The 180256-nt window shown below is 71.1% G+C and carries 159 protein-coding genes and 7 pseudogenes; 99 read left to right on the top strand and 67 right to left on the bottom strand.

Annotated elements, in window-relative coordinates:
- Window positions 1–34 precede the first annotated feature (34 nt).
- A complete protein-coding gene (locus tag Sri02f_RS33580) occupies window positions 35–1312 on the top strand; it encodes an IS701 family transposase (protein ID WP_109005085.1) in 1278 nt (425 codons plus the stop codon).
- Between the two features lie 118 nt (window positions 1313–1430).
- Here Sri02f_RS33580 and Sri02f_RS33575 read toward each other — a convergent pair.
- Window positions 1431–2359, bottom strand: a pseudogene (locus tag Sri02f_RS33575) (IS5 family transposase).
- A gap of 113 nt (window positions 2360–2472) precedes the next feature.
- Between Sri02f_RS33575 and Sri02f_RS33570 the strand changes: the two are divergent.
- The gene (locus tag Sri02f_RS33570; RefSeq protein WP_109005084.1) at window positions 2473–3138 is read left to right on the top strand and encodes a nitroreductase; all 666 of its coding nucleotides are present in this window, start codon (window positions 2473–2475) and stop codon (window positions 3136–3138) included.
- 278 nt (window positions 3139–3416) lie between these two features.
- The gene (locus Sri02f_RS33560) at window positions 3417–3848 is read left to right on the top strand and encodes a DUF3592 domain-containing protein (RefSeq protein ID WP_109005083.1); all 432 of its coding nucleotides are present in this window, start codon (window positions 3417–3419) and stop codon (window positions 3846–3848) included.
- Window positions 3849–3930: 82 nt separating this feature from the next.
- On the opposite strand, the gene Sri02f_RS33555 is transcribed toward Sri02f_RS33560, so the two are convergent.
- Window positions 3931–5136: an ISAs1 family transposase gene (locus Sri02f_RS33555; RefSeq protein ID WP_109005082.1), complete on the bottom strand. Its 1206-nt coding sequence runs from the start codon at window positions 5134–5136 to the stop codon at window positions 3931–3933.
- Between the two features lie 206 nt (window positions 5137–5342).
- On the opposite strand from Sri02f_RS33555, the pseudogene Sri02f_RS33550 reads away from it, so the two are divergent.
- Window positions 5343–6542: pseudogene (locus tag Sri02f_RS33550) on the top strand (IS4 family transposase); the annotation flags it as partial.
- Window positions 6543–6777: 235 nt separating this feature from the next.
- On the opposite strand, the gene Sri02f_RS33545 reads toward Sri02f_RS33550, so the two are convergent.
- Window positions 6778–7221 (bottom strand): FKBP-type peptidyl-prolyl cis-trans isomerase, encoded by a 444-nt coding sequence (locus Sri02f_RS33545; RefSeq protein WP_109005081.1) that lies wholly within the window; start codon window positions 7219–7221, stop codon window positions 6778–6780.
- 100 nt (window positions 7222–7321) lie between these two features.
- Window positions 7322–7642, bottom strand: coding sequence for a hypothetical protein (locus Sri02f_RS33540; RefSeq protein ID WP_109005080.1), 321 nt, complete (start codon window positions 7640–7642; stop codon window positions 7322–7324).
- 99 nt (window positions 7643–7741) lie between these two features.
- Here Sri02f_RS33540 and Sri02f_RS42100 point away from each other — a divergent pair, with 99 nt between their 5' ends.
- From Sri02f_RS42100 to Sri02f_RS33405, 26 genes are all read left to right on the top strand, one after another.
- Complete coding sequence (locus Sri02f_RS42100) at window positions 7742–7933, top strand: hypothetical protein (RefSeq protein WP_174855758.1); 192 nt, start codon at window positions 7742–7744, stop codon at window positions 7931–7933.
- Between the two features lie 106 nt (window positions 7934–8039).
- Window positions 8040–8693 carry a coumermycin A1 biosynthesis transcriptional regulator CouE gene (gene couE / locus Sri02f_RS33530; protein ID WP_165821707.1) on the top strand — a complete coding sequence of 218 codons (654 nt, stop codon included), beginning with the start codon at window positions 8040–8042 and terminating at the stop codon, window positions 8691–8693.
- 17 nt (window positions 8694–8710) lie between these two features.
- The gene (locus Sri02f_RS44190; RefSeq protein WP_109005079.1) at window positions 8711–9034 is read left to right on the top strand and encodes a prephenate dehydrogenase/arogenate dehydrogenase family protein; all 324 of its coding nucleotides are present in this window, start codon (window positions 8711–8713) and stop codon (window positions 9032–9034) included.
- Window positions 9035–9042: 8 nt separating this feature from the next.
- Window positions 9043–9393, top strand: a complete 351-nt coding sequence (locus tag Sri02f_RS33520; protein ID WP_109005078.1) for a hypothetical protein — start codon at window positions 9043–9045, stop codon at window positions 9391–9393.
- Window positions 9394–9846: 453 nt separating this feature from the next.
- Window positions 9847–10806, top strand: a complete 960-nt coding sequence (locus tag Sri02f_RS33510; protein ID WP_218029912.1) for a ParB/RepB/Spo0J family partition protein — start codon at window positions 9847–9849, stop codon at window positions 10804–10806.
- A gap of 336 nt (window positions 10807–11142) precedes the next feature.
- Window positions 11143–11358, top strand: coding sequence for an MbtH family protein (locus Sri02f_RS33505; RefSeq protein WP_109005104.1), 216 nt, complete (start codon window positions 11143–11145; stop codon window positions 11356–11358).
- A 305-nt stretch (window positions 11359–11663) separates the two neighbouring features.
- Window positions 11664–13463 carry an amino acid adenylation domain-containing protein gene (locus Sri02f_RS33500; RefSeq protein ID WP_218029911.1) on the top strand — a complete coding sequence of 600 codons (1800 nt, stop codon included), beginning with the start codon at window positions 11664–11666 and terminating at the stop codon, window positions 13461–13463.
- Window positions 13464–13466: 3 nt separating this feature from the next.
- A complete protein-coding gene (locus Sri02f_RS33495) occupies window positions 13467–14690 on the top strand; it encodes a cytochrome P450 (RefSeq protein ID WP_109005076.1) in 1224 nt (407 codons plus the stop codon).
- A gap of 159 nt (window positions 14691–14849) precedes the next feature.
- Window positions 14850–15626: a 3-oxoacyl-ACP reductase FabG gene (fabG, locus tag Sri02f_RS33490; RefSeq protein WP_109005075.1), complete on the top strand. Its 777-nt coding sequence runs from the start codon at window positions 14850–14852 to the stop codon at window positions 15624–15626.
- Window positions 15623–16360, top strand: a complete 738-nt coding sequence (locus Sri02f_RS33485) for an SDR family NAD(P)-dependent oxidoreductase (protein WP_109005074.1) — start codon at window positions 15623–15625, stop codon at window positions 16358–16360. The genes fabG and Sri02f_RS33485 overlap by 4 nt, the downstream gene beginning before the upstream one ends.
- Window positions 16361–16366: 6 nt before the next feature.
- Window positions 16367–17956, top strand: a complete 1590-nt coding sequence (locus Sri02f_RS33480) for a class I adenylate-forming enzyme family protein (protein ID WP_109005073.1) — start codon at window positions 16367–16369, stop codon at window positions 17954–17956.
- Window positions 17957–17969: 13 nt separating this feature from the next.
- On the top strand, window positions 17970–19178 hold the full coding sequence (locus Sri02f_RS33475; protein ID WP_109005072.1) for a nucleotide disphospho-sugar-binding domain-containing protein: 1209 nt from the start codon (window positions 17970–17972) through the stop codon (window positions 19176–19178).
- 80 nt (window positions 19179–19258) lie between these two features.
- Window positions 19259–19546 (top strand): phosphopantetheine-binding protein, encoded by a 288-nt coding sequence (locus Sri02f_RS33470; RefSeq protein WP_109005071.1) that lies wholly within the window; start codon window positions 19259–19261, stop codon window positions 19544–19546.
- A 10-nt stretch (window positions 19547–19556) separates the two neighbouring features.
- A complete protein-coding gene (locus Sri02f_RS33465) occupies window positions 19557–20624 on the top strand; it encodes a ketoacyl-ACP synthase III family protein (protein WP_109005070.1) in 1068 nt (355 codons plus the stop codon).
- A complete protein-coding gene (locus tag Sri02f_RS33460; RefSeq protein WP_109005069.1) occupies window positions 20614–21744 on the top strand; it encodes an acyl-CoA dehydrogenase family protein in 1131 nt (376 codons plus the stop codon). The genes Sri02f_RS33465 and Sri02f_RS33460 overlap by 11 nt, the downstream gene beginning before the upstream one ends.
- A gap of 118 nt (window positions 21745–21862) precedes the next feature.
- Window positions 21863–23368, top strand: a complete 1506-nt coding sequence (locus tag Sri02f_RS33455) for an amino acid adenylation domain-containing protein (protein WP_109005068.1) — start codon at window positions 21863–21865, stop codon at window positions 23366–23368.
- Between the two features lie 3 nt (window positions 23369–23371).
- Window positions 23372–23641: an acyl carrier protein gene (locus Sri02f_RS33450; RefSeq protein ID WP_109005067.1), complete on the top strand. Its 270-nt coding sequence runs from the start codon at window positions 23372–23374 to the stop codon at window positions 23639–23641.
- A gap of 57 nt (window positions 23642–23698) precedes the next feature.
- The gene (locus Sri02f_RS33445) at window positions 23699–25381 is read left to right on the top strand and encodes a B12-binding domain-containing radical SAM protein (RefSeq protein ID WP_109005066.1); all 1683 of its coding nucleotides are present in this window, start codon (window positions 23699–23701) and stop codon (window positions 25379–25381) included.
- 48 nt (window positions 25382–25429) lie between these two features.
- Complete coding sequence (locus tag Sri02f_RS33440; protein WP_109005065.1) at window positions 25430–26275, top strand: alpha/beta fold hydrolase; 846 nt, start codon at window positions 25430–25432, stop codon at window positions 26273–26275.
- A gap of 349 nt (window positions 26276–26624) precedes the next feature.
- A complete protein-coding gene (locus Sri02f_RS33435; protein ID WP_109005064.1) occupies window positions 26625–27317 on the top strand; it encodes a class I SAM-dependent methyltransferase in 693 nt (230 codons plus the stop codon).
- 504 nt (window positions 27318–27821) lie between these two features.
- Window positions 27822–28547 (top strand): demethyldecarbamoylnovobiocin O-methyltransferase, encoded by a 726-nt coding sequence (novP, locus tag Sri02f_RS33430; protein WP_373865145.1) that lies wholly within the window; start codon window positions 27822–27824, stop codon window positions 28545–28547.
- A 96-nt stretch (window positions 28548–28643) separates the two neighbouring features.
- Window positions 28644–30068 carry a DUF6002 family protein gene (locus Sri02f_RS33425; RefSeq protein ID WP_281261913.1) on the top strand — a complete coding sequence of 475 codons (1425 nt, stop codon included), beginning with the start codon at window positions 28644–28646 and terminating at the stop codon, window positions 30066–30068.
- 101 nt (window positions 30069–30169) lie between these two features.
- Window positions 30170–30586, top strand: a complete 417-nt coding sequence (locus Sri02f_RS33420) for a hypothetical protein (RefSeq protein ID WP_159106818.1) — start codon at window positions 30170–30172, stop codon at window positions 30584–30586.
- Window positions 30587–30597: 11 nt separating this feature from the next.
- Window positions 30598–31200 (top strand): thiamine pyrophosphate-dependent enzyme, encoded by a 603-nt coding sequence (locus Sri02f_RS33415; RefSeq protein ID WP_159106817.1) that lies wholly within the window; start codon window positions 30598–30600, stop codon window positions 31198–31200.
- A gap of 32 nt (window positions 31201–31232) precedes the next feature.
- Entirely contained in the window at window positions 31233–32141 is a 909-nt protein-coding gene (locus Sri02f_RS33410) for a GHMP family kinase ATP-binding protein (RefSeq protein ID WP_109005060.1), read from the top strand.
- 15 nt (window positions 32142–32156) lie between these two features.
- Window positions 32157–33365, top strand: a complete 1209-nt coding sequence (locus tag Sri02f_RS33405; RefSeq protein WP_307721059.1) for an alpha-hydroxy acid oxidase — start codon at window positions 32157–32159, stop codon at window positions 33363–33365.
- A gap of 53 nt (window positions 33366–33418) precedes the next feature.
- Here the strand turns inward: Sri02f_RS33405 and Sri02f_RS33400 are convergent, their stop codons facing one another.
- Window positions 33419–34894: an MFS transporter gene (locus Sri02f_RS33400; protein ID WP_109005058.1), complete on the bottom strand. Its 1476-nt coding sequence runs from the start codon at window positions 34892–34894 to the stop codon at window positions 33419–33421.
- Between the two features lie 134 nt (window positions 34895–35028).
- On the opposite strand from Sri02f_RS33400, the gene Sri02f_RS33395 reads away from it, so the two are divergent.
- The 14 genes and pseudogenes from Sri02f_RS33395 (at window position 35029) to Sri02f_RS33325 (ending at window position 51810) form a co-directional block, all read left to right on the top strand.
- Entirely contained in the window at window positions 35029–35904 is an 876-nt protein-coding gene (locus Sri02f_RS33395) for a LysR family transcriptional regulator (protein WP_218029909.1), read from the top strand.
- A 229-nt stretch (window positions 35905–36133) separates the two neighbouring features.
- Window positions 36134–37024 carry a dTDP-4-dehydrorhamnose reductase gene (rfbD, locus tag Sri02f_RS33390; RefSeq protein WP_307721058.1) on the top strand — a complete coding sequence of 297 codons (891 nt, stop codon included), beginning with the start codon at window positions 36134–36136 and terminating at the stop codon, window positions 37022–37024.
- Window positions 37025–37057: 33 nt separating this feature from the next.
- Window positions 37058–38068: a dTDP-glucose 4,6-dehydratase gene (rfbB, locus tag Sri02f_RS33385; RefSeq protein WP_109005056.1), complete on the top strand. Its 1011-nt coding sequence runs from the start codon at window positions 37058–37060 to the stop codon at window positions 38066–38068.
- Between the two features lie 225 nt (window positions 38069–38293).
- Window positions 38294–39556, top strand: a complete 1263-nt coding sequence (locus tag Sri02f_RS33380; protein WP_109005055.1) for a class I SAM-dependent methyltransferase — start codon at window positions 38294–38296, stop codon at window positions 39554–39556.
- A gap of 58 nt (window positions 39557–39614) precedes the next feature.
- Window positions 39615–40505, top strand: a complete 891-nt coding sequence (rfbA, locus tag Sri02f_RS33375; RefSeq protein ID WP_109005054.1) for a glucose-1-phosphate thymidylyltransferase RfbA — start codon at window positions 39615–39617, stop codon at window positions 40503–40505.
- The gene (rfbC, locus tag Sri02f_RS33370; RefSeq protein ID WP_109005053.1) at window positions 40502–41098 is read left to right on the top strand and encodes a dTDP-4-dehydrorhamnose 3,5-epimerase; all 597 of its coding nucleotides are present in this window, start codon (window positions 40502–40504) and stop codon (window positions 41096–41098) included. Before rfbA ends, rfbC begins: the two co-directional genes overlap by 4 nt.
- Before the next feature lie 551 nt (window positions 41099–41649).
- Window positions 41650–43683 carry a novobiocin-resistant DNA topoisomerase (ATP-hydrolyzing) subunit B gene (gene gyrB, locus Sri02f_RS33365; protein WP_109005052.1) on the top strand — a complete coding sequence of 678 codons (2034 nt, stop codon included), beginning with the start codon at window positions 41650–41652 and terminating at the stop codon, window positions 43681–43683.
- A gap of 78 nt (window positions 43684–43761) precedes the next feature.
- Entirely contained in the window at window positions 43762–45873 is a 2112-nt protein-coding gene (locus Sri02f_RS33360; protein ID WP_109005051.1) for a DNA gyrase/topoisomerase IV subunit B, read from the top strand.
- Window positions 45874–45919: 46 nt separating this feature from the next.
- Window positions 45920–46066 (top strand): DUF2399 domain-containing protein, encoded by a 147-nt coding sequence (locus tag Sri02f_RS33355; protein WP_218029914.1) that lies wholly within the window; start codon window positions 45920–45922, stop codon window positions 46064–46066.
- A gap of 279 nt (window positions 46067–46345) precedes the next feature.
- Window positions 46346–46884: pseudogene (locus tag Sri02f_RS33350) on the top strand (DUF5994 family protein).
- A 95-nt stretch (window positions 46885–46979) separates the two neighbouring features.
- Entirely contained in the window at window positions 46980–47954 is a 975-nt protein-coding gene (locus Sri02f_RS33345) for a magnesium transporter CorA family protein (protein WP_109005100.1), read from the top strand.
- Window positions 47955–48544: 590 nt separating this feature from the next.
- Complete coding sequence (locus Sri02f_RS33335; RefSeq protein WP_245970919.1) at window positions 48545–48841, top strand: hypothetical protein; 297 nt, start codon at window positions 48545–48547, stop codon at window positions 48839–48841.
- A gap of 866 nt (window positions 48842–49707) precedes the next feature.
- Window positions 49708–50142 (top strand): DUF5994 family protein, encoded by a 435-nt coding sequence (locus tag Sri02f_RS33330; protein WP_109005048.1) that lies wholly within the window; start codon window positions 49708–49710, stop codon window positions 50140–50142.
- Between the two features lie 687 nt (window positions 50143–50829).
- Window positions 50830–51810 (top strand): slipin family protein, encoded by a 981-nt coding sequence (locus tag Sri02f_RS33325; protein ID WP_109005047.1) that lies wholly within the window; start codon window positions 50830–50832, stop codon window positions 51808–51810.
- Window positions 51811–51885: 75 nt separating this feature from the next.
- Here Sri02f_RS33325 and mgtA read toward each other — a convergent pair whose 3' ends face one another.
- The 5 genes from mgtA to Sri02f_RS44185 form a co-directional block, all read right to left on the bottom strand.
- Window positions 51886–54513 (bottom strand): magnesium-translocating P-type ATPase, encoded by a 2628-nt coding sequence (gene mgtA / locus Sri02f_RS33320; RefSeq protein WP_167467672.1) that lies wholly within the window; start codon window positions 54511–54513, stop codon window positions 51886–51888.
- The gene (locus Sri02f_RS33315) at window positions 54495–56903 is read right to left on the bottom strand and encodes a phosphoketolase family protein (RefSeq protein ID WP_109005046.1); all 2409 of its coding nucleotides are present in this window, start codon (window positions 56901–56903) and stop codon (window positions 54495–54497) included. Before Sri02f_RS33315 ends, mgtA begins: the two co-directional genes overlap by 19 nt.
- 25 nt (window positions 56904–56928) lie before the next feature.
- Window positions 56929–57666: a GAF and ANTAR domain-containing protein gene (locus tag Sri02f_RS33310; RefSeq protein ID WP_109005098.1), complete on the bottom strand. Its 738-nt coding sequence runs from the start codon at window positions 57664–57666 to the stop codon at window positions 56929–56931.
- Window positions 57667–57697: 31 nt separating this feature from the next.
- The gene (locus tag Sri02f_RS33305; protein WP_109005097.1) at window positions 57698–58546 is read right to left on the bottom strand and encodes a GAF and ANTAR domain-containing protein; all 849 of its coding nucleotides are present in this window, start codon (window positions 58544–58546) and stop codon (window positions 57698–57700) included.
- Between the two features lie 1473 nt (window positions 58547–60019).
- Window positions 60020–60406, bottom strand: coding sequence for a transposase (locus Sri02f_RS44185; RefSeq protein WP_109005044.1), 387 nt, complete (start codon window positions 60404–60406; stop codon window positions 60020–60022).
- On the opposite strand from Sri02f_RS44185, the pseudogene Sri02f_RS33290 reads away from it, so the two are divergent.
- The 3 genes and pseudogenes from Sri02f_RS33290 to Sri02f_RS33280 form a co-directional block, all read left to right on the top strand.
- A pseudogene (locus tag Sri02f_RS33290) lies at window positions 60309–60852 on the top strand (DUF1707 SHOCT-like domain-containing protein); the annotation flags it as partial. The gene Sri02f_RS44185 and the pseudogene Sri02f_RS33290 sit on opposite strands and share 98 nt — an antisense overlap.
- A 203-nt stretch (window positions 60853–61055) precedes the next feature.
- Window positions 61056–61900: pseudogene (locus Sri02f_RS33285) on the top strand (ATP-binding protein); the annotation flags it as partial.
- A gap of 97 nt (window positions 61901–61997) precedes the next feature.
- Window positions 61998–62747, top strand: coding sequence for a DUF4118 domain-containing protein (locus tag Sri02f_RS33280; protein ID WP_109005043.1), 750 nt, complete (start codon window positions 61998–62000; stop codon window positions 62745–62747).
- A gap of 546 nt (window positions 62748–63293) precedes the next feature.
- On the opposite strand, the gene Sri02f_RS33275 is transcribed toward Sri02f_RS33280, so the two are convergent.
- Window positions 63294–63779: a DUF5994 family protein gene (locus Sri02f_RS33275; RefSeq protein ID WP_245970918.1), complete on the bottom strand. Its 486-nt coding sequence runs from the start codon at window positions 63777–63779 to the stop codon at window positions 63294–63296.
- Window positions 63780–64351: 572 nt separating this feature from the next.
- Here Sri02f_RS33275 and Sri02f_RS33270 point away from each other — a divergent pair.
- The gene (locus tag Sri02f_RS33270) at window positions 64352–65590 is read left to right on the top strand and encodes a PP2C family protein-serine/threonine phosphatase (protein ID WP_109005095.1); all 1239 of its coding nucleotides are present in this window, start codon (window positions 64352–64354) and stop codon (window positions 65588–65590) included.
- A 700-nt stretch (window positions 65591–66290) separates the two neighbouring features.
- Here Sri02f_RS33270 and Sri02f_RS33265 read toward each other — a convergent pair.
- From Sri02f_RS33265 to Sri02f_RS33235, 7 genes and pseudogenes are all read right to left on the bottom strand, one after another.
- A complete protein-coding gene (locus tag Sri02f_RS33265; RefSeq protein ID WP_109005042.1) occupies window positions 66291–66734 on the bottom strand; it encodes a hypothetical protein in 444 nt (147 codons plus the stop codon).
- 44 nt (window positions 66735–66778) lie between these two features.
- Window positions 66779–67855: a hypothetical protein gene (locus Sri02f_RS42095; RefSeq protein WP_174855757.1), complete on the bottom strand. Its 1077-nt coding sequence runs from the start codon at window positions 67853–67855 to the stop codon at window positions 66779–66781.
- Complete coding sequence (locus Sri02f_RS33250) at window positions 67852–69690, bottom strand: hypothetical protein (protein WP_109005041.1); 1839 nt, start codon at window positions 69688–69690, stop codon at window positions 67852–67854. Before Sri02f_RS33250 ends, Sri02f_RS42095 begins: the two co-directional genes overlap by 4 nt.
- A 173-nt stretch (window positions 69691–69863) precedes the next feature.
- Window positions 69864–70328 (bottom strand): hypothetical protein, encoded by a 465-nt coding sequence (locus tag Sri02f_RS43175; RefSeq protein WP_245970917.1) that lies wholly within the window; start codon window positions 70326–70328, stop codon window positions 69864–69866.
- Between the two features lie 21 nt (window positions 70329–70349).
- Window positions 70350–70622 (bottom strand): TIR domain-containing protein, encoded by a 273-nt coding sequence (locus tag Sri02f_RS43170; RefSeq protein ID WP_245970916.1) that lies wholly within the window; start codon window positions 70620–70622, stop codon window positions 70350–70352.
- A gap of 13 nt (window positions 70623–70635) precedes the next feature.
- Window positions 70636–71928 carry a helix-turn-helix domain-containing protein gene (locus tag Sri02f_RS33240; protein ID WP_174855756.1) on the bottom strand — a complete coding sequence of 431 codons (1293 nt, stop codon included), beginning with the start codon at window positions 71926–71928 and terminating at the stop codon, window positions 70636–70638.
- 218 nt (window positions 71929–72146) lie between these two features.
- Window positions 72147–72429, bottom strand: a pseudogene (locus tag Sri02f_RS33235) (transposase); the annotation flags it as partial.
- On the opposite strand from Sri02f_RS33235, the gene Sri02f_RS43715 reads away from it, so the two are divergent.
- From Sri02f_RS43715 to Sri02f_RS33215, 5 genes are all read left to right on the top strand, one after another.
- Window positions 72428–72556, top strand: coding sequence for a hypothetical protein (locus Sri02f_RS43715; protein ID WP_281261912.1), 129 nt, complete (start codon window positions 72428–72430; stop codon window positions 72554–72556). The pseudogene Sri02f_RS33235 and the gene Sri02f_RS43715 overlap by 2 nt on opposite strands.
- A gap of 152 nt (window positions 72557–72708) precedes the next feature.
- A complete protein-coding gene (locus tag Sri02f_RS33230) occupies window positions 72709–73071 on the top strand; it encodes a hypothetical protein (protein WP_109005038.1) in 363 nt (120 codons plus the stop codon).
- A complete protein-coding gene (locus Sri02f_RS33225) occupies window positions 73068–73727 on the top strand; it encodes a nucleotidyl transferase AbiEii/AbiGii toxin family protein (RefSeq protein WP_109005037.1) in 660 nt (219 codons plus the stop codon). The genes Sri02f_RS33230 and Sri02f_RS33225 overlap by 4 nt, the downstream gene beginning before the upstream one ends.
- A 758-nt stretch (window positions 73728–74485) precedes the next feature.
- A complete protein-coding gene (gene panD / locus Sri02f_RS33220) occupies window positions 74486–74905 on the top strand; it encodes an aspartate 1-decarboxylase (protein WP_109005036.1) in 420 nt (139 codons plus the stop codon).
- 47 nt (window positions 74906–74952) lie between these two features.
- Window positions 74953–75300 (top strand): GNAT family N-acetyltransferase, encoded by a 348-nt coding sequence (locus Sri02f_RS33215; protein ID WP_109005035.1) that lies wholly within the window; start codon window positions 74953–74955, stop codon window positions 75298–75300.
- 601 nt (window positions 75301–75901) lie between these two features.
- Here Sri02f_RS33215 and gnd read toward each other — a convergent pair.
- Entirely contained in the window at window positions 75902–77341 is a 1440-nt protein-coding gene (gene gnd, locus Sri02f_RS33200; RefSeq protein WP_109005033.1) for an NADP-dependent phosphogluconate dehydrogenase, read from the bottom strand.
- 189 nt (window positions 77342–77530) lie between these two features.
- Here gnd and Sri02f_RS33195 point away from each other — a divergent pair, with 189 nt between their 5' ends.
- On the top strand, window positions 77531–78763 hold the full coding sequence (locus tag Sri02f_RS33195) for a transglycosylase family protein (RefSeq protein ID WP_109005032.1): 1233 nt from the start codon (window positions 77531–77533) through the stop codon (window positions 78761–78763).
- On the opposite strand, the gene Sri02f_RS33190 is transcribed toward Sri02f_RS33195, so the two are convergent.
- A complete protein-coding gene (locus Sri02f_RS33190) occupies window positions 78753–80165 on the bottom strand; it encodes a DMT family transporter (RefSeq protein WP_109005031.1) in 1413 nt (470 codons plus the stop codon). The two genes, Sri02f_RS33195 and Sri02f_RS33190, sit on opposite strands and share 11 nt — an antisense overlap.
- 228 nt (window positions 80166–80393) lie before the next feature.
- Here Sri02f_RS33190 and Sri02f_RS33185 point away from each other — a divergent pair, with 228 nt between their 5' ends.
- From Sri02f_RS33185 to Sri02f_RS33165, 5 genes are all read left to right on the top strand, one after another.
- On the top strand, window positions 80394–81227 hold the full coding sequence (locus tag Sri02f_RS33185) for a (2Fe-2S)-binding protein (protein WP_109005030.1): 834 nt from the start codon (window positions 80394–80396) through the stop codon (window positions 81225–81227).
- Window positions 81228–81265: 38 nt separating this feature from the next.
- Window positions 81266–82426 carry a glycogen synthase gene (glgA, locus tag Sri02f_RS33180; RefSeq protein ID WP_109005029.1) on the top strand — a complete coding sequence of 387 codons (1161 nt, stop codon included), beginning with the start codon at window positions 81266–81268 and terminating at the stop codon, window positions 82424–82426.
- 54 nt (window positions 82427–82480) lie between these two features.
- A complete protein-coding gene (gene glgC / locus Sri02f_RS33175; protein ID WP_109005028.1) occupies window positions 82481–83701 on the top strand; it encodes a glucose-1-phosphate adenylyltransferase in 1221 nt (406 codons plus the stop codon).
- Between the two features lie 165 nt (window positions 83702–83866).
- A complete protein-coding gene (locus tag Sri02f_RS33170) occupies window positions 83867–85189 on the top strand; it encodes a wax ester/triacylglycerol synthase family O-acyltransferase (RefSeq protein ID WP_109005027.1) in 1323 nt (440 codons plus the stop codon).
- A 104-nt stretch (window positions 85190–85293) separates the two neighbouring features.
- Window positions 85294–86802, top strand: coding sequence for an SDR family NAD(P)-dependent oxidoreductase (locus Sri02f_RS33165; RefSeq protein ID WP_109005026.1), 1509 nt, complete (start codon window positions 85294–85296; stop codon window positions 86800–86802).
- An 87-nt stretch (window positions 86803–86889) separates the two neighbouring features.
- Here the strand turns inward: Sri02f_RS33165 and Sri02f_RS33160 are convergent, their stop codons facing one another.
- Both Sri02f_RS33160 and Sri02f_RS33155 read right to left on the bottom strand, forming a co-directional pair.
- The gene (locus tag Sri02f_RS33160; protein WP_109005025.1) at window positions 86890–87657 is read right to left on the bottom strand and encodes an SDR family oxidoreductase; all 768 of its coding nucleotides are present in this window, start codon (window positions 87655–87657) and stop codon (window positions 86890–86892) included.
- A gap of 25 nt (window positions 87658–87682) precedes the next feature.
- A complete protein-coding gene (locus tag Sri02f_RS33155; protein WP_109005024.1) occupies window positions 87683–88138 on the bottom strand; it encodes a hypothetical protein in 456 nt (151 codons plus the stop codon).
- A 458-nt stretch (window positions 88139–88596) separates the two neighbouring features.
- Here Sri02f_RS33155 and Sri02f_RS33150 point away from each other — a divergent pair, with 458 nt between their 5' ends.
- Window positions 88597–88770: a hypothetical protein gene (locus Sri02f_RS33150; protein ID WP_106980896.1), complete on the top strand. Its 174-nt coding sequence runs from the start codon at window positions 88597–88599 to the stop codon at window positions 88768–88770.
- A 223-nt stretch (window positions 88771–88993) separates the two neighbouring features.
- On the opposite strand, the gene Sri02f_RS33145 is transcribed toward Sri02f_RS33150, so the two are convergent.
- Window positions 88994–90337, bottom strand: coding sequence for an amidase (locus Sri02f_RS33145; protein ID WP_109005023.1), 1344 nt, complete (start codon window positions 90335–90337; stop codon window positions 88994–88996).
- A gap of 229 nt (window positions 90338–90566) precedes the next feature.
- Window positions 90567–91283, bottom strand: a complete 717-nt coding sequence (locus tag Sri02f_RS33140; protein ID WP_109005022.1) for a FadR/GntR family transcriptional regulator — start codon at window positions 91281–91283, stop codon at window positions 90567–90569.
- A 164-nt stretch (window positions 91284–91447) separates the two neighbouring features.
- On the opposite strand from Sri02f_RS33140, the gene Sri02f_RS41435 reads away from it, so the two are divergent.
- From Sri02f_RS41435 to Sri02f_RS33125, 4 genes are read left to right on the top strand one after another with little or no spacing between them, the layout of a single operon-like run.
- Window positions 91448–91597, top strand: a complete 150-nt coding sequence (locus tag Sri02f_RS41435) for a hypothetical protein (RefSeq protein WP_159106814.1) — start codon at window positions 91448–91450, stop codon at window positions 91595–91597.
- Window positions 91594–92352: an SDR family NAD(P)-dependent oxidoreductase gene (locus Sri02f_RS33135; RefSeq protein WP_109005021.1), complete on the top strand. Its 759-nt coding sequence runs from the start codon at window positions 91594–91596 to the stop codon at window positions 92350–92352. Before Sri02f_RS41435 ends, Sri02f_RS33135 begins: the two co-directional genes overlap by 4 nt.
- Entirely contained in the window at window positions 92349–93449 is a 1101-nt protein-coding gene (locus tag Sri02f_RS33130; protein WP_109005020.1) for an aldo/keto reductase, read from the top strand. The genes Sri02f_RS33135 and Sri02f_RS33130 overlap by 4 nt, the downstream gene beginning before the upstream one ends.
- Window positions 93446–94270, top strand: coding sequence for an amidohydrolase family protein (locus Sri02f_RS33125; protein ID WP_109005019.1), 825 nt, complete (start codon window positions 93446–93448; stop codon window positions 94268–94270). Before Sri02f_RS33130 ends, Sri02f_RS33125 begins: the two co-directional genes overlap by 4 nt.
- Here Sri02f_RS33125 and Sri02f_RS33120 read toward each other — a convergent pair.
- On the bottom strand, window positions 94258–95679 hold the full coding sequence (locus Sri02f_RS33120; RefSeq protein ID WP_109005094.1) for a lipase maturation factor family protein: 1422 nt from the start codon (window positions 95677–95679) through the stop codon (window positions 94258–94260). The genes Sri02f_RS33125 and Sri02f_RS33120 overlap by 13 nt on opposite strands.
- 138 nt (window positions 95680–95817) lie before the next feature.
- On the opposite strand from Sri02f_RS33120, the gene Sri02f_RS33115 reads away from it, so the two are divergent.
- The 3 genes from Sri02f_RS33115 (at window position 95818) to Sri02f_RS33105 (ending at window position 99281) form a co-directional block, all read left to right on the top strand.
- Entirely contained in the window at window positions 95818–96183 is a 366-nt protein-coding gene (locus Sri02f_RS33115; protein ID WP_159106813.1) for a hypothetical protein, read from the top strand.
- 62 nt (window positions 96184–96245) lie between these two features.
- Window positions 96246–98357, top strand: a complete 2112-nt coding sequence (locus Sri02f_RS33110; RefSeq protein ID WP_109005017.1) for a SpoIIE family protein phosphatase — start codon at window positions 96246–96248, stop codon at window positions 98355–98357.
- A gap of 60 nt (window positions 98358–98417) precedes the next feature.
- Window positions 98418–99281, top strand: coding sequence for an Fpg/Nei family DNA glycosylase (locus tag Sri02f_RS33105; RefSeq protein WP_109005016.1), 864 nt, complete (start codon window positions 98418–98420; stop codon window positions 99279–99281).
- Here the strand turns inward: Sri02f_RS33105 and Sri02f_RS33100 are convergent, their stop codons facing one another.
- The 5 genes from Sri02f_RS33100 to Sri02f_RS33080 form a co-directional block, all read right to left on the bottom strand.
- The gene (locus Sri02f_RS33100) at window positions 99282–101243 is read right to left on the bottom strand and encodes a caspase family protein (protein WP_109005015.1); all 1962 of its coding nucleotides are present in this window, start codon (window positions 101241–101243) and stop codon (window positions 99282–99284) included. It abuts the gene before it with no gap.
- Window positions 101240–101632 (bottom strand): hypothetical protein, encoded by a 393-nt coding sequence (locus Sri02f_RS33095; RefSeq protein WP_109005014.1) that lies wholly within the window; start codon window positions 101630–101632, stop codon window positions 101240–101242. The genes Sri02f_RS33100 and Sri02f_RS33095 overlap by 4 nt, the downstream gene beginning before the upstream one ends.
- 209 nt (window positions 101633–101841) lie before the next feature.
- Entirely contained in the window at window positions 101842–102504 is a 663-nt protein-coding gene (locus Sri02f_RS33090; protein ID WP_109005013.1) for a zf-HC2 domain-containing protein, read from the bottom strand.
- A 141-nt stretch (window positions 102505–102645) separates the two neighbouring features.
- Window positions 102646–103158: a hypothetical protein gene (locus Sri02f_RS33085; protein WP_109005012.1), complete on the bottom strand. Its 513-nt coding sequence runs from the start codon at window positions 103156–103158 to the stop codon at window positions 102646–102648.
- A gap of 136 nt (window positions 103159–103294) precedes the next feature.
- Window positions 103295–103843: a sigma-70 family RNA polymerase sigma factor gene (locus Sri02f_RS33080; protein ID WP_109005011.1), complete on the bottom strand. Its 549-nt coding sequence runs from the start codon at window positions 103841–103843 to the stop codon at window positions 103295–103297.
- A gap of 315 nt (window positions 103844–104158) precedes the next feature.
- Between Sri02f_RS33080 and Sri02f_RS33075 the strand changes: the two genes are divergently transcribed.
- Entirely contained in the window at window positions 104159–105292 is a 1134-nt protein-coding gene (locus Sri02f_RS33075; RefSeq protein ID WP_245970922.1) for a CapA family protein, read from the top strand.
- Window positions 105293–105332: 40 nt separating this feature from the next.
- Here Sri02f_RS33075 and Sri02f_RS33070 read toward each other — a convergent pair whose 3' ends face one another.
- On the bottom strand, window positions 105333–105806 hold the full coding sequence (locus Sri02f_RS33070) for a universal stress protein (RefSeq protein WP_109005009.1): 474 nt from the start codon (window positions 105804–105806) through the stop codon (window positions 105333–105335).
- A gap of 87 nt (window positions 105807–105893) precedes the next feature.
- On the opposite strand from Sri02f_RS33070, the gene lysX reads away from it, so the two are divergent.
- The gene (lysX, locus tag Sri02f_RS33065; RefSeq protein WP_109005008.1) at window positions 105894–109175 is read left to right on the top strand and encodes a bifunctional lysylphosphatidylglycerol synthetase/lysine--tRNA ligase LysX; all 3282 of its coding nucleotides are present in this window, start codon (window positions 105894–105896) and stop codon (window positions 109173–109175) included.
- Window positions 109176–109279: 104 nt separating this feature from the next.
- Window positions 109280–110119: a polysaccharide deacetylase family protein gene (locus tag Sri02f_RS33060; protein WP_109005007.1), complete on the top strand. Its 840-nt coding sequence runs from the start codon at window positions 109280–109282 to the stop codon at window positions 110117–110119.
- Window positions 110120–110149: 30 nt separating this feature from the next.
- Here Sri02f_RS33060 and Sri02f_RS33055 read toward each other — a convergent pair whose 3' ends face one another.
- Window positions 110150–110821 (bottom strand): class F sortase, encoded by a 672-nt coding sequence (locus tag Sri02f_RS33055; protein ID WP_109005006.1) that lies wholly within the window; start codon window positions 110819–110821, stop codon window positions 110150–110152.
- Window positions 110822–111154: 333 nt separating this feature from the next.
- Between Sri02f_RS33055 and Sri02f_RS33050 the strand changes: the two genes are divergently transcribed.
- Window positions 111155–111661, top strand: a complete 507-nt coding sequence (locus Sri02f_RS33050; protein ID WP_167467671.1) for a hypothetical protein — start codon at window positions 111155–111157, stop codon at window positions 111659–111661.
- 116 nt (window positions 111662–111777) lie between these two features.
- Here the strand turns inward: Sri02f_RS33050 and Sri02f_RS33045 are convergent, their stop codons facing one another.
- The 3 genes from Sri02f_RS33045 to Sri02f_RS43710 all read right to left on the bottom strand — a co-directional run bounded on the left by Sri02f_RS33045 (window position 111778) and on the right by Sri02f_RS43710 (window position 113472).
- Complete coding sequence (locus Sri02f_RS33045) at window positions 111778–112317, bottom strand: hypothetical protein (RefSeq protein ID WP_109005004.1); 540 nt, start codon at window positions 112315–112317, stop codon at window positions 111778–111780.
- Window positions 112318–112557: 240 nt separating this feature from the next.
- Window positions 112558–113322 carry a bestrophin-like domain gene (locus Sri02f_RS33040; RefSeq protein WP_109005003.1) on the bottom strand — a complete coding sequence of 255 codons (765 nt, stop codon included), beginning with the start codon at window positions 113320–113322 and terminating at the stop codon, window positions 112558–112560.
- Window positions 113323–113343: 21 nt separating this feature from the next.
- A complete protein-coding gene (locus tag Sri02f_RS43710; RefSeq protein ID WP_281261911.1) occupies window positions 113344–113472 on the bottom strand; it encodes a hypothetical protein in 129 nt (42 codons plus the stop codon).
- Between the two features lie 223 nt (window positions 113473–113695).
- On the opposite strand from Sri02f_RS43710, the gene Sri02f_RS42165 reads away from it, so the two are divergent.
- From Sri02f_RS42165 to Sri02f_RS33015, 5 genes are all read left to right on the top strand, one after another.
- Complete coding sequence (locus Sri02f_RS42165; protein WP_176589892.1) at window positions 113696–114001, top strand: hypothetical protein; 306 nt, start codon at window positions 113696–113698, stop codon at window positions 113999–114001.
- Between the two features lie 300 nt (window positions 114002–114301).
- On the top strand, window positions 114302–115285 hold the full coding sequence (locus tag Sri02f_RS33030) for an SCO0930 family lipoprotein (protein WP_109005002.1): 984 nt from the start codon (window positions 114302–114304) through the stop codon (window positions 115283–115285).
- A gap of 325 nt (window positions 115286–115610) precedes the next feature.
- A complete protein-coding gene (locus Sri02f_RS33025) occupies window positions 115611–116423 on the top strand; it encodes an SAM-dependent methyltransferase (RefSeq protein WP_109005001.1) in 813 nt (270 codons plus the stop codon).
- Window positions 116420–118555 carry a putative bifunctional diguanylate cyclase/phosphodiesterase gene (locus tag Sri02f_RS33020; protein WP_109005000.1) on the top strand — a complete coding sequence of 712 codons (2136 nt, stop codon included), beginning with the start codon at window positions 116420–116422 and terminating at the stop codon, window positions 118553–118555. The genes Sri02f_RS33025 and Sri02f_RS33020 overlap by 4 nt, the downstream gene beginning before the upstream one ends.
- Window positions 118556–118605: 50 nt before the next feature.
- A complete protein-coding gene (locus Sri02f_RS33015) occupies window positions 118606–118992 on the top strand; it encodes a nuclear transport factor 2 family protein (RefSeq protein ID WP_109004999.1) in 387 nt (128 codons plus the stop codon).
- A 1-nt stretch (window position 118993) separates the two neighbouring features.
- Here the strand turns inward: Sri02f_RS33015 and Sri02f_RS33010 are convergent, their stop codons facing one another.
- A complete protein-coding gene (locus tag Sri02f_RS33010) occupies window positions 118994–119839 on the bottom strand; it encodes a LysR family transcriptional regulator (protein ID WP_109004998.1) in 846 nt (281 codons plus the stop codon).
- 124 nt (window positions 119840–119963) lie between these two features.
- Here Sri02f_RS33010 and Sri02f_RS33005 point away from each other — a divergent pair, with 124 nt between their 5' ends.
- Window positions 119964–120854, top strand: coding sequence for an NAD(P)H-binding protein (locus Sri02f_RS33005; RefSeq protein ID WP_109004997.1), 891 nt, complete (start codon window positions 119964–119966; stop codon window positions 120852–120854).
- Between the two features lie 20 nt (window positions 120855–120874).
- On the opposite strand, the gene Sri02f_RS33000 is transcribed toward Sri02f_RS33005, so the two are convergent.
- On the bottom strand, window positions 120875–121759 hold the full coding sequence (locus Sri02f_RS33000; protein ID WP_109004996.1) for a LysR family transcriptional regulator: 885 nt from the start codon (window positions 121757–121759) through the stop codon (window positions 120875–120877).
- A 120-nt stretch (window positions 121760–121879) separates the two neighbouring features.
- On the opposite strand from Sri02f_RS33000, the gene Sri02f_RS32995 reads away from it, so the two are divergent.
- The 6 genes and pseudogenes from Sri02f_RS32995 (at window position 121880) to Sri02f_RS32970 (ending at window position 128918) form a co-directional block, all read left to right on the top strand.
- On the top strand, window positions 121880–122551 hold the full coding sequence (locus tag Sri02f_RS32995; RefSeq protein WP_109004995.1) for a succinate dehydrogenase: 672 nt from the start codon (window positions 121880–121882) through the stop codon (window positions 122549–122551).
- Between the two features lies 1 nt (window position 122552).
- Window positions 122553–124502 carry a fumarate reductase/succinate dehydrogenase flavoprotein subunit gene (locus Sri02f_RS32990; protein ID WP_109004994.1) on the top strand — a complete coding sequence of 650 codons (1950 nt, stop codon included), beginning with the start codon at window positions 122553–122555 and terminating at the stop codon, window positions 124500–124502.
- Window positions 124499–125248 (top strand): succinate dehydrogenase/fumarate reductase iron-sulfur subunit, encoded by a 750-nt coding sequence (locus tag Sri02f_RS32985; RefSeq protein ID WP_109004993.1) that lies wholly within the window; start codon window positions 124499–124501, stop codon window positions 125246–125248. The genes Sri02f_RS32990 and Sri02f_RS32985 overlap by 4 nt, the downstream gene beginning before the upstream one ends.
- Window positions 125249–125516: 268 nt before the next feature.
- The gene (locus Sri02f_RS32980; RefSeq protein ID WP_109004992.1) at window positions 125517–126290 is read left to right on the top strand and encodes a GNAT family N-acetyltransferase; all 774 of its coding nucleotides are present in this window, start codon (window positions 125517–125519) and stop codon (window positions 126288–126290) included.
- Window positions 126290–127066: pseudogene (locus tag Sri02f_RS32975) on the top strand (lysophospholipid acyltransferase family protein); the annotation flags it as partial. The gene Sri02f_RS32980 and the pseudogene Sri02f_RS32975, both read left to right, overlap by 1 nt.
- A 763-nt stretch (window positions 127067–127829) precedes the next feature.
- Window positions 127830–128918, top strand: a complete 1089-nt coding sequence (locus tag Sri02f_RS32970; RefSeq protein ID WP_109004990.1) for an NAD-dependent epimerase/dehydratase family protein — start codon at window positions 127830–127832, stop codon at window positions 128916–128918.
- Here the strand turns inward: Sri02f_RS32970 and Sri02f_RS32965 are convergent.
- Complete coding sequence (locus Sri02f_RS32965) at window positions 128882–131254, bottom strand: ATP-binding cassette domain-containing protein (protein ID WP_109004989.1); 2373 nt, start codon at window positions 131252–131254, stop codon at window positions 128882–128884. The two genes, Sri02f_RS32970 and Sri02f_RS32965, sit on opposite strands and share 37 nt — an antisense overlap.
- A 100-nt stretch (window positions 131255–131354) precedes the next feature.
- The gene (locus Sri02f_RS32960) at window positions 131355–132386 is read right to left on the bottom strand and encodes an LLM class flavin-dependent oxidoreductase (protein ID WP_109004988.1); all 1032 of its coding nucleotides are present in this window, start codon (window positions 132384–132386) and stop codon (window positions 131355–131357) included.
- 123 nt (window positions 132387–132509) lie between these two features.
- On the opposite strand from Sri02f_RS32960, the gene Sri02f_RS32955 reads away from it, so the two are divergent.
- Window positions 132510–133001 carry a phosphatase domain-containing protein gene (locus Sri02f_RS32955; protein ID WP_109004987.1) on the top strand — a complete coding sequence of 164 codons (492 nt, stop codon included), beginning with the start codon at window positions 132510–132512 and terminating at the stop codon, window positions 132999–133001.
- A gap of 64 nt (window positions 133002–133065) precedes the next feature.
- Here Sri02f_RS32955 and Sri02f_RS32950 read toward each other — a convergent pair whose 3' ends face one another.
- Complete coding sequence (locus tag Sri02f_RS32950) at window positions 133066–133281, bottom strand: dodecin (RefSeq protein ID WP_109004986.1); 216 nt, start codon at window positions 133279–133281, stop codon at window positions 133066–133068.
- A 240-nt stretch (window positions 133282–133521) separates the two neighbouring features.
- Between Sri02f_RS32950 and Sri02f_RS32945 the strand changes: the two genes are divergently transcribed.
- Entirely contained in the window at window positions 133522–134781 is a 1260-nt protein-coding gene (locus tag Sri02f_RS32945; RefSeq protein WP_109005092.1) for an extracellular solute-binding protein, read from the top strand.
- Window positions 134782–134845: 64 nt separating this feature from the next.
- Here Sri02f_RS32945 and egtD read toward each other — a convergent pair whose 3' ends face one another.
- The 4 genes from egtD to egtA are packed head-to-tail and all read right to left on the bottom strand — an operon-like array spanning window position 134846 to window position 139246.
- Window positions 134846–135808: an L-histidine N(alpha)-methyltransferase gene (gene egtD, locus Sri02f_RS32940; RefSeq protein ID WP_109004985.1), complete on the bottom strand. Its 963-nt coding sequence runs from the start codon at window positions 135806–135808 to the stop codon at window positions 134846–134848.
- Complete coding sequence (gene egtC / locus Sri02f_RS32935) at window positions 135805–136596, bottom strand: ergothioneine biosynthesis protein EgtC (protein ID WP_109004984.1); 792 nt, start codon at window positions 136594–136596, stop codon at window positions 135805–135807. The genes egtD and egtC overlap by 4 nt, the downstream gene beginning before the upstream one ends.
- Entirely contained in the window at window positions 136596–137948 is a 1353-nt protein-coding gene (gene egtB, locus Sri02f_RS32930) for an ergothioneine biosynthesis protein EgtB (RefSeq protein ID WP_109004983.1), read from the bottom strand. Before egtB ends, egtC begins: the two co-directional genes overlap by 1 nt.
- Window positions 137945–139246 (bottom strand): ergothioneine biosynthesis glutamate--cysteine ligase EgtA, encoded by a 1302-nt coding sequence (egtA, locus tag Sri02f_RS32925; protein WP_109004982.1) that lies wholly within the window; start codon window positions 139244–139246, stop codon window positions 137945–137947. Before egtA ends, egtB begins: the two co-directional genes overlap by 4 nt.
- A 385-nt stretch (window positions 139247–139631) precedes the next feature.
- Between egtA and Sri02f_RS32920 the strand changes: the two genes are divergently transcribed.
- Window positions 139632–140582: a TIGR02452 family protein gene (locus Sri02f_RS32920; RefSeq protein WP_109004981.1), complete on the top strand. Its 951-nt coding sequence runs from the start codon at window positions 139632–139634 to the stop codon at window positions 140580–140582.
- On the opposite strand, the gene Sri02f_RS32915 is transcribed toward Sri02f_RS32920, so the two are convergent.
- From Sri02f_RS32915 to Sri02f_RS32905, 3 genes are all read right to left on the bottom strand, one after another.
- Window positions 140567–141013: a type II toxin-antitoxin system PemK/MazF family toxin gene (locus tag Sri02f_RS32915; RefSeq protein ID WP_069768846.1), complete on the bottom strand. Its 447-nt coding sequence runs from the start codon at window positions 141011–141013 to the stop codon at window positions 140567–140569. The two genes, Sri02f_RS32920 and Sri02f_RS32915, sit on opposite strands and share 16 nt — an antisense overlap.
- 82 nt (window positions 141014–141095) lie before the next feature.
- Window positions 141096–142577 carry a flotillin family protein gene (locus Sri02f_RS32910; RefSeq protein WP_109004980.1) on the bottom strand — a complete coding sequence of 494 codons (1482 nt, stop codon included), beginning with the start codon at window positions 142575–142577 and terminating at the stop codon, window positions 141096–141098.
- Window positions 142578–142731: 154 nt separating this feature from the next.
- Window positions 142732–142950, bottom strand: coding sequence for an NfeD C-terminal domain-containing protein (locus Sri02f_RS32905; protein WP_174855754.1), 219 nt, complete (start codon window positions 142948–142950; stop codon window positions 142732–142734).
- Window positions 142951–143181: 231 nt separating this feature from the next.
- Here Sri02f_RS32905 and Sri02f_RS32900 point away from each other — a divergent pair, with 231 nt between their 5' ends.
- Window positions 143182–144570, top strand: a complete 1389-nt coding sequence (locus Sri02f_RS32900) for a glycoside hydrolase family 43 protein (protein WP_109004979.1) — start codon at window positions 143182–143184, stop codon at window positions 144568–144570.
- Between the two features lie 60 nt (window positions 144571–144630).
- Here the strand turns inward: Sri02f_RS32900 and Sri02f_RS32895 are convergent, their stop codons facing one another.
- Window positions 144631–145761, bottom strand: coding sequence for a PP2C family protein-serine/threonine phosphatase (locus Sri02f_RS32895; RefSeq protein ID WP_109004978.1), 1131 nt, complete (start codon window positions 145759–145761; stop codon window positions 144631–144633).
- 143 nt (window positions 145762–145904) lie between these two features.
- Between Sri02f_RS32895 and Sri02f_RS32890 the strand changes: the two genes are divergently transcribed.
- Window positions 145905–146579: a formylglycine-generating enzyme family protein gene (locus Sri02f_RS32890; protein ID WP_218029908.1), complete on the top strand. Its 675-nt coding sequence runs from the start codon at window positions 145905–145907 to the stop codon at window positions 146577–146579.
- A 20-nt stretch (window positions 146580–146599) separates the two neighbouring features.
- Here the strand turns inward: Sri02f_RS32890 and Sri02f_RS32885 are convergent, their stop codons facing one another.
- Window positions 146600–147055, bottom strand: a complete 456-nt coding sequence (locus Sri02f_RS32885; protein WP_109004977.1) for a MarR family winged helix-turn-helix transcriptional regulator — start codon at window positions 147053–147055, stop codon at window positions 146600–146602.
- A gap of 172 nt (window positions 147056–147227) precedes the next feature.
- Between Sri02f_RS32885 and Sri02f_RS32880 the strand changes: the two genes are divergently transcribed.
- Complete coding sequence (locus Sri02f_RS32880) at window positions 147228–148685, top strand: MFS transporter (RefSeq protein WP_109004976.1); 1458 nt, start codon at window positions 147228–147230, stop codon at window positions 148683–148685.
- Window positions 148686–148730: 45 nt separating this feature from the next.
- Here Sri02f_RS32880 and Sri02f_RS32875 read toward each other — a convergent pair whose 3' ends face one another.
- The 6 genes from Sri02f_RS32875 to Sri02f_RS32850 form a co-directional block, all read right to left on the bottom strand.
- Entirely contained in the window at window positions 148731–149396 is a 666-nt protein-coding gene (locus Sri02f_RS32875; protein ID WP_109004975.1) for a response regulator transcription factor, read from the bottom strand.
- Window positions 149393–150652, bottom strand: a complete 1260-nt coding sequence (locus Sri02f_RS32870; RefSeq protein ID WP_109004974.1) for a sensor histidine kinase — start codon at window positions 150650–150652, stop codon at window positions 149393–149395. Before Sri02f_RS32870 ends, Sri02f_RS32875 begins: the two co-directional genes overlap by 4 nt.
- Window positions 150653–150830: 178 nt before the next feature.
- A complete protein-coding gene (locus Sri02f_RS32865; RefSeq protein WP_109004973.1) occupies window positions 150831–151820 on the bottom strand; it encodes a helix-turn-helix domain-containing protein in 990 nt (329 codons plus the stop codon).
- A 79-nt stretch (window positions 151821–151899) separates the two neighbouring features.
- On the bottom strand, window positions 151900–152874 hold the full coding sequence (locus tag Sri02f_RS32860) for an alpha/beta hydrolase (protein WP_109004972.1): 975 nt from the start codon (window positions 152872–152874) through the stop codon (window positions 151900–151902).
- Window positions 152875–153089: 215 nt separating this feature from the next.
- A complete protein-coding gene (locus Sri02f_RS32855) occupies window positions 153090–154037 on the bottom strand; it encodes an FkbM family methyltransferase (protein ID WP_109004971.1) in 948 nt (315 codons plus the stop codon).
- Window positions 154038–154292: 255 nt separating this feature from the next.
- The gene (locus Sri02f_RS32850) at window positions 154293–154856 is read right to left on the bottom strand and encodes an NAD(P)H-dependent oxidoreductase (RefSeq protein ID WP_109004970.1); all 564 of its coding nucleotides are present in this window, start codon (window positions 154854–154856) and stop codon (window positions 154293–154295) included.
- Window positions 154857–154974: 118 nt separating this feature from the next.
- Here Sri02f_RS32850 and Sri02f_RS32845 point away from each other — a divergent pair, with 118 nt between their 5' ends.
- Complete coding sequence (locus tag Sri02f_RS32845; protein ID WP_109004969.1) at window positions 154975–155661, top strand: TetR/AcrR family transcriptional regulator; 687 nt, start codon at window positions 154975–154977, stop codon at window positions 155659–155661.
- On the opposite strand, the gene Sri02f_RS32840 is transcribed toward Sri02f_RS32845, so the two are convergent.
- Together Sri02f_RS32840 and Sri02f_RS32835 are read right to left on the bottom strand one after the other, a co-directional pair.
- Window positions 155652–156800 carry an FAD-dependent oxidoreductase gene (locus Sri02f_RS32840; RefSeq protein ID WP_109004968.1) on the bottom strand — a complete coding sequence of 383 codons (1149 nt, stop codon included), beginning with the start codon at window positions 156798–156800 and terminating at the stop codon, window positions 155652–155654. The two genes, Sri02f_RS32845 and Sri02f_RS32840, sit on opposite strands and share 10 nt — an antisense overlap.
- Window positions 156797–157492, bottom strand: a complete 696-nt coding sequence (locus Sri02f_RS32835) for a TetR/AcrR family transcriptional regulator (protein ID WP_109004967.1) — start codon at window positions 157490–157492, stop codon at window positions 156797–156799. Before Sri02f_RS32835 ends, Sri02f_RS32840 begins: the two co-directional genes overlap by 4 nt.
- A gap of 116 nt (window positions 157493–157608) precedes the next feature.
- On the opposite strand from Sri02f_RS32835, the gene Sri02f_RS32830 reads away from it, so the two are divergent.
- Together Sri02f_RS32830 and Sri02f_RS32825 are read left to right on the top strand one after the other, a co-directional pair.
- On the top strand, window positions 157609–158658 hold the full coding sequence (locus Sri02f_RS32830) for a LacI family DNA-binding transcriptional regulator (RefSeq protein ID WP_167467669.1): 1050 nt from the start codon (window positions 157609–157611) through the stop codon (window positions 158656–158658).
- A gap of 400 nt (window positions 158659–159058) precedes the next feature.
- On the top strand, window positions 159059–160495 hold the full coding sequence (locus Sri02f_RS32825; RefSeq protein ID WP_109005088.1) for an aldehyde dehydrogenase family protein: 1437 nt from the start codon (window positions 159059–159061) through the stop codon (window positions 160493–160495).
- A gap of 15 nt (window positions 160496–160510) precedes the next feature.
- On the opposite strand, the gene trxA is transcribed toward Sri02f_RS32825, so the two are convergent.
- Window positions 160511–160915, bottom strand: coding sequence for a thioredoxin (gene trxA / locus Sri02f_RS32820; RefSeq protein ID WP_109004966.1), 405 nt, complete (start codon window positions 160913–160915; stop codon window positions 160511–160513).
- 144 nt (window positions 160916–161059) lie between these two features.
- On the opposite strand from trxA, the gene Sri02f_RS32815 reads away from it, so the two are divergent.
- Entirely contained in the window at window positions 161060–162478 is a 1419-nt protein-coding gene (locus Sri02f_RS32815) for a dihydrolipoyl dehydrogenase family protein (RefSeq protein WP_109004965.1), read from the top strand.
- Between the two features lie 72 nt (window positions 162479–162550).
- On the opposite strand, the gene Sri02f_RS32810 is transcribed toward Sri02f_RS32815, so the two are convergent.
- Entirely contained in the window at window positions 162551–163195 is a 645-nt protein-coding gene (locus tag Sri02f_RS32810) for a peptide deformylase (RefSeq protein ID WP_109004964.1), read from the bottom strand.
- 180 nt (window positions 163196–163375) lie between these two features.
- Between Sri02f_RS32810 and Sri02f_RS32805 the strand changes: the two genes are divergently transcribed.
- The gene (locus Sri02f_RS32805) at window positions 163376–164806 is read left to right on the top strand and encodes a PepSY-associated TM helix domain-containing protein (protein WP_109004963.1); all 1431 of its coding nucleotides are present in this window, start codon (window positions 163376–163378) and stop codon (window positions 164804–164806) included.
- A gap of 131 nt (window positions 164807–164937) precedes the next feature.
- On the opposite strand, the gene Sri02f_RS32800 is transcribed toward Sri02f_RS32805, so the two are convergent.
- From Sri02f_RS32800 to Sri02f_RS32790, 3 genes are all read right to left on the bottom strand, one after another.
- Window positions 164938–165315, bottom strand: coding sequence for a tetratricopeptide repeat protein (locus Sri02f_RS32800; protein WP_109004962.1), 378 nt, complete (start codon window positions 165313–165315; stop codon window positions 164938–164940).
- Between the two features lie 107 nt (window positions 165316–165422).
- Window positions 165423–165947: a MarR family winged helix-turn-helix transcriptional regulator gene (locus tag Sri02f_RS32795; RefSeq protein WP_109004961.1), complete on the bottom strand. Its 525-nt coding sequence runs from the start codon at window positions 165945–165947 to the stop codon at window positions 165423–165425.
- Between the two features lie 55 nt (window positions 165948–166002).
- Window positions 166003–167568: a serine/threonine-protein kinase gene (locus tag Sri02f_RS32790; protein WP_159106812.1), complete on the bottom strand. Its 1566-nt coding sequence runs from the start codon at window positions 167566–167568 to the stop codon at window positions 166003–166005.
- A 273-nt stretch (window positions 167569–167841) separates the two neighbouring features.
- Between Sri02f_RS32790 and Sri02f_RS32785 the strand changes: the two genes are divergently transcribed.
- On the top strand, window positions 167842–168432 hold the full coding sequence (locus tag Sri02f_RS32785; protein ID WP_109005087.1) for an alpha/beta fold hydrolase: 591 nt from the start codon (window positions 167842–167844) through the stop codon (window positions 168430–168432).
- A 310-nt stretch (window positions 168433–168742) separates the two neighbouring features.
- On the opposite strand, the gene Sri02f_RS32780 is transcribed toward Sri02f_RS32785, so the two are convergent.
- Window positions 168743–169222: a MarR family winged helix-turn-helix transcriptional regulator gene (locus Sri02f_RS32780; RefSeq protein WP_245970915.1), complete on the bottom strand. Its 480-nt coding sequence runs from the start codon at window positions 169220–169222 to the stop codon at window positions 168743–168745.
- Between the two features lie 157 nt (window positions 169223–169379).
- On the opposite strand from Sri02f_RS32780, the gene Sri02f_RS32775 reads away from it, so the two are divergent.
- Window positions 169380–170543: a PP2C family protein-serine/threonine phosphatase gene (locus tag Sri02f_RS32775; protein WP_109004958.1), complete on the top strand. Its 1164-nt coding sequence runs from the start codon at window positions 169380–169382 to the stop codon at window positions 170541–170543.
- A gap of 189 nt (window positions 170544–170732) precedes the next feature.
- Window positions 170733–171923, top strand: coding sequence for a PP2C family protein-serine/threonine phosphatase (locus Sri02f_RS32770; protein ID WP_109004957.1), 1191 nt, complete (start codon window positions 170733–170735; stop codon window positions 171921–171923).
- A 29-nt stretch (window positions 171924–171952) separates the two neighbouring features.
- Here the strand turns inward: Sri02f_RS32770 and Sri02f_RS32765 are convergent, their stop codons facing one another.
- Both Sri02f_RS32765 and Sri02f_RS32755 read right to left on the bottom strand, forming a co-directional pair.
- Window positions 171953–172459 (bottom strand): MarR family winged helix-turn-helix transcriptional regulator, encoded by a 507-nt coding sequence (locus Sri02f_RS32765; protein WP_109004956.1) that lies wholly within the window; start codon window positions 172457–172459, stop codon window positions 171953–171955.
- Between the two features lie 362 nt (window positions 172460–172821).
- Window positions 172822–173457 (bottom strand): TetR/AcrR family transcriptional regulator, encoded by a 636-nt coding sequence (locus tag Sri02f_RS32755; protein WP_109004954.1) that lies wholly within the window; start codon window positions 173455–173457, stop codon window positions 172822–172824.
- Window positions 173458–173941: 484 nt separating this feature from the next.
- On the opposite strand from Sri02f_RS32755, the gene Sri02f_RS32750 reads away from it, so the two are divergent.
- Both Sri02f_RS32750 and Sri02f_RS32745 read left to right on the top strand, forming a co-directional pair.
- Window positions 173942–175591 (top strand): glycoside hydrolase family 27 protein, encoded by a 1650-nt coding sequence (locus Sri02f_RS32750; RefSeq protein WP_109004953.1) that lies wholly within the window; start codon window positions 173942–173944, stop codon window positions 175589–175591.
- A gap of 56 nt (window positions 175592–175647) precedes the next feature.
- Window positions 175648–177078 (top strand): glycoside hydrolase family 43 protein, encoded by a 1431-nt coding sequence (locus Sri02f_RS32745; RefSeq protein ID WP_109005086.1) that lies wholly within the window; start codon window positions 175648–175650, stop codon window positions 177076–177078.
- Between the two features lie 370 nt (window positions 177079–177448).
- Here the strand turns inward: Sri02f_RS32745 and Sri02f_RS32740 are convergent, their stop codons facing one another.
- Both Sri02f_RS32740 and Sri02f_RS32735 read right to left on the bottom strand, forming a co-directional pair.
- Window positions 177449–178471 carry a LacI family DNA-binding transcriptional regulator gene (locus tag Sri02f_RS32740; RefSeq protein WP_109004952.1) on the bottom strand — a complete coding sequence of 341 codons (1023 nt, stop codon included), beginning with the start codon at window positions 178469–178471 and terminating at the stop codon, window positions 177449–177451.
- A 422-nt stretch (window positions 178472–178893) separates the two neighbouring features.
- Window positions 178894–180030 carry a glycoside hydrolase family 12 protein gene (locus Sri02f_RS32735; protein WP_109004951.1) on the bottom strand — a complete coding sequence of 379 codons (1137 nt, stop codon included), beginning with the start codon at window positions 180028–180030 and terminating at the stop codon, window positions 178894–178896.
- Between the last annotated feature and the right edge of the window lie 226 nt (window positions 180031–180256).

Below are 180256 nucleotides of genomic sequence, written 5' to 3'. Positions count from 1 at the left end.
TTCTGTCGGTGGTGTTCGGCGGCATGGTGGGTGTGTGGACGCACATGAAGTGAACCGTGCTCGGGCGAAGTTGGCGTTGTTCGTGGCTGATGTGTTCGCCTCGGTGCCGCGCAAGGACCAGCGGGCCAAGGGCAACTGCTATCTGCGGGGACTGATGACGGACGGTCGCCGCAAGTCCATCCAGGCCATGGCTGCGCGGCTGCCGGACGGCAACGAGCAGAACCTGCAGCAGTTCGTGAACCAGTCCACCTGGGATCCGGTGCCGGTGCGGCGGCGGATCGCGGAACGGATGGTGCCGCTGATCGGCCCGGATGCCTGGGCCATCGACGACGTATCGTTCCCCAAGGACGGGAAGATGTCGGTCGCCGTCGCTCACCAGTACTGCGGTGCACTGGGCAAACAGGCCAACTGCCAGGTGGCGGTGAGCGTGCACGCGGTCACCGACGCCGCGTCCGTCCCGCTGCAGTGGCGGCTGTTCGTGCCCCAGGAGTGGGCGGACGATCCCGTACGCCGGCGCAAGACGGGGATCCCCGAAGAGACCGGGCATCGCGAGAAGTGGCGCCTGGCCCTGGACACCCTCGACGAACTGGCCGGGTGGGGTCTGGTGCCGCCGGTGGTGGTGGCCGACGCCGGCTACGGGCAGAACGCCGACTTCCGCGACGGCCTGACCGGCCGAGGCATCGGCTACGTCGTGGCAGTGCGTTCGGATGTCACCGTCCACTGCTGCGACGCCGAGCCGGTCACGCCGCCGTGGTCGGGCAACGGCCGCAAGCCACAGCCCCGCTACCGGGACAAGCCGTGCTCGGTGGCCGAACTGGCCGCTGGCCAAGGGCGGCCGGCCTTCACCGAGGTGACCTGGCGGGAAGGCTCCCGCGGGCCGATGCACTCACGCTTTCTGGCACTGCGGGTGCGGCCGGCCGGGGTCCGGGCCCGCCGTCTGGCCCAGGCCGCCGCCACCGCGCAGGACGGCTTGTGGAACGGTGTCCTGCCCGAGGTCACGCTGTTGGTCGAATGGCCCGAAGGCGCCGAAACACCCACCGACTACTGGCTGTCGAACCTGCCCGCCGGCACCCCGGTGGCCGAACTGGTCCGCCTGGCGAAGATCCGCTGGCGCATCGAGCACGACTACCGGGAACTCAAACACGGCCTCGGCCTGGACCACTTCGAAGGGCGTTCCTGGGCGGGGTGGCACCACCACGTCACCCTGGTCACCGCCGCCCACGCATTTCTCACCGAACAGCGTCTGGCCCCAAAAGCCGATACAGCCAACTCACCCTCTACCAGATCCTCGACACCATCCAGGACCTGCTGAACTGCTGGACCGGCACCTGCACCACCTGCCACCGCCCCCTGCCAAGAACATCCCCCACCGACCCAAACCCAAGAGCCAGAGCAACCTAACGGAGTCCTACTAGGCAGTGTCCTGGCGATCACGAGCGGAGCCAGATGACGAGCGCGGCTGCGGTAACGGTTCCGAGGTAGACGTAGCCGCGCTTGTCGAACCTGGTTGCAACCGCGCGGAAGGTCTTCAGTGTGTTGATCGCCCGTTCGACGGTGTTGCGCTTCTTGTAGCGGTCCTTGTCGCAACCGGGCGGTCGGCCCCCGGAGCTGCCGCGTCGGACCCGGTTGGCTGCCTGGTCGGCCTTCTCCGGGATGACGTGCCGGATGCCGCGTCCGCGTAGGTAGCGGCGAGTTCGGCGGTTGCTGTAGCCCTTGTCGGCACTGACGCTGTCCGGCTTCGTACGTGGCGTGCCGCAGGCCAGCCGCGGCACGCAGATCCGGTCCATGACCGCCTCGAACTGGGTGCAGTCCGCGCACTGCCCGGGCGTGATGACCAGCGAGAGCACCCGGCAGCTGCCGTCCGCGCTCAGGTGGATCTTGGTGGTGAACCCGCCGCGCGACCGGCCGAGCGCCTCACCTCCCTCACCACCTCCGCCAGCCGGTCGATCAGTTCCGCCCAAACCCGAGCGGCTCTGACCGCCTGGGCAGAGCCCCCTTTGATGGCGGGCGGCGGAGCGTGCCGGGCGCCGGCGGCGTGGTGGTGTGCGCGCACGGACGTCGAGTCGACCGAGACGTCCCAGTCGATCTCGCCGGCCGCGTCCGCCTCGGCCTGGATCCGCCGCAGGAGAATCTCCCACGTTCCGTCCGCCGACCAGCGGCGATGCCGCTCATGCACCGTCTTCCATGGTCCGTATCGCTCCGGCAGATCGCGCCAGTGCACGCCCGTGCGGATCCGGTACAGCACCCCGTTCACGACCTGGCGGTGGTCCCGCCACCTGCCACAACGCCCATTGCTGACCGGTAGGAGCGGCTCCAGCCGCTCCCACTGGGCATCCGTCAAGTCACCTCTGTCTCCCACAGTCCTATCAACGACTGGACTGATCGTCGAAACGTCTTCCAACCCCCGGCGATGCTCGGTACTGACGGCTGAATACGGTGGCCGGGCCCGGTTGAATGAGAGGACGCGAAGACGTGGATGTGTATGAGGCCGTGGAAAGTCGCCGGGCCGTGCGGGCGTTCAGCGATGAGCCCGTGCCCAAGGAGGTACTCGAACGAGTGCTGACCGCAGCGACGCGGGCTCCGTCCAGCGGGAACCTCCAGCCGTGGCATCTGTACGTCGTGACCGGTGAACCCTTGGCGGAACTCAAGCGGACCGCGACAGCCAGGGCACGGGCGGGGGACCCCGGCGACGAACGTGAGTACCCGATGTACCCGGACGGGCTGGCGTCGCCGTATCTGGATCGCTTTGCTGCTGCCGCCGCCCAGCGGTACGAATCGCTGGGGATCGAGCGCGACGACCCAGACCGGCCCAGGAAGATCGCCACCTTGAACTCGGAGGCGTTCGGGGCGCCGGCCGTCCTGTTCTGCTACCTCGACCGGACGATGGGGCCCGGACAGTGGGCTGACGCGGGGATGTACCTGCAGACGGTCATGCTGTTGTTGAGGGCCGAGGGGCTGCACAGCTGCCCCCAGGTGATGTGGACCGTGTACCGGGAGACTGTCAGCCGGGCAGTCGGAGCCAATGACGGACTCGTGCTGTTCTGCGGCGTCTCAGTGGGGTTCGAGAAGGAGGGCGTGCCGCAACTGCGCACCGGGCGGGCGGACATGACGGAAACGGTGAGCTTCATTGGAGTGTGACCGTTGGACGGCCGAGATCGACAGCACAGGCTCTAGACCAGGGCGACGTCGTTCAGGTGATGTGTTCGGGTTGATCACGCGATGGCGAGGGTGATCAGCGGGCGGTTTGTGTCACGAGCGTGGTGGCGGAGCCAGCGGCGATGTTTGTGTGGTCGGTGAGCCGGAGAGCGCCGATGGCCAGGTTGCGCAGGGATGCCATGGCGCGTGGTGCGGTGCCGGTGCGCACACCAACTTCGTGAGAGCATCTCGCAGTTCGCGTTGGTTCCTACACTGGCCTCATGGTGGCTGCATGGGTGTGGGTACCCGTCTCGTTGATCCTCTTCGGAGTCTGCATCATTTGCTGGCTATCAGCCTGGGACGTCTACCGGCTGCGACGTCATGGGACGCGCACGACTGCTCATGTGTCGGGTTTCCGTCACACGAAAGACGCCGACTCCGACCCACGTCACCACGTCCTGGTGATCTTCTGCCTGCCCGATGGCACGGGAGTCGAAGCTGAGTCCACGTCGTCCAATCCGGACGGATCGAACACCTTGGTCCGGGGCGACGCGGTGGACATCGTCTACGACCCCGCGAAACCGACCCGCATCTGCGTCACCCACTTTGAGGAACACCGCATGCGGGCCTCAGATGGACTGGCCTATGCCATCAGCGCCGTGGCGGCAGCCCTCTTCGCCACTCTGGCCCTGGCCCAGGTGTTCACCGCCTGACCGCCGCCTTCCGCCCCGGGCCGTGGTCGTGGTTGCCGCCTTCACGACCCAGGGCGATGTCGTTCAGATGTGTTCGGGTTGATCACGCGATGCCGAGGGTGATCAGCGGGCGGTTTGTGTCACGAGCGTGGTGGCGGAGCCCAGCGGCGATGTTCGTGTGGTCGGTGAGCCGGAGAGCGCCGATGGCCAGGTTGCGCAGGGATGCCATGGCGCGTGGTGCGGTGCCGGTGCGCACGTGGGATGCGTCCTCGGCGTACGTGGTGTCCCTGACGTGGTGGATCTTATTCTCGATACCCCAGTGGTCGCGGACGTGGCGGGCGATCTCGGCTGCGTCGGCCTGCTCCGGCGTCAGGTCGGTGACACCGTAGACGCGTTCCAGTGTGACCTTGCCGGTGTTGACGATTCGCCGGCGGCGCACAATCTGGACGGCTTGCACCGCGTAGGGGAAGGCGATGTTGGTGACAGTGGCGGCCTTGATGCGGCGGATCTCGTCGCGGCCGTGCGCGGTGGCCCGGGTCTTGCCCAGGAGTGGTACCTCCCGCCACGGCAGGCCCTTCACCCACTGGTGCAGGGTGGGCTGGTTGCCCTTGATCAGTGCGATGTAGTGGGCGTGTTTGTCCTCGACGAGGAAGCGTGCGTGACCCATTTGCGAGTGGAGGGCGTCGAAGGTGACCACCACACCCTCAAGGTCGAGCGGGGCGAGCAGGGGCTGGAAGACGGTGATCTCGTTGGTCCTGCCGTCCACCTCGCGCTGGGCTGTGACCAGGCCGGTTTGGGTCATCGCGGCGAGCAGGTGGACTTGGGTGCCATCGGCGCGGCGGGCACCACGCACCGTCTTGCCGTCCACTGCAAGGGCGAGCAGGGGCCGGCCCTGCCCGTGCGCCTCGTTAACAGCAGTGCGCTCGCGCTCGGCGAGCCAGCTGCCGACCGCCCTATCCAGCGCATCGCCGTCGATGCACTGCAGCACGCGGCGCACGGTGGCCTCGGCCGGAGCGATGGGGCCACGGTCCGGTTCCCGGCACGGGCCACCGAGGCGGGCCAGGACGTGGGGCGGGGCATCGGCGGCCCACTCCGCGATCGCGGCCAGAGATTTCGCTCCGGCCAGGACCGCGCGCGCGGCCAGGGACAGGACGAAGGCGAGCGGGTGGCGTCGGCCCTGGTGTCGGCGAGGGTCGGGCACCTGAGCCAGGCAGGTCAGCAGGCTGGGGAGATCATCGGGTGCGGTCGATGCGGCATCGGTGAGTTGGGCCAGGAACCTGGGGATGAGCGAGGATGAGCAGGCAGGCACGGTCTTCCGCCGTCGTGATCAGGGACTCGACACCTCATGATCACCGGGAGCCGCGCCTGCCTCCGTCCCAGCCCCGGGCGGCCACCTCGCAGCTCACCCCCTACTTCTGAAACACCATCAACCCACACACACCGACTGAACGACGCCACCCTGGGCCCTAGACCCAATACCGGTGACTTTGGGGCTTCGGGGTCGCTGGGTGTGGTGTGCCAAGGCCCGGACAGGTGAAGTCGTCGTCGGATGACCGGTTGTCGGATCGGATCGCGATTGGGGTGCTGACCCGCGCGTTTTCGCCGGAGTTGGTGGATGAGGTGGTTGCGGGATGTGGCCGGGTCGAGCAGCGCCAGCGGCTGCTGCCCGCCCGGGTGGTGGTCTATTTCGTGCTGGCGATGTGCCTGTTCTCCGGGCAGGGCTATGAGGAGGTCGCCCGGCTCCTGACGCACGGACTGGAGCGGATGGGCCGGTGGAAGGGGACCTGGCAGGTGCCGACCACCGCGGCGATCGGCCGGGCCCGTCTGCGGCTGGGCCCGGAGCCGCTGAGGGCACTGTTTGCCCGGGTGTGCCGGCCGGTGGCGACCGAGGACACGAGCGGGGCCTGGTACCGGGGGTGGCGGCTGGTCGCGGTGGACGGAACCACCTTCGACGTGCCGGACACCGAGGCCAATGCCGCCTTCTTCGGCCGACCGGGAGTCAGCCGCGGACAGGAGAAGAGCGCCTATCCGCAGGTGCGGCTCGCAGCGCTGGCCGAGTGCGGCACACACGCAGTCTTCGCAGCCGAGGCCGGACCGCTGGCCGTCCATGAAACCGAGCTGGCCCAGCGCCTGTTCGGCTCACTGACGCCAGGGATGCTACTGCTGGCCGACCGGGGCTTTCGCGGCTTCGACCTGTGGCGGGCAGCCGCCGCAACCGGCGCCGACCTTTTGTGGCGGGTCAAGAACGACGCCGTACTCCCCGTCCGGACCCTGCTGGAGGACGGCTCCTACCTCTCGGAGATCGTCGCGGCCCGGGACAAGAACCGTCGCGCGGACCCGGCCCGGGTCCGCGTGATCGAGTACACCCTCGGCCGCGACGGCAGCGACACCGTGTACCGGCTGATCACCACCATCCTGGACCCGAAGGCCGCCCCGGCCGCGTCGCTGGCCGCGCTGTACGCCCAGCGATGGGAGATCGAGAGCACGCTGGATGAGATCAAGACCCATCTCGGAGGTCCCCGCCTCGTCCTACGCTCTCAGCACCCCCGCGGCGCCGAGCAGGAGATCTTCGCCTTCCTGCTGGTGCACCACGCCCTGCGTGACCTGATGCACCAGGCCGCACATCAATCCGAGCAGGACCCGGACCGGATCTCCTTCACCCGCACCCTGCGCGTCGTCCGCCGCCACGTCACCGACCAGGCGGCATTTCCCCCCTCCCGGCTGGCCCGGGCACTGGTCACGGCCCTGCATGAGATCCGCGAACGGCTCTTGTCACCCCGGCGGTTGCGCTCCAGCCCGCGCGTCATCAAACGCAAGATGTCCAACTGGAAACTCAAACGCGCCGAGCACCACAATCCGCCCCGGCCGGACACTCCCTACGTGACCCTGGTCGGGGCGACCAAGGCCAGGCCGACCCACCGGAAAACAACCTAAATCACCGGTATTGCGTCTAGGGTTCCGCCCGCCCTGGGATGACTCCGTGCCCCCGCTGGGCGTTGCTCCACCCGGTTGCGCTGGAATACGCGTCCAGCAGGTCCACCACGAAGACCAGGGTCGAGCTCGGCGGGATCAACGGCGAAGGCGACTGATTGCCGTATCCAAGACGCGGAGGAACGATGATCTCGCGCCGACCGCCGACGTTCATCCCTCTCACCCCTCGGTCCCAGCCCTTGATGACCTTGCCACTGCCCACGGCGAACTTGAACGGCTGGCCCCGATCCCAGGAGGCATCGAACTCCTTCCCGGACTCGAAAGTCACCCCGACATAGTGGACCCTGACCACCATGCCCGGCTTGACCTCGACCCCGTCACCGACGATCAGGTCCCGGATGGTCAGCTCGGTAGGCGCGTCGCCCTCTGGAACGTCGACCTCGGGCTTTGTCGGTTCACTCATCACAGCCTCATCACTTCCGTCGGAAGCCGTCGGACCAGCCGGACACATGGACACTCCGTGCAGCAGATGGTCAGGCTATCGAGAGCGCCCGTCCGCGCTCTCACGCAGACCTACGCGGAGAAAAGGAAGACGGTGCCATCCGTTGCCGAGGCCCGCCGCGAGTTCGGCCCACAGACGGTTCGCGCTGCCCGGTCTGCTCCGCACGGTCCACGACCCGGCCTGCGGAACGGGCGGACTGCTCGATGAGGTGGCCGAGCGCATCGAGTCCGTCGACGCCCAGGCGGGGTGAGAGCGACGCCGGGTGGGTGGATTTCTCCCAGGGCTTGCGCTGGTCGGTGGCGAGCGGGGCGGCGAGGCGGAGCTGGGTGTGCGCGATGATCACCAGCCAGGTCCAGCGGTCCGCCGCCTCTGGTTCACGCATGCTCCCGTGCTCGTTCGGGTCAGGCCCAGGCCCAGGCGCGGGGCGCACGATGCTTTCCACGTCTTGATCGATGAGGCATGGCGGGGCAGGCGCTGAGGGGTGGACACGGATATCGCCGACTGTTATGAGGAGATTCCGCATGAGGAGTTGATGCAAGCGGTCGAGGAACGCGTCTGCGACCGGCCGGCATTCAAACCTCTGCGCGCAATGCTGTGGGCAGGGGTGACGGAGGACGGGCTGGTCCGGCGATGGCTGAACTCGGCCCGTCAGCAGGCCGACGGCTCCTCATGAAGGATCGAAGTCAGTAATCTGACGATCGGTCGGTCGAAGCAGCATGTCTGAGACGGGCCGAGGCTCCGCCGACATGCTTGTCCTGACGACGGAAACGGGAGGCATCGTGGTTGCGTCTGGTCAGACAGCTTCGAAGGCTGGGGGGTCCGGCGCCACTCCGGTGAGACCGACTGCAGGGGACGCGACCCCCGTTGACAGCAGGAAATCAAGCCACGCCTCTTGTCTTGGTGTGGAGGTTTCGGCCGAGAGGACCAGGCTTCAGATCCCGCAAGATCTCTCCCTGGAGGCATGGTGCCGCCTCGGCGGAAGGATCCTCACGGTGTGCGATTCGTCGGCCTGGTGGATCGGTGATTGGTTGGTGTTCGGGCAGAACCAGTATGGTGACCGATACCGCCGGGCGATGGAGAAGACCAAGCTCGACTACCAGACGCTGCGAAATTACGCCTGGGTGGCGAGAAAATTCGAGCCGTCCCGCCGGCGAGACAGACTCACGTTCCAACATCACATGGAAGTGGCATCTCTCTCGCAAGCCGAACAGGATCACTGGCTCGACTTCGCGGTTCGACTGAACTGGTCCAGGAACCAGCTGCGCAAACAGATCCGGGCCAGCATATCGGGCGAAGAAGATGATCTGCGGCGCCATGTTCAGCTCAGCCTTCAATTAGACGAGTTACGTCTCGAACGGTGGAGGGAGGCGGCGCGGGGGAGCAATCTGACTCTGACGGACTGGATCTTATTCGTCGTCGACGAGGCCATTTGACCGGATGCGCCCATGCGATGTCGGTGCCCGACGACACTGCTGCGTGGCGGCCCCGAAGGGATTGCGGGAGATCAATGCGCACGGCCGAGGGACCGTCGGGAGCGGTGGACCTGGCGGTGGTCGCCGTGCCACCGGGCCAGGTGACACCGGTGGTCGCGTCTCACCGGTCAAGGGGAGCCGCTCGCTCCTCCGTCGACGTGGCGGGAGTGAAGGTCTCGCGCTGGCGTGAACGGGAAGTACTGGGTTGTGACCTTGCCCCTGTGGTGGGTGGTCATCCACGGGTGGGACGGCCGGGAGCCGGTTCCCTCACGGCGCAGGATGACCTGCGGAAAGCGACCTGACGGGCCTGTTGGAGACACTCGGAGCTGTCGCGGGCGGCGGCGGCTCGCCCGCGGAGTCCGACGGTCATCTGCTGAAGTTCGTCCAGCGTCGCATCGATGGCTGCAACCGCGTTCCCGGCAGGTACGGGATTGCCACGGAGACCGCACTCGCGGGCATCGATGTTTCCGTCGGCGACCGGCCGACGGAGCCGGCCCGCCCCGTCAGCGACGTGGCCGGCGCCGGGGTGGGGATGCACGGCAGCAACATCTCGCAGCGGCTGCACAGCCTCGACCTCACGGTCACCATTTCCGTCACTCCGTGCAACGCCGAGGACCTCTTGCACGAACTACGTCGTAGGAAGTGGCCGGCGGACGCCTGACATCGGGGAGGGCGGTCAACTCGACCGAACTCCTCGAATCCGGCCTTCCGTTCACCATGCGGCACGCCCTTCTCGGTGAGCACTCGCGCAACACCGGCGTCGCCGGGCCGCACCGGCGCGCGAAGAACTCGACATGCACGGCGCCGATGACCTCCAGGGCGCCGATGTCGGTGGCTTAGAATCGAAGGGGGGCAGTCGGGGATGGGCTCACCGTCAACCACTCACAGGCCGCGCCGGGTAGAGCCGACGATTCCGCACACCGTGCGAATGTTCATACGTCAGGCGTGGCCGTGATCGATCTGGACGCGGACCGAATTGAGCTATTCGGGCAATCGTTGTAACGAGCGATGAACGTGATTTGATGCTGCTGAGCCTGGCCAAGACCTGCGTCTGGTCACCCATGTCCTACACGCGCTGATCCAAGCCAGATCATTATGTCCTAGGGGGGGTCATATGAGTAACAGCGGTGATGAGGAGATGACGTCGATTCTACCTAAAGCAATCGGAAAAGGGGAACGGGTTCCGATCGGTTCGTTGTTTCCGTCGCAACAACTACTGCGGTCCGGTGAAAGTACGGAACACATTCGTGCACTGGTCGAAACGGAAGAGGTCCTGCCGCCGATTGTCGTGCACCGTGAGACACGGCGGGTCATCGACGGAATGCACAGACTGCGGGCAGCTCGTTTTCGTGGCGACGAATGGATCGAGGTCGTTTTCATCGATGACGCCTCAGCCGATGTGTTTGTCCTCGCGGTTGAGTTGAATCGTGCGCACGGCCTGCCGTTGACGATGGCTGAGCGCAAATCTGCCGCCGCGCGGATCATGGATTCGCACCCGCACTGGTCCGACCGCAAGATCGCACGTACCACTGGACTGGCGGCCAGCACTGTCGCGTCTCTGAGATCGCACTCCATCGCTGGCACGCTCGAGCGTAGAACCGGGCAGGATGGCCGGACTCGGCCCAAGGACGGCACGGAAGGACGCCGGCGTGCGAGCGAGCTGCTGGCCCAGAACCCGAACGCGTCGGTTCGCGAAGTAGCCAAAGCGGCGCGGATCTCGGTGGGCACCGCCAGCAATGTGCGCGCGAGACTGCGGCGAGGCGAGCCGGCCATAACCGCCCTGCAGCAGGCAGCCCTGACACCACGCCCGGCCTCGGCGACGCAGCGAACCGGTCCGGACTACAGCCGCGTGCTGCAGAGCCTGCGCAACAACCCATCGCTGCGGTTCAACGACGTCGGCCGACACTTGCTCCGCTTGCTTGGCGGCGCCGCCCCGGGCAGCGTCGAGCAGATTGCCCAGATCGCGGACAGTGTGCCGGAACACTGTCGGGTCATGGTGATCGACATGGCCCGCGAGTGCGCCGCCGCATGGCAACATCTGGCCGACCGGCTCGCGGGCCGAGACACCGCCTGACGGAGACGTACCGTCCGATCCGGCCGCTGCGGGACGTTCAACTGCTCGAACCATACGGTTGAACGCCACCACACAGTCGAACGTCGACGGTCGGCATCCTGGTGACCAGGCCGGGCCTGGAATGTTGAACCGCCCCGGTGCGATGAAGACGATGGAGAGATGGCTCGGTCTCCGAGGCACTCTCGTGAGGTACGTGAACGTGCCGTGGCGGTGGTGTTCGAGAAGGCAGATGAGTATTCTCCGCAACACGTTTTCGAGGTCGCGGCAGTCCGGTACACCTGCCTGCAGGACCGACAGGTCGGTTCTCCAGCGATGAGATCTACGGAGGCGCATGTAATGGCGACGAACCCGTTCGATGACGAGAACGGCGTCTATCTGCTCCTGGTCAATGACGAGGGGCAGCATTCTCTGTGGCCTTCGTTCGCTGCTCTTCCCAAGGGGTGGACCGTCATTCTCGATGAGGCGTCGCGGCAAGAGTGCCTCGATTACGTCAACGAGCATTGGACGGACATGCGACCGTTGAGCCTGCAGCCGGCGATGGGTGACGAGTAGAAACCGCTCGTTTCAGCGATCAACAACATCAAGCCCACCGACAGCACCCATTCAACCTCTGTGGCTGTCCAAGATGTTCAAGGAGTCAGGCGCTTCACGGCAGACCCAGGGCGTGATTCCATCACGCGAGGCGTTCGATGCATGACTTCCCAGCGCTTGGAGTGTCGTCGAGATTGATATCGAGCAAGCTGTCTCGGAAGTCACCTGTTCGTGCAGCATTTCTTTTCGGCTATCTGGGGAGTATGTTCCGATGGCATGGAGACTTAACGGCGGTACAACGATGCTGATATTCAACAGGGGGCGGTTTGTTCTCCAAGGGTCTGAACAAGGCTTCTGATCGGTCGGCGACAACGAGGACGGCATCGGCCACGCTGGCCGAACTGTGGGAGCGGACGGTACGCAGTCGGCCAAGCAGTCCGGCGATTGTCTCGAACAGCGAGACCCTGTCCTACGACGAGGTGAACGCCAGGGCGAACCAGCTGGCCCGACTGCTGCTCAGCGAGGGGGCGGGCCCGGGCCGGGTGGTGGCACTGGCGCTGCCCCGATCCAGTCGAATGGTGATCAGCGTGCTTGCCGTGGCCAAGGCCGGGGCGGCGTTCCTGCCGGTGGACGTCAACTACCCGGAGCAGCGGATCGCCTACATGCTCGCTGACGCCGAGCCCGCATTGCTGTGCACCATCCGGACCGCAGTCCCTAAGCTGCCTGCTGACATCGGGGTGCCGCAGCTGGTGCTGGACTCGGCCGAGCAGACTGCCACGCTCGACGCACTGCCCGACACCGACGTGACTGAGGACGAACGGGGTGGTTCACTCGCCGCGACCAACCTGGCTTACGTGATTTACACCTCGGGCTCGACAGGTCGGCCGAAAGGTGTCGCTCTGACCGGTGCCGGGTTGCCCGCCTTGGCCGCGGCCAAGGTCGCCACGATGCAGGTCACTGAGGACAGTCGGGTGCTCCAGTTCGCCTCGCCGAGCTTCGACGCCTATGTGACCGAGCTGCTGGCCACTTTTACCTCCGGTGCCACTTTGGTGGTGCCAGGGTCGGACACACTGGTCGGCGACCCGCTGGCAAAGGTCCTACGGGAGGGCCAGGTCAGCCACGCGGTGCTGCCGCCTGCCGCAGTCGCGACCATGTCCCCGGACGCGGCGCCGGACCTGCGCGTGCTGGTGGTGGCCGGCGAGGAGTGCCCGGCCGGCCTGGTGGAACAGTGGTCACCAGGACGCCTTTTGGTCAACGCCTACGGTCCGACCGAGTGCACCGTGTGCGCGACCATGACCGGCCCGCTGACCCCGACGGACGAGGTCACTATTGGCCGGCCGATTCCTGGCGTGTCTGTGCACATCCTCGACGACGAACTACTACCGGTCGCGGCCGGAGAAATCGGCGAGTTGTACCTCAGCGGTGCCGGGCTTGCGCGCGGCTACCTCAACCGCCCTGATGTGACCGCGCATGTGTTCGTGGCCAATCCCTTCGCCGCCGACGGCGAACGGATGTACCGCACCGGTGATCTGGCCTCCATGCGGGCCGACGGCGACATCCTGTTCCACGGCCGGATCGACGACCAGGTCGAACTGCGCGGATTCCGAATCGAGCTCGGAGAGGTGGAGTCCGTGCTCAGCCAACATCCGGACGTGGCGCAGGCGGTGGCCGTGCTGCGGGCCGGCGAAGACGACGGGCCGCAGCTGCTGGCCTACGTGGTGCCGACGCACGGCACCACGCCCGCGGCAGGCGAACTGCGTGAGCACGCCGGCCGCTACCTGCCCGACTACATGGTGCCGTCGGTCTATGCGACCATCGACGCCATTCCTGTGACTCCCAGCGGAAAGACGGACCGAGCCGCGCTGCCGCCGATCAAGACCACCAGGCCCGCCGGTCAGAAACCGCGCACTTCCGCCGAGAAGATCCTTTTCGATATCTTCCGGGACCTGTTCGGCCTTGGTGAGATCGACGTGCGCAGTAACTTTTTCGAAATGGGCGGGAACAGCATCCTGGCTGTCGACCTCATTCAGCGAGCGCAGGAAGCCGGCTTGGTGCTCTTGCCGAGGACCGTGATCGACCACCCGACCATCGAGCAGCTGGCCGCGATAGCGAACCTCGGGGAGTGAGAGATGAGCACCCGTCCCATGGTGTCCGCCGACGAACTCGAGGACATCGACCTGGCGTCGCCCATTCTGCACGCCGAGTACGAGCTCGATGCGGTCTTCCGTCATCTGCGGGCCAATCGGCCGATGTACTGGCAGCAGCCACGGGGTGAGCAGCCCGGCTTCTGGGTGATCAGCCGGTATGCCGACGTGAACGAGGTGTACAAGGACAAGGCGCACTTCACCACGGAGAACGGTAACGCGCTGGCCACCTTGCTCACCGGCGGTGACTCGGCCTCGGGTGCCATGCTCGCGGTCACCGACGGTGTGCGCCACCACCAGGTGCGCAACCTGTTGTCCAAGGGCTTTTCGCCGCAGATGCTCGAACTGATCGCCAACTCGCTGCGGGAAACCGTTGACGGGCTGCTGCTGGCCGCGCTGGATCGAGGCGAATGCGATGCCGCACGGGACATTTCGGCGAAAGTGCCGCTGGGCGCCATCTGTGACCTGTTGGAAATTCCCCAGACCGACCGGGAATACTTGCTCGGCTTGACCGCGCACGCGTGGAGCACGGACTACGCGGACGAACCTCCTGAGGAGAGCTGGGTCGCCAAGAACGAGATCCTCCTGTATTTCAGTAAACTGCTCAAGGAGCGTCGTGGTGGTGACCGGGACGACATGGTCAGCCTGTTGGCGAATTGCCGGATCGACGGCCATCCGCTCAATGCGGCCGAGCAGATAGCCAACTGCTACGGGCTGATGATCGGCGGCGACGAGACCGGCAGACACGCCATCACCGGCACGGTCCTCGCGTTGATCGAGAATCCCGACCAATGGCGAGCCCTGAAGAATGGCGATGTCGATCTGAAGACGGCGACCGAGGAGGCACTGCGGTGGACCGTGCCCTCGCTGCACGGTGGCCGGAAGGCAACCGGAGACGTTGTGATCAACGGCCAGCAGATCAAGGCCGGCGAGGTGGTCAGCGTGTGGATCTCCTCAGCCAACCGGGATGAGACCGTCTTCGACGCGGCGGACGAGTTCAAGCTCGCCCGCACCCCGAACAAGCACTTCACCTTCGCCTACGGCTCGCACTACTGCCTCGGCCACTACCTCGGCCGGATGGAGGTCTACGCCGTGCTCGACGGATTACGCCGGCTGGTGGGCGACCTGGAGCAGATCGGCGAAGAGCGGTGGATCTACTCCAGCATCCTGCACGGCATGAGCTCACTGCCCATCAAGATCACGGCCTGAAGCCCCCCGGGGGACGTGCACATGATGAGCACCGTCAACGCGGCCAACGCATTCGAGGACGGGCCAGGCGCCGAGTTCTCCTCGGATCGCCCGACAGCCCGCCCTTGCGTACATCGAGCGGAATGGGGCGGCGCGCCGACCGCGGAGCGCGACCCGGTGATGACTGGGCCCGCCGCATCAGCGGTGGCTTGCGAGCCGGTCGCGATGGTCACCGGAGCCGGCCGGGGCATCGGCGCTGCCACGGCCGAGCGCCTTGCCGCGGAGGGCATGGCGGTGATCGTCGTGGACCGCGTGGAACAGGACACCACAGCCACCGTCTCGGCCATCCGTGCGGCCGGCGGACGGGCCAGCGGGCTCGGCTGTGACGTCTCCGTAGCTCAGGCGGTGACGGCCACCGTCGCCTCGGCCGTCGAGGAGTTCGGTCACCTCGACGTGCTGGTGAACTGCGCCGGGATCACCCAGGATCGGCTGCTGCTCACCATGAGCGACCAGGAGTGGGACAGGGTCCTGGACGTCAACCTCGGCGGCAGCATGCGATGTTCGTTCGCGGTCGGGAGGCACATGCGCCGGCAGGGGCACGGCCGGATCATCAACTTCAGTTCTGTTGCCGCGCGCGGCAATGCCGGTCAGACCAACTATGCGACCGCGAAGGGCGCGATTGCCGGGTTCACCCGCACGCTCGCGGCCGAATTCGGTCCGCACGGCGTGACGGTCAACTCGATCGCACCGGGCTTCGTGGCCACGCCGATGGTGGCAGAGCTGACCGAACGGCTCGGCGTGGATCGGGACACCGTCCTGCTGGAGGCGGCGATGTCCTCGGCCGTGGGCCGGATCGGGACGCCCGAGGAAATCGCCGCGGTGGTGGCATTCGTCACCCGGCCGGAATCGGGCTACCTCACCGGGGAGACCATCCACGTCGAAGGTGGTCGGCGATGACGGGAGTCGCGGTCGTGGCCGGCGGCGGCGAGCACACGGGGCCCGCGGTCGCGGTCAGGTTGGCGGGGCGGGGCTTCGATGTCGCCCTGCTGGACACCGAGTTCACGGCGGCCGACAAAACTGTCAGGCAGATCGAGGAGTCCGGCAGGCGGTGCGTCACGGTGGAGGCCGAGTTGACCGACACCAGGTCGGTCGGTGCCGCTTTCGGCCAGGTGCGTAGCGCGCTGAGCAGCCCCGTCGTGCTGGTCACCTGCGTCGGACCGGGGCCGGTGCCGGACGGGTCACCCGAGGACGAACTCGCGGACGAACAGCGCTATGGCGTGGTCCGACGGGCGCTGCGCTCGGCGTTCGTATGTTGCCAGGCCGGGGCCGGCCACCTACTGCATCACCGGTGGGGACGGATCATCATCGTCACCGAGCCGGTCGACGCGGGCGGAAACGCCTGGCGCACCTCCCAGCCCGTGCTGGCCGGGTTGATCGGTTTCACCCGGTCCGCGGCGCTGGAGCTGGCGAGGTCCGGTATCACCGTGAACCTCATCGCGCCGGCCGAGAGCGCGGTCGACAGCCGGGCCCCGGCGCACCAACCGGCGGTCAACGTCGGCGCGGGCTCCTACGCGGAGGGGGTCGCGCACGTGACGGCGTTTCTGATCGACGATCAGGCCGTCGGAATCACCGGGCAGGAGATATACCTCGCCGCTGCCCAAGCGGGAGTGCCTCTACTTCGCGAAAGGTAGTCACTGGTGGCGAACAGGGACCACGGGCCGGAGCACTACGTCACCCGCATCCTCGATGAGGCGGCCCGGGACGGCGCGCGACCGGTTGTCCGGTGGCGGGACACGGTAATCACCGGCACAGAGCTCCACCGGTCGGTACGGCGGGTCGCGACGGCACTGCGCGAGGCAGGTGTGGCACGCGACCACGCGGTGGCCATCCTGACCCAGGTGAACAGCCCATGGATGCTGGTCGTCCGCTATGCCGCACACCTGCTGGGCGCATCGGTCGTGTACATAACCGGCGCCAACCACGGCACCGTGACCCACGACCTGCCGGTCACCACCCGGGTCCGGATGATGCGTGAAGCAGGCGCATCTGTACTGGTGTTCGATGAGCGCAACGCTCAGCTCGCCGAGACCATCCGCGAGACGGTTCCGGACAAACTCGTGCTGTGCGGCCTCGGCCATCCGGCGTCCGGCACGGTGACCGCCGACGGCCGGCCGGTCGAGGACGTGGCGGTGGAATTCCCGGCCGAGACACCTGAGCTGGCAATGGTGCTCTATACCAGCGGTACCACCGGTCAACCCAAGGGGGTGTGCAAACCGTTCGGGGCGTGGAACGCGACCGTGGTCGGCCTGGCCGGGCAACCCCGGCCGCGGCAGACCTATCTGGCGATGACCGCCGTGAGCCACACAGTGGGAATGGTCGTCGACATAGCGCTGGCCGCCGGCGGCAGCGTGCTGCTGCGTGAGAAGTTCGATCCCACCGACTTCCTGCGAGATGTCGTGACGCACAGGGTCACCGACACGTTCATGGGTGTGCCGCAGCTCTACGCGATCCTCAATCATCCCGATGTTCGCACCACGGACCTGTCCTCGCTGCAACACCTGGTGTACGTCGGCTGTCCCGCATCGCCGGAACGCCTGCGGGAGGCGGTCACTGTGTTTCCCGGTGTGCTGTGGCAGTCCTACGGTTCCACCGAGACCGGCCGGATCGCGATGCTCCGTGAGGACGACCACGACCATCCTGAACTGCTGGCCACCGTGGGCCGGCCGATGCCGGGGGTCACCATCGCGATCCGCGACCCGCAAACAGGACGAGACCTGCCGGTCAACGAGATCGGCGAGGTGGTGGTGCACAGCCCGAACAACATGGCCGGCTACATCGGCGATCCCGAGGGCACCACGCGGGTGGTCCGAGACGGCTGGGTGCATACCGGCGACATGGGCTCCGTCGACGAACGCGGGTACGTGCGGCTGTTCGGCCGGATGCACGAGATGGTCAAAGTGCAGGACACGCGAGTCAGTCCGACCGAGGTGGAGAAGGTGCTCGTCGGCTGTCCCGGCGTGGTGGATGCGTGCGTGTACGGCCACCGCAGGCCGGACCTGATCGAGGAACTGCACGCCGCCGTCGTGCTCAGTACCGAGGACGCCCCGAGTTTCGCCGCTCTGCGCGACCACGTCGCGCAGACCATGACCCCGACGCACGCTCCGGTCCGGTTCGTGCGCTGGCGGCAGTTCCCGATCAACAACACCGGGAAGACGGATCGGCTGCGGATCCGCGAGGTCAGCGCCGAGGCTCGCGGTGAGGGCCCGGACGTGCTGGTGGACAGGTGAGGTGAGTCATTCGATGAGAGTGCTGTTCACGAGCCTGCCCGGTATCGGCCACCTGTTTCCCATGGTGCCGCTCGCCTGGGCGCTGCAGGCAGCAGGGCACACCGTGCTGGTCGCCACCGACCGTGAGTTCCTCCCGGTGGTGACCGGAGCCGGACTGCCTGCCGCGGCCGTGCGGGACCCTGTTGACCCGGTCGAGCTGTTCAAACCGGTCAGCCTGTCCGGCCTGTCCGGCCTGCTCGGCTTGTCCGGCGGTCCGGTGAGCCCGGCTGAGAGGACCGGCCACCGGTGTGCCGAGATCGGTGTCCGAGCGCTGGCCGCCGTCCGTGCACTCGTCGACGCATGGCGCCCGGACCTGGTGATTGCCGAACCCATGGAGCTGGCCGGGCCTGCCGCGGCGACGATCGCGGGCGTGCCCTGGGTGCGGCACTCCTACGGCCTGATCCCACCGGAGCGACTGCTGAGCGCCGCGGCCGCGGCCCTGGACTCAGAACTGGCGGTACGCGGGCTGTCCCCGTGGGCAGAGCCGGCCGGCACGATCGACGTGTGCCCCGACAGCCTCCAGCCTTCGGATGCGGTGGCGACCATGCCCATGCCCATGCGGTATGTGCCCTACAACGGCCCGGCCGTCGTGCCCGACTGGCTACTGGCCGGGCCGTCGCCACGGCCCCGGGTATGCCTGACCTTGGGCACGTCCCTGCCTCGGCGCAATCCGCGGGTCGCACCGCTGTGGCGGCTGCTGCTGGACGAACTGGTGGCGCTGGGCCAAGAGGTGGTCATCGCCATCGACGAGAGCCACCGGTCGCTGCTGGGTCACTTGCCTGGCGGCGTGCGTGCGGCGAGGATCCCGCTGTGTGACCTGCTGCCGACCTGCACCGCGATCGTGCATCACGGTGGCTCCGGGAGCACCATGGCGGCGGCGGCGTTCGGCGTGCCGCAACTGGTCGTCCCGCACTTCGCCGACCACTTCGCCAATGCGGAGCGGATCATCGCGGTCGGCGCGGGCACGAGCCTGCCGCACGACACCGATGACCTGGCGCGGATCACAGCAGCCTGCGCGCTGATCGTCGATGACGGCCCGCACCGGGCGATCTCAGCACGACTCGCCGAAGAGAACGCGAGCCGACCGAAACCGACCGAGGTGGCCCAGGACCTGGTGGCCCTGGTCCTCGAGCACAGCCAGGATGTCCTGCGACCGCAGCACGCGTCGCAGGGTCGACAGTAGGCAGGACTGCTGCGGATGTCGTGCTGGCACTGTCTTGCGACTCTTCTCCGCGGCAACACAATCGACGGGAACTACGCGACATGGTCACTGGACGCACCGAGCTCGAGCACGTCCTTACTCGCCTGGAAATGCTGCTGAACGACGTCTGGGACCAGCGGCCGGCGGGGGTGGCGATGTCTGCCACCGCACCGCTGGTGAGCCTCGGGGTGGACTCGCTCACGCTCGCGCTGCTCCTCGACAACGTGGGCAGGGAATTCCACATCGACTGGACGGCCGATACCCGTCTGGGCGGAGCGATCTCGCTACGTTCCCTCGCGGATCTCGTCCTGCGACGGGACGGCGGCCCCGCCGCCGCTGCCGAGGCATAGGGCCCGGCCCATGCGGACATCGGGTACGTACCTGGCCGGGATCGGAGTCTTCCGGCCCAAGACGAAAAGCGTCGATGCCGCGGTGCGGCAGGGGCTCGTCTCGAAGGAATCTGCTGACGCCTCCGGAATCACCGGCGTGTCCGTCGCCGGTGACGTCTCTCCTGCCGAGATCGCGTTGATCGCCGCACGCCAAGCCCTCCACAGCAGTGGACTGAGCGCCGATGACATCGGACTGCTGCTCCACACCGGGGTTTGGCACCAGGGACCCGACGGATGGGGGCCGCAGTACTATCTCCAGCGGCACCTGCTCGGTGACGATCTGCTCGCCGTGGAACTCAGGCATGGCTGCAACGGGACTTTCAGCGCACTGGAGTTGGCCGTCCCCTACGTGAAATGCGCACCTCATGCCGGCGGGGTGCTGATCACCGCCAGTGACAACTTTGGCACCCCGCTGATCGACAGATGGAACCCCGGCGAAGGGATGGCCTACCTGGGTGACGGCGCGGGCGCGGTGGTGCTGGGCTCTTCCCCGGGGTTCGCGGAGCTGTTGTCCATATGCACCACCACGTTCTCCGGGATGGAGGAGGTCCACCGGGCCGGTGAGCCGCTCTTTCCGCCCGGCGCCACCACCGGTACTTTTCTGGACTACGGTGCCAGAGCCGCGCGATTCCAGCAGAGGGCGACCGATGACGGCACGTGGGTGCAGCTCCTCCTGGGCCACCAGAAGCACAACGTGGAGTGCGTGGGCCAGGCGCTCCACGAGGCCGGTGTCGACGCCCGCGACATCAAGACCGTCCTGATCCACAGCATGCCGCGTCAGGCGGCCGCCTCCTACCTGAAGATCCTCGGTTTCTCGCTGGACCGCTCGACCTGGGAGTTCAGCCGGACAACCGGCCACCTCGGGGCCGGCGACCATCTCGCCGCTCTCTACCACCTGTTGTCGACGGGCGAGGTCGGCCCCGGCGACAACCTGCTGCTGTGCGGTTCCTCGCCTGGCGTCACGTACAAGGCGGCCGTGATCCGAATCCTCGATACCGCCGCCCTTCGGAACCAGGAGGCTCGGCCCGATGGACTTTGACCTCAGCCCACAGCAGCAACAGCGCGTCGACCACATGCGCGCAGGCGCCGGCAAGCTTCCGGCCACGGAACCCGACGGAATCGCTGGAAAGGACAGTTGGCTGGCCGCGGCCGAACTCGGCATGACCGGCCTGTGCCTGCCCACGGAACATGGCGGCGGCGGGCTCGGTGCTCTGGACACGGCGCTGTGCCTCGAGGCGTTCTGCGCCGGTGGCGCGGACACCGGCCTCGCCTTCGGCATCGCGGCACATCTGCTTGCCTGCGGGACCGTTCTGGCCGATCACGCGGGCGAACCGGTGCGGGCCGAGCTGCTCCAGGGACTGGCCTCGGGAACTGTTGTCGCGGCGAACGCGATGACGGAGGACGATGCGGGATCCGACCTGAGCAGACTCACCACGACAGCCGTGGCCGACGGTGACAGCTACGTCCTGAACGGAAGGAAATCCTTCGTCAGCAACGCCCCGCTGGCCGACGTCTTCATCACCTACGCGGCCACCGCACCGAGCGCCGGTTACCTGGGGATGTCGGCGTTCGCGGTCCCGCGAACTTTGCCCGGCCTGCAGGTCGGTTCCCTGCTGGCCAAGATGGGGTTGAACGGCTGCGCCGCCGCGCAGGTCGAGTTCACTGACTGCAAGGTCCCTGGCCGCTACCTGCTGGGCCCGGAGAACCAGGGGAACAGCGTCTTCCAGCGCTCCATGACCTGGGAACGCGCCTGTCTGCCCGCGATCTACCTGGGTGCGATGGAGGGTCAACTGGCCCAGTGCGTGGACCATGCCAGGAGCCGCAAGCAGTTCGGCCGCAGCATCGGGAACTTCCAGGCGATCTCCCACCGGCTCGCCACCATGAAACTGAGGCTGGAAACCAGCCGCCTGCTTCTGTACCGCGCGTGCTGGTACCTCGACCAAGGCCGGCCGGCCGTGGAGGCGGCCGCATTGGCCAAGACGGCAGTCGCCGAGGCCGCCGTAGCCAACGCGCTGGACGCGGTGCAGGTGTTCGGCGCGCGGGGGTGTCTGGCAGCAGACGGAATCGGCCAGCAGCTGCAGAACGCCATACCGCTGAACATCTTCTCAGGGACGACGGAGATGCAACGGGAGGTCGTCGCGAAGAGCATGGGGTTATGAGCGGCCGGTCGAGAACCGGTTCAGCAGATGATCTCTGACGCCCGGACCAAAGCCTTTCGTGCCGTCAGGCGTTCCACATGACCAACCCACCTTTTCTACTGCACCCAGGAGCCGAAGCATGAGTGAAAGGCGCGGCCTCCACGACCTGCTGTCCGCCTCCGCAGCTCGCACGCCGGACGCTCCTGCCGTCGTCGGACCCGCCGGTTCGATGAGTTACGGGGAACTCGACGAACGAGCCGACGCCCTGGCCGGCAGGCTGTCCGGCCAAGGAATCAGCAAGGGGGACCGAGTGCTGATCTGGTCCCCGAAGTCCGCCAACGCGATCGCCGCCATGCAGGCGGTCTTGCGGCTCGGTGCGATCTACATCCCGGTCGATCCCCTCACTCCCCCCGAGCGGTTCCTGGTGATCGCGCGCGAGTCCGGGGCGCTCGCCCTGTGCGCTCCGGAGGACCTGTCCGCGCGGGTGCCAAGCCCGCTTCGCGACTGCCTCGCGTGTGTCGACCTCGACGCCGCGCCGGTGCCCGACGCTCTCCCGCGTACACCGGTGAGCACGTGCGTCGAACCAGACGATCTCGCCTACATCCTCTACACCTCGGGCTCGACCGGGACGCCGAAGGGCGTCTGCATCAGCCACCGCAGCGCCCTGGCCTTCATCGATTGGGCCGTTGCAGAACTCGCCCCCGGCCCGCAGGACCGCTTTGCCAACCATTCGGGGCTCTCGTTCGACCTGTCCGTCCTCGACCTCTATGCCGCCTTCACCGTGGGGGCGGCGGTGTGTCTGATACAGCCCGAATTCGCCTACGTCCCGGAAGGGCTGGTCGAGTTCCTGCACCGCGAGCGCATCAGTGTGTGGTACTCCGTGCCTTCCGCGCTGATCCTCATGCTGCGTGACGGCGGTCTGCTCGACCGGCCCGCGCCCGGGACGCTCCGCGCGCTGCTGTTCGCCGGCGAGCCGTTTCCGATCGGCCCTCTTCGAGCCCTCGCCGCCTGGTCCGACGCCCGGCTGCTCAATCTGTACGGACCTACCGAGACCAACGTGTGCACCTATCACGAAGTCCGCCCCGCGGACCTTGCCCGCGACCTGCCGGTCCCGATCGGGAAGCCGTGCAGCGGCGACCGGGTCTGGGCTATCCGCGCCGACGGTTCGGAAGCCGAACCCGGTGAGGAGGGCGAACTGGTCGTCAGCGGGCCGACGGTCTTCGCTGGTTACTGGGGCCGGCAGCCGCAGGAGGGCCCGTACGCGACCGGCGACCGAGTCAAGGTTCGGCCAGATGGTTCGTTCGATTACCTCGGGCGCCGCGACGGCATGGTGAAAATCCGCGGACACCGGATCGAACTCGGAGACGTCGTCGCGGCGCTGTACTCCCATCAGGGGGTCGCCGAGGCCGCTGTCATCGCGGTGGGCGACGGGTTGGACCGGGTCCTGGCCGCGTTCGTGGTCCGAAGCCGGGGAAGCGCCTTCGGGAACGTCGCGTTGCGCCGACACCTGGCCGGCAGACTCGCACCCCACATGATCCCCGGTGACATCCGCTTCGTCGACCGGCTGCCTCACAACGATCGCGGGAAGCTCGACCTCGCGGCTCTGCAGAGACCACTCCACGGCCCACAGAAAGTTCAAGGGTGAGAAATGGCAACCCAGACCCGAGAAGACATTTCGTCCCAGCTGCTCACCTTCATCCGTGAGAGCTTCCTGGCCGGGGATCCTGAGGGTGAGCTCGACGCGGATACCCCGTTGCTCGAGCTCGGGATACTCAACTCCCTGAACACTGCCATTCTGGTTGCGCATCTCGGGGAGGATTACGGCGTCCACGTGCCATTGATCGACGTCACCGCCACTACCTTCAAGTCCGTGCGCACCCTGAGTGAGCTTGTGCATGAGAGCCTGTCGCGGAAGTAAATACTGTCGTCCCAGCCAACTAATAGTCTGGATGTCCAATTGAAATTGAACGCGGACATGTTCCTGCTGCATGCGCCCAGCGTGTACGACTTCCGGGACCGTGACGACATCCTGTTCGCCTACCTGAGTGACAGCGACAGCGTCAACGTCACCTCCGTATACGAGATGTACCCCATCGGCTGGTTCTCGATCAAGCAACAGCTGGCCGACCACGACTTCGACTGTCAGATCGTCAACATCGCCTCCCTGATGTTGACGCACCCGAATCTCGATGTGGAGCGACTGATCGGGCGGTTGGAAGCGCCGGTCTTCGGTTTCGACCTGCACTGGATGACCCAGTGCAACGGTGCGATCGAGCTGGCCAAGGCGGTGAAGCGGATTCATCCCGAGTCGCTGATCGTCTTCGGTGGCATCTCGGCCACGTACTTCGCCCGGGAACTCATCCGGTACCCGCAAGTGGACGTCGTTGTTCAGGGATACGACACGCTCGCCCCCATCACCCAGCTGGTGGAGGCTGTGGTGCGGGGCGGCCGAGACTTCAGCTCGATACCCAACCTCCTCTACAAGGGCAATGACCGGGTGGAGACCACAGGATTCAGCCACAAACCCACCTCGGACTACAACAACGTCAGGAATGACTGGTCCTACTACCAGAACACGCCTGTGACGCCGCTTTCCAGCAAGCTCATCATGACGCTGCCGAACACCGGGTGCGCCCACGACTGCGGCTGGTGCGGCGGCTCCCGCTTCGCCTATCGCAACATCATGGAGGTGGACAGAACCCTCGTACAAAAGGACCACGACCTGATCGTCGAGGAGCTCAAGACGATGGGGGAGGCGGCCAGACACACCTCCATCTACGCCCTCCAGTGCTACTCGGAAGGCAAGACGAGGATGCACGCATACCTCGACGCAGTGCGCGACCTCGGGTACCGGAGTGTCTTCTTCGAGCAGTTCAACCTGACGCCCGACGACACGCTGAAGAAAATGGGCACTTCCACGGACTCGTACATCATGCTTTCCCCCGAGTCGCACGACCCGAAGATCAGCAAGGCTGCCGGCCGCGGCACTTACACGATGGCCGAGATGGAGGAATGGATTCCACGCGCGTTGGACGCCGGGGTCAAGGGCGTCATGATTTGGTTTTTCATCGGCATGCCGTATCAGGACAAGCAGTCCGTGCGCGACACGGTTGCCTACTCGGAGCGCCTGATCAGCAAATTCGCGGGATCTTCGGTCCTTCCGCTCATCTGTCCCATGGTGCCCTTCCTGGACCCTGGCTGCCGATTCTTCGAGGAGCCCGAAAAGCACGGCTACCGAATCCATCACCGTACGCTGGAGCAACACCGGCAGGCCATGGTCGAACCGCTCTGGTACCGTCGGCTGAACTACGAGACCGAGTGGCTGAGCCGACGCGAAATTCAGGATGTCTCCTACGAGGCGATCGAGCGGCTGGTGAGCATCAAGGGCGAGCACGGTGTTTTGTCCAGCGTGTTCTGCGATGCGGTGCTGAAGACGATTGACCAGACCAAACGGCTCCTCGCGGAGATGGATCACGCTCTCTCCCTGGACGGCCGGCTTCCCGCAACCCTGCGGGACGAAATGCGCGCTTACAACCGCAAGATCCTCGCTTATTCCAGCGACCAGATCCTGCCGATACCCCGCCCCTTCGGCGGACGCTGGTTCGATGACGTCACGGTGCCGGAGGAGATGATCCGCGAGCTCTCCATGACCCCGTGACCCCGCCGAGACAGCACACTTCTCAACAGCAGGAAGGACCGACTGAGCATGGCGAACCACGGACCGGTGGTCTATGGCCTGGAAGTGCCTGGCGCGCGCCTGCACTACGAGATCCAAGGAGCAGGTCCCCTGCTCGTCGTGGTCGGTTTACCCATGGGCTGTAAAGGGTTCGCGCCGATCTCGCGGCCGCTGGCCGAGCACTTCACGGTCGTGACCTTCGACCCCCGTGGGGTCCACAGCAGCCCTGCGGACGACCCGAACCAGGACGCACTCCCCGAGGTGATGGCCGACGACGTGCACCGGCTCATTTCGGCGCTCGACGCCGGGCCGGCGTACTTGTTCGCCAGCAGCGGAGGCGGTGTGACCGCGCTCGCGCTGGCTGCCCAGCACCCTGACCAGGTCAGGACGCTGGTCGCCCACGAGCCCCCGTTGCTCGAGCTGTTGACCGACCGCGTGGAACTGCGCGCCGCCATCGATGAGATCTGCGACATGTACCGTGAGAACCGCCCCGCGGCGTTGCAGAAGTACCTCGCCCTTGCCGACATCCGCCTGCACCGGCCGACCCCGGACCCGCCCGGACCGAATGCGTTCACCGCCCCGTGGGACGTGTGGACCATCCTCGACCGGCTCTTCCGTTTCACCCTTCGCCCGACTACCCGCTACCGGCCTGACATCGACGCGCTGCGACCCATGGCCGACCGAATCGTCATCGCCGGCGGATCCAAGGCCCAGGGCTCGCTCTTCCACCGCACCGCGGTCGCACTCGCCGATCAACTCGGCACCGAACTCGTCGACTTTCCCGGCGACCACACCGGCTTCCTGACCGATTCGGAGCCCTTCGCCCGGTTGCTGTTCGAGGTGTTCACGAAAGCGCGCTCGCACAACGGTCCCTAAGATCCGGAACCGACCGGCATCACGCCCACGGAATCCGCGCCATCGACGCCATTCTGTGTGTATTTCCGTTGCACGGAGGATCGCAAGTGGTCGCAGATCGCCGAAGTGGCATGTAGGCTCATTTGAAGATTTTGCTCGCCGACGAGGGCAAGAAGTTCCCGTCCTCGAAGCTGCGAACCTTCCACACCATCGCATCGGCGAGGCCTCGGCGGGCGGCCCTTGTGGAAGAGAACTCCCTACCGCGAACCCCGCGACGCAGCCTGCATTCGCACGTCATCGGCGCATCGGGGCCGCTCACCCCGCCCATCGTTGAGATCAGTTCACTGACGCAGCACCAGGGGGGATCGAGATGAAGATTGAACCGATTACGGGATCAGAGGCCGAAGCCTTTCACCGGATGGGCTCCCGGGCGTTCGAAAGGTACAACGAGTTCGTGGACCTGCTGGTCGGCGCCGGCATCGCCGATGGCCAGACCGTGGTCGACCTGTGTTGTGGTTCGGGGGAGCTGGAGATCATCCTCACCTCCCGGTTCCCATCGCTGAACCTGGTCGGCGTCGACCTCTCGGAGGACATGGTCCGAATTGCCCGGGACTATGCCGCCGAGCAGGGCAAGGAGCTGGAGTTCCGTCACGGGGACGCGCAGTCCCCGGCCGGCATGGAGGATCTGCTCGGAAAAGCGGATCTGGTGGTCTCGCGGCACGCGTTCCACCGGCTCACCCGGCTCCCGGCGGGGTTCGACACCATGTTGCGCCTGGTCAAGCCAGGGGGAGCCATCCTCAACGTCTCCTTCCTGCATCTCAGCGACTTCGACGAGCCCGGGTTCCGGACGTGGGTTCGGTTTCTGAAGGAGCGGCCTTGGGACGCGGAGATGCAGGTCGCCTGGGCGCTGGCTCACTACTACGCGCCCCGGCTCCAGGACTACCGCGATGCCCTGGCCCAGGCGGCCGATGAGACGCCGGTGTCCGAGCAGAGAATCTGGGTTGATGACCAGGGCTACGGCGTTGCCACGGTCAAGTGTTTTGCCCGTCGGGCCGCTGCCTGACCGGCCGTTCGGTCCCGCTGCTCAGGATCTGGCGGACGTTTTGCCCGTGACTCGGGCGAGTTGACGCCCGCCACCCAGATCGCCGCGGTGCTGCCCTACGACCCGCACACAGCACGGCCGTGGATCGCCCGCCATGACGTCGAAGGAGTCATCGGGCTGCCGAGCCGGCCTCGCAGCGGCCGGCCCCGGCTGGGCAGTCCAGCCGGGCCGACGGATCCGTGCCCTGCTCGCCTCGCTGAAGGCGTGGAGCGCCCGCTCGAGAAGATGGGCGTCCGGGAAGAACTCGAAGACGGCGGCTACACAGAGAATTATGGCATCGAGTCGTCAGCTACGGATTCATCGGACTCACGGCGTAAGTGCAGTAGGCGGAAACTTCTGAGCCTCGATACCTGGACCCGAATGGAGGTGGCACCTATCGTAAGCAGGGTGGCACACAAACTCCGATCTCAGCCCGAAGAAACCACCCAAGGAACAGGCAGCGACTCATCGCTGTATCTGGACCTCATGATCAAGGTGTTAGCCGGGACGGTGTATGAGGATCCTGCGCACCGGGAAAACTTCTCCCATCGCGATTCGACGTACCGGGAAGAGGTCCGCAGCGAGGGACGCGACTGGCCGGCGAACGCGCACACGATGATCGGAATCAAACGCCTCGAAAACATTCGGCAATGTGTCGAGGACGTTATTGGCAACAATGTCCCCGGTGACCTCGTGGAAACTGGGGTGTGGCGTGGGGGAGCGTGCATCTTCATGCGCGGAATTCTGCGCGCTCACGACGTGCGCGACCGGACGGTGTGGGTCGCTGACTCCTTCCAGGGCATTCCTGACGTCGGTGAGGACGGCCATGCCGGCGACCGGAAGATGGCGCTGCATCGGCGTAATGCGGTGCTCGCGGTGTCCGAGGACGAGGTCCGGCGCAACTTCCGCAACTACGATCTGCTCGACGAGCAGGTCCGGTTCCTCCCCGGCTGGTTCAAGGACACGCTGCCCACCGCGCCGATCGACGCGCTCGCCGTACTGCGGATGGACGGGGACCTGTATGAATCCACCTGGGATACCCTGACCAACCTCTACCCGAAGGTGTCCGTCGGTGGCTACGTCATCGTGGACGACTACCTGATGTGCCCGCCGTGCAAAGACGCGGTGGACGAATACCGTGCGCGGTTCGGCATCGCCGACGAGCTGATCAGGATCGACCGCGACGGTGTCTACTGGCAGCGCACCGAGTAGGTTCACGACGACTCGACGCCTCGGGTATGTGGACCACCCGGGCGGAAGGCACAAGAACACTAATCGCGGACCCGGATCAGAATGCGGTGACCCGTAATGTGTACTCACTCAGAACATCGGTCCGTGCAGGGCTCTGCAGCCACGGGGGTATTGCACCGAGTCCCCAACTCTCTCAGCTTCTATTATCAGCATCTGCTCGTGGCCAGTGAGCGGATCGATACCACCTGGGCCAGTACCGATTCCTGGTTCGAACCGAGCTGGCAACTTCCCAAACTCGGCCCGGAGCTGGACGAGTTCTTTTCGGTCAGCGGGATTTCCGCCGGCGAACTTGGCGAATACCGAGGACGTCGGCTTCACTTCCTCGACCTGACCGAGAACCCGGGCACACATACCACGAAGACGTTCGGCTCCTCAGTGATCGTGGCCCGCGCGGTACGGCATACCGAACTGACCGGCGAGCCGGTGCTGCTGGTGACCCCGTCGGCGGCCAACAAGGCGGTGGCGCTGCGCAACGCGGTGCTACGCGCCTACCAGGTCGGCCTGTCGGACCCGAGCAAGCTGCGCGTGGTCACCGTGGTGCCGTCCAGTTCACTGCCCAAACTGTGGGCCTCCGACATCGATGCCGATCCGGCGCTGCGCGCGGCCAACCCGATGGGCGTCTACTCCGGACCCGAGCGTGAACACGTCAAGGAGATCACGACGGCCGCCGTCGGCGATCTGGCCGCCGACGATCCCGTCCTGCGTGGATTTCGAGTCTGGTACACGCTGAACCCGAAGAACTACATGGTGGCCGACTTCATTCGGACACTGTTCGAGTATGAGTACTTCCCGCCTGTCGGTGAGCGGTGGCACACCCACGCCGTCTCCAGCGCCTACGGTTTTCTCGGACACGACCTGGGCCGGCAGATGGCGGCCGAGGACGGTGTCCGGTTCGACGTGCCGCAGCGCTACTTGCTGGTGCAGCATTTGGAGACGCCGGATCTCGTCAGCGCCGTTACCGGAATTGACGTCGAGACCGTGGTCCGGGATCTCTACCGGGCCACCGGTGACGGCTTGCTGACCAGGCCAGCGGACGCCGATCCCCGGCTGCCCGAGTACTGCTATTCAACCGGCGAGCGCCTGGAACGGACCTTCTACACGCGCAATCCGCCGACGACGAAAGCGGTCCGGCAACTGGTGGCCGACCATGGTGGCAACGGGATCGTGGTTTCCCTGCCGGAGTGCGTCAACCGATATGCCTTCGTCCGGGATCTGTTGCGCGGCGCCGACTTCCACCGGCTGCCGGAGGACCCCCGCCGGCTGCGCGAGTGGGCCATGGTGATGTCCGCCGTCGGCTGCCTCAACGCGATCGACCGTGACTTGATCCCCGCCGGCGCCGACGTGGTCATCCATGGCTCGGGCGCGTATTCCGAAGGTGAGTTCCACCAGATCGACCGGAGTCGGCTGATCGAGGTGAACACCCCGGACGAGGTACGCGCGCTCATCAGCGGTGCGATCCAGGCGGACGGCGAGCGTGGTTGATGAGTACAGCGGTGGTCAAGCCTGCTGAGGACGTGGCCGGTCGGCTCGCTCGGATCCTGACGACCGGTCGGTCCGGTCCATTCCTGGGCACCCCGTGCGGCGTGCTCGCCCAGCTGTACCGCGAGATCGACGCCGCGTGCGGGATGCGGACCATCGCGCGGGAGGACTCCGCGGTCGGGGTCGCGGCCGGCGCGGCACTGGCCGGCCGGCAGCCGGTGGTCTTGATGCAGAACTCCGGGTTCGGCCAGTCGGTCAACGCCTTCGCGTCATTGATCATGCCCTGCCGGCTCGACGTGGTCACGGTCATCAGCGTCCGGGGCATGGCCCCGGACAACACTGAGGAGAACAGCGCCATGGGCACGCTCACTCCGACGATCCTGGCCGGTCTGAACGCGGACGTCCGCTGGCTCGCCGACGGCGCCGACCTGACCGAGGCCACTGCCAACTGGCTCGCCACCGAGGTGGACGAACCACGGTTCCTGCTCATCGCCCCTGGACTTTTCGGCTGGCGCCCGTGACGATCCGCACGATGACGCACTCGCCGCAGAACAAGGCGGCAGCCATCGCCGAGATCATCGGCGCGTCGGGGGACACGCCGATCGTGTTCACCACCGGCTATGCCTGCCGTATCGCCAACGACATCCAGGACAAGCCCGGGCACTTCTACATGCTCGGCTCCATGGGGCTGGCCGGCTGTGTCGCCGTGGGCGTCGCGGCCGGGCTGTCCCGACCGGTGATCGTCGTCGACGGGGACGGCTCGTTGGCGATGAATCCCGGCGTGCTGTTGCTGGCCGCCGAGTTCACCGGGTTGCCGCTGATCCACGTCGTGTTGGATGACCGCGCGTACAGTTCCACAGGCGCCCAGCCCACCCCGCCGGTCGGGAACATCGAGTCCTGGGCGGCCTCGCTCGGCTATCTGGTGTTGTCCCCACCACTGGCCGGCGGCGTCGGCTCCGTGGTGGCCGGCCTCCTCGCCGGCGAGCTCACCCGACCGCATCTGTTGCGCCTCCCGGTCGCGCCGGACGGGCGCAACGTCCCCGGCCGGATCGAGGGCCGCCTGTCCGGATACGCGGCCCGGTTCCGCACGCACTGCCGAGGCTTGCGGGCCGGCTCCGAACTGCCCGTCGTGTGAACGGTCGGCGGCCGTCGAGAAGTGGAAGGTCGATGCAACCTGTTGAGAGCGGACGCGGACGAGCAGTCGGTACCTGCGGCGAGCTCGTTCAAGGCACGGTTGACGGCCGCGAGCTGATGGTGACCTTTCCTGTCGACTGGTACAGCGACGTGGTCGTGCGTGGCTCCTACTTGCCCGGCGTCCGGGTGTGGCCACGGTCGAAGGTCAAGGTCCGCCGGATGTGCGATGTGTTGCTCGACCGGCTGGTCGGAGCCAGTTCCGCCGATGTCGGGCTGGACGTGCTGGTCAGCTCGATGATCCCGGAGGGCCGCGGACACGCGAGCAGCTCCGCGGACCTGACGGCGCTGTGCCGGGCGATGGCGCAGTGGCTCGGCGTGCCGCTCGCCGACGACGACATCATGCGGCTGTGCTGCGAGCTGGAGCCGTCCGATGCGGTGTGCCGTCCGGTCCCCACGCTGTTCGACTTCATCCGCGGCGAGGTGCTGTTGTGCTACGACGACCCGCCGCCGATGGCTGCGCTGGTGCTGGACGAGGGTGGGGCGGTGGACACCGTGACCATGCGGCGGCTGCCCTGTACCGAGGCCGAGAGCGAGCGGTTGGCCTTGGCGTTCGACTTGGTGGACCGGGGATTCCGGCTGGGTGATCTCGCGTTGATCGGCCGGGCCGCGATGATCAGCGCCGAGGTCAACCAGCGGCGGGTGTACAAGCGGAACTTCGAGGTTGCCAGGGACGTGGCGGATGCCTGTGGCAGTTACGGAGTGTCGGTCGCACACAGCGGGACCACGCTGGCACTGCTGTTCGATCAGCACGAGGTGGAGGGCATCCGCGCGGCCCACGCGGCGCTGAGAACAGTCGCCGCCGACTGCGAACTGTTTCTGCTCAACGCGGTGGTCCCGACGCGGCGGGCGGCACCCGATCTGACCGAACTGCCCACCCGCTGACGGCGAACGAGTGGGGTGATTCCCTTTTGGCCGGTTGATTCCTCGGGGGTGTCAGTGGGTGCCATCAGATTCGCTCTGCCGAAGCAGGGCCGGCCGATCAGCATCGCCGGGTACCGAACGGCCGCCCGCCGGGTCCTGCCCGACCTGGTGTGGGCGTACGTGGAGAACGGCGCGGACGATTCCGTCACGTTGGCGGCCAACCGGTCTGCGTTCGCCCGCTGGTCCCTGCGTCAACGAGTGCTGCGCAGTTCCGCCGGGCGGAAAACGGCTGCCCGGTTCGGAGACACCGAGCTGGCGATTCCGGTGATGATTGCGCCGACCGGGATCAACGGACTGGTGCACTGGCGCGGCGAGTTGGCAACCGCATGCGGTGCGGCCGCAGCCGGTAGCAGGATCGTGTTGAGCACGGCAGCGTCTTATTCTGTCGAAGAGGTCGCCGCGGCGAGCCCGGTCGGACACTGGCTCCAGGTCTATCCGTGGCGCGATCGAGAACTCATGGACTGGCTGCTCGAGCGCGGCCGACGATCGGATTGCCCCACGCTGGTGGTCACGGTTGACACACCGGTGTTCGGAAACCGCGAACCGGAACGGCTGCAGGGCATGAGCATCCCGCCCGTGCTCACCCCCAGGCACGTGTTGGACGCCGCGCTGCACCCCCGATGGGCGTACAAAGTCCTGCGCCACCAGCGGGTGTTCACGGGCAACCTGGTCGGGATGAGCGGAGTGAGGGCCGGCGCGCTCGCAGCGAAAGTGCGCCGGGAACGGATGATGGCCGGCGAACTCGACTGGGACGACTTCGCCAGGGTCCGCGCGCAGTGGCAGGGACTCTGTTACGTCAAGGGAATCCTGGACGCAGACGACGCAGAACGCGCTGTCTCGCTCGGTGCGGACGGGATCATCGTGTCCAATCACGGCGGCCGACAGCTGGACGGCGCCCCGGCCACACTGGACGCGCTGCCGGGGATCGCCGACCGGCTGGCCCACCGGGCCACGGTGCTCATCGACGGCGGGATCCGCAGAGGCACCGACGTGGTGAAGGCTCTGTGCCTCGGTGCGGACGGCTGCCTGATCGGTCGGCCGGCGCTCTACGGACTCGCCGTGGGCGGCGAGTCCGGGGTCGAACACGTGCTCAGCATCCTGCGCGAGGAAATCGACCGCACCCTGGCGCTCATGGGCTGCTCGGACATCGCCGATCTCGGCCGGGACTGGCTCATCCCCGGGTAGCACCGCCGGCGCCACCGGGGACGGGGTTCCGCCGAACGGGTGCCGTGCATGGGTCAGTCGGGCTCGTCGCCGTCGGTGGCCGGGGTGCCGTGCTGCGTGGACGGTCGCCGATCTCTCGTGGCCAACAGGGCGATGACGGTGATCAGCAGTGTGATCGTGATCGCCACGGTGGAGCCGAGGAGCCCGTCGGTGGCGGCGCGGAGGTGGTCGCCGGGGTGGGCGGTCAGGGAGCCGAAGTACAGCGCTCCGATGACGGCTATCCCGATCGTCGATCCGATGCGCTGCCCTGTTTGCAGGACGGCGCCGGCGGCACTTCCCTCGGTCAGGGGCACCGTTTGCAGAGCCAGCGTCAGGTTCGGTCCGATCACCAGCCCGCTGCCCGCGCCGGCGAGCAGCAGCGGCCCGGCCACGAGCAGCCACACAAGGCCGCCCGCGCGGTGGCCGATCAGGGCGATCAGCCCGGCGGATCCCAGCGCGACGGCGGCCAGTCCGATGACGACCAACCGGCGTCCGACCCGGTGGACCGCGCGGCCGGCCAGGGGGGCGCTGATCGCCGCGCCGAGCGCAGTGGGGGTCCCTACGGCGCCTGCGGCCAGTGCCGAGTAACCCAGCCCCAGTTGGAAGTACAGCGATACCATGAACGGGATGCCGACAAAGCCGACGAAGTAGCCCATGCCGACGAACGCGCTGATCGCGTAGTCGCGCTGGCGCAGCATCGCGAGGTTGACCAGCCGTGGTCGGCCGGAGCGCGTGCAGTGCTGCTGCCAGGCGATGAAACACGCCAGCAGCAGGGCCGACAGCCCGAGCAGGTGCCAGGGCACCGACGGCTGTCGCTGCTCGGCCGCGATCAGCGGCAGGATCAATGTGGCGACACCGGATCCGAGCAGTGCTATCCCGAGCAGGTCGAGTCGCACTCCTCGTATCTGCTGCCGATCGCGGGGGAGCCACCGCAGGCCCAACGGGAGTGACAGCGCCGCGATGGGCACGTTCACCAAGAACACCCATCGCCATCCGTCGGCAGGGCCGCCGGCCTGGATCAGCAGACCGCCGACCAGCGGGCCGATGGCCGTAGTCGCGGCGATCATCCCGCTGTACGCCCCGCCTGCCTTGCCCAGTTCCGGGCCCCGTGCGAACAGCTGCCGCATCAGCCCGACCACCTGCGGCGTCACCACCCCTGCGGCAAGGCCCTGCACCAGCCTGGCGGCCACGAGCCACCACCCGGAGGCCGCCAGCCCACAGGCCAGGCTGCCGAACGCGAAGAAGGCCAGCCCCACCAGCAGCGTGCGCCGTCTGCCGAGCTGATCGCCCAGGGCCCCGGCGGGCACCAGCACCACCCCGAAGGTCAGTGTGTAGCCGAACGCCGCCCACAACACCTGCCCGGCCGACAAGTGCAGCCCGGCCTGCATGGAGGGGACCGCGACGTTGATGACGCTCACGTCCAGCAGCGTCACGAATCCCGCCAGCAGGCACACCGAATACGCTGCCCAGCGCCCTGCCTGCACTGGTTCGGCCACGTCGGTCTCTGTCATACCGGCCCTTCCGCCTTGGCTGATCACGTCTACTCGCTGACTTCACTTCAGCCGGTCTCACCGGAGCCGATCAATGACCAACATGGTCATGGAACAATCACCGGAAGGAATCGATCGAGGCGCGGAGGGCGGTAGTGGTGGAGGTTCGGCAGTTGCGCTACTTCGTCGCCGTCGCCGAGTGTGAACACTTCGGCCGGGCGGCCGAGACCCTGCACATCGTTCAAGCCGCGGTGAGCAAGCAGGTCGCGCGGCTGGAACGCGAACTCGGACTCACGTTGTTCGACCGGTCCCACCGCCGGGTCCGGCTCACCCCGGACGGCCAGGCCTTCCTGGCCCACGCACGCCGCGCGCTACGCGGCCTCGACCGCGCCGCCGCCGCGGCGGCCGACCTGGCCGCCGGTAACACAGGCTTGCTGCGCATCGGTAGCAGCATTGGACTCGGCCCCCGCGTCGACGCCGCACTCGCGGCCGTCCGCAGCGCGTACCCCGGCATCACGCTCCAGGTGACGACCTCTGCCTCGACAACCGGTCATCTCGCCGCCGTCGCCGACTACGATCTCGACGCCGCCTTCGTGGCCGCACCACAGGCCACCCCGGGCGTGCAGGTTCACCACCTCTGGGACGAACCGTTGCTCCTGGCCGTCCCCGCTGCACGCGCCGGCTCCGCAGGAGACCTCGCCACCCTCGCTGAACTCCCTCTGGCCCGATACGCTCGCGCGGACAGCCCCGGTACCGACGACCTGATCACCGCCGCCTGCCGGGCGGCCGGGTTCACCCCCCGGAAGGGCCCCACTCTCACCCGAGCCCAAGACCTCCTCACCGGACCCGTTTCCGCCGGAGACTGCTGGGCCGTACTCGCCGCAGACCTCCTCCACCACGTCCCCGCCGCTGTCGCCCTCGTCCCGCCCGTTCCACCGGTCCTCGTGCCCACCGCACTCGCGCTACCCGATCCCGTACGCCGTGCGGTCGTGCTCAACCTGCTCACCGTCGCACAGGCCGGGACCGTCTGACGACCGGTGTTCCCGGCCCGACACGCCGGGTCCATCCCGTGAACGGTGTTTTCGGTGTTGGCCGCAGGCACCACGAATGAACGCCATATCTGATCTTACCCATGTGATCTTGGCGCAGAAAATCGCACGTCGGCCTGGAGTGCCGAAGCTTTCCGGGGCGGGGCAACCGGTCCCTGTTCGGCCCACGACCACTCAATAACCGTCCACCGACTCATTCGCCTTGACAAATATGGCGGCCGGGCTGGAAGCTCACATGATGAATCGGTGGTTGGTTACTGGTGCGGGAGGAATGCTCGGGAGGGATTTGGTGCGGGTTTTGGAGGCGCTGAACGAACCAGTGCTGGCTGCCACTCGGCAGGATCTCGACATCACCGACCGATTCTCGGTCCGAGCCGTTGTCTCCAGGTATCGACCGACGGCGATCGTCAATTGCGCAGCATGGACGAGATTTCATGAAGCGGAGACCAGTGAAGCGGAGGCCCATCTTATCAATGGAAGAGGGGCAAGAGAGCTGGCTACGATATGCGGCGATCGATCGATTCGGTTGGTCCATCTCTCCACCGATTACGTTTTCGACGGCGCGAGCCGCCGGCCCTATGCCGAAAGCGCGGCCACCGGTCCGATCAACGCCTACGGCCGGACAAAGCTGGCCGGCGAGCAAGCTGTGCTCGAGTTGCTGCCGGACGACGGGACGATCGTGAGAACCGCTTGGCTGTACGGTCGACACGGCACGAACTTCCTTCGCAAGATGGTCCGGTTGGAGCAGACGCACAAGACGGTGGACGTGGTAGACGATCAGTGGGGCCAGCCGACGTGGAGCGTGGATTTGGCACAACAGATCGTGGCACTCGTTCGGCACGGTGCGTCCGGCGTGTTCCACGGGACAAGCTCAGGCGAGACCACGTGGTACGACTTCGCCCGGATGATCTTCCGGTTGCTCGGTGCGGATCCCGGACGAATCCGCCCGGTGCGCAGCGACCAGATCGCCGGCGGCGAACTGCGTCCCCGGTACACGGTGTTGGGGCATGCCGCCTGGCGCGAGGTCGGGCTGACGCCGATTCGGCACTGGTCCGCCGCTCTGGAGCGGTCGTTTCCCCTTCTGGCTGACGAGGAATGGTAATCCTCCTCGAGTAAAAGAAAGGAGGTTCCGCGGATGCGACTTCTGGTGACGGGCGGTGCCGGCTTCATTGGCTCGGAGTTCGTCCGGGCTACCTTACGTGGCGTTCTGCCGGGCTCATCAGGAACCCAAATCACCGTTCTCGACAAATTGACATATTCCGGCAACGAGCTCAACCTGGCACCGATCGCGGACCTGGAGACTTACCGGTTCGTGCAAGGCGACATCTGTGATCGGGGTCTGGTGGACGACGTGGTCGCCGGACACGACGCGATCGTGCACTTCGCTGCCGAGACGCATGTGGATCGCTCGATCGAAGGTGCCGCCTCGTTTGTCCGTACGAACGCACTGGGTACGCAGGTGTTGCTGGAAGCGGCCTCCCGTCACCGACTGGGGCGGTTCGTTCACATCTCGACCGACGAGGTGTACGGATCGATTTCCGAGGGCGCCTGGACCGAGGCGTCCCCGGTGGCCCCGAACGCACCGTACGCGGCAGCCAAGGCGGCGGGAGACCTGCTGGCGCTGGCCTGGCACCGGACCCGGAAGCTCGACGTCGTGGTCACCAGATGCACCAACAACTATGGGCCGTACCAGTATCCGGAAAAGCTGATCCCGCTGTTCACGACCAATCTCCTGGACGGGCAGCAGGTTCCGGTGTACGGGGACGGCCACAACCGCCGACAGTGGCTGCACGTGTCGGACCACTGTCGCGCCATCCAGTGCGTGCTCCTCGGTGGTCGGCCCGGGGAGGTTTACCACATTGGCGGTGGCACCGAGTTGACCAACCTCGAACTGACCGAACACATCCTCGAGGCCTGTGGTGCCGGTTGGGACCGGGTGCGGCATGTTCCGGACAGGTTGGGACATGATCTCCGCTATTCGCTGGACACCACCAAAATTCGTACGGAACTCGGTTATTCGCCTCGTGTGGCGTTCGCGGACGGGCTGGCGGAGACAGTGGAGTGGTACCGCACTCACCGTGGTTGGTGGGAACCGCTTAAAAATCCTGACAAAGCGACGGGTTCACCGACCGACGCCGGCAGATGACGGCGCAACCAGGCGGAGGGACGCCTCGTGGACGTCGTCACTGATCTCTCAGCGGTTCCGCCCTCGACCAGTTGGACGCCACGGCACCGGTGAGCTCGGCGAGCAGTTGCCGTGCAGGCGTTGCCGGACACCGGTGTCGCTCCAGGCCCGCGGCCGCCGCCGGCGGAACAGTGGTTCGATCCGCATCCAGAACTCGTCGGACATTCCCGTGAGGGGGAGGAAGAGATGCAGGACATCGTGCGTCCCATCAACGAGTGCCGGGTGTGCGGGCACAACGATTGGCTTGATGTGGTCTCGTTCGGATCGACACCATTGGCCGGAAACCTGCTCGGCACGGAAGATGACCCGAGGGACGAGACTCTGTTCCCGCTGGATGTCGGCGTGTGCCGGAAATGCTGGCTGATGACACTGCGCCATGTCATCGAACCGAACGCCCTTTTCGGGCACTACCGTTACGTCGCCTCGGACGCAGGATCGATCATCCAGCACATGCGGCAGCTCGTCGAACTGTGTATCCGGTGGGTCGGCCTGACCGACAGAGATCTCGTCGTGGAGTTCGGCAGTAACACAGGTGCTCACCTGGAGCTGTTCCAGCAGGCCGGCATGCGGGTGGTCGGCGTTGATCCCGCGCGCAATCTCGCCGACATCGCCAATGACCGTGGCGTCACAACGATCCCTGCCGGCTTCACCACCGAAGTCGGCCAGGAGATCACGACTGGACATGGTCCGGCGCGACTGGTGTTCGGTCGCCAATGTTTCGCCCACATCCACGACGTCCACGAAGTCCTTGACGGAGTCTCCGCCCTGCTGGCGCCTGATGGCCTGTTCTTCGTGGAAGTTCCCTATCTGGTGGAACTGCTCGCAAACAATCAGTTCGACACCATCTTTCACGAACATCTTTCCTACTTTTCGCTCGGCGCGCTGTGCAGGCTGTTCGAGGCGCACGGGCTTCGCGTCGTGGACGTACATACAGTCGACGTGCACGGCGGCTCGATCGTGGTCTTCGCCGCCCCGGCCACCGCCGGCTATGAGGTGCGGCCCGCTGTTGCCGAGATGCTCGCGGAAGAACGCAGCCAGGGCATCGCAGAGGAGAGTACATACCAGAAATTCGCCGAGCGTACGGAACGGGTGCGCGCACAGATCCGGGAACTGGTGCGCAGCTTGGTGGCAGACGGCAAGACAGTGGCTGGATACGGCGCACCGACCAAAGGCAGCGCACTGCTGACCGCATGCGGGCTGGGACATCAGGAGATCCGGTTCTGCAGCGACACAACAGCCCTGAAGCAGGGAAAACTCCTACCGGGCTCCAGAGTTCCGATCTGGTCGCCGGAACAAGCAAGCGACCACGTACCGGACTACTACCTGCTGTTGGCCTGGAACTACGCGTCGGAGATCATCACCAAGGAGAAGTCGTTCCTGGAAGGGGGCGGCCGTTTCATTGTTCCCATACCCGAACCGCGCGTGATATCGGCGGAGTCGGCGTGGTGACGTCGAAGGCTGCACCAACGATGATCAGGCGTTGTCAGGTTGCTGATGGGGTGGCTGGTTGAGGGGAATCCTTCTTGCGGGCGGTACCGGCTCCAGGCTGTGGCCGGTCACCCGGGCTGTTTCCAAGCAGTTGATACCGGTCTTCGACAAGCCGATGATCTACTACCCGCTGACCACGCTGATGATGGCCGGCATACGGGAGATACTGGTGATCACGCGCCCCGAGGACCAGCGCCAGTTCCGTCACCTTCTCGGCGACGGCTCGCAACTGGGCCTGTGTCTTGAGTACGCCGTCCAAGAGAAGCCCGAGGGTATCGCGCAGGCGTTTGTCCTGGGTGCCGACTTCATCGGCGACCAGTCGGTGGCCTTGGTCCTCGGGGACAACATCTTCCATGGCGCGGGCCTGGGAACCAGGCTGCGTCAGTACAGCGATCCCGCCGGGGGACGGATCTTCGCCTACGTCGTAGCCGACCCCAGGGCCTACGCGGTAGTGGAGTTCGACGAGGCCGGTACGGCAGTCTCCATAGAGGAGAAGCCGGCCAGTCCCAAGTCGCGCTACGCCGTGCCGGGGTTGTACTTCTACGACAACCGGGTGCTGGAGGTCGCCCGCGACCTGATGCCGAGTCAGCGTGGCGAACTGGAGATCACCGCCGTCAACGAAACCTATCTGAAATGGGGCCAGTTGCGGGTTACCACGCTCGACCGGGGCGCCGCCTGGCTGGACACGGGAACGTTCACCTCCTTGGTCCAGGCGTCGGAGTACGTGCGTGTGGTGGAAGAACGGCAGGGCCTCAAGATCGGCTGCGTGGAAGAGGTCGCCTGGCGCTGCGGCCTCATCGGGAACGACCAGTTGCGGGAACTCAGCCGCCCACTGCTCAAGAGCGGCTATGGCCGGTATCTCCTCGACCTGCTCGCCGATCAGGAGTTGAAGGAGTTGAAGTCGTCGTGAAACTTCGCCCGCTCGGCATCGAGGGCGCCTGGGAGATCACCCCCAAGCAGCACGCCGATCCGCGCGGGGTCTTCCTGGACTGGTACCGCGTCGACCAGTTCGCCGCAGAGGTCGGCCGCCCACTGCGGCTGGCCCAGGCCAACCTGTCGGTATCCGTTCGCGGCGTGGTGCGCGGCGTCCACTTCGCCGATGTGCCGCCCGGGCAGGCCAAGTACGTGACGTGTGTGCGCGGCGCGCTGTTCGATGTGGTGGTGGACCTGCGGGTCGGCTCGCCGACTTACGGGCGCTGGGAAGGCACCCGACTCGACGATGTCAGCCGTCGTGCCGTCTACCTCTCGGAAGGCATCGGGCACGGCTTCTGCGCGATCTCGGACGAGGCCACGCTGTGCTATCTGTCTTCGCAGACCTACAACCCGGCGTCCGAGCACGGTGTGCACCCGCTCGATCCGGAACTGGCCATCAATTGGCCCGTCGAGACTCCGCTGCTCTCCGCGCGTGACCAGGACGCGCTCCTGCTCGCCGAAGCCCGGGACTGGGGCCTGCTGCCCAGCTATGCGGCCTGTCAGGCGCTCACGGCGTTGACCAGTCAATGACGGTCTTGGCGTGCCGACCGAAGGGCCGGCACGCCACGGCGGCGGGTGACGGGGACGACGGCGTCCGACACGGGCGTCCAGAAGGCGGCACGCGTCCTCGGCCTCCCTGACGCACGGCCCGAGCGCCGAGCCGGCGATCCGGGTGCCATCCCGCCCCTCGACAACCGGAGTTCGGTGCGAGGCCGGGACCGGCGGCCTGACACAGCGCGACTGGCGACCGCGGAGGGTTACGCCGGAAATAGTGCCCCGGGCGCTACGTGACAAGGCATCAAGAAACCCCCTGAGTGCCCCTCTGTCGCATTTTCAGTGGGTCAAGGCAGAGGGGATCGGCCTAGGTGGCGCGGGAGTCGCACGGTGGCGTACAGGGGTGCTCTCGTCCCGTCGGCCAGGGATGGCTCCGGTACGCTCGGCAGCGTCTCGGTCGGCGACATCCAGTGGTTCGTGTGCCTTGGGGTCCTGTCCGGGCTGTCGTGCCGTGTCTCCCCAGCTGTCCGGCCGCTCCTGCATCGTGGTGCGGGAGCCGGGTCCGCTATGCCCGAAAGAGAGCGTCTGTGACTACTTACGACACTCGCACCGCCACCGACACCCGCGGATCCGAGCAGCCCGGCCACGTGGGGACGGCGTCGTATGACGCCAACGCGATCACCGTTCTGGACGGCCTGGACGCCGTACGCAAACGGCCCGGGATGTACATCGGCTCTACCGGGGAGCGGGGGCTCCATCACCTGGTGCAGGAGCTCGTGGACAACTCCGTGGACGAGGCACTCGCGGGGGTGGCCGACCGGATCGACGTGACGGTCCTGGCCGACGGCGGGGTGCGGGTGGTCGACAACGGCCGCGGCATCCCGGTGGGGATGCACCCGGTGGAGAAGCGGCCGGCCGTCGAGGTGGTGCTGACCGTGCTGCACGCGGGCGGGAAGTTCGGGGGCGGCGGGTACGCGGTCTCCGGCGGTCTGCACGGTGTGGGTCTGTCGGTGGTCAACGCCCTGTCGACCCGGCTGTCGGCGGAGATCTGGACCGACGGCCACCGGTGGACGCAGGACTACAGGGACGGCGCTCCCACCGCCCCACTGGCCCGCCACGAGGCCACCTCCCGGACGGGCACCTCGCTGACGTTCTGGGCGGACGGCGACATCTTCGAGACCACCGAATACTCCTTCGAGACGCTGGCCAGGCGTCATCAGGAAATGGCCTTCCTCAATGGTGGGCTCACCCTGACCCTCACCGACGAACGGTCCTCCGCGCGCGCGACGGCCGCGGTCGACGAAGCCGACTCGGACCCGACGGCGAAGACGGTCTCCTACCGCTACGACGGCGGCATCACCGACTTCGTCGTCCACCTCAATGCCCGCAAGGGCGAGCCGGCCCATCCCTCGGTCATCACCATCGCCGCCGAGGACACGGAACGGCTGTTGTCGGCCGAGATCGCCCTGCAGTGGAACGGCCAGTACACCGACAGCGTGTACTCCTACGCCAACGCGATCCACACCCATGAGGGCGGCACCCACGAGGAGGGCTTCCGCACGGCACTGACCACCGTGGTCAACCGCTACGCGCGGGAGAAGAGGCTGCTGCGGGACAAGGACGCGAACCTCTCCGGCGAGGACATCCGCGAGGGTTTGACCGCGATCATCTCGGTCAAGCTCGGCGAACCGCAGTTCGAGGGCCAGACCAAGACCAAACTCGGCAACACCGAGGTGCGCACCTTCGTTCAGAAGATCGTCCACGAGCACCTGGCCGACTGGTTCGACCGCAACCCGAACGAGGCCGTGGACATCGTGCGCAAGGCCGTCCAGGCCGCCACGGCCCGGGTCGCGGCCCGCAAGGCGCGCGACCTGACCCGCCGCAAGGGCCTGCTGGAAACGGCGGCGCTGCCGGGCAAGCTGTCCGACTGCCAGTCGAACGACCCGGCGACGTCAGAGATCTTCATCGTCGAAGGAGACTCCGCCGGCGGCTCTGCCAAAGCCGGCCGCAATCCGCAGTACCAGGCGATCCTCCCGATCCGCGGCAAAATCCTGAACGTCGAGAAGGCGCGGATCGACAAAGTACTGCAGAACCAGGAGATCCAGGCGCTCATCTCCGCGTTCGGCACGGGTGTGCACGAGGACTTCGACATCGCCAAGCTCCGTTACCACAAAATCATTCTGATGGCGGACGCGGACGTCGACGGCCAGCACATCAGCACCCTGCTGCTGACCTTCCTCTTCCGCTTCATGCGGCCACTGGTCGAGGAGGGGCACGTCCACCTCTCCCGACCGCCGCTGTACAAGATCAAGTGGAGTCGGGAACACGTCGAATACGCCTACTCCGACCGCGAACGCAACACACTCCTGGAACGGGGCCGCCGGGACGGCCGCCGGATCAGGGACGACTCCATCCAGCGCTTCAAGGGTCTGGGCGAGATGAACGCCGAGGAACTGCGCGTCACCACCATGGACCCCGACCACCGGGTCCTGGGACAGGTCACCCTCGACGACGCGGCTTTCGCCGACGACCTCTTCTCCGTCCTGATGGGCGAGGACGTGGAAGCCCGCCGCCACTTCATCCAGCGCAACGCCCAGGACGTCCGCTTCCTCGACATCTGACCCCGGACACCGCTCCCGCCCCTCTCGACGCGTGACCCAAAGCCCCACCGCTACCTCTGTTACTCAGGAGAGCACTGCGTGAGTACATTCCCCGCCCCGGCCGCCGGCAGCCGCCCCCAGGACGGCTCCGACTACACCGCACGGCACCTGATGGTGCTCGACGGGCTCGAAGCCGTGCGCAAGCGCCCGGGCATGTACATCGGATCCAGCGACAGCCGCGGTCTGATGCACTGCCTGTGGGAGATCATCGACAACTCCGTGGACGAGGCCCTGGCCGGTGCCTGCGACCACATCGAGGTCATCCTCCACGACGACGGTTCCGTGGAAGTCACCGACAACGGCCGCGGCATCCCCGTGGACACGGAACCCCGCACCGGCCTGTCCGGAGTCGAGCTCGCCTACACCAAACTCCACGCCGGCGGCAAGTTCGGCGGCGGCTCGTACGCCGCCTCCGGCGGCCTGCACGGCGTCGGCGCCTCCGTGGTCAACGCGCTGTCCGCCCGGCTGGACATCGAGGTCGACCGCCACGGCCGCACACACGCCATCAGCTTCCGCCGCGGCGCACCCGGCACCTACTCCGCCCCTGGACCCGACGCCCCCTTCACCCGCGCCCAGGGACTGCACCGGACCGCCAGAATCCCCAAGTCACGGACCGGCACGCGCGTGCGGTACTGGGCCGACCGTCAGATCTTCCTCAAGGACGCCAAGCTCTCCCTGGAGAACCTCCATCAGCGCGCCCGCCAGACGGCGTTCCTGGTGCCGGGCCTGACCATCGTCGTGCGCGATGAGTACGGGCTCGGTGAGGGCGGCAGCAAGGGCGAGGAGTCCTTCCGTTTCGACGGCGGCATCAGCGAGTTCTGCGAGTACCTGGCCGCCGACAAGCCGGTCTGCGACGTCCTGCGCCTCACCGGCCAGGGCACGTTCAAGGAGACGGTCCCGGTCCTGGACGAGCACGGGCAGATGACCCCGACCGAGGTCACCCGCGAGCTCGGCGTGGATGTGGCGCTGCGCTGGGGGACCGGTTACGACACGACGCTGCGGTCGTTCGTCAACATCATCGCCACGCCCAAGGGCGGCACCCATGTCGCCGGGTTCGAGCAGGCCGTGGCCAAGACGATGAACGAGGTGCTGCGGGCCAAGAAGCTGCTGCGCGTCGCGGAGGACGACATCGTCAAGGACGACGCGCTGGAGGGTCTGACGGCCGTCGTCACCGTGCGCCTGGCCGAACCCCAGTTCGAGGGTCAGACCAAGGAGGTCCTGGGCACCTCGGCGGCCCGGCGCATCGTGAACACCGTGATCTCCAGGGAGCTGAAGGCGTTCCTGACCTCCACCAAGCGTGACGCGGCCGCTCAGGCGCGGGTCGTGATGGAGAAGGCGGTCGCCGCCGCGCGCACGCGTATCGCGGCGCGGCAGCACAAGGACGCACAGCGTCGCAAGACGGCGCTGGAGTCCTCGTCCCTGCCCGCCAAGCTGGCCGACTGCCGCAGCGACGACGTCGAGCGCAGCGAACTGTTCATCGTCGAGGGCGACTCGGCGCTCGGTACGGCGAAGCTGGCCCGCAACTCCGAGTTCCAGGCGCTGCTGCCGATCCGGGGCAAGATCCTCAACGTCCAGAAGTCGTCCGTGACCGACATGCTGAAGAACGCCGAGTGCGGGGCGATCATCCAGGTCATAGGGGCGGGCTCCGGGCGGACCTTCGACATCGACGCGGCCCGTTACGGCAAGATCATCATGATGACCGACGCCGATGTGGACGGTTCCCACATCCGGACGCTGTTGCTGACGCTGTTCCATCGCTACATGCGGCCCATGGTCGAGTCGGGCCGGGTGTTCGCCGCGGTGCCGCCGCTGCACCGCATCGAGCTGGTCCAGCCCAAGAAGGGCCAGGACAGGTACGTGTACACGTACTCGGACCGGGAGCTGCGCGACAGGCTCATGGAGTTCCAGAGCAAGGGCGTGAGGTACAAGGACTCCATCCAGCGCTACAAGGGTCTGGGCGAGATGGACGCCGATCAGCTGGCCGAGACGACGATGGACCCGCGTCATCGCACCCTGCGACGCATCAACCTCTCCGACCTGGAGGCCGCCGAGCAGGTCTTCGACCTGCTCATGGGCAACGATGTGGCGCCGCGCAAGGAGTTCATCTCCAGCTCCGCGGCCACGCTGGACCGGTCCAGGATCGATATCTGAGCTCGACTCTGTCGCGGATCTCGAGAAGCTCGGGGTTCATCCGCCGGTGAACGGCCAAGACCGCGGCCGCCGGCTCACCGAGGCTCCCTGGGACCCCGAGCTGACCCGTGCCATGGCCGCACACGGCACCGCCGTAGTCGAGGAACCGGTGGCTGACATCCCGTCGGCAGACCTGGTCGAAGCGATTGCGTGAGGAATCGTTAGTAGTTGCGTGACTTCTGCTGCTGGTGCGCCAGTTCCTCGTCGGGGCCCGAAGCTGGAGCCGTTGCTGCTGTCTGATGACCAGCGGGCGGTGTTGGAGTCTACGCCGCTGCGGAGGGCCCGGGACGTGTGCGTGAGCAGGCATTTCACCGATCGGCAACGAGGCCCGGAACCGTCGGCGCAGATGCTGCGGCGGGGCACGGCTTACGGTGAGAGGACGAGGTCCCGCGTTCGGCGGCGGCACCGTTTCCCGCAGACAGGCGGACAAGCCATGACCGAATCCGACATCCCTCGCGCTCCCCGTCTTCTGCCGGACGCGATCCATGGGGCCCCGAAACCCGGGACGGTCCTTCTGCGGCTGGAGACGACACGATCCCGGGAAGGCGACCTCGACGGTGCGTCGGTGTGTGGTGGCCGCGTTCCCGCGACATCGGTGCTGAGCTGCCCGACCTCGTCCACGCGCTGACCGTCCACCTCGGCTCCGTCACGCGCGTCGGTCTGGACGTCACCGCTTGGGATGAACTTCCCCCGCGCCTGGTGATCGACGACCAGGTCGTCCGTATCGACTCCTCTCCGGTGGGTGACGACACCATCCTGATCACTCGCGGCGACCAGGACCACTTCTCCCTTCTCGTGGTTCCGCCGCACGCGACAGCCGCGGCCGCCCGTGCCGCGATGGCCAGGGCTGTCCGGGCCGGCAACGTCACCGATGCCGCACAGATCCTCATCGACACCGGCACACGCCAGGCATACACGGTCCCCGTGGAGGACCCTCGGAGCGGCGAGGAACGCCACGAGCCCGAGGAATGACGTCCCTCAGGGCGGTCGAGGCGGTGCCCCCGTCGGAGTGGATGCCCGGTCGTGGTGTCCGCCGAAGCTCCGCCGGTGCCGTTAGGGTGCGCGACGTGGCCCGTACCCGGCTGTACCGCGACGGATCCCTGGCAGAGGAGGACTTCCCGGTCCGGGACATCTCCCGGCATCTGGAGGACCCGTCCACCACCGTGTGGTTGGACCTGTACCGCCCGGACCGCGCCGAGTTCACGGCGGTCGGCGAGGAACTCGGTCTGCACGAACTGGCTCTCGAGGACGCGCTGCACGAGGGACAGCGGGCGAAACTCGACAACTACCGCACCCATCACTTCCTCAGTGTCTACGCGGTCGCCGTCGACCCGGACGGCGCGGGACTGACGATGAGCGAGCTCGCGGTCATCCTCACGCCGCAGGCGCTGATCACGGTCCGCAAGGACGCCGAGTTCGCCCTCGACGAGCTGGTCGCCCGCTGGGACCGCACCCCGGCTCTGGCAGCGCACGGGGTCGCCTTTCTCCTCCACGGTCTGCTCGACCTTGTCGTCGACGGGCACTTCGCCGCGGTACGGCAGCTCGACGAACGTATCGAGGAACTGGACGCTCTGCTCTTCGCCGAAGGCGGCCGGCAGATCCAGACCGTACAGCGCCAGTCCTACGCCCTGCGGAAATCACTGGTCCGGCTCCGCCGTGTGGTCCTGCCCATGCGGGAGGTCGTCAACGCCCTCATGCGCCCCGACCTCGACGTCGTCGACAGCCCCTTGCTGCCGTACTACCGAGACGTGTACGACCATGTGCTGCGTGCCGGCGAGTGGACGGAGTCGCTGCGCGACCTGGTGGCCTCGGTGATGGAGACCAACCTGTCGGTGCAGGCGAACCGGATGAACCTGATCATGAAGAAGGTGACGAGCTGGGCTGCGATCATCGCCGTGCCCACGGCGATCACCGGCTTCTACGGACAGAACCTTCCCTACCCCGGCTTCGCACACCAGTCGGGGTTCATCGTTTCCAGCGCCGTCATCGTCGTTGCCTCTCTGACGCTGTACTTCGCTTTCAAACACGGGGACTGGCTCTGATCGTGTCGACGAGCAAGGCGCCACCATCTCGGCCCAGCTCCTCGGAGCGTCATCGGTAGCGGCTACGGCCCCGTCGCTCTCCTCGTCGTTCACGCGCAGCGGCCGACCGTCGTGAGGAGCGTTCATGACGGCTGTCTCACCTGCCGATGATCAGGCGGCTGACGTCACCGGCCTTTGCCGATATTGCTGGGGGCGTCACGCGGGTACCGCCCTCGTACTCCCAGGTCTCGTCCGGATCGAGTGGCCGGTCGGCCCTGGAGGCTGCGCGTCCGGCCCGGCCCGCGGCGACGAGCGCGCTTGCGCGTCGGTCAGTGCGGGTAGTACGCGTAGCACGCGCGAGCGCGGCCACCGGGCGCCGTCGAGTAGTCCACGGGAGGGGCCGTCAGACTTCAGTACGAGGCGGGCGGGAAGGGCTGCGACGGGTGCGAGCTGCCGGCAGGTCGCGGTCATCATGCGGACCCGTCTCCGGGCCGCCCCTGGAGTGACGGCCCGCGCCGATCGAGGGCATGTCGTACGCCGGTGTCCGGACCGGTCTCGTCCTCGTCGCAAGACAGACGTGGGCCGCTCAGGTCCGGGCCAGGTTCCGCCCTATGACATCCGAAGCCCCGCATCGCCCACCGCGTCCCGAGGCCGAGCACGAGCCGAGCGGACAGGGCCGGGTGGAGGTCCGCCTGGCCTCCGCGGACCCCGAAGCGGCCCGACGCGTCGCGGACGCGCTCCGTATGCTGTTCGCCGGCGATGAACAGCGCAGCTATCCCGGCGCCTCGGGAACGGGGACGCGGCTGCACCTCACGCTGGACGCCTCGCGTGCCGCCGATCCGCTCGCCTCCTGGCTCGACTCGAGCAGATCGGCCGCCGATCGCACCCACCAGGGCGAGACCGCCTGACGGGGCCGCCGCCCACCGCCACGTCCCCACCACCCCAACTGGCTCCCGTAGCCACCGTCCGTGCGACTCGCATTCGCTCTCGGCGATGCCGTTGCACACCCATGTCGAAGAGGCGCAGCCCAAGACCCCGGCCGCACTGTCGTCACCGAGGTCGAGGACCGCGCATGTCTCTCCACATCCCTCGCTCCCCGCCAGCCGTCCCGCACTCTCCCTATCGCTACGGCACGTCTGTGTGCGGCCGGTTGCGGGGACTGGTGGATGCTCACGTCGGCTGGTCGTTCCGCAACGGCCCCAGGTCGGCGGCCCTCCCCACGCTCGGCTTCGCTCGCGTGCGGGGACTCCCATCGCTCCCGACCTGCTGGCCGACCGTGGCATTCGGGCCTGGCCGACCGTGGCATCCGGGCCGTTGCCGGGGCTTCCCGACCCTGTGTGCTCGCCCTCGCCCTGTCCTTCGCCGCTGGGCGCCTGATCGGCGGCAGCTGGGTGTCCGCCCCGACCGTCCTGCTGTGGGCGGGACTTGTCCGCATCGCCTTGCTCCATCACGTCACGTGGAGCGTGAACTCCCTCTGCCATGTGGTCGGTGATCGGTCAGCGCCCGTTCCACACCTGTCGCCACCACCGCGCCACCGACCTGTGGCCCCTGGCCCCGCTCTCGTCCGGCGAGAGCGGGCCCAACCTCTACCGCGCCGATCCCACCTGCGCCCGGCACGGCGTCGACCGTGGCCGGCTCGACCCGTCCGCCGCCGTGATCCGCCCATCCGAACGCCTCGGCCGGGTCAGGGACGTGCGCCGGCCCACCCCGGACCACATCGCTCGTTGCCCGCCGCGTGTGAACCCGAGCGACCGCATCCCCTTCAGGAGTTCCCATGACACTCGCCCCACCGCCCCCGCTCTCCTCGATGTCCACTCTCCGCCTGCGCCTGGTGTCCCAACCGGCAACGGGCCACATGGCCCGGCCTGTCGACGGCGCCTGGTGGCCCCACTCGCCCGATCTGGCGTCCGAACTGCCCAGACTGCTGGGCGGACTGCCACCCGCCTGGGGACAGGTCACGAGCGTCCCCGTGGATGAGGCAGTGTGGTCCCCGTTCCCGGGCCGGCTGCTCGTCGCCAACCAGGTCGTACGCCTGCGCCGGACGACCACCCAGCGCTCCCCGACCACCGTGTGCCTGCTGGCGCCCGGCAGCGGCCGGTGGGACCTGCTGGTGGTGCCGCCCGCCGCAACGGACGCGGAGGCCGGACGGCTCATCCGGAGTACGGCCACCGTTGTGAAGGACAGCGTGGGGGGAGTCGCAGTCCGTTGACGGTGGACGTCGGATCAGAACCCCAGGGGCCGCACGCCTGGTGCGGGCCCGGGGGTGTCGTCACCGGACCGGCTGGGGCGGCTCCACGTTGCCCGGTCCTGGACCGGCCGCGCCACCCGACGGGGAGTCCGCTCGGGTCGTCAACGGAGTACTCTGGTGTTACCGAGGGTACTTCGTGCATCGGCTTCCCTGTCGTTGTCACTTTCGGCGATTTGAGCACGCCGGGCCGGTTCCGGTCGGCCCGGAGCAGGGTTCGCGTCATGACTGCGACCGTTCACCCCACGCCGACCCCCGGACGTACTTCCTCCTCCACGTCACTCCGGATCCCTTCCGCTCCGCTCGGTTTTTCGGCGGCGGACGTGCCCGATCCGCTGGCGGGACTGATCACCCGGGGCCTGCTGAACCGCGCGTACTGGCCGGCCGCACCGAGTGCTGGGCCCTTCCGCTCCGCCGACGGCGGGGTGAGGATCGTGCGCACTCCAGCGGCCGCCGGAGCCACAGTCGGCGGTGCGCGGACCGGTGTACCGCAGAGTTCTCCTGGCTGAGCCGGACCGCCCCACCAGAGCCTCATCAGCAGCCCGAGACCCCGGCCGCACCTCAGACGACAGGCCGGGGCCCTCCCTGTGCCATGTGCTTCCCGGACCGCTCGGGCCCGGGACCGTCATCGACGTAAGGAAAGTGAGAACCATGGGTGTTCTGATCACCGTGCTGGCGGTGTGCGCCGGGGCCGGGCTGGTCCTGCTCGCCCTGAGTGTGCGCAACGTCCAGCAGTACGAGAAGGGCGTGGTGTTCCGCTTCGGACGGCTGCTGCCGGACATACGCGGGCCTGGCCTGCGCGTCATCCGGCCGATCGGGGACCGGATGCGGAAGGTGTCCGTCCAGACCGAGGTCCTCGGCATCCCGCCACAGGGGTCCATCACCGCCGACAACGTGACGCTCACCGTCGACGCGGTCGTCTACTTCAAGGTCATCGACCCCGTCAAGGCCCTGGTGAACGTGCGCAACTATCCTGCAGCCGTCTCCCAGATCGCGCAGACGTCGCTCCGCTCGGTCATCGGAAGGGCCGACCTGGACACGCTGCTCTCCGACCGTGACCACATCAACGCGGAACTCAAGAAGGTGATGGACGCCCCGACCGAGGAGCCATGGGGGCTACGCATCGAACGCGTCGAGATCAAGGACATCGCCCTTCCGGAGTCCATGATGCGCTCCATGTCCAAGCAGGCCGAAGCCGAGCGGGAACGCCGCGCGCGGGTCATCGCGGCCGACGGTGAATTCCAGGCGTCCCAGCGGCTGACCGACGCCGCCGCGACGATGGCTGACACCCCAGGAGCACTTCAACTGCGGCTGCTGCAGACCGTGGTGGACGTCTCCGCCGAGAAGAACAGCACTCTCGTGATGCCGTTCCCCGTGGAGATGCTCCGCTTCTTCGAGCACCAGAGCAGGGAGACCGGCGACGAGTCCGCCGGACGGCGCGTGCACCGGACCGCCAGGCGCCCCGCGCTGTCCACCAGCGTCGTGATCCCCGAGCCCGCCGCCCCTTCTCCGGCCCTCGCACCGTCGGTCTCCCCGCCCGGGGAGCGGGCCGGCAGCCGTGCTGAGGTGGCCCGGGAGCGGCGGGACAACTGGCCGACGCGGCGGGACGCCGAGGAAGCCCTGAGCGGTTGACCGTTCCACGCCGTTCGAGGCGACGCGATCGTCTCGGCGCGGCGTGGTGCCGCTGACGGTCCCGGTGACAGCGTGTCACCGGGGCCGCAGCGGTCCGGGGTGGCTGAAGCGGCCGGCCCGCCGTTGGATGCGGTGCCGGCGGGTGCGGTGGCGTACCGGCGGATGTGCGGCTCGCGCGTCGGCGCGGGCGTAGAAGACGTGTTTCGCGCCCTCGATCAGCACCAGGTAGAGCACGACCATCACGGCCAGAGTGAGGAGGAGTCCGAGCGGCAGGGACTGGAAACCGAGCGGCTCCGCGAGCGGGGACATCGGCAGCGCGACGGCGACGGTGACGACACCGATGGCGCTGAACAGCAGGGGGCGGCTGGGCCGGCTGCGGTAGAACGGCACCCGGCGGGTGCGGATGGCGAAGACGACCAGCGCCTGCGTGGCGAGGGACTCCACGAACCAGCCGGAACGGAACAGTTCGGCGCTGGTGTGGAAGATCTGGGTCATGATCGCGAAGGTGAGGAAGTCGAAGAGGGAGCTGACGGGCCCGAAGAAGAGCATGAAGCGACGGATGAAGGCGATGTCCCAGTGCGAGGGGGCGCGCAGTTGCTCCGGGTCGACGTGGTCGGTGGGGATGGTCAACTGCCCGGCGTCGTAAAGGAGGTTGTTGAGCAGGATCTGCGAGGGCAGCATGGGCAGGAACGGCAGCACCAGGGAGGCTCCGGCCGCGCTGAACATGTTGCCGAAGTTGCTGGAGGTGCCCATCAGGACGTACTTGATGGTGTTGGCGAAGATCCGGCGGCCCTCGGCGACCCCGTCGGCGAGTACGCCGAGGTCCTTCTCCAGGAGAAGGACGTCGGCCGCGTCCTTGGCCACGTCGGTCGCGGTGTCCACGGACAGCCCCACGTCGGCGGCGTGCAGGGCCAGCGCGTCGTTCACGCCGTCGCCCAGGAACCCGATGTCACGGCCCCGGCGCCGCAGCACCCGTACGACCCGTGCCTTGTCCTGGGGCGAGACGCGGGCGAAGACGGTGGTGGTGTCGGCCGCCCTGGTCAGCTGGTCGTCGTCCAGCTCCCCGATGTCCTGGCCGGTCAGGGCCCTGCCGGGCGGCAGACCGAGGTCGGCGCAGACCTTCTGGGCGACGAGCGCGTTGTCGCCCGTACAGATCTTGACGGTGATGCCGAGTCCGGCGAGGCGGCGCAGCGAGGCGGCGGCACCGGCCTTGGGCGGGTCGAGGAAGACGAGGAAGCCGGCCAGACGCAGCCGGTGCTCGTCGGCAGCAGTGAGGGACGCCTGCCCGTCCGCGTCCCGGGTGGCCACGGCGACCACCCGGCTGCCCGCCGCGAAGTGCTCCTGGAGCACCGCTGCCGCCTTGTCCGGTACGTCACCACAGCGGGCCAGGACCGCCTCGGGCGCGCCCTTGGCGATGAGTAGACGGCCGCCGTCCGGACGCTCGACGAGCGCGGAGCCCAGCTGCCGGTCGTGGTCGAAGGGCAGCAGCGCGAGCCGGCGGTGTCCGGCCGGGGGCGTGCCCGTGGCCTGCCACAGCGCGACGTCCAGCGCGTTCCCGCCCACCTGGTCGAGGTCGCCCTCGGTGGCCAGCAGACCCAGCTTCAGCACCGTGTCGGAGAGTGCGCCGGCCGGGTCGAGGGCCGCCTCGAAACGGATGCGGCCCTCGGTGAGCGTGCCGGTCTTGTCGGTGACCAGGACGTCCATGTCGCCCAGGTCCTCGATGCATACAAGCCGCTTGACGAGGACCTTGCGCCGCGCCAGCTGCCGTGAGCCGGTGGCCAGGCTCGTGCTCACCACGGCGGGCAGCAGCTGCGGGGTGATGCCCACCGCGATGGCCAGCGAGAAGAGCAGAGCGTCGAGCAGCGGCCGGTGGAGCAGGACGTTGATGACGAAGATGCCGGTGGTGAGGGCGGCGGCGACCTTGAGGAGCAGCATGGAGAAGCGGCGCAGCCCCGCCTGGAAGTCGGTCTCCGGCTGCCGTTCGCCCAGCCCCAGCGCGATCCGCCCGAACTCGGCACGGCCTCCGGTGGCGACCACCACTCCGGTCGCGCTGCCCCCGTGCACCACCGTCCCCATCAGCGCGCAGGAGGTCAGCTCGGCCAGGGCCGCCCCCGCGGCGACCGGCGCCGGGCTCTTCTCGGCGGGGGCGGACTCCCCGGTGAGGACGCTCTCGTCGCAGGCGAACGCCGTGCACTCCAGCAGGCGCAGGTCCGCGGGCACCAGTTGCCCCAGCGTCAGACGTACGACATCGCCCGGCACCAGCTCGGTCACATCGACCTCGGCAGCCGCGCCGTCCCGGACCACGACGGCCGTGTGCCGCACCCGCGAGTGCAGGGCCTGAGCCGCCTTCTCCGCCCGGTACTCGTTGACGAATCCCAGAGCCACGCTCAGGACCAGGATCCCCGCGATGATGACCGCGCCGGTCCGCTCGCCGAAGAAGTACGAGACCCCGGCCGTCACCGCCAGCAGGATCAGCAGGGCGCTGCGCAACTGCCGCCCGAGGACCGCCAGGAGGCGGACGTGGTGCGTGCGTACGGCGTTCGGCCCGACGGCCGCGAGCCGCTCGGCCGCCTCACCTGTCGCACCCCCCGACAGGCCGTCGAGGCTGCTCGCGAGCGAGTCCACCACGGCCTGCGCGTCTTCCGCGGCGGCCTCCCCCACCCGCAGCTCCTCCCCCCGGGTGGTCACTGACTCCAGGTCCATTCGGTCACCTCGGGCAGGTCCGCGCCGTGGACGCGGATCCAGTCGTGATGGCGGTAACGGACATCGACCATCCGCTGCCGCAGCGCCGCCGCGCGGACGGCGAGACCGGGCACCCTGTCGATGACGTCCATGACCAGCCGGTAGCGGTCGAGGTCGTTGCGGACGACCATGTCGAACGGTGTCGTGGTGGTGCCCTCCTCCTTGTAGCCGCGCACGTGCAGGTGCGGGTGGTTGTCGCGGCGGTAGGCGAGCCGGTGGATCAGCCACGGATAGCCGTGGTAGGCGAAGACGACGGGCTTGTCAGGGGTGAACAGCGCGTCGTACTCGCTGTCGGGCATGCCGTGCGGGTGTTCCTCCGCGGGCAACAGCCGCGCGATGTCGACGACGTTGACCACCCGTACCGCGAGTTCGGGCAGGTGGCGGCGGAGCAGCGAGGCCGCCGCCAGCACTTCGAGCGTGGGTACGTCGCCCGCGCAGGCCAGCACCACGTCGGGCTCGCCGGGCTCGGACTCGGTGCCGGCCCAGTCCCAGATCCCGGCGCCGCGGGCGCAGTGCGCGCGGGCGGCGCCGAGGTCGAGCCAGTCGAAGCAGGGCTGCTTGCCCGCGACGACGACGTTGACGTAGTCGCGGCTGCGCAGCACGTGATCCGCCACGCACAGCAGGGTGTTGGCGTCCGGCGGATAGTAGACCCGCACGACTTCCGGCGACTTGTTGAGCACGTGGTCGACGAAACCGGGATCCTGGTGGGAGAAGCCGTTGTTGTCCTGGCGCCACACGTGTGAGGTGAGCAGGTAGTCGAGGGAGGCGATCGGGCGGCGCCAGGGGAGCCGGCGGGCGACGCGCAGCCACTTGATGTGCTGGTTCGCCATGGAGTCGACGATGTGGACGAAGGCTTCGTAGCAGGAGAACAGGCCGTGCCGGCCGGTGAGGAGATACCCCTCCAGCCAGCCCTGGCAGGTGTGTTCGGAGAGGATCTCCATCACCCGGCCGCCGCGCTCCAGGTGCTCGTCCGTGGGCAGTACCTGGGCCTCCCACGCCTTCCCGCTCGCCTCGTAGACGGCCTGGAGGCGGTTGGACGCCGTCTCGTCGGGGCCGACCAGCCGGAAGTCGCGCCGCTCGCCCGTGTCGGCCATCACCCGCGCCAGCAGGTCGCCGAGGACACGGGTCGGCTCGTGCGATGTCGCGCCGGGCTTGTCGACCGGGACGGCGAACCGTTCCAGGGGCGGCAGGGGCAGGTCGCGCAGCAGCAGGCCGCCGTTGGCGTGCGGGTTGGCGCCCAGGCGGTGCGCGCCGTCGGGGACGCAGGCCAGGACCTGTTCCCGGGGGCGTCCGCGCTCGTCGAAGAGCTCCTCGGGCCGGTAGGAGCGCAGCCATCGCTCCAACTGCCGCAGATGTTCCGGGTTTTCGCGTACGGCCGGGAGCGGCACCTGGTGCGCTCGCCAGGTGCCCTCCACCGGGACGCCGTCGACCTCGGCGGGGCCGGTCCAGCCCTTGGGCGTGCGCAGCACGATCACCGGCCAGCGCGGACGCTCGGCGGTGCCCTCCGTGCGGGCGGCGTGCTGGAAGGCGGCGATACGGTTCAGGGCCTCGTCCATGGCGCAAGCCATCGCCTGGTGGACGGCGCGGGGGTCGTCCTCCGTGACATGGAGGGGCTCGTGGCCGTATCCCCTGAGCAGGGCGTCGAGTTCGGGCTCCGGTACCCGGGCCAGAATCGTCGGGTTGGCGATCTTGTAGCCGTTGAGGTGCAGGATCGGCAGAACGGCACCGTCTCGTACCGGGTCGAGGAACTTGTTCGAGTGCCAGGAGGCGGCCAGCGGACCCGTCTCGGCCTCACCGTCCCCGATCACGCAGGCCACCAGGAGCCCCGGATTGTCGAACGCGGCCCCGTAGGCGTGCGCGAGCGAGTAGCCCAGCTCGCCGCCCTCGTGGATCGATCCGGGGGTCTCGGGTGCGACATGACTGGGGATGCCGCCCGGGAAGGAGAACTGCCGGAAGAGGCGGGCCATCCCGGCCGCGTCCCGCGTGATGTCCGGGTACGTCTCGGTGTAGCTGCCTTCCAGCCAGGAGTTCGCCACCACGGCCGGCCCGCCGTGACCGGGCCCCCAGACGCAGATCGCGTCCAGGTTCCTTGCCTTGACGACCCTGTTGAGGTGGGTGTGGACCAGGTTCAGGCCCGGTGAGGTGCCCCAGTGGCCCAGCAGTCGCGGCTTGACGTGCTCAGGCGCCAACGGCTCGGTCAGCAGAGGGTTGGCCATGAGGTAGATCTGCCCGACGGCCAGGTAGTTCGCCGCTCGCCAATGGGCGTCCAGGGCGCTCAGCTCCTCCTCGTCGATGTCGGCGGTACCGGCCGGGGTGCCGAGGGAGGTCTCGGTGGTGGGACCGAGTGGCATGACGAACCTTTCTCGAGGCGCTGGATCAGGAATTTCCGGGACTGAGACTGAGACTGAGACCGGGGAGGTGTTCGGTCTCGTCGATGAAGGCGCGCGCGACGTCCGCCAGGCGGCGGTTGTGGGCGCGGGCGTATGCACGCAGCGTCGTGAAGGCCCGCTCCATGTCCGTGTTGCGGCGTTCGGCGAGCTTTCCCTTGGCCTGTTCGATCAGGACGCGGCTGTTGAGGGCGGTCTGCAGCTGTTCGTTGAGGAGGGTGCTGCGCTCGGTGGTGCGTTGTTGCAGCAGGCTGATGGTGGCGACGTCGGCGAGGGCCTGCGCGAAGGGGGTGGCGGCTGGGCTGATGGGCGCCGGGGTGGTGTGGAAGAGGTTGAGGGCGCCGACGACCTCGTCGCGCAGGCGCATGGGCAGCGCCTGGACGGAGGTGAAGCCGATGCGCTGAGCCTGGGCGGTGAACAGGGGCCAACGCGCGGCTTCGTCGCGCAGGTCGGGAACGGAGACGGTGATCCCGGTGTGGAAGCAGTCCAGGCAGGGGCCTTCGTGGTTCTGGAGCTGGAAGAGTTCGAGGAGACGCACCCGTTCGTCGGAGGCGGCCATGACACGCAGCACGCCGTCGCGGTCGGCGAGCAGGACGCCCGCCGCACTCGCGTCGAGCAGGTCGACGCAGCGGTCGGTGAGCAGGCGCAGGAAGTCCATGAGGTCGAAGTCGGCGACGAGACTGTCCGCCAGCTCGACGAACGTCCGGGCCATCAGCTGTTCCTTCATCGTGCACACCTCTGTGTGTGGGGCGTGAGCATCAGGTCTCCTCGTCGGGCGGTCGCGCGTCCGACGGTTGTGTGTCGGAGGGACGCGCGCCCGGCGGCCTCAGGTCGGACGGTGTCGCCTCCTGGGGGAGGCGGAGCCGGTGGGCGACCACGTCGGCGGCGACCGTCGAGATCCGTGTCCCGCGGGCGTACGCGTGGGCGCGCAGCCGGATGAATGCCTCCTCGACGCCGATGCCGAGCTGGACCGTGAGGATGCCGGTGGCCTGGTCGATCTCGGCCCGGTAACCGCCCAGGTCATCGAAGGATGCGGCGTCCGGCCGGTCCGTGTCGGCCCCGTCGGTACCGGATGCCGCGGTGTCGGGCGGGACACCCGTCTCGCTGATGCCGGCGTCGAGCAGAAGCAACGTGGCAATGTCGGCGAAGGCCATCGCGTCGGCCACCTCGTCCGCGTCCAGCTCGACCGAGTTGCTGGAATACAGGTCGAGTACGCCGGGGCTGATGGCCCCGATCTGCAGGGGGAAGGCGAAGACCGCCCTGGCTCCGGCTTCCAGGGCCGCGTCGGCGAACACTGTCCAATGCCGCTGGAGTTCACCGGCCAACAAGTCGGTGCAGAGGACCGAGGAGCCGAAGACAAAGGCATCCACGCACGGCCCCTCGCCCAGTGTGAGCTGGAGTTCTTCCAGCTGCTGACTGACGGAGTCGGTGCTGCACAGAGGGTGACTCGCCCGGTCGCGGGACATCGCGGAGATCCCGGCCCCGCCGACCGGCAGCGCCGTCACCGCCGCCGTACACACGTCCAGAGGGCCGACCCGGGCATCGCGAAGTGCCGCCTGCTCGGCCACGAGAGCCTGGATCCGCGCCGCCCGGCTGCCGGGGATCACGGTGACCACCGGATCAAGGGGGGAGCCGGCACCGGGAACACGGCACCGCCAACCGGCCTGCTGATGTTTCCGACGCCTTTCCTGCGCCAGGAGTGGAGAGAGGCCACGATCGGCTCGTCGCCCCGGTCCGCCAAGGCGACACCGACTGACGCCTGACGCCCGGAGGGGAGCGGTTCCTGCGACCGTCGGCCCACCTCCCGGTGCCGCTCGTGCGGGTGAACCAGGAGCCCGGAGAAGACGAAGCCGACGCAGGTGATCCGGCCGACGGCGGGCGGGAGCGCTCCGTCGAATCCCGGCCACCCGAAGTCGTCATCGCCTACGACACGGGGCGCTGGGGCCGCGTAGGGGAGCCACCCGTGCCGCCACCCCGGGGAAGATCCGAACCCGCAGCCCTTCAGGGCCGCAGTCGCCCCGATCACCATGGCGAATCCGGGCTGCCGTACGGCGACCGCGAGACGTCCTGGCGGACTTCCGGGCTCGGCTCGCGCGCCTCTTCGCCGGACGCCGCTGCGCGGGACTCCGCGACGGACCCGTGAGATCCCTGCGAGAACAGACGGCCTGCCGGCGGGCCGGGCCGGCCCGGGCGCATCGCTTCAAGGGCGGGCTGCTCGCAACGGCCTCCGCTCCACGGCTGACCGCGGGCCGGAGGGGTGATCACAGCGCGCCCGCCCGCTGGAGGGGAGGGGTGCGGCGCGAGCGGGCACGAGCCCTCCGGCGGACGGACAGCCGCAGAGTAAGGCATGACACCTCGGTTCCAGCCGTTCAGGTGTTCTCGGGACCGCCACCGGGCGCCGGACGCGAGGCGCCGGGCTTCATGCCCGGCGGGGTGCGACCGAGGTCGGGGCGTGCGAGGACGTGAGTGGGTCACCGGGTCGGGATTCCGCGCTCAGAGGCTCGGCGCCCGACAGGGATCTCCTCGAAGATGCGACGGGTCCGGACGAGATCCGCTCCCGTGGCATCGTGGTCAGCAGGCCGTGCGTCCACCGGGGTCCTGGGCGTCCGCTCACCAGCATAGTCCCCAGCCCTCCGCGGCGGTGGGTCCGAACGGGCCGGAATCCGCCACCGGGCGGCTGCGGAAAAGGTGTGGGAGAAATCCGGGGCGAGCCGAAAGTGGGTGAGCGGGTGGACCAGCAGCGGGAAGTCGACGAGCGGGGCGATGGCCGGACCGGCGAACAACAGAAGTGTCGGGCAGACGCAGGAGCTGGGCAACGTCGTTGCGGTTTCCGCCGGTCAGCGACACCGCGAGCGGGACGCCCTGGCCGTCGGTGAGGACGTGGTGCGTGTTGCCCGGACGTGCGCGGTCGACCGGGCTGGGACCGCTTCGGCCGTGCCGAGCCGCCCGCACGCGTGAGGAGTCGATCACCGCCCGCGACCAGTCGAGCTTCTTCGCGGCCCGCCGATTCTTCAGCAGCACCAGGTGCAGGTCGTCCCCCGCCCCCGCCTCGTTCCACGCGGCCGGTCGCCGCCAGCAGGTCATCTTCGACCCGAGGCCCAACTCCTGCGGCGGTACTCCCACTCGATGCCGATGTGCGGAACGGACAGGATTCCGCACAACGCCTGCCGGTCCGGAATCCGTGGCCGGCCCTCCACCAGCTTCGGGCCCGGTTCCGGCAGCAACGGCTCGATGAGCGACCACAGTTCGTCCGAGACGGACCACGGACGCGACTCCCTCTTTCCCGCGACCAGGCCACGGACGAAATGCCCGTTGCGGAGGCACACTTGTGGTCGTCGCGGGGCGTGGCCCGAGGCGTCCCGGGAGACGGTGACCTCTCTGCCGGAAGACCTGCCGTCACTGAGCAGCGAGGAGGACCGCGACGCGGCCGTGCAGCGCCTGCAGGAGACGTACGCCGAAGGGCACATTTCGCACGAGGAGCTGGACGGACGTCTCCACCAGGTGCTCACCGCCAGGACGCACAGTGAGCTCGTGCCGGCTCGCTCTGGCCTCGCTTCCGCAGGAGGATGCGGGCACCGCGTCCACGATTGCCGCCGCCGGCGGACGGATCAAGCGGCGCGGCCCATGGCAGGTACCTCGGACCCTCAAGGTCGAGTCCGCGTACGGGAGGGTGCACCTGGGCCTGTCCCGGGCGGTCATCGAGCATCTGGTGGTCGACGTCGAGCTGCAGTTCGGCACCGGCAGGGCGAAGATCACGGTGCCTCGCGACGCGATGGCCGAGTACGAGGATCTGCACACCGGGTGGAAGGACACGCGGTACAAGACCCGGCTGAGCTGTCGCCCCGGCGGGCCGAGGATCCGGATCTCCGGGACCATGGGGTTCGGACGGTTGAGGATCCGCCACGCGCGGCGTCGAAGCCCCATCCGGCACCAGGACCACCCGCCCGGCACGTCTTCGTCCCCGCTCGACTGCCGTGCGGCTCGGCCACCCGCGTCGCCAGCGGTCGCGGCACCGGCGAGACGGTCGTCGAACTCTCCGGTGACATCGACGTCCACAAGGTCACGCACGAACGCGCCGGCCTCGGCACTCTGCTGCCCTCACGCAGGCGCACCCTGGCGACCGCACGCCGCACCGCGGGCCCGGTGACCGGCCTGCTGCTGCCGATCGCGCTCACCTTCCTGCTGGACCTGGACCTGGACGTGGACCTGGACCTGGACCTGGACGTGGACCTGAACGTGGCCCGCGGCAGACTCGACCTCACCAGCGAGGCACGGCCGTTCCTGTTCGCCGTGGTGGGGGTCGCCCGCAGTTCACGCTGGACGTCCTGATCGCCCTGGCCGTCTTCGTCGCGGTGGCCGTTGTCGTCGATCGTCCCTGCGCCTTTCCCGGCGCTCGGCCCGCGCACCGCCAAGGCCAAGACGATGTCCTCGCCGGCAGGCACCATCGTGCGGGGCGGCGCGACGATCCCGGTGCCGGTGGAACTCACCCGCGAGACTTTCGGCATGGACTCGGTGGAGCTGGTGGACCAGCTGCCCGACGACCGGGCCACGGTGGAGCCCGCGGCCAGGCTCAACCGCCTGGTGGAGCTGGAGCGCCTGATCGCCAACCTCGTCGGCGACGCGGCCCGACACAGCCCGGTCGGGCGCAAGGTGCTGTCGACGGCCGGCGCCCACGCGGGCCGCGTCGAGGTACGGGTCGTCGACTCGTCGACCGCGGCCCCGGGGCGCCCCCGGGCGGCCGCGACCGTGTCGTCGAGCCCTTCCAGCGGCTCGGCGACACCGACGACACCACCGGACTCGGCGTCGGGCCGGCCCCCGCCCGGGGCCTGACCGAGGCGACGGAGGGCGCCCTCGCCCCGGAGGACACTCCCGGCGGGGGTCTGACCATGGTGGTGTCCCTGCCCTTCGCCGAGCGGGTCGGGCACCCCAGTGGTACGCAGAGCGTGGGAGGGGGTGTGTGAGCCCCGAACGGCGCCCGAGGGCACGTCCGTCCTCGGGCGCCTCGATGGATGCAGGGTCGGTGAATTCAGGACCGGTGACACAGGAGGTGAAGGCGTGATGACCGGCTATCCGCTCAGGGACGGACTCGCCCTGATGGCGGGCCTCGTGGGACCGTTCCTGGTGGCGCTCGTGCTCGTGCCGTTCCGTACGGACCTGTCGCACACGAACGCCGCGCTGATCCTCGTCGTGGCCGTCGTCGCGATCGCCGCGCTGGGCAGCCGCGCCGCGGGCGCCCTCGGGGCGCTGTCGGCGGCGGCCTGGTTCGATTTCTTCCTCACCCGCCCGTACCAGACCTTCGGCATCAACGCGTCCGAGGACATCGAGACGGCAGTGCTGTTGCTGGCAGTCGGCCTGATCGTGTCCCAGCTCGCGGCCCGCGCACGTCGGCTGGAGGTGATCACGGTGACGGAGGCCGCGTATCTGACCCGTGTCCACGACACGGCCGAACTCGCCCGGTCCGCCAGGTCCGGCGACACGGTGGTCGACCACGTCCGGCACGAGCTCACCGAACTGCTTGGGCTGCGCGCCTGCCGTTTCGAGTACGGCACCCTGATGGGGCGGCCGCCCCGGCTGGAGCAGGACGGGAGTGTGGCGCTGGGCCGCCGACGCCGGGACGTCGACATCGACGGCTGGCCCGAGGGCGAGATCGAACTGCGTACATACGGCAACGGCCACTACCTCGGCCGCTTCATGCTCACGCCCGGACCGGGTCCCGTGCCCCCGCTGCAGGCGCGCCTGGTCGCGGTGACCCTCGCCGACCAGACGGGAGCGGCTATGGACACCGCGGGGCCGATGCGGGACCGCTGACACCTGAGCCGCAGGCCCCCGGAAACCCGGGGCTGTCGCCGGGAACATCCACGGCACCGGCGACGGTGAGGCCCTGACTCGACCGGTCGAAGCGATGCTCGCCGAGGCATGCCGGCCGCCGCCTCCGGAGGCGTGCTGCCTGGTGCAGGAGCGCAGCTGGAAGCCTACGACGGGTGCCCCGCCTTGCGTGAGCCAGATTCCGGCAGTCGCAGTCTGACCCCGCCTTGGCCTCGGTGACGGCCAGGGCGGGGTTGACGGGACGTCTCGGACGGAGCACAGCAGGTGTTGGTTCCGCAGCACAGCTCGGGTCCGCCGAATGCGTCACCTTCGAAGAGGCATCGCCGTCCCCGGCTCGGTGACGCGGACGATCGCGGAGCGCATGCCGGCGGCGGCTATGCGAGCCGGGTGTTCCTGACGACGGTGAACCCGTTCCTGGGGCAGGGCCCGGCGCCCCTGGGCGGCTGGCTACGCGCTGTTCGCGGCGAGGGGCCAGATCATCGTTCCGCAGCGTTCGATCCAGCGGCACTACCGGCGGGACCGCTCTGATCACAGCGGATCGCCAACGGGTACGACTTCAGAGCGAGCCGTCGCGATCGCCAGCAGTTCCGTGGCGGTGCGGCTGCCGTCGACCGGAACCGGCGTGTTCATCAGCCAGGCGGCAGAGTCGGCCAGCATCGCAGGCGGAATGACAAGCAAGCTTCTGAACCCCTTGAGATAGGAGCAGAGGACGATCACGTTCTGCTCCTGACCGGAGGCCAACCACCCTGCGGTGACGGAGTGCCCGCTGACGGCGACCTGGTGCGGGATGTCCGGCCACGGCTCGATCCCCAGAATGACCCTGGTGATGACGCCCACCCCGTCCATCGCTTCCACCAGAACGGGCAGTTCGTCGAGGAGATTGTATGAGTACGGCCACCACGCGCCGTCGCATCCGCCCAGGACGGCTTCGTACGGCGCCAGCGAAAGCCGGACCGGCAGCGAGGGGGAGAGACGCTCCGTGTTCGTCGCGGATTGATCAGCAGTCGGTTCCATGACGTGAACCTGCCTCCAGGCGCGGTCTGACCGACCCGGCATTGCTGTTCGCCGAAAACGGCGTCGGCATGGGACCGGCGCACGTAATGCCCTCGGTGATTGCAGCCTACTGCCCACGAACTCCGTCTCCGGCGGGTGCGCACGACACAACAGGAACGCCCAACCCCGCACCGGGCGGAAACCGGCGGATGTTGGAATGTCCCTGGTCAGGGGGCTGCGAGCGCCAGACCAGGGACACGCAGACGCCTGCCTCCCCCAAGAAGGCTCCGCCGCCCTGGGCCGTGTCCAGGGCGTCCAACAGGTCGGGTGCCGCGCTCTCACCGTGAGGGCCGGCAGGGCACGTCCTGGTCCTGACCGGCCTGTTGCACGGCCCATTCCTCGGCTTCGTCACTCTGCAGGAGGCCAGCCGCGAAGACCGGCGCGTTCTTCGGAGACCGGCCCTTGAGGCCGACAGGGGGCCCGGATCAGCTCCGCCAAATACATGGCGTCTTGAGCTGCCGTGACCGCTCACCGATTGACGCTCCCCGTGGAGGTTCCCATGCTGTAGGAGGGGAGTGGAAGGGGCCACGGCCGTGAGTAGTGGACAGAGTGCACTTCCCCGGTTGCTGACGGCCGCGGAGACGGCGGCGCCGGTGGCTGCCGTCGATGTGGTCGCCGAGCACCTACGGCGGCGTTTCGAGGCCACGAAGGTCTCTTTTCTCATCGTCGACCTGACGGGAAAGACGGTAGTGCGGCTGTCGACCGCTGGGGCGGGCGAGGGCGGGCGGGAAGCGGAGCGGATTCCCATGTTCGGCAGCGCCTACGAGCAGGTGGTCTGCACCCAGCGGCTGTACCAGGAGGCGAGCAGCCAGGGGCAGCGGGTGATCGTGCCGGTCACCAACCGGGGGGACGCGATCGGGCTGCTGGAAGTGCTTCTGCCGGCCGCCGCCGGTGAGGACGTCCTCGACGGGGTCAAGGAAGCAGCCCACGCCCTGGCATACATAGTGATCGCCAACGGACGTTTCACCGACCTGTACACCTGGGGCAAACGCTCCCGTCCCCCCACTCTGGCAGCGGAAATCCAGTACCAGCTGCTGCCGCCGTCGCTGTCGTGCGAGGCTGCGCAGTTCACCCTGTGCGGGAGCATGGAGCCCTCCGAAGACCTCAGCGGCGACACCTTCGACTACACCCTGGACCGCGACACCCTGCACGTGTCGGTGACCGACCCCATGGGCCACGACATCGACGCGGCGTTGGCTGCCACGGTCCTGGTGGCCGCCCTGCGCGGCGCCCGTCGCACGGGAGCCGGTCTGGCCGAACAGGCCCACCGGGCTGACCAGGCGCTGGCCGACCACGGCCAGGGGCATGCCACCGGGCAGCTGCTGCGCGTCACCCTCAGCACCGGGCGGGCCCAGTTGGTCAACGCCGGGCATCCCTGGCCACTGCGCGTGCGGGAGGGGACCGCGGAGGAGCTGGCCTGCTTGGTGGACCGACCCTTCGGGCTGTCGGTGTCCGCGCGTCACCCCTACCGCGTTCAGGACGTCGATCTGCGCCCCGGTGACCGTCTGCTCATGCTCACCGACGGCATGCTCGAACGTCATGGGGGGACGGTCGACCTGCCTGCCCTGCTGGAGCACACCCGGGACCTGCACCCGCGGGAGACGGCGCTGATGCTGACGTCCGCCGTCCGTGAGGCTGCCGGCGGCCGGCTCGAAGACGATGCCACCGTGATGTGCCTGGACTGGCACGGCCCTCAGGAGACCGAGCGGCACGTGAACTCCGGCGCGGACACCCGGCAGGCTTCGGCCGGCCGTACGAAGCCGTGGCCATGAGCCGTCAGTCAGGTGGCTGCATGGCGCGCAGGAGGTAATTTAGGGTGGCATCGAAGCGGATGCTCCCGGATTCGAGGGTATCCATCGATTGCGCGCACTCGCTGGCGCGGCTGGTGTTTCGGTGCCTGTCAACGCCTGTCAACGCCTGTCAACGCCTGTCAACGCCGGTCACAAGCGGACGAGGCGACAGGCCATCTTCTCGTGCTGCTCCTCGCCAACGTACTCGTGGTCCTGCGCCCCGGATTGCGCTGCAGGCCCGCCGACGCTGAGCGCGGGTACCCGCGCGCCTCTCGGAACCTGATGGCTCGTCAGGTAAGTCGGCATGCAATCAGCATGGGACCGGGCGGTCTTTCGTACGTGGTCCTGGTCGACGGCTTCGCGGCAGCTTGGTCTGCGCAGTTTGCGCAGTTGAGGAACCTGCTCACCGCGGCGCTCGCTGTTGTGGCAAGTCTTCGATTCGAAGGCAGTCCAATGTACAGTGAATGACGCCCCTGACCTGCAGAGAGCTGGCGGGGAGCCGTCTTCCAGGAGTCCAAAGTGCTGCGTACCATGTTCAAGTCCAAGATCTAGCGTTTGGGTGTTTCCGCAGGTCAGAGCCCTGATTGCCGCCTCTAGGTCAGCAAACGGTCAGCATCAGGCCGGACGGTGTCCGGCTTGCTGACCTGCACCGCGGCAGGGGGCCTGCTGCCCCGCCCTGCGACTATTCCCGGCGCGGGGACGGATCCGGCGGGAAGGCCAGGCCGGTGACGGTGCTGGCCTGGACGATCGGGCCGTGCTGGGTGCCGCCGGAGACGGTGTTGTGCACCGTTGCTGGGCGGCCCGCTGCGGCGGCCGCCAGTCGGCGCAGCGACGCCCCGAGAGCACTCAGTTCCTCGCCGGTGAGCGCCCCGGCTTCCACCAGCCCGCAGAGACGAGTCTGCCACTCGGCCGCGATGCCGGACGCGGCGCGCTCGTCCGCCGCGGTGCCCGTGAGGAGCAGCCGCGCACGCGCGTCGTCCAGGCCGGTGATCGCGACGGTGTCCGCGCCGGCACGTGCCAGGAACCGGCCCATCAGTGCGCGGGCGTGAGTCCAAGAATCGGTGACCATGAGGGAGACCAGGGTGGTGGCCCCCGATGCCGCCATCGCGGCCAGTTCTGCGTCCATTGCGTCCTCCTGGATGCGCAGGGATGAAATGTCCCGGTCGACGGTCAGACCGTGTCGGCCGGCGGCCCGGAGTCGGGCGCCAGTTCCGCTCCGGTCTCGGGAGCGGGAGGTCTCGGGGGATCGAATCGGCGTAGGAGGTCCTCCGCTGTCTCGTGGCGGTTGTGCTGCTCGACGAGCTGCGAGAACTGTCGGGCCAGCATCGCCCGCCGGTCGTCGTCCTCCGTGAAGCCCATAGCTTCGAAGAACCCCGACAGGTGGTCTGCAGCCGAGGGCTCACGGGCCGGGAGATCGACAGACTCCGTGCCGATGTCCGGCGTCCAGGGTCCTTCTGGCCGGTTCGGCAGCATCTCGAGCAGGCGCTCGGGGATGTCGGTGTCGTTGGCAGCGGAGGTCAGCTGCGCCAGCAAGGGGAGGTCGGCCACGGTCTTCGCCACGTGCTCGTCGTTCCTGGTGAGCCACCACACGACGGCGCTGCCGGTGTCCTTGAGGGCGTCCTCGCCCAGATACCGGCGCTTGCTCTGCTCGTACTTGCGCTGGTGCTCCCAGACCGCCTCGTCCTTGCGTACGCCGGCGAGCCGATCCAGACGCTCCTGATCCTCGTCGGGCAACGTGAGGTTGATGTCCTCCGCCATCGCCCGGAGGTGGCCCGTGGAATCCGGGCACATGCGGCTGAGGGCGCCACCGAGTTCGTGCTGAAGGAGCGAGGCGTGGCCGGGTTCCCGCTTCTCGGCAATCGCGCGGGCCCGGCTGAGGACCGCGTCGACGGCGAGGCCGGCCGGGTTGACGACCGTGCCGCGCCCCGGGCCGTCGGCGAAGCACCACCGTACGGTCGCTGAGAAGACGAAGTGGTAGTCGTCCCAGAGGCTCGGGAGCGCGACTCGGTTGACGCGGTACTCGGTTCGCTCCACCGGGGCAGCCGTGAGCTGCTCCTCGAAGCTGACCGGCACCGGGCCGCGGCGCTGCGAGGCCACCCGGAAGGTCACCGCGGGCAGCATGAGAAGAAGCGCGGCCAGCGCCGGCCAGGTCCAGCCGGGCCATCGCTGCACCAGGCCGACGATGGTCAGCAGCAGGCCGCACATAACAGTGAGGAACACGGTCGTCGTCTTGCGTGCGGTCGTCATGATCGCCCCCTTCTGGCCGATGCCGACGGGGCGGCAGGACCGAGGTTCTGTGCCACGCCGATCTTGTGGAGCAACAGGTCGGTCGTCTCGGTGGAGTGGGCGCCTGCGCCCGGAGAAGCGAACTCCGCCTGGCGCGCGGACGCGTACAACGCGGCGAACGCCGCGCCCCGGTCCTCACCGCATCGGTCGGCGGCAGCGACCAGCAGGTCGAGGAGGACCTCCCCCCGGTCACCAGCGCCCTCGGCCGCCCAGTGCAACCAGCTCTGTATCTCTGCCCGTGGTGCCACGCGTCGGCCTTCCGGCCGCGACACCGCGTGGGTCAGCACGGCACGCCAGCACGTGATCAGCGAGCGTCGTACCCCGTCCTCGTCGACCAGGGCGCGAGTGGTGACGGAGCGGTCCGTGAGCGGCTCCGGATCGCTGACGCGCAGAAAGATGGCCAGGTCGGTCGGTGCGAGGTCGCCGCGTGTCAGCCGGTCGAGCAGCCTTCGGCGTAGCCGTCGGCTGCCGGCCACCAGGTCGCACAGGGCCTGCAGCGCATGGGCCGTGCCGCGCTCACGCCGGGCGAGATGGTGCAGCCGGATCAGGGCGTGGTCCGGATGGTCCAGCGCGAGGACGTCGGCGCAGACCTGGACCAGCACCTGGGCGAACTCACCGGTCAGCCGGCGGTACGCGCACCACTGGTAGATCCGCTCGCGGAAGTCCCTGCCATGGGCGGGGTCCGCGAGACCGCAGGTGAGCGCCTGAACCGCGGCCTCCGACCGGGCTCTGCCCGCTCCTTGTGCGCTCCATCGTTCGGCGAGCGCGGCGAGCGCGTCGGGCCGCCCGGTTCGCAGATACTCACCCGCCAGCCGGGCCACCAGTCCGTCGCGGACGTCCGGCACGAGATGCGGGTCGCTCGACTCGACGACCCGCGCGGCCCACGCGCCGAGGTGCGGCCGCAGGTCGGGCATGTGGTCCCAGAAGTGGGCGCGGACGGCGGAGTCGTAGTCCAGCTCGGTGAACCGCACGCGACCGTCCGGCCCGGAGCGGGCCGAGATCTCCGAAAGCCGCTGGGCGAGGTCCTTGCGCTGGAGGAGCGGAGTCTCCTCCTCGGGGGCCCCGACCGTGCTCAGCAGAAGTGCGGCCGCCCGGTGGACGACGTCGGCGTGCGCGCCGTGGAGCATGGACACGGCGACCATCAGGGCGCGTTGAGAGGCGTCGGGCACACCGGCGACGCGGTCGGCGACTTCGGCGCGGCGCCCGGCGCGCGCACGTTTCGCGGCCGCGCACCACTCGGGGAATCCCTCGCCGGGCCCGGCCGTTTCGCGGGCACGGCGTATGCGGTCGGCGAAGTCGGCGATCTCCCGCATGGGTTTGCGTTCGCTCAGGAACTCGTCGACAGTGACGTCGTTCCGGAGAAACTGCTCGCACGGCACGCCGTGGGCGCGCAGGTGTCGTCTGAGAACCTCCATGGGGAAAGCCGGCGGTCCGATCTCGACACGGAAGTGCTGCAGGTCGGGATCGAGGGCCCCTTCGTGCGGCATGACGACGACGAGATGGGCCCGCCGCTCGCGCACCGTCTGGCGCAGGGCGGGAAGGCCGCCCCGGGCCGCATGCCACAGACCGGCCTCCGCGGTGGACAGGTCGAGCAGCAGCCGGTCGTCCGGGTCGACGAAAGCCGGGTCGTACAGCGGCAGTTCGTCCCGCTCGGCGGGCAGGAGTTCGCGGAAGGCCCCGCCGGGACGGTGGTGTTCGCGCAACAGTACGCGAGCCGTGGCCGAGCGGCCGCTGCCGGGAGCACCGTCGAGGATGACGCTGCCCGTCTCTTCGAGCGTGGTGCGGGCCCTTCCCATGTTGACTGGAGCGACCAACACCCTTCGGACCCATCGCAGTTGGTCATCGGGAAGCTGCCGGAAGATTGGCTTTCGGGGTTCGTGGGCAGCGGCGCCGAGGTTGACGTAAATGTGGCCGTCGCCCGTGTGCGTGACGCCCCGCGTGCTCTCGACCCGGGTGGTGTGTTCTGTGCTCACCGTCGGTCGTCCTGGGGCCGCTCCGGCTCCCCGAACCGCTGGTGGACGTCCCCGTGATGGTCGCCCTCGGTGTACGTCGTTCCGGTGCCCGAGATGTAGCGGTCGCCCGACACATGGCGTGAGTTGTTGTAGATGCTGCCGCTGCCCGTGTGGACCGTGCCGTGGGAGTTCTTCACGATCGTGCCGCCGACGTCACCGCTGAAGTCGCCCGCTTGGACGGACGTTCCACTCACGTCCCCGATCGAGTTGCGCACGCTGGTCGACGTCGGCGACGGCTCGCCGGGCTCGATCAGGTCCCGCAGCTCGGGCACCAGCTCGGCGACCAGATCGCCGATACGCCGGACGCCGGCCTCGGTGTCGTGGGTGCTGTCGAACGGTACGGACTGCAGATCGGCGAGCCGCGCCAGCTCGGGGGGCATGGCCGCTTTGTTCAGCCGGTCGGTCTTGCGGCCGTCCAGCACGGGAACGACGATGAGCCCGCACTAGAACGCGGCCTCGATCTCCTTGCGCACCCAGTCGTCGGGATCTTGCAACCGACTGCGGAAGTTCGTCCAGTCCGGTCCTACGACGGCCAGCAGCACGCAGCTGCGGCGTAACGCGGTCAGGAGAACCTCGGGGTAGGCCTCCCCTGGGGTGATGGACCTGGACGCGCGGAAGACGCGGTCCTGGCCGAAGCGACGTGACAGCTCCTGGTCGAGGAGGGCCGCGGTCTGCTCGCCGTCGCCGGTGCGGTAGTTGATGAACACGTGGGGCATGCCAGTGACTCCTTCAGATGGTGGAGGGGCGCGACAACGTGCCGAGTCGCGGTCCCAGCCGTCGTACGGAGGAATGGTTCGCGTGGCGCGCCAGGGCGCGGGCGAGCCGTCTCAGGTCGGTCGTGACCGTGGCGGAACCCACGGCCTCCACTCCGTCGAGCAGGGGCGCCGCCAGGTCGCAGGCGTGGTCGATCTCGCCGGCCGACGCGTAGGCGAGTGCGCGGCGGACGCCGTACCTGACCTGGGTGCGAACCGCGTCCTCGCCGACCAGGGCGAGTTGTCGGTCCAGTTCCTCGCTCGCCTCCCGCGGCTGCCCGAGATCGACCAGACACCAGCCGGTGACCATGCCGACCGGATCGGGAAGGTGCATGGTGCCGATCACCGGCTCGTCGGTCCCTTCGTCCTGGAGAGAAAGAAGCGCACGCGCGCGGTCCAGCGCGTCCAGACAGGCCCGGCGGTCACCCGCCAGGGCGTGGCCCTGGGCTTCGCGCTGTGCAGCGAGCCCTCGTATCCGCGGGGGCAGGGCCTTGCTCTGCGCGCGACGGGCCAGAGCGACTGTCTGCTCGGCGTCGTCCCGGTACAGCGTGATCAGGGCCCGGCGGACCAGCGCGTAACCCGCCAGTGCCCGGTCGCCGCCGGCGGCCGCCAGATCGACCGCGCGCTGCGTCCACCACAGAGCCGCCCGCTCGTCCCCGGTCTCCTGCACCAGCCAGCCGACGTATTCGGCGTACCGGGAGCCAAGGGCCAGCAGGTGGCGACGGGTGCCGCCGTCACAGTGGGCGGACAGTTCCCGCAGGGTGTGGGTCTGTGCGATCAGAACGGGCAGGAGTAGACCGGGCGCCACCGTCTGGCCGAGTCTGCGGTAGTGGGTGAACAGCGAGCGGGAGGCTTCCACCATTTCCGCGCCCGCGGCCGGCGAGGCCGGGCCCGCGCTGTCGGACCGCCACGCCATCAGCGAAGCGGCACCGGCGCCTATGGCATCCCGCCGACTCAAGGGATGGAAGGTGTTCGGGCCGTCCGGCGACAACTGCATGATCCAGTCCTCCTCGTGGACAAAGCCCGGCGCCGGATCGACGGGCGGGTCGGTGGTCTCTGGTGCGAGCAGGGACAGCAGGGCTCCGTCGGCCCCGAGGGCGGCGTCACACAGGCGGGCGAGGTCACGGCTGGGGGCCTTCAGGCCCCGCTCCACCTTGCTCAACTGCGCCTTGCTGTAGTGCACAGAGCCGGACAGGGCGGTGAGGCTGAGCCCTGCCTCCAGACGCCGCTTCCTCAACTCCTCGCCGAACCCGGTGGACGGCTGTGGCACGGAAACCTCCAACCCCTCCCGCCATCGGCCGAGTCGGCGCTGCACGTAGAGTGCGGCAGTCTGGCCGGGGCGGACAAGACGATCGATGCTGTTTCCCGTTTCCTTCTCCGACATGGGAACGCGACATGCGCGGCAGGGAGGACCGGAGAAACGGACTATCTGGAAGCCGTGCCGAAAAGGGAGGAGATCGTGCGCTCGACCACTCACCGGATGACGTCCAGGCCACTGCCGTGGTCCTCGCCCCGCTCGGCGATCACCGGTGTGATGCCGAGAGCCCGCACAAGACGGTGGTACTTGTCATGGTCATAGCCGCGGTCCGCGAGCAGGGCTTCAGACCGTCGGCGCGGGCGGCCGACCGGTCCCGCTAGCCGCGGGATCTTGTCGAGCAGAGGCGGCAATTGGGTGACGTCGCCCACGGTTGCCGCCGGTCAGCGACACCGCGAGCGGAATGCCCTGACCGTCGCCCGCCGGGTGCCCTCTCGTCCACTGCGCCGGCGCCATGGGCCTCCTCGGGACCGTCGTCATTCCCGACGCCGAGACGGAAGCCGCAGCCGACTCCATCGCGGCGGTCCTCCGCGTGACCTGCTGTGCCACGATCACCCGCGCCCGCGAGCGGGGCTGGTCCTAGGTCGGCAGGGCAGCCGGTTGCTAGGCCACCTGGGGCTGTACAGGTAGGCCATGATGAGCGTCCGAGGGAGGGCGGGCGGCGCCCGACCCGTGCGTACGACAGAAGGGCCCGTATCCGCCATGCCGCCGCCTCCCAGCAGCGATACTGGATGCATGGACCCGACGATCACCGCTCCCCGCGCCGAGGTGCTGCGGGACCGCTACCGCAGCCGACTGCCCGAGCGTTTGCAGGAGCTGGTCGGCCCCGTCGAGGGCAACGTGGACCTGCCGCTCCACATCGTCTGGTCCGGGCGGACGAGCTACAGCCTGGACCGTCCGAAGTCCCGCATGACGCTCTACCGGACCGTCCTCGCCGAAGGACTGAGTGAGGACCTGGTGGCCCTCCTGCACCACCGGCTGCTCACCGAGCAGTGGTCCGTCCTGCGGCGCTTGATCAGCCCCTACATCCGCGAGGTCTGGGAGGACGCCTTCCCTGAGCTGCTCCGCACCGCTCCGGCCGACACGACCGCCGCGTGAAGCTCACTCCGCTCCACGAGCGTCTCCTCGCCGACATCCTCGACCTCGGCTCCCCCTACCCTCTGGTCCTCACCGGCGGATACGCCGTGCAGGCCCACGGCCTGGTCGAACGCTTCAGCCGCGACCTCGACGTCGCCACCGAGAACCCCGCTCCGATGCAGGAGATCGTCGCCTCACTCACAGCAGGTCTCAGCGCGCGCGGATGGCGGACCACGCACGTCCAGACCGATCCGCTCAGCGGCCGTTTCCTCGTCACCGATCCGGACACCGGCGAGGAGTGCGAGGTCGACGTCCTCAAGGAGGCGTTCTGGGCCCCTCCCGCTCAGACTCCCTACGGCCCTGTTCTTTCCCTCGATGACGTGATCGGCACCAAGGTCCGTGCCCTCGCCGACCGAGGCACCGTCCGTGACCTCATCGACGTCCAAGCTGCCTCCCGCCACCGCTCCACCGCCGACCTCGAATCCCTGGGCCGCCGTCGTGCACACGACGAGTTCAGCCTTGAAGACCTCCGGGACAGGCTCATTGGCGCGGACTGGTACGAGGATGAGGACTACACCGCGTATGGGCTCACCTCTCGCCAGATCGACGAACTCAAGGCGTGGGCACTGGAGTGGGCGGAGGATCTGGGTGCGCGGATCCATGACGAGAATGCCTGAGAGGCGGACATCGTGCCCATCCCACATCGTGCCCATCCCGCCTCTACCGCCGTTGCAACGAGAGGATGCGGAGTAGCCAGTAGTCGCAACCCGGAGCCGTCCACGATGGGTGGCCACCCGGCACGGCGGATGTGCAGGGCAGTCGAGCGATACCCCGCAAATGGAGCGTGGCCTTCTGCGCTCCTTCACGATGCGCTACAGAGCCGGGCTGCGCTTCGGATGCTTCCACTGTCTTCCCCCTCTTCGTTGCCCTCCGGCTTGGAAGTAGCAGCCTGGGCAGACGGCCGGAACTCAGCTGCCCACCAAGTGGTAGCGACCGTGATCGATCGATCACAGTCGTGAGCCCGGCCTGGTTGAACCACAAGGCTGCAGACCGTGTGCTCCCTGTTGAGGTGGCGGGCCATGGGTCGATAACGGTCAGGTTGATCACGGCTTCGGATCGGGCCGGGAGCGCCTCGTATCGAACGATTTCCAGGTCGATGCCGAAGGCGGCTCCGTGCTTGACCTGACGTATAGCCAGGTAAGTCAGCATCCGGTCAGCATCAGTCCTCGCACATCCGGGGATGGGTGTTCGAGCAGGTGCTTGGTTGGCGATGGAGAAACAGCCTGGTTCGCACGGAAGTGCAGGTGAGGAGCCTTCTTGCCCGAGTGAAGTCGATGTTCTTCGGCATCTTCGACTCCGACGCGTGCCCGTGTAGAGTGACGACCGCCCTTGACCTGCACAAAGCAGGCAGGGAGCCGTCTTCCAGGAGTCCAACATGCTGCGCACCATGTTCAAGTCCAAGATCCACCGTGCCACCGTCACCCAGGCCGACCTGCACTATGTGGGATCGGTGACCATCGATGCCGACCTGCTGGACGCCGCCGACCTGTTGCCGGGCGAGCTCGTGCACATCGTCGACATCACCAACGGGGCCCGTCTGGAGACGTACGTCATCGAGGGCGAGCGCGGTTCGGGCGTCGTCGGCATCAACGGAGCCGCCGCCCATCTCGTGCACCCCGGCGATCTGGTGATCATCATCAGTTACGCTCAGGTGACCGACGCCGAGGCGCGGGCGCTGGAGCCGCGGGTCGTGCACGTGGACCGCGACAACCGCATCGTGGCCCTGGCGGCCGACCCCTCGGCGCCGGTGCCGGGCTCCGACCAGGAGCGCAGTCCGCACGCGGTGTCGGTCTGACCGACGCGGCCCGCGTACCCTCCGCCCCCATCGCACCGGGAGTGCCCATGAGTGACATCGAGATCCGCGACGACCGGGCGGCCGGCCGCCTCGAAGCGCTCGGTGACGGCGGTGAAGTCGTGGGCCGTATCGAGTACTTCGTCCTCGAGTCGCCCGCGCCCGCGCTGGTCCCGGTGCACACGATCGTCGAGCCCGCTCACGAGGGCAAGGGCATCGCGGGGTCGCTGGCGCGCGAGCTGTACGCCCTGTCCGCGCGCGAGGGCGTGCCGGTGGCGCCGCTGTGTCCCTACGTCGTGAAGTGGGCCGAGCGCCACCCCGAGGAGGCCCCGGCCGCCGACCCCACGCTGCTCAGCGCCGCCAAGGACTGGCTGCGGGCGCACCCGGGCCGGTTCTGACAGACGTCTCACAGCTCACAGCTCACCGCTCATGGCTCACAGCTCACAGCTCACCGTTCATGGCTCACAGCTCACCGCTCACAGCTCACCGCTCATGGCTCACCGCTCATGGCTCACAGCTGAGGGCTGTCGGCTGAGGGCTGTCGGCGGGACTTCTGACGGGTCACGGGGTCGGGGTGGGTAACGGGGCTGGGCGGGCCGTCCGGGTGAGTGCGTGGGGCGGTCCCGGGTACGCGGGGGAGTAGTTCAGAGTCAAGCCCCGCCAGCGGCCGGAGGACACGATGACCGACCCGTACCCCGCCCCCGTCCCGCCCGGACCGACGCCCGGCCCGGACCCGGTCCCACCGGACCCGTTCCCGCGTCCGCCCACGCCCGAGCCGCAACCGCCCGGCCCCCAGCCGCCCGGTCCGGGACCGACGCCCCCGCAGCCCGTACCGGCCCCGGACCCGTCGCCGTCCCCGATCCCGCCGGGGCCGGAGCCGGTTCCCAGCCCGGAACCCGGCCCGCCCCTCACCTGACCCGCTCGGCCCGACGCGGCAGCGGCGGGCGGCTCCGCGCCGCCCGCCGCTGCCGCACCCGTATCGGACGCGCCCCGCGTGGACTACGCGTCCACCTCCGAGCGGTCTCCGCCCCACAGCGTGTGGAACGCGCCCTCGCGGTCGACCCGCCGGTACGTGTGCGCGCCGAAGAAGTCCCGCTGGCCCTGGGTGAGCGCAGCCGGCAGGCGCTCCGCGCGCAGGGCGTCGTAGTACGCGAGCGCGGCGGCGAAGCCCGGCGTGGGCACCCCCTGGAGCGTCGCGGACACCAGCACCTCGCGCCAGGCGTCCTGGGCGGCCGCGATCTCCGAGGCGAACGTCGCGTCGGAGAGCAGGCTCGGCAGGTCCGCGCGGGCGTCGTACGCGGCGCGGATCCGGTCGAGGAAGGCCGCGCGGATGATGCAGCCGCCGCGCCAGATCGAGGAGACGGCCCCGAGGTCGATGTCCCAGCCGTACTCCTCGCTGCCCGCGGCGATCTCGTGGAAGCCCTGCGTGTACGAGACGATCTTCGAGGCGTACAGGGCCTGCTCCACCCGGTCGGCGAAGGCCTGCGCCTCCGCCTCGCCCAGCGGGGACGCCTTCGGGCCCGCCAGGTCGCGGGAGGCCTCGCGCAGCGCCGCGTGACCCGACAGCGAGCGGGCGAAGACGGCCTCCGCGATGCCCGACACCGGAACCCCGAGGTCCAGCGCGATCTGGACGGTCCAGCGGCCGGTGCCCTTCTGCTCCGCCTGGTCCACCACGACGTCCACGAAGGGCCTGCCCGTCGCCGCGTCCACGTGGGAGAGCACCTCGGCCGTGATCTCGATCAGGTAGGAGTCGAGGCGGCCGGTGTTCCAGGTGCGGAAGATGTCCGCGATCTGCGCGGGCTCGTATCCGGCGACGTCACGCAGCAACTGGTACGCCTCGCCGATGAGTTGCATGTCGGCGTACTCGATGCCGTTGTGCACCATCTTCACGAAGTGACCGGCGCCGTCCGGGCCGACGTGGGTGACGCAGGGCGAACCGTCCGCCGCCTTCGCGGAGATCTTCTCCAGCATCGGGCCCAGTGACTCGTACGACTCCGGCGAGCCGCCCGGCATGATGCTGGGTCCGTGCAGCGCGCCCTCCTCGCCGCCGGAGATGCCCGCGCCGACGAAGTGCAGACCCTGCTCGCGCAGCTCGCGCTCACGGCGCCGGGTGTCGGCGAAGTGCGCGTTGCCGCCGTCGATGATCATGTCGCCGGGTTCGAGCAGCGGGGCGAACTCGCGGATCACCGCGTCGGTCGGCTCACCGGCCTTCACCATGACGACCAGCCGGCGGGGCCGCTCCAGCGCCGCGACGAACTCCTTGGCGGTCTCGGCCGCGATGAAGTCGCCCTCGCCGCCGAACTCCTCGACCAGGGCGCGGGTACGGGCCGCCGTCCGGTTGTGCAGCGCGACCGTGTAGCCGTTGCGCGCGAAGTTGCGGGCGAGATTGCGCCCCATCACCGCGAGACCTGTGACGCCGATCTGGGCTGAAGTGCTCATACGGTTGGCTCCTTGGAGAGGTGTGCCCGTCAGTATCGTCCTCGGACCATCCTGACGGATCTTGGCCCCGGTTTCCCGGCGGGTCCCCCTCGCGCCCCGAGCGATTCGGGGCGGCCGGTTGTCGCCTTGTCATGGCCTGTTCGGGGCCCGTACTTTTGCCGCTCCTGACGCATGTCGAGGGGGATCTCCATGGCCGTACGCGGCCGGCACCGCCGGTATCAGCCGAACAGGATCAACCGAGCCTCGCTCACCGTCACGGCGGGCGGCGCCGGCATGGCGATACCGCTCATCGGCGCGGGAGCCGCCCAGGCGGCCGACGTGGACACCTGGAACAAGGTCGCCGCCTGCGAGTCGAGCGGCGACTGGAACATCAACAGCGGCAACGGCTACTACGGCGGACTGCAGTTCACCCGGTCCACCTGGGAGGCGTACGGCGGCACCCGGTACGCGCACCGCGCGGATCTGGCCACCCGGGACCAGCAGATCGCCGTCGCCGAGAAGGTGCTGGACGGGCAGGGTCCGGGCGCGTGGCCGGTGTGCTCGGGGCGGGCCGGCCTGAGCCGGGCCGGCGACACCCCAGACGTCCACCCGCACGCCACGCCGGCGAAGTCGGCGGAGTCGTCCTCCAGGGCGTCCGGCGGGTCGACCGCGAAGGCGCCGAAGGCGTCGAGGACGTCCCTCGACGCCGTGCGGGCGCACAGCACTCCGCAGTCCCGGGCGGGCACCGCGCAGATGTACACGGTCGTCCGCGGCGACACGCTCTCCGGCATCGCGGACGCCGAGGAGGTCAGGGGCGGCTGGCGCGGGCTCTACGCCGCCAACCGGACGACCGTCGGCGACGACCCGGACCTCATCCTGCCGGGGCAGCGGCTCAGCCTGAACGGCCGGGCGGGCGCCGCGCGGACCCCGGGCGGCGCCAGGCACCACACGGAGAAGCCGAAGACCTCCGCGGACGCCGGGCAGGGCAAACCGGCCAAGAGCACCAAGCACAAGGGCGCGCACAAGGCGAATACGGGCCACTCCTTCGTCGCGCCCGTCGGCGCGGCCACCGGAACGCCGTACCACGCGACCGGGTCCTCCTGGTCGAAGGGCTACCACACGGGCGTCGACTTCCCCGTGCCCACCGGAACGTCCGTCAAGGCGGTCACGGCGGGCGAGGTGGTGAGCGCGGGCTGGGGCGGCTCGTTCGGCTACCAGGTGGTCATCCGGCACGCGGACGGCCGCTACACGCAGTACGCCCACCTGTCCGCGATCTCCGTCCGGGACGGGCAGTCGGTGAGCTGCGGCCAGCGCATCGGGCGGTCCGGTTCCACGGGCAACAGCACGGGCCCGCATCTGCACTTCGAGGTGCGAACGGGGCCCGGCTTCGGAACGGACATCGACCCGCTGTCCTATCTGCGGGCCGGCGGCGTCAGGATTTGACCCGCTCCCGGTGCCGGTCCACGACCGGCACCGGGACGAACAGACCTCCGTGCAGCGGGGTGTAGAACGACGGAGACGCGTCCGGGGCGGACGGCTCCTCCTCGTAGGGGTCGTCCCCGGCGCCGGCCGGGGTCGACGCCGGCACGGGCGCCGACCGTTCGTCGCCGCCCTCCGCCGGCAGGTCTCCGAGTCGCACGCTCTCCAGCCGGATGTCGTCCAGCCGAACTTCGTCCAGCCGAACTTCGTCCAGTCGCATGCCGCCCAGCAGCGCGCGGTCCAGCAGTACGTCCTCGTGCCGTGCGTCCTCGTGCCGTGCGTCCTCGTGTCGTGCGTCTTCCTGTCGTGCGTCTTCCTGTCGTGCGTCGTGCGCGACGTGGGGCAGGTCGCGCAGACCGTTCAGGAGCGCGCCTTCCAGCGCCGAGGCCGCCGACTGCTCCGGGAGCCGGAGCACGAACGCGTCGCTCACGCTCGCGCTTCCGCGCTCGGCCGCCGTCGCGACACGGTCAGCGCCAAGAGTTCCGGCGGCCGGGTCCGCGGGGGCGGCCGCCTCGTTCCGCGCCGTCCGCGGGTGGCTCGACTGCAGACGCTCCGTCGTGAGCAGGATCAGGCCGCCCGCCGCCACCGCACCGCAGCCCAGGGCGAGCGCGGTGCCCGTGCTGCCGTAGCGGAAGGTCTCGCCGAACATCGTGATGCCGACGGCGGCCGCCACGACCGGGTTGACCACGGTCAGCGTGGCCAGCGGAGCCGCGAGCCCCGCGCCCCGGTAGGACGCCTGCGACAGCAGCATGCCGGCCGTGGCCAGCACGCCGATCACGGCCAGCGAGGGTATGTCGGCGGCCGAGACGCCGTCGGTCCAGTCGACGGCCACGGTCTTGGTGAACACCGACGACATGCCGAACGCTATGCCGGACGCGGTCGCCAGGAGCATGCTGCGGACCGCGGGGTGCCGGTGCGCGGCCCGGCCGGCGATCATCAGGGTCACGACCGCGCCCGCGGTGAACACGGCCACGGCCACGCGCTGCGCGGTGCTCAGCGACTGCGCGTCCGAGGCCCCGACCAGGGAGAGCAGACCCGCGAGACCGACCGTCGCCATGATCGCGCCCCGCCAGGCCGTCGCCCCGGCCCTGCGGCCGACGAACAGCGCCGCCATGGGCAGGGCGAACACGATGGTCAGCGCACCCAGCGGCTGGACCAGGCTGAGCGGACCGTAGGCCAGCGCCACCACGTGCAGGAGTCCGCCGAGACCGTTCAGCGCCACCGCGGCCCACCAGCCCGGCCGGCGCAGCGGGGCGTACTCCTCGTCGGGCGAGGACACCGCGACCTGCTCCTGCACGATCGCCCCGCCCGCGTACGCGACAGCGGAGACGAGCGACAGGACCACGGAGAACGCGAGGGCGCTCATGAGCTGCTCCTCTGCGTGAGGCGGGGGCACCGGGCCCGGCGCGGCGAACGGTCGTCATCCATGGCCAACACGATGCCCTGTCGATCTGTTCCCGTCGTCGTCCCTGAGCACCCAATGGGTCCTACTACCGATGGAGTACGACGGGCCCGCCGTCCTCCCCCAGGCGGGTGACGGCCCAGGGATCCCCCTGACCACCGACCCCGACCCCCCTTGGTACTACTGGACTTCGTGACTCTCGACCCCGGTCTCGCCGCACTCCGTCCGCTCGGCGGCTTCTTCGCCCTCCACACCCCCGCGGACGCCTCGCCGGGCCCGGTCCGCGAGCTGCCGACCCTCGCGCGGGTCTACGGGGACCCCTCCGCCCACGGGGACCCCTCCGCCCACGGGGACCCGTCCGTCTTCGGGGACCCCTCCGTCTTCGGGGGCGCCTCCGACAGCGGGCCGTCGCAGGTCGGCGGGGACGCACTGTCGTTCCGTGTGCGCAAAGTGGTCCGGGCGCTGCGCGCCCCGGAGGACCGGATCGGCGCCTCCGTCGCCCAGCAGGGGCTCGCGGCCCGCCTGTGGTCCGTCACGCTGGGCTGCGCGGTGCTGTACGGGTCCATCCCCGACCTCGCCCCGGAGCTGCTGCGCTGGGACCCGGACGGGGCCGCCCCGGACGACCTGTGGCTGACGCGGGTGCGGCCCCGGCCGGGGGACGCGGCGACCGTGGCCCGGGTGGTCGTCGACGGCCATCTGGAACCGCTCGGCGCGGCTCTGCGGGCCCGTCACCCGGTCGCGGCGGGCCTGCTGCGGGGCAACGCCGGATCGGCCCTCGCCGCGACCGCCCGGCTGCTGGAGCAGTGGGCCCGTGCGCACGGCAGGCCCGACGTCGCCGCACGCGGGCGTGGCCTCACCGCCGAGCTCTTCGCCCATCCCTACCTCGCGGACACCGGCGTCCTCGCCGACGGCGCCTTCCGCCGCCGCAGCTGCTGCCTGTACTACCGGGCGCCCGGTGGGGGCCTGTGCGGCGACTGTTGCTTCACACGACCCCCGCGCTCTTCCCCACGCGCCCCGTCTGAGTGACCATGAAAGGGAACCGGTCGCTGAGATAGGGGTTACGGGTGCGAGTGGGACTGCTGACCCGGGAGTTTCCCCCGGACGTGTACGGCGGCGCCGGCGTCCACGTCGAGTTCCTGGCCCGCGAGCTGCGGCGACTGGTCGACGTCGACGTGCACTGCTGGGGCGAGGGCCACGCGGACGGCGTCCGGCGCCACCGTCCGTGGTCCGCGCTCGACGGGGCCAACGACGCGCTGCGCACGTTCTCCGTGGACCTCGCCATGGCGGCCGCCCTCGAAGGCTGCGAGCTGGTCCACTCGCACACCTGGTACGCCAATCTCGCCGGACGTCTCGCCCAGCAGCTGTACGGCGTCCCGCACGTGGTGACCGCGCACTCGCTGGAGCCGCTGCGGCCGTGGAAGGCCGAGCAGCTCGGCGGCGGCTACGCCCTGTCGAGCTGGGCCGAGCGGAGCGCGCTGGAGGCCGCCGACGCGGTGATCGCCGTTTCCGGCGCCATGCGCGACGACATCCTCGCCTGCTATCCCTCGCTCGCCGCGGACCGGGTGCACGTCGTGCACAACGGCATCGACACCGCGCTCTACCGCCCCGACCACGGCACCGACGCCCTCGCCCGGATCGGTCTCGACCCGGACCGCCCGTTCGTGCTGTTCGTCGGCCGGATCACCCGTCAGAAGGGCGTGCCGCATCTGCTGCGCGCCGTACAGGGCATCGACCCGGCGGCGCAGGTCGTGCTGTGCGCCGGCGCCCCCGACACTCCCGAGATCGACCAGGAGTTCCGGGACCTCTTCGGCCGGCTGAGCAGCACGCGGGACGGCGTTCACTGGATCCCGAAGATGCTGCCGCGCCCCGAGGTGATCCAGCTCCTCACGCACGCGGCCGTGTTCGTGTGCCCGTCGGTGTACGAACCCCTCGGCATCGTCAACCTGGAGGCGATGGCGTGCGGCACGCCCGTCGTGGCCTCCCGGGTCGGCGGTATCCCGGAGGTCGTCGAGGACGGCGTGACCGGCACGCTCGTCGCCCTGGACGACGAGGGCGACGCCTTCGAGGCGGGCCTCGGCCGCGCGCTCGACGAGATCCTGGGCGATCCGGCGACGGCGCGTCGTATGGGCGAGGCGGGCCGGGCCCGCGCGGTCGGCGAGTTCGGCTGGGACGCGGTGGCCCGGCGTACGGTCGGACTGTACGAGGAGATCCTCAAACAGGCGTAGAGAGCCCCGCGCCGGGGCAGCCATGGGTATCAAACCAGGGTGAGGGGAGCGGCCATGCGTCGTGGTGGGCCTTCGGTGCTCGGGATCGTGCTGGCGGGCGGTGAGGGCAAGCGGCTGATGCCGTTGACCGCGGACCGCGCCAAACCGGCGGTCACCTTCGGCGGCACGTACCGCCTAGTGGACTTCGTGCTGTCCAACCTCGTCAACGCGGACATCCTGCGCATCTGCGTGCTGACGCAGTACAAGTCGCACTCGCTGGACCGGCACATCACCACCACCTGGCGGATGTCGAGCCTGCTCGGCAACTACGTCACCCCGGTCCCGGCGCAGCAGCGGCTCGGTCCGCGCTGGTACCTCGGCAGCGCCGACGCCATCCTGCAGTCGCTGAACCTCATCTACGACGAACGGCCCGAGTACGTGGCGGTCTTCGGCGCGGACCACGTCTACCGCATGGATCCGCGTCAGATGCTGGAGCAGCACATCGACAGCGGCGCGGGGGTGACCGTCGCCGGCATCCGGGTGCCGCGCGGCGAGTCCTCCGCCTTCGGGGTGATCACTCCCGGCTCGGACGGCCAGACGGTCGAGCGGTTCCTGGAGAAGCCCGCCGACCCGCCGGGGCTGGTGGACGACCCGGAGTCCGTGTTCGCGTCGATGGGCAACTACATCTTCACGACGAAGGCGCTCATCGAGGCCCTCCAGCGCGACTCCGAGGACGAACGGTCCGTGCACGACATGGGCGGCTCGATCCTGCCCCAGCTCACCGAGCGCGGCGAGGCCCACCTGTACGACTTCCACGACAACCACGTGCCGGGGGAGACCACCCGCGACCAGGGTTACTGGCGCGACGTCGGCACGCTCGACGCCTACTACGACGCCCATATGGACCTGATCGCCGAGCGGCCGGCCTTCAACCTCTACAACCGCACCTGGCCGATCTACACCCACTCGGGCCAGCTGTCCCCGGCGCGTTTCAACGCGGGCGGCATCGCGGGCGAGTCGATCATCAGCTCGGGATGCCTGATCCGCGGACAGGTCACCCGGTCGGTGCTGTCCCCGGGCGTCGTGGTCGACCCCGGCGCGGTGGTGCAGGGCTCGATCCTGCACGACAACGTGCACATCGGGCGGGGTGCGGTGGTCCGCGGGGCGGTCCTCGACAAGAACGTCGAGGTGCCTCCGGGGGCGACCATCGGGGTGAACCCGGAGCGCGACGCGGAGCTGTACACCGTCTCGCAGGGCGGCGTGATCGCCCTGGGGAAGGGACAGCGGGTCACGTAGGCGAGCAGGCGGTCGCCGGAGGGACGAGGGTGGTGCATTTGCGCGCGACGCCGCGAGACGCGGACTTAATCCGATGTTAACTGTGCGTGGCACGGTCGTACTTGACCGTAATCAGTGGTGAGAGGTTGACTGCCTACTCACCCCATCGTGACGCGAGGCGAGCCCTTGACTGCTGATGATCTGCTGGCACCGCTGGACCTGGCGTTCTGGAACATCGAGTCCGCCGATCACCCCATGCACCTCGGTGCGCTCGGGGTCTTCTCGGCCGGTTCGCCCGCCGCGCCCGCCCATGCGGCCGATCTGCTCGCCGCCCGGGCGGCCGCGGTCCCCGGACTGCGCATGCGGATCCGGGACGTGTGGCAGCCCTTCGCCTTCGGCGGCGCGGTGCGCGAGCCCGACCCCGACTTCGACCCCCTGCACCACGTCCGCCTGCACGAGCGCGCCGCCGACTTCCAGGCCGAGGCCGGCCGGCTCATGGAACGGCCGCTGGAGCGCGGCCGCCCGCCGTGGGAGGCGCACGTGGTGCCCGACGAGGACGGCGTCTCCTTCGCCGTTCTCTTCAAGTTCCACCACGCCCTCGCCGACGGGCTGCGCGCGCTGACCCTGGCCGCGGCCGTCCTGGACCCCATGGACATGCCCGCGCCACGGCCCCGGCCCGCCGCGCCCGCCGCGCCCCGGATCCCGGACGTGCGCAGGCTCCCGGGTCTGCTGCGCGGAGCGGTCTCCGAGGTGGGCCGCGCCCTCGACATCGGCGCGTCGGTCGCGGTGTCGGGCCTGGGCGTGCGCTCCAGCGCCGCGCTCACCGCCGAGTCCACCGGCACCCGCCGCACCGCCGGCGTCGTCATCGATCTCGACGACGTGCACCGGATCCGCAAGGTCGCCGGCGGCACCGTCAACGACGTGCTGATCGCGGTCGTGGCGGGGGCCCTGCGCCGCTGGCTCGACGAGCGCGGCGACGGCAGCGCGGGCGTGCGGCCCCGTGCGCTGATCCCCGTCTCCCAGCGCCGCCCCCGCACCGCGCACCCCCAGGGCAACCGGCTCTCCGGATACGTGCTGCGGCTGCCGGTCGACGACCCGGACCCGCTCGGCCGGCTCGCGCACTGCCGCACCGCCATGGACCGCAACAAGGACGCGGGACCCGGCCGCGGCGCCGGCGCCGTCGCCCTGCTCGCCGACCACGTCCCGGCACTGGGCCACCGTCTGGGCGGGCCCGTGGTCGCTCAGGCCGCCCGGCTCTGGTTCGACATCCTCGTCACCAGCGTCCCGCTGCCCGGCTTCGGTCTCAAGCTCGGCGGTAACCCGGTCAACGAGGTCTTCCCGTACGCACCGCTGGCCCGCGGCCAGGCCCTGGCGGTCGCCGTCTCGACGTATCGCGGCCAGGTCCACTACGGGCTCGTCGCCGACGCCGAGGCCGTCCCCGACCTCGACCGGTTCGCCTGCGCGCTGACCGCCGAGGTGGAGACGCTCATCACGGCCTGCGGCTCTTGACGGGAACGGGTTTGGAGGAGCGGCCCGGCGCTCCGTAAAATTCCCCCTTCGTAGGGCGGGCGCGGTCGGAGCGCCGCACACGTGAGCAGGGAAGCGGCAGCGCGATGACGGTGACAGAGGACGGCTCGGCGGCGATCGCGGACGACGTCATGGACGAGGTCGTGTACGGGCCCGGCATCGACCCGGAGCGGCTCGCGGTGTGTCTGGCCGTGCTGGACGAGCTCGAGCAGCTGGACGTCGACCACCCCGACGCGATCGCCGTGCGCCGGGCCACCGCCGGCGTCTACCGCACGGTGAAGCAGCGCCGCAGGCAGGAACGACGCGCCGCCAAGACCGCCCACGACAAGGCGGTCACCGAGGCCACCGCCACCGGCTCCGCCCAGCGCATCGACGACGAGACCGAGGGCATCCTCCCGTCCTCCGTCACGGAGGAGGGCAGGATCGCGGGGATACTCCAGCGGCCGCGCTCCTGCTACACCTGCAAGACCAGGTACGTCGAGGTCGACTACTTCTACCACCAGCTCTGTCCGGCCTGCGCCGAGCTGAACCGCTCCCGCCGTGACGCCCGCGCCGACCTCACCGGCAAGCGCGCGCTGCTCACCGGCGGCCGCGCCAAGATCGGCATGTACATCGCGCTGCGGCTGCTGCGCGACGGCGCGCACACGACGATCACCACGCGCTTCCCCAAGGACGCCATCCGCCGCTTCAAGGCCATGGACGACTCCGCCGACTGGATCCACCGCCTGGAGGTCGTCGGTATCGACCTGCGCGACCCGGCGCAGGCCGTGGCCCTCGCCGACCGGGTCGCCGAGGCGGGCCCGCTGGACGTCCTCGTCAACAACGCGACGCAGACCGTGCGCCGTCTGCCCTCCGCCTACGCCGCCCTGGTCGACGGCGAGAGCGCCCCGCTGCCCGCAGGCGAGCTGCCTCCCCACCACGTCATCGGCGCCTTCGGCTCCGGCGCGGTGGACGGCCTGGCCGCGCTGCCCGTCGGCATCAGCGGCATGGACGCCCAGCAGGTCGCCGACCTCGCGCTGGTCGCGGGCAACGCCAGCGTGGCCCGGCACCTCGACGGCACCGCGATCGACGCGGGCGGCCTGGTCCCCGACGTCGTCGACACCAACACCTGGGTGCAGACCATCGAGCAGATCTCCCCGGTGGAGCTGCTGGAGACCCAGCTGTGCAACTACACGGCGCCGTTCATCCTGATCAGCAAGCTCCGCCCGGCCATGGCCGACGCCGCGAGGAAGGCGACGAGCGGGCGCGCCTACGTCGTCAACGTCTCGGCGATGGAGGGCGTCTTCGGCCGCGGCTACAAGGGCGCGGGCCACCCGAACACGAACGCCGCCAAGGCCGCGATGAACATGGTGACGCGGACCAGCGCCCAGGAGATGTTCCAGGCCGACGGCATCCTGATGACCTCGGTCGACACCGGCTGGATCACCGACGAGCGCCCGCACTTCGACAAGCTGCGCCTCGCGGAGGAGGGGTTCCACGCGCCGCTCGACCTCGTCGACGGTGCGGCCCGGGTCTACGACCCGGTCGTGCGGGGCGAGGCGGGCGAGGACGTGTACGGGGTCTTCCTCAAGGACTACGCGCCGGGCAAGTGGTAGCGAGGCCGGGCGCCTAGGAAGCCGCGGCCGGCCAGGTGCGGCCGGCGCGGCGCACGGGCCCAGGTCCCGGCCCCGGCCCCGCGCCCGTCAGGTCGCGATGCGGGCTCTTCGCACCCGCGTACCGCCGTCCACCAGCAGATCCGCGCCCGTGATCCACTCGGCCGCGTCCGACGCCAGCCACAGCACCGCCCTCGCCACGTCCTCCGGCTCCCCGATGCGGGCCAGCGGCAGTCCCGCCGCCGTCTCCTGCTCGCCCGGCTCCCACACGAACCGCGCCATCTCGGTGCGGACGAGACCGGGGGAGACCGAGTTGACCCGGACGCCCGGGCCCAGCTCTCCGGCGAGCTGCTGGGTGAGGTGGAGCAGCGCCGCCTTGCTGGTGCCGTACGCGCCCACGCCGGGGCCGGTGTGCGCGGCGCCCTCGGTGCAGATGTTGACCACCGTCCCGCCGTGCTCGCGCATCCAGCCGCGCCACGCGCACTGCACCAGCCGCAGCGGCGCCTCGACGTTGACGGCGAACGCCTCCCGCCAGAGCGCCGGGTCGGCGTCCATGAGGGGACCGTACGGCTGGTTCGTCGCGGCGTTGTTGACCAGGACGTCCAGTCGGCCGAACTCGCGCAGGCACAGGCCGGTGAGCTCCTCGGGATGACCGGGATCCGTGACGCTTCCGGCCAGGCCCACCCCGTTGAGCTCCGCGGCGGCCCGCCGCACGTCCTCCGGGTAGCGTGCGCTCACGCACACCCGCGCCCCGGCGTCGGCGAGCGCCCGTGCCACGGCCCGGCCGATGCCCCGGGTGGCCCCGGTGACGACCGCGGCCCTCCCGCGCAGACCGTACCGCCCGTGCGACGACGTCATCGGCGTACCGTCTCACGACGGACCGTCAATCGACAGCCCCGAGGCGGGAGTTGCGTGCCGCGACCAGTTCCAGCACGGTGCGCCAGTCCTCCAGGACGCCCGCGTCGAAGACGGTCGTCAGACCGTCCTCGTCGGCCTGGCGCAGGCTGAGCAGGTCGTCGTCGTCACCGAGGGCGACGCCCCGCCAGGGATGCAGCCGTACGAGACGGGCGACCCGTGGCCCGAGCAGCGGGCCCACCGCGTCGGCGGCGAGCGCCGCCCGGCCGGCCGGGTCGGCCGGGCGCAGCAGCTGTCCCACGGGATGGACCAGCCCGGTGAGCTGGAGCTCCTTGTCCGCGGGCCGGCTGCGGCGCAGCAGTGCGGCCGTCCGCAGTGAGTGGTCGTGGAGGTCGACTCCTGCACCCGGGCCGTGCCCGGTGCGCCGGACGCCCCGGCACGCGTACAGCAGGTCCATCAGCTCCTCGACGCTGCGCAGCTCCATGCGTCAGTCCTCCCGGGAGTCAGCCGTTCTGCACATCAGCAGATCATGGCCTGCTTGCGATCCGGCGAACGCGGCCTGAACGGCGCGCCCGGATCGGCAGGGGTGTTCACCGCTGTACGCCGGTCGAGTGAACCCAATCCGTGCATCAGGCGGCAAAGGGGTTCAATTCACCTGCGGAGACATACGGGTGACTCGCCACGGTTACCCCAAATTTTCGGGCGCTATCGAGCGGCGCCCCGCTCATCTGGTTAGGCTGTAGCCGACGGGCAGCAGGACGGAGTGCCACCCACACCCATCGTCCGTCTGGGACACGCCGGTTCACCACGGCCAGCTCTCCTGGGAGTCACCGGCGCAACCGTGTCGCCACCGACTCCAGCCAGACCCGAGGGAGCGTCCAGAGCCGGACCGCAGAATGGCCGGCACGCCCCGAGGGTGATCCGACACATAAGGAGTGCGCGGTGACACCGGAGAAGACGAATCGCGAACAGCGCCCCAAGGAACGCACGGAGCGCGCCGGCCGCCGACCCGGCGAGCTCGGCAGCCTCGACGTGTGGGCGCGCTCCGCCCCGATCCGCCTGGCGGGCTACGAGGACGACCTCGCCGAGCCCCACATCCTGCCCAGCGTGGACTGAACCCGCCCGCGGGATCCCTCGCGATCGCCGACCGCATGGGCGTGCGCCCACGCAGCCCACGCCCATGCGAACCTCCGGCCGCCCCGAACCCCACCGCCTCCCCGGCTCGCCCCCGTCCCGGCTCGCCCCCGTCCCGGCTCGCCCCCGTCCCGGCTCGCCCCCGTCCCGGTCCGATTCGCCTCTCGGCGCTTGCGGGCTCCCCGGCGCCCCCTCGCGCTTGCGCTCAGTCCAGCGGCGCCGTCCGTCGCCACGGCCGGAGAGTCTCCATCTGCTCGGCCAGGCGCAGCAGTTCGCCCTCGGTTCCCGGCCGGCCCACCAGTTGCACCGCGGTGGGAGCGCCGGACGGCAGCGTCCCGAAGGGGACGGTCATCGCCGGCCAGCCGGTCAGGTTCCACGGCGGCGTCAGCGGCGAGTAGTTGGTGTTCACCGCGATGTTGCGCAGCCAGCCCCGCTCGTGCCACGGCGCCGCCTTGGGCGACCGTCGCGCCAGTGCCGGAGTGAGCAGCACGTCGTACCGCGCGAAGAAGGGCTCCAGGCGCCGGCGCAGCTCCTCCCGCGCCGAGCCCCCGCGCACCCCGTTCAGGAAGCGCCGGCCGACGGCCGCGTGCACCCGGGTGCGCCGGGTCAGCAGCCGGGCGTCCAGACTCTGGGCGTCCACCGCGGTGCCCGCCGTCCAGTGCGCGAGCGACGTGACGCCCAGCGACAGCGGATACGGCGGCTCCGCCCGCTCCACGTGATGTCCCGCCCGGACGAGCACCCCGGCCGCCTCCCGGGCCGCATCCGTGTACGGCCGGGTCACGACGACCCCGGCCAGCGGACTGCGCACGGAGACGGCGACCCTGAGCGCACCGGGTTCCGCGGGCCCCGCGACCTCGGCGCCCGCCAGGACCGACAGCATCAGCCGCGCGTCCTCGACGGTCGTCGCCAGCGGGCCGTTCTCCGACATCCCGAACCAGTCGCCCTCCCCGATCCCGGCCGGCACCACCCCGTGGCCCGGCTTGATCGTCACCAGTCCGCAGTTGGCGGCCGGGATGCGCAGGGAGCCCATGCCGTCGTTGCCGAGGGCGATCGGCGTCATCCCGGCGGCGACCGCGGCCGCGCTGCCCCCGGAGGAGCCGCCCGCCGTGCGGGACGTGTCCCACGGGTTGCGGGCCGTGCCGTGGACGCCCTCCGTGGTGCCGAAGACGCACAGTTCGGGCACGTTGGTCAGGCCCACGACCACCGCGCCGGCCGCCCGCAGCCGGGCCACGGTGACATGGTCGGCGCCGGCCGGCACGTCCGGTGTCGCGGCCGAACCGACACGGGTCGACTCGCCCCGCACCCCGAGGTTGTCCTTGACCGCCAACGGCACCCCGGCCAGCGGCAGTTCGGCCAGATCGGCGCGGGCCGCCAGCTCGTCCGCCTCGGCGAGCGCGGCCGCGGCGCGGACCACGCGGAACGCCCCGATCCGCCCGTCCAGCCGCTCGATCCGCGCCAGGTGCTCGGCCACCGCCTCACGGGGCGTGACCTCCTTCGCGCGTACGGCGGCTGCGATCTCGACGGCGGTCCGGCCGACCCAGTTGGTCACGGCTGCTCCTCGGGGGGTCCACTACTACTCGCGAGTACGTGGGAGAACTCTGCCTCGCCGGGCCCCTCGCGTCGACCTCGCGCGGCTCCGCGGAGCGCGGCCGGACCGGCCGGGCCCGCCACCACGGAACCGGCACGCTGCGGCGGTCCGGGCTCCGCGGCGGTCCGGGCTCTGGGGCGGTCCGGGCTCTGCGGCGGTCCGGGCTCTGGGGCGGTCCGGGCTCTGCGGCTCAGGTGTTCACCTGGGCCCTGAGCCATTGCTCCACCTCGCCCACGTGGGCCGCCGCCGCCGCGCGGGCGGCCTCGGGGTCGCGGGCGAGCAGGGCGCGGTGGATCGCGGCATGCTCGCGGCGCGTGCGGGCGAAGGCGCCCTCCTCCTGGTAGCCACGCCACACGCGGGCGCGGAAGGTGCGCGAGGAGACGCCCTCCAGGATCGCCGCCATCGTCTCGTTGCCGGCGGCCGAGGCGATCGCGCGGTGGAAGGCGAGGTCGTGCGCGAGGATCTCCTCCGGGTCGTCCGTGGCGTTCATCGCCGCCAGATGCCCTTCGACGAGGGCCAGCTGCTCCGGGGTGATACGGGCCGCGGCCAGTGCGGCGGCCGTCGACTCCAGGATCCGCCGGACCTCCAGCAGCTCCACCAGTCGCGTCCCGCGCGACAGGTCCGCGACCACGCCGAAGGTCTCCAGGAGGTCCCCGGCGCTGAGCTGGGTGACGTAGATGCCGGAGCCGTGCCGGGCCTCCAGCACGCCCAGCACCGTGAGCGCCCGGATCGCCTCGCGCATCGAACTGCGGGAGATGCCCAGCTGGGCCGCGAGATCGCGCTCGGTCGGCAGCCGCTGGCCCGGCTCCAGCAGCCCGTCGCCGATCATCGCCTTGATCCGCTCGATGGCGCGCTGCGTCACAGTGCCCTTCGGGGCGGCGGTCTCGCTGGGCGGGGTGTCTTCCACGTGGCCTCTCCTGTCGCCGGTGCACCGTGACCCGGTCATCGCAGTGGTCGGACCACTTGAGCCGTGAACCTGGCGAAAACGCTATCGGGGGGTGTTGCCGCAGGGAAGTGGTCTGATAAATATGCGGGGCAATCGTATCGCCCCGCCCGATGAGGAGCCGGCCGATGGCGCCCGCGCCCACTGCCCGCGTCACCGCGGTCGACCTCCACGACATCCGCGTCGGCGTCCGGCGCGACGCGATCGCGCGGCGCCCCCACCCCGGCGGCGGCTTCCGGGCCGCCGACCGCGACAGCCGGAAGGAGAACACGGCGTGAGCGACTTCGAAGGGCTGACGGCCCTGGTGACGGGGGGTGCCTCCGGGATCGGCCGGGTGACAGCACAGCTCCTGGCCGAACGCGGCGCGCGGGTCGCCGTGCTCGACCTCGACCCGTCGGGCGTCGAGAAGCCGCTGCTCGGCTACCGGGCCGACGTCGGCGACGACGCCTGTGTGCGTGAGGCGGTCGAGGCCGCCGTCGCCGAACTCGGTGGGCTCGACGTGCTGGTCAACAACGCGGGCATCGGCGCCCTCGGCACCGTCGAGGACAACGACGACGCCGAATGGCACCGCGTCCTCGACGTCAACGTCGTCGGCATGGTCCGCACCTCCCGCGCCGCCCTGCCGCACCTCAGGCGCTCCTCGCACGCGGCCGTCGTCAACACCTGCTCCATCGCGGCCACCGCGGGTCTTCCGCAACGCGCCCTCTACAGCGCGACCAAGGGCGCGGTGTACTCGCTGACCCTCGCCATGGCCGCCGACCACGTCCGTGAGGGCATCCGCGTCAACTGCGTCAACCCGGGCACCGCCGACACTCCCTGGGTCGGCCGGCTGCTCGGCGCGGCCGACGACCCGGCCGCCGAACGCGCCGCCCTGGAGGCCCGCCAGCCCACCGGCCGCCTGGTCAGCGCGGCCGAAGTCGCGGGAGCCATCGCCTACTTGGCGAGCCCCCTGTCCGGCGCCACCACCGGTACCTCGCTCGCCGTCGACGGCGGCATGCAGGGCCTGCGGTTGCGCCCGGCGGGCCCTCGATGACCGGCCTCGGCCGCAGCGGCGTCGAGGTCAGCGCCCTGGGCCTCGGCGCCGCTCCCCTCGCCAACCTCTACTCCGAGGTCACCGACGAGCAGGCCCACGACACCGTGACCGCCGCCTGGCGGCGGGGCGTGCGCTACTTCGACACCGCGCCGCACTACGGGCTCGGCCTGTCCGAACGGCGTCTGGGCGCCGCCCTGCGGGAATTCCCGCGAGCGCGGTACACGGTCTCCACGAAGGTGGGCCGCCGCCTGGAGCCCGTGGACCCGCCGGACGGCGACGACCTGGCCCACGGCTTCGCGGTGCCCGCCACCCACCGCCGGGTGTGGGACTTCAGCGCCGACGGGGTGCGCCGCTCCCTGGAGTCCTCGCTGGAACGGCTCGGCCTCGACCGCGTCGACGTCGTGTACCTCCACGACCCCGACGACCACGGCGAACAGGCCTTCCGCGAGGGCTATCCGGCCCTGGAGAGACTGCGTGCGGAAGGGATGGTGGGCGCGATCGGCGCCGGCATGAACCAGACGGAGATGCTCACCCGCTTCATCAGTGACACCGACGTCGACGTGGTGCTGTGCGCCGGCCGCTACACGCTGCTCGACCAGCGCGCCCGCGCCGGCCTGCTGCCCGCGGCCCTCGAACGAGGCGTGTCGGTGGTGGTCGGCGGCGCGTTCAACTCGGGTCTGCTGGCGGACCCGAGGCCGGGGGCGACGTACGACTACGCCCGGGCGCCGGCGGAGCTGCTGGAGCGGGCCCTGCGCATGAAGGCGGTCGCCGGCCGGCACGGCGTCACCCTGCGTGCCGCCGCGCTGGCCTTCTGCGCCGGCCATCCGGCGGTCGCGAGCGTCCTGGTCGGCGCCCGCTCGGCCACCGAGGCCGAGGACTGCGCCGAACAGTTCGCCGTGCCCGTCCCCGCCGCGCTCTGGGAGGAGCTGCGGGAGACCGGCCTGCTGCCCGCGCAGGACCCGTCGGAGCAGCCTCGGGAACAGTCTTCGGAGCAGTCTTCGGAGCAGTCTTCGGGGAAGCCGTCGGAGGAGTCCTCGGAGGGGTCCTCGGTGGGGCCGTCGGGAGGGTCGCCCGGCACCGGGACGGAGCCGCGGTGACCGTCGACGCCCACCACCACGTGTGGGACCTGTCCGTACGCGACCAGGACTGGATCGACCAGGACAGTCCGCTGCGGCGGGACTTCGCCGTCGAGGAGCTGGCGAGCGAGGCCCGTGCGGTCGGAGTCGAGCGCACGGTCCTCGTCCAGACGGTCACCGTGGCCGAGGAGACCCCCGAGTTCCTCGCCCTCGCGGAGGCGCACGACCTGATCGCGGGGGTCGTCGGCTGGACCGACCTCACCCGCCCCGACGTCGCCGACGAACTGGCCCGGCTGCGGGAGCTCCCCGGCGGTCGTTTCCTCAAGGGGATCCGGCACCAGGTCCAGGGCGAGCCGGACCCGCGGTGGCTGCTGCGGGCGGACGTGCTGCGGGGTCTCGCCGCCGTCGCCGACGCGGGACTGGTCTACGACCTGGTGGTACTGCCCCACCAGCTCCCGGCCTGCGCCGCCGCGGCCGCCTCGCTGCCCGGACTCACCTTCGTCCTGGACCACTTGGGCAAGCCGCCCGTCGCGTCCGGTGTGCTGCGCCCCTGGGCCTCGGACGTCAGGGCCCTCGCCGCGCTGCCCAACACGGTCTGCAAGCTCTCCGGCATGGTCACCGAGGCCGGCCCGGGACCCTGGAGCGCCGACGGCCTGCGCCCGTACGCCGACGTCGTGCTGCAGGCGTTCGGTCCGGACCGGCTGATGTTCGGCTCGGACTGGCCGGTGTGCACGCCCGCCGCCTCGTACGCGCAGGTCCTCGACGTCGCGCGGCGGCTGACCGGTCCGCGCGGGCACGAGCAGATCTTCGAGACGACCGCCGTGCGCGTCTACGGCCTCTGATCCGCGCCCGCCAGCCGGGTCGGCGGCAGGTACTCGCGCACATACGTCCGCTGCCACCATGCGCCCGTCTCCCGCCGCTCCCGCCGGGTCGTGTACCGGTAGCGGAAGAGGCGGGCGCGGATGTGCCGCGGGGGGCGGCCGGGCGGGAACGGGGAGCGGCGCAGCAGCCTCAGCGTGTCGCGGTCGTTCTCCAGCAGCCGTTCCACCAGGGCGGCGAACCACGCCCCGGCGTACGCGGGGGAGAGGGCCGCGAACCACATCATCCAGTCCAGGCGCAGATGGTAGGGGGCGAACTGGCCCGGCCGGCGGCGGGGGTCGCCGGGCTTGCCCCGGAACTCGTACGCGCGCCAGTCGGAGTCCTCGCGCGGCACGTCGTCGAGCGTGCCCTCGACCACCACCTCGTAGCGGATCCGGCTGACGCTGCCGAACGCGCCGTAGGTGTTGACCAGGTGCAGCGGATCGAAGGAGCGGTTCATCACCTGGCGGCGGGAGAGCATGTTGACCACCGGGCGGTAGCTGAGGAACAGCAGCAGCGCGGCCGTGGCGAGGACCACGACCTCGAACCACAGGGGTGCGGCGGGGGCCGTCCGGCGGCCGCCGGGCAGCGCCAGCGCGGGCACGGCCAGCACGACGGTGATCCAGTTGAGCCAGGCGAAGTTGCCCGACAGCACCAGCCACAGCTGGGTGGCGATCATCGCGGCCGCGGCCGCCGTCGCGACCGGCTGGGGAGCGAACAGCAGGAACGGCACGACGAGTTGGGTGACATGGTTGGCGGCCGCCTCGACGCGGTGCAACGGCTTCGGCAGACGATGGAAGTACCAGCTCAGCGGGCCGGGCATGGGCTGGGTCTCGTGGTGGTGGTAGAGGCACGTCAGCTTGCGCCAGCAGGCGTCGCCGCGCATCTTGATCAGGCCCGCGCCGAACTCGACCCGGAACAGGATCCAGCGCAGCAGGAAGACCACGAGGACCGGCGGGGCGACCTCGTCGTTGCCGAGGAACACGGCGAGGAAGCCGGTCTCCAGCAGCAGGGACTCCCAGCCGAACCCGTACCAGGTCTGGCCCACGTTCACGATCGACAGGTAGAGAGCCCACGGCAGCAGCCACAGCGCCATCGCCGCCCACAGCGGCGCCAAGCTGTCCGCACCCGCCAGCAGGGCCGCCGACACCGCGCAGCCCGTCCATGCGCAGGCAGCGAACAGCCGGTCGGAGTAGCGCAGTTGGAACAGGCTCGGCGCCTGCCGGAAGGACGCCCGCCGCACGAACCGGGGGATCGGCAGCATCCCGCGCTCGCCGAGCAGCGGGCGGAACTGCAGGGCCGCCGTCAGGAACGCGACCAGGTACACGCCGGCCAGGCCGCGCTGGAAGACCAGCCGGCTCAGCCAGTACTCGGGTGCGGTGAACCAGTCCACGGCCGTGCGCTCCTCCTCTCCGTCGCCCGTCACGATGCGTGATCGGGTGCTCCGCTTGCGTGACCGGGGCGGGTGAAGCAGACAATAGTGGTCGAATCCCCTCAAGGGGGCGGACCGGATCGATTGCGGGAGAACGTGGTGCGACTACCCACTGCCACCGTCCTCACCGCCTGCGCGCTCTCGGCGGCGCTCGTCGTCGCCGGCCGCGGCGGTGAGGGAGCGAAGTACACGATGCCGGGCCCGAAGGCCGTCCTCCCGGCGGCGCAGGGCCGCGTCCTGTTCGCCGACCCCCTCACCGACCTCTCGGACCCCGGCTCCGACCCGGACTCCGGCTCCGGCCTCGACCGCGGCGTCGACCCCGACGCCGTCGGCCCGGAGACCGTCCCGGAGGTCCCCGACCTGCCCGACGGCGGCGGAATGGTCCCCGACGGACCGGACGAGTCCGACGCGCTCGACCCGTCCGACCCCGTCTTCGGCAGCCCTGTCGACACCGTCCTCGGCTGACCGCGGCCGCGGGCCCGCGCCCCCCGGTCGAAGAATCCGGCAAACCCTGGCAAGGTGGCCCCATGGCTGATCGGGGAGCGAGTGCCCTGTCACTCCCGGACGACTGGCCCGCCCACCCGGATCCCATCCTGGCGCTCAACCGCATGGGCAGTTTCGACTGGGACCTGGACTCGGGGCTGTTCCACATGGACGCCCGAGCCCACGAGATCTTCGACATGCGTCCCGACGAATACGACGGCGATCCGGCGTCGCTCAGTGTGCGGGTCCCGCCGAACGAGGCCATCCGCCTGGACGCCCTGGTCGCCCAGGCGATCAAGGACGGCAGCGAGAACTACGGCGCCTACTTCCGTCTGCGGCTGCGCGGCGGTGCCCTGCGCTGGACCCACACCCAGGGCTACATCCGGCGCGACCGCACCGGCCGGCCGCGCCGCATCGTCGGCATCGTGCGGGACGCGACCGACGAACTCGGCGACCTCGCCGCGCGCCGCGACGGGGACACCCTGGACGACGCGCGCCGCGAGCAGACCAACGTCGTCCAGCTCACCACGGCGGCCCTGGCGCACGCCCGCACCGTGCAGGACGTCATCGACGTCCTCAAGGACACCCAGGGCCTCACCCACCTCGGCGCCACCAGCCTGGTCATGGGACTGGTCGAGGCCGGCCGCATCCGGCTCATCGCCGAGGGGCCCGAGGGCAGCTTCGTCCCCGGCACCCTCGTCACCCGGATCGACGAGCCGTATCCGATGAGCGAGGTCGTGCGCACGCTCACTCCCCGCTTCATCGAGTCGGCGGACGAGTTCGCCCGCGGCTACCCCGTGCTGTGGCCGCACCTGACCGACCTGAGGATCACCTCGGCGGCCTATCTGCCGCTCATCGTGCAGGCCCGCCCGATCGGCGCCATGGGCCTGCTCTACAGCGACCGGCGCGGCTTCACGCCCGAGGAACGCAACATCCTCGTCGCGTTGGGCAGCAGCATCGCGCAGAGCCTGCAACGGGCCATGTTCTACGAGCAGGAGAAGGACATCGCCCAGGGCCTCCAGCAGGCCATGCTGCCGCGCACCATCCCCAGCGTGCCCGGCGCCGACGTCGCCGTCCGCTACCGGGCCGCCACCATCGGCGGCTCACACGGCCGCGACATCGGCGGCGACTGGTACGACCTGATCCCACTGCCCGGCGGCACCCCCTCGGGGGGCGGCCGCGTCGGCGCCGTCATCGGCGACGTCCAGGGTCATGACACACACGCGGCCGCCGTCATGGGCCAGCTGCGCATCGTGCTGAGGGCCTACGCGGCCGAGGGCCACACCCCGGCCACCGTGATGGCCCGCGCATCGGTCTTCCTGCACGAACTCGACACCGACCGCTTCGCCACCTGCCTGTACGCGGAGGTCGACCTGGCCACCGGGGTCGTCCAGGTGGTGCGCGCCGGGCACATCGACCCCCTGCTGCGCGACCCCGACGGCGCCTGCCGCCGCGTCGCGGTGCCCGGCGGGCTGCCGCTCGGGCTGTCCGCCGAGTTCGGCAGCCTGGACTACCCGGTCGGCACCATCGAACTCGACCCCGGCCACACGCTCCTGCTGTGCACCGACGGGCTCGTCGAGCAGCCCGGCGCCGACCTCGACGACGGCATGCTCGCCCTCGCCGCGTTCATCTCCGCCGGCCCCGGCGACGTGCGCAAGCTCGCCGACCAGCTCATCGACGTCGCCGAGGAGCGGGGCGGGGACGACGACGTGGCCCTGCTCCTGCTGCGCCGGCGCGGCCCGGACGGCCCCCAGAGCGGCAACCGGCTCCAGCAGCATGTGGCGCCCGGCGATCCGGAGGCCCTCGCCGAGGCCCGGCACATGATCCGCGCCGCCGTGCGCGCCTGGGGCGCCCGGGACCGCTCCGACGAGATCGAGCTGGTCGCGGACGAGCTGATCACCAACGCGCTCATGCACACCGAGGGCGCGGCGATCGTCACGCTGCGGGCGCTCACCGGCGACGAACGCCGGCTGCGCGTCGAGGTGGAGGACTCCTCCAGCGCCCTGCCGCGCCGCCGCGAGGCGGGCGAGTCGGGCGTCTCCGGGCGGGGCCTGATGCTGGTGGACCTGCTCGCCGACGGCTGGGGAGTGGAGGCGCGCGGCGGCGGAAAGTGCGTGTGGTGCGAGTTCGCGGTGCCGCCGCCGGGGCGGCCCTGACCGGCGCCACGCGCGCACGCGTCGCGAGGCGATGTCCCTCCCGGGTGGCACTCTGGACGTATGCCGGAACTTCCCGAGGTCGAAGCGCTCAAGGACTTCCTGGCCGAACACGCCGTCGGCCACGAGATCGTGCGGGTGCTGCCCGTCGCGATCAGTGTGCTGAAGACGTACGACCCGCCCGTCACCGCCCTGGAGGGCCGGCCGGTCACCGCCGTGCGCCGGCACGGCAAGTTCCTCGACCTGGCGACCGGCGACGGCCCGCACCTGGTCGCCCACCTGGCCCGCGCCGGCTGGCTGCACTGGAGGGACCGCCTGCCCGACGGCCCGCCCCGCCCCGGCAAGGGCCCCCTGGCCCTGCGGGTCGCGCTGGAGACGGGGGAGGGCTTCGACCTGACCGAGGCGGGCACCCAGAAGCGGCTCGCGGTGTACGTGGTGCGCGAGCCCCGGGAGGTCCCGGGCGTCGCCCGTCTCGGCCCCGATCCGCTCGCCGACGACTTCGACGAGGCCCGCTTCGCCGCGCTGCTCGCGGGCGAGCGGCGCCGGCTCAAGGGGGCCCTGCGCGATCAGAGCCTGATCGCGGGCGTCGGAAACGCCTACAGCGACGAGATCCTGCACGCGGCGAGGATGTCCCCGTTCAAACTGGCCTCGTCCCTGACCCCGGAGGAGACCCACACCCTCTACGCGGCCCTGCGCACCACGCTCACCGAGGCGGTCGAACGCTCGCGCGGGCTGGCGGCGGGCCGGCTGAAGGCCGAGAAGAAGAGCGGTCTGCGCGTCCACGGCCGCACCGGCGAACCCTGCCCGGTCTGCGGCGACACCGTCAGGGAGGTCTCGTTCAGCGATTCCTCGCTGCAGTACTGCCCCACCTGCCAGACGAGTGGCAGGCCGCTGGCGGACCGGAGGATGTCGCGGCTGCTGAAGTAGTCACCAGTGGGGTGCGGCGATCATGTAGCCCACGAGTATGAGCACGGCCACGATCAGGGCCGGGACCGCAAGGCCCTTGGCGACGGACGCCATGCTCCGCGTGCCGTGCACCGCCGGTTCCGCGTCGCGTCTGCCCAGGGTCTCCAGGTCGTGTCGGGCGAACGCGCCGACGACGAGGGCCAGTACGGCGGTGATCATGGTCACGGTCAGCAGCGGCAGCACACCCTGCTGGTGGACGTTGTGATCGAGGTCGCCCGTCTGCCCTTCCTGGCCCCGGTCCAGGGCGGCCACCACGACCGCCCGGATGCCGAGGATCACGGTGACGGCCGCGGTGGCGGCGAGGGCGAGGGCCGCGCCGGCGAGGGCGGAGGCGCGGTGCGAGGGGAGCCCGGCACGGCCGGCGGCCTGCTCCGGGCCTGCCTGCCCGGTGCCTGCCCGCTCCGGGGCTGCCTGCCCCGTGCCCTCCTGCCCCTGGCTCCCCTGCTGCGGGCTCTTCCCGTGCGGGTCCGCGTGCTGCCCGCCCTTCCCGTGCGGGCCTGCGTGGCTCGGGCCCGTCCCGGCGTGGGGCATGCCGTCCCCACCCGTCGACGCAGACGTGCCGTCCGCTCCCGTCCGGGGGTCCGAGGGGGCGACGACCACGGTGTCCGGGTCGTGCACCGACCCGTTCGCGGGTTCAGCGGTGGCCTCCGGCGGCCGGGTGTCGCGCGAGGGGCCCACCACCGCCTCGACGTGGACCACCGCCTCGTCGGCCACGCCCTTCAGGGCGATGTCGCCGGACAGAGGCCCCTCGGTGGTCGCGTCGACGCGGACCGTGAAGCCGTTCGCGGTCGGCTCGACCCGCAGCCACGACTGCGCGGGCTGGGCCACGCAGTGGCGGGCCAGCGGCGGGCCGTTCATGGTCACGGACTTCTCCTGAAGGGGTGAGCCCTTGGGCACCAGGCCGAAGTCCAGACGGTCGGGGGAGGGCGCCAGCTTGATGTCGCGCAGGGCGCGGGACGCCTCGTCGGCTATCTGCCGGATGTCGTTGCGCGCGACGTCCTCCAGAGCCTGGCGTGCCCCTTCCGCCAGAGGCAGGGACTCGTTCTGCAGACGGGAGCGCAATTCCAGCACCGCGCCCTGACGGGTGAAGGCGTTGTCGCTGTTGACGGCGGCGAGCAGGGACGGCGGCGAGGGAATGGCGGCGATCTTGATGCGGCCGCGCCGGCTGTGCGCCAGCTGCAGCTCTCCCTGCATCTCCACCGTCTTGCTCGGCGTCTGGTTGGGGTTCTGCTCCTGCACGTGCTCGTAGACGTAGTCGTAGAGGTCGTCCAGGGACACCTCGCCGTCCGCGTCGAGGTCGGCCTCGCCGGTCGCCAGGCCCTCGACCACCGCGTGGGTGAACACCGAAGGCCGCGGGGCGGAGTTCTCCGCGAGTTCGTCGCCCTCGAAGGCGAACTCCATGGAGTTCGACGCCGTGATGACCGCCCACCCCCGTCCGCCGGGCCGCTCCCTCGTGAAGGACTCCAGGACGTTGACCTCTCCGGTGGCGCGCACGGACGGCGATCCCCGGGAGAAGGCGCCGCCGTAGCAGCAGTCGAGGAACAGGACGGTCCGGCCGGCCCGGGTACGGGACATGCACCCGCGGACGAACTGGGCCGGGATCGCCGTGGCGTCCAGCAGCCGGGGCTCGGTGTCGCTGGCGGCGAAGTACAGTTCGCCGGACTCGCTCTTGAGGCCGTGGCAGGAGAAGTGCAGCACCAGGGTGTCGTCACGGCGGCGGTCGCTGAAGAAGCCCTGGATGCGCCTGCGCATGGCGTCGGCCGGCGCGTTGCGCACGACGTCCACGTCGAAGTCGCCGATCTGCGGGTCGTGCAGCACCCCGGCGAGGGCGGTGGCGTCCTGGGCGGGCGCCTTGAGCTGCTTGAGCCCCTGGTCGGTGTAGCGGTCGTTGGCGATGATCAGCGCGTGTCTGGCGTCCGTCATGGCTGGGCTCCGGCCGTGGAGTGACGCTGGAGGAACATGTCGAACGCCCTGGCCACCTGCTCGTCGGTCGCCTCGGAGATCTCCAGTACGTCGTCGTCCAGGGAAAGGTGCAGTGAGGGCCGGGATTCCCGGCAGCGGCCGCGCCACTCGCGGATCGCGTCCAGGACCTGCCTCAGACCCGTGACCGTGCTGCCCAGGGTGACCAGCAGCGCGCCGATGGCGGCCACCTCCACGACCCGGGCGCCGGGCGGGGGCTCCTCGCCGGGCACGGACGTCACGTCGTCCACGTCGAGCCGCAGCAGTTCCTCGCGCAGATAGCCGGTCAGTTCCGCGATGTCCTCGACGTCCGCGCCGTCCTCGGCCACGAGGATCTGCAGGGTCTTCTCCACCGGGCGGCCCCTTTCGGTCGTACCGCAGGGGCGGCGCGGAGTCGGACGGTCGGTGGCTCCGCGTCCGCGTCTACGACAATTTTCCGCCGTCCGCCGCACGGCCGCAACTCACGTGCACCGCCCGGGAGGTGGGTCGGCGCAGGTCCAGAGCCGTCCGCGGCCTCGGACCGGACCGCGTGGAGGGTGCGGGTTCCCGCGGCGGTGCGACGTCAGTGGGCTTCCAGCGTCACCAGGTGCTCGCCGGTCGCCGTGCGCAGCTCGTAGGCGACGATCTCGTCGGGGTGCCAGGCGGCCGCGCCCTGCACGGTGTTGGGGCGGGCGTCGTGCCGGGGCACGGTCCAGCTGGTGACGGTCTGCTCGGAGCCGTCCGCGCCGATGGCGATCAGGCGGCAGGAGCGGGGGCCGGCCCCGTCCTTGACCTGCAGCTCCACATGGCTGCCCCACGTCTCGTCCTCGGTGGTGACCTGGGCCCACACGCCGGACTTCTCGTCCGTGGCGGTGACCCGCACGGCGTCCTCGCCGCCACCGCTGCCGCCGCCCGCCGTCATGGCGAGCACGGGAGCGGCCAGGGCGACGACCACCGAGGCGGCGATCGCGTACAGCACGCGCCGGCGGACGGCCCGGTGCCGGACCGCCACCTCGGCGAGCAGCCGGTCCAGCAGCTGCGGGCCCGGGCCGGCGAAGGGGTGCACGGTGCGCGGGGTGGCGCGCCGGTAGAGCATCATCTGACGTGCGGTGGGGCCGAACTCGGTGACCTGCGCCGCACACTGAGGACACTCCATGAGGTGGTCCTCGAAGCGGAAGGCTTCCGCTTCGTCCAGCACGCCGAGCGCGTACGCGCCGACGTCGCGATGCCTTTCCAGGGACCTCATGCCGAAACCTCGTGCCGTTGAGTGCCAGTGGGGTTACTCCTTGCTCCCACCGGTACGCACCCGGCCGCCGAATCACTCAAGCCGCGTACCGAATCGTGACCCACATATTCGGAGCGGTCGGCCTCGCGGATTGGTGCGAATCTAAAAAAGATGAATCGCCAGATGCCCGAGGGGCAGTCCGAGCTGCCAGGCGGGCGTCCAGACCTTCGGTCCCTCGTCCTCGCCGGCCGGGGAACCGCCCGGCACCGCGTTGAGATCGGGGGCGAGCAGCTCGGTCTCCCCCAGCCAGCGCCAGGCCGCGGCCGCCAGTTCGAGATCGGGTGCAGGGCCATCCAACTGGGCGGCCTCGGCTCTCAGTTGAGACATACGTTCGTCGACCCAGTCCTGCCACGGCTGGTCGTACGCCGTGAGCGAAAGCCAGGTCTCCAGCTGAGTGACGACCCGGATCCCCGGCAGCTCCCCGTCGGTGTCGGACAGGAAGATCGTCAGCGCCAGGGTGTCGCGCCCGGCGCGGAACTCGAAGGACGTCGGCGGCATCAGATCGCCGGTCCGCAGCAGTTCGTCGGCGATGTACTCGGCGTACAACCAGGCCATGGGGACGGTGAGTTCACCGCCGCCGGTGCCGTCCGTGCTCTGGTGTCCTCGGTGCAGCATCCCTTCCTGCCTTCCTCCGGTGCTTGCGCGTCGCCCGTTGCCGGGACCCCAGTCCGCAACACGGATAAGGACACCCGATTACCCGGAGGGGGTCCACGGCAAGGCGCTTTACGGAGGCTTGACCGGATCGTCGGTTTCAGTGCAGGTCGGCCGCGTATCCCGGAAGCACCCGGCGCAGGGCGCGCAGCGCGTAGTAAGCGCGCGACTTCACGGTACCGGGCGGAATTCCGAGGGCCTCGGCGGCCTCCGCCACACTGGCCCCTCGGAAATACACCAGCACCAGGACTTCACGGTGTTCCGGAGTGAGTGTCTTCACAGCCTCGCGGACGTCGAGGGCGGCGGCCGCCCGCTCGGCGTGGTCGGCGCAGACGGGCGCGTTCTCCAGGACGGCGTCCCCGACCTCCGGCGGCCGCGCCTGCCGGGCCCGCCGCGCGTCGATCGCCAGCCGGCGGCCCACGGTGAGCAGCCAGGGCCGTACGGAGTCGAAGGCGTCGGCGCGCAGCGCCTCGGGGTGCTGCCAGGCGCGCACCAGGGTCTCCTGGACCAGGTCCTCGGCGCGCTGGCGGTCGCCGTCGCACAGGCGCAGCAGCAGGGCGAACAGCGGTCGGCCGTGTTCGCGCTGCAGTGCGGCGAGTTCGTGTTCGGCGGTCGTCGTCCGGGCGTTGAGGGCGGTTCCGGCGGTCATGGGCGTATGGCACCGCAAGGGGCCGGATCCGGACAGGGTGCGCACAAGGGTCTGCGGCGGACGGTCGATCGCGTCGGCGAACGGTTCGACGAACGGTCCGGGCTACGCCGATCGCGGGCATCGGCCCTGGACGAAGGGAGCGCCGGAGCGGTCGTCCGCCGTCGATGGATTAGTAGTGATACGTGCGTAAATATGACAACCCATGTGAATCGGGGTGATCCGGTGCCCGCCCGCAGACACCAGCTCACGCGCAGACGCCAGCTCACGCGCAGACGCCAGCTCATCCTCCGACCTCGACCGGCCCGCAGACACCAGGTGGCCCTGGCGCTGACGGCCCTGCTCGCCTCGGCCGCCGCCTGCCAGGCCCACGACCACAGCTCGGCCGACCGGCCCGGCCGCCCCGCGCCGCCCGTCGCCCGCGGCTTCACCCTCGTGACCTCCGGCGACATCCTCCCGCACGCCACGGTCGTCGACCGCGCCCGCTTCGACGCCGGCGGCACGGGCTACGACTTCCGCCCCGTGTTCGAGGGCGCCAAGCCCGTCGTCTCGGCCGCTGACCTGGCCCTGTGCCACGTGGACACGGTCTTCGGCGCGGCCGGCGACCACACCGGCTCACCCGCCGGCACATCCCCGCCCGAGATCGCCGCGGCGCTCGCCGCCACCGGCTACGACGGCTGCTCCACCGCCTCCGGCCACAGCCTGGACGACGGCGCCGCCGGCGTCCAGCGCACCCTCGACGCGCTGGACGCCGCCGGCGTGCGTCACGCGGGCACCGCGCGCACCGAGGCCGAGGGCAACTCGATCACCCTCCTGCGCGCGGGCCCGGCGCACGTCGCCCACCTCGCCTACACCGGTGACACCGGCGGCCACCCGCTTCCGCAGGGGCGGCCCTGGACCGTCGGCCTCGCCGACCGGAACCGGATCCTCGCCGACGCCAAGGCCGCCCGGAAGGCGGGCGCCGACGTGGTCGTGGTCTCCCTGCACTGGGGAACCGCATGGCAGGAGGCCCCGGACGACCGCCAGCTCGCCCTCGCCCGCGCCCTCACCGCCTCCCGCACCGGCGGCCGCCCCGACGTCGACCTGATCATCGGCACCGGCGCCCACGTCCCCCAGGCCTACGAGAAGGTCAACGGGACCTGGGTGGTCTACGGCCTCGGCGACCAGATCGCGGGCGAGATGTTCAACAGCCAGGGCCTGCAGGACGCCCGCGGGACCCAGTCCACGATCGCCCGCTTCACCTTCGCCCGGCCGGCCGGGCCCGGGGGCCGCTGGGAGGTGCGCAGGGCCGAGTTCCTGCCCCAGATGTTCGACATCGACGCGGGCCGGGTCGTCGACCTCGACCGGGCCCTCGCCCGGGGCGCCGAAGTGGCGGGCGTACGCGACCGGATCAGGACCGTCACCCTCGGCCGGGGCGCGGCCGCGGCCGGGCTGGTGACGGGGGAGCGGTGACCCCCGCCGCGCCCGCCGGCGCGAGGTCCCGCGGCGGGCACTACGGAACCACGGTCACCGGCCAGCGCCCCGCTTTCACCAGCCGCACCGCGACCGAGCCCACGAACCGGTGCCCGGCCTGTTCGGAGGCGCCCACCACCACCGCGTCCGCCTTGAGCCGGTCCGCCGCCTTCACCAGACCGCTGTAGGGGTCGCCGCGGAAGGTGTGGAACTCCCAGCGCACGTCGAATATCCCCCGGGTCCGCTCGGTGGCCTCCCGGATCTGCGCGACCAGATCCTCGGCGATCGCGTCGGTCGTCTCGGCGACCGGAGCCCCCAGCGCCGCGCCCGCCGTCAGCACCGGCTGCACGTACACCACCGCGAGCAGGGCGTGCTGGCGGCGGGCCAGACCGCCGGCGTAGGCCGCGGCCCGCAGCGAGGATTCGGAGCCGTCCACGCCGACGAGGACGACCTTGGGACCGTCCGTGCCCCGCTCGAACTGGTGGGCCGGCTGCTGCGAGTGCTGTTCCGTCACGGCCAGAGGCTATCGGAGGCCCCAGGTCCGGCCCGTGCGCGGGCCGCTCGACGGGCGGCCGGCCCCAGGTGTTCCTACAGTCGAGGCATGAGTGCCCCCGTGGAGAGCGCCACGGCCAAGGGCGCCGCGGGGCCGCCACGGCGGTCCGCGAACCGCTTCCTCAGCCGGGTGCCCGAAGCCTTCGCGACGTTCTTCGCAGCCCTCGCCCTGCTCTGCGTCCTGCTGGCCCTGGTCCCGCCGCTGCGCCGCCTGCTGCGTCCGGTCGTCCGCTTCCTCGACCTGCTCATCGTCCCGGTCAGCGCCAACCTCGCCTACGCCGTCTTCCTGCTGCTGCTGGCCGCGGCCACCGCCGCCCGCAAGAAGGTCGCCTGGTGGCTGGTGGTCGTCTACCTCGGGCTGCTCGTCCTCACCGACGTCCTCGGCGTCGTCCTCGGCCTGTACGCGCAGTCCGTCCCGTCCCTGGTGGTCTGCGGGCTCGCGCTGGGCCTCCTGGTCGTCGCCCGGGGCGAGTTCTACGCCGCCTCGCGCCGCGCGGCCCTGCGCCGGGCGCTCGCCGTCCTGCTCGTCGGGCTCGTCCTCGCGATGCTCGCCGGCTGGGGACTGGTCGCACTGTTCCCGGGCACGCTCCCGGCCGGCCAGCATCTCGCCTGGGCCGCCAACCGGGTCCTGGGCGGCCTGGTCTCCGCGGGCTCCTTCGACGGCCGTCCGCCGCACGCCCTGTACCTCCTGCTCGGCCTCTTCGGCGCCCTCGCCCTCCTCAACGCCGCCGCCGTGCTCTTCCGCTCCCAGCGCATGGAGGCGGCCCTGCACGGCGACGAGGAGCCCCGCATCCGCGCCCTGCTGCGGGCCCACGGCGGCCAGGACTCCCTGGGCTACTTCGCCACCCGGCGCGACAAGGCCGTCGTCTTCTCGCCCAGCGGCAAGGCAGCCGTCACCTACCGCGTCGAGGCCGGCGTCTGCCTGGCCAGCGGCGACCCCGTCGGCGACCGCGAGGCCTGGCCGCACGCCATCGCCGCCTGGCTGGACGTGGCCCGCCGCTACGCCTGGGCGCCCGCGGTCATGGGAGCCTCCGAGGACGGCGCGAAGGCCTTCGCCCGGGCCGGCCTCGGAGCCCTGCAACTCGGCGACGAGGCCATCGTGCACATCGCCTCCTTCGACCTCGGCGGCCGCGAGATGCGGGTCACCCGGCAGGCCGTGAACCGGGTGCGCCGCACCGGCGCCACCTGCCGGGTCCGCCGCCACCGCGACCTCACCGAACAGGAGATGGAGGAGATCGTCGACCGCGCCGACGCCTGGCGCGACACCGAGACCGAACGCGGCTTCTCCATGGCCCTGGACCGCCTCGGCGACCCCGCCGACGGCGACTGCCTCCTCGTGGAGGCCCTCGACGAGGACGGCCGGCTGCTCGCCCTGCTCTCGTTCGTCCCGTGGGGCGCCGACGGCATCTCCCTGGACCTGATGCGCCGGGACCGCTCCGCCCCCAACGGCGTCATGGAGTTCATGGTCGCCGACCTGTGCGCCGCCGCCCCCAAGCTCGGCGTGCGCCGGATCTCGCTGAACTTCGCCGCCTTCCGCTCGGCCTTCGAGGAGGGCGCCCGCATCGGCGCCGGGCCGGTCCTGCGCCTGTGGCGGCGCCTGCTGCTGTTCTTCTCCCGATGGTGGCAACTGGAAGCCCTCTACCGGTCCAACGCCAAGTACCGGCCCCGGTGGTACCCCCGCTTCCTCTGCTACGCCGACGCGGGCTCCCTGGCCCGGGTGGGCCTGGCCTCCGGCATCGCCGAGGGCTTCGTCCCGGTGCCCTCCCTGCGCAAGCTCTGGGGCAGACGGCGCACCACGGGCGGGCCGCGTCCCGCCACCACCGAGGGCCTGCCGCCGGCCGCGGCGCTCGGCCTCGAGGGAGGGGACGGGGCCGGACCCGCCCTGCCGGACGCGGGCCTGCCCGAGCAGGTCCGCGTCCGGCACCGCACCCTCGACCGGCTGCGCGCCGCCGGCGCCGACCCCTATCCGGTCGGCGTCCCGCCCCGCACCCACGCCCTCGTCGACGTGCGCGCGGGCGAGACGGTCACCGTCGCGGGCCGCGTCCTGCGCGTCCGCGACTTCGGCGGCATCGTCTTCGTGACGCTGCGCGACTGGTCCGGCGACCACCAGCTCGCCCTCACCCGAGACGCCCTCGGCCGTGACGCCCTCGACTCCTTCCGGGCCGACACCGACCTCGGCGACCACGTCTGCGCCACTGGAACGGCGGGCGCCAGCGACAAGGGGGAGCCCACCGTCTTCGTCGCCTCCTGGCAGCTCACCTCCAAATGCCTGCGCCCCCTGCCGGACAAGCGCCGAGGCCTCACCGACCCCGAGGCCAAGGTCCGCATGCGCTACCTCGACCTGGTCTCCAGCCCCGCCGCCCGCGACGTGGTCCGGGCCCGCTCCGGCGCCGTGCAGGCGCTGCGCCGGGGACTGCTGGAGCGCGGCTACCTGGAGGTCGAGACGCCGATGCTCCAGCAGATCCACGGCGGCGCCAACGCCCGCCCCTTCACCACCCACATCAACGCCTACGACCTCGACCTCTACCTGCGCATCGCGCCCGAGCTCTATCTCAAGCGGCTGTGCGTCGGCGGCCTGGAGAAGGTCTTCGAGATGGGCCGCACCTTCCGCAACGAAGGCGTCTCCTACAAGCACAACCCCGAGTTCACGATGCTGGAGGCGTACCAGGCCTACGCCGACTACGACGACATGCTCCACCTGGCCCGCGAGCTGATCCAGGGCGCGGCCACGGCGGCCTTCGGCTCACCGGTCGCCCGCAAGGACGGCCGGGAGTACGACATCTCGGGCCGGTGGCCGGTCAAGACCGTGTACGGCGCGATCTCCGAGGCGCTCGGCGAGGAGGTCGACGCCGACTCCCACCTGACGGTCCTGCACCGGCACTGCGACCGCGCCGGCGTCCCCTACACCTCCGACGACGGCCGCGGCGACGTCGTCCTGGAGATGTACGAACGGCTCGTCGAGGAGAAGACCCGGCTCCCCACCTTCTACAAGGACTTCCCGACGGACGTCTCCCCGCTCACCCGGCAGCACCGTGTCGACCCGCGCCTCGCGGAACGCTGGGACCTCGTCGCCTTCGGCACCGAACTCGGCACCGCCTACTCCGAGCTGACCGACCCGGTCGAGCAGCGCCGCAGGCTGACCGAGCAGTCCCTGCTGGCCGCGGGCGGCGACCCCGAGGCGATGGAGCTCGACGAGGACTTCCTCGACGCCCTCGAGTACGCGATGCCCCCGACCGGCGGCCTCGGCATCGGCGTCGACCGCCTGGTCATGTTCCTCACCGGCCTCACGATCCGCGAGACCCTGCCGTTCCCGCTGGTGCGACGCCGCTGAGGCCCTCGGCGGCGTGACGGCGACTGCGCCGGGCGGGTGGAATCGTGCCGCCGGTGCGGTGTCGAGGGGATGGGGCGAAGGCCCGCCGGGCGACTGATGACTGCATGAAGAAGGAGCAGTTGTTCACGCGCCGCCGGGCGTTGCTCGCCGGCGCCGCCGCCGTCGCAGCGGCCGGCACGGCCGGAGTGCTCGTGCGGGGAGAGGACGGCGAGCCGGTCAGGGCCGCCGCCCCCGCCGCGGGCGCTCCGGCGCGCAGCCTCCCGCTGAAACCCTCCGCCTACCGCCTCCAGCCCCTCGCCGGCTACGGCCCCCCGCCCACCGCCCCCGGCCGCACCCCGGTGCGCCACGAGCCGATGATGAGCATGACCGGCCGAGGCCGCGCCATGGTGCTCACCTTCGACGACGGCCCCGACCCCCGCTACACCCCCCGCATCCTCGACACCCTGGCCGAGTACGACGTGCGCGCCATGTTCTTCGTGTGCGGGGAGATGGCCGTCGACAACCGGGAACTGCTGGCGCGGATGGCCGACGAGGGCCACATCGTCGGCAACCACACCTGGTCGCACCCCTTGCTGACCCGTCTCACCCGCCGTCAGATCCACTCGGAGATGTCCCGCACCAGCGACGTCATCGAGGAGGGCTACGGGGAGCGGCCCCGCTGGTTCCGGGCCCCCTACGGCGCCTGGAACCGCGCCGCCTTCCAGCTCGGCTCGGAGATGGGCATGGAGCCGGTCGCCTGGACGGTCGACACCCTCGACTGGACCATGCCGGGCGCCGGCGTCATCGTCGACCGGGTGGAGAAAGGGGCCGCCCCCGGCGTCGTGGTGCTCTCGCACGACGCCGGGGGCGACCGCTCGCAGAGTGTGCGGGCGCTGCGCAGCTATCTGCCGCACCTCCTGGACTCCGGCTACCACATCACCGTGCCCCGGCGGCAGTACACCTGACCCGGCCCGCCCGCCCGGTCCCGGCGCCGCTCAGCGGACCTCGACCAGGCGGGCGAAGGCGACGACGTTCCCGTCGTATCCGTTCGCCTTGGAGAAACCGCCGCCGCAGGTGATGACCCGCAGTTCGGGAGAGCCCTTGGAGGCGTAGACGCGGTCGCCGGGGAAATCGCTCTTCTCGAAGACCTCGATACCGTAGATCTCGAAGACCGCGGTCTTCCCGTCCTTCCGGGACACCTCGACGCGGTTCCCCTTCTTCAGCGCCCCGAGCCCGTAGAACACGGCCGGCCCGAGTTTGTTGTCGACATGGCCGACGACGACCGCCGTGCCCTTCTCGCCCGGCGAGACGCCGCCGGTGAACCAGCCGGCCAGGTTCGGGTCCTCCGGCGGCGGCGCGCCGACCCAGCCGTCCGCGTCCAGACCGACCGCCATGACCGGCGCGTCCACCCGGATGGCCGGGATCCGCACCCGGTCCGGCTCGGCGTAGGGCAGCGGGGTCGGGGCCCGGCCGAGGACGCCCGCCGCGGTGCGGCCGTCCGCCGCCGCCGCGGCGGCCGGCTGCGGCGGGCCGACGTCGAACTCACCGGACCCGTTGCGGATCAGCGCGAGACCCGTCAGCAGAACAAGCGCTATCACGCCCCAAGGGGCGCGCTTCTTCTGCCGCTCCTCTTCTTCCGCCGCCTCGGACAGCTCGTACGCAGACATTCGCCATCCCCTTTCGACGCGGCCGTCGCCACGTCCTTTCGCGCATACGAGAACGCTAAGTCCCAGGGCGCGAACCGGCGACGGGGCGGCGGCGAACGGGTGGCCCGGGTCCCGTGCGGTGCGCCATCCGAGTTGACGACGAAAGGAATTTTCTGACGGTCCGTGACCTGCGGCGATATCCGATTGCGCGCATTCCGCCCGGCGTGTCCTCTCACCAGGACGGACCATTGCCGAAATGCGGGCGCGCGCACGGCATCTGAGGGTCTTTTCGGGAGGCGCTTTCTCGCCGACATGCCGGGGACGGGCCCCGGGGCGCCTTCCGCGGAGGATCACATGCCCACCACTCGCGTCCTGGCCGCCTCGGCGGTCTCCGCCGCCGCGGTCGCCGCCCTCGGACTCGCCGCCCCCGTCGCCGTCGCACGCGACGGCATGGGCGCCCGCCCGAGCAACATCGTCGTGCTGCCCAGCGTCATCGCGCGCGGCGGCCAGATCACCGTCACCGTCGACGGCTGCCCCGGCGGCGGGTTCATGACCTCGCCGGCGTTCGGGCAGGCCAACCTGACGCCGATCAACGGCGCCAACCAGACCGCGAAGGGCAGGGCGACCATCAACGACAACGCCCGGCCCGGCACCTACGACATCACCGTCAACTGCTCCGGCAGGACCCTGACCCGTCCGGCCGCCTTCACCGTCATCGGCGGCGTCCGCGGCGGCCTCGGCGGCAGCGTCGGCACCGGCGCGACCCCGACCGACATGGCCATCGGCGGCGGGCTCGTCGCCGCGGCCGTGGTGGGCGGCGGCCTGTTCTGGATGCGCCGCCGCGCCGAGCGCCGCATCTGACGTCTCTGACGCCTCTGACGTCCGCCCTCTTCGAAGAGCCCGCACGCGAACAGGTCTTCGCCCCGGTCCCCGCGAGGATCGGGGCGAAGACCTGGGCACGGCGCGTGCGGAGGCCGTCAGCCGCCGTCCTCCGCGCTGCGACGCCGCGCGAAGCGGTACGCGGCGGCCATGGAACCCGCGATGAGCGCGGCGCCCAGCCCGATCTCCTGGAGGTCGAACCCCGCGACGCTGCCGCCCTCGCCGGCGTGCACGCCCCGCGGGACGGGATAGGGCGCCGGGGTGACGTCGGCCGGGCGACGGTCGGCGATCGTCAGCTCCTTGATCGCGCTGACGCCGCCGCAGGTGAACGTCACCCGGTACGACGCGCCGGGCCTGGCGTCCCAGTCGACCGTGGTCACCGCCGACGTCGACCCCCGCGGGACGACGACCGTGTCGAACACTCCTGAGGACACCGTCACGGAGTTCCTGCAGCCGCTGACGTGGCGGTCCACCTGGACGGCGACCTGACCGCCCGCGGCGACGGTCGAGGGCAGCAGGCTGTAGCCGTTGGACATGACGTAGTGGCCGTCGTCGTCGCTCGCGACGGCGGCCGATGCGGAGAAGGCCAGGGCGGTGGCGCCCAGGAGTGCGGCCGAAGCGACGCGTATCGCGCGCATGGTGGATCCTCCGGTCCCCGAGGAGCAATTGCGGACCTTTTCCGCTTACGTCATCGATGCACCTCGATGTCCGAAACGCTAGGAACATGTGTGCGCGTCCGCGATTCCTGTAGCGCGAATGGGGCACGGGCGTAAGCCGCTCAGGGGAAACCGTTGCTGCGCACGGGGGACGGCGGCGGCGTGGCGGCCGCCGTCCCCCGGCGCGGGAAACGGGAGTGAGCGGACGTCAGCCCGGGAGGCTCAGCCCCTGATGCCGGGGAACAGGTTGAGGAAGGGTTGCGCCGACGCGGTGACACCCCGGCTGTAGGGGGCGTCGAAGTCCCAGATCAGGAAGAGCAGAAACGCGATCAGAGCGGAGAACAGCCCCGCCAGGACCAGTTCGCGGGTCGTGCGCCGGATCTGCAGCGCGAAGACCATGCCGATGGTGATGACGGCCCCCGCCAGCAGTCCGAACCACACGACCCCCGGCATGGTGGCCCCGGTCGAGTCGGCGCGGGCGTGACGCGCCTGGTCGGCCGCGGCCATCTGGTCGAGCAGCGGCTGGTAGGCCTGCGCCTGGAAGTCGGACGCCGGCTGGTAGTCGGTGACGTCCACCCGGACCTTCTGGAGCAGCGCGTCGCCGCGCGGGGTCACCTCGCCGTCGTCGGCCATCTTCTTCCACTCGACGTCGACGACGTGTCCGACATAGGCGTTGACATCGGCCCGAATGCGGTCCCGGACGTCGGGCGGATAGACCCGCACCCGCTCGGAGATCTCGTGCAGCGCCTGGGCCTCCGTCTGGACGTGGTCCTGGGCGACGCTGCGCGCCTCCCAGACGCCGGCGATGGCCAGACCCAGGACGATGGCGTAGACCACGCCGATCCACATCGTCATGTACTCGATGACGTCAGGGGTTTCGGAGGGGTCCTCGTCCTCGGGCGCCCTGCGGTGCCGTACGAGGGTCACGACGACCACCACCGCGCAGGCGGCGAGCATCGCGAGGGTGAGAACAAGCCATTCCGGCAAGAGATGCCTCCTGGATCGGCGTTAGCGCGGCCGCAGCGCGGCGACGGCGATCACCGCGGGCACGGTGATGAGCAGGACGTAGGTGACCGGCGACTGACCGCCGCCGACCGACCGCTGATGCGGCGAGGCGTGGTAGGCCGGATAGCTCACCGGGCGCACGGAGGGGCGCGGGGCGGGCCGGGGCTTCGGCGGGGGAGGCGGTGGCGGTGTCGGGACGGGGACGACGACGGCTCGGGCGGGAGGAGGCGCGGGCCGGGGCGGTGCGGGCGCCGGGCGCGGCGCGGGGCGCGGTTTCGGCGCCGGCGGCCTCGGCCTCGGGGGCGGCTTCGGGGCGGGACTGGGGGAGGGCGTCGGCTTCGGGGGCGGCGACGGCGTGGGAGTGGGAGGGGGCGTCGGCCTGGGCGGTGGCTTCGGCGGCTCGGGCGGCGGCGGGGTGGGCGTCGGCTTCGGGCACACCGGGGGCGTCGGCCACCCGTGGCCGCCGGCGACCGCCACCGCCTCGGTGCCGTCCGGGCCCGTCGACGCGTACGCGCACGCGTCGGCCGTGGCCACCCCGGCCGGCGCGGCCGCGAGGATCCAGGCCACGGTCACCAGGGCCAACGTCCTGGTGAGAAGAGCGGATCGGATCGGTTCGGGTCCATGCACGACGGAGATCATGCGGCTTCGCACGCTGCCGTGAGTCCATGCCCGGCAGTGATTGCCCCGAACGGGGGAAGTTCCGGTTCGCGGGTTTGCCGGTCGGTGCGTTCGCGCATCCGGCCGGCCGTGCGCGTGTGCGACCGGGCCGGCCCTTCGCGCCAGGCCGCGGCGGCCCTCGCGGGCGCCTTCGGGACGGCCCGTCCCGCCCCGCGAGACAGGTCGCCGAAAAGAATTTCGCGCCGTGTTTGAACACAACCACCGCCCCGGTGCGTACTCAGGTCCGTGCGGCGGCGCAGCAGGGCGCTGCAACACCCTTGTGACGATCGGGGAGTTGTTGACGATGAAGACCACCTGGCGGAGCGCCTCACTCGCGGCGGGTACGGTGGCCGTGCTGGCGCTGACGGCGGCGTGCGGATCGGAAAGCGGCACGTCGGCGTCCAGCCAGAACGTGGGAGCCACGGCTCCGGCGGGTGGCATCGCGGGCGTCGGCAGCGGATACGGCGCCGCGGGCGCCGCGGCGAGCGCCAGCGCCCCCGGCGGGGTCGGCGCGGGGACCGGAACCGGAGCGCAGCCGGCGGGCGCCGGCGAGCTCGCCGTCTCCGCGAACGGCGAACTCGGCAAGATCCTCACCGACGGCGCCGGAAAGACCCTCTACCGCTTCGACGCGGACACCGCCGAACCGCCGAAGTCGAACTGCGACGGCGACTGCGCGACCGCGTGGCCGCCGGTGTCCGCGGACGACGTCAGCGCCGGTGACGGCATCGACAAGTCGCTGCTCGGCGAGATCACCCGTTCCGACGGCACCAAGCAGCTCACCGTGGCCGGCTGGCCCGCCTACTACTACGCCAAGGACGCCAACGCGGGCGACACCAGCGGCCAGGGCGTGGGCAACAAGTGGTTCGCGCTCACCCCCGAGGGCAAGAAGGCCAAGTCCAGCGGCGGATCCGATGTAGCCCTGGCGGGCCTGTCGGTGCGCAAGGACCCCAACCTCGGCGAGATCGTCGTCGACAAGAACGGCATGACGGTCTACCGCTTCCTCAAGGACAAGGCGTGGCCCAAGCCGGTGTCGAACTGCAACGGCGCCTGCCTGCAGAAGTGGCCGGTCGTCGCGCCGGTCGAGGCCAACGACACCAAGGGCGTGCAGAAGAAGGGCCTGATGAGCTTCACCCGCGGTGACGGCGTCAGGCAGCAGACCGTCAACTGCTCGCCGATCTACACCTTCGCCGGCGACAAGGCCCCCGGTGACATCAACGGCCAGGGCGTGGGCGGCACGTGGTACGCCGTGGCGCCCGACGGCAAGCTGGTCGGAGCGCCGGCGCAGTAGAGACCGCCTCCCCAGGGCCGTCCCGCGACTGCCCTTCGCGCCCGACCGCTGGTCCGCCCCCTCCGCGCCGCACGGAGGGGGCGGACCGCTGTGTTTGTCCCGGCGCCGTGTCGTGTGCGTAGACTTTCGCCGCCCTCAGGGCCGCTGCGGAGACTCTCCGGAGCGCCTCGGGCACTTTTCGTGGCCTCACGGGGGGCGTCGATTCGGCACGTGCCGCAGGCAGTGACCGGGAACGGACGGTCAATTTCCGTTTCCACTCGCCCGTTTGGCGGGCGATCAGTAGCCTCAGCTCGAACACCGGATCGCCTACGCCTTGGAGAGATAGATGGAGCGTCCCGCCTGGGCACCTCGGAGCATCGACATCTCGGTGCCGAGCGTCTCGCGGATCTACGACTACTACCTGGGCGGCTCGCACAACTTCGAGGTGGACCGGGAAGCGGCCCGCAGGGCCATGGAGTTCCTGCCGGGACTCCCGAAGATCAGCCAGGCGAACCGGGCGTTCATGCGCCGTGCCGTGCGCTACGCGGTGGCCGAGGGCGTCACCCAGTTCCTCGACATCGGCTCCGGCATCCCCACCTTCGGCAGCGCGCACGAGGTGGCCCGGGCGGCGAGCCCCGCAGCGCGCGTGGTCTACGTCGACCACGACCCGGTGGCCGTGGCGCACAGCGAGGCGGTGCTGGCGGACAACGACGACGCCGACGTCGTGGCCGCCGACCTGTGCAAGCCGCAGGAGATCCTGCACAGCCTCCAGGTCACGCGTCTCATCGACCTGGACCGGCCGGTGGCGCTGCTGCTGGTCGCCGTCCTGCACTTCGTGGAGGACGCGGACGATCCGTACGCGGCGGTGGCCGAGCTCGGTGCGGCGCTCGCGCCGGGCAGTCTCCTCGTGCTCACGCATGCCTCGTACGAGGGAATCCCGATGCCGACGGAGCGGGCCGAAGGCGCGGTCGACGTGTACAAGGACATCCGCAATCCGCTGATCATGCGCTCTCGGGACGAGATCGGGCGGTTCTTCGAGGGGTACGACATGGTGGAACCGGGACTGGTGCCGATGCCGCGCTGGCGGCCGGACACGGCGCCGGAGGACGAGGACCCCTGGGCCCTCTCGGGATTCGCCGGAGTGGGGCGTAGGCCGTGACCGCGGAGCCGGACGGCCCGGAGGGCAGACTGAGGCGGTTCGCGACGATCTGGAGCCGGGCCGTGTACCCGGTGACCTCGACGTCGTTGACCCGGCCCGAACTGGAGGAACGGCTGCTGCCGCTGGCGCGGCGGCTGCGCGGGGCGCTGCTGGAGCGGGGCTTCGACGCCGAGGCCGGCAAGGACGTCGGGGCCGACCTGGTCGACGCGCACTGCACGGACCCCGACGCGCTCAGCCACTCCCTGGACTGCGTCGACGCCTACCTGGTGCTGTACTGCGGCGAGGACGGTCCCCAGGAGGACCTGCGCATCCGCGCCTCACGGCTCCAGCACGCCATGGCGGCGGGGTTCGCGCGGGCCCTGCGCGAGCGCACGCTCGCCGAACAGGAGGCCATCTCCCAGGCCGCGTTGCGCGCCCAGGGCGTCGTCGCGCAGGCGCTGCACGCGAGCGAGGCGCGCTTCCGGGCGGTCTTCGAGGGCGCCGCGATAGGGATCGGCATCGCCGACCTCGACGGCAACGTCCTGCAGATCAACGGGGCGTTGCTGCGCATGTTCGGCGGCTCGGAGCAGACGCTGCGGGGCCGTAGGGTCCAGGACCTCACCCACCCCGAGGACGCGCCACAGACCTGGAAGCTCTACGACGAACTCGTGCGCGGCGAACGCGAGCACTACCACACGGAGAAGGCGTTCAGCCGGCCCGACGGAACGGTTCTGTGGACCAACCTGACGGTCTCCCTGCTGCGGGACGCCGACGGCGAACCGCAGTACACGCTGGCCCTGATGGAGGACACCACCGAGCGCCGGCTGCTCAACCTCCGGCTGCGCTACGAGGCCACCCACGACGCCCTCACCGGCCTGCCCAACCGCACGCTGTTCTTCGAACGCCTGGAGAAGGTGCTCGGCGCCGGCGAGGGCAAGCGCTTCGGGCTGTGCTACCTCGACCTGGACGGCTTCAAGACCATCAACGACAGCCTCGGCCACGCGGCCGGCGACCGGCTGCTCGTCGAGGTCGCCGACCGGCTGCAGTCCTGCGCGACCGCACCCGGCGAGATGGTCGCCCGCCTCGGCGGCGACGAGTTCGTCGCGCTGACCACCGGCCCCGACACCCGCCACGAGGTCGACGAACTCGCCGCGCGCATCATGAACGCCCTGGTCGCGCCGGTGAGCATCGACGGCCGGGAGCTGACCGTGCGCGGCAGCATCGGCATCGTCGAGGGCCCGGCGGGGGAGCGTAGCGCGGCCGAGGTGCTGCGCAGCGCCGACATCACCATGTACCGGGCCAAGTCGGCGGGCGGCAACCGCTTCGAGCTCGCCGACCCGGAGGCGGACGCCCGGGCGATCACGCGGCACGGCCTGACCACGGCGCTTCCGGCGGCCCTCGAACGCGGTGAGTTCTTCATCGAGTACCAGCCGCTGGTGCACCTCGGCGACGGCAGCGTGCGCGGCGCCGAGGCGCTGGTGCGCTGGCTGCACCCCCAGCACGGGGTGCTCGGCCCCGACCGGTTCATCCCGCTCGCCGAGCGCACGGGGCTGATCGTGCCGCTGGGCCGCTGGGTCCTGGAGGAGTCCGTCCGGCAGGCCGGCGAGTGGCGTGAGCGCACCGGCGACACCGACCCCCTGCGCATCAACGTCAACCTCTCCCCGTGTCAGCTCACCCATCCCGGCCTGGTACAGGACACCGTCGACATCCTCGAACGGGCGGGCGTGCGGCCGGAGGCCCTGTGCCTGGAGGTGACGGAGTCGGCGTTGATCGGCGCCGACGACGACCTGCTCAAGCCGCTGCGCCGGCTCGCCGAGATGGGCGTCGACATCGCCCTGGACGACTTCGGGACCGGCTACTCCAACCTGGCCAACCTGCGCAGGCTCCCGGTGAGCGTCCTCAAGCTGGACCGCTCCTTCACCCAGGGCATGCAGCAGTTCCCGGCGGACCCGGTCGACCTCAAGATCGTGGAGGGGATCGTCTCGCTCGCCCACAGTCTGGACCTCGCGGTCACGGTGGAGGGCGTGGAGACCGGCGCGCAGGCGGAGCAGCTGCGGATACTGGGCTGCGACACCGCCCAGGGCTGGTACTACGCCCGCCCGGGCCCGCCGGACCGGCTCCACGAACTGGCCCTGGTGGACGCGACGGGCTGAGCGCACACCTCGGTCGCGGGGGTGCACGGGCCGGGCGCGAAGATGGGCGGATGACTCACGCACACGACGACGTGAACGAGGCGATCGCCGGCGAACTGGCCCTGCTGGACCCGGCCGTGCGCGCCTCCCGCGCCCGCTTCGAGCGACTGCTCGACCCCGAGTTCGTGGAGGTGGGCTCCTCGGGCCGCCGCTATGCGTACGAGGACATGCTGGCCTGGCTGCCCGATCATCCGGGCGGCTCGCCGGACGGCCCCCGCTACGAGCCGTCGTCCATCGAGGGGGTCGTCCTGGCCCCCGGCCTGGTCCACCTCACCTACGAGACGGACTTCGACGGCCTGCGCGCCCGCCGCAGCTCGCTCTGGCGAAAGCGGAGCGAGGACACGGGCTGGCGGATGTACTACCACCAGGGGACCCCCGTGCCGCCCGGGGCGGAGTAGGTCAGCCCGCCTCCCGCGCGCGGACGTCGTCGGCCACCGACACGGCGGCCCGCACGAGCGCGGCCGTGGCCGTCGAACGCGACTGCTGGGGCCACGCGACGGCCATGACGGCGGCGGGTGCGTCCAGGACGGGCCGGTAGACGACCCCGGGCCGGGGGTAGCGGTCGGCGACGGAGGCGGGCAGCAGCGCGACCAGCTCGCCCAGGCCGACGAGCGTGAGGAGCTGGGCGAGGTCCTGGCCCCGGCCTCGGACCTCCTCGATGAACCGGAGCATCTCGTCCTCGCGCAGCCCCAGGTCGGCGAGGCGCAGCCCGGTCCGGGCGGCGAGGGGATGGCTCACGGCGAGGGCGGCGACCCGCGGCTCGGAGACGAGGTCCTCCGTGTCAAGGCCCGTGCGCTCGTACGGCTCGTACATCAGGGCGGCGTCGGCCTCGCCCTGCCGCAGCATCCGGGACTGCTCCTGCCACGCGGCCAGCCGCACGGTGACCGGCAGTGCCGCGGGGTCGGCCGCGTAGCGCGCGAGGATCGTCTCCAGCAGCCCCGCGTCCCCGTCCGCCTTCACGGCCAGCACCAGCTTCGGCTCGGCGGCGGCCGTGCGGCGGGCCCGCCGGCCCGCGGCGTCCAGCGCGTCCAGGGCGAACCTCGCCTCGGCGAGCAGGACCGCGCCGGCGGGCGTCAGGGCCACGCTGTGGGTCGTCCGCTCGAAGAGGACGGCCCCCAGCTCGCTCTCCAGCGCGCGGATCGACCGGGACAGCGGCGGCGGGGAGATGCCGAGCCGTTGCGCGGCGCGGGCGAAGTTGAGCTCCTCGGCGACGGCGACGAAGTAGCGCAGCGGACGGGACTCCATGGGCGGCCCTCCGTTCGGTATTGCCCTGAGGGTAACAAGCGCGAGCGGACCGGTCCTTCCGTCGGGACGGCCGGGGCAGCAGGCTCGTGGCCGTACCGATCGCCACCGAACACTGGAGCCGTTCATGATCGTCGTCACCACCCCGACCGGCCAGATCGGCCGCGAGGTCCTGTCCCGGCTGCTGGACGCCGACCACGGCGGGACCCCGGTCCGGGTGATCGTCCGCGACCCCGCCCGGCTCTCCCCGCGCGACCGGGAACGCGTCGAGGCCGTCGCGGGTTCGCACGCCGACCCGGCCGTGCTGAAGGAGGCGTGCGAGGGCGCCGACCGGATCTTCTGGCTGGTGCCCCCGACGCCCGGAACCGGGGACGTCGAAGGCCATTTCCGGGCTTTCACGGAGCCGCTCTGCGACGTGATCGGCGCCCGGGGAGTCGAACGCGTCGTGGCCGTGTCGACCCTGGGCCGGGGCGTCGCCCGCAACGCCGGGCCGATCTCCGCCTCGCTCGCCATGGACGAGGCCATCGCCGCGACGGGCGCGCACTACCGGGCCCTGTGTCCGCCGGCGCTGATGGAGAACCTGCTCCGCCAGACGGCCGAGATCCGCGACGAGGGCGTCTGGACCGTGGCACTCGCGCGGGATCGCGTGCTGCGCACCTGCGCTGTCCGCGACATCGCCGCGGAGGCGGCCCGGCTGCTCCTCGACCCCTCCTGGACCGGGTACCGCGATGTCGCGCTGGCGGGTCCCGACGACCTGACCCCCGAGGGCATGGCCCGCGTCCTCACGGAGGTGCTGGAGCGCCCCGTGCGCGTACGGCAGATCACCTCGGCCGAACAGAAGGCGATGATGACCGGCCAGGGCGCGAGCGAGGCCTGGGCCCGGTCGGTGGCCGACATGACGGATGCCCAGAACACCCAGGGTTTCTACGGCGCGGCCCAGCCCAGCACCCCCGACACCACGCCCACGGGCTTTCGCCAGTGGTGCGAGGAGGTGCTGGCGCCGGCCCTGCGGGGCTGACGCGGTCCGGGCGGCCGCCCTCACCGCTCCAGCAGCATCCGCTGCAGTTCCCGGGCCGCACGGGGCGGCGCCACGTCGCTGCGGTGGGCCAGGGCGATCGTGCGGTGCAGGCCGGGCCGGGCGAGGGGCGTGACGCGCAGTCCCCGGCCCGAGCGGGCGGCCACCATGCGGGGGACGACGGCCACCCCGAGGCCGGCCCGCACGAACCCGAGCACCGCGTCCATCTCCCCGCCCTCGACCGCGAAGTCGGGCTCGAAGCCCTCGCCCCGGCAGGCGGCCACGGTGAGCTCCCGCAGGTCGTAGCCGTGCCGGAACATCACCAGACGCTCGCGCTCCAGGTCGGCGATGCGGACGGTCCGCCGCCCGTCCCCCGGCTTGGAGGCCTCCGGCGAGGACACCACGACCAGGTCCTCGCGCAGCAGCTCCACCGTCGTCAGCGCCGGGGACGGCGTCGGCAGGGGCAGCACGACCAGGGCGAGATCGAGGGCGCCGCGGGCCAGCTCACGGACGAGGTCGTGCGAGCCGCCCTCCTCGATCAGCAGCCGGATGCCCGGGTAGCGGTCGTGGAAGGCGCGCAGCACGTCCGGCAGCAGACCCGTGCACAGGCTCGGCGTGGCCCCCAGCCGCACCCGGCCGCTGCGCAGCTGCACCAGCTCCTGCACCTCGTAGCGCGCGGTCTCGGTGTCGGCCAGGATCCGCCGCGCCAGCGGCAGCAGTGCCTCGCCCGCGTCGGTGAGCGTGATGTTGCCCCGCGCGCGCTGGAACAGATCCGCGCCCAGCTCCCGCTCCAGCGCCTTGATCTGCTGCGACAGCGACGGCTGCGCCACGTGCACGAGCTCGGCGGCCCGGGTGAAGTGCCGGGCCTCGGCCACCGCCACGAAGTACTGGAGCTGCTGGAACTGCATCCGGCCATGATAGGCGCACGCTATGGAAACGAGGCGGACCATGTCTTGGACCGATGAGGGTTCCCGGCCCTAGCGTCTTGGAACATGGCTCTGGCAACGCGGACGGACCGACGGTCGTCCATGGCGCGCACCGTGTGGGACTCCACGGTCGGCAAGAAGACGGTGATGGCCGTCAGCGGCCTCGTCATGCTGCTGTACCTGGTCGTCCACATGATCGGCAACCTGAAGATCTTCTTCGGGCCGGGCGAGTTCAACCACTACGCGCACTGGCTGCGCACCGTCGGCGAGCCGTTCATGCACGACGAGTGGACGCTGTGGCTGATCCGGGCGGTGCTGGTCGTGGCGGTCGTCGCGCACGCCGTCTCCGCCTACCAGCTCAGCCGCCGCGACATCAGGGCGCGTCCCGCCAAGTACGTCCACCGCAAGCCCCGCGCGAGCTACGCCACGCGCACCATGCGCTGGGGCGGGATCATCCTCGCCCTGTTCATCGTCTGGCACCTCCTCGACCTGACGACCGGCACCGTGCACAGCGGCGGCTTCCAGGAGGGCCACCCCTACCAGAACGTCGTGGACACCTTCTCCACCTGGTACGGCGACGTCGTGTACATCGTGGCGATGCTCGCGCTCGGCCTGCACGTGCGGCACGGCTTCTGGAGCGCCGCCCAGACCCTCGGCGCCGGCAGCCGCACCCGCGACCGCGCCCTCAAGGCCGCCGCCGACGTCCTCGCCCTACTGCTCACGGCCGGTTTCATCGCCGTCCCCGTGGGCGTCATGACCGGAGTGGTGAGCTGACATGACCGACTTCACCGAGTACGCGACCGGCGAGCCCCTCGCCGACGCGAAGGCGCCCGCAGGACCGATCGCCGAACGCTGGGACAGGCGCCGCTTCGAGGCGGGACTCGTCAACCCGGCCAACCGGCGCAAGCACACCGTGATCGTCGTCGGCACCGGCCTGGCCGGCGGCTCCGCGGGCGCCACCCTCGCCGAACAGGGATACCGCGTCGTCCAGTTCTGCTATCAGGACTCCCCGCGCCGCGCCCACTCCATCGCCGCGCAGGGCGGCGTCAACGCGGCGAAGAACTACCGCAACGACGGCGACTCGATCCACCGCCTCTTCTACGACACCGTCAAGGGCGGCGACTTCCGGGCGCGCGAGTCCAACGTCCACCGGCTCGCGCAGATCTCGGTCGAGATCATCGACCAGTGCGTGGCGCAGGGCGTGCCCTTCGCCCGCGAGTACGGCGGTCTGCTCGACACCCGCTCCTTCGGCGGCGTGCAGGTCTCGCGGACCTTCTACGCCCGCGGCCAGACGGGCCAGCAACTGCTGCTCGGCGCCTACCAGGCCCTCAGCCGGCAGATCGCCGCGGGGAACGTCGAGATGCACCCGCGCACCGAGATGCTCGACCTGATCGTCGTCGACGGGCGGGCGCGCGGCATCGTGGCCCGGGACCTGATCACGGGGAAGACCGACGCCTACTTCGCGGACGCCGTCGTCCTGGCCACCGGTGGTTACGGAAACGTCTTCTACCTGTCGACCAACGCGATGAACTCCAACGCCACCGCGATCTGGCGGGCGCACCGGCGCGGCGCCTACTTCGCCAACCCCTGTTTCACCCAGATCCACCCCACCTGCATCCCCCGCACCGGCGACCACCAGTCGAAGCTGACGCTGATGAGCGAGTCCCTGCGCAACGACGGCCGGATCTGGGTGCCGAAGGCCAAGGGCGACGACCGCCCGCCGAACAGGATCCCCGAGGACGAGCGCGACTACTACCTGGAGCGCATCTACCCCTCCTTCGGCAACCTGGTCCCCCGGGACATCGCCTCCCGCGCCGCGAAGAACGTCTGCGACGAGGGCAGGGGCGTCGGACCCGGCGGACAGGGCGTCTACCTGGACTTCGCCGAAGCGATCCGGCGCCTGGGCCGCGAGGCCGTCGAGGCGAAGTACGGCAACCTCTTCGACATGTACCAGCGGATCACCGACGAGGATCCCTACGAGGTCCCGATGCGGATCTACCCGGCCGTGCACTACACGATGGGCGGGCTGTGGGTCGACTACGACCTCCAGACCACCGTGCCGGGCCTGTTCGCGATCGGCGAGGCCAACTTCTCCGACCACGGCGCCAACCGGCTCGGCGCCTCCGCACTGATGCAGGGCCTGGCCGACGGTTACTTCGTCCTCCCGGCGACCGTCAACGACTACCTGGCCCGCAACCCGCGCCAGAGCGCGGTGGACGACGCGCACCCCGCCGTCCAGGAGGTGCTGGCCGAGACGCAGGACCGGCTCAACCTGCTCCTGTCCGTCGACGGCGACCGCACCCCCGACTCCTTCCACCGCGAACTGGGCGAGCTGATGTGGGAGTTCTGCGGAATGGCCCGCACGGACTCCGGTCTGCGCAAGGCCCTGGAGCGCATCCCGCAGATCCGCGAGGAGTTCTGGCGGCGCATCAAGGTGCCGGGCGTCGGCGAGGAGTTCAACCAGTCCCTGGAGAAGGCCAACCGGATCGTGGACTACCTGGAGCTCGCCGAGCTGATGTGCCTCGACGCGCTGCACCGCGCCGAGTCCTGCGGCGGCCACTTCCGCGAGGAGTCCCAGACCCCGGACGGCGAGGCGGCCCGCCGGGACGACGTGTTCGCCTACGCGGCCGCCTGGGAGTTCACCGGCGCCGGCACGGCCCCCACCCTGCACCGGGAAGACCTGGTCTTCGAGTACGTCCATCCCACCCAGCGGAGCTACGCATGAAGCTCACCCTGCGCGTGTGGCGGCAGCGCGCCGCCGACGCCGACGGCGCCATGTCCACCTACGAGGTGGACGGCATCTCGCCCGACATGTCCTTTCTGGAGATGCTCGACACCCTCAACGAGGACCTCATCCTGCGCGGTGAGGACCCGGTCGCCTTCGACCACGACTGCCGCGAGGGCATCTGCGGCGCGTGCTCGCTCGTCGTCAACGGCGAGGCGCACGGCCCCGAACGCACCACCACCTGCCAACTGCACATGCGGTCCTTCCGGGACGGCGACACCATCGACGTCGAGCCGTGGCGGGCCGCCGCCTTCCCGGTGATCAAGGACCTGGTGGTCGACCGGTCGGCGTTCGACCGCATCATCCAGGCAGGCGGCTACATCACCGCCCCCACCGGCGCCGCCCCCGAGGCGCACGCCACCCCCGTGCCCAAGCCCGACGCCGACTTCGCGTTCGAGCACGCCGAGTGCATCGGCTGCGGGGCCTGCGTGGCCGCCTGCCCCAACGGCGCGGCGATGCTCTTCACCTCCGCCAAGATCAATCACCTCAACGTGCTGCCGCAGGGCGCGCCCGAGCGGGAGACCCGGGTGCTGGACATGGTCGCGCAGATGGACGAGGAGGGGTTCGGCGGCTGCACGCTCGCCGGGGAGTGCGCGACGGCCTGCCCGAAGGGCATCCCGCTGGTGTCCATCACCGGCATGAACCGGGAGTGGCTGCGCGCCACGCGCAAGGCGGCCAGGCGGTAGCGCCCACGCACAAGGCGGCCAGGCGGCAGGACCGCCGGGGCAGCCGAGAAGAACGTTCGCCGAACAGCGCGGACGGGCGGGACCGGGAGTGGTGCTCATCCCCGGTCCCGTCTGGCGTTCGGCGCCGGGCGGAGCGCCTGTCATTCAGCAGCCGCACATCCACGGGCCCCGCGGCGGTCACGCCCACGCCAGCCGGCCGCGGAAGAAAGCAGGTGCAGTCCCCCGTGCACCGTCCCCATGCTTCTTCCGCCCGGCGCAGGAGACCTCCATGACCGCCATGCCCCTCTCGCCCCCCGCCCTCGCCGCCCCGCCCGCCGGCTCCGGCTACCTCGTCTCGCTCGCCCGCGACAGGGACGACGTCCGGGCCGCGCAGCGGCTGCGCCACCAGGTGTTCGCCGGGGAGCTGGGCGCCCGCCTCGACGGCCCGGAACCTGGCCTGGACGCGGACGCCTTCGACGACCACTGCGACCACCTGCTCATCCGGGACGCCGCCACGGGCGAAGTGGTCGGCACCTACCGTCTGCTGCCGCCCGAGCGGGCCGCGATCGCCGGACGGCTCTACTCCGAGGGCGAGTTCGACCTGAGCCCGCTCGACGCGATCCGGCCCGGCCTCGTCGAGGTCGGCCGCTCCTGCGTGCACCCCGCCCACCGCGACGGCGCCGTCATAGGCCTCATCTGGGCCGGGATCGCCCGCTACATGGTGGACCGCGGCCACGAGTGGCTGGCCGGCTGCTGCTCGGTCCCGCTCGCCGACGGCGGCGCCCTCGCGACGGCGACCTGGGACCGGGTGCGCGAGAAGCACCTCGCGCCGCCGGAGTACCGGGTACGGCCGCTGCGGCCCTGGACCCCGCAGGAGGCGGGCCCCCTCGCCCGCACCGAGCTGCCCGCCCTCCTGCGCGGCTACCTCCGTCTCGGCGCCTGGGTGTGCGGGGAGCCCGCCCACGACCCCGACTTCGGCGTCGCCGACCTGTACGTGCTGCTGCCGATGCGGCGGGTGAACGCGCGCTACCTGAAGCACTTCCTCTCCCTCGTCCCGGCCTGATGAGCGTCTGGCTGCCCAGCGCGCCCTGCACCCCGCGGGCGTGCGTGCGGGCGACGACGTCCCTCGCGGGCCTGCCGCGGGCCGTGCTCCGGCTCACGACGGTGGCCGTGCTGGTCCTCGCCGGCGTCGTGCTGTCTCCGCTGGGGCGGTGGGTTCCCGCCCGCGCGGTGCGGTGGTGGAGCCGGGCCGTCGTACGGGGGGCCGGGGTCCGGATCCGGGTGACCGGCGCCACCGCGCCCACGGCCACCGGACTGCTCCTGGTCGCGAACCACGTCTCCTGGCTGGACATCCCGCTGCTGGCGGGCGTGCGGCCGGCCCGGATGCTCGCCAAGGCCGAGATCCGGAGCTGGCCGGTGGCGGGCTCGCTGGCCGCGCGCGGCGGCGTCATGTTCATCGACCGCGACCGGCTGCGCGCCCTGCCCGCCACGGTCGCCCGGATCGCCGACGTGCTGCGCGCCGGCCGGGCGGTCGCGGTGTTCCCCGAGGGCAGCACCTGGTGCGGCCGCGCCCAGGGGCGTTTCCGGCGGGCGGTGTTCCAGGCCGCGCTGGACGCCGGGGCCCCGGTCCAGCCCGTGCGCATCGTCTACCGGGACCGCGGGGGAGCGGCGAGCACCGCGCCCGCGTTCGTCGGCGACGATCCGCTGCTCGCCTCGGTGTGGCGGGTGGTGTGCGCCCGGGGCCTGGTGGCCGAGGTCGAGGTGCTGCCCGTCCTCGCGCCCGGCGATCACCCCGACCGCAGGGCGCTGGCCGCCGCGGCCGGGGCCGGGGTGCTGGGCGGCCCGTACGAGCAGCGGGTCCTCGCCCCGGCCGGCGGACACGACGCCGTGTCCGGCCCTGCGGGCCACCTCCTCGACCCGGGCGGACAGCGCCCGCCGCGCCGCCGGTTCGGCGCCGGACGCGATGTGCTCCAGGCAGCCGAGGAGCGATCCGGCGTCCCCGTCGCCGTCCCCGTCCCCGTACCCGCCCCCGGACGGGAACGGGAACTCCGGCAGGCAGCCGAGACGGTCGGCCAGGTCCGGGCGGGAGGCCGGTGACCCGCCGTCCCGGGCGTTCCTGACCCACCGGTGGACACGGTCGGCGTGCGCGGGTCCAGTGCGCGGCGCGGTCCGCCGCCCCGAACGCCACGGCAGCGGCGACGCGGGCCGCGCGGCGGGCCGTCGGCCGCCCGCGGCGACCTCCGGAGGAGGTCCTGCCGATGTGCCGTCGAGGCCGACGCGGGCGAGCGCGTGCCGTTCGGCGCCCGGCACGACGGCCGCCCGTGATCCGGCGAGCGGGAGGGGCGCGACGTCGGTCCGCGGGGCGCACCCGTCGCCCGCGACCCGGCGAGGCCGGCGGATGCGGCCGCGCCCTCGGCGAGGACGGTGTGCCCGCCGTGGGCGCAGCGCCCGGCCGCCGTGCCCCGTGGGCCTGCGGGTCCTCGGCGCGGGGCCGAAGACGGCCGGGCCGGCGGACGCGGTGCGACGAATTCCCCTCAGGCGAGGGGGCGTCGGGCCTCCACGGTGGGATCATGACGCATCCCGACCTCCGAGGGGAGCGCGCGTGAACGCAAGCCCGGCCGGCCGAACGGTCCTCGTGACGGGGGGCAGCGGCTTCGTGGCCGCCCACCTCGTGCGGCAGCTCCTGGAACGCGGCTACCGCGTGCACACCACCGTGCGCTCCCTGGCGAACACGGTGAAACTCCGGCCGCTGCGCGACCTCCAGGACGCCCATCCCGGCCGCCTCCACCTGTTCGAGGCGGACCTGCTGGCCGAGGGCTCCTTCGACGAGGCGATGAAGGGCTGCGCGGTGGTCTTCCACGTGGCGTCGCCGTTCCTGATGCCGGAGAAGATCAAGGACGGCCGACGCGACGTCGTGGAACCCGCCCTGCGGGGGACGCACCACGTGGCGGCGGCCGTGAACCGCACCGCGACGGTCGAGCGTCTCGTCTTCACGTCCACGGTCGGGGCGATCTTCGGCGACTACGCCGACGTGCGCGAGATGGACGGACAGACCCTCTCGGAGAAGTACGTCAACACCACCAGCACGGCGGAGAACAACCCGTACCACTACGCCAAGACGGTCGCCGAGCAGGCCGCCTGGGAGGCCGAGGCCGCCCAGGACCGCTGGCGCATGGTCTCCGTCAACCCCGGCCTCGTCCTCGGCCCCTCCCTCACCCCCGCCTCGGACTCGGGCAGTCTCTTCCTGCTGGACGAGCTGTTCAAGGGCTACTTCTTCTACGGCGCCCCGGACTTCAGCTTCACCACGGCCGACGTGCGGGACGTGGCGGCGGCCCACATCGCGGCGGCGGAACGCCCCGAAGCACACGGCCGCTACATCGTCGCCGCACCGGAGATGACCTCCTTCCACCAGATGTCGGCGATCCTGCGCAGGCACCACCCGCGCAACCCGCGCCTTCCGCGCACCGAACTCCCGCACTGGCCGGTGCGCGTCCTCGGCCCCGCCTTCGGCCTCTCCCAGAGCTACATCCGCAACCATCTGGGCATCCGTTTCCCGGTCGACAACCGCAGGAGCGTCGAGGAACTGGGCCTCGTCTACCGTCCGATCGAGGAGACCCTTGCAGACCACTACCGGGCCTGGCGGGAGCAGCGCCGTCACTCGCGCCCGGGGGCCAGCGCCCGGGCCAGATAGGGCGCCGTCGCGCTGCCCCGCGCCCCGGCCACCTCGGCCGGCGTTCCCGTCGTCACGACGCGGCCGCCCGCGTCGCCCCCGCCGGGCCCGAGGTCGATCACCCAGTCCGCGCCCGCCACGACCACCATGTCGTGCTCCACGGCGACGACGGTGTTCCCGGCGTCGACCAGGGCGTGCAGCTCGCGCATCAGGACCTCGACGTCGGCCGGATGCAGCCCGGTCGTCGGTTCGTCGAGGAGGTAGAGGGTGCGGCCGCGTCGGCCCCGCTGCAACTCGGTCGCCAGCTTGATGCGCTGCGCCTCGCCGCCGGAGAGCTCCGTCGCCGGCTGACCGAGGCGCAGATACCCCAGGCCGACGTCGAGGAGGGCGGACAGGCTGCGGGAGACGGCCGGGGTGTCGGCGAAGAAGCGGGCCGCCGCCTCCACGGTCAGATCCAGCACCTGCGCGATGTTCCGGTCCCGGTACGCCACTTCGAGGGTCGCCGGGTTGTAGCGGGCCCCGCCGCAGTCCGGGCACGGCGCGTACGTGCTCGGCAGGAAGAGCAGTTCGACGCTCACGAAGCCCTCGCCCTGACAGGTCTCGCAGCGTCCTTGCGCCACGTTGAAGGAGAAGCGGCCCGCGCCGTAGCCCCTGGACCGCGCCGCGTCCGTCGCCGCGAACACCTTGCGGACGACGTCGAACAGGCCGGTGTACGTGGCCAGGTTGGAGCGCGGGGTGCGCCCGATCGGCTTCTGGTCGACCGAGACCAGCCGGTCCACGCCGGGCAGCTCGTCGGTGATCTCCCCGACGAGCGTCGACTTGCCCGAGCCCGAGACGCCCGTCACCGCGGTGAACACGCCCAGCGGGAAGCGGGCCGTCACCCCGCGCAGGTTGTGCCGGGTGACCGGACCGACCTCCAGCCACCCTCGTGCGGCGCGGACTTCACGCACGGGAGCCGGGGAGCGGGCGAAGAGGTGACGTGCCGTCGCCGACTCCTCGACCGACTCCAGTGCCGCCACCGGACCGCTGTGCAGCACCTGCCCGCCGTGCTCGCCCGCCCGGGGGCCCACGTCCACCAGCCAGTCGGCGGCGCGTATCACGTCCAGCTGGTGCTCCACCACGAACACCGAGTTGCCCGCGGCCTTCAGCCGCCGCAACACCGTGAGCAGCGCCCGGGTGTCCGCCGGGTGCAGACCGGCCGACGGCTCGTCGAGGACGTACACCACCCCGAACAGCCCGGAGCGCAGCTGGGTGGCGAGCCGCAGCCGCTGCAGCTCGCCCGCGGAGAGCGTGGGGGCGGCGCGGTCCAGTGAGAGGTAGCCCAGGCCGAGTTCGACGACCGGTGCGATACGGGACCTGAGGTCCTCGGTGAGGACGCGTGCCGCCTCCGATCTTCCGTCGAGGAGCCCGGCGAGGTCCGCCAGCGGCAGCGCGGCCATGTCCGCGATCGTCCGGCCCGCGAAGGTCACGGCCAGGGCCTCCGGCCGGAGTCTGCCCCCCGCGCAGGCGGGACAGGGCGCGGACGTCAGGAACCGCTCCGCCCTGGCCCGCAGGGCCGTGCTCCGGGAGTCCGCGAAGGTCTTCATCACATAGCGGTGAGCGCTCATGTACGTGCCCTGGTAGGGGCGTTGGATGCGGTCGGCGTCCCGCACCGGGTGGACCGTCACCACGGGCTGCTCGTCCGTGAACAGGATCCACTCGCGCTGCCCGGCCGGGAGCTCGCGCCACGGGACGTCGACGTCGTGGCCGAGCGCGTCGAGGATGTCCCGCAGGTTCTTGCCCTGCCAGGCGCCGGGCCAGGCGGCGATCGCGCCCTCGCGGATCGACAACGACGGGTCCGGGACCAGCGACTCCTCCGTGGCGCGGTGGACCTCGCCGAGTCCGTGGCACTCGGGGCACGCCCCGGCCGCCGTGTTGGGCGAGAAGGAGTCGGAGTCGAGGCGCTCCGCGCCCGGCGGGTAGTCGCCGGCCCGGGAGAAGAGCATCCGCAGCGAGTTCGACAGATTCGTGACCGTGCCCACCGACGAACGCGAGGTGGGCGCCGACCGGCGCTGCTGGAGGGAGACCGCCGGGGGCAGCCCGGTCACCTCGTCGACGTCGGGCGCGCCGACCTGGTGGATCAGCCGTCGGGCGTACGGCGCGACCGACTCGAAGTACCGGCGCTGGGCCTCCGCGTAGATCGTCCCGAACGCGAGCGAGGACTTCCCCGAGCCGGACACCCCGGTGAAGACGGCCACCACGTCGCGTGGGACGTCGACGTCGACGCCCCGGAGATTGTGCTCACGCGCGCCCCGGACGCGGACGTGCCCCGCCCGCACGGACGGGGCGGAGCCGGGCGGCTCGGAGGGGCTCGGCATGGAGAACTCCGTACGGGTCGGGACGCGGGACAAACCCCGCAATCCTACGTTCGCCGGTGGTGCGACGCTCGGTGGCCGGCGGAGCCGCCCGGGCGGGCGGTCAGGCGTGTGCGTCGGCGTGTGCGTCGCCCCGTGCCGCCTGCACGATCACGGCCAGCCGGCGGTAGGAGTCCAGCAGTGCCCCACGGTCGTAGGTGCTGGTCGTCACCAGGACCTCCTGCGCCCCCGTCTCGTTCAGCACCGCCTCCAGTTCGTGGGCCACCTGCTCCTCGGAGCCCGCGATCTGCCCGGCGAGGCCCCCCTCGTAGAAGCCGCGTTCCTTCGCGGTCATGGTCCGGGTCTCGGCCTGCTCGGCCGGCGGCAGCGGGGGAAAGACGCCGTGGGTGCGCGAGTACGCCATCGACCAGGCCTCCGGGACCAGAAGCCGACGCGCCGCTTCGGGCGTCGGCGCGACGGCGATCGTCCCGGAGACCACCACGTACGGCTCCGCCGCCCAGACGGAGGGCCGGAAGCGGGCACGGTAGCGGTCGACGCCGCGCCGCATCCGCTCGCGGTCGCGGAGGTCGCCGACGACCATCGGCAGGCCCGCGCGCGCGGCGATCTCCGCCCCCTCGCCCATGGCCAGCACGAACGGCGGCACGCTGAGCCCCCGCGCCGGGTACGCGTGAACCCCGGCGGGGGAGGGGCCCCGGAACCAGCCGAGGAGTTCCTCCAGCTGGGCGGCGAAGTCGTCGGCGTCGCCCTTGTCGTGGCCGAGCGCCCGGCGCACCCCGTCGGTGAAGCCCACGGAGCGACCGAGACCCATGTCGATCCGGCCGGGGAACAGCGACTCCAGCACGCCGAACTGCTCGGCCACCACCAGCGGCCGGTGGTTGGGCAGCATCACCCCGCCGGTCCCCACCCGGATCGTGCGCGTCGCCCCGGCCACGGCGGCGGCCAGCACGGTGGGCGCCGAACCCGCGACCCCCGGCACACCGTGGTGCTCGGAGACCCAGAACCGGTGGTAGCCGAGGCGCTCGGCCTCCGCCGCCAGCGCCACGGTGTCCCGCAGCGCCTCGGCGCCGGTGTGCCCCTCGCGGATGCGCGAGCGGTCGAGGACGGAGAAACGGGCGGAGGCGATCGCGGAGCTCATACCGGGTTCAACGCCTGCCGGCCGTGAGGATTCCTGGACGCGGCGGGACGCACGCGTCGACCCCGCCCGACCGACCTGACCGAGGGGACGGCGGGGAGACGGCCGTCTGCTTAGGGTGGTGCCGTGACCGACAGCAGCGGACGGCCTCTCGCCGTGTTCGATCTGGACAACACCCTGGCCGACACGGCCCACCGGCAGCGGTTCCTGGAGCGCACACCGCGCGACTGGGACGGGTTCTTCGCGGCCGCGCCGCAGGACCCGCCGATCCCGCAGGGCGTCGCGCTGGCGGTGGCGAGCGCCGAGGAGTGCGAGGTCGTCTACCTCACCGGGCGGCCCGAGCGCTGCCGGCGGGACACCCTGGACTGGCTCGCCGCGCAGGGACTGCCCGAGGGGCGCCTGCACATGCGGCGCAACGACGACCGCAGGCCCGCGCGCCGCACCAAGCTGGAGACCCTGCGCGGGCTCGCCCGCCATCGGGACGTGCGCATGCTGGTGGACGACGACGAGCTGGTGTGCGACGACGCCGAACGCGCCGGCTTCACCGTCGTCAGGGCCCGCTGGACCGCCCCTTCGGGCACGCTGCGGCAGGCTCAGGAGGGCGAGGGCCGCACCTGAGGCGGGCCGGGCGCGAGGGTGCCCGCGCCCGGGGGAGCCCGCCGTCCGCGCGAGAGGCCGGCCGTCAGTCCGACTCGTCGAGGCGGAAGCCGACCTTCAGGCCCACCTGCCAGTGCGCGATGTCGCCGTCCTCGATCTGCCCGCGCACCTGGGTGACTTCGAACCAGTCCAGGTTGCGCAAGGTCCGCGAGGCGCGGGCCAGGCCGTTGCGGACGGCCGCGTCGACGCCGTCCGGCGACGTGCCGACGATCTCCGTGACCCGGTAGGTGTGGTTCGACATCAGGGTGCTCCTCTCGACCGTGACGGCGTCACGTCGGCGTCGTCACGTGTGTCACGCGTCACTCCACCGTGCCCCAAGCTGCGGCGGAGCGCGAGACGTCGGGCCCGTGGCCCCGAGACCGCGACCCCCTCTTGACCCCTCGCATTGGTCCATACCAAAATCCTGGACACCCGCACGAGCACCGTGCTCGTCCCCCACGCCGGGCCCCTCGCCCTGTCCGTCAGACAGAACAGGACCCCCGTGAGACGTCGCCTCCTCGCCCTCGTGTGCGTGTCCGCCTTCCTTCTGACCGCCTGTGGGGCGCTGCCCTGGACCGGCGGCCCCGCGCGCAGCACGGTCACGGTGTGGCTGATGAAGGACAGCGCCTCACCGGAGTTCCTGGACCGGTTCACCGAGGGCTTCGAACACGACCACCCCGACCTCGACCTCGACGTCCGCATCCAGGAGTGGACCGGCGTCGGCGTCAAGGTGCAGGCCGCGCTGAAGGCGCACGACGGGCGGGGGCCGGACGTCATCGAGGTCGGCAACACCCAGGTCCCGCAGTACGTCGAGGGACGCGGGCTGCTCGACCTGACGCTGGAGTCCGCGACGAGGTGGGGGCGCGACGACTGGCTGCCCGGCCTCGCCGAACCCGGCCGTCAGCGCTTCCATCAGTACGGCATCCCCTGGTACGCGGCCAACCGGGTGGTGATCTACCGCAAGGACCTCTTCGAGCGGGCCGGCGTCGCCGCTCCGCCCCGCACCCGCGCCGAGTGGCTCGCCGCCACCGAGAAGCTGAACGCGGACGGCGACCAGGGCATCTACCTGGCCGGGCAGGACTGGTACACCCTCGCCGGGTTCGTCTGGGACGAGGGCGGCGACCTCGCCACCGAGGACGGCGGCCGCTGGCAGGGCGCCCTCGACACGCCGGCCGCCCTGCGGGGGATGGACTTCTACCGGCGGCTCCAGGCGCTCGGCCACGGCCCCGTGCGGGCCGACGAGGAACACCCGCCCCAGGCCCAGGTGTTCGCCGGGGGCAAGGTGGCGCAGATCGTGGCCGTGCCCGGACTCGCCCGCGCCGTGCTGGAACAGAACCCCGCCCTGCGGGACAGGTTGGGCTTCTTCCCCGTGCCCGGCAAGAGCGCGGGACGGCCCGGCGCCGTCTTCACGGGAGGCTCCGACCTCGTCGTCCCGCGCAACACCGACGTGCGCGAGGGCGCCGTCGCGGTGGTCTCCGCGCTGACCGGCGCGCGGTGGGACACCGAGCTGGCCCGCACCATGAACTACGTGCCGAACAAGGCGAAGCTGGCGAAGGCCGTCACCGGCGAGGACGGGGTCGCGGCCATGGCGGCGGGGGCCGCGCAGGGTCGCGCGACCCCCAGCACGCCCGAGTGGGCCGCCGTCGAGGCGGACAACCCGATCAAGGGCTACATGACGAAGGCCCTCACCGGCTCCGACCCGGCGACCGAGGCCCGCCGCGCCTCGCGCCGGATCACCGAGGCGCTGACGGTCGCCTACTGACGGCCGCCCGGCGCCTGCCGGACGGCCGTCTGACGATCGCCTGCGGGAAGCCGGGCGGGTGCGGCTACCGCACGGTGGACGACGACAGCGCGAAACGCGCCGCGCGGTCGGTCCACCAGTGCGTCAGCTCCAGCCCGGCGGCCGCCAGTTCCGCACGCACCCCCTCCTCCCGGAACTTCGCCGACACCTCGGTGCGCAGCTCCTCGCCGGCCGCGAAGTCGACGGCCAGGTCGAGCGCGGGCACCTTCACCGTCTGCGCCGTGCGGGAGCGCAGCCGCATCTCGATCCATTCGTCGTGCGCGTTCCAGAGCGCCACGTGGTCGAAGGAGCCGGCGTCGAAGTCCGCGCCCAGCTCCCGGTTGACCACGGCCAGGACGTTCTTGTTGAACGCGGCGGTCACCCCGGCCGCGTCGTCGTACGCGGGCACCAGCACCCGCTCGTCCTTGACGAGGTCGGTGCCGAGCAGCAGCGTGTCGCCCGGCGCGAGCATCGCCCGCACCGAGGCCAGGAACACCGCGCGCTCGGCCGGCAGCAGGTTGCCGATCGTGCCCCCGAGGAAGGCGAGCAGACGGGGGCCCGGGGTGTCGGGCAGCGTCAGGCCCGCCGTGAAGTCGGCGATCAGCGCGTGCACGTTCAGGCCGGGCCGTTCGGCGACCAGCGCCTGTCCGGCCTGGCTGAGCGCGCTCTCGCTGACGTCGACGGGCACATAGGTGTCCAGGCCGGTCAGCGCGTCGATGAGGTGGCGGGTCTTCTCCGAGGAACCCGAGCCGAGTTCGACGAGCGCGCGGGCGTGGGCCGCCGCGGCGATCTCGCCGGAGCGGTCCACGAGGATCTCGAGTTCGGCGCGCGTCGGGTAGTACTCGGGCAGCTCGGTGATCCGCTCGAACAGCTCGCTGCCGTGCGCGTCGTAGAACCACTTCGGCGGCAGCGTCTTGGGGGTGGCGGTGAGGCCGCGCAGGACGTCGTCGCGCAGGGCGGCGTCCGTGGCGTCCTCGGGGAGGGTGCGGGTGATCTGGAACGGGCTCACGTGCCGGTCTCCTCGAGTGGTGCGGATGCCGCGTCCGGGCTCTGGTCCTTGAGCGGGGTGAGCAGGACGTCGGCGCGGCTCGCCACGAGCAGGGTGCGGTCCGGGACCTCCTGCCAGCGCGGATCGTCGTCGTACGGTTCCGAGGCCACGACCGTGCTCAGGCCGGGCTCCGCCAGGTACCACAGCGTGTCGCCCCAGGCGGTCGCGGCGATGGTGGCGCCGTCGGTGAGAAGCAGGTTCAGGCGGGATCCGGGGGCCGCTTCGGCGACATCCAGGACCGTGTCCGCCAGCGCCTGGCCCTCGGTGTCCCCGCCGCGCAGCCGGGCCAGCACCAGCGCCCACACGAACGCGGAGTCGTTGCGCGCCTCCATCGACAGCAGTGCGGAGGCGGGCAGCGTCCCGGCGAGCGGCTCCAGCGAGCCCGGCCAGCCGGTCACCGCCCCGTTGTGGCTGAACAGCCGGCCCTCCGCCGCGTACGGCGCCGCGGCGGCCTCGGCGTCGGCGCCGGCGAGCGTGGCGTCGCGGACGGCGGCCAGCAGCGCCCGGCTGCGCACCACCCGCGCCAGGTCGGCGAAGGACAGGTCCGCCCAGATCGGTCCGGCCCTGCGGTAGCGCGCCGGGGCCGGATCGCCGTCGGCGTACCAGCCGATCCCGAAGCCGTCGGCGTTGACCGTCCCGTACCGCTGCCGCCGGGGCGCCCAGGACTGGCGGTACAGGGCGTGCGGCGGCTCCACGAGGAGCCGGCCCAGTGGCTCCTCGGGCCCCAGGTAGGCCAGGTGGCGGCACATCAGACGGTCTCCGAGCGGGCCGTGCGGAACCCGGAGAAGATCTGCCGCCGGATCGGGTAGTCCCAGTTGCGGAAGGTGCCCCGGCAGGCCACCGGGTCGACCGCGAACGAACCGCCGCGCAGCACCTTGTACTCGGGGCCGAAGAACACCTCCGAGTACTCCTTGTACGGGAACGCCCGGAATCCGGGGTACGGAAGGAAGTCGCTGGAGGTCCACTCCCAGACGTCCCCGATCAACTGGCGTACGCCGAGCGGGGACTCACCGGCCGGGTAGCTGCCGGCGGGGGCCGGCCGCAGGTGGCGCTGGCCGAGGTTGGCGTGCTCGGGCCCGGGATCGGCGTCGCCCCACGGATAGCGCGTCGAGCCGCCGGTGGCGGGGTCGAAGCGGGCCGCCTTCTCCCACTCCGCCTCGGTGGGCAGCCGGCGTCCGGCCCAGCGGGCGTAGGCGTCGGCCTCGTACCAGCACACGTGCAGCACCGGCTCCTCGGGCGGCACGACCTCGGTCGTCCCGAAGCGGCGGCGCAGCCACTGTCCGCCGTCGCGCCGCCAGAACAGCGGGGCGTGGATGCCGTGCGCGCGGATGTGCGCCCAGCCCTCCTTCGTCCACCAGCGTTCCTGGTCGTACCCGCCGTCCTCGATGAACGCCCGGTAGGCGCCGTTGGTCACCGGGGTGGTGTCGATGCGGAACGGCGCGACCTCGCGCCGGTGCGCGGGCCGTTCGTTGTCCAGCGCCCAGGGCTCGCCGGAGGCGCCCATCGTGAACGGGCCGCCGGGCACGAGGACTTCGGCCGGGCCGGTGGCCAGCGGCGCCGGGTCCGGGTCGGGCGCGGTCAGCGCGGGCGGGCCGGTGCGGAGCTGATGGGTGATCAGCATGGTCTCGTCGTGCTGCTGTTCGTGCTGGGCGATCATCCCGAAGGCGAAGCCGGCCTCCGTCAGCCGGGTGCCGTGGAAGTCGGCCGACTCCAGCATGTCCAGCACCCGGCCGCGTACCTCGGCCGCGTACCGGCGGGCCTCGTCGGGCGGCAGCAGCGGCAGCGTGGGCCGTTCGGCGCGGGAGTGCTCGAAGGCGTCGTAGAGGCCGTCGATCTCGGGGCGCATCGCCTCCCGGCCGGCCACGCCGCGCAGCAGCCACAGTTCTTCCTGGTTGCCGATGTGCGCGAGGTCCCACACCAGCGGCGACATCAGCGGGGAGTGCTGGGCGGTGAGGTCGGGCTCCTCGACGCAGCTCGTCAGCAGTGTGGTGCGTTCGCGGGCCGTGGTGAGCGAGGTGAGCACCCGGGTGCGGAGGGTGTCCGCGTCCGGAGCGGGCTCGGCGTCCTGCGCGGGCTCGGTGTCCAGGGCGGGCTCGGTCATGAGCGGAGGTCCTTCCCGTTCGCGCGGGTGTCGACGCCGCGCAGGCGGTCGAGCTGGTCGTCGGCCGGGGTGCGACCCCGGCGGACGTAGCGGTCGAGGTAGTCCGCGACGGCCGCCACGACGTCGTCGTCGGCGCCGATGCGCGGCAGCGCCCGCAGGGCGATGGCGAAACAGGCGACGGCGGTCTCGTGCAGCTCGGGGTCGGCCAGCCCGTGGCGGGCGGCGTCGGTCCACAGCGGATTGTGCGGGGCGGGCAGCGGCCGGGCCCGCTCGGCGAGTGGCTTCACCGCGCGGTAGGCGCTCTCGGCGGCCTCCGGGTCCTCGAACAGCGCCGTCGTCACCGCGAGCGGGACGATCCAGCCGTCGTCGCCGGGCTGGGCGTCGATCATGCGCAGCTCCAGGTGGCCGCGCGGCCTGACCGGCGGGAACAGGGTGCTGATGTGGTAGTCGAGGTCCTCCCGGGTCGGGGCTCCGGTCCGGGTCCACTCCCGGAAGGTGAGCCGCTCCGGCACGTCCCACGGACCGTCGTCGCGCCGTACGCACATCACCGGCGAGTCCAGTACGTGCCGGGCCCAGGCGGCGCGGGGATCGCCGTCCAGGACGGGCCCGCCCGCGCGGCCGGCGCCGATCTCCGTCCACAGCAGCTGCCGGGTGGAGCGCCAGCCGGTGGGGACGCCGCCGAGCAGCGGGGAGTTGGCGAAGGACGCCACCAGCACCGCGCCCAGCGTGTGCGACAGCCACCAGCGCCGCCCGAGTCCCAGCGGGCCGGGCTCCTCGTGGCCGGCGTCGACGCAGACCTGCACGGACGCCGAGGCGCACATCATGGCGCGGCCGGCCGGCCCCGTGCGGTCGAGGCAGGCCTCCATGGCGTCGTAGCGGGGTTCGTGCAGAAAGCGGCGCGGTGTGCGCCAGGGATCCGTGCCGCTGCCGACGAGAGCGAGGCCGTGCTCGTCCAGGACCGCGCGGACGGCGGCGAGGTCGGCGGAGACGATGCGCACGCACTCCGTCAAGGAGGCGGCCGGCGGCGAGCTCAGCTCCAGCTGGCCGCCGGGTTCGACGGTGAGCGGAGAACTCAGCGGCACGGTGCGCAGTGCGGCGTAGGCGGTCTTGAGTCGTTCGGGTGGTACGGGGAGCCGCGGCGAGCGCAGCTCGTGGACGAGCCATTCCAGTTCCACCCCGACGGCGCGTGGCGGGCCGGTCTTGAAACAGATGCCCCTGACCAGCGCCTCCACCTCGGCTTCGGTGAGGGCGGTGCGGGGCTCCGTTGCGTCGGTACAGTCGCTGACCGAGTCGGACATGTCGGGATCCTCCTGAGATTCCACCATGCCACCGGTCCGATCCCGGTGCGGACCGGACCGGCATAGCTCGTTCCACCCAAGACCCTCGATCCGATCCGCACAAGGGTGCATAACAGGACTTTCGGGACCGTCGATCTCGGATTCCGTGTCGTTTCCTTGTCGATTCCCTGCCGGTTCACTGTCGGTTTCCCGACCGCTCGCAGCCGGTTCCGACCTGATTCCCGGCTCTTCCCGGCTCATGCCCGACGCGCTCCGGACACCGGGAAACTGTGTTGCACGCGATGTCCAGGATCGCTCACGATGCGTGTATGAGCACGACGGGGGAGGCGGGCGGGGCACGAGCCGCCGCGCACCGCACGGTCATGGCGTCCACGGGGGTGGCGCCATGAGCGCACGGCTGCGCGGTATCGCACGGGAGACGGAGGAGATCGTCGCGGCGGGCCGCTACCGCGCGTCCGACGGGCGCGAGGTGGCCCTCGCCGCGGCGATCCGGGCGGCCCGGGCGGGCACCCGGATGCTGGGACCGGGAGCCGTCGGCGTGCCCGCGGCCGCACCCGCCGACACCCGCGTCGAGGTCACCGGGGAGAGCAGCCTGGAGGCCGCCCGGCGTCTCGCCGACGCGCCCGTCGCCGTCCTCGACTTCGCCTCCGCCCGCAATCCCGGAGGCGGATACCTCAACGGGGCCCAGGCGCAGGAGGAGGCTTTGTGCCGGGCCTCCGCGCTCCACACCTGCCTCATCACGGCCAGGGGGTTCTACGACCACCACCGAGCCCACCGCGACCCGTTCTACACGGACCGGGTGATCCACTCACCCGCCGTGCCCGTCTTCCGGGACGACCGCGGGCGTCTGCTGGACGACCCGTTCCGCGTCGGCTTCCTGGCGGCGGCCGCGCCGAACGCGGGCGTGGTGCTGCGCACGACGCCGGAGCGCGCGCCGGAACTGCCGCGCGCGCTGGCCGTCCGGGCCGAACGGGTCCTGGAGACGGCCGCCGCGCACGGCTACCGGCGTCTGGTGCTGGGCGCCTGGGGCTGCGGGGTGTTCCGCAACGATCCCGCGCAGGTGGCGGAAGCCTTCCGCGCCCTGCTCGACCGGGGCGGTCGCTTCGCCGGGACCTTCGAGCACGTGGTCTTCGGCGTGCTGGACCGCACGCCGGGACGTACGGTCCTGGGAGCCTTCGAGACGGCTTTCGCGAAGTCCTCCGGTGTCCCGCAGCCCTCCCGTTTCCCGCCGCGGCCTTCCGGTGTCCCGGAGCCTTCCGGTTTCCCGCCGCAGCCTTCCGGTTTCCCGCAGGCTTCCGGGCCGCGCGGCCCGGAGGGGGCTCAGGTCCAGCCGTAGCGCTCGTGCAGCCGCTGGCGCACCAGGTTGAACCGCATCCGGTCCAGCGCGCACGCCTCCCGGCGCATGCCGTCCTCGTGCAGTCGCAGGACGCGGTCGACGTCCACCCAGGAGTCCCGCCCGGTCCGGTCCCACGGCCCGCTGCCGATCGGCACCCACTCGCGGTCGCCGTCATGCCGCTTGCTGGAGAGCTGAACGGCGAGGAAGGTGCCGCCGGCCTCCCGGGCGACGACGAGCACCGGACGGTCCTTGCCCCGGCCGTCGTTCTCCTCGAAGGGCACCCAGGTCCAGACGATCTCGCCGGGATCAGGGTCGCCGTCGTGCGCGGGGGAGTACTCGGTGCGCACCCGGCCGACCTCGCGGGGGTCGGCCTCGACGGTGGCGGTGGGGCCGGAACGGCCCGGAACGTCTGCATCGGTAAACGCGGTCACGGGGGCACCCTAAGGGCTGCCCCCGTGACCCGTTTCACCGGCGTGCTCTCACGCCCGTCTCACCCGTGGTGCGGCCGGCGTGTCACCCCTCCTCGACCGGCACCTTCTGCGACGGCGGGATCGCCGTCCCGTTGAGGGGCGAAGTCCCGCTCGGGGCCTGCCCGTTCTGGTTCATCGAGGCGAGCAGCTGACGGGCCAGACCGAGCCCCGTCCCGCCCATGGTGAGCGCCTTGGCGAACACGTCCGCCATGCCGTCCGCGCCGTTGAGCAGCACCATGTTGTCGACGTTGCCGAAGGCGGACGCGCCCGCCTTCACGATCTCCGGCCAGTTCTCCGCGAGTTGCTGTGCGACGACCGCCTCCTGGTTCTCGGCGAGGGCGGCGGCACGGGCCTTGATGGCCTCCGCCTCCGCGAGACCCTGTGCCTTCGCCGCCTCGGCCGCCGCCAGACCCCTGGCCTGCGCGGACGCCGCCTCGGCCTCACCGGTGGCCCGGGTGGCGGCCGCGGAGGCCTCACCCCGGGCCCTGGTCGCCTCGGCCTCGGCGCCTGCGGCGGCCTTGACCCGGGTCGCCTCGGCGGCGGCCGCGAGCTCCGTCTCCTTCGCCTTGGCCTGCGCCGCCGAGATCCGGGCGTCGCGCTCCGCCTCGGCCAGCGTGCGCTTCTCGTACGCCTTGGCGTCCGCGGGCTTGCGCACGTCCGCCTGGAGCTGCTGTTCGCGCCGCTGCGCCTCGAGTTCGGCGACCCGGGTCTCCTGGACGACGACCTCCTGCCGGGAGGCGGCGTCGGCGAGGGGTCCCGCCTGACGGGCCCGGGCCCCCGCCTTGTCCCGCTCGGCCTGGTAGCCGGCCTGGAGGATCTCGCTGTCCCGGGTGGCCTCCGCCATCCGGGCGAACGAGGCCTGCTCCGCCTCCGTGGCGAGACGATTCGCCTCCGCCTGCGCGATCCGCGCGTCCCGCTGCACGGCCGCCGCGTGCGGCATCGCCATGTTCTTGATGTAGCCGGTCGGGTCCTCGATCTCGTGGATCTGGAGCGAGTCCACGATCAGACCCAGCTTCTCCATCTCCGTACCGCAGGCGGCACGGGTCTGCCCGGTGAGCTTCTCCCGGTCGCGGATCATGTCCTCGACCGTCAACCCGCCCACGATGGACCGCAGATGACCGGCGAAGACGTTGTGCACCCGCTCCGACATCAGCTTCTGCTGGTCGAGGAACCGGCGGGCGGCGTTGGCGATCGACACGAAGTCGTCGCCCACCTTGAAGATGACCACGCCCCGCACCTTGAGCGGAATGCCCTGGTGGGTCACGCAGTCCACATGCAGTTCGGTCTCGTTCAGGTCGAGCGACAGCTTGCGCACCACCTGCACACCGGGCATCACCATCGTCCCGCGGCCGGTGACGATGCGGAAACCCATGCCCGCCTCGAGGCCCTCGGTACGGTGGTTGGAACCCGAGATGACGAGTGCCTCGTTGGGCTCCGCGACGCGCCACATCATCTTGAACAGACCGATCAGAGCGAGGACGGCGACAACCGCCACCCCCGCAACGACGCCGACGATCATCGGCATACGCCCCCTTTTGATGGTGCCCTTTCGGCACCGAACGAAGGGAGTGTGCGCCTGTGCGGCCTCACGGTGAAGGCACCGGCGCATCCTTGTTGCAATCTTGACGCTTACGTTTCGGAAGACGCACGGAGCGGCTCTCACCTGGGCCGCAGCGGGCTCAACTGTCGTACGCGCGCGTGACGTAGACCGTTCTGGGCGGCAGGTGCTCCACCACCATCACCACCGTGCCGCACTCGATGCGGCCGGCGCCGTCCGCGGCATGCGCGAGGAAGTGCTCGGCGCCGCCGCGCACCCGCACGATCACCTCGCCGACGAGCCCCGGCCCGATCGTCCCGGTGACCCGCCCCATGAGCCCGACCATCGACGCATCGTCCATGGTCACAGGGTACGGGCGGAAGCCGCTCATCCGGCCGGGGAGTTCGCGACCGCTTCCTGCGCCCGCCCGTCGGCCCCGGCCGCGGAGCGCCCGGGGCCGCCACAGGCGTCCCACAGGCATCCTCCGTTCCTGCGCAAAGGATTGACGGGCCCCGGCCGCACCCCTACTTTCTGATCGACTTTCCGAACTGCGTTCGGGATTTCGGACCTTGAGCCGTAGGAGAGCCGCACCATGACGACACGCCCCCGCACCCCGTCCCGTCGTTCCCTGCTGCGCGCGATGGCCGCCCTGCCCGTCGCCGCACTCGCGCTCGGCGAGGCGCCCGGCCTGCTCGGCACGGCCCTCGCGGCCGCACCGGCCGCCGGATCGGCCACCCGGTACACCATCGTCCCGTTCCTCGACAGCAACGACGGAACGGTGAACGTCTACCAGTCCGACGACGCGACGGACTTCCGGCTGGTGCAGTCCTCCGCCTACACCCCGCCCGGCAACCGGATCCGGGACGCGAGCGTCTTCAAGCACACCAACGGCTACTACTACCTCACCTACACCACCCACACCTGGCAGGACGCCAGCACCACCATCGGCTTCGCCCGCAGCTCCGACCGGGTCAACTGGACGTTCCTGTACGACTACACGGTCCCGATCGCCAACCTGTCCCGCGCCTGGGCCCCGGAGTGGTTCGTCGACAGCGACGGCAGCGTCAACGTCATCGTGTCCTGCTCGGTGACCAGCGACGAGTGGATCTTCACCCCCTATCTGCTGAAGGCCGCCAACTCCGCGCTCACCGCCTGGACTTCGCCGGTCGCGCTGTCCGGCATCGGACCGAACCACATCGACACCTACATCGTGAAGACCGGCTCGACCTACCACGCGTTCACGAAGAACGAGACGGCCAAGTACATCGAGTACGGCACGGCGTCGAACCTCGCCGGCCCCTACACGATCACCCGCACCGGGGACTGGGCGGGCTGGGGCAGCTACCGCGAGGGCCCCTCCGTCATCCAGCTCGACAACGGCGGCTGGCGGATCTTCTTCGACGGCTACGGCGACGGCAACTACTACTACAGCGACAGCTACGACGCCTTCGCCACCTGGAGCGCACCCAAGGCGCTGCCCGGCATCTCCGGCACGGCGCGCCACTTCACCGTCATCAAGGAGACCGTCACCGGCGGCCCGGCCCTGACGAAGAACGCCACGCGCTCGCTGCGCTCCGCCAACTACACCACCCGCTACTGGCAGGAGCAGTCCGCCCTGCTCAACCTGCCCGTGGTGACGAGCTCCAGCACCACCGCCGAGAAGCAGGCGTCCGCCTTCACCGTCGTGGCCGGCCTCGCCGACGCGAACGCCTGCTCCTTCCGCGACGCGGCCGGCAACTACCTGCGCCACTACTCCTTCCGCGGCCGTTTCGACGTCAATGACGGCACCTCCACGTTCGCGAGGGACGCCACCTTCATCGCCCGGACGGGACCGGCGAGCGGTTCTGTCCGCTTCGAGTCGTACAACTACCCCGGCTACTACCTGCGCCACTACAACTACCAGCTGAGCGTCGCACAGTCCGACGGCACCGACCTGTTCCGCCAGGACAGCGCGTTCGTGCCGGTCACCGCCTGGGCCTGACCGGCCGCACGCCGACCCGGGGCGTGGCAGCGCTCCCGCGCAGGGCGAGAGCGCGCCGCGTCAGCGGGCCGGGGACCGGCGCACGGTCAGGACGGCGACGTCGTCGTGGCGGCGGCCGTCGCCGGCGAACGCCCGGGAGTCCTCGTGCAGCGCCTGCGGCAGCTCGGTGGGCGAGAGGTCCAGGTACTTCGCCAGGCGCTCGTCGACCGGATAGAACGTGCCGTCGCCGGCGCGGGTCTCGGTGAGCCCGTCGGTGGTCAGCACCAGGGTCGAGCCGGCCGGGAACGCGAACCAGTCCACGGTCGTCGGCTCGACGGCCAGTTCGGCGAGCCCGAGCGGGACGCCCGTCTCCAGCGCCGGCGTGGTGACGACGCCTTCGTGCACCAACCGGGGCGGCACATGCCCGCAGTTGACGACCTGCGCCTCCGTCCCCGCGTCGACGCCGATGACGAGGGCCGTGACGAACCGCTCGTCGTCGCCGGTCTGCTCGGCGTAGGAGTTGTGCCGCACGACCGCCGCGTCCAGGGCGTCGACGAGCGCGGTCAGCGTGGGTTCGCGGTGCGCCGCCTCCCGGAAGGCGCCGATGACGGCGAACGCCGCGCCCACGGCGGCCAGTCCCTTGCCCTGCACGTCGCCGATCAGCACCCGCGTGCCCCAGGGCGACGCGACGACGTCGTAGATGTCGCCGCCGACCAGCCGGTCCTCCTGTACCGGTTCGTAGACGCCGTTGACCAGCACGTCGTCGGTGAGCAGGGGCAGCGGGTGCAGGATGTGCCGCTGCATGGCGGCGGCGGTGGAGCGCAGCCGCAGCATCTCGTGCTCGCGTCCGATGCGCCGGTGGCAGGCGTAGACGGAGGCGGCCCCCAGAGCCAGGGTGAGCAGCACCAGCAGCGCACGGTCGAGCCAGCGGCCCCCGTCGGCGGCCCGCACCACCACGGTGAAGGTGACGAACAGGGTGGTCCAGGCGGCGACGAACCTCGTCTGCTGGACGGTGCACAGCGCCGACGCCGTTCCGGGCAGGAAGACCAGAAGCCCGAGGAGCCACACCTCGGAGCCCGACAGCACGCCGAGGACCTCCACCAGGACGGTCACCGACAGCACGCCGACGACCGTCTCGACGTTGCCCGGGGGCTCGATGGCGTCCAGCGTGTCGAGGGCGTCGGCAGGTCTCTTCCGACGGATACCGGTCATGGGGACTCCCAGGCAGGCGGCGTCTCTCTGTACCTTAGGCAGGCCGACTGCCCGGCGGCCCGCCGCGGCGGCACAGGCGGTGAACGGCCGCCGCAGCGCGGCTGTACCTCCTGCCGCGTCCCGGCGATGAGATCATCGCCTTCATGGACGCGGGGGAGCAGGGCCTGACGATGATCGCCGTGCCGCCGGGCACGGTCACCCTCTCGGACCGGCGGACGCGACGCAGCTGGGCGGTCGACGTGGCGGGCCACCGGCTGGCGGCGCATCCGGTGACGCGAGAGCAGTACGCACGCGTCACCGGCCGACCCCTGCCCGGCGCCGGGACGGGCCGGCTGCCCGTCGAGAGCGTGTCCTGGTGGGACGCGGTCCACTTCTGCAACACCCTGTCCGAGCGGGAGGGCCGCACGCCCGCCTACCGGGTGGGGGCGGACGGCGAGTCCGTCGACCGGGACGTGTCCGCCGACGGGTACCGGCTGCCCACCGAGGCGGAGTGGGAGCACGCCTGCCGCGCCGGCACCCGCGGACCGCGCTACGGACCGCTCGACGACATCGCCTGGCACCGGGGGAACTCCGGGGAGCGCGTCCACGAGGTGGGCGGCAGACTTCCCAACCCGTGGGGCCTGCACGACATGCTCGGCAACGTGTGGGAATGGTGCTGGGACGTCTACGACGCGGAGGTCTACGGCCCCTACCGGGTCCTGCGCGGCGGTGGCTGGTTCGACGAGCACTGGAGCTGCCGGGCGTCGGTGCGCCGCCGCAGCCATCCCACGTTCCGGGTCGACGACGTGGGGTTCCGTGTCGCACGCACGGCACGCTGACGGCCGGGCGCGAGCCCCCGTCAGGGGCGTGGCCAGGGGCGCCCGCCGAGGGCCTCGATGCCGTTGTTGAAGCGCCGCAGGTAGGCCGCGAACGCGGCGACGTCCTCGTCCGGCCAGTCGGCCATCACCTGGCTCAGGGCGTCGACGATCCCCTCGCGCTCCTCGTCCAGCAGGCGCACGCCCTCGTCGGTGAGCCGGAACTTGCGCGCCATGCCGCCCTCGGGATCGGGGATCCGCTCGATGAGCCCGGCCCGCATCGCCGCCGCCGTCTGCCGGTTCAGCGTGGAGGCGTCCAGGCCGAAGGCATCGCTGAGTTCCCCGATCGACATGGGTCCCTGGACCCGGATCCGGCTCAGCATGATGTACGCGCTGCGCTCCATGAGGCTGTTCTGGCGGCGGCCGCCGCGCTGGTTCAGGAACGAGTGGCGGCTGAGCAGCATCTGCTCGTACTCGACCTCGTGCGTCGGCGACTCCATGGGCCCGGCCTCCGGTTTCCGTGCGGCCCGACCATCCTGGCACATCGTGTGCATCCGCCATGCCATGTGGTTGATACACAAGGCATGTACGATGCACATCCTTCGCTACGCCGTCCCGTTCGCGCGGCCCACCCGCGCACCCCTCACCCGAACTTTCCAGTCGAGGAGTCCCATGGGCGCCCCCGCTCCCCACCTCACGGCCCGCCCGGGCGCCGTGATCGCCACACTGGCCTTCGCCGGCACCACGGCGGCGATCATGCAGACCCTGGTCACGCCGCTGATAGCCGAACTGCCCCAGATCCTGGACACCTCGTCCTCCGACGCGGCCTGGGTGATCACGGTCACCCTGCTGGTCGCCGCCGTGTGCGTGCCCGTCGTCGGCCGCCTCGGCGACCTGGTGGGCAAGCGCCGCATGCTGCTCGCCTGCTCGGTGCCGCTGATCGTCGGCTCGGTGGTGTGCGCGTTCGCCTCCGACGTCGTCACGATGATCGTGGGACGCGGACTGCAGGGCATGGGCATGGGCATGGTGCCGCTCGGCATCGCCCTCCTCCGGGACGTCGTACCGGCGGAGAAGCTGAGCGGCTCCATCGCCCTGGTCAGCGCCTCCATGGGCATCGGCGGCGCCATCGGGCTCCCGCTGGCCGCCGCGGTCGCCCAGTACGCGAACTGGCGGGCGCTGTTCTGGGGCTCCGCCGCGCTGGCGGCCGTCGTCGCCGTCCTGATCTTCCTGCTCGTCCCGGACGTCCCCGCCGGCGCCAAGGGGCAGCGCTTCGACCTGCCCGGCGCGGTCGGCCTCGGCGTCGGCCTGGTCTCCCTGCTGCTCGCCGTCTCCAAGGGCGCCGACTGGGGCTGGGCCTCGGGCACCACCCTCGGCCTGTTCGCCCTCGCCGTCGTGGCGCTGCTCGCCTGGGGCAGGTGGGAGGTGCGCACCACCGACCCCCTGGTCGACCTGCGCACCACGGCCCGCCCCCGGGTGCTGCTGACCAACGTCGCCTCGGTCTTCGTCGGCTTCGGCATGTACGCGAGCATGCTGGTGATGCCGCAGCTGCTGCAGTTCCCCGAGGCCACCGGCTACGGCCTCGGACAGTCGATGCTCGCGGCCGGCCTGTGGATCGCGCCGGGCGGCCTGATGATGATGCTGGTCTCCCCGCTCGGCGGAAAGCTCACCAACGCCCGCGGTCCCAAGTTCACCCTGGTCTGCGGCGCTCTGGTGCTGGCCGCCGGCTACTTCGCCGCCATGGCGCTGATCGGCTCCGCCTGGGGCGTCATGCTGGTCACGATCATCACCAGCAGCGGGGTGGGCCTCGCCTACGGCGCGATGCCCGCGCTGATCATGAGCTCGGTGCCGATCACGGAGACCGCCGCCGCCAACGGCTTCAACACCCTCATGCGTTCGCTGGGCACCTCGATCGGCTCCGCCGTCATCGGCGTGATCCTCTCCCAGATGACCACCACCCTGGGCGGCCACACCCTCGCCTCGGAGGCGGGCTTCCGCACGGCGCTCCTCGTCGGCGGAGGGCTCGCCCTGGTCTCCGCGGCCATCGCCGCCGTCATCCCCGGCGCGGGCGCCGCGACGGCCGACGAGGACGGCGCCGACCTGGCCGGCGCACCCGAGCAGGCCAAGGTCTGACACAGCACCGGGGGGCGGCCAGGTGAACGGGTCGCCCTCCCGGCCCTACGCCAGGTCCAGCAGCCCCCTGCGCACGGCCTCCGACACCGCCGCCGCCCGGTTGTCCGCGCCCAGCTTCCGGTAGACCCGCACCAGATGCGTCTTGACGGTGGCCTCGCTCAGGAACAACGCCTCGGCGATGGACCGGTTGCTCAGCCCCTCGGCCAGCAGCCGCACCACCTCGACCTCCCGCCCGCTCAACTCCCGCCCGCTCAACTCCCGCCCGCCGGGCGGCCCCTGCGACACCAGCTCGCCCACGACCTCCGGCGCGAGCCCGAGCGCACCGGCGGCGGCGCCCCGTACCGCCCGGAACAGCTCCTCCGGCGGCCCCGCCTTCAGCACATACCCCCGGGCCCCCGCCTCCAGCGCGCGCACCACATCGGCCCGGCCGGAGTAACTCGTCAGCATCACCACCGCGGTCGCCGGCGTCCCGGCCGCCAGTCTGCGCACCGCCTCGACCCCGTCGATCCCGGACCGGCCCCCGCCGCCGAACCGCAGGTCCATCAGGACCACGTCCGGCGCGAGCCGCTCCGCCAGCCGGACGGCCTCCTCCCCGGACGCCGCCTCCGCCGCCACCCGCAGATCCGGCTCGCCCTCCAACAGCGCGCGCAACCCGGCCCGTACGACGGCGTGGTCGTCCGCGACCAGCAGCCGCAACGGAGCGCCGCTCACCGGACGGCCGCCGCACCCGGTGTCCCGGCCGGCCGGAGCACCGACGCCGCGGGCACCGTCGCCCGTACGGACGTGCCCCGCCCGGGTGCGCTGCCCACCTCGAGGTCGCCGCCGCACTCGCGCAGCCGCGCCCGGGCCGCGGGCAGCCCGAGACCCCGGGCGGCCTGGGGCGGGACACCGGGGAGGCCGGTCACGAAACCGGCGCCGTCGTCGCGCACTTCGAGTTCCACGCGGTCTCCCCGGGTCTCCAGGGTGACCTGCACGTTCACCGCGTGGGCGTGCTCGCGCACATTGGCCAGCGTGCTCTGCGCGACCCGGAACAGGGTCGCCGCCGTCTGCCCGTCGAGGGCCGGCCGGCGGGCGCCGACGGCGCGGAACCGCACACGGGCCGCGGCGCCCTCCGCCTCGGCGCGGGCGCACAGCAGCCGCAGTGCCTCCTCCAGACCGGCCTCGTCGACGGCCGACGGCGTCAGGTCGCGGATGATCCTGCGGGTCTCGGCGAGATTGGCGTGCAGCCCGTCGGCGACCGCGCGCACCCGGGTGCGCGCCACATCCGGACGCGCGTCCCAGTCGCGCTGCGCGGCCTGCAGCAGCATGACGCCGCCGGAGAGCTCCTGGGCCAGCGTGTCGTGCAGGTCCCGGGCGATCCGGGCCCGCTCGGCCAGCATCCCGGCCTGTCGCTGCTGCCGGGCCAGGACGTCGCGGGCGCCGCGCAACTCCTCGACCAGACGCAGCCGTTCGGCGGCGGAGCGCTGCTGGGAGCGGTAGAGGGCGAGCGTGCCACACACGGCGGCCACCGGGATCAGGACGATCTCCGGATCGAATCCACCCGCGCTGCGGGCGAGTTGACCGGCGAGGACGACCGTGAGGGCGGCCACCGCCACCACGGCCGCCCGCCGCCCGAGCACCCGCAGCGCTGCACACGCCAGCGGCAGGGCGCCCCACACGTAGGCCCCCGTGAGAGAGAAGGGGGCCAGAAGGACCAGCCCGGTCCACAGCCCCCACAACGCCGCGACCCACAGTCGCCCGCCGACCCGCCCCAGCCGCTCCCCGGCGGCGAGCCCGCCCGCGTACACCAGCGCCAGCATCCCGCTGACGCCGACGATCTCCCAGCACGGCCCGATCCCCAGCCGTAGCAGCCGCACCAGTCCGGCGCCGACCACGACGAAGAAGGTCACGTGGGCGAGGAGTGCGGGCGTCGGCCGGCTTCCGCGAACGGCCCTCGCAAGGGTGCGGACGGGAGCACGATCGGTCACGGCATACCCCTTGGACGATGATCCGTTCGAACAGGGGGCCCGAGTCTATCCGTCGGCTGCCGGGACGATGTGAACGGCGTCGGCCGTCGGACCGGTCGGCGCACGCCGGTGGTCAAGGGGGCCGGGGGCCGTGGTCGCGGCCGGGTCCGTGGACTTCGGCCGACGCCCGGCGGAGTCGCTACGAGCGCGTCAACCGCCGCATGGTCAGCGCGAGATGCAGCCGCAGCCGGCCCTGCGGGGTGCGCATCGGCCACCCGAGCAGATGCTCGGCGTGGGCCAGCCGGTCCTGGAGCGTGGAGTGGTGGACGTTCGCCTCGGCCGCCGCCGCCCGCAGACTCGCCGTCGCGGTGACGGCGTGCAGGGTGGCGAGCAGCCAGGGGGCGTCCGCGGCGGCGGACTCGACCGCCCGGACGTCCGGCGGGGGTTCGGCCCCCGGTACGACGAGGTCGGCCAGCAGGGCGAGCCCGCCGAGCTCGTCGGCGTGCACCACCCGTGGGCCGGGGTCCTGCGCGGTGCCCTCCGCGGTGAACCTGAGCGCGGTGCGGGCGGCTGCCCAGGAGCGGGGCAGGCCCGTCACGGGGGCCGCGGGCCCGACGCCTGCCCGGCCGGCGGGGACGGCGTGCCGGACGTCGGCGGGCAGCACCCGGGGCGGGCCGCCGGGCACGGCCACGGCACGGAAGGAGGCGGCGGTGTCGAGGCCGAGGCGGCGGGCCGCGTGCAGCCGGGCCGGTTCGGCCGCCGTGGCGTCGAGCAGGGTCTCGACCAGCGCGGGATCGTCCAGCGTCGCGCGTCCACGGGTGCGGTCGAGGACGAGGCGTGCCGCTCCGGCCGCCCGTTCGAGGATCACGGCGTCCACGACGCTCGGCCGCGCGTCGGCGCGTTCCAGCCACAGGGCGGGCGCGCCGTCCGGCGTCAGGGCCGCGGAGGGCCAGGCCGGGTCCGGCGGAAGTTCGGTGTCCCGGCGCGTGCCGTCCGCCTCCACCCGGACGCGCACCAGCCGGTCGGGGTCGACGAGCCGCGCGGGCACCCCGGACAGCACCGCGGCGCCGCGCACCAGCGCCTCCACCCCGGCCCGCGACTCGGCCAGCCGGTCGAAGTAGGCGATGACCCGCACGGCCGCCCCGGCGTCGGGATCCAGGGCGGTCAGCCGTCCGGCCAGCTCTTTCATACGGCCATGATGCGCCAGGCCAACCGTCACGCGGAGACCCGCGACCCCGCCGCCATCCGGAGAACCCGTGGGTGACGGGCTACTCGGCGAGCAGCCGCCGCAGCCAGTCCAGGTGGGCCGCCCGCGCCGCCTTGGACAGCGCGGCCTGCGGTGCGAAGCCGTCGAAGCCGTGGAAGCCGCCCGGCCAGACGTGCAGTTCGGCGACCCCGCCGGCCTGCCAGATCCGGGAGGCGTACGCGACGACCTCGTCGCGGAAGGTCTCCGCCGAGCCCACGTCGAGGAAGGCCGGGGGCAGCCCGGACAGGTCCTCGGCACGGGCGGGCGCCGCGTACGGGGAGACGTCCGGGCCGCCGCGCCGCTCGCCGAGCAGGGCCGTCCAGCCGGTCTCGTTGGCCGTGCGGTCCCACACGCCGACTCCTGCCATCTGGTGGCTGGACGGGGTGTCGTTGCGGTCGTCCAGCATCGGGCACATCAGCAGCTGGCCGATCGGCCGCGGTCCCCGGCGGTCGCGCAGCAGCAGGGCGAGGGCGGCGGTGAGGCCGCCGCCCGCGCTGGCCCCGGCGATGACGATCCGTTCCGGGTCCGCACCCAGTTCCCCGGCGTGCTCCGCCGTCCACAGCAGACCGGCGTACACGTCCTCGACCGGCGCGGGATGCGGGTGCTCGGGCGCCAGCCGGTACTCCACGGACACCACGGCCATGTCGAGTTCGCGGGCCCAGTCGAGGATCACGTCCACGCCGACGCGCTTGTCGCCGAGGACCATCCCGCCGCCGTGCACGTGGTAGACGACCGGGCGCGGCCGGTCCGGGGCCGGCGAGGTCGGACGGCAGATCAGCAGGGAGATCTCGGGGGAGCCCTCGGGCCCCGGGACCGTGCGGTCCTCGACCTCGAAGGCCCCGCCGACGGTCAGGTCGAGCTGGGAGAGCAGTTCGATGCCCGGTCCCTTGCGGGCCGCTTCGACGTCCTCCATGGACAGCCCCGGCTGGATCATGTCCTTGATGAGCTCCAGGGCGGCGGCGAGTTCGGGGTCGAAGGGCGGTGGCTGGGACGTCATGGGCTGCTCCTCACACGGAACGCGGATGCGCGGCGGCTCGTGCCGCTCATCGTCGGTCTGCCGGCCGCCTTCCCGAGCACCGCCGTACGGCGGAACCTGCCCGCCATTCGGCGGGTGACACGGCCGCGGGCCGCTCGGCCCGCTCGTCCGCGGTCACGACCCTCTCCGGCCGCGGGCCGCCGGGCGACCGGAGGACGTGGCGTCGCGCGACGGCTCTACGCCGTGGGCGCCGCGTCCGCGCGCATCAGCACGCAGTCGAACTCGATCACCCGTCCCGTGGTCGCCTCGCGCGTCACCGGGTACATCCCGGTGATGCCGAAGCCCGCCGCCTCGTAGGTCGCGACGGCCTCGCCCATGCCGGGGCTGTCCTCGTACAGCTTGAGCACCGCGACCTCGGACTGCAGCCCCACGAACTCCGCGATCCGCTCCCCGCCGCCGGCGAACACCTCCAGGTCGTAGCCCTGGGTGTCCATCTTGAGGAAGGGGCGCGGTTCGGCGAGGCCCTCCAGCGCCTCGTCCATGACGTCCGCCAGCCGGCGGACGCGGATCTCCTCGGTGTCGGCCTGGGCGAAGCGGCTGTAGCGGTCCTTGCCGTAGTCGCTCGCCGACAGCAGGGAGTTCATCGTCTTCCAGCCGGTGTGGATCTTTGCCGTCGTCTCCTCGCGGCCCAGTCCGCACTGGTACACCTGCCAGGCGGGGTCGTCCGCGGCGGCTTTCTCCAGCCGGGCGAACGTCTCCGAGGTGGGCTCGAAGGACACGATCCGGCCGGTGTAGCCGAGCCGGCGCAGCCGCTTGGCGTACTGGCCGGTGTTGGCTCCGACGTCGAAGACGCAGTTCACCCCGTACAGCTCCAGCATCGCGGTGACGTGCTGGGCGCACAGGTACTCGGCGGCCGCCAGCTGCAGCTTGCGCTCGTCGCGCCGGTGCGGGGCGTCCATGAGCAGGACGGAGTCGGTGTCGCCGAGCCGCACGGCCTCGCCGTCGTCCACCCCGGGACGTTCGCCGTCCCGGGTCCGCCGCACCACCCAGGTGTCCCGGCCCGCTCCGGTGGCCCGGTACGGACGGCCGCGCCGGGCGACCACCGCCGTCCCCGGCCCGAGGTCCGTCACCTGGACGCCGATGCGGGGCATCAGAGCCAGCAGTCGTCGATAAAGGGTCTGCATCCTCCCAGCCCTATCAGACGGGGCGGCGGGCGGTCTGCGGCTTCGGCCACTTTTGTGCGTCCCTCCGTCCGAGGCTCGGGTCCGGGCGTCCGCCGGTGCGGCCCGCGCCCTCCGGCGCGAGGCGCTTGGCCTGGCTCCGCGCGCGGGGGAGCCGGCCGCCCGGATCGAGCGTTCCGGAACGGCCGAACGGGGCCCGGAGAATTCTCCGGACCCCGTTCGGCGTCAGTCACCTGCGGTGCGGTGCGGTGGCCTGGCTCAGGCGGCCGTGGCCTCGCCCGCGTGGCTGTGCAGACGGGCGACGACCTCGGTCAGCTGCGCGGCGACCTCGGCGTCGTCCACCGGGTGGGTCTCGGCGAAACGGGTCAGGGAGCCCGGGATGGAGAGCTTGAGGTCCTCGATCACCTTGCCGCCGGCGATGCCCACGGCCTTGCGGGCCTCGTCCTGCGCCCACACGCCGCCGAACTGGCCGAACGCGGTGCCGACCACGGCGGCGGGCTTGCCGCCGAAGGCGCCGGCGCCGTACGGGCGGGACAGCCAGTCGATGGCGTTCTTCAGCACGGCCGGGATGGTGCCGTTGTACTCGGGGGAGAAGAGCAGGAAGGCGTCGGCCTCCTGGGCGGCGGCACGCAGCTTGGCGGCGGCGGCCGGGACGTTGCCCTCGACGTCGAGGTCCTCGTTGTAGAAGGGGATCTCGGCCAGGCCTTCGAAGAGGTCGACCTCGGCGCCCTCGGGAGCGACCTTGACGGCCGCCTCGGCGAGCTGGCGGTTGGTCGAACCGGCGCGGAGGCTGCCGACGAGCGCAAGGATGCGGACAGACATGGGTACTCCCGGAGACTGAAACATGGTCGTCATGAATACGGACCGAAGTCCGCTTATTGTTCTAGCACCCCAAACGGACCGCGGTCCAGTTTCATTCCCCGTGCTTTACGCTGAGTTCATGTCCGCCGTTCTGCCCCCGTGTCCGGAGCCCGAGGAGACCGTCGCCGAGTCCGAGCTGCTGCACCTCGGGCCCTTCGACGACGAGCCGTGTCTGCGTGCCGACGCGGCCCGCAACCGGGCCCGGCTCCTGGACGCCGCCGCCCGGCTGATCGCCGAGCACGGCGCGGCCGGGGTCACGATGGACGCGGTCGCGAGCGCGGCGAACGTCGGCAAGGGCACCGTGTTCCGCCGCTTCGGCGACCGCACCGGGCTGCTCAACGCGCTCCTGGACCACTCCGAGCGCAACTTCCAGGCCGCCTTCCTGAGCGGCCCCCCGCCGCTGGGGCCGGGCGCGCCGCCCGTGGACAGACTGCGGGCCTTCGGCATCGCCATGCTCCGCCGCTCCGTCGACGAGCTCGACCTGCAGCTGGCGGCCGAGCCCGGAGCCGAGCGCCGTTACTCCGTGCCGCCGCGCCGCGTCCACGTCGCCCACCTGACGATGCTGCTGCGCCAGGCCGTGCCCGGCGCGGACGCCGAGCTGCTGGCCCACGCGCTGATGGGGTTCCTCAGCCCCGTCCTCGTCCACCACCTCACCCGGCAGTCCGCGATGCCGCCGGCCCGGCTGGAGGCAGGCTGGAACGAGCTGGTCGACCGCGTGACGGGCGGAGCCGCCGGGCCGCGAACGACGTCGACGGATCACGGGTGAGCCGTGAACAGGTCGACCACGGCCTGCGGCGCGTCCTCGGCGAACAGGGCCGTGCCGTTGGCGGCGGACGCGGCCGCGGCCGCGGCGCTGCGCGGGAACAGCCGCTCCTCGTAGGCGGCCAGCGCGCTCTCGCGCCCGTCCGGATGCGCCACGAGGGCCTGGCCCAGTTCGGCGCCGTCCAGCATCGCGAGGTTGGCGCCCTCGCCCGCGAACGGTGACATCAGGTGGGCGGCGTCGCCGAGCAGGGTGACCCCGGGCACGCGTTCCCAGCGGTGGCCGACCGGCAGGGCGTGGATCAGACGCGGCGTCAGCGGTCCGGGAGCGTCGGCGACCAGCGCCCGCAGGCTCTTGTCCCAGTCCGCGAAGTGCTCCAGCACGTACGCCTTCGCCGCCTCGACGTCGGTGAAGTCCACGCCGTCGACCCAGTCCTCGGCGACCCGCAGCGCGGCGTAGACGTGCAGGCTGCCGTCGGTCTCCCGGTGGGCGAGGAAGCCCTTGCCGTGGCCGAGCGCGAAGAGGAGCCCGCCGCCGACGACCTCGGCGCTCACCGGGTGTCGCGCGTCCGCGTCCGGCAGATCCGCCTCGACGAACGACACGCCCGTGTACACGGGCCGGGCGGCGGACAGCAGCGGCCGGACGCGCGACCAGGCGCCGTCGGCCCCGACCAGCAGGTCGGTGGTGAAGGCGGTGCCGTCGGCGAGGGCGACCTCGTGGCGTCCGCCGCCCAGGGCGCGTGCGCCGGTGACCTTGGCTCCCCAGCGGACCGTTCCCCCGGGCAGCGAGCCCAGCAGCAGGTCGCGAAGGGCGCCCCGGTCGACCTCGGGCCGCCCGCCGGTTCCGTCGTCGGCCTCGGCGTGACGGACCACGGCGTCCCTGTCGAGGACCCGCACGGCCTCGCCGCCGGGCAGGATCAGCGCCCGGAACTCCTCGTCCAGTCCGGCGGCCCGCAGGGCCTGTTGGCCGGTCTCCTCGTGGATGTCAAGCATTCCGCCCTGGACGCGGGCGGCGGGGGAGGCGTCGAGGTCGAACACGGCCGCCTCGACGCCGTGCGCGTCCAGCACCCGGGCGAGGGTGAGGCCGCCGAGTCCGGCGCCGATGATCGCTATGGGGTGGTGCCTCATGGTCCTCGTGGTCCTCATGGCGAGGTCTCCTCCGTCGTTCGGTCGGGTACGGCGGTGTGCTCGATGCCGCTGATCAGGGTCCTGATCCCCCAGGACAGGCGGGCCTCGGGCGGCCCCGACAGCAGGGGCTCGGCGAGGGCGGCGATGCGCGGGTGGGTCCGCTCCGACGCCTCGTGCACCGCGTGCCGCAGCGCGTCCCAGTCCTCCTCGGAGGCCTCGTCGGCGTGCTCGGCGGCCGTCGCGGTGGCGTGCTGGAGCAGCAGGTCCACGCCCCACGCGGCCTGCGCGGCGGGCGTCCCGCCCTCGTGCAGCAGCCCCAGCAGGGTCTCGATCAGGTTCAGGTAGTGCGGGCCGCTGGGCCGGGCGGTGAGCGCCGAGCGGGCGAGGTCCGGGTACTCCAGGAGCATCGCGGTGTACCCGGTGAGCACCCGCTCCAGGCGCTCGCGCCAGGGGCCCTCGTCGGGGGCCGGGCCGACCGTGCCCAGAAGTTCGTCGAGCACGGCCGCGTGCAGCTCCGCGGTGTTGCGGACGTACACGTAGAGGGAGGCCGGGCCGGTGTCCAGCTCCTCGGCCAGGCGTCGCATGGTGACCTTGCGCAGGCCTTCGGCGCGCAGCACCGCGACGGCGGCGGCCACGATGCCCTCCCTGGTCAGGGCGGGCTTGGCCGGGCGCTCGCGGCGGCTGCGCGGGGTGTCGGGACGTGCTGTCATGCCGTCAAGGTAGCGAACATGTTCGTCACGTACAAGTACGTCACGAACATGTTCGTTGACGGTTCATCGGATTTTGACCTCCCCCGCCCCGAACCCCGGGAGCCGCTTCTGCCAAGATGCCGTACGTCATGGTGCAGATACCGAACACGCCCGCGCCGACGAAGCCGCCGGCCCCGCGCCCCGTGCCCACGAGCGCCGACGTGGCCCGCCTGGCCGGCGTCTCGCGCGCGACCGTCTCCTATGTCCTGAACAACGCCGACGCCGTGCGCATCAGCGAGCCCACCCGCCGCCGGGTCCGTCAAGCCGCCGAGGAGATCGGGTACGTGCCCCACGCGGCCGCCCGCACCCTGCGCGCCGGACACAGCCGCGTGGTCCTGATGCCCACGCTGCCCATCCCGGCCGGCCCGCTCTACAGCCGGTTCGTGCACGACTTCCAGGGGGCGCTCACCCGCCTCGACTACACCGTCGTCCAGTACGGCGCCACCGGGCTGCGCGGCGACGACGCCGCCCGGGCGTGGGCCGAACTGCGACCCGTCGCCGTGCTGGTGCCCACTCCCGGCATCGGGCCGGAGGGGGTCGCCGTCCTCAAGCGCTCCGGCGCGCGCGCCGTGGTGACCCTCAGCCCCACGCCCGTCGAGGGCGCTCACGCGCTGCGCCTGGACCACGCCGACGTCGGCCGCGCCGCCGCCGCCCACCTCTACGCGCGCGGCCGCCGTCGGATCGGTGTGGTCGTCCCCGAGGAGGGCGGCATGGAGGTGTTCTCCGCGCCCCGCCTCCACGGCGCCCGCGAGGCGTTGTCCGGCACGCGGGCCACGGTGACCGAACTGTCCCTCGCCTACGGAGAGGAGTCCGCGGCCGCCCTCGCCGCCCGCTGGACCGGCCTCGGCCTCGACGCCGTCTTCGCCTACAACGACGAGTACGCCATGCTGCTGATGCGCGCCCTGCAGGAAGCGGGCGTGCGCGTTCCCGAGGACGTCGCCGTCATCGGCGCCGACGACCTCGTGCTGGGACGGCTGCTGCGGCCCCGGCTCAGCACCGTGCGGATCACGCTGCCCTCGGGGCGTTACCTCGCCTCGCTGGTGGACCGGGCGGTCCGCAACCCCGCGGCCGCCCCCGAGTCGCACGAGCCGTTCGGGGCCACGGTCGTCCCGCGCGATTCCAGCTGACCCCGGGCCCCGGCCGCCCGACTGCCGAGTCCCGCCCGACTGCTCCGGCCCGCCCGACTGCCCCGGTGGGTCGGACTCGCCAAGTTCCGGCCGGTCCATGCGAGTTGGCCGGGGCGCGGTGGGCCGGGCCTTGCCCGCGGGGAGAGCGCCGGTCGGCGCCGCCGCGTACCGTGGGAAGTCAGGAGGCGCGCGTCAGGGGACCCGATATTCCGCTGACATGACTAGGATGTTGCGTGCTCAACCAGATGGGGATGCGTTCGTTCACCGGATGCAGCTCGCCCGGCCGCGCCGGATCACCGCATCCCGCCATGCCGCCGCCGAACTGGCGGCCACCTGCACGGGACTTCCCCTCCTCCCCGTGAGGCGGCACGTCCCGCGGGTCACCGATCGGAGAGCCCCCATGCCGTTGCTCGACCCCCAGAACTGGCAGCCCCGCGCCCTGTCGGGCCCCCGGTACACCGTCACCGAGCCCGCCACCGGCGACCCGCTGGGCACGGTCGTCCTGGCGGGCGGCGCGGACGTCGGTCCGGCCGCCGAGGCCGCCCTCGCCGCCCAGTCCGAGTGGGCCCGCCTCCCGCACTTCGTGCGCGCCGGCGTGCTGCGCAAGGCCGGCGACCTGTTCGCCGCGCACGCCGAGGAACTGCGCGAGTGGATCGTCCGCGAGTCCGGCTCCATCCCCGGCAAGGCCGACTTCGAGCTGCACGTCGCCGCTCAGGAGTGCTATGAGGCCGCCGCCCTCGCCTCCCGCCCGGCCGGCCAGGTCCTGCCCAGCGAGGCGCCCCGGCTGTCCTACACCCGGCGCGTGCCCGTCGGCGTGGTGGGCGTGATCTCCCCGTTCAACGCCCCGCTGATCCTGTCGATCCGCTCCGTCGCGCCCGCCCTCGCGCTCGGCAACGCGGTCGTCCTCAAGCCGGACCCGCGCACGGCGGTGTGCGGCGGACTGTCCCTGGCCGCGATCTTCGCCGAGGCGGGACTGCCCGACGGGCTCCTGCACATCCTGCCGGGCGGCGCCGAGACCGGCGCGGCCCTGGTCGCCGACCCCCGCGTGCCGGTGATCTCCTTCACCGGCTCCACCGCGGCCGGCCGCGCGGTCGGCGAGGCCGCCGGACGCCACCTCAAGCGCGCCCACCTGGAACTCGGCGGCAACTCCGCCCTGATCGTCCTGGAGGACGCCGACCTCGACGCCGTGATCTCCACGGCCGCCTGGGGCTCCTTCTTCCACCAGGGCCAGATCTGCATGACCACCGGCCGCCACCTGGTGCACGCCTCGCTCTACGAGGAGTACGTCGAGCGGCTCGCCGCCAAGGCCGACGCCCTCGCCGTCGGCGACCCGCACCGCGCCCAGGTGCACCTCGGACCGCTCATCGACGACGGACAACTCGCCAAGGTGCACGCTCTGGTGGAGGCCAGCACCGGCGCGGGCGCGAAGCTCGCCGCAGGCGGCACGCACGACAGCCTCTTCTACCGTCCGACGGTCCTCGCCGGCGTCGACGACGCCACCCCCGCCTACGCGGAGGAGGTCTTCGGCCCGGTGGCTCCGGTACGCCCCTTCACCACCGTGGACGAGGCGGCGGCGCTGGCCGCGCGCAGCACCTACGGCCTCTCGCTCGGCATCGTCACCCGCGACGCGGCCCGCGGCCTCGACCTGGCCGAGCGCGTACCGGTCGGCATCGTCCACATCAACGACCAGACCGTCAACGACGAGGCCGTCGCGCCCTTCGGCGGGGTGGCCGCCTCCGGCACCGGCGCCCGCTTCGGCGGCGAGGCCAACCTCGAGGCCTTCACCGACGTGCGCTGGACGACGGTGCGCAGCGACGTCGCGCCGTACCCCTTCTAGCGACCGCCCCCGGGCTCACTCGCCCGGGGCGGCGGGCGAGCCGTCGGCCTCGCTCTTGGCCTGCTGCTCCTCGATCGACCGGCGGACCTCGTCCATGTCGAGCTCGCGCGCCTGCCCGATGACGTCCGTGAGGGCGGCCTCGGGCAGCGCGCCCGGCTGGGCGAAGACGGCGACCCGGTCCCGCACGATCATCAGCGTCGGGATCGACTGGATGCCGAAGGCGGCGGCCAGCTCCGGCTGCGCCTCGGTGTCCACCTTGCCGAACACCAGGTCCGGGTTCTCCTCGGCGGCCTTGTCGTAGACCGGGGCGAACTGACGGCACGGCCCGCACCAGGACGCCCAGAAGTCGATCAGGACGAACTCGTTGTCGGTGACCGTCTGGTCGAAGTTCTCCTTGGTGAGCTCCACGGTGCTGCTCATGACCTGAATCCTTCTTCCCGGTGCTTCCTGCCAGGCGCTCCCTGACATGGGGTGAAGCCGTCCGCCCCAACGCGGCCGGCCGCTCGTGTATTCCGCGCCCCTACCCGTGTGGCCACCCCGCACACCACCCACCAGACTGACCCCATGACGGAAACGGAATCCAACCTGTACGACGTGGTTGTGCTCGGGGCCGGACCCGTGGGGGAGAACGTCGCCGACCGCACCCGCGCGGCCGGCCTCACCACCGCGGTCGTGGAGAGCGAACTGGTCGGCGGCGAGTGCTCGTACTGGGCCTGCATGCCCAGCAAGGCCCTGCTGCGCCCGGTCATCGCCCGCGCCGACGCCCGCCGCCTGCCCGGCCTGCGCCAGGCCGTGCAAGGCCCCCTGGACACCGAGGCGGTCCTCGCCCGCCGCGACTGGTACACCGGCGACTGGACCGACGACGGCCAGGTCGACTGGCTCAAGAGCATCGGCGCCGACCTCTACCGCGGCCAGGGCAGACTGACCGGACCGCGCACGGTGAGCGTGGGCGACCAGGTGCTCACCGCCCGGCACGCCGTCGTCGTCGCCACCGGCACCCGCGCCGCCCTGCCCGCCCTGCCCGGCCTCGCCGAGGTCCGGCCCTGGACGAGCCGCGAGGCCACCAGCGCCCGGTCCGCGCCCGGCCGGCTCGTCGTGGTGGGCGGGGGAGTCGTCGCCACCGAGATGGCCACGGCCTGGCAGGCCCTCGGTTCGCAGGTCACCCTCCTCGTGCGCGGCAAGGGCCTGCTCGACCGGATGGAGCCGTTCGCGGGCGAACTGGTCGCCGAGGCGCTCGCCGAGGCCGGCGCGGACGTGCGCACGGGCACCTCGGTGGCGTCCGTGACGCGCACGGACGGCGTCGTCCAGGTCGTCACCGACACCGGCGAGCGCATCGAGGCCGACGAGATCCTCTTCGCCGTCGGCCGCGCACCGCGCACCGACGACATCGGCCTGGAGACGGTCGGCCTGGAGCCCGGCTCCTGGCTCGCCGTCGACGACAGCCTGCGCGTCGACGGCACCGACTGGCTCTACGCGGTCGGCGACGTCAACCACCGCGCCCTCCTCACCCACCAGGGCAAGTACCAGGCGCGGATCGCCGGCGCCGCCATCGCCGCCCGCGCCGCCGGAACGCCCCTGGCCCAGGCGGACCCGTGGAGCGCCCACTCCGCCACGGCCGACCACGAGTCCGTCCCGCAGGTCGTCTTCACCGACCCGGAGGCGGCCTCCGTCGGCCTCTCGCTGGCCGAGGCGGAAGCGGCCGGACACCGGGTGCGGGCCGTCGACGTGGACATGTCGTCGGTGGCCGGTGCGGGCCTGTACGCGGAGGGCTACAAGGGACGCGCCCGGATGGTCGTCGACCTGGAGCGGGAGATCCTGCGCGGCGTGACCTTCGTGGGCCCGGGCGTCGGCGAGCTCGTCCACTCCGCGACCGTCGCCGTCGTCGGCCAGGTCCCGATCGCCCGCCTCTGGCACGCGGTCCCGTCCTACCCGACGATCAGCGAGGTGTGGCTCCGCCTGCTGGAGGCGTTCCGGGACAACTGACGCACGGCGGGCAGGCCTTCCGCGGCAACCGGGCCGCCGTGGGCCGGCCCGCGTGGGCCCCGGCGGAACCGCCTACGGCAGGGGGAAGCCGAGGGCGCTCGCCGCCTCGGCCGGGGTCGGTTGCGCCCAGCGTTCCAGCACCGCCCGGTTGGACGACAGCGAGCGCAGTTCGGCCCGGTCGAGGTAGAGCAGGCCGTCGAGGTGGTCCGTCTCGTGCTGCACGATGCGGGCCGGCCAGCCCGTGAACACCTCGTCCAGCACGCGCCCCCGCTCGTCCTCGCCGGTCAGCCGGACCTCCGCGTGCCGGGCCACCACCGCCTGGTAGCCCGGCACGCTCAGGCAGCCCTCGAAGAAGGCCGCCCGGCCCGAACCGGCCTGTTCGTACGACGGGTTGACCAGAACCCGGAACGGCTGGGGCACCCGGCCGCGGGCCAGCCGCACCTCGTCCGGCACCGGCGCGGGGTCCTCGATCACCGCGATCCGCAGCTCCACCCCGACCTGCGGTGCGGCCAGGCCGACGCCGGGCGCCGCGAGCATGGTGACGCGCAGGGCCTCGACGAACCGGGCCAGAAGGGCCGGTTCGAGCTCGCCGTCGTAGCGTGCGACGCCGGACCGCAGAACCGGGTCGCCGGCCGCGACGATGGGCAAGGGGCCGCCGGGGGCGAGGAGTTCCTCGATCCGTTCGGCGAGCGGAGCGCGGGGACGGGGAGTTGCCATTCCGTCAGCATCCCATGACCGACGGCATGTGATGCGGGTCACTGCGAACGGCGGGAACTCGGGTCGGTCCCGCCCCGACTACTGGAGCGTCACGGCCGAAGAACGCCCTCGGGAGACCTCGCCCGAGGGCTTCCCGCACTCCGCTCCCCACGCTCCCTTCGACCCCGGAGAAGCCCGCCGATGTCCACCCCTTCCCCGACCTCCCCCGCTCTCGGCTCCCCCGGAGCCCAGGGACCCGCATCGGACGAGGACGAGGCCCCGCAGCCGACGGCTCCCGCGCCCGAGTCCCGCGGCCCGTGGGCCCCGTTGCGCCCGCTGGTGCTGCGCCTGCACTTCTACGCCGGCGTGTTCGTCGCGCCCTTCCTGCTGGTCGCCGCAGTCACCGGGTTCCTCTACGCCGGGGCGTTCCAGGCCGAGAAGCTCGTGTACGCCCACGAGATGACCGTGCCGGTCGGCGACACCAGGCTGCCGGTCTCCGCGCAGGTGGACGCGGCCCGCAAGGCCCACCCCGAGGGCACGGTCTCGGCCGTCCGCCCCTCGCCCGAGGACGACGCCACGACCCGGGTGATGCTCTCGGGCGTCAAGGGAGTCGACGCGACCCACACCCTGGCCGTCTTCGTCGACCCGTACACGGGCCAGGTGCGCGGCGCCCTGGAGCAGTACGGCTCGACCGGGGCACTGCCCCTGCGCACCTGGATCGACGAGTTCCACCGGGATCTGCACCTCGGCGAGAACGGACGTCTGTACAGCGAGTTCGCCGCCAGCTGGCTGTGGGTGATCGCGGGCGGGGGCCTCGTGCTGTGGTTCTCCCGCCGTCGCGCCCTGCGCAGGGTGCGCGGCACGAGCGGACGGCGCCGCACGCTCGGCCTGCACGGCACGATCGGCGCGTGGGCCGCCGTCGGCTTCCTCTTCCTGTCCGCGACCGGACTGACCTGGTCGACCTACGCGGGCGCGAACATCGACGAACTGCGCACCTCCCTGGGCCAGTCCACCCCGTCGGTCTCGGCGGCCGCGAGCGGCGGCGACCACGCCGGCCATGCCAGCGCCTCCGGCAGCGGCGGCGACGCCGAGCACGGCGTCGGCCTCGACAAGATCCTCGCCGCCGCGCGAGCCGAGGGGCTGGGCGACCCGGTGGAGATCGTCCCGCCCGCGGAGGCGTCCTCCGCGTACGTGGTCAAGCAGGTGCAGCGCAGCTGGCCCGAGAAGCAGGACGCCGTCGCGGTCGACCCGGCCACCGGCGAGGTCACCGACGTCCTCCGCTTCGCCGACCACCCGCTCCTCGCCAAGCTGACCCGTTGGGGCATCGACCTGCACACCGGCGTCCTGTTCGGGCTGGTCAACCAGATCGCGCTGATGCTCCTCGCGCTCGGTCTGATCCTGCTGATCGTGCTGGGCTACCTGATGTGGTGGCGGCGCGGCCGCGGCTCCTCCTTCGGCCGGCCCGTCCCGCGCGGCGCCTGGGCCAAGGTTCCCCCGTACGTCCTCGTCCCGCTGATGGCGGCGGTCGCCGTGGTCGGCTACTTCGTCCCGCTGCTGGGCATCCCGCTCGCGGGTTTCATCGTCGTGGACGTCGTCCTCGGAGAGATCGCACACCGCCGCCGGGCGGCCTGAGCGCGTGCGGTCCAGGGAGCCCGCCTCACGGGCTGCCCCTGGACCGCCACCGCTCATATCGCCGGCATCGTCCGCGCCGCCCGCACCTCGGTACCGGTTGCGCCGCACGTGCCGTCCGCGCCCGCAGGGGGTCAGTCCTGCGGGAACTCCCCGGACAGGGCGGCGGCCAGCCGCAGTTGCGGTCCCGCCTCCTCGTGCCGCCCCTGCCGCTCAAGGGTGCGCCCCAGCATCAGCCGCGCGTATTGCTCCACCGGTTCACGCTCGACGATCACTCGCAACTCGGCCTCGGCGCGGCGCAGTTGGGCGGAGTGGTAGTAGGCGCGGGCCAGCAGCAGCCGCGGTCCGGTCTGCTCCGGCTCCTCCTCGACCAGCCCCACGAGCACCCGCGCGGCGGCGGTGTACTCCTTCGCGCCGAAGAACAGCTGCGCCCGCTCCCACCGCTCGGCCGGGGTTCCGTGGGCGTAGTACACGGTGGCGTCGGTCGTCGTCGTCTCGTAGGTCGTGTCCACTGGTGACCTCCTTCGACGCCGACAACCGGACCGATTGGTTGAATATTCCAGCACCTGGCGAAGGGTGGCACGGGGGGACCGGCGGAGCGGCGCGGAGGGCCGCCGGGTCAGACGGTCTTCTCCGTCGCCCCGGCCGAAAGGTCGTCCGGGAGGTCGTGAGAGGGGGCGTGCGAGAGGTCGAGCGGTACGTCGAGCAGGGCCGTGAGCTCGCCGGTGAGCGTCCGGGCGCGCGCGCCGTCCAGCCCGCCCAGCGGTTCCAGCAACTGCTCGAGCAGCCCGTGGACGACCTGCACGGCCCGTCGGGTGACGTCCTCCCCCCGCTCGGTGAGGGCGAGTTGGACCGCCCGGGGGTCGCGTGGATCCCGGGTGCGCTCGATCAGTTCCGCGGACTCCAGGGCGCGCGCGAGCTTGGAGACGTAGAGCGGCTCCAGTCCGGTGTGGTCGGCGAGGCGGCGCTGGCTGGGGCGTTCGCCGTCGCGCTGCATGCCGTACAGCGAAGCGACCAGCGAGTACTGCGCGTGGGTGAGCCCCAGGGGCGCGACCGCCCGGTCGACCGCCACACGCCACTTCGTGGACAGACGCCACACCAGAAACCCGGGAGTGGCCCGTTCGGAATCCCTGCTCTCGCTCATACGGAATACGTTACATGGCTACTATGTCGGGGCGGTCCCGGGGCAGGGGTGCCGGTCAGCCCCGGTGGACGATGCTCACCTTCACGTTCAGCATGCCCCTGTTGTCGTCGGAGCATGAACCGGCGGTGTCGTTCATGCCCAGTTGCAGGGTGCCGTCCCCGGTGGCCTTGAACGTGAGCTCCCTGCCCACGGCGTGCACGGGGAAGTCCTTGTCGCCGGCGAGGACGGCGAGCAGAGCGCCGAACGGCGCCGCGGGCTTGACCTTGCAGTCCTTCGCGCCGTCCAGCAGCCTGTCGGTGTCCGCGTCGTAGCCGGCCGGCCCGGTCATGGGCATGTTCCGGTGGTCGGCCGTCCACTGTCCCGAGACGAACCGGACGGTGACCTGGTCTCCCCGCCGGACGACCGCTCCGGCCACCGGCTGCCAGCCGGTCGCCGACTGGACGACCTGGCTGACGGTCGTCGTCCGCGGCCCCTTCTTGAGCGGCAGCACCCCGGTGACGACCAGGCCTCCTCCGGCGCCGGCCGCCAGCACCGCCGTACCGGCGAGCGCCCACCACAGCCGCTTGCGCCCCGCCGAGCCGGACGGCCGGGTGGGCGAGGGCCGCGGCGGCGCGGTCTGCTGCGCCGTCGGCACGGCCTCCCCGGCGGGGACGAGTCGCCCGTGACCGCCGGTCACGGTGTCCGAGTCGGCCGACGCCGACGAAGGCCGCGCCACGCGCGCGGTCGCCGACGGCAACGGCCCGGCGTCGGCCTCTCCGGCCGCGACGCGCCGCAGCGCGGCACGCGCGCCGGCCGCCGAGGGGCGCTCGTGCGGGGACTTGCGCAGCAACGCCTCGACGACCGGCAGCAGCGGGCCGAGCCGTTCCGACAGAACGGGTTCGTCGTAGGCCACCGCGTGCAGCGTCGCGGGACCTCCCGGTCTGTGGAAGGGGGACTTGCCGCCGCACACGGTGGCGAGCGTCGCGCCGAGGGACCACAGGTCGGACGCCGGGCCGGTCTGCGATCCCGTCACCCGCTCGGGCGCCATGAACTCCAGGGAGCCCACCAGTTGGCCGGTGCTGGTCAGGAACTCGCCGTCGTCCAGGGCCGCGATGCCGAAGTCGGTGAGGACGGCGTTGCCGTCGCGGCGCAGCAGGACGTTGGCGGGTTTGACGTCACGGTGCAGGGTGCCGGCCGCGTGCACGGCCTCCAGCGCGTCGAGCACCTGCAGACCGAGGACGGCCGCGTGCTGCGGGGTGAGCGGCCCGGAACGGGCCACATGGTGGGCCAGCGAGGGCCCGTCGACGAGTTCCATGACGATCCACAGCCGGTCCTCGGACTCGACGAGGTCATGGACGCCGACCACGTGCGGGTGCGGCACCCGGGCCACCGCGCGGGCCTCCCGCACGGCGCGTCGCATCCGTATGCGGTGCTCCTCGTCGCCATGGGTGAGGATGTGCAGTTCCTTGGCGGCGACCGGGCGATCCAGCAACCGGTCGTGGGCGCGCCACACGGTGCCCATCCCGCCCCGGCCGAGAACGTCCTGGAGGAGATACCGGCCGGCGATCAGTCGCTCCGGGCCGCTCCCCGCACGTGTCGCCGACGGATCGTCGCCATGTCCCGGTATCACGTGCTCTCTCACGGTTCCCTTTCGGAGGGCTGGGCGCTGCCCACCGGCGTCGCTCGCTCGCTGTGTGTTCGACGGCTCGTCCTACGTTCGAACGGGCCCGAGCATAGCCGAGCCGCTCGGACTCACCGGCCGTCAACTGCTGTGCCGCGCAGGGGCCTTGGCGGCCGGGGAGAGGGGCTGCGCGCGGGCTGCTACTGGCGCCGGCGCAACCCACCGGAGGTGCCCGGGGGAGTGGCGGGCGGTCTCGGCCTGCCGGATCACCACGACGGTGGGAAGGTCGACCACATGACAGCGATCCGGCAGATCTTGTTCATTCAGGGCGGCGGCGAGGGCGCGCACGACGCATGGGACGACAAGCTGGTCGACAGCCTGAGGCGAGAGCTCGGGGACGGGTACGAGGTCCGCTACCCGCGCATGCCCGACGAGGGCGACCCGAGTCCCGCGCGGTGGGCCCCGGCCGTCCACCGCGAGCTGGCGGAGCTGGGGGACGGCGCGATCGTGGTCGGCCATTCGGTGGGCGGGACGATCCTCGTCCACGCGCTGGCGGAGCGGCCGCCCAGGTCCGGGCCGGCCGTGATCGTGCTGATCGCCGCCCCGTTCGTCGGCCGAGGCGGCTGGCCCGGCGACGAGTTCGAGCTCCCCGGCGACCTCGGCGCACGACTGCCCCCCGGCGCGCGGGTGCACGTGTTCCACGGACTGGCGGACGAGACCGTCCCACCGTCGCACGCCGACCTCTACGCCCGCGTCATTCCGCAGGCGCAGGTGCACCGGCTGCCCGGACGCGGCCACCAGCTGGACGACGATCTGGGCGAGGTGGCCGAGGCGATCAGCCCCGGCGGCCTCCCTGCCCCCGGAGGGGCCCGCACAGCCACCTGACGCAGCGCCACCGGACAGCGGCCCGTGGGTCCCGCGGCGTACGGCTTCGCTGCCGCCGTTCGCTTCGCTCTTCCGCCGAGATTTTGCCCACAGGCGCCGAAGGCCGCGGCATCAGGGGGTAACCGGTTTCCGGAGGCAGAAGAACTCACCAGGACAGTTGCCGTTTGACAACTATAGCCGTGAGGCAAGAAAGTGGAGGCCGGACGTGCAGGGGGAAGGATGTGGATGTTCCAGTGGGCGGAGTCCGCTCCGTTCGCTGAACACCGGCGTCGAACGGCGGGCGGCAGGTGAGAAGTCGGCTGCTGGCCGCTCAGGCTGTGCGCGTTCCGGAACCCTGGGCGTCGTCGTGTATCTGCGCTGCCGCCGCGTCGCAGAACGCTTCGAGTCCCTGCAGGAGCGCGGTCCGCTGGATGGCGGGCATCTGGTCCAGCACCGCCTGCAGCGCGCTCTCGCGGCGCGTGCGCAGATCGGCGAGGAACGCATGGCCCTGGCCGCTGAGGTGCAGGCGCACCTCGCGCCGGTCTGCCGGGCTCACCACGCGCTCGACGAAGCCGGCCGCCTGCAGACGGTCGCACAGCCGGCTGGTCGACGGCGGCGTGGAGGCGAGCGCCTCGGTGAGGGTGCGCAGGCTGACGCCTTCGCGATGTTCGAGGACGAGCAGCACGCGCAACTGCGACGCAGACACGGGCGCCGTCGTGGCCCGGCCCCACAACACCTCCAGCAGCTCCGCGGCCGTGGAGGCCACGCGGGCGACCTCGTCCGGCTCAGGGCGGGGGCGGAAGGAATTCACAGTCTCATTCTCGCAGGCGCCGGGATGACCGCCGCGTACCGGGCGGCCGGTGACCGGCCGTAGCCGGACCGGATCCGGGTGCGGCCGTACGGAACGGCTTCGCCCCGTGCACAGGGGACCTGCGAACGTCCGACGAAAGATGGGTGTATTGACAACCGTGAACAGATTCGTGACCGCCGAGCGCGCTCTGCGTACGGCGGCGCCCCACGAGTTGCTCGACGCGGTCCGCCGCGTGCTCTGCGAGGAGTACGCGGCGGCTTCGGTCGAGCTCTTCTTGGCCGACTACGGTCTGACCGTGTTGCAGCCGGTGTCCGTGCTGCCGGACACCCTCGAGCCGGTTCCGGTGCACAACAGCCCGGCCGGCCGCGCCTTCGGCGCTCAGGAGCCGCATCTCGAAGGCCTTCCGCAGGGCCGGGTGCGTGTGCACCTGCCCGTGACGGTGCGGGGGGACCGGCTGGGCGTCCTGTCGGTGACCGTTGTGGGCGAGGAGCACGCCCGGGACTGCCTCACCGAGCTGACGGAGATCGCCGATGTGCTCGCACACGAGGTGGTCGTGGCCGAACGGGACACGGACCTCTACCTGCAGGCCCGGCGCAAGGACCGGCTGACCCTGGCCGCCGAGATGCAGTGGCAGCTGCTTCCCGGCCGTTCCTGCGTTCGGCCGGAGTACGAGCTGGGGGCCCAACTGGAGCCCGCCTACGCGATCTTCGGCGACAACTTCGACTGGTCGGCGACCGCCGACCGGCTGACGCTGTACGTGTCCAACGGCATGGGCGAGGGGATCGAGGCCTCCCTGCTGACGAACCTGGCGGTCAACGCCCTGCGCAATGCCCGGCGGGCCGGCATCTCCCTCCCCGACCAGGCGGCCCTCGCCGATCAGGCGATCTACGCCCACTACCGGGGCCGCTGCTACCTGTCGGTCCTCATGTTCGACTTCGACCTCGCCAGCGGACGCGCCCGGGTGGTGGACGCAGGCTCGCCGCAGCTCATGCGCCTGCGCAACGGCACGGTGGAGCGCGTCGCCTTCGAGGCGCAGCTGCCGCTGGGCATGTTCGAGGAGACCGACTACCTGGCGCAGGACTTCCAGGTAGAGCCGGGCGACCGCCTCATCTTCGTCAGCGACGGGGTCTACCAGGCCGCTTCCCCCGGAGGGGAGACGTACGGGGACGACGCCCTCGCCCGCGCGATCCTGTCGACCCGGCTGCTGTCGGCCGCCGAGGTCCCCCGGGCCGTCCTGCGGGAGCTGACGGGCCACCGAGGCCGGACCGCGCCGAACGACGACGCTCTGGTGGTCTGCCTGGACTGGCGCGGGCGGCAGTGACGGCTCGCAGGCGAGCCCCCGCCCGGACGCCGGTGATCACCCGTTCCCACGGCGTGGCGGGGCGGCCGGTGCGAGCCGGCGGGAACAGCCGTCCGACGAGCCCGCCCGTCGTGGATTCCCCGCAGCCGGGGAGGGGTGGGCATGGCGATAGTGTGGAGGCAGTAGGGGGAGAGAGTGGATGCCGTGAACATGTCTGAACCGGTTCCGTCCGCGGAAAGCCGACTTCGCGCCGCTGCGCCCCATGAACTGGTCGCCACCGCCCGCCGCCTCCTGACCGACCGCGTCGGCGCCGAGGAGGTGACCCTGCTGGTGGCCGACTACGGGCTGAGCGTCCTGCAAGCGGTCACCCACCTGCCGCACACCGAGGAGCCGGTCGCCGCTCACGACGGGCCGGTCGGGCGCGCCTTCATCAGCCAGGCGCCGGTCGTCGAGGTCCCCGACGGCTCGACGCCGACACACGTCGTCCATCTGCCCCTCACCGTCCGCGGCGACCGGCTGGGCGTCCTGTCCGTCCGCCTGCCCAGCAGCGCCACCGACCCGGCCACCGTGCTCCGGCTCACCGACTTCGCCACCGCCCTCGCCCACGAGGTCGCCACCGCCGGCCGCGACACCGACCTCTACCTGCAGGCCCGCCGCACGCGACGCCTGACCCTGGCCGCCGAGATGCAGTGGCAGCTGCTGCCCGGCCGCGGCTGCGCCCGCCAGGAGTACGTGATCGGCGCCCACCTGGAGCCCGCCTACACCATCGGCGGCGACAACTTCGACTGGTCGACCGGCGCCGACCACCTCATCCTCACCGTCACCGACGGCATGGGCCAGGGCATCCACGCCTCCCTGCTCACCAGCCTCGCCGTCGGCGCCCTGCGCAACGCACGCCGCGCCGGCATCGGGCTCGCGGACCAGGCCTGCCTCGCGGACCAGGCCCTCTTCGCCCAGTACGGCGGCAAGTCGTACGCCTCGACCCTGCTGTTGCGGTTCGACCTGGACACCGGCGTCGTCCGCGCCGTCGACGCCGGCTCGCCCCAGCTCTACCGCCTGCGCGACGACACCGTCGAGCAGATCGAGCTCGAGGCGCAGCTCCCGCTGGGCATGTTCGAGGAGACCCTCTACGAAGAGCAGACCTTCCACGTGGAACCGGGCGACCGGCTGATCGTGGTCAGCAGTGGCGTGCACGGCGCACGCGCCGCCGACGGCGGATCCTTCGGGGAACGAGCCCTGCGGCAGACGCTGAGCGCCACCCGCCGGGAGTCCCCGCACGAAGCCGCGCGCGCCGTCGTCTCCGGTCTGATCGAACACTTCGGCAGCAAGGAACTCGCCGCCGACGCCGCGGTCGTCTGCCTCGACTGGAACGGCCGGAGCGGGCGGAGCGGCGGAGCGTAACGGGCCTACAGGCGTGCCGGCGGCCGCCGTCACCGACCGTCCGGATCCGCAGGGCGCGACCGGCCGGCATCGCGCGCGGTGTGCAGGGCCTGCAACCCCCGCCGCAGCGCGATCGTGTCGGCCGGTTCCATCAGCCCCAGCACGGCGGCCAGAGCCTGCGCGCGACGTCCGGCCACGTCGTTCAGCACCTGCCGGCCGGGCAGGGTCAGGCGCAGTTGCACCTCGCGGCGGCTGAACGGATGGGTCCCGCGTTCCAGCAGGCCGGCCGCTTCGAGGCGGTCGCAGAGCCGGCTGGCCGTCGGCATCCCGATGTCCAGCCGCTCCGCCAACGCCGTGAGATTCAGCCCCGGCGCCTCCGCGACGGCCCGCAACGCCTTGAGCTGGTGCAGGGACAACCGCGGTGTCGACTCCTGGGCGGCCACCGTCCACAGATCCGTCAGGCTCTCCACGGCGTCGGCGATCTCCCGGGCGGCGGCCCGAGGGCCATGGCCCGGCCCCTTCGCCTGATCGTTGTCGGCGCCGTCGAGGTGCGTCACGAACGAGTCTCTTTCAGTAAGCCCGAGGCAATTCACATGCAATGCTCATTCAAACGCACTACCCGAAGAGCGAACGAGCAAGCAGCCGATACTGCATCCGGTACTGCATCCGGTACCGCATCCGGCCCAGAACCCGTCCGCCGGAGCCGGTCCGGACGAGTTCGGCGACGAGCCGCCCGACGCCCGTGCGCCTGCCCGGCAGGCACGGGGCCTCGTACGCGGGGAGCCGGGCCGGTCCGAGAACGGCCGGGATGGGCAGGCGGAGGATGCTCGACCGGCGGATCCGCAAGATCGACCGACGGACCGACTGACCCACTGGCCGACTGCCTGAGTGAGCCGGTCCGTGAGCGGGCGGTCGGCCGTCAGGCGGGGTCCGGGAGGGGGCGGCGGGCGACCTCGTGGGCGTCGTCCGGCGGAACGCCCAGCATGCGCAGGACCATCTCGGCCAGGTTCACGGCGGACTCGTCGCCGTCCAGATCGGGGCGGGCGAATCTCAGCTCGACCAGGGACAGCAGGGTCCCGCCGAGTGCGGACAGGGCGACGTCCGGGTCGACGGTGGTGAAGCGGCCGGAGGCCATGCCGGCCTCGAAGTCGCGCACGGCCCGCCGGGTCAGACCGTTGTCCGTGTGGATGTGGCCGAGGCCGCGCCGGCGCAGGACCTGCATCAGTTCCGGGTGGGAGTCGGCCATGCGGGCGCTGAGCCGGAAGCCCGCCGCGACGAGTTCCGCCGGGTCGTCGATCCCTGTCAGTCGTTCGTCGAAGTTCTGGCCGAACTCCTCCAGCGCGTCCACGACGGCCGTGTCGAACAGCTCGGTCTTCGACTGGAAGTGGTTGTAGAAGGAGCCGAAGCCGACGTCGGCGCGCTCGGCGATCACCTGGATGCTGGCGCTGCCGTCCCCGGTCTCGGCGAGAATCTGCCGGGCCGCGCGAATGAGCGCACGGCGGGTTTCGGCACGGCGTCGCTCGAACCGGTTGCCGGGCGGGGCTGACGTAGGCATGCGCCGAGTCTAACCGGGGGGACCATGACGTAGCAGCTCTGATGAATTCATCACCGCCTGCGTCGAAAGGGTCTTCAGGGCGAGGGAACGGTGATCACTGCTCGTCATCCCGAGGGGTCATGCGGACACCGGGGGCGCCGACAGATCCCGTCAATCCGCCTCGAATGATTCGTATACGACATCGAAATGTTTCGGGAGCTCGTGCTGTCGTGGATGGCCCGCGGGGGATGGATGGGGCGGTTGGCTCGACGATCGTGTTGACACGCTCGGCAGGCTCTCTAACATCCGTGAGGTCAGCATTCCGAAATCCAATCGAAATTTCGAACGACCTACGCGATGTCATATGCATGACATCTGAGCCTCCGCCGTACCAGTCATCCACTGTCTCTCCGTGACTCTCACCGTCTCTCAGTGTTTCTCAGTGTTTCTCCCGGCGCCGCCGGTGACCACCCCTCGGCGCCCTCACCCCCGGAAGGGAAGCCGAGTGCCCAGATCAGGCAGACGACTGCTCGACCTCCTGGCGGCCGCCGCGCTGACGCTCACCGCGTCGTTCACGGTCGTCGCCCACTCCACGGCCCCGGCCACGGCCGCGCCCGGCAGCCCGGCGCTCACCCCGCCGCTCGGCTGGAACAGCTGGAACAGCTTCGGGTGCGGGGTCACCGAGGCGCAGGTCCGCCAGGCCGCCGACGCGATGGCGTCCTCGGGCATGCGGGACTCCGGCTACCGGTACGTCGTGGTCGACGACTGCTGGTTCGACCCGCAGCGGGACGCGGCGGGCAACCTGCGGGCGAATTCGGCCAAGTTCCCTAGCGGGATGAAGGCGCTCGGGGACTACATCCACGGCAAGGGCCTGAAGTTCGGCATCTACCAGGTGCCGAGCGAACGCACCTGCGCGCAGACCAGCGGCGCCTACCCCGGATCGACGGGCAGCAGGGGCCACGAGGCCCAGGACGCCGCCACGTTCGCCTCCTGGGGCGTGGACTACCTCAAGTACGACTGGTGCTCGTCGAGCGGCACGCGTGACGAGCAGGTCGCGCGGTTCACGCTCATGCGCGACGCCCTGCGCGCCACCGGGCGGCCGATCGTCTACAGCATCAACCCCAACAGCTTCCACGCCATCACCGGCGCCACGTACAACTGGGGCGAGGTCGCCGACCTGTGGCGGACGACGGAGGATCTGCTCGACATCTGGCAGAACGGCAACACCAACAGCTATCCGATGGGCGTCGGCAACGTCCTCGACGTCACCGCTCCGCTGGCGGCGCAGGCGGGTCCCGGTCACTGGAACGACCCCGACATGCTGGTCGTCGGGCGCCCCGGCCTGTCACTGACCGAGTCCCGCTCCCACTTCGCCCTCTGGGCCCTGATGGGCTCCCCGCTCATGGCCGGCAACGACATCCGCACCATGTCCGCCGACGTGAGCGCGATCCTGCGCAACCCGCGGCTGCTGGCGGTGGACCAGGATCCGCTGGGCGCGGGCGGGCGCAGAGTGCGCGACGACGGCAACACCGAGGTGTTCGCCAAGCCCCTGTCCGACGGATCGGTCGCGGTGGGTCTGTTCAACCGCGGGGCAGGCGCCGCGACGGTCGCCACCACTGCGGCGCAAGTCGGCCTGTCCGGAGGGCAGTTCACCCTCACGGACCTGTGGACCGGCGGCACGTCGAGCACGTCCGGGCAGATCTCGGCGAGTGTTCCCGCGCACGGCGTGGCCGTGTTCAGGGTGAGCGGGGGCAGCCCGCTGGCCGCCACCACCGCGCGGATGCGCGGCAACGGCTCCGGCCGCTGCGTGGACGTGGACAACGCCTCCACCGCAGCCGGAGCCACGGTGCTGCTCTGGGACTGCCACACGGCGGCCAACCAGCTGTGGACCACCTGGGCGGGCGGCGAGATCCGCGTCTTCGGTGACAAGTGCCTCGACGCCTACGACGGGGGAACCGTCAACGGCACCCGGGTCATCACGTGGCCCTGCAACGGCCAGGACAACCAGAAGTGGACCGTCGGCTCCGACGGATCGATCCGCAACGTCCACGCGGGCCTGTGCCTCGACGTCGACCGGGCCGGCACCGCCAACGGCACCCCGCTGGTCCTGTGGAGCTGCGACGGCCGGGCCGGCCAGAAGTGGAGCCGCACATGAGCGCCGTCGCACAGACCGTCAGCCCGCCCGCCGCCCACCGTCCCCCGGAGGTCAGGATGACGCCCACCAGGCCGTCGCCCACCGCCGGCACGAGGCTCACCCGGGCGGTCGCCTGGGTGGTGGGCCTCCTGCTGGCGTTCGCCGTGGTCCCCGCCGCGCTGCAGCCCACCGCGGCCAGGGCCGACAACCCGATCGTGCAGCACGTCTACACCGCCGACCCGGCTCCGCTGGTCTACAACGGCCGGGTCTACCTCTACACCGGACACGACGAGGACGGCTCCACCTACTTCACCATGAAGGACTGGCGGGTGTGGTCCTCGGCCGACATGGTCAACTGGACCGACCACGGCTCACCGCTCAGCTTGACCACGTTCAGCTGGGCGTCCTCGGACGCCTGGGCGGGACAGGCCGTGCAGCGCAACGGCCGCTTCTACTGGTACGTGCCGGTCACGAACAGGGCGACCGGCCGCATGGCCATCGGCGTCGCGGTGGGGGACAGCCCGACCGGACCGTTCCGGGACGCCCTCGGCCACCCGCTGGTGGAGAACGGCGAGTTCGACCCGACGGTCTACGTCGACGACGACGGCCAGGCCTACCTGTACTGGGGCAACCCGAACCTCTGGTACGTCCGGCTGAACGCCGACATGACGTCCTACTCGGGCAGCCCCACCAAGATCCCGCTCACCACCGCCGGGTTCGGCGCTCGCACCGGCGACTCCAACCGCCCCACGCTGTTCGAGGAAGGCCCCTGGTTCTACAAGCGCAACGGCCTCTACTACATGGTGTTCGCGGCCAAGTGCTGCTCGGAGTTCATCGCCTACTCCACGGCGCCCGGCCCCACCGGACCCTGGACCTACCGGGGGACGATCATGCCCACCCAGGGCGGCAGCTTCACCAACCACCCGGGGATCGTGGACTTCAAGGGGAACTCGTACTTCTTCTACCACAACGGCGCGTTGCCGGGCGGCGGCGGCTTCACCCGCTCGGTCGCGGTGGAGAAGTTCTCCTACAACGCCGACGGCACGATCCCGACGATCAACATGACGACCACGGGCGCGCCCCAGGCCGGCCCCCTCGACCCGTACGTACGCCAGGAGGCCGAGACGGTCGCCTGGGAGTCCGGGATCGAGACCGAACCGTCGGGCGAAGGCGGCATGGACGTCGGCTGGATCGACAACGGTGACTACGTCAAGGTCAAGGGCGTCGCCTTCGGGTCGGGCGCGTCCTCCTTCGCCGCGCGCGTGTCCTCGGCCAACAGCGGTGGCACCGTCGAACTGCGCCTGGGCTCGGCGAGCGGGACGGTCGTGGGCCGGTGCGTCGTGCCGAACACGGGCGGCTGGCAGACCTGGACGACGGTGACCTGCCCGGTCAGCGGCGCGACGGGAACCCAGGATCTCTATCTGCGGTTCACCGGCGGCAGCGGCTACCTGTTCAACGTCAACTGGTGGCAGTTCACGCGCGGCGCCGCTGTGACCGCCCCGCGGTAGCCCGGCGGGAGACGCCTCCGAGCCGGCCGACGCTCCAGGAGAGAGGAAGCCGCCCGGGGGCGACGACGGGATCCGCTCGCCGGGCCCCGAGGACGAGCGAACCTGCCCGGGCCGCGGGGCACCGGCCGGGGCGGGAAGGCGGCTGACGGTCGCCGCCGAACCCGGCGACCGGGCGGAGACCCGCGCGCGGACGGCGGTCGGGAGACGCACCCTGCGTCGCCCGACCGCCGTCCGCTGCCGATGACGAGGACTGTGCGATCCGGTGATCCGGACGCGGACGCGGACACCGGACCGGACCGGCGGATGCGGTCGTCACCGGCGATTGGGAGCGCTCCCGGCATGCTCCCGCCCCGCTCCCGTTCGTTCCGCGTCAGGCTGATTCACGGACCGCCAGTTCCGTCCGGAGGATGACGTGGCGGTAGGCCACCGACGGCTCCTCCATGTCCTCCAGCAGGAGTCGGATCATGGCCCGGCCCATCTCCTCCAGCGGCTGACGCACGGTGGTCAGGCGTGGCTCGGTGCGCTGAGCCAGCGGAAAGTCGTCGAAACCGATCACCGCGACGTCCTCCGGCACCCGCCGGCCCGCGGCGCGCAGTGCCTGCAGCGCCCCGGCCGCCGTGGTGTCCGACGCGGCGAGGACGCCGTCGATCTCCGGGTGCCGTTCGAGCAGTCGGGCCATGGCGCTACGCCCGCCGTCCTCCGTGAAGTCGCTTTCGGCGATCAGGGACGGCTCGCTGTCCAGGCCCGCAAGCGCCAGTGCGTCCTGGTAGCCGCGCAGTCGGCATCGGGCGGCGTACATGTCCAGCGGCCCGGTGACGGTGGCGATCACGGAGCGACCCCGCGAGAGCAGGTGGGAGACGGCGCTGCGCGCGCCGCCCACGTTGTCCGCGTCCACGTAACTGACGTACTCGTCGCCCGAGCGGCGTCCCAGCATCACGGTCGGCAGCCGCGCCTCGGCGAGCATGTCCGGCAGCCGGTCCCCGGCGTGCACGGACATCAGCAGGACTCCGTCGACCCGGCCGCCGCGCGCGTACTCCAGGAAGCGCTGGCGTTCGTCGTCGGACCGGACCAGGGTCAGCATCAGCTGCATCCCGGTATCCGCCAGCGCGTCGCCCAGCGAACCGACGATCTCCGAGAAGAACGGCTCCGCGAAGAGTCTCCAGTCGGGCTCCGTCAGCACGAGAGCGACGGCATCGGTTCGCCGCCCGGCCAGGGAGCGGGCCGCGAGATTGGGCACGTACCCCAGTTCCTCGATGGCGCGCTGCACGGATCGGCGCGTCGAGTCCTTCACGCCGGCCGCGTTGTTGATGACGCGGGAGACCGTGCCCCGCCCCACCCCGGCGTGAGCGGCCACCTCTTCCAGCGTCGGAGTGCCGGGGCGTCGCCTGCCCATGACCACCTCCCCCAAGAGATCACCGATCTTACGGGCCGACGGAACGGGGCACAGGGCTTCCGCATGTGCCCCGTGCATCGCCGGCCGAGAGGGCGTCTGGTTCGCGTGGTTCATGAGTGATTGGGCTGCACGCTCATTGCCTGGTTCGGGCCTTGCCGCAGCCCCACGTCCACCGCCGTCGTCCACCGGCCCGTGCGCCGCCGGGGTTCACCGCCACCTTCCAACGGTCGACGTCCGGCGTCCAGGGGGAAGAGAACGGGACCCGCCCTGTCGGCGCGGAGGCCGTCGGGGCGGGTCCCGGGTGGGCGGACACGACGCGAGTCGGGTCCGGTGCGTGCTCGGCTGTTCGCCGGCCGGTCTGTGGCCGGTCTGCGGCCTACGGCCGGCCTGAGTCCGGACGCGGACAGGCCGTTGCCGGTCCGTCAGGCCGTGCTGCAGGGAGTGCCGTTCAGGCTGAAGGCGGCGGGCTTCGCGAAACCGCCGTCGTAGGAAGCCTGGAATCCGAAGGACGCCTGGCCGCCCGGCGCGATGTACGCGTTGTGCGCCGCGTTGGCGGCCGTCACCGCGCCCGACGACGGCGAGATGCCCGCGTTCCACGCGTTGGTGATCCGTTGCCCGCCGGGCAGTGTGAAAGCGAGATTCCAGCCGTTGACCGGCGAGGAACCCGTATTGGCCACGGTGACGTCGGCGGTGAAGCCGCCCTGCCACACACTCGTGCCATAGGTCACCTTGCAGGCCGCGGGACCGCTGGGACCGCCCGGGCCGCCGGGGGTGCTGCCGCCGAGGTTCACGGTCGAGGAGAACGAGGTCACCGCCAGGCCCGCGCCGTTCTGCCATGGCTCGAAGCCCGCCTGAATGCTCGTCAGATACCAGTCGTTCTGGGCGAGTCCGCGGGAGACGGCGTTCCGGGCGAAGTCCATCACGTCGAAGTTCCAGCTGTCGATCGCCGACGGGGCCACGAAGGACAGGACGTCGTTGGTGCCGTTGTTGCCGGACCACACCTGCCACTGGCGTCCGGCGACGGTGGCGGAACCGACCGGCGAGCCCACCGGCTGCACCGCCCCCACGCGGTTGAACCAGATCATGATCTCGGTGCGGTTCACGCCGTCGGTGCGGGGCGTCGGGTCCAGCCAGATGTCGTAGGCGGCGTCATAGGCCGCACCGCCCACGTAGCTGTAGGAGATGCCCGTGGGGGCGTCGGAGATGGTGTTGAGCCGGGCCGGGAGGTTGGTGCCGGGCGAACAGTTGGTGTAGTGGCAGCCGTTGTACACGGACGGGTAGGACTTCGGGGCGCCGTTCGTCGGGACGGATCCGTCGGCCTGGGCGATCCTGAAGCCCGAGTCCGTGACGGTGATGCACTGGGCGGCACTCGTGCCCCAGCGGTTGTTCTGCACGACGTAGCGGCCCTTGATCGTGGTGGAGCCGAACGCCTCGCAGATCGTCGTGTCGGCGTGGGACGCCGAAGCGCCGGTGAGAAGCGCTGCCAGCGCGACGAGTGAGGTGAGCAGCGCACCGATCAGGGCGCGCGCCCTGCGGGCTTGGAGAGATGACGGTTGCATGCGGGTCCTCCGCGATGGGTGGGGGGCAGGGCGCGCCGATGGCTTTTGGGAGCGCTCCCATTCCGTTCTCCGCTGGGACTGTAGGAGAAGATCATGCCCCTGACAAGATGATGGACGCCGGTGTCCGGGACGGTGGCGAAAAGGGTGTTCACCGGGCGGCTCCCGCGGGGGAGCCGCCCGGTGGGGTGACCCCGTCTCCCTGCGACGGGGTCGCGCACACGGAACC

It is taken from the genome of Streptomyces rishiriensis (genome assembly GCF_003112535.1).
Taxonomy (GTDB): domain Bacteria; phylum Actinomycetota; class Actinomycetes; order Streptomycetales; family Streptomycetaceae; genus Streptomyces; species Streptomyces rishiriensis.
Note: the sequence above shows the minus strand (reverse complement) of the source record. Positions and strands in the feature narration are given on the sequence as shown.

Coding starts and splice junctions, on each gene's coding strand:
- Sri02f_RS33560 (WP_109005083.1), top strand. CDS start 3,417: ATGGTGGCTGCATGGGTGTGGGTACCCGTCTCGTTGATCCTCTTCGGA.
- Sri02f_RS33545 (WP_109005081.1), bottom strand. CDS start 7,221: ATGAGTGAACCGACAAAGCCCGAGGTCGACGTTCCAGAGGGCGACGCG.
- Sri02f_RS33540 (WP_109005080.1), bottom strand. CDS start 7,642: ATGCGTGAACCAGAGGCGGCGGACCGCTGGACCTGGCTGGTGATCATC.
- Sri02f_RS44190 (WP_109005079.1), top strand. CDS start 8,711: ATGTCGGTGCCCGACGACACTGCTGCGTGGCGGCCCCGAAGGGATTGC.
- Sri02f_RS33510 (WP_218029912.1), top strand. CDS start 9,847: ATGAGTAACAGCGGTGATGAGGAGATGACGTCGATTCTACCTAAAGCA.
- Sri02f_RS33505 (WP_109005104.1), top strand. CDS start 11,143: ATGGCGACGAACCCGTTCGATGACGAGAACGGCGTCTATCTGCTCCTG.
- Sri02f_RS33495 (WP_109005076.1), top strand. CDS start 13,467: ATGAGCACCCGTCCCATGGTGTCCGCCGACGAACTCGAGGACATCGAC.
- fabG (WP_109005075.1), top strand. CDS start 14,850: ATGACTGGGCCCGCCGCATCAGCGGTGGCTTGCGAGCCGGTCGCGATG.
- Sri02f_RS33485 (WP_109005074.1), top strand. CDS start 15,623: ATGACGGGAGTCGCGGTCGTGGCCGGCGGCGGCGAGCACACGGGGCCC.
- Sri02f_RS33475 (WP_109005072.1), top strand. CDS start 17,970: ATGAGAGTGCTGTTCACGAGCCTGCCCGGTATCGGCCACCTGTTTCCC.
- Sri02f_RS33470 (WP_109005071.1), top strand. CDS start 19,259: ATGGTCACTGGACGCACCGAGCTCGAGCACGTCCTTACTCGCCTGGAA.
- Sri02f_RS33465 (WP_109005070.1), top strand. CDS start 19,557: ATGCGGACATCGGGTACGTACCTGGCCGGGATCGGAGTCTTCCGGCCC.
- Sri02f_RS33460 (WP_109005069.1), top strand. CDS start 20,614: ATGGACTTTGACCTCAGCCCACAGCAGCAACAGCGCGTCGACCACATG.
- Sri02f_RS33455 (WP_109005068.1), top strand. CDS start 21,863: ATGAGTGAAAGGCGCGGCCTCCACGACCTGCTGTCCGCCTCCGCAGCT.
- Sri02f_RS33450 (WP_109005067.1), top strand. CDS start 23,372: ATGGCAACCCAGACCCGAGAAGACATTTCGTCCCAGCTGCTCACCTTC.
- Sri02f_RS33445 (WP_109005066.1), top strand. CDS start 23,699: ATGTTCCTGCTGCATGCGCCCAGCGTGTACGACTTCCGGGACCGTGAC.
- Sri02f_RS33440 (WP_109005065.1), top strand. CDS start 25,430: ATGGCGAACCACGGACCGGTGGTCTATGGCCTGGAAGTGCCTGGCGCG.
- Sri02f_RS33435 (WP_109005064.1), top strand. CDS start 26,625: ATGAAGATTGAACCGATTACGGGATCAGAGGCCGAAGCCTTTCACCGG.
- novP (WP_373865145.1), top strand. CDS start 27,822: ATGATCAAGGTGTTAGCCGGGACGGTGTATGAGGATCCTGCGCACCGG.
- Sri02f_RS33425 (WP_281261913.1), top strand. CDS start 28,644: ATGTGTACTCACTCAGAACATCGGTCCGTGCAGGGCTCTGCAGCCACG.
- Sri02f_RS33415 (WP_159106817.1), top strand. CDS start 30,598: ATGACGCACTCGCCGCAGAACAAGGCGGCAGCCATCGCCGAGATCATC.
- Sri02f_RS33410 (WP_109005060.1), top strand. CDS start 31,233: ATGCAACCTGTTGAGAGCGGACGCGGACGAGCAGTCGGTACCTGCGGC.
- Sri02f_RS33400 (WP_109005058.1), bottom strand. CDS start 34,894: ATGACAGAGACCGACGTGGCCGAACCAGTGCAGGCAGGGCGCTGGGCA.
- rfbD (WP_307721058.1), top strand. CDS start 36,134: ATGGCGGCCGGGCTGGAAGCTCACATGATGAATCGGTGGTTGGTTACT.
- rfbB (WP_109005056.1), top strand. CDS start 37,058: ATGCGACTTCTGGTGACGGGCGGTGCCGGCTTCATTGGCTCGGAGTTC.
- Sri02f_RS33380 (WP_109005055.1), top strand. CDS start 38,294: ATGCAGGACATCGTGCGTCCCATCAACGAGTGCCGGGTGTGCGGGCAC.
- Sri02f_RS33335 (WP_245970919.1), top strand. CDS start 48,545: ATGACATCCGAAGCCCCGCATCGCCCACCGCGTCCCGAGGCCGAGCAC.
- Sri02f_RS33330 (WP_109005048.1), top strand. CDS start 49,708: ATGACACTCGCCCCACCGCCCCCGCTCTCCTCGATGTCCACTCTCCGC.
- Sri02f_RS33325 (WP_109005047.1), top strand. CDS start 50,830: ATGGGTGTTCTGATCACCGTGCTGGCGGTGTGCGCCGGGGCCGGGCTG.
- mgtA (WP_167467672.1), bottom strand. CDS start 54,513: ATGGACCTGGAGTCAGTGACCACCCGGGGGGAGGAGCTGCGGGTGGGG.
- Sri02f_RS33315 (WP_109005046.1), bottom strand. CDS start 56,903: ATGCCACTCGGTCCCACCACCGAGACCTCCCTCGGCACCCCGGCCGGT.
- Sri02f_RS33310 (WP_109005098.1), bottom strand. CDS start 57,666: ATGAAGGAACAGCTGATGGCCCGGACGTTCGTCGAGCTGGCGGACAGT.
- Sri02f_RS44185 (WP_109005044.1), bottom strand. CDS start 60,406: ATGTGCCCTTCGGCGTACGTCTCCTGCAGGCGCTGCACGGCCGCGTCG.
- Sri02f_RS33280 (WP_109005043.1), top strand. CDS start 61,998: ATGACCGGCTATCCGCTCAGGGACGGACTCGCCCTGATGGCGGGCCTC.
- Sri02f_RS33275 (WP_245970918.1), bottom strand. CDS start 63,779: ATGGAACCGACTGCTGATCAATCCGCGACGAACACGGAGCGTCTCTCC.
- Sri02f_RS33265 (WP_109005042.1), bottom strand. CDS start 66,734: ATGGACGCAGAACTGGCCGCGATGGCGGCATCGGGGGCCACCACCCTG.
- Sri02f_RS42095 (WP_174855757.1), bottom strand. CDS start 67,855: ATGACGACCGCACGCAAGACGACGACCGTGTTCCTCACTGTTATGTGC.
- Sri02f_RS33250 (WP_109005041.1), bottom strand. CDS start 69,690: ATGGGAAGGGCCCGCACCACGCTCGAAGAGACGGGCAGCGTCATCCTC.
- Sri02f_RS43170 (WP_245970916.1), bottom strand. CDS start 70,622: ATGCCCCACGTGTTCATCAACTACCGCACCGGCGACGGCGAGCAGACC.
- Sri02f_RS43715 (WP_281261912.1), top strand. CDS start 72,428: ATGGGCCTCCTCGGGACCGTCGTCATTCCCGACGCCGAGACGGAAGCC.
- Sri02f_RS33230 (WP_109005038.1), top strand. CDS start 72,709: ATGGACCCGACGATCACCGCTCCCCGCGCCGAGGTGCTGCGGGACCGC.
- panD (WP_109005036.1), top strand. CDS start 74,486: ATGCTGCGCACCATGTTCAAGTCCAAGATCCACCGTGCCACCGTCACC.
- Sri02f_RS33215 (WP_109005035.1), top strand. CDS start 74,953: ATGAGTGACATCGAGATCCGCGACGACCGGGCGGCCGGCCGCCTCGAA.
- gnd (WP_109005033.1), bottom strand. CDS start 77,341: ATGAGCACTTCAGCCCAGATCGGCGTCACAGGTCTCGCGGTGATGGGG.
- Sri02f_RS33195 (WP_109005032.1), top strand. CDS start 77,531: ATGGCCGTACGCGGCCGGCACCGCCGGTATCAGCCGAACAGGATCAAC.
- Sri02f_RS33190 (WP_109005031.1), bottom strand. CDS start 80,165: ATGAGCGCCCTCGCGTTCTCCGTGGTCCTGTCGCTCGTCTCCGCTGTC.
- glgC (WP_109005028.1), top strand. CDS start 82,481: ATGCGTCGTGGTGGGCCTTCGGTGCTCGGGATCGTGCTGGCGGGCGGT.
- Sri02f_RS33165 (WP_109005026.1), top strand. CDS start 85,294: ATGACGGTGACAGAGGACGGCTCGGCGGCGATCGCGGACGACGTCATG.
- Sri02f_RS33160 (WP_109005025.1), bottom strand. CDS start 87,657: ATGACGTCGTCGCACGGGCGGTACGGTCTGCGCGGGAGGGCCGCGGTC.
- Sri02f_RS33155 (WP_109005024.1), bottom strand. CDS start 88,138: ATGGAGCTGCGCAGCGTCGAGGAGCTGATGGACCTGCTGTACGCGTGC.
- Sri02f_RS41435 (WP_159106814.1), top strand. CDS start 91,448: ATGGCGCCCGCGCCCACTGCCCGCGTCACCGCGGTCGACCTCCACGAC.
- Sri02f_RS33130 (WP_109005020.1), top strand. CDS start 92,349: ATGACCGGCCTCGGCCGCAGCGGCGTCGAGGTCAGCGCCCTGGGCCTC.
- Sri02f_RS33110 (WP_109005017.1), top strand. CDS start 96,246: ATGGCTGATCGGGGAGCGAGTGCCCTGTCACTCCCGGACGACTGGCCC.
- Sri02f_RS33105 (WP_109005016.1), top strand. CDS start 98,418: ATGCCGGAACTTCCCGAGGTCGAAGCGCTCAAGGACTTCCTGGCCGAA.
- Sri02f_RS33100 (WP_109005015.1), bottom strand. CDS start 101,243: ATGACGGACGCCAGACACGCGCTGATCATCGCCAACGACCGCTACACC.
- Sri02f_RS33090 (WP_109005013.1), bottom strand. CDS start 102,504: ATGAGGTCCCTGGAAAGGCATCGCGACGTCGGCGCGTACGCGCTCGGC.
- Sri02f_RS33085 (WP_109005012.1), bottom strand. CDS start 103,158: ATGCTGCACCGAGGACACCAGAGCACGGACGGCACCGGCGGCGGTGAA.
- Sri02f_RS33080 (WP_109005011.1), bottom strand. CDS start 103,843: ATGACCGCCGGAACCGCCCTCAACGCCCGGACGACGACCGCCGAACAC.
- lysX (WP_109005008.1), top strand. CDS start 105,894: ATGAGTGCCCCCGTGGAGAGCGCCACGGCCAAGGGCGCCGCGGGGCCG.
- Sri02f_RS33060 (WP_109005007.1), top strand. CDS start 109,280: ATGAAGAAGGAGCAGTTGTTCACGCGCCGCCGGGCGTTGCTCGCCGGC.
- Sri02f_RS33055 (WP_109005006.1), bottom strand. CDS start 110,821: ATGTCTGCGTACGAGCTGTCCGAGGCGGCGGAAGAAGAGGAGCGGCAG.
- Sri02f_RS33050 (WP_167467671.1), top strand. CDS start 111,155: ATGCCCACCACTCGCGTCCTGGCCGCCTCGGCGGTCTCCGCCGCCGCG.
- Sri02f_RS33045 (WP_109005004.1), bottom strand. CDS start 112,317: ATGCGCGCGATACGCGTCGCTTCGGCCGCACTCCTGGGCGCCACCGCC.
- Sri02f_RS33030 (WP_109005002.1), top strand. CDS start 114,302: ATGAAGACCACCTGGCGGAGCGCCTCACTCGCGGCGGGTACGGTGGCC.
- Sri02f_RS33025 (WP_109005001.1), top strand. CDS start 115,611: ATGGAGCGTCCCGCCTGGGCACCTCGGAGCATCGACATCTCGGTGCCG.
- Sri02f_RS33015 (WP_109004999.1), top strand. CDS start 118,606: ATGACTCACGCACACGACGACGTGAACGAGGCGATCGCCGGCGAACTG.
- Sri02f_RS33010 (WP_109004998.1), bottom strand. CDS start 119,839: ATGGAGTCCCGTCCGCTGCGCTACTTCGTCGCCGTCGCCGAGGAGCTC.
- Sri02f_RS33005 (WP_109004997.1), top strand. CDS start 119,964: ATGATCGTCGTCACCACCCCGACCGGCCAGATCGGCCGCGAGGTCCTG.
- Sri02f_RS33000 (WP_109004996.1), bottom strand. CDS start 121,759: ATGCAGTTCCAGCAGCTCCAGTACTTCGTGGCGGTGGCCGAGGCCCGG.
- Sri02f_RS32995 (WP_109004995.1), top strand. CDS start 121,880: ATGGCGCGCACCGTGTGGGACTCCACGGTCGGCAAGAAGACGGTGATG.
- Sri02f_RS32990 (WP_109004994.1), top strand. CDS start 122,553: ATGACCGACTTCACCGAGTACGCGACCGGCGAGCCCCTCGCCGACGCG.
- Sri02f_RS32985 (WP_109004993.1), top strand. CDS start 124,499: ATGAAGCTCACCCTGCGCGTGTGGCGGCAGCGCGCCGCCGACGCCGAC.
- Sri02f_RS32980 (WP_109004992.1), top strand. CDS start 125,517: ATGACCGCCATGCCCCTCTCGCCCCCCGCCCTCGCCGCCCCGCCCGCC.
- Sri02f_RS32965 (WP_109004989.1), bottom strand. CDS start 131,254: ATGCCGAGCCCCTCCGAGCCGCCCGGCTCCGCCCCGTCCGTGCGGGCG.
- Sri02f_RS32960 (WP_109004988.1), bottom strand. CDS start 132,386: ATGAGCTCCGCGATCGCCTCCGCCCGTTTCTCCGTCCTCGACCGCTCG.
- Sri02f_RS32950 (WP_109004986.1), bottom strand. CDS start 133,281: ATGTCGAACCACACCTACCGGGTCACGGAGATCGTCGGCACGTCGCCG.
- egtC (WP_109004984.1), bottom strand. CDS start 136,596: ATGTGCCGCCACCTGGCCTACCTGGGGCCCGAGGAGCCACTGGGCCGG.
- egtB (WP_109004983.1), bottom strand. CDS start 137,948: ATGACCGAGCCCGCCCTGGACACCGAGCCCGCGCAGGACGCCGAGCCC.
- egtA (WP_109004982.1), bottom strand. CDS start 139,246: ATGTCCGACTCGGTCAGCGACTGTACCGACGCAACGGAGCCCCGCACC.
- Sri02f_RS32920 (WP_109004981.1), top strand. CDS start 139,632: ATGAGCGCACGGCTGCGCGGTATCGCACGGGAGACGGAGGAGATCGTC.
- Sri02f_RS32910 (WP_109004980.1), bottom strand. CDS start 142,577: ATGCCGATGATCGTCGGCGTCGTTGCGGGGGTGGCGGTTGTCGCCGTC.
- Sri02f_RS32905 (WP_174855754.1), bottom strand. CDS start 142,950: ATGGACGATGCGTCGATGGTCGGGCTCATGGGGCGGGTCACCGGGACG.
- Sri02f_RS32900 (WP_109004979.1), top strand. CDS start 143,182: ATGACGACACGCCCCCGCACCCCGTCCCGTCGTTCCCTGCTGCGCGCG.
- Sri02f_RS32895 (WP_109004978.1), bottom strand. CDS start 145,761: ATGACCGGTATCCGTCGGAAGAGACCTGCCGACGCCCTCGACACGCTG.
- Sri02f_RS32890 (WP_218029908.1), top strand. CDS start 145,905: ATGGACGCGGGGGAGCAGGGCCTGACGATGATCGCCGTGCCGCCGGGC.
- Sri02f_RS32885 (WP_109004977.1), bottom strand. CDS start 147,055: ATGGAGTCGCCGACGCACGAGGTCGAGTACGAGCAGATGCTGCTCAGC.
- Sri02f_RS32880 (WP_109004976.1), top strand. CDS start 147,228: ATGGGCGCCCCCGCTCCCCACCTCACGGCCCGCCCGGGCGCCGTGATC.
- Sri02f_RS32865 (WP_109004973.1), bottom strand. CDS start 151,820: ATGAAAGAGCTGGCCGGACGGCTGACCGCCCTGGATCCCGACGCCGGG.
- Sri02f_RS32860 (WP_109004972.1), bottom strand. CDS start 152,874: ATGACGTCCCAGCCACCGCCCTTCGACCCCGAACTCGCCGCCGCCCTG.
- Sri02f_RS32855 (WP_109004971.1), bottom strand. CDS start 154,037: ATGCAGACCCTTTATCGACGACTGCTGGCTCTGATGCCCCGCATCGGC.
- Sri02f_RS32850 (WP_109004970.1), bottom strand. CDS start 154,856: ATGTCTGTCCGCATCCTTGCGCTCGTCGGCAGCCTCCGCGCCGGTTCG.
- Sri02f_RS32845 (WP_109004969.1), top strand. CDS start 154,975: ATGTCCGCCGTTCTGCCCCCGTGTCCGGAGCCCGAGGAGACCGTCGCC.
- Sri02f_RS32840 (WP_109004968.1), bottom strand. CDS start 156,800: ATGAGGACCACGAGGACCATGAGGCACCACCCCATAGCGATCATCGGC.
- Sri02f_RS32835 (WP_109004967.1), bottom strand. CDS start 157,492: ATGACAGCACGTCCCGACACCCCGCGCAGCCGCCGCGAGCGCCCGGCC.
- Sri02f_RS32830 (WP_167467669.1), top strand. CDS start 157,609: ATGCCGTACGTCATGGTGCAGATACCGAACACGCCCGCGCCGACGAAG.
- Sri02f_RS32825 (WP_109005088.1), top strand. CDS start 159,059: ATGCCGTTGCTCGACCCCCAGAACTGGCAGCCCCGCGCCCTGTCGGGC.
- trxA (WP_109004966.1), bottom strand. CDS start 160,915: ATGAGCAGCACCGTGGAGCTCACCAAGGAGAACTTCGACCAGACGGTC.
- Sri02f_RS32815 (WP_109004965.1), top strand. CDS start 161,060: ATGACGGAAACGGAATCCAACCTGTACGACGTGGTTGTGCTCGGGGCC.
- Sri02f_RS32810 (WP_109004964.1), bottom strand. CDS start 163,195: ATGGCAACTCCCCGTCCCCGCGCTCCGCTCGCCGAACGGATCGAGGAA.
- Sri02f_RS32805 (WP_109004963.1), top strand. CDS start 163,376: ATGTCCACCCCTTCCCCGACCTCCCCCGCTCTCGGCTCCCCCGGAGCC.
- Sri02f_RS32795 (WP_109004961.1), bottom strand. CDS start 165,947: ATGAGCGAGAGCAGGGATTCCGAACGGGCCACTCCCGGGTTTCTGGTG.
- Sri02f_RS32785 (WP_109005087.1), top strand. CDS start 167,842: ATGACAGCGATCCGGCAGATCTTGTTCATTCAGGGCGGCGGCGAGGGC.
- Sri02f_RS32770 (WP_109004957.1), top strand. CDS start 170,733: ATGTCTGAACCGGTTCCGTCCGCGGAAAGCCGACTTCGCGCCGCTGCG.
- Sri02f_RS32755 (WP_109004954.1), bottom strand. CDS start 173,457: ATGCCTACGTCAGCCCCGCCCGGCAACCGGTTCGAGCGACGCCGTGCC.
- Sri02f_RS32745 (WP_109005086.1), top strand. CDS start 175,648: ATGACGCCCACCAGGCCGTCGCCCACCGCCGGCACGAGGCTCACCCGG.
- Sri02f_RS32740 (WP_109004952.1), bottom strand. CDS start 178,471: ATGGGCAGGCGACGCCCCGGCACTCCGACGCTGGAAGAGGTGGCCGCT.
- Sri02f_RS32735 (WP_109004951.1), bottom strand. CDS start 180,030: ATGCAACCGTCATCTCTCCAAGCCCGCAGGGCGCGCGCCCTGATCGGT.